Here is a 230,686-nt window from a genome sequence, read left to right as displayed (position 1 = left end):
CCGCTTTATGCACAAGGACGGTTTGAGATTATATGTGTCGGCAAACAGGAATGGCAGGCTGAAAAAATTAGTTCAAGCAGAATTCGAGCATTACTAGATATAGGAAATTTAAGTGCAGCAAACCGGTTGCTTGGGTACACGTATACAATTGACGGAACAGTTGTCCATGGAGATGCTAGAGGCAGAACACTCGGCTTTCCAACGGCGAATATTCAAGTAGATGGACACGTTCGATTGCCAAAAGTAGGTGTTTATGCAGTCAAAATAAGAGTAGGAGATACATGGTATGAAGGGATGGCTTCAATTGGCTATAATGTCACGTTTGGCATTGGTCGAGCAATGACCGTTGAAGTCTACATTTTGAACTTCCATCAAGATATTTACGGTGAATCCGTTGAAGTAGCTTGGTATCAGTATTTAAGAGAAGAAATAAAATTTGATGGTGTCGAATCATTGATTGCACAGTTAAAACAAGATGAATCGGATACAAGAAGATATTTTTTAAATGAAAGTAGTGAGCAAGTATGACCTCTGCCTATATCCATATTCCATTTTGTGAGCATATCTGTTTTTATTGTGACTTTAACAAAGTCTTTTTAGAAGGGCAACCTGTCGATGAGTATATTGAGGCATTAATCAAAGAGATGCGACTCACAAGTGAACTTTCCCCTTGTGCAACAACTGAAACCCTCTATATCGGAGGGGGTACGCCGACTTCTTTGACAGCAAATCAATTGGATAGGCTGCTAAAAGGTGTCCGTGACACTTTACCATTTGAAGTCGGCAATGAGTTTACGGTTGAAGCCAACCCTGGAGACTTGACATTAGAAAAATTAGAAGTCATGCAAAACTATGGTGTGAACCGACTCTCAATGGGGGTTCAATCATTTGACAATCAGCTACTTAAAAAGATTGGACGGAAACACTCGGCAGAAGATGTGTTTGACACGATGCATCTGATTGAAAAGTCTGGACTGACAAATGTCAGCATCGACTTAATCTATGCGCTACCTGGTCAAACGATGGCTAGTTTAGAAGACACATTGCAAAAGGCAATTGACTTGGGACTGTCCCACTATTCATTATATTCACTGATTTTAGAGAATAAGACGATGTTCGCAAATTGGGCACGTCTAGGTCGCTTAAAACTTCCAGGTGAAGATATCGAAGGGGACATGTTTGAGCTGGCGGCCAGCAAAATGTCTGCAGCGGGCCTTGCGCAATATGAGATTAGTAATTTTGCGAGAGCTGGCAAAGAAAGCCAACACAATTTAGTGTACTGGGATAATGAACAATATTATGGATTTGGAGCTGGAGCGAGTGGTTATTTGGGCAAGACACGCTACAAAAACCACGGTCCAATTCAGCACTATTTAGAGCCTTTACGCCATAATCAGTTACCAACAATCACCAAAGAGAATTTGACTAAGGCTAATCAGATGGAAGAACAAATGTTTCTGGGGCTTAGGAAAATAGCGGGCATTAGTGTCAAACAATTTGAAGAAAAATTTCAGACATCGTTCTTTTCCATCTATGGACAGGTTTTTGCAGAACTTGAAGCCCAACAACTACTCTATCAAAAAGACGGGCAAGTAGCATTGACACAAAAAGGACTTTTACTTGGGAATGAAGTTTTTGAAAAGTTTTTATTATCCTAATAGTAAATGAACAATTGGGTTTATTCATTAGAAAACAGGGGGAAGAAAAATAGATTTCTTTCCTTGTTTTTTTCTTTTTTAAGATCAAAAAAGATAGAATAAAAAAATATTTTAAAAAACTAAACGGAAAGCGTTTACAAATATCTGTTAAGGTGTTAAACTTTAGTCGAAACGTTTCGATAAAATGGATTGAGAGGATTGTGGAAGAATGAAACAGGCGCAACTTGAGCAACTATTGGGTCAAATGACTCGTAAGGAAAAGATTGAACAATTGCAACAAGTAACAGGGGATTTTTTTAGTGAAGAGCAGACAGAAGCAACAGGACCGCTAAGCGGCAATAATTTAACAAGTGAGGATTTAATTGATGTAGGTTCTGCGCTAAGCTTGTCCGGAGCTAAAGCGGCTAAGAAGGCTCAAAAAGAGTACTTAGAAAAAAATCGTTTAGGGATCCCGTTATTGTTAATGGCAGACATTGTCCATGGCTACCGCACAATTTTTCCGATACCATTAGGACTTGCAGCAAGTTGGAATCCAGAATTGGTTGAAAAAACTGCAAGTGTTGCGGCAGAAGAGTCTTCGGTTTCTGGGATTCATATCACATTTTCTCCAATGGTTGATTTAGTTCGCGACCCAAGATGGGGACGAGTGTTGGAATCAACTGGAGAAGATCCATATTTAAACAAAGTATACGCAAAAAGTATGGTAGAAGGCTACCAAGGGAAAAAGGAAAATGCTTTACAACAATACGGTAGCATTGCAGCCTGCGTGAAGCACTTTGCGGCTTATGGGGCACCAGAAGGCGGACGTGAATACAACACGGTCAACATGTCAGAGCGCGAGTTAAGAGAAAACTACTTACCTTCTTATAAAGCAGCTGTGGATGCTGGTAGTAAACTTGTCATGACCTCATTTAATACAGTAGACGGAATTCCGGCATCTGTAAACAAATATCTTAATCGTAAAATTTTACGTGAAGAATGGGCATTTGATGGCGTTCTAATTTCTGACTGGGCTGCTATGAAAGAAGCGATTCACCACGGTGTAGCAGCAACAGAAAAAGAGGTTGCCAAACTGTCGATTGAAGCTGGTGTAGACATTGAAATGATGACATTTTGTTACCATAATGAATTAGAAAAGCTAATCGAAAGTGGTGAAGTTTCAGAAAGTCTATTAGACGAAGCAGTACTCAGAATTTTAACTTTAAAAAATGAGTTAGGACTTTTTGAAAATCCAGATCGTTTTACAGACGAAACGCTTGAAGCAGATAAAGTCTTTTCAAAAGAGTTTCAAGACATTGCTCAAATCGCAGCCGAAGAAGCGATTGTTTTGCTTGAAAACAAAGAATCAGTTCTCCCAATAAGTGAAAATGAAAACGTTCTATTTGTTGGATCACATGTTGACAGTTCGAATATTCTGGGGACATGGAGTTGGAAAGGCGATCCCACAGAAACAAAAAGTGTTGCAGATATCTTACAGTCAGATTACCAAAATGCCAACACGCGCATTTTACCGATTGCCTCAGCTTTTGACGTCACTCAAGAAGAGTTGGAAACAGCTTTAAAATTAGCAGAGAAAGCAGATAAAGTAGTGATTCTGACAGGTGAAACACCAGATATGAGTGGGGAAGCTAGCAGTCGTAGTGACATTCGGTTACCAAAAGCACAGCGTGACTTGATTGAAAAAATGACAAAGGTGAATGCCAAAACTATTGCAGTATTATTTAATGGTCGGCCATTAGATGTAACAGGAGTTTCGCAGCAGGTTCAAGGGTTAGTAGAAGCGTGGTTCCCAGGAACAAGTGGAGCAAAAGCAATTCTAAACATTTTATATGGCAATAAAGTACCACAAGGTAAGCTAACAATGAGCTTCCCACGAAACGTTGGACAAGTTCCAGTTTACTATAATCACTTTAATACTGGACGCCCAATTGATGAAAATGATCTTGAGAATAAATATGTTTCCAAATATTTGGACGTGGAAAATACCCCACTTTATCCGTTTGGCTATGGGCTAAGTTATACCAAGTTTGATTATCGTGGATTTAAACTTGTTAAAAGCTCAGATAATCAATTAAAAGCGCAGGTTACAGTCAAAAATACTGGAAAAGTTGCTGGTAATGAAACCGTACAGTGGTATGTGAGAGATAAGGTTGGAGAGGTAGTGCGTCCACTTAAAGAATTAAAAGGATTTGATCGAATTTTCCTTGAAAAAGGCGAAGAAAAGGTTGTTACACATGAATTTTCAGTAGAAGAACTTGGTTATGTACACTCAGATTTATCACAACGCTATGACCAAGGTGAGTTTGTACTGATGGTTGGAAGTAACAGTGCCGAAGTTTTAGAACAAAATTTTACGATATAAGTGAAGTAGGAGGCCCATTATGGCGAATAAAACATTTCAAAAAGGAGACTTGATCGCGCGTTTCTTACCGACAGGTGCTCTTGAAAAACTAACACTTAAAGAAATTCAAATGAATCAATTAGTAGGAAATCCCTTTGACGGTTCCCTAAGCAATCTTTATCTCAGGGTAAAAGAAGAGGGCCAAAAGATCCGTAGTTACCCTTTGATTGGCAGCCAATCTCAAAGTAAGGTGAGTTTAGCAGAGGATGCCATAAAGTGGAGCGGAAAAATCGAAACGTTTCGATATGAAGTGGTATTCCAATTAGGGCAAAATAATACTTGGTTTTATGATGTTCGCGTATCTGGCCAAAATCAAGAAACAATTGATTTAATCTTAACCCAGGATATTGGCTTAGCACTACCAGGAGCATTACTTGCAAATGAAGCCTATGTTTCACAGTATGTTGATTATCGGGTGTTCTTTAACCAAGAAAGTGGAGTACATGTAACGGCAAGACAAAACCAAAAACAAGGTACAACTAACCCTTATATGCAAATGGGAACGTTGACAGGTGCCACTGCCTATACAACAGATGGATACCAATTTTTTGGTAAGTCTTATAAGTGGACAAACCAAGCCGAAGCTTTACTACAAGAGCATCTTGTGAGTGAGGTCTATCAATACGAGTTCGGTTTTATTGCCCTTCAAAGTGAAGATTTCGTGCTAAATGGTGAAACGCAAAAAGCCGTATTTTACGGGTATGCCAAAGAAAACCATCCCGAAAGAGTAGAGCAAGAAGAAGATATTCGCCTCATTCAGGATGACTATCTAGCCTTGGAAACTGCAGCCAAACAAGTGTTTTTAGAGGAGACAGTGCTCAAAAGAAAGGCTGATACTCTAGACGTTCTAACTGGCGAAACGCTAGAACAAGAAGAAATTGAGAAGCTTTATCCTGAAAGAAAGCTAGAAGAATATAGCGAAGAGCAACAGCTCCTTTCCTTTTTCGGTAAGAACAATCAACATATTGTCTTGAGTGAAAAAGAAGCTCTGACAGAAAGATCGCATGGGCATATTATTTTGGCTGAAAAACATGTCACAATTGATCAACCAACGTTGGCTTCAACTTCTTACATGTATGGGGCTTTTCAGTCACAGTTAGTTTTGGGGAATACCTCTAATAATAGCTTGATTACAAACGTACGTAACCCATTAAACATCTTTAAAGCGACCGGACAGCGTATTTATTTAAAAGAAAATGGCGAGTATCTCAACTTAGGCGTGCCATCCGCCTATCAAATGGGCTTGAATGATACAAAATGGTTATACAAGTATCAAGGAGATTTGATTGTAGTGACTGTCCATACCAAAACAGATGCTTCTGAAGTGGATTTGACGATTGAATCCACCCAAGAGAAACAGTATGAATGGGTAATTACAAGCGAGCTTTTATTAGAAGAATTGGCCGATGAAAGAAAAGAGAATCAGCTAGTGTTTGGAGTAAAAGCAAAGACATTGACTCAGAAAAAATGTCCCAATTTAAAATACAAAATGAAATGGGAAAAAACGCATGGTCAAGTAGCTAAAAATACTATGTGGTTTGAGTCGGGGACAGAGAGTACCACCCTTTTACCTGACTTATTGACCTTAACGTTTGCTCCAACAGCACAGCTTAGCTTGAAAATAATGGGAACTTTACAAGAAACATTTGGTGAGTGGTCTACACAAACGAGCAGACAAGCACAAGAAGATTTCCAAGAACATCTGCAAAGCCTTCACCGTCGTTTTTCACTAACAAGCAATCAAAAGAAAAACCCAGAAGCAATCGAACGGATGAATACAATTGTTGATTGGTACACGTTAGACATGCTCATTCACTACCTTTCTCCACATGGATTGGAACAATTTGGCGGAGCCGCTTGGGGGACACGTGATGTTTGTCAAGGACCATTTGAGTTCTTTATGGCGACACAGCACTTTGACATAGCAAGAGAGATACTTTTGCACCTATTTAGACACCAATTTATTGAAGATGGCAACTGGCCACAGTGGTTTATGTTTGACCAATACCATGAAACCATGGCAGATGAAAGTCATGGTGACATTATCGTTTGGCCACTTAAAGTTGTGGGAGATTACTTACGTGCAACCAATGATGTCTCTATTTTGGCAGAAACTTTACCTTATATGGTCAAGGAAACTGGACAATTTAGCGAAGAAAAAGAAACGTTATTTGATCATCTTAAACGAGAAATTCAGTATATTGAATCGCATTTCTTACCAGGTACGAAACTGTCTTGCTATGGTGATGGGGATTGGGATGATACCTTGCAACCAGCGGATGCTAGATTGAAAAAAGACATGGCAAGTACTTGGACAGTTGCCCTGACTTATGTGGCGCTTAAAACGTTAGCCGATGCTATTGTCACGACACATCAACAAGAAAGCAAACAGTGGGCAACTTTGGCTAAGGAAATTCAAGCGGATTATAACCAATATATGGTAAATCAAGAGGTATTACCAGGGTTTGTTCTTCATGAGCAAGAACAATTTGACTATATAATTCACCCATCAGATACTAAGACGGGGATTCATTATCGCTTGTTGCCAATGATTCAAAGTATTACCAGTGAATTGAGTGAAAAAAATAAAGCAGCGCAGTATTTGGATACAATTCAAGAAAAATTACTGTTTCCTGACGGGGTTCACTTGATGAATAAGCCTGCTCCTTATAGTGGTGGGGTGAGTACTTATTTTAAAAGGGCAGAACAAGCAGCCAACTTTGGCCGTGAAATCGGGTTGCAATATGTCCATGCACACATTCGTTACAGTGAAACATTAAGTAAAGTGGGCCTAGGAAGCCAAATGTGGCAAGCACTTAGCGTTATTAATCCCATTTTAATCGAAAAATACGTACCAAATGCTCAAATCCGTCAAAGTAATGCCTACTTTAGTAGTTCAGATGGTGATTTTAAAACAAGATACGAAGCAGCAAGAGACTTTCACTTGCTCCAATCTGGGCAAAGACAAGTAAAAGGTGGGTGGCGTGTTTACTCAAGTGGACCTGGTATTTACTTGAATCAGCTAATGACTAATTTACTTGGAATTAAAATTAAAAATCAGGATTTAGTTTTGGATCCAGTTGTACCTGAAGCGTATGAAAGCTTTGGTGGGCAATTGTATTATTTAAATCGACCATTGAAATTGGAAGTTCGTATGGCTCAAACCGAACGACTTATCATCAACGATACGCCAATTGATTTGAGTCAACTTGAAAGAGACTTTAATCTTTACCGAGAAGGCGGCTATATTATACCAAAAGAGTTACTGGCAACTATTACAGAAACCGACGAGTTATTGATTGTCTATGAAAAAAAGAAAACGGAAGGGATGGCTGATACGAAATAAAGACAAATCGTTAGGGGAGGAAATAAAAAATGAAAGCGGAAGTAGCAGTAGTTAAGAAACAAAGTATCAAGCAACGCTTTGTAAAAAAAGTATATCAATTTGTCAATCAATGGCGTTTGCAGGCCATGGTATTGCCAGGAATTGCCTTTATGTTTGTTTTTACGTATATTCCAATTTATGGATTGGTGATTGCGTTTAAACATTACACCATCACGGATACCATCAATGGTGCACCGTGGGTAGGCTTAGAAAACTTTAAAATCATTCTTGGGGATAAATATTTTATGCAAGCTGTAATCAATACATTAGGCATTAGCCTTTTGAAATTACTTTTAGGCTTCTTTATTCCCGTAGTTTTAGCGATTATGATCTATGAATTGAAAGATGGACCCTTTAAGAAACTTGTTCAAACCATTTCTTATCTACCCCATTTTCTTTCTTGGATTATTCTCGGTGGAATGATGATTTCTTGGTTGTCTACAACTGGTCTGATGAATCAGATGCTTTCGGGTCTGGGTTTGATTCAACAAGGGAGCAACCATTTACTTTCGGCGAATAAATATTGGATGATTGCAGTGCTATCAGATATTTGGAAAGAAGCAGGTTGGGGGACTATTTTATATCTTGCAACCATGTCCAAAATTGATCCAACGTATTATGAAGCAGCAAGAATCGATGGAGCTAACAAATGGACACAAATCAAGAAAATCACCTTACCATTTTTGATGCCAATCATTTCCTTGAATTTAATTTTAAATGTAAGCAATTTACTAGGTTCAAATTTAGATCAAACATTAGTGTTAATGAACTCCCAAAACTCAGCAAGATCAGAAGTTATTAATTCCTATGTCTACCGCATGGGACTTACACAAGGCGACTTTTCTTATGCAACTGCTGTAGGGTTAGGAATTTCCTTAATCTCTGTTATTTTATTACTAATTACTAATACAGTAACCAAAAAAATGAACGATGGCGAATCGGTTATTTTCTAGAAAGAAGGGGAAAACATGAAGAAAAAAACTGGGAAAACAGTTAAAGAAAACAAAACCTTTAACATCCTCAACATTGTGGTGCTCCTAGCATTTACGCTGATTATCGTAGTCCCTATCTGGAACGTCGTAGTGTCATCGTTTAGCTCAAGTACCGCACTGGCAAGTGGCAGTTCAACACTTTGGCCTAAAGAGTTTACTTTACAAAATTATCAAAAAGTTTTTGCAGACTCAAGCATCTGGCGGGCATTTGGTATTTCGGTTGCCAAAACAGTTTTAGGGGCACTGACACACGTATTCTTTTGTGCCATGGTTGCTTATGGCTTGAGTAAAAGAAAATTAGTAGGACGAGGCTTTTATACCACATTTGGAGTAATTACCCTTTACTTTGGTGGTGGGATGATTCCTTACTACTTATTAATTCGCTCACTTGGGCTACTAGATAGTTTTTGGGTATATATCATCCCAGGTATGCTTAGTTACTACGATGTCATCATTTTGATGAATTTCTTTAGAGATGTGCCAGCCTCATTAGAAGAATCTGCAAAAATTGATGGCGCAGGAGATTGGACGATTTTCACGAAAATCTTTTTACCGTTGTCCAAACCAGCTTTAGCAACGATTACATTGTTTAATGGTGTGGCACAGTGGAATGATTTTATGACGGCAAAAATGTTTATTACAGATCAAAATTTGTATCCATTGCAAATGAAAATCTATGAAATCATTGTACAGTCACAAACAAAAGGCTTTGATAATGCAGCTCTTGCAAACTCGGTCGTTCAAAGTAGTAGTAAAGGGGTGCAGCTTGCGACGATTATTATCACAACCGTTCCCATTTTGATTATTTATCCCTTGCTTCAACGATACTTCATTGGTGGCATGATGGTTGGGGCAGTAAAAGAATAGAAAAGGAGAGAAGTAAAATGAAAAGTTCGAAGAGAATCGGTAAAGTTTTGGTAGGTTTCGCGTTAGTAGGTGCGCTTTTTGCACTTGGAGCTTGTGGGAAAAGTAGTAAGAGTGGCGACAGTAGTACAGGTTCAGCAAAAACTTATTCAATTAAAGGGAGATACACACCAAGTAAAACGACTCCAGCATGGAAGTTAGATAAGAAGAAAAATACAAAACTTACTTGGTATGTCAATGCAGATTGGCTTAAATTAAACTTTGGTGAAGACTTAGTTACGGCTCAAATAAAAAAAGATTTAAATATTGATGTCAAGATTGTTACCGGAGATGATACAAAATTAAACACCATGTTTGCCAGCGGAGATTTGCCAGATCTTGTTACGCTTACAGATTTCAATTCTTCAGCAGCAAAAACTGCTAATAAATGGGCGCAACCACTGACTACACTAGCGGATAAATATGATCCATATTTTAATAAAGTTGCCAATACAGAAACGATGAATTGGTTCCAATTAAAAGATGGCAAGACGTATGGTTACCCCAATTTTTCAAATACAACACAAGACTATAAAGATAACATCATGCCGGTTAACACAAACTTTATTATTCGTAAAGATGTCTTAACGGCACTGGGCACGGATGCTAAATTTGATACACCAGAAAATTTCCAAGCAACAATGAAATTAATCAAACAAAAGTTCCCGAATTTGTTACCGTTTGGTTTCAACCCAGTAACGACGACAACAGGTTCTCTAGGTTCTCCCCTTCAAGACTGGTTAGGAGTGCCGCTTGAAACTAAAGATGGAAAATACTATGATCGTGATACAGATTCTGATTATCTAACATGGATTAGCACTATCAACAAAGTATATCGTGATGGGAATATCACTGATGATAGCTTTGCAGATGATGGTCCAACTTTTGATGAAAAAGTAGAATCAGGAAAATACGCAACAATGATGTATGATGGAACGAGCGGTGCGGTTTCTAGATTCCAAAGCTTCAAAAATGCAAATCCAGGCTCTGAGTATGTAGCAATTGACGGTCCTCAAAGTACCAAAGGCAACAAAATTGGTTTGAAACAAACGGGACTTTCTGGTTGGATGATCAACTATGTAAGCAACACAGCAAAAGACCCAGCAAAAGCCATTCAATTATTTACGTATCTAATGGATAAACAAGGACAAATCTTAACTCGTTATGGTGTCGAAGGCAAAACCTTTAAGTATGATGACAAAGGAAAAATTGTCATGTTACCTGAAATCACCAAACTACAATCAGAAAACCCAACTGAGTACAGCAAAAAATACCGTTTAGGTGAGTTTATCTTCTTTAGTCATGACATCGTTAATACTTATGCAGAAAGACCAACAACTGCTGTGACGCAAATGCAAAATTGGGGTAAGGGAAAACTGAAACCACACTTTATCATTGAAAATATTCAACCAGATAGTGGTACTTCAGAAGCAAGAAGTTATGAAGCAGTCACAAAAAATTGGCAAACTTCTTTAATTAGTATGCTGAGAGCAAAAAATGACAAAGAATTTGATAAGACCTTGTCTGATTTCAAATCATTTAGAAAGAGTAATGATTGGTCTGCAATCTTAAAAGAACAAAATAATAAGATGAAAGATAATCAAAAACGTTTAGATTTGAGCAAAGACGAGTAATAAAGGAAAAGAGGAAGAAACATGGGTATTTTTAAGATAGATGGCGTTTTATTTACAACTTTGAATCGAGTAGCCAATCTTTTTCTACTGAACATACTCTTTTTAGTTAGTTGTCTTCCGCTTGTGACGATTGGTACGGCGCTTGTTGCGCTGTACCAAGTAAGTTTAAAGAGTTTGGAAGATCCGCAAGCAGCGGTGGTACAGTTGTATGTGACTAGCTTTAAACATCAGTGGAAAAAAGGTCTAATGATTGGTACTGGCATGTTAGTAATCAATAGTATTGTGGCAAGCATCGTTTACTTTACGGCCCGCTCCTTTTTATTCTTAAGTATTCCACTTTTTGTGATTGTCGCGTGGCTTTGTTTATACAACATCTATCCGTATGTTTTTGCAAGTCAAACAGATTCTGTGAAGCAGAGCCTAAAACAATCTGTTTTATGTACCTTTCAATTTCTACCAGAATCGATCTTGATGTTTATGGAAATGCTCCTTCTACTAGTAGTTGGCCCCATTTTTCTTCCTCAAATGTTTCCTTTTGTTATTTTATTTGGATTTAGCGGTGTTGCTTTGTTACAATCAATGCAGCTCAAGAAAATGGTATCTATGTTTGCAGAAATGAAATAAAAAATGCTAGTATTAGGCGAGAGAAACAATACTTGAGAAAGAATGAGGTAGAACGAAATGGTTGGAATTAGAGAGATTGCTAAAAGAGCCAATGTTTCCATTTCTACAGCTTCTTACGCAATAAATGGTAGTAGCAAAGTAAAGACTGAAACAAGGGACCGAATTTTAGCAATTGCCAATGAATTAAATTACATTCCCAACATGGCTGGACGGACTTTAAAAAAACAAAAAACTAATTTAATTGGAGTTTATTTAACCAATTATGGTGGCGCTTTTTATGGTGAGTTAGTCAGCGGCATTCATGATTTTTTACACCAGCATCACTATGACGTGATCATTTGTTCTAGTGAACGTGCCCATACTTTTATTCCTGAAAAAATGGTGGATGGGGCGATTATTTTAGACAGTACATTTTCAACAGAAAAAATTGAAAGCTACGCTGCTAGAGGACATCAAATGGTCGTCTTAGATCGAGAGTTGTCGCACCAAAATGTCTGCTCCGTGCTGTTAGACAACCGTGGTGGAGCAAAAAAAGCACTGTTAGCGCTTGAAAAAAAAGTGACGAAAAAGATTTATTTAGTGACCGGACCACCAGGTACTTATGATAGTAATGAGCGCTTAGCTGCTGCTAAAAAGTGTTTAGAAGAAAGAAAGCTCTCGTATGAAGTGATTCTAGGAGATTTCTCCAAAGAAAGCGGGAGACAAGCAGCCAGAGAAATCCTTCAAAAATCTGAAAAAGAAGTGGGCATTTTTTGTTTGAATGATGAGATGGCAATTGGCATGTATAGTGTCTTTCAAAAATCAAACTGGAAAATTGGAAAAGATATTCATATCGTTGGTTTTGATAATATTGAAGTCACTCATTATCTAAGACCTAGACTGACGACGATTGATTATTCAAAGAGTGATTGGGGAAAAGCTGCTGCTGAAAAGATTTATTTTATGTTAAACGGAAAACAGCCGAGTAATCAGTTGGTGGATGTCAAACTAAAAGGTGGAAAATCAGTTGGAAGTATTTAAAGAAGTAGCAATTGAAGCATTACCGAAGAACTATCAAAAATATTTACCAAATCAAACAAAAACAGCGGATTTTGAGAGCTTCTGGCAACAAACACTTGACGAATTAAAAAAAATCCCACTTCATATTACTAGAGAATCCGTAGCATATCCGAGTGCTTACTTTCAAGTAGAGAAAATAACCTTTCAAAGTCTTTATAGTGAAACCATTGTCGGGTGGTATATTTTACCAAAGCATCGAACTGGACGTATTCCTTGTTTGATTGAATATTTAGGCTATTTATCTAGAAGAGGAGAGCCATTTCAATATGCACATTGGGCACAACTGGGACTTGCTGTTTTGGTATTTGATGTTCGTGGACAAGGAGGAGATACTGCAGACAGTGCTCCTTATAAAGCCCCGACAATGAATTTTCCGATGGGAAAAGGGTTACTTAAGAAAGAAGACTATTATCAGCGGAGAGTTTATTGTGATAGTGTCCGTGAGATTGAGGTGGCGTGTACTCTTGAAGAAATTGATGAACAAGCAATTTTCTTAAACGGTGCGAGTCAAGGTGGAGCGCTAGCCCTTGCTGCAAGTGCACTGACCACACACTCTTTACCTTTTGTAATGGCCGATGTTCCAAGTAGTTGTGACGTTGAAAAAAGAATTCAAGAAGAAACTGGAAGTTATCAAGAAATTACTCAATTTTTAAGAAACTATCCAGATGCTGAAACGCGTGTTTTAAAAGTTCAAAGTTATTTTGATCTCAAAAATTTTGCAGAAAACATTCAAGTACCTGTGTTTGCTTCTGTTGGCGGGAAAGATCCAGTTTGTCCACCTTTAAATTTTTGTGCGCTGTATAATCGCTTGACTTGTGAAAAAAGACTGAGTGTCTACCCCCACAACCATCACGATGGTGGAGGAAGTAGTCATATGCGAAAAAAAATGCAGCTGATAACAACCTATCTTAAACAGCAAAATAAGTTTGGGAATAAATAAGGGGGAAGTAAGATGGTTCAAATTAAACTTGACCACATTTATAAGAAATATGATAACGCAGAAAGTTATTCTGTGACTGATTTTAATCTAGCAATTGAGGACCGAGAATTTATCGTATTCGTTGGCCCATCTGGATGTGGAAAATCGACAACGCTAAGAATGATTGCCGGACTTGAAGATATTTCAGAAGGAACATTAACAATTGGGGAGAAAGTCATGAATGAAGTAGCACCAAAAGATCGTGACATTGCCATGGTTTTCCAAAACTATGCTCTTTATCCTCATATGTCGGTTTATGACAATATGGCTTTTGGTCTTAAATTACGTAAGTACGACAAAGCAGAAATTAAAGAAAGAGTCGAACACGCAGCAGATATTTTAGGGTTGACTGAATACTTGCAAAGAAAGCCAGCTGCTCTTTCAGGAGGACAACGCCAACGTGTAGCGCTTGGACGTGCTATTGTACGTGACGCCAAAGTCTTTTTGATGGATGAACCGCTTTCTAATTTGGATGCAAAGCTTAGAGTAGCCATGCGAGCAGAGATTGCCAAATTGCATGCACAATTAAAAACGACGAGTATTTACGTGACACATGACCAAACCGAGGCTATGACGATGGCAGATAGAATTGTCATTATGAAAGATGGGGTCATCCAACAAATTGGCTCACCCAAAGAAGTCTATAATCATCCTATTAATGAATTTGTGGCCAGCTTTATTGGTTCGCCTGCGATGAATTTCTTTGATGTCCAATTAGAAAATGGCGTGATTTACAACAAAGAAACAGGGTTACAACTTAAATTGACAGAAGGAAAATATAAGTTGCTTAAAGAAAAAGGATACGAAGGAAAAGAGCTAATCTTCGGAATTCGTCCAGAAGATATTCATGCAGAGCAAATCATGCTCGATACGTATGCCGATGCAACGGTTCACTCAGAAGTTGTGGTATCAGAATTACTGGGAGCAGAGTCCATGTTGTATTCAAAAATTGGGGATAGCGAGTTTATTTCAAAAGTAGATGCTCGTGATTTTCATGCTCCAGGTGAAAAAGTAGCATTAGCTTTTAATATTAACAAAGCTCATTTCTTTGATAAAGATACGCGCCAAACGATTACTGTTCCGCAAAAAATTGCCAAAGAGGCTGTTTAGAGCGGGGGAAAAAGCATGGTTGAGTTAAAGGTTGCGACATTTAATATTCGTTGTGACACACCAGATGATCACGAAAAGCAGTGGAAGTATCGTGCGCAACAAGTGATAGAATTCATCAAGCACAAGGGCTGGGATATAGTGGGGCTACAGGAAGTTACCCCACCTCAGCTAAAAGATTTGGTGGCGGGGTTACCCGAGTATTCTTTTTGTGGGATTAGTCGAGAAAATTCGCCTGAGCATGGGGAATACAATCCGATTTTTTACAAAAAAAGCAGGTTCGAACTACTTGAAACAAAGACGATGTGGCTTGCGGAAGTTGAAAGTCAGCCCAATAAAAGTTGGGACGCAAGTTATTTAAGGATTATGACGACGGCAAATTTTAAAGAAAAAAAGAGTCAAAAAGAGCTGATGTTTATCAATAGTCATTTTGATCATGAGAGTCTGCTTGCTAGAAGCAAATCAGCAGAAAAAATTGTTGATAAAGTACAGCATTTTGATTGTCCTGTTGTATTTGTGGGGGATTTAAATGCAGAACCTAAAGAAGAAACAATCACAATACTACAAAAAGAACTGTCTTTACTTTGGCCTGACAATCTTTCAGACTTCAAAGAGGATTATTTTACTTTCCATGATTATTTTCAATCAAGTGAGCGAGAAGCCATTGATTATATCTTTGTCAATCAAGGAATACAGCCGCTTTTAACAAAAGTCCTTACCTGGAGTTCAAATGATTTTCAGTTGTCAGATCATTTCCCAATCCAAGCAATAATCATGCTTTAAGATAAGTTGTAAGCAGACAAATTGCAATTCAAGGCAAAACACCCTTATACTAAATAGTATAAAGGTGTTTTATTTTTATGAAAGAAGGTGATGAGTTGCTTTGGTTAACAATTGCAGCTGCGATAATTTTAATTAGTTTGTATTTTTTCTACTCAACCAAAAAAGTGAAACAAGAAGTAGGACAAGGAGAAAAAAAGAAAGAGCTCTCTCATCCGGATTTTAAGCAAATTCAGGCTCTTGCTAAAAAAATCCAACCAAATCTTGAAAGAAAACTGATTGTAAATGGTCATTTTGCTGAAGAAAAAGAGCGGAAAGTTACAACATTAACGCATTTTTCTTATATTTTGATTGGGGATAAACAAGCACAAACCATTCAAGTACTTAGTTACCATCCTGAAACAAAAGAAGTTGGTGAGATTGGCAAGTTTACGCTTCAACAAGTGGAGCTAAGCACCCCAACAGAAGTGCAAGCGATGTATTCATTCACGGATCGTTCAAACAATGTGACCTATGTTGAAACATTAGCGGTAGAAAATGCCGGTGATTATGCAGGACAAATTAGTTTTGACCAGTCGGTGATGTTTTCAGCATTTAGGGAATGGGTTGAAGAAGCACACAAAGAAACGAAAGCATAGGAACTCCTAGCTTTCGTTTTTTTGTGCTTACATCTTAAGAAAACCATTATATTCTTTATTGATTAGTTCGAATGATTCCCCTTTTTGCTGTTTATCGTGAATGTAGTTTTCACCCCAAATGGACATTTCAACTAAAATAGTTCGCAATGATTTTCCCTCATCTGTTAAAGAGTAGACGACTTTGGGAGGCACTTGATTGAAGATTGTTCGAGAAATAATACCATCTGCTTCTAATTCTCTTAGCTGCTCTGTGAGGACTTTTTGAGAAACTTCGGGCATTCTTTTCTTTAATTCACCAGAGCGCATACTTTTCTCTCCTAAGTTACATAAGATGATTGGTTTCCATTTTCCGCCAATTACTTCAATTGTTGCCTCAATTCCCATATGGTAAATTTTTTTCATAGTTGCTTCCTTTCCTAACAGTTTAAGTTTAGGTACTTTTTGGTATCTATAGCACTTTAAAGTGCGGACTTACATGAAGTGATGAATATTTTTATAATAGCATATATAAGAGAAAAACTCTTGAAAAAAAATTAGCGGAGGTTGACAATTTATGAAAAATTATCAGTTTTTAGATCCTTTTCAATTTAAAAAAAATCTGGTCTTAAAAAATAAAATAGTCATGTCGCCTATGACGACTATGGCGAGTTTTTATAACGGCATGATCACACAAGATGAGCTAGAGTATTATGCTGCTAGGGCAGGTGGTCCGGGCATGATTATCACGGCAGTCGCCAATGTATCAGAGGAAGGTAAAGGATTTGAAGGAGAACTTTCAGTTGCAAATGATGAAATGTTACCAGGATTAAAACAATTAGCCACAACAATCAAAAAAGATGGTGCAAAAGGAATTTTGCAAATTTTTCACGCTGGAAGAAAATCCAATTCTAAAATATTAAGAGGGACACAACCGGTCAGTGCAAGTCCCATAGCGGCAATTTATCCAAAAGATTCTGAAGTCCCTCATGAGCTTTCAGAGACAGAAATTAAAAAAATTATTTTGGATTTTGGGCAAGCAACCAAAAGAGCGATTTTAGCAGGGTTTGATGGTATTGAGCTACACGGTGCAAATACGTATCTTTTGCAACAATTTTACTCAGAGAATTCCAATCAACGTTCAGATTCTTGGGGGGGTTCCAGAGAAAAACGGATGAAATTTGCCTTAGAAGTTTTAAAAGAGGTTAATCAAACAGTTGAAAAATATGCGCGTCCAGATTTCTTAATTGGCTACAGAATTTCTCCAGAAGAGATTGAAACTCCAGGGATTCGCTTAGAAGATTCGTTAGAATTTGCCAAACAGATAAAAGGTGAAATTGATTATCTTCATCTCTCAATTGGTAGCTATAAACGGACTTCTTTGAATGATTCTACGAACAAAGTCCCAATTTTAAAACAATTTGCTGAAAAGCTAAATGGGGAAATTCCTTTAATCGGAGTTGGATCAGTCGAACTTCCGCATGATGCAGAGGATGTTTTAAATAGTGGAGCAGATTTAGTCGCAATCGGCAGAGAATTACTTAGAGAACCTAAATGGGTAGAAAAAGTAATGGCTGACGATGAAAAAAGTATTCGAACAAGCATAAGTCCATTAGATATGAATGAGTTAAAAATTCCGAGTGTGATGCAAACTTATCTAAATACGGCTTTTAATAGCGTGATGCACTTTACAACGGATAAAACGCTAGTCGAAAACTATCAAAATCAAGTGGCACCTATGGAAGGCTTTGAAAAGAAGATTTAAAGTAGGTAGACAAATAAAAAACTTCCCCGCGGATGAGGGGAAGTTTTTTATTACTCTGAAATACTATAAGAGCGAGCATGTTTCACAATCGAGTTTAAATAGAAATGATTAGGTTTTTCTATGTTTAGCGAGTCAAAATACCAGTCAGTTCCAGGTTCAATTTTTTGCATGAAGACCTCTTCGTACTCCGTAACGGATAACTCTTGTCTTTGATGAAACATCTCTGCGTGCTGACGAGTAGCCAGCTGTTGTTTGAAGCCTTTTTGGAGTTGACCACTAAACATTTCAGCTACAGCGCCTGATCCATAGCTAAATAACGCAACAGTTTTTCCGTCGGTAAGCTCCTGGCTGTTTTCCAACAAAGAAATAAACCCAAGATATAAAGAACCAGTATACATATTGCCCACTTGCTTACTATATAAGATACTTGACTCGTAGCGGGTCAACAATTTAGTTTGTGTCTGGACGTCGGTCGTATCCAAGACTGTTTGGAGCGCTTTTTTGCCCATTTTGGTATAAGGAATGTGAAAGCACATAGCGTCAAAATCATTTAAGTTTTTTTGATAGGTCTGACAATATTTATGGAAAACGGTTTGAAATGAATCAATATAGGCTTGATTGGAAAGGTGTCCATCCACCATGGCGTTTTCGCTATAAGTTGGACGCCAAAAATCCATAATATCTTTCGTGTGGAACACATTATCATTGTTAAAAGCAAGAATTCTCGGCTCACTAGTAATTAAAAGTGCTACCGCTCCTGCTCCTTGAGTGGGTTCGCCTGCGGTATTTAAACCATAACGTGCGACATCTGATGCAATCACCAAGACTTTTCGATTAGGATGTGTTGCCACATAAGTTTGGGCCATGGTAATGGCAGCTGTTGCACCGTAACATGCTTCTTTAATTTCAAAACAGCGAGCAAAAGGTTGTATTTCGAGTAAATGATGAATCGAAACCGCACTTGCTTTTGAGAAATCAATACCAGATTCAGTTCCAACAATCACCATATCGATGGTTTCTTTGTCTTCTTTTGTTAGTATCTTTCTTGCGGCATTTGCTCCCATTGTGACGATGTCTTCATAGATTGGCAGAACACTCATTTTTTCTTGCCCAATGCCAATTGTATATTTGTTTGGATCAACATTTCTTTTCTTTGCTAGTTTAGTCAAATCAACAAAATATTTCGGAACATAAAAAGATAATTTATCAATTCCTACGGTCATTAACTCCACCTCTTTCCTTAAATATTATACAGACATAAAGGAACAAAAGGCTAGTACTAAATAAAGAATTTATAGATTCTTTTAAAAAAATCGGGAAATCTGTTTTTTTTCTAGGGATATTCTCTCAAATATGTTAAATTAATTCATGATGAAGGAAAGCCTTGGAGCTTGTTAGAAAGGAAAGAGAAATCATGTTAGAAAGTGTGGTAATCGTGAGTGTCGCACGGACACCGATTGGGAAATATAAAGGGAGTTTGAAAGATGTTTCTGCTACTGAGTTAGGGAAAATAGCTGTTCAGGGAGCATTAAAAAAAGGGAACATTGCGCCTGAACTAGTACAGCAAGTAATATTCGGGAATGTTTTGTCGGCGGGATTAGGACAAAATGTTGCACGACAGATCGCATTAAAATCAGGGATTCCCTATGAAACACCGGCCATGACGATCAATGAAGTGTGTGGATCGGGGTTAAAATCAGTGATTTTAGGCAAACAGAGCATCCAGTTAGGTGAAGCACAAGTCGTTGTTGTGGGCGGGACAGAGAACATGTCACAGGCTCCGTACCTAATTAAAAAAACGAACCCAGAGGATGAAGCACCAGAGCCAATTGATAGTATGTTTCATGATGGCTTGCATGATGCTTTTTATGATGTACCAATGGGGGTCACAGCAGAAGTTGTTTCTGAAAAGTTCAATATCACTAGAGAAGCTCAAGATGCCTTTGCTTTTAAGTCGCAAAAACGTGCAATTGAGGCACAGAGGAATGGAAAGTTTGAGGACGAGATTGTTCCCGTTATTTTGGATGGCACCAGTTATCTAGAGCAAGATGAGAGCATCCGAGCGAATACCTCCCTTGAAAAGCTAGCCTCACTGCGTACGATTTTTAAAGAAAACGGTACAGTTACAGCTGGCAATGCTTCTTCTATTAATGATGGGGCAGCAGCGATTGTGTTGATGTCAAAGAAGTATGCGGAGACGAATCAAATTCCGTATTTAGCAGTTTTGGGTGAACATTCAGAAGTGGGACTTGATCCAATGATGATGGGCTATTCTCCCTACGCAGCGATTAAAACGTTGAGTAAAAAATCGGGCATTTCGCTAGAAGAGGTGGATCTTTTTGAAATCAATGAGGCCTTTGCCTCTCAATCGCTTGCAGTGAGAGAGCATTTGGCGATACCTGAAGAAAAGATTAACATTCACGGTGGTGCGATTGCTTTGGGGCATCCAATCGGAGCATCCGGTGCAAGAATCCTTGTTTCGCTAGTTCACGAGCTGGAGCAAGAAAATAAGCAATGCGGGGTTGCTTCACTTTGTATTGGTGGTGGACTCGGTGTAGCCTTGATGATTAAACGCTAGGGAGGAAGAGCATGACAAAAAAATTTTATGAAAAGACTAGAAAAGAACGCCTTGACTTTTTACTAGAGCAAGCATTGATTACAGTCGAAGAATATCAGTTGTTAAAAGAGAACGCGCCTCTTAGTGATGAGTTTGCAGATCATTTAATTGAAAATCAAGTCAGTCAAATTCACTTGCCACTGGGTTTAGCTTTTAACTTTGTGATTGATGGTGAGCAAAGGCTAGTTCCAATGGCAACCGAGGAGCCCTCTGTGATTGCTGCGTCCAGCTATGGTGCAAAGTTGATTCAAAACTCAGGTGGTTTTCAGACAAAGAGTAGTGAACGCGTGATGATTGGCCAAATTGTTTTCAGAGCAATCAAAAATGCGTCACAATTAATAGCACAATTAGCCAAAGAAAAGACGACTCTTTTTTCCGTCGCTGCAAAAAGCTATCCTTCTATTGTCAAACGTGGTGGTGGCGTACAAGAAGTTTACTTTAAACAAGTTGAAAATGAAGCAGGGGAAGCATTTGTTACCATTGAAGTGTTGGTAGATGTCAAAGATGCGATGGGGGCCAATATCGTAAATTCAATCTTAGAAGGCATGGCGAGTTATCTCAATCAAAAGTTTCCTGAAGAAATTTTGATGAAGATTTTAAGTAATTACGCAGATCATTCATTAGTCCAGGCTAGATGCAAAGTAAAAGCACGTGATTTAGCACGTGGCTCGAATTTTGATGGAAAAGTAGTTGCTCAAAAAATTGTCGAAGCAACGAACTATGCCAACTTAGATATTTACCGTGCCACGACACATAATAAAGGCATTATGAACGGGATTGATGCTGTTGCGCTAGCTACAGGTAATGATGTTCGGGCGATTGAAGCGGGATGCCATGCATATGCGAGTCGTGGGGGCAAGTATGCTTCCTTAACAAAATGGACGATGGATGAGGCAGGGGACTTAATCGGGGAGCTAACCCTCCCTTTACCAGTTGCTACAGTTGGGGGAGCAACAAGCATACTGCCACAAGTTACCTTTGCCCAAACGATAAGTCGTAGTAAAGAGGCTATTTCTTTGGCTAAAGTCATGGTTTGTGTGGGACTTGCTCAAAACTTAGCGGCACTGAGAGCACTTGTCTCTGAAGGAATTCAAAAAGGACACATGTCTTTACATGCCAAAACGCTTGCAGCGGCTGTAGGTGCGACTGAAGTAGAGGTCCCTATACTTGTAAAACAAATGAATCAAGCCAAACAAATGAATCAAGCGCTGGCTGAAACACTTTTAGCGGAGTTAAGAAAAAGTAAAAATAGTTAGAAAGAGCTTGAAGAGACCTACATCAAGGATTTCTTCAAGCTTTAAAAAAAACTATGTTAGCACTCAATAAAAATGAGTGCTAATTGTTGACAATTTTTTTTATAGCTGATATAGTAATAATTGTATTAGCACTTGAATAATATGAGTGCTAAAAATGAGGTGAGTACATGTTAACGCAAAGACAACTAAGTGTTTTATCCCTCATCATTCAGCTTTATACGGATACTGGTATCCCAGTAGGTTCCAAGACATTGATGAATGCAGGTATCAAAGCAAGTTCTGCAACGATTCGTAATGATATGATGACGCTTGAAGAACATGGATTACTGCAAAAAACGCATTCTTCTTCTGGAAGAGTTCCTTCGATGAAAGGCTATAGATTTTATGTAGACCACTTACTAAAACCAGTAACTGTAAGTCCTAATGAAAGAGTGATGATAAGGCAATCGTTTGGAAAAGAATTTCATGCAATCAATGACATCATTGAGCAGTCCGCGAATATTTTATCAGAGCTGACCAGCTATACGGCTTTTTCATTAGGTCCAGAGGTAAAAGAAAGGCGCCTCACAGGCTTTCGGATGGTTCCGCTGAATGACCATCAAGTTATTGCAATTATTGTGACTGATAAAGGCAATGTAGAAAGTCAAGTTTTCTCTATTCCTCAATCAATTTCTAGTGAAGATATGGAAAAAATGATTCGTCTAATTAATGACAAGTTAGTTGGACAACCGCTTGTGAGTGTGTATCACAAGTTGAGAACAGAGATTCCGATGATTTTACACAAATACTTTCAAACACCAAGTGGGATCATGGAGTTATTTGATCACGCTTTTGGTAAGGCATTTGAAGATCGGGTTTTTGTAAGTGGAGAGATGAATTTATTAGATTTCGATGTGTTAAACAATTTAAATGAATTTAAATCTGTTTACTCTGTTATCAACAATAAAGATTCTCTTCAAAGCTTAATTGGCACAGCTAGCCATGAATTAAATGTACGGATAGGCACAGAGCTTGGAAATGATTTATTACATAACATGAGCTTGATTACAGCGACTTATACCGTGACAGATCATGGCAAAGGGACGATTGCGCTATTAGGTCCAGCAAATATGTCCTACAGTAAAATCGTTGGTTTGGTAGATGCATTTCGTTTGGAGCTTTCTACACAGCTAGATGATTACTATCGTTCATTAGACTCTTTTTAAAAGAGAATCGTTTTTACCAGATGAGAAAGGAAGAAGATAAGTGAAAAAAGAAAAGATGCAAGAAAAAGCTTCAGAGGAAACAACCGAAGAAGTTTTGGAAGAAAAAGTTGAATCGACAGAGCAAGAAGAACCAAAGGAAAATGAACCAAGTGAACTAGAACTTCTAAATGAAAAATTAGAAGAGGCAGAAGATAAGTTTTTAAGAGCCCAAGCAGAGATTGCAAATATGCGTAGCCGTTTTCAAAAAGAGCGTGAAGATGCGGCTAAGTACCGCGCACAAGATTTGGCAAAAGAATTGTTGCCGGCTATTGACAACTTAGAAAGAGCTCTTCAAACGGAGGTCACAGATGATCAAGGCTCAAGTCTTAAAAAAGGAATTGAAATGGTTCTTGAAAGTCTAAACCATGCGTTAAAACAAGCAGGAATCGAAGAAATCCCGTCTCTTGGAGAAACTTTTGATCCGAATCTTCATCAAGCAGTTCAATCGCTACCTGCAACGGATGACCAAAAATCAGAAGAAATTATTCAAGTGTTGCAAAAGGGGTATAAATTGCATGACCGTGTGTTACGACCAACGATGGTGGTTGTGGCGCAGTAAATATAAATTACAATGAAAAACAAACGCAAACAAAATAGAAAGAAGGAAATATTGATGAGTAAAATTATTGGAATCGACTTAGGAACAACAAACTCAGCAGTTGCTGTATTAGAAGGCGGAGAAGCAAAAATTATTGCCAATCCAGAAGGAAATCGCACAACACCCTCTGTTGTATCATTTAAAAATGGAGAAATTCAAGTAGGGGAAGTAGCAAAACGTCAAGCAGTGACTAATCCAAATACAATTGCATCAATCAAACGTCATATGGGCGAAGCTGGATACAAAGTAGACGTGGAAGGAAAATCATATACACCGCAAGAAGTTTCTGCAATGATTCTTCAATATTTAAAAGGTTTTGCAGAAGACTACTTAGGTGAAAAAGTTGAAAAAGCAGTCATTACAGTTCCTGCTTACTTTAACGATGCAGAACGTCAAGCCACAAAAGATGCTGGTAAAATTGCTGGATTAGAAGTAGAACGTATTGTCAATGAACCAACAGCAGCAGCACTTGCATATGGTTTAGACAAAACAGATAAAGATGAAAAAGTTTTAGTATTTGACCTTGGTGGTGGTACATTTGACGTATCAATCCTTGAACTTGGCGATGGAGTATTCGATGTACTTTCAACTTCTGGTGACAACCATTTAGGTGGGGATGATTTTGATAATAAAATCATGGATCACTTAGTTGCAGAATTCAAAAAAGAAAACGGCATTGATTTATCTAATGATAAAATGGCGTTACAACGTTTGAAAGATGCAGCAGAAAAAGCCAAAAAAGACCTTTCAGGAGTTACAAGTACACAAATCAGCTTACCATTTATTACAGCAGGAGAAGCAGGTCCGCTTCATTTAGAATTGAACTTAACACGTGCAAAATTTGATGAACTTACAAGCGATTTAGTAGAGCGTACAAAAGTTCCAGTACGTCAAGCATTAAAAGATGCTGGACTTGCACAATCTGAAATTGACGAAGTAATCTTAGTCGGTGGTTCTACTCGTATTCCTGCCGTTGTCGAAGCTGTACGCAAAGAAACAGGCAAAGAACCAAACAAATCTGTTAACCCAGACGAAGTGGTAGCAATGGGTGCAGCAATTCAAGGTGGTGTAATTACTGGGGATGTCAAAGATGTTGTTTTACTAGATGTTACGCCATTATCACTTGGTATTGAAACAATGGGAAGTGTCTTTACAAAATTAATTGATCGTAATACAACAATCCCAACAAGTAAATCACAAGTGTTTTCAACAGCAGCAGATAACCAACCAGCTGTAGATATCCATGTCCTTCAAGGAGAACGTCCTATGGCAACAGACAATAAAACATTAGGTCGTTTCCAATTAACAGACATTCCTGCAGCTCCTCGTGGTGTGCCTCAAATTGAAGTAACATTTGATATTGATAAGAATGGTATTGTAAATGTAAGTGCAAAAGATTTAGGAACACAAAAAGAACAAAAAATTACAATTAAATCTTCTTCAGGTTTATCAGACGATGAAATCGAAAAAATGGTGAAAGATGCAGAAGCGAATGCCGAAGCAGATAAAGCACGTAAAGAAGAAGTTGATTTACGCAATGACGTAGATGCTTTACTATTTACAGTTGATAAAACATTGAAAGAACTTGACGGCAAAGTTGAAAAAGAAGAAGTTGAAAAAGCAGAAAAAGCTCGCGACGAATTGAAAGCTGCCGTTGAAGCAAATGATATCGAACAAATGAAAGAAAAACGTGATGCATTAAATGAAATCGTACAAAACTTAAGCGTTAAATTGTATGAACAAGCAGCACAAGCTCAAGCAGCAGAAAATCCTGAAGCAGCAGCAAAAGGTTCGGATGATGTTGTAGATGCAGATTTTGAAGAAGTCGATGACAAAAAAGATAAAAAATAAAGTCTAGCATTTTAAAAGAAGAGCCAAGAGCATTGTGCTTTTGGCTTTTTCCTTGATGTAAGCCTAAATATATGCGTCCAACTAAAGAAATATATTTAGTTCATAGAAAGAATATGATATGATTTATGAGATAAACGTAAAGAATGAAACAATGAGATGGAGGGAAACCCATGGCGAAGAAAGATTATTATGAAGTTTTGGGTGTATCCAAAAACGCAACGGATGCCGAGCTAAAAAAAGCATACCGTCAATTATCGAAAAAATATCATCCGGATATCAATAAAGAGCCTGATGCGGAAGCAAAATTCAAGGAAATATCAGAAGCATACGAGGTTCTAAGCGATGCGCAACGTCGTGCAGCATATGATCAATATGGTCATGCTAGTACAGATCCTAATTTTGGAGCTGGTGGTTTTGGCGGTGGAGCTGGCGGTTTTGAGGGCTTCGGTGGAGCTGGTGGCTTTGGCGGATTTGAAGATATCTTTGAGTCATTTTTTGGTGGCGGTGGACGTTCGAACAATCCAAACGCTCCTAGACAAGGAAATAATTTACAGTATAATCTAAATTTGAAATTCGAAGAAGCCGTTTTTGGTACAGAAAAAACAGTACGTTACAATCGTGAAGATGCTTGCTCAACGTGTGACGGTAGTGGAGCTAAAAAAGGAACACACGCAAAGACTTGTACAAAATGTAGTGGAACTGGAACGATTAATGTTCAAAGACAAACGCCACTTGGCCGTGTGATGAGCCAACAGCCTTGTCCAGATTGTCACGGAACTGGAAAAATTATTGAAGATCCTTGTTCTGATTGTCATGGAACTGGGCGCAAGAAAACAGCACATTCAGTCAAAGTAACTGTTCCTGCTGGTGTGGAAGACGGTCAACAGATGCGTCTTTCTGGACAAGGAGAAGCTGGAACAAATGGTGGTCCACATGGAGATTTATATGTTGTTTTCCACGTTGAACCTAGCAAGACTTTTGAACGTGAAGGTGCGGAAATTTTCTATGAATTACCTATTAATTTTGCGCAAGCAGCTTTGGGGGATGAAGTATCTGTTCCGACTGTTCATGGAAAAGTGAAATTGCGTATTCCTGCTGGTACGCAGACAGGCACTGTTTTCCGTTTGCGTGGCAAGGGTGCACCAAGGCTGAACGGTTCTTCGAATGGTGACCAACGTGTAACTGTGAAAGTTGTTACACCGAAAAGCTTGAACGAAGAGCAAAAGCAAGCGCTAAGACAATTTGCAAAAGCTGGTGGCGATAGAGTAGATGAGCAAGAAGAAGGATTTTTTGATAAAGTAAAAGATGCTTTTAATAGTTCAAGTAAAAAGAAAAAGAAATAAAATAGCGTCATTTTGGACGTGTAATGATGAGCATGTAATACAGGCAAATAATGCCTTGTGTTACATGCCTTTTTAATCAGTTTTAAAGAAAACGCTTTCTTTTAACCAGGTTGTGATTTATAATAAAAGGTGTTTATATGAAAAAGGAGGAAAGAAATTGAAAAAATTAATCTGTATTGTTATGTTGAGCTTGATATATTGTCTAGGGATAGGGCAAGTAGCAGAGGCTTCTAAAAGTAAGGAGGAACGAAAAAAGACACCCAGCTGTACCCTTTATTTTGTTCGTCATGGTAAGACCATGCTCAACACAAGTGATCGCGCTCAAGGGTGGATTGACGCACCACTAACTCCAAGTGGTGTTGAAGTAGCAAAAAGTTTAGGGAGAGGGCTAACTAAAGTAAAATTTGATGCCGTTTATTCAAGTGACAGTGGCAGAGCAATTGAAACCACCAAACGACTACTGAAAAACGCAAATCAGAAAGCTTTAATTAAAAAATTGCAACAAGACGCCCGCTTGAGAGAGTTCAATTTTGGCACATATGAAGGAATGATGAACGAAGAGATGTGGCTCATTGCTGCCGAAAATAGAAAAATGACACTAGAAGAGCTTAAAGAGAAAAAGGGGCAGGATAGTCTTATTTCAACAATTCAGTTGTTGTCAAATTCACTGGCAGAACTTGATCAAGAAAACGAGAAGAAAGATCAGACCTTTCCTGCAGAAACCTTTGAAAAAGTGGAAAGTCGACTCGAAAAAGTGCTGACAAAAATTGTCAAACAAGCACAGAAAAACAAGCAAAAAAATATCTTGATTGTCTCTCATGGTATGTCCATTGCCACTATCTTGCATAAAATTGCTCCTGATGTACGATTGCCAGATACTGGTCTAAAGAATGCAAGTGTTTCTATGGTTAAAGTAGAAAGAGGAAAGTGTCAAGTTGAAAGTGTGAATGACTTATCTTTTATAAAAAAAGGTGAAAAATTAAAATAAAGAACTAAGGAGGTATGAAAGATGAATGAACAGCAGTGTGCACAGGATATTTTAAGTGGGGTTGGTGGAAGTAAAAATATTAAAAGCGTGGTACATTGTATGACTCGTCTGCGTTTTCATCTCTATGATGAAAAGCTTGCGCAAACGGATATAATTAAAGGCATCGACGGCGTGGTAACAGTTATTCAAAGTGGTGGTCAATATCAAGTTGTAGTGGGAACTCAAGTTGCCAAAATATACGAGGCACTTGCAAAATTAACTGATGTAAACCGAGAAAAAGATTCAGCGCAAGAGGCAACAGAAAAAAATAGCTTATTTAATCGTTTTATCGATTTGATTTCTTCAATATTTACTCCGACACTAGGTGTGTTAGCGGCTTCTGGTATGATAAAGGGATTGGTCGCTGTACTTACTACTTTTCATGTGGTAGAACAAAACTCTGGGACTTTGATTATCCTGATGGCAACTGGAGATGCCTTATTCCAATCGCTGCCAATATTTTTAGGGTATAATGCTGCTAAAAAATTTAAAGCAAATATCTTTATTGTAATGGCGATTGCTGCTGCAATGGTGTATCCAGCAATTACTGGGCTCGCACCACTTGCTGTCGCCAATAATGAGCAATTTCCGGTCTTGTACACGTTGTTTAAAGGTAGTGTGATTGAAGCCCCCATCCGGATTACATTCTTTGGAATCCCTGTGATTATGATGAGTTATGCGTCTTCTGTGATTCCAATTATTCTTTCAGCTTATGTGAGTGCTAAGGTAGAAGTATTTTTTCAAAAGATAATTCCCGATGTGGTGAAAATGTTTTTAGTTCCTTTCTTTTCCCTTCTCGTGATGGTTCCGTTGACTTTTTTAGTGATTGGTCCAATATCAACCTGGGCGGGAGATTTTCTTGGCGCTCTTACTAGCTCTTTATACAATTTCAGTCCAATTATAACTGGGATGTTTATGGGGGGCTTTTGGCAAATATTTGTCATGTTTGGTTTGCATTGGGGGTTAATCCCAATTAAGTTACTAAATTTAGGAACACAAGGTTTTGACAATGTCATCAGTTTAGGTTTAGGCTGTTCATTCGCTCAGATTGGAGCAGTTTTGGCGGTCTATTGTTTAACCAAAGATAAAAAAGCCAAAACGTTGAGCATCCCGGCTTTTATTTCAGGAATATTTGGAATCACCGAACCTGCAATTTACGGAGTGACTTTGCCACTTAAATACCCATTTTATGCAAGTTGTGTAGCTGGTTCAGTTGCAGGAGGGATACTGGGGTATTGTAAAACGGCAGCCTATTCATCAGGAGGTCTTGGTATTTTTGCTTTCCCTAGTTATTTATCTCCTTCTCAAGGTATAGACACTGGATTTATTGGAGCATTGGTTGCAACAGTTGTTGCCTTCATCCTCGGCTTTGTTTTGACCTTTTTATTGAGCAAGCAACGTCAAAAAAGGTCCTTCAGTAATTAAAACAATTATTTTGTAAAAAAAAGCAAAAAAGTGTATGATAATTAGTAATTACGAAGTTGAGGAGAGAATAACATGATTGAAAATGAAACGATCAAACAACAACTAAATCATAAAAGCATCCGCAGTTTTACGGATAAAAAACTTAGTTCAGATGAAGTAGATACATTAATTAAAGTTGCCCAACATACTGCAACTTCTAGTTTTATGCAAGCGTACTCGATCATAGGGGTGACAGATGAAGAAAAAAAAGCAACTCTTGCAGAAATTGCCAAACAGCCTTATGTAGCACAAGCCTCACATGTATTTGTGATGATTGTCGATCAAAGTCGTAATCAACAAATTGCAAGTGAAAATGGCGTAGATGCTAGTGTCGTTTCCAATATGGATCGATTCATGGCGGGTTATGCAGATGCGATTCTTGCTGCACAAAATATTGTTGTCGCGGCTGAAAGTTTAGCATTGGGTACAGTATTCTTAGGGAGCTTATTAAATGATGCCCCTCGTTTAATTGAACTATTGAAGTTGCCAAAATATACATTTCCTGTTTTGGGCATTGCGATTGGCTACCCTAACCAAGAACCTCAGTTGAAGCCACGTTTGCCTAAAGAATTTGTTTATAGTGAGAATGAATACCCAGTTAGAGAAAATCTTGTTCAAACGCTAAAAGATTATGATAAAGAAGTGACCACATACTATGATTTAAGAGCAGCCAATCGTCGAGTAGATAGCTTTACTAATCAAGTAACTAATGGAATGAAGCATCAAAATCCGGTTCGAGCTCAACTATTACAACAAATAAAAGAACAAAAACTAATTGAAAAATAAAATTAAGTAATGATTCAATGAAACAGTTAGAATTGACTAGGAAAGTGACACTATTTTCTTAGTCTTTTTTTAGCGAAAGAGAATGTCTAGCAAAAAAATGGTATAATTTAAGTAAAGCGAAGAATAATAGTTAAAGAGGAAAAAAATGGCAAAAAAAAATAGAGGGAAGAAAACTTCCTTGCCTTTAAAAGCGACTGTAATGGTTTTAGTTTTTTTTACTGTGATGGTTTCATTGATTGTTTCTGCGGGAATGATTCGGCAAAATGTTGTCGCAAAAACGAGGCAAGATACCAAGGAAAAAATACTGAGTATCGCCAACCTTGTTGCGCAAAATCCTATAGTGAAAAATGCCTTAAAAGATCAAATGACTTCAAAGGCCGTTCAAGGTTATGCTGAGGAGATTCGGCAAACCCTCGGAGTAGACTTTGTAGTTGTTGTTACGCCTGAGTTGATTCGTTTGACTCACCCACAAGAGACTGCTATTGGAAAACCTTTTTCTAAGCCATCGGACATTCAACACGCTCTAAATCAACAAAATCATTTTTCTCAAGAAATGGGTATATTAGGAGCAGGGTACCGGTACTTTAAAGCAGTGAAGCAAGATGGAAAGGTAATTGGAGTGGTTTGTGTAGGTCTCACAATGAAAAGCATCAACCAAGATGTCGGGCTTGCACAAAGAAGAATTCTACCAGGTCTTATTTTAGGATTGTTATTAGGGATTCTTGCTGCTACGTTTATTGCCAACCACATTAAGAAAGTGTTGTTTGGTTTAGAGCCACAAGAAATTGCTGCGAAGCTAAAGGAAAAGGAAATTGTTGAAAATGAAGTCAGTGAAGGCTTACTTGCAATTACAGTTGATCAGGAAATCATATTAGTCAATCGACGAGTGAAAGAGATGTTCTCATTTTCCCCATTCACAAACCAACTTACAACAGGAGAAAAAATTTCAACTGCAATGTATCAGCAAGTATTTGCAGATGTCTTAACTAGCCATACTGAGCTATCTAATCAATCCATAGTTATTCAAGAGGTTGAAGTAATTTTAAGTGTCGCGCCAATTTACGTTGGGGAAGTTCTTTATGGTGCTGTCGCTACTTTTAAAGATCAAACTGAGATGAAAAAGCTAGCCAATGAACTCAGTGGTGTCTCACAATATAGTGATTCATTGCGTGCACAGACACATGAGTTTATGAATCAAACACATGTGATCACTGGGTTAATTGAGCTTGAAAAATACGAAGAGTTAAAGCACTTCATTCAAGAGTGGACGAAGCGTTACCACTTTGAAATTGGCTTCATGACACAAAAAATCCGGACGCCTGCAATTGCAGGGTTTCTTCTTGGGAAGATAGAAGAAGCAAGTGAGCAGGGAGTCCATTTAGAAATCAATCAAACTTCTAGATTACCTGTACTAAAAGAACCAGACAGTATTCATAAAATCATTCAAATCTTGGGCAACTTGCTAGATAATGCCAAAGAAGCAGTCGCTAATACGAAGTTGAAAGAAATTTCATTACTTGTTCAATACGAAGAAGAAGGATCAATTATCATTATTGAAGTTTCAGATACAGGATGCGGCATTGATTCAAGCATTCGTGAGGCGATATTTACGTTAGGGTTTTCGACTAAAGGAGAAAAAAGAGGGGTTGGCTTGCACCTTATACAGACTTTAGTAACACGCAGTCAAGGGATTATCGAAGTGAAGACAAATGAAAAAGAAGGCACCACCTTTTACATTGAATTACCTTTACAAGAGGAGAGCAGAACATGAAAAAAGTGTTAATTGTTGAAGATGACCCTATGGTTGCTTCACTAAACCAACAATTTGTTGAGAAACATGGTGATTTAAGCATTGCTGGTAATGTTCGGACGACAAAAGAGGCCGATCAGGTTATCCAGTTGAGTCAAGTTGACTTAATTTTGCTAGATGTTTACTTACCTGGTGAAACGGGTCTTGAGTTTCTCGAGCGATTACAGCTAGAAAAAATGAACATTCCGATTATATTGATTACTGCAGCCAATAATGGAGAAGTTCTACAAGAGGTTTTGCATTATGGGGTCATTGATTACTTAGTCAAACCCTTTACATACAAAAGGTTTCAAAAATCATTAGACCGGTTTCTGGCTCTTACTGCGGCTACAAAGCAAGCAGCTGTCAATACACAAGAGCAGTTAGACATGTATTTTAACCAAAATGATAGTAAGAACACCACTGAATTATTGGAGTTGCCTAAGGGACTTTCTCGACCTACGCTAACCAAAGTATATCGGGCCATGCAAACTTTTTCTTCTGATTTTTCAAATGAGCAGTTGGCCCATCAGGCCAATTTATCGAGAATCTCGACCAAAAAATATATTCGTTTTTTAGTGGAAATTCAGCTTTTAGAAGAAAATTTAGCTTACTTAGAAATAGGTAGACCATTGGCTATGTACCACATAAACCCTGAGAAAGAGAAAAATTTATATCAATACATTCGTAAAATATAAAAAAAGGAGAGAAAGCGTTACAACACTTTCTCTCCTTTTTTTATTTTATTGTGCAACTTTAGGCAGTTCAATGGCATTTTTTGTTGTTCCAGTTGTTAAGATATCATGAAAATTGTCAAAGCTAGTTTCAATCATATTGGACAAGGCTTCATCTGTGTTTGAGCCAACATGTGGTGTAACTAAGACTTTTGGATATAAACTAATTAGTTTTTCAACAGTAGGATCAGGCAGTTCTTGCTGTTCATCATACTTTTTAAAGAAGATCTCTTTTTCATTGGCAAAAACATCTGTCCCAAAACCAGCAAGATGCTGACTAACAACGCCATCATAAATAGCTTGGTTGTCTTGCAATTCGCCACGAGCGGTATTAATCAAGATGGCATTTTTTTTCATTTTGCTGATGAAATCAGCATTAATCATCTTGTCGTTTTGTCCTGGAAAATAGGGAACATGCATGCTGACGATATCACTTTCTGCAAGTAAATCGTCTAGTTCCTTAAATGTTAAGACTTCTTTAGCAGCATCTGATTGATAGACGTCATACCCCAAAACATTTGCCCCTAAGCCTTTAAATAGTTTTGCTTCTGTTAAGCCAATCCGTCCTGTTCCAATGATCCCAACAGTACAGTTTCTGATTTCACGACTGAACATTTGGCTATCTACGATAAAGTTTTTCTTAGAAGTGCGGTTTGTCATATATGCAGTATTGCGTAGCAGCATCATGGCAAGCGTTAGCGATAACTCTGCAATTGCATTGGGTGAATACGAAGGAACTCGTGCAACACTCATATGATAGGTACTAGCGGCCTCTAAATCAATATGATTAAAACCAACAGTTCGCGTAAAAACATATTGAATCCCATATTCAGCAAACTTTTGGATATTTTGCTTATCTGCGACACAATTTCCACGTAATAATACGGCATCTTGATCTTTTGCCGTTTCAACATTTTCATGAGTCAATAAGTCCTCAATTAATGTCAATTTATAATTGTATTTGTTGTAACGATTGAAATAGTCCACTTCATTTGGACGAACACCATAACAAGCAATTTTAAACATTTTATTTTCCTCCTAATTATGTAGTGGCCTATTAATGAAATAGACCTGATTTACTAATAACTTCTAAAATAATGATCCAGACAGGGGTCATCACAACTGCTGAAACTGTGGAAATTAGTGAGGCATTTGATGCAAGAAGCGCATCTTTGTCAAAGCTAATTGCGTAAGCTGCTGCAACTGTTGCAGTTGGTGTAGCCATCATGATGACGATTGTTGCGAGTGCTTCATAAGAAACAGGTAGGATGTTTGTCGCAGTTAAGATTGTAAGTAAGACAACGTTGATTGCTGGAACACAGATGATTTTGACAAAGCTGTAATACCAAGAAGTTTTGTCAGCAGCAGCAGATTTAAAGCTGATTTCACCAAGAGTTGAACCAATCGACAACCATGCAAGTGGAGAAGCAAGGCCAGCTAAATACGTCAACGGTTTAAACAACCAAATAGCAGTTTGGTCAATACGTAAGAATGCTACATTATGAGCAGCAATTCCTTCTGCTGCTGGAATATGCATTTGCGGCATATATCCTTGGCAAAGCCAGATAATTAACCCAGCAAATGTCGCAATTACGATTGGATTTAAAAACATTGTTTTGATATTTTTGAGTTCCATTTTTAAGCCACTCATTTTGATATACCCATAAGAATATAAGAAAATACGATACCCAATATTAAAAATTGAGCTAAACATTACGCCCATTGGACCGTAGATACTACTTACGATTGGTGTACCGAAAAATGTAGTAGAACCAAAAATTGTAAGCACACGTAAAGTATCTTGCTTATCTCCTTTATATTTTAGGAAAAAAGGTTTAGAAATAAAAATTAAGATAATGTAGATAATAATTCCCCAAATCAATACATTCATCCCTTGTTTTAACTTTTCAGGATCAATATCTTGCATGAAAGAATTAAAAGCAAGTGCAGGTAAGGCAACCGTTAAGACTACTTTTGAGAGAATCTTCCCAACCTTATCTGAAAATATCCCTTTCTTACGACAGTAAAAGCCTAAAAGAATGATGAAGACTGTAGATGTAATCGCACTAATGATGTTCATATCTGTCAATGTGTGTTGAATAATACTTAACATAAAATATCCTCCAATTGTTTTTTTTATCACAAACTAAAATAATACCCATGTCTCATAGACATGTTTATATTAAGACAATCATGTGAAAAAGTGAACAAAAAGTAATTAAACAAACTTATGAAACTTATGTAAGTGAAAAGGAAAAATAAATGTTGTTTTTCTATAAATAAAGCGTTTACATTTTATTTTTATTTTGCTATAATGACCTTGTTAGTAAATGAGGAATGTTACCAGATGGGCATAACCTAAACTGACGTGACCTGAGAGGGTTATGTCCGTTTAGGTTTTTTTATTTCTCAAAGACAAAAGAAGCATAGAAGGAGGAAACATTATGAAGTATGAGCAATTAGCCAAACAAATTATTGAGGGAGTTGGTGGGCCAGATAACGTTACGAGTGTTTTTCACTGTGTAACACGTTTACGTTTTAAGCTAAAAGATGAGAGTATCGCGGATACAGAAGGCCTCAAAAATTTAGATGGAGTAGTCACTGTGATGAAAAGTGGTGGGCAATATCAAGTGGTAATTGGGAATCAGGTGTCCGATGTTTTTGCTGATGTCGTAGCAATTGGTGGGTTCAAAACAGAAAGTATGGATATTTCAGATGCAGATGAGCCAGTGGGAAATTTGTTTGATCGATTTATTGACCTTATTTCTGGGATATTCACCCCAACATTAGGTGTTTTAGCTGCTTCGGGTATGATTAAAGGCCTAGTTGCACTTCTAACTGCATTTAGTGTCTTTCCAGCAAATTCTGGAACGATTATTATTTTGACTGCCGCAGGTGATGCGATGTTCAACGCATTGCCAATCTTTCTAGGATACAACGCTGCAAAGAAATTCCGCTCTAATCCCTTTATTGCCATGGCGATAGCTGCAGCGATGATTTATCCTTCTATCGCTTCACTTGCACCCTTGGCTGTTTCAGATAAAGCCTTTCCGGTCTTATATACTTTATTTAAAGGCACCTTGTTTGAAGCACCAGTGAGAATTACGTTCTTTGGGATTCCAGTCATTATGATGAGCTATGCGTCTTCTGTGATTCCGATTATTTTGTCAACCTATGTGTCTTCAAAAGTAGAGAAATTCTTTTCTAAAGTGATTCCTGATGTAGTCAAAATGTTTTTATTACCATTTTTTACGTTACTTGTGATGGTTCCAGTTACCTTTTTAGTAATTGGTCCAATTGCTACTTGGGCAGGAGACTTATTAGGGGCTGCTACTAGTTCCCTCTATAATTTTAATCCGATTTTAACCGGTATTTTCCTAGGTGGTTTTTGGCAAATTTTTGTCATGTTTGGTTTGCATTGGGGCTTAGTTCCGATCATGCTAATGAACCTTGGAACCATTGGCTATGACCCGATAGTCGTGCTTAGTTTTGGGTGCTCATTTGCTCAGACTGGAGCAGTGGCTGCGGTCTATCTGCGCACGCAAAATAAAAAAACCAAAGCCCTCTCAATCCCTGCTTTTATTTCTGGAATATTTGGTGTAACTGAGCCGGCAATTTATGGTGTGACTTTGCCATTAAAAAAACCATTTTATGCAAGTTGTATTGCAGGTGCGGTCGGAGGAGGAATTTTAGGTTTTTTCAAGACGTTAGCATATACTTCTGGAGGGTTAGGGATTTTTGCTTATCCTAGTTATTTAAATCCTAAAACTGGTATTGATACAGCTTTTTACGGAGCATTAATCGCTAGTGTGGTATCTCTTGTGCTCGGATTTACCTTTGCTTACTTGATAGGTTTTAAAGAAGAACCAATAGCGGAAATAAGCAAACCCTCCATAAATAAGGAAAAAAATTCGGTTTTAGAACTGCAAAATGTTGAAGGGGAAATTCATAGTCCTCTCAGTGGCAAAGTAGTTCCTTTAGCAGAAGTCAAAGATGAGGTTTTTTCATCGGGCGCAATGGGAGCCGGAGTAGCCATCTATCCCAGTGAAGGACGTCTGGTTGCACCTGTAGCTGGGACGGTCTCAACTATCTTTCCGACTGGCCATGCCCTTGGTTTGATTTCAACAGATGGAATTGAAGTTCTCGTTCATTTAGGTATGGATACGGTTGAACTCAAAGGCAAAGGTTTTACGTCTTATGTGAAAACTGGCGATCAAGTCAAACAAGGGGATCTTTTAATTGAGTTCGATCAAAAAATGATTGAGGCAGCAGGCTACAACATGATTTCTCCAATTGTTATTACGAATTCAATCGATTATCAAGAGATAGAAGTGGCAAAAAAGGAAGAAATTAGCCAAGGAGAATTTTTAATAAAAGTCGAAAAATAAAGTCAGTAAAAAGAAAAGAGGCAGAAAATGAGGACAACAAATAGCGTATTTCCCCAAAACTTTTTGTGGGGTGGGGCTACAGCAGCAAATCAGCTAGAAGGAGCTTATGATCAAGATGGGAAAGGGTTGTCTGTCTTCGATGTGATTCCTTATGGGGGAGGAAAAGGAAAAGATTTATCTTTTCCAACCCGGTTTATGGTCGAAGCAGCGCTTTCTGGAAAGTTGGGCGATAATTTTCCAAAAAGAAGAGGGGTCGATTTTTATCATCACTATCAGGAGGATATTGCTTTATTCGCTGAGATGGGCTTCAAAACATTTCGTTTATCCATCTCATGGCCACGGATTTTTCCAAATGGAGATGAAGAGGAGCCCAATGAAGCAGGACTTAAATTTTATGATGCAGTTTTTGATGAGTGTTTAAAATACGGTATTGAACCACTAGTCACACTCTCGCATTATGAAATGCCCCTTCATTTAGCCTTGGAGTATGGTGGCTGGGCAAATAGAAAAATGATTGCTTTTTTTCTTCATTACTGTGAAACTGTTTTTGACCGATATCAAAATAAAGTTAAGTACTGGTTGACCTTTAATGAAATTAACGTAATGGTTCCCAATCCATTTGTTGGTGGAGGAATTTTAAAAGAAGAGGACGGAAAGGATCAAGGCTTAACTTTTCAAGGGCTACATCACCAATTTGTAGCCAGTGCGCTTGCTACCAAGGCAGCACATGCAAAAATGCCAAAAGCAAAAGTTGGATGTATGTTAGCTCGGATGGAATCGTATCCTGAAACATGCAATCCAGACGATATTCAAAAAGCTCTTGAAAGTGATCAATTCAACCTTTTCTTCTCTGATGTTCAAATCAGAGGTAAATATCCTAACTTTATCAAAGGATTATTTAAAAGATCGGGGAATAAAGATTGAGATGCTTCCAGGAGATGAAGAAATTATCCAACTTCATACGGTTGATTTTATGTCCTTTAGTTACTATATGACTGTAGTTAAATCAAGTAAGGAAAAAGAAGCAGCTATTGGAAACTTTGGAAATGGTCAGCCCAATCCGTACCTAAGCGTCAGTGACTGGGGTTGGCAAATTGACCCAAAAGGGTTGCGTATTACTTTAAACAAGCTATATGATCGCTATCAAATTCCACTTTTTATCGTAGAAAATGGACTAGGTGCTTATGATACGATTGAAGAAGATGGGCATATTCATGATCACTATCGAATTGATTATTTGAAAGCTCACATTGAGCAAATGGCCTTAGCAATCAAAGATGGAGTCGAGTTGATGGGGTATACATCGTGGGGCTGTATCGATTTGATTAGTGCAGGCACCAACGAGATGTCTAAACGATATGGCTTCATCTATGTAGATCAAGATGATCAAGGGGGAGGAACGCTTGCTAGGAGCAAAAAAGATTCCTTTTATTGGTACCAAAAAGTAATCCGAACAAACGGAGCAGATTTAACGAGCCTGCCAAGTTCAAATAAAAACTAGTTCCTTCGAAAAAAACAAAAAAGAAAGCGCGACGTTATTTGTTAATGATAAACTAAAAGAAAAAAGGAGATGAAGAAATATGGTACTTAAAGATACAGGCTTTCCAAAAGATTTCTTGTGGGGCGGGGCAACTGCGGCAAACCAATGCGAAGGTGGCTACAAGGAAGCTGGAAGAGGTCTTGCCAATGTTGATGTTGTACCGATTGGCAAAGACCGTCTGCCTATTATTGCAGGACTAAAAAAATCGTTAAACTTTGATGAGGAGCACTTTTATCCTGCTAAAGAAGCAATTGATATGTATCACAGATACAAAGACGATATTGCTTTATTTGCAGAAATGGGCTTTAAAACTTACCGTCTTTCTATTGCTTGGTCACGCATTTTCCCAAATGGCGATGAAAAAGTACCAAATGAAGCAGGGTTAAAATTTTATGAAGAGATGTTTAAGGAATGTCGTAAATACGGTATAGAGCCACTCGTGACCATTACGCACTTTGATTGCCCAATGCACTTAATTACAGAATATGGTTCTTGGCGTAATCGAAAATTGGTTGAATTTTATGAAAATCTTTGTCAGGTGATTTTTAATCGTTACAAAGGCTTGGTCAGATATTGGTTGACCTTTAACGAGATTAATATGATTTTGCATGCCCCTTTTATGGGAGCTGGTCTTGTATTTGAAGCAGACGAAAATCAAGAACAAGTGAAGTATCAAGCCGCTCATCATGAACTTGTGGCCAGTGCAATTGCAACAAAAATCGCGCATGAAGTTGATCCAGAAAATAAAGTAGGTTGTATGCTTGCTGCTGGGAACTACTATCCTTATACATGCAAACCTGAAGATGTTTGGAAAGGCATGCAAGAAGATCGTGAAAATTATTTCTTTGTAGACATACAATCAAGAGGAGAATATCCAGCGTATGCTCGGAAAGAGTTAGAACGAAAAGGAATTGAGATTAAGATGGAAGAAGGGGATTTGACGTTGTTGAAAAACAACACAGTAGACTTTATTTCGTTTTCTTATTACTCATCAAGAGTGGCAAGTACTGACTCTAAGCATAATGAAACTGAAGGAAATATTTTTGCTTCAACTAAAAATCCTTATTTAGAAGCGAGTGAATGGGGGTGGCAAATTGATCCGTTAGGGTTGAGGATTACGATGAATGCTATGTATGATCGCTATCAAAAGCCACTATTCATCGTTGAAAACGGACTTGGCGCAGTGGATGAACCAGATGAAAATGGCTATGTCAAAGATGACTACCGAATTGATTATTTAAGAGAACACATTAAAGCAATGAAGGAAGCTATTGTAGAAGATGGTGTTGAGCTTTTAGGCTACACTACATGGGGCTGTATTGATTTGGTTAGTGCGGGGACTGGTGAGATGAAGAAGCGATATGGTTTTATCTATGTCGATAGAGATAACGAGGGAAACGGAACACTCAAACGTACCAAGAAAAAATCCTTTGATTGGTATAAAAAAGTGATTGCAACAAATGGTGAAAACTTAGATTAAAAATTAAAAAGACTCGGATAAAACAGAAACGTTTTGCCCGAGTCTTTTTTAAATAGGTATTTGAATCACGATGACGCCTTGTTTTTCAATCTGTTTAATCATTTTAGGGTCCGCAAAGCTGTCAGTAATTAGATAATTAATCATTTTTAACGAGCCACTTAAAAAGTTCGTGGTAGTCCCTATTTTCCGGTAATCAGCAACAACAATCTTGAGGCCGGTTGTTCGTTCTAAGATTAAAGAATTGATTTTCGCCTCGTGTAAAACCGGTGTGGTAATCCCTTCCTCTGGACTAACCCCATTACAACCAATAATGGCGATATCAGCTTTCATTTTAGAAAAGGAGTCGATCGCAATATCTCCAACAAGTGCTTCTTTTGGAAAGCGAATTTCTCCTCCTGACAAAATAATTGTCGTATTGGGATGATGCTCAACTGTAGAAGCCTTGACGTTGTTGGTAATGATATTGACACGCTTCTCCTGTAATTCTGAAACGCAAAGTAAAGCAGTAGAACTAGTATTAAGAAAAACAGTCTGGCCATTTTGTATAAAGGACGCCGCTTTTTGAGCGAGCGCTTTTTTTATTTGTTCTATTTTTTCTAATGCATCATTTGTTTGAATTGCATCAATGATTCTAGCACCACCATGAAACCTTTCAATGAGCGCCATTTTTTCTAATAGGTGCAAATCGCGACGAACGGTTACTTCGGATACTGATAACTCTTGTGCCAAATTAGAAACAGTAGCTTGCTTAGTTTGATCTAGTACTTTTAAAAGGGCATTTTGCCTTTTTTTAATCTCTTCGTAAGATGCTTTCATCTGAAATCCTCCTTCACCTCATCTGATTACGTCTCTTATCAAAGGATAGCACAAAAAAAACAATTAATCTATTATATGTTTTTTTAAATAATTAATTTTTTAAATAATCATAAAAAAATGCAAATGTTCATAAAATGAGATTGATAATTAAATTGTAAGCGTATACAATTTAACTGTAAGGATTGCTAATAAAGGAGGAGAAAAACATGAAAAATGTAGAAAATATTTCAAAAAAAGACTGGATTGATCAAACTTTTCCAGAGTGGGGAAGCTGGCTAAATGAGGAGATTGAGCGTACCGAGGTTGCTAAGGGAACGGTTTCTATGTGGTGGTTAGGATGTACAGGGATTTGGTTGAAATCTTCTGGTCAAACCAATATTTTATGTGATTTATGGTGTGGTACCGGGAAACAATCTCATGGAAACGGGAAGATGAAAAAAGGGCATCAAATGATGCGTATGAGTGGGGTTGAGAATCTGCAACCTAATTTGCGTACTCAGCCATTTGTGTTAGATCCGTTTGAAGTTAAAAATGTTGATGCTTTGGTCGTCACACATATTCATTCCGATCACTTAGATATATATACGGCAAGTGCAGTTCATAAAAACTGTCCACAAGCCAAATTTATTGGACCAAAAGAAGTAGTGAACACTTGGATTGGTTGGGGCATACCAAAGGAGAAGACAATTGTTGTACGACCAAACGATCGCATAAAAGTGAAAGATGTGACAATTGTAGCGCTAGAAGCTTTCGACCGGACGGCCTTGATTACTTGCTCGAATGATTCCGAACAATTAAAAGGGAAAATGCCCGCAGATATGGATGAGATTGCGGTAAACTATTTATTTGAAACAGAAGGCGGCAACATTTATCATGCCGGAGATTCACATTACAGTAATAGATTTGCAAAACATGGAAACGAACACAAGGTAGACGTTTGTTTGGGTGCATATGGAGAAAATCCTCGAGGCATTACAGACAAATTAACTTCTGTAGATTTACTGCGTATGGCTGAATCTTTGAATACACAAGTAGTGATACCGGTCCATCATGATATCTGGTCAAACTTTATGGCAGATCCAACAGAAATTATCATGCTTTGGAATTTCAAAAAAGCCCGTCTTAACTACCAATTCACGCCTTTTATATGGCAAGTGGGTGGAAAATTTACCTATCCAAATGACAAAGAAAAAATGATTTTTAATTTTGATCGTGGTTTCAAAGATGTATTTTCAGTAGACAATGATACACCATTTCCATCATTTTTATAAGAGGAGGAGCGAGGATGCTAAACTATTTTTATGAAAAAGATTATCTTCGTTTTAGCACAGAACAACCTAAGAATTGGCAAGAGGCTATTCAAATAAGCTGCCAAAACTTACTTGAAAAATCTGTGATTACACAAGTTTATGTGGATGAGATGATTCAGTGTATTGAAAAATACGGACCATACATTGTATTGATGCCAGGAGTTGCGATGCCGCATTCCTCTGAGCAGAGCTTGGGTGTTTTGGGAACAGCTATTTCTCTGACAATCTTTAAGGAAGCTGTACCTTTTGAAAAAGGAAATCCAGATAAATCCGCAAAATTATTTTTCACTTTAGCAGCTAAAAATCCAGAAAAGCATACGGAAAATATCGCAAAATTAGCTGAATTATTGATGCAAGAAGGACTGGTTGATCGTCTTTTAAATTGTAAAACCATGGAAGATTACTTAGAGGTAACGGAAATGTTCGCCATTTAAAGAGAAAAGAGGAAAAAAAATGCAGCTACTGTTCAGTATTTGGAAATTTTTTGCCGATAATATTTTGACTCAGCCTGCTTATTTTATCGGATTTATAGTATTAATTGGCTATATGCTTTTGAAAAAGCCATGGTATGAGTGCTTAGGCGGCTTTTTAAAAGCGACTGTAGGATATTTTATTTTAATGGTTGGTTCAAGTGGTCTGGTCAATAATTTTCGGCCTATCCTAGCGGGCTTAAAGGATCGGTTTCAGTTACATGCGACAGTTATTGACCCTTACTTTGGGCAAAATGCGATTCAAGATGCTGTATCACATGATCCATCTAAAGCCTTTGGGGACGTGATGTTACTTCTCTTAATTGCATTTATTCTGAATATTTTGTTGGTACTTTTTCAAAAATATACCAAACTTCGAGCGGTCTTTACAACGGGGAATGTACAGGTTCAACAAGCAGCAACAGCTTTTTGGTTGATTCTCTTTTGTTTTCCAGAATTAGGAAGATGGGAAATTTTGGCAGTTATGGGGATTATTTTAGGTCTATATTGGGCGGTCGGCTCTAATTTGACCGTTGATGTCACACAAGAATTGACAGAAGGTGCAGGCTTTGCCGTTGCGCATCAGCAGACTTTTGGGATTGCGTTTGTATCGTACCTTGCTGGAAAATTTAAATCTAAAAAAAGAGTGAGTAAAAAAATTGAAGAGGTTGAGCTACCTGGATTTTTGTCCATATTCAATGAAAATATGGTGGCAACAGCTATTTTGATGCTTCTGTTTTTTGGAATAATTATGGGAGTACTTGGAAAAGCGTATTTCGTCGATACAAAAGTCATTCTTCCTACACAAAATTTTTTCTTTTACATTATGACCACATCCTTGCAGTTTGCGGTTAACTTGGCAATTTTACAGTTAGGCGTTAGAACGTTTGTCTCCGAATTAACAGAATCCTTTACCGGTATCTCAAATACTATCTTACCTGGAGCGATTCCAGGGATTGACATCGCAGCAACTTTTGCGTTTGGATCGCCAAATGCAGTGACATTAGGCTTTTTATTCGGAGCGTTAGGACAGTTTTTAGTCATTGGGGCATTGATCTTGTTCCGCTCACCAACCGTTATTATCGCTGGGTTTATTCCATTATTTTTTGATAATGCAGCCTTTGCGGTATACGCAAACAATCGTGGTGGGATTAAAGCTGCCTGTATCTTACCGTTTCTTTCAGGCATGATTCAAGTGGCAGGCTCGGCGCTCATAGCAAGTTGGGTGGGGCTTTCTTCTTATGGTGGATATTTGGGAATGTTTGACTGGGCTACAATCTGGCCGATGTTTACCGTCATCATGAAATTTTTAGGCTATGCAGGAATTGTCGTGGTAGTAGCTGTTCTGATACTTATCCCTCAATGGCAATATCGGAAAGATCCAAAAGGTTATTTTTTAATTGTGAAAGACTATGATGCTTATTTAGAAAGAAAAAGTAAAGAAAACTAAAGGAGGAAACCAAGATGAGAGTATTAGTATCGTGTGCAAATGGTTCAGGAACAAGCTTGATGATGAAAAAAAGTGTAGAAAAAGCATTGAAAGAATTAGGCATACCTGTTACAAATTTACATCATTGTGCAATTTCAGAAGGAAAAAGTACGGCTGCACAATATGACGTGGTATTTTGTCCAATGAACTTTTTGTCGATGTTTGATGCGGCAAAGAAAAAAGGTGTGACAGTTTGTGGGATTAAAAATGTGATGTCCGCCAAAGAAATCAAAGAATGTGTCGAAAAGACAGATTTAAGTGAACGTTTTAAAAAGTAAAGAAAGAAGGAAGAAATATGGCAAAGCCTAATTTGCAAGTGGCGCTAGATCATTCCTCGCTCGCTGATGCGCTTGGGGATATCTATAAAATTGGAGATGTTGTGGATATTATTGAAGTTGGAACTATTCTTTGCTTACAAGCTGGACAAGAGGCGATTAGATGCTTACGTGCGCTCTATCCTAACCAAATCGTGATTGCCGATACAAAATGCGCCGATGCAGGAGGAACTGTGGCGAAAAATTGCGCTCAAGCAGGTGCAAATTGGATGACCTGCATTTGTAGCGCTACGCTAGCAACGATTCAAGCCGCAGCCAAAGAAATAGAAGAAATTCAGATTGAGTTATACGGCCAGTGGACAGTGGAGCAAGCACAGAAATGGCGTGATATTGGGATCAAACAAGTTATTTATCATCAAAGTCGTGATGCGCTTCTTGCAGGTGAAACATGGGGGGAAAAAGATTTAAAACGGTTAAAAGAGCTAACTGATATGGGCTTTAATGTCTCTGTTACAGGCGGTTTGACAGTGCAGACACTTTCTTTGTTTAGAGAAATTCCAGTTTATACGTTCATTGCTGGAAGAGGTATTACTGCAAGTGTGGATCCAAGAAGTGCGGCGATAGAGTTTCAAGATGAAATTACAAGAATTTGGGGGGATGGAGTTGATTAGCCTAGGAATATATGAAAAAGCTTTACCCCAAGATATTTCATGGAAAGAGCGGTTGGAAATCGCTAAAAAACTAGGATTTGATTATGTTGAGCTGTCAATTGACGAGACGGATGAGCGAATTGAAAGACTAACATGGTCTAAAAAAGAACGTCAAGATTTAGTACAGACAATGAGTGAGACGAAGATCCCAATTTTATCCATGTGTTTGAGCGCGCATCGACGCTATCCATTTGGTTCAAATGATTTAAAAAAACGAAAAAAAGCACTTGAAATCATGCAACAAGCAATTGATCTAGCAAGTGATTTGGGTGTTCGGACGATACAAATTGCAGGCTACGATGTATATTACGAAGAAAAAACAGTTTCTTCTAGAGAATTTTTTATCCGTCAGTTAAAGACAGCCGTTCACATGGCAGAAAAAAAAGGTGTGATGCTGTCTGTTGAAATTATGGATGATCCTTTTATCAACTCGATTACTAAGTTTTTAGAAATAAAAAAACAGATTCCTTCTCCTTGGCTGCAAGTGTATCCAGATATTGGAAACTTGTCTGCATGGCCTGAAAATGATCCTGGTTATGAGCTAGAAAAAGGTATTTCGCATATTACCAATGTTCATCTTAAGGACACGCTTGCTGTCAAAGGGGATTTTCCTGGCAAGTTTAAGGAAGTAGTTTTTGGAGAAGGCTGTGTCGATTTTAAAGGTTGTTTAGCCACATTGAAACGGTTAAACTATCAAGGACCATTTTTAATCGAAATGTGGAGTGGAAAAAGTCAGGAACCAATAAAAGAGATTGAAAAAGCGTATCAATTTTTACTGCCGATCTTAAAAGAAGTGGGGTATGAACATGAATCAAAAACAAACGATTGAACTTATGAAACAGCGAGTGTTTGAAGCAAATCTATCACTAAAAAAAATGGGTTTGATTAAACTTACTTGGGGAAACGTGAGCGAAATCAATCGAGATTTGGGAGTGGTTGTCATCAAGCCAAGTGGAGTTCCTTATGATGTAATGACTCCTGAGCAGATGGTTGTAACCGACTTGGAGGGGAATCTGGTAGAAAAAAAAGGTTGGAAACCCTCATCAGATCTCCCAACTCATTTGGTATTGTATCAAAAATTTGAAGCAATCGGGGGGGTTGTTCATACTCATTCTACAAATGCTGTGATGTGGGCGCAGGCTGGTAGGGATATTCCAGTATATGGGACAACACATGCGGATACCTTTTACGGTAGTGTTCCGTGTACCAGGATGCTCACAGAAAGTGAAATCACTTCTTGCTATGAGCAAGAAACAGGGAAGGTTATCGTCGAATCTTTTGTTAAAGACGGGTTGGACTACCAAGCGATTCCAGCTGTAATTGTTCAGGGACATGGTATCTTTAGCTGGGGAGATACACCAGAAAAAGCAGTTGAAAACAGTGTTATTTTAGAAGAAGTCGCAAAAATGGCTCTGGGAACGGAACAATTAAAAAAACAAGTTGAGCCAGTTCCTAATTATTTACTCGATAAACACTATTATAGAAAGCATGGAAAGAAAGCCTACTATGGACAAAACTAGCGAATACTTGCTGTTTGTGAGAGATCTGACTAACTTGTCAGGTCTTTTTTTATGAAAAGAGTTGCAAGAATGAAAGAAATTAGGTATACTTTATTAGCAAATAGTAATAATTACGTTTTATAATTTTGCAGAAGGAAGGAAGTTAAGAATGAAATCGAAAAAGTGGTTAGGAATAATTTTAAGTGTGGTCTTTCTATTGACGCTCGGAGCGTGTTCTCAAAAAGAGACGACATCAAATGATAGCAAAAAATTGAAGGTTGTGACAACCTTTTATCCAATGTATGATTTTACTAAAAATGTCGCTGGGAATACAGCAAACATTTCAATGTTGATTGGAGCAAATACAGAACCACATGATTATGAGCCTAGTGCTAAAGATATTGCAAAAATTCAAGATGCAGACGTCTTTATTTATAACTCAGATGAGATGGAAACGTGGGTACCATCTGTTTTAAAACAGATTGACACGAAAAAAACGACTGTCATTGAAGCAAGTAAAGGCATTACTTTAATGGAAGGTTCGGAAGAAGAAGAAGAAGGACACAGCCATGAAGGTCATAGCCATGCTTATGATCCACATGTTTGGTTAGATCCAGTTTTAGCCAAACAAGAAGTAGCAACCATTGAAAAAGGGTTTGTGAAAGCAAATAATGACCAAAAGAAAACCTATGAAAAAAATGCAGATGCGTATACCAAAAAACTAGAGGCGCTTCATACAAAATACGAAACTGCGTTAAAAGATGCTACCAATCGTAATTTTGTTACACAGCATACAGCATTTGCTTATCTAGCAAAACGTTATAACTTAAATCAAATGGCTATCTCTGGTTTATCACCAGATCAAGAACCTAGTGCTGCAAGTCTAGCGAAAATTGAGGACTACGTGAAGAAAAACAATGTTAAAATTATTTTTACAGAAGAGCTTGCTTCAAAAAAAGTAGCTGAAACCGTCTCTTCAGCAACAGGAGCTTCACTTGAAGTGTTAAGTCCAATCGAAGGGATTACCGAAAAAAATCAAGCGAAAGGCTTGGACTATATTGGTGTGATGGAGCAAAACTTAACAGCGCTACAAAAGGTAGTGAAATAAATAAGCGAGGTTACTCAGACCTTGGATGTATTGTCAGATATAAAGAAATAGCTTATAATAAAAGAGTATTGAAGATAAGCACTGTAGTTTTACTTGTTTTTATTTTGATGAAGTTTAATCAAGACTGGCGTAGCTAAAGGGCTACAAGGGTATAAAAGAGGTAGGGTTTATACCGGCTAAACGAGAAGTAAGAAAGTAACATGAATAGTTTTTCAGGAACAAAAATACTTTATCAGTAACTATTTTTAATTAGAAAGCCACTCCATTGCGAGTGGCTTTCGCCAATTTTAGGTCGTTTTTCTCAGCTCTTTTTTTAAAAAATATTGTTTACATCCATCATAAGGACTGTCATCTAAAACACCAAAGATCTCAAAGCCCATTTTCTGATAAAATAAGGGAGCTTGAAAATCAAAAGTTTCTAATTGGAGATAGCGACTATTTTTTTCGTGAGCAAAGTCAGTAACTGTTTGTAGCAGTTGCTGGCCTATTTTTTTTCCACGATAGTCCTCGTCAACCCATAAAAAATCAATATGAGCTTTTTCCCAGTAGAAACTAGCAGTAACACCACCGATTAGTACTTCTTTTTCTTTTAAAATCCACTCATAAACCTCTTTCGTATCCGACACAGGCTGTGTAAACTTTGATTGATTGTAAATCAATAGTCTAGGGCGGATGACACTAGCTTTTTCTTCAATCCTTTTTTTAAATAATTCCATTGCGCATTCATCCCTAATTTTTTCGTTTATTTTGTTCTAAGTATCAGTGTATGTAATCTGTGATTTTTATATTTTAAGCTTGCTTCATATGAATGAATGGATATTTTCTATTTTCCAATGTCAATTGACAAGTGCAAACCCAAAATTTAAATAAGTAGCAAATAGAATCCATAAAAGATACGGGACAAAAAGACAGCCGGCCCATTTATTTAAAAAGTAAAAATAACGTAAAGTCAAGAAAACGGAACAATCTAAAATCACAATAACCAAAAAAGCCAACCACATTGTATTTGAACCGAAAAAGAGAATACACCATAAAAAATTAAAAAACAATTGAAGTGAGAAAAGAAGTGTGGCTTTCTTTTTATGAGCCTTTAGTTTGTTTTCTTGGTGGATAAGAAATAAAGCAAGCGCCATGAATAGATAAAGAAGTGGCCAAGCAATTCCAAAAAGAGAGCTAGGAGGAGAAAGAGGAATTTTGGTCAGTAAACTATATTTTTGAGCAATATCTCCAGATAAAAAAGCAGATAAAGCGCCAATTCCTTCAATAACAAAAATATAGAGTAACAGTTGTATCCATTGTTTAATTTTCATAAAGAATCTACCTTTCTAAGTATGGATTGTCAACTTTCATCGTAAGAATAGCTACAACAAAAAGGCATCTAGTGATTTGTTCAAGTTCACTAAATACCTTTATAACAAAGTAAAACTGGCATCTTCCACGTTTTGTTAAGCTCCTTAGTTAGAGTTTTTTAATTCTTTAACAGCTTGTTCAATCGTAATACCGTAAGCAATTTTTTCTTGGTTGTTTGCATCAATAACCATAAACATTTGTGTGTTTGTATCAAGTGCTACACGATATTGAAAGATTTTGTTATCATATGTCATATACATTCTCCTTTCTTAAACGTTCTATGAAAGGCAACGAAAGTAATAACGAAATTCCATAGTTAATATAGCATGATTAAAAAAAAAAAGCAAATTATTTTGCTTTTTTTAAAAGACAGTGAGTATAAATTAGTAAAACAATAAACAGACGATAAAAACTATTTTTTAAAAATAATCCGACAAGTTCCGTTGAAAATAGTGTCAACTTTGGCATGAATTTTCTCTTCTTTAATCAATTGTTCTGCAGTTAGTTTAACATCTAATTGAGATTCATGAGGAAGGGTATAAATATGTGGAATTAATTTTCCAACGTGCCGATGGGATTCTGCAAGAATTTTTGTGGCAATTTCATCATTATATCTCATTTGAAGTTCTCCTTTCTCAAAACAACAAGAGTACCAAACTTTTAGACAAATGGACTTGAATAAGGATTTTGAAGCATTGTTTCACATAATTCATTAAAGGATATGCCACAAGCAGCAGCTTCTTGTGGAAGCAAACTCAAAGGAGTCATACCTGGGAGTGTGTTCGCCTCGATACAATACAGATGATTTTGCGAATCAAGTAAGAAATCAATGCGCGAGTAGCTACCTAAGCCTAGTACCTTATGTACCTGAAGCGCTAGTTGCTGCATAGAAGAAACTAGGGTAGGAGTCAAGTCAGCAGGGCATTCTTCTTTTGCACCTTCCGTTTGGAATTTATTTTGATAATCATAAAAGGAATCCTCTGGTGGGATAATTTCTATAATTGGCAATGCCTTACCAAGTAAAATGCCCAGAGAAAATTCACGCCCACAAATTTTTTCTTCGATTAAAATTTTGTCATGGTAAGTACTGGCGTTTTTGATGGCCAGTTCAAACTCGGATTGTGTTTCACAGATACTCACACCAATACTGGACCCGTTTGCGTTTGGTTTTACAACACATGGCAAGCTAAAGGTCTGAGTATCGTCCCATTCAATCCACTGAGGTGTGGGGATATGATGGTAACCCATGATTTGCTTGGCTAAAATTTTATCCATAGCAAGCATGCTTCCTTGGTAACCTGATCCTGTGTATGAAATGTCATACAAGTCAAACAGCGCTTGGATTTTTCCACTTTCACCAATTGCACCATGAAGCGCTAGAAAAACCACATCAGCAGTTTTACAAACAGCCAAAACGTTTGGTCCAACGAGTTCCGCTTGATGATTATGTTCTTCTTTTATTTTATTCAAATCTGGCGCATCTTTTGAAATATTCGTTGAAAAGGAATTTTCTTTTCCTCTATCATAGGCTTCCTCAAACGTAGTGATTGTTTCAGGTAATCCTGTATAAACATCTAATAAAAAGGCTTTGTGACCATTTTCTTCAAGTGCTTTTCTCACTTGTGCACCAGAAGAGAGCGAGACATTTCGCTCATCCGAAAGGCCTCCAGCTAAAACGACAACTTTCATAATTTAACCTCTAATCTATTATAATACTGTTAAAAAATACTACTTAAAATAAGTCTATGCTCAATTCATACAACCAGCAAAAAAAATATATCAACTTAGTAAAAATTTAAGAATTAAACATACAAATAGAGCCAAGCTTTCTACTACTAGTTGTTTGAAAAGAGTAGTAAAATAGAAAAAGAGCTAGACGTAAATAAAAAAGAGAGGAAAAAACGGAATGATAGAGCGCTTAAATCAGATCAGAGCCAAGTTTCCTATAGAAAATCTTCCAGCAACACCAGATAACATTTTTCATTTGCAAAAACAAATGGCACAAAAATTAAACAGTTTTCTTCCAAAATCATATCTAAATCTACTAGAAAATGTGAATGGAATCATCTGTAATTCTTCGACTATGTACGGGGTAGACCAAGACATCGTAAAAACTAAAGAAAAGATTGTGGGCATCTTAGCGGTTAATCTAACATTTTTTCAAAAAGAAAATATCACAAACTTAATTTTTTTTGCCGAAGATGCACAATATTACTATGTTTTTGACAAACGTAAGAAACAATATGAAAGCTTGAATAAAAGCAATCGGGAAGTAATAGCCACCTATCCGAACTTTGAAGAGTTGTTTGGGCAATTTACTAAAAACTTATTAAAAAACCATTAAGTTGTAGCAAATTCTATTTTTTTGATATTTTTAACATGACAAATATAAAAACATATGATAAATTTAATTTAACCATATTGTGGTTGTATTTTTTCTGAGTCTAGAAAAACAATACTAAAATAAATGCCTGATTGATATTCCCATTGATGTCTTGTTGTGTATTTTAGTATTTTGTTGAGTCTAGACTTTTTGTTCTCTTAAATAAATCAAGCTATAAGTATAAAAATGTTTATTTTTTTGCGCTTTTTTTCTTTGGAAAAAATGAATCCCATAATCTAATTCGATAACAAAATTAGAAATTTTTAGATGCTCTGGTTCCCGAAAAAACAGCTCATTGTTGCCTGCTAAAAAAAACAAAAATAATGGTTGACACTTTCAAAAAAATTATTTATAATATAACATGTTGCTTGAGTATTTGTCACAGTAGCTCAGCTGGATAGAGCATCCGCCTTCTAAGCGGACGGTCGGGGGTTCGAATCCCTCCTGTGACGTAAGTTTTTACAGTTAAATGCTGTCATATCAAAATTTCATTGTGACTTTCAGAAAATGAAAGAGTTAAACCCTTCTAAACTGGTTATTGCACTACAATCAGTTGGAGGGTTTTTTTATGTACACAAAGAATGAGAAGAATACAGTCAGTAGAAGAAAAAAGAGGATATATTCTGTCACCCCTGTTGATCTTAATGTGACTGAGGTCACTCTTGATAGTGACAGGTTAAAGGTATTAGACGCTCTGGAAACAGTTATTCAACACGGGATAGCAGATGGGTTACGTGATGCCACAATACGTGATTATACAAAGTGGATGACAGAGTATGTAAACTATTCACAGATAATTTACGCAGATCAATTGAATGATAAAGTAGGCGGAGGGGATTTAATGGCTCTATTGAAATGGCTTGACAGTATGAGCGTATCTCCTGCTACTAAAAGAATCAGAATGAAAGCAGTAAAGGCTGTTTTACGTAGGACTATAGAACGGGAATGATACAGGAGGGACTTCTTTGACTATCTAAGAATAAAAGTGGATGAAGTGTTTAAAGAGAGGGCAACAGAGAAAAATAGCACGCTGTTACTCAGTGAAATTTCTTTGATAGATTATTTTCAGTTGAGTGATGCCACAGCTATTCTGCTAATATGGCAGACAGGTGTCAGACTGAAAGCACTGTCTTCTTTGACAGCTAATCACGTTGACTTTGACAGTGGCTTACTGAATTGCTCTGGTGATATATGAAGAACCACATGAGTCTCACATTACCACTATCAGGTTAAACTGTTAGAACTGCTGAATGCTTAGTCAGAGAGAATAAAAGAATAACAGATGCCAGAGGTCTTTCTCTTAATGAACGTCAAAGTAATAATATACTTGGTAAGAGGCTGAATTATTACAAAGTATAAGATTATCGGAGAAAACTCGACCGTATGCCAACTAATACAGACATAACTACTAACAAACTAGTTCTTCCTAGTGGGAAAAATAATATTAAGTTACCTGAAAAAACTACTGGTGATGGATTTGTAATAGTAAGAGCTGATGTTTTGCTTGACGTTGCTTTACCAAATATCCTATTAGAGTTGCTTCAAGGACACCGTTAAAAAATGGAATAGAGTAGTATTGCATTAAGTATAAAGTAAAATTTTTATCGCCGACATGGGGCGATAAAATTAAAACGAATATACCAGGAACAACTATATATCCAAGTGGAGAAAAGTTCGAAGATTATAAAGTTAGTGAGAAAAGTAATAATACTATTTTAGAAGTTAAAAAGATAAGGGAAGTTACAGTGAAATATGTTGATACAGAAGGGAACCTTTTAACATTAGATGATTACGTGGGAAACCCAATACTCTTATCAAGATTTCAAGGTTCGAATTATAATACCGAACAAAAAACAATAGCTGACTATACCTTTAAAGAAGTGCAAGTAAATCCATAAGGTACTTTTACTGAAGCAGAACAAACCGACACCTATGTTTACAAAAAAATAAAAAAGAAACTAGCAGCACCAAAGCTTCTTCGGATACTAGTCAAGCGTCAAACAACAATAAGGAATTACTTTTGACTAATTTTTTTCTACTTTTTATGTAATAGGAAATATTAGCATGGGTCCATTAACACAGTCTTCAAAAGTGATGAAAATCCTGACTAACTGTTTTTTATTTTTTCTAAATTCTATCATTTCAATAGTTAATAATACATGTTTTATCGACTATTATTTTTCCTTATAATAATAGCTGGTAAGAAAATAGTAAAAAACTTCTTCTAAAATCAAAGAAGATTAATGTTTTTAATTTCTAGACAATTTCATTTTCTTGTGTTATGCTTTTGGTATCATGAAATAGAACAAGGTTGGGCGCAAGCTTTCAAGACATTTTCCCCAAGGGTGAGGGGAAGTTTTGTTAGCTTGCGTCTTTTTGTGTTCGAATGAAAGGAAGTATGGAATGAAATTTTATCATCAGAGTATAGCTAAGCTTATGGAATCTTATCTTGTGGATATAAAGAAAGGACTAACTTTTCAAAAAGTATTAGAACAAAGAGAAACACACGGGGAGAATAAACTTCCAAAAAAAGAAGAGATACCTTATTGGAAAATTTTTTGCAAGAGCTTTAAAGAACCGATTGTTATTGTTTTAATAATGGCAATTGTCTTATCATTTTATAGCGCTTATTACGATCTACAAATTAAAGGGGATACAAAACATGGAGTCGAAGCAGTGTATGAAGGTATTGCCATTTTTATTTTAATTATTATCAATGCTTGTCTGTCCTTCTGGCAAGAGATTAGTGCAAAAAAGAGTTTAGATGCATTAAAAAAATGGATAATCGTTATATCACAGTATTACGTGATGAAAATTGGCAAAAAATCAAAGCCCAAGAACTAGTTGTTGGTGATCTTATAAAAGTAGAAGCTGGTAATTTTATAGAAGGAGATGTACGGTGGCTTAAAACCGATCAACTTCAAATTGTAGAGTCACATTTAACTGGAGAAGCAGATGCAATTTCAAAACAAACAGATGAACTGGTTGGTGAGGTTGATTTGGGTGATCAAGTAAATATGGGGTTTTCAGGTTCTAGTGTTTCTAGTGGCAGTGGAATTGGTCTTGTTGTAGCAACAGGGGCACAAACTGAACTTGGGAAAATTGCTACTTTACTAGAATCAGTAGAAAGTTTGCCTTCTCCTCTTCAAAAAACAGTGAGTAAACTCACGAAAATATTGATGTTTATTTCAGGATTCATTGTTTTATTTACTCTAGCAGTTGGAGTATTTCAGTCTTATCAACAAACAGGGATATTAACATTTTCAGTAATTGGTAAAGTTTTATCTACCTCTATTGCATTAGCTGTTGCCTCTATTCCAGATGCATTGCCTGCTGTTCTATCTATTGTATTGACTATAGGAGCAAGAAAAATGGCAAAAAATAAAGGATTAATTAAATCTTTAAATAGTGTTGAGACACTCGGCGCGACTTCTTATATTTGTTCAGATAAAACAGGGACACTGACCAAAAATGAAATGACCGTTACTCAATTTTTTGCAAACGGAAAAAGTTATAAAGTTTCTGGTAATGGTTATGAACCTTTTGGCGAAATTAAGGCAATGGATTCTTCTGAAGATGAAGATTTTTCTGACTTTTTAGAGGGAGCAATTCTATGTAATGATGCATATGTTCAAAAGATGGGCAATGAATACAAACCATTTGGGAATCCAACAGAAGTAGCACTAACTGTTTTAGGAGGTAAAAATGATGTTACTAAACAAAAACTACTTGATCAAGGAAAAGAAATTTACCGAATTTTCCCTTTTACTAGTGAACGTAAAATGATGAGTTCCATCATAAAAGATGGAGAAAAATACTTTCTTTATACAAAAGGGGCACCGGATGTGCTGCTACAGAATAGTTTTGGGATTTTAATGGAAAACATTGTAAAACAAGATCAGAATAGTAAACAACAATTTTCTAAAAAAGTGGAGAAATACGCGGAACAAGCACTTCGTACATTAGCTGTTTCAAAAAAAGAAATTTCAAAAGATTTGGCTGAAACTGGTGTGTTGGAAGAGTTAGAAAGAGATTTTATTTTAACTGGAGTCGCCGGTATTATCGATCCACCCCGAGAAGAAGTTAAAGCTTCTATTCAAATCTTGCAACAAGCAAAAATAAATGTGGTCATGATAACAGGAGATCACCCTAAAACAGCAGAGGCAATTGCTCGAAATTTAGGAATTTTGTCTTCAAAAGATGAGAATGTAATACGAGGTTCTGAATTAGAAGATATGTCAGACGAGGAACTATTTAACATTGTAGAAAAAACAAAAGTTTATGCACGTGTTTCTCCTGAACACAAGCAACGTGTTGTCAAACAACTACAAAATCACGGAGAAATCGTCGCAATGACGGGAGATGGTGTAAATGATGCCCCAGCTCTTCGTACAGCAAATATTGGAATTGGGATGGGAATTGCAGGGACAGAAGTGACAAAAGATTCAGCGGATTTAATTCTATTAGATGACAAGTTTACAACCATTGAACAGTCTGTTGAAAGCGGACGAACCATTTATGCAAATATTAAAAACTTTATGCGTCATGAATTGACAACCAATGTAGCGGAAGTACTATCTTTATTAATTGGTTTATTATTGTTTACAAAGACTGTTGGAAACGTTCAAGTTGGAACTCCAACGCTCACTGCTTTAATGGTATTGTGGGTGAATATGGTAAGTGATGCGATTCCTTCATTTTCACTTGGATATGATAGGCCAGAAACTAATATTATGAAAGAGAGTCCAAGAAATCCTGAAAAGTCTGTTTTAGCAGACCATACATGGTCTCGTGTACTTATACGAGGTATTATCATGGGGGGACTTGTCTATATCGCATTTCTATGGGCTGCACACCAAGGAATGACTGGAAAAGAAGCACAAACAGTAGCATTCCTAACATTGATTTATGGACAATTATGGCATGTTTTTGATGCACGTAGCACTAAAACGTTATTTAGACGAAAACCATTTGAAAATCGATATTTAGTTGTGGCTGTATTATTTGCAGGTGTTAGCTCATTCTTAATCACTATTATTCCATTTTTCCAGACTGTAATCGGTACAGCTAGTTTAACCTTCCCAGTTTACTTACTTGTTTTATTTGTACCAGCAATTCCAACTTTTGTACTTTCAGTTATAAAGGAGCTTTTCAAAATCAAAATCTGGTAATAGTAGACGTATCTATGTTTATTATTTTAATTAAATATAGAAGCACTTTCCTAAATTAGGAAAGTGACTTCTGCTTGACGGAAAGCTTAAAAAATCAAGCGTAAAACTTTATAAAAGTGGCAAACCACAAAATGCTTTAGCTAATGAATAATCGTATCGCACTGTCCTACGTAGCCCACTGGATGAAGGGATTTTCTGAAGTCCGAATTGATGAGGATGCGATCCTTATGGCTCGAAAGATCAAGTAATTACAGAAAAAAACTTCAGATAGAAGAGAAAAAGTTAACCTTAAAAAAAGCGATTACCATAATCACGGCAAACTTAACGAACGACTAAATACAATTCGTATTTTACATCATGAGCACTATGTTGTTATGCTTTGTAGAGTTATTAATGACAATTGTTCGACTTACTACAAACGTTTTTCTGAAAAAATGGCACCTAGAACTTTAGAAAATCAACAGTTGAGAAAGACTATCTTAGAAATCTATACAACCTCTAAAAAACGAGTTGGCCCTGCAAAGTACGACGTATGTATCTAAGTGACTATGACATTTTTATTAGTATTGTTCGAGTTTATCGCTTAATGAACATCATGATCTTACCTAAGATGTCCACAGTAAAACCTGTCTTTAAACCGACCGCTAGTCAGGTTTCTTTAAAGCAACCAAATTCAAATTATTTGAATCAAGAGTTTAACCATCCTACGCCAAACCAAGTATGGACTAGCGATTTACCTTATATGCCTGTATGGAAAACCTCTTTTGTTAATCTTTGTGTGATTTTAGATTTATTTTCTAGAAAAACCATTGCTTAGCCCGTCAGTAAAAAGATGTCACTACTTTAGCCATTAAAAAATAGAAAAAGCTATCCAAGATAGAAATCCTACGGCTTGTGTTCTTTTTCACACCGATCAATGCTCCCAGTATACTTCATTTAAATTCAGAAATTTTTAGAAAAACATTCTATTGTTCAGCAATTGTCGAAAGCTGTTATCTTTGGGACAACGTTGTATTTAATAAAATTTCAAGAAGAAGTCAAAATTCTGTTCAGTACACTTTGACTAATTTAAAAGGCCTGAAAACGTCAATATCTAGAACTTATGAAATAGGGTTAGAGCCTAAAATATATGGTAATGATGCTACTATCTATTTAGGATATTTTCCTTCTGTATCTGATTTCAGTGCTTCAGCTACGGATTCCAGTGGTTTAAATTCAAAAGTAAAAGCTGATTTTAGTAAAGTCGTTTTTGAGACTCCAGGAACTTATCCAGTAACATTGTCTGCTGCTACTGGAAAGCCTTGGACAACTGATCCATCAATACTCATATTATTCAAATAGAATAGGGAAAAAAACATTACCATCACATGCTTTTGCACAAATAGCTAGGACAAGTAAAGACTTAGGCGTATTAGGAAAAGATTCTCAATATGGGTATGGTTTGCTTAATCTTTTGAAAGCATTCGGTTCTGTGTTAAGAAAATAGATATTAAACGCTAGTCAATCAATCAAACAGTTTTTTGGGAGAGTGAATTACTAGTTATGAATAAAAAAATCCAAATGAGGAGGGAATATCCATGACAGAATTGAAGATGAAAACAGTGGTTGGAGAAACTTTTGAAGAGTTGACAGTTGCTGAAATGACAAAAGTTCAAGGATTTGGTAATGCTTCACCAGAAACAACACCAATTTATTGAGCCTTTGCAACACTAGCAAGTAGTATTTAGTTGGTTAAAATGATCAAAGGAAAATGCTAAGTTAACAAAACAATCTCTTTGAAGCTAATTAAATGACTTCAAGGAGATTTTTTTGTTAAAAAGCGGTGTCAAAAAACTTTATCAACAAAAATCAAGAGTTTATAAAGAGTTTTGCTAGATTTTTGATATTCTTCAAGTTATGCTAATTTTAGAGAGGAGAGGAAGCTTTGAACTTGAGCAAACAGATTCAAACTAAAAGAAAAAAATTTAATTTATCACAAGAAGATCTTTCAAAAAAATTATTTGTTTCTAGGCAAACAATTTCCAATTGGGAAAATGGGAAAAGTTATCCAGATGTTCAAAATTTATTGTTATTGAGTAATATTTTTAATGTTTCTTTAGATGAACTAGTGAAAGGGGACATAGAAATTATGAAGAAAGAAGTAATTAATGCAGAAATGGATAAATATACCAAGATAATGATAGTTTTTATTGTTTTGGCGATGTTATCAATAGGACCCTCTTTGCTATATTTATCTGGATATTGGAGCTTCTTACCGCCGTTCTTATTGTGGTTAATCGGGATGTGTGCATCTGTTAAAGTAGAAAAACTCAAAAAGAACGCAAATATCAAAACGTATAAAGAAATACTTGCTTTCACTAAAAATCAAGACCTTGATGCAGTAAAAAAAGAGCAAAATAAGTACAAGGATTTTGCAACAGTATCATTGATAGTCATACTTTTTGTAATATTAGCTGCCTTATTAGCACTAATATCTATATATTTTTTTCAAGGATAGACCATTTCCTTATTTTTAATTGTAGGGATACTTTTCTTACTAGCTGGTTTGGTACTTCAAAATAACTTATTTTATTATTCAATAGGTATATATTATTTTAAATATTACTATTTCTCAAAAATTAGTTCAGTGGAATTTTTAAAAAACAATAATATAAAATTTGACTTATAAAATAGCTTATATTAAAATTAGATTATTCTTTGATTATAATATGGTTAAAATTATGGGCGGTTCTGAAATTGGAAAAAAGATAAAATTTTTTGTGGATGTGTTTTTATTTATTCCTTTTTTAGCGGTTAGTGTCTCTCCTATTCAATTATTTTCAGAAGAAGCAGTTGTTGTTGAAGCTTCAGAGGGAGTAGATAAGACTGTTAAACTGAATTCTGACACTGTAAGATTCTATATGTCTAAAACAAAAGCCAATAATTTATTAAAAAAAGCAGGAACTGCTAGCATTTTTATTCCGGACAATGAGTGTAGTTTTATGAGTCAAATGGTTGCTTGCTATATTTGGGATATGGGTTTCTTTACCTAATGGTTTTTCTGTAGATATTCAAAAAGATCATCATGGTCGACCGCTCTACTATCACAACTTTAAATGGCAATAAATATGAGATAGGAGGCATATTATGAACAAAAAGATGCTCTACTTTTATATTCGGTAATTTTAGCTTTAGGAGTCATATCATCTTTTTTCTTTCATAAGACTGGTCAAAAGATACTATTAACGATACTTGTGACTGCTATTTTCTTCCTTTTCTATGTCTATAATAAAAAAAACGGTAAAGAATATTGACATTTTTTACCATTTTTTTGTAGTACTTTAATTTAATCAATCATTGCGTAGTTCAACTATTATAAAAGTTTCTATTTGTTGATGTAGTTAAAATTACGAATAATTAATCTTTCTTTATTTTTCTACAGACACAAAAATAGATTATCTTACACAATATAATAATGGTTATTTAAAAAATATAAATTAAATTAATATAACGAAAGAAATGGGTGGACTTTGGATTGCTAGTTATATTAAAATTAAAACGTTCTACACTACTGCGAATTAGAAATAAGAGGGTGTTTTATGTTTATCGCACATGTTAGAAAAAAAGATGGGAAAAGACAACTTTTAAAAGATCACTTAAAAGAAAGTGCTAGACTAAGTGAAGACTTTGGAAGAAAAATTGGATTGGGAAAAACCTGCTATTTAACTGGATTAATACATGACTTAGGAAAATATAGCAATGCTTTTCAGCAATATTTAGTAAAGGCTGTTGCCAATTCAGCCAGCGTAAAAAGAGGAAGTATTGATCACTCAACAGCAGGTGGAAAACTTATATACGATATCTGCCACAAAGAAAATAAAGATCCTGTTTCGCTGATTCTTGCTGAATTAATCGGAAATGCGATTATTTCTCATCATAGTAGCCAGGGACTGCAAGATTTTATAACCCCTGTTGGAGAGGCGAAATCGGTCTATTTAAATAGAGTGGAAAAAAAAGAGATTGAAGAATATGATGAAATAAAAAAACGTTTTTTTAGAGAAGTATTGCCAGAAAATCGATTTTTGGACGAAATTGAATTAGCAAAAGATGAATTGAGAACACTTTTTTTCCCTTTCGAAAAAGTGAATTCTGAAACAATGTTTTATATTCTAAAGTTTATCTATAGTTGCTTATTAGATGCAGATCGTACGGATACCATGTTGTTTGAAGAAAATCGAAGTTATGAGTTTCATAGTAATAAAAAATTACTAGAGGTCTATAGTCAGCGCTTAGAAGAAAAAATTCATTCTTTTAAATCAGATACACCGATCAATCAACTTCGAAAGGAAATGTCTGATCAATGTAAAGCTTTCTCTCAAAAAAAGACGGGAATTTATACCTTATCAATTCCAACAGGTGGTGGGAAAACATTGGCCTCTCTTCGCTTTGGACTAAATCATGCAATAAAACACGAAAGGGAACGCATCATTTACGTAGTTCCCTTTACAACTATCATTGAACAAAATGCGACAACGGCTCGAGAAATTTTACGAGACGAAGAAAATATTTTGGAACATTATTCTAATGTGTTTAAAGAACAAGAAAAAGAAGTAGAAAGTAGTTATGAACAAGAAGATAGTGAATATAAACAAGCTTTATTAAAAGACAATTGGGAAGCGCCAGTTATTTTCACAACAATGGTTCAATTTTTAAATACGATTTATAGTAAAGGGACTAGAAATCCACGTCGTTTTCACAATTTAATTAATGCGGTGATTATTTTCGATGAAGTACAAGGAATTCCTATCAACTGTATTTATTTGTTTAATGAATGTCTTAACTTTTTAAAAAAATATGGAAATACGACTAGTGTTTTATGTACGGCAACCCAGCCTTCTTTAGAGCATGTCGGACTAAAATTACTTAAAGATGTAGATGGAGAAATGATTACTAACTTAATTGAAGTAGAAAGCGGTTTTAAAAGAGTAGAAATAATGGATAAAACAAAAGTTGAAACTTGGTCCTTAGAGGAATTAGCTAATTTTGGTCAAAATATATTAAAAGAAAAAAAGAGTTTGTTAATTATTTTGAATACTAAATCAGCTGTTCGAAAGTTGTACCAGTACTTTACAAAAGAATTATTGATAGACGTGACTGTATATCATTTAAGTACTTCGATGTGTGGAAGGCACCGAAAAATAATATTAGATGAAATCAGAAAGAAACTTGAAAATAAAGAACCAATATTATGTATTACAACTCAATTAATTGAAGCAGGGGTGGATATTAGTTTTCAATCAGTGATTCGTTCGATTGCGGGGAATTGGGTGGACGTTGGAAATTTCTACGAGAACACGACTAACTCTGTTTAGAGTTAGAGGATTGAAATCTAAATAAATCAGCATAACCTGGAAATGAAGGTGAGGTTTAAAACTATGAATAATAATGAAAAGAATTCTAAGCAAAACTCAAGTAGTAACATATCAAGTAATTTATTTAACGTAATGAATACCAAATCTGATCCGTCACAAAATGGTTCTCCAGTACCTTTTCAGAGTGGAGATTTTGCCTCTGTTGATTCAAACTATGAATCATCAAAAACCTTCTCAGAAACTCTTAGTTTCTATTTGATAGGCATAGTTCTCGCTGCTATCGGTTGCTACTTGTTTATTAAATTACCAGCATTTCAGAATTTGCTAGATAATACGGTCTTATCTTTTGTAATTACTTTTATAATTATAATAATGGGTTTCGTTGTATCTCATTTTTTAACTACAGTAGTTACGGCTAACTTCAGAAAAAGAAATAAATGACTTTATATTGAGAAAGAGTGGTTGGCTTATATGCCAACTCACTTTTTTAGAACCGTTCAAGCCGGTGACTTAAGTTGATTATTAAAAAGAACCGTTACCTAGCCAAAGATAAGACGGTTATTTTTTTGTGCTATTTTTCAGTAATGCTACAATTGTGCCAACTAATAATAGTACAAAACTGCCAAAAACTAACATCAGTTGCAACGTTTCTGCTACAGACAAAAGGCTTACTCCTGTCATAGATTTCAGTACTTACATTCATAAGCACCACCATCTTTCGGAAGTCGCCACCGTCATTAACTTTTCTTCTTCTCTAGTGTAACAAAAATTTGTCAATTACTAGACTTAGATTCATGGATTACAGTAGATAAAGACTTTCCTTTTCTTAGTGGATGATGTATTAGGAAGAACTGGAGAATAGACGGAATGTGGATGACTTTTGCTCTTTGTTGCTAATTTTTAAGTTTTTTTCGATTTTGTAATGTACTTAACCAGATACCATTCAAAATAATTTCTCCAATAACCAGTATGCTTATGTTTGATAGGATAGATTGTTCATTAGTGAGTATCTGGTAGATCATAAAACAAAAATAAATAATGCCAAGTATTCCGCCAAACCATTTTGGCAAATATCTATCTAACGTGTAAATTATTGCAGCAATAACCATACCGAATAAAACACTTGTAAATTCAGTCATGTAATTTCCCTCCTTTGCAACAAAGTATTTTTATAACAATTTTTTATAAAGGTAAATCGCTCTTTTACTTCACATACTAGCAATAGTAAGCTTTATTTTCAATAAATAATCTCTAATTTTTTTTTAATATAACATCACATTGTATAAAAAATAGAATAAACAAACGAGAAAAAATCTTGTTTGTTTATTTTAGCTATTTGTAAATTTAGGGTATAATCATAATTTATTTTGAGAACATTTTCACCAAGCTTCCGTTAGTGTAATGTTTGAGTGTAAACCAAGCAATTACGAATAAGACACAATTTTTTTGTTTGGATTCTTGACATAGGAGCCAAATATCAGATTTTAAATATTCTTACATTTTAATATAGCCATTTACGAAATATATAAATATAATTAAATCCATATTTTTTAATGTTGTTTTTTTAGTAATATGTTATTATCTATATATTGCAAGAAAAATATTTTTTTGGAGGAATTTATGAAAAAGATAGTTACCGCTGTTATGGTTACGACTATACTAACAACTGTTGTCCCACTTAAGGCATTAGCTGTGTCAGAACCTACTAATCAACAAGTATTACAGGATGGCGTTGGGATAACAATACCAGATGAAAATCTCCAGTCTGCTATCCGCTCAAAACTAAACTTAGCTGCAACTGAACCAATTACACCAGAAGCAATGCTTCAATTAACCACCCTAGACTTATCCTCTGTCTCTAACTTAACTGGTCTAGAGTATGCTAAAAACCTGACTACTTTTGGTATAGAAGGTGGATCAGTTACTGATTTGACCCCGATACAAGGATTAAACCTGACTAGCCTGTCACTCTATAAAACACAGATAAGTAATCTCTCTGCTTTGGCTGGAATGAAAAATTTAAGTGTCTTACGTGCATCAAAAAATAAAATTAATGACATTTCTCCACTCGCAGGATTGCCCCTGCTAACAGGAAATTTATTTTTTGAATTAGATAACAACGCGATTGCTGATTTTAGCGTGCTGGAGGGAAGAAATACCACTAATATTTCAAAGCAAAATCAAGTAGTGACACTTGCAATGCAAATCTCTACTGCAGAAGAAATTCGTGTGCCCAATCCTCTGAAAGACACCTCAGGACTTCCAATTGTCCCTACCTTTAGTGATGATAGTGTCGCACAGTACAACGCATTAGATAACACGATTGTTATTCCAAGAGGTGATGCTTTAACAGGAACTATTAGTGGTACTTTTTTAACTGGTACTCTTAAGACTGATATTAGTGGTACCATCATGGTTCCATTTACCTTTGCCGAACAAACAACCGGTCAGGTAACCATTCAGTACCTTGACGATAAGGGAAATGAACTTGCACCAGCAGAAACTCAAGAAGGACTCGTCGGCGAGAGTTATACAACAACTGCGAAAGAGTTTGACGGCTGGAGCTTAACCAAAATGCCAAGCAATTCCCAAGGAGTCTTCAGCGATCAAGCACAAACTGTAAGTTACGTTTATAGTCAAAATACTACACCAACGAGCACAACAGATTCATCTGATTCATCTGATTCTTTAGATACAGGTACCAATACAACATCTGAGGGTACAACCACCTCAACCAGTGGGCAACAAGAGAATCATTCAGTCTCTTCGTCTTCTGATCCAAGAGGAACACTTCCTCAAACAGGCGAAAAAGTGAAAAAAGGTACTACTATCTTGGGTGTCCTCTTGATCATCGCTGGATTCGCATTCTATCTATGGCAACGGAATAAACGGCACTCGAAGAACCAGTAGACGATATCAGTTGTAGGAAGAAGCAGGAAAAAACGAGGGGTAGAACCTTATGATCAATCTAACTGGTTTACTCAAGAAACAGTTTATAAGCCTGAAAAACATGATGCAATAAGAAGTGCGATATTGAAATATCTAGATAAGTTATATTAAAAATAAAGTAAAGGCAGAAAGTCGAAGAGGACAATTGCTCTTCGACTTTCTTTATATAACGCTGAAACAATTTCGATTCCTTTAACCGTAGATGATGCGAGGGAGGTAGACTGAAAACTTTTCCCATAAGGAAGCGTCCTTTTCACCTCTCGATGATCCTGTTCCAAGATATTATTGAGATATTTGGACGTCCAATGACTCACTTGTTCACTAATTACTAGAGATCATACAAGAGCTACTTAATCTTTCCTCACAACGTGAAACGTTGCGTTACATTGTAACTACACAAGAAGATATATAGTGTTGTACGCTAATTTCTCCAAATGTCCGGTGAAATATCGAACTGAAGTAATAAAAAAAGACTAAAACACGAATGTGTTTCGCCCCAGGGGCATTACTTTTTTTAATTTAATTACGAACGTTGTAGTTTAATTTTATAAAATCCTTTATTTAGGGATCACTGGAGCATCTGTACGGAAAATAATGTTAGAAAAACGAACAACCAACGACAAATTACGTTAGTTGGCTGTTCGTTTTTTGTTTAAGTTTTTCAATTTTAGTCGATTAATTTCACGATAAAATGTTTCGGTAGATGTCTGATTCGTTTCAATTCTTTCTTTGATAGAATATTCCCCACTAAGAATATTCTCACTACCGCTAATTTATGTACGGATATTCCAGTGATTCCATAAACTTTTTTACAGGTAGGTGTGTGAGTAATGTTTCCTAACGAAAAATTATCACATGGTAGACTGTTATTAATTTAAAACTTTGTAACAGAACTACTTGTTTTCAAATGGAAAATCCAATGATACAATGTACAATAAGTATGTAATCCATTAAATACAAAATGTCACAATAGCAGAAAATGTTTAGCTGTTAAAACCATCTACTCACTGCAATGTGACTTATGTCGATCATTTGTTTCTATTACTATTTTTTAGAAGAGGTGTTGTGTATGAAAGCTATTCAAAATTTAAAATTTATTCGCTTTTTATTTATAATTTCTTATGTTACATTTTTTATGAGTTTTATTTTAGCACTTAATAACTCCAATTTTCTAGCTATTATTTCTATGATTTTATGCTATTTTTCAGATCACTTTGTTCCAAATAGATATGCAATTCGATATGAAAAACATTGGCATGTAAAAGAACCTTTATTTTTCACCACAATCTCAGGAACTACAGAAAAAAAATATTTATTATTCTAGGCATTGTAATAATTGTTTTAATTTTTTGTTTCTTTATTTTTATAAAGGGATAGCTCCATGGTAATTTTATAAAACATTTAAAGCCCTCAGATCAATTCTGAGGGCTTTTTAGCTAATAGGATTGTGTTACCTAATCGTTAAATAACTACTTAAATGAAAGAATTTACAAAGATCCATTCCCTTTTCTCATTTGAAATGCTACATATAATCTATATTATTGTATAGGGCCATAGTAAAATGTAGGAAAAAGGCCAACGAAAATGAGGGCTTATTTAAAATCTGATATTCTTTGTCATGAACCCATTCAAGGAGAGTGAATCATGAGAAAAGCTGTCTTAGAAAGAGTCCAACTTACTTTTCCAGTTAAATAAAAGGCGTTATGACCGAAAATCAACGGTTATCATCACGAAAATTTCTCTCTCAATGGTCGGAAATATTTGGAAACAAAAAACTAACAAATGCATTACTGGAGCGATTGTTCCACCATTCTAAAATTATCCAAACTACTGGTCCTTTATACAGAATGAAGAGTTACAGTGAGAAGAAAGAAACTAAATAATTAATTATTTCAATGAATGAATTCCTACATTTTCAATGACCCAAAACCAACATTTTGTTGTGGCCCTTGACACTAGTAAGGAATGGGATTTTAGAGAGTTTCTTGGTTTATGTTAGAAGAAAAGAAAATCAAAAGAAGTATGGAAAAACGCTTTAAGAATCCGTGAATAGATGTGAGTGGGGTTTCTTTTGCTGGCATCGGCAAGATTTGACCAGTAAAATAGGCTTTCAACTGTAGAAAAACCCTCCAGTTCATACTGGAGGGTTTAATTCGAATATTTATTTAACGGATTAACGAAACTTATTTTGAGCTAATAATTTTCTTTTTTCAAATGCTTTAATAAGGAGATACACCATAATTATTTGAATAGGAATGAGTCCAACATTTCGCCAGAGCCGACCGAGGAAAACAAAATGATAGTCTATGCCATAAACAAGTGCAATAAACCAAGAATTTAAAAATAAACTCAAAGGAACCATTAGCAACAATTGAGTGATGATAACAGATACAAGGTTCACGTTCTTGCGGTAAAGAAATAGTCCTGAGATAAAGCCGGACAGCAAAGCGGTCATGAGAAACAGTGGGTGAAAACTACCTGATCCAAAAATAGTAAAACATAATATATTTGAAAAAAGTGCTAATATACTTGACCACCAAGGGCCAAAAAGATAGCCAGATAACGCTAGTGGAAAGAAGCTAAATGTTACCTTGAAAAAACTAGGGCCAATAGAAAATTTGTAAAGCACAATGTTTAAAACCAATATCAGTGCAGAATAAGTTAAAACCAAACTTTTTAACAAATGATTTCAATAGTTTACTACTGATTATAACGTTAAAGCTGTTAAATCAATGATTTATATGTCTTTTTAGTTTAATTTAGAATTGTCTTTTCTCATATTGACTATCCTTTTGACTATCCTTTTAGAAATTAATGTACGAAGCGAATTTTTGTGCGGTTTCTTCTTTTGCTTTTTCCGTAACGTGAGTGTAGATGTCCATTGTAGTTTTTATGTCAGTGTGACCTAAGCGATCTTGAACTTCTTTTATGCTTGCACCCGACTCGAAGAGTAAACTACAGTGAGTGTGCCTAAAACCGTGGACTGAAATTTTATCTAATTTGTTTTTTTCTAAAAATTTATTCAAAAACACGTTTAAATATCCTACGTGATACGCTTCGTTTTTTCTATTAGAAAAAATAAGTTGTTCTTCTTTTTTGACATTAATTCCAATCATCAAAAATTTTTTTCTTTGTTCTAATTTCAATCTCTTTAAATAAGCTAACGTTTTACTGTCTAAAGTAATTGTGCGCATGCTAGCTACTGTTTTTGGAGTTTGAAAATGATTTTTACCATAACGATTTTTAGCTACTGTTTGATTAATAGACAATGTTTCTTTGTCAAAGTCGATGTCTTTCCATCGCAATGCTTGAAGCTCGCCTTTACGTAGCCCAGTGAAAGCTAAAATTCTAAACATTAAAAATATACTCAAATCGCTTTGTTTTTCTAATTTTTCAAGAAAAACTTTCAACTGCTCTTTCGAATAGAAAGTCGACACGAACTTTTTTTGATCGATTTTTTCTTTCACCTTTGGACGAATAACGTTGAGCATAGGGTTTGTTTGTAGTTTGTTTAATTTAATTGCATAGTCAAAAACTTTTGAAGTTAATCCTATAAGATTAGGATATCTTTTATAATTTTCATACCAATAATTCACTTGCTTTTGACAGTATACTGTAGTAATCTTTGCTATTTTTAAATTGCCGAATCTTGGTAAAATATTGTTTTTCATTGCGCTTTTTTGAACATAAAGTGTACTTTCTTTTACAGTGTTCCTATATTGTTCAAACCATAACTCATAGATTTCTTTGAAAGTGACGTGTGAATCAGTAGTACTAATGCCGTTGCGGTCGATTTCAGTTTCTAATCTTGCTAATGCTATTTTTGCCTCCTTTTTAGTTTTAAATCCTCGTCTAGTCGTGTATTTCTTTTTTGACGTTAGAGGATCAATGCCCAGGTACGCTTTAAACATGTAAGCCTTGCTACCGTCTTTTTTACTGTATTTTTGTATAGTTGCCATTGAAATGAACTCCTTTCATGTTATAATAAAATTATCTTATTATATATTTTTTACCCTCTAGCTTGTTGGCCGAGGATTTGTTATACTGCTTACTACAATGCGTACCACAACTAATCAGAAAAATCACAAATTTTGAGTACCAAGAGTGCAGGCGTATCCCCCTTAGATAGGTTATCTTAGTGTTGGTCATAGGGGAGGTTTTCTATGATTTGTACTTGCATAAAATATAAAATATTTTGGAGAAATAAATGGAACTGTTATTAAATGATTCAGAAGCGCATCGCCTAATAAAAATATTTAAAACAACTCTCGAAAAGCACAACGTTGCAATATCATATGGGGATTCGGGCGAAATAAAGTTAAAGTCTTTTGAAGGGAAAAGGGAATTTATTTTGCGCTATAGATTTTCTGAAGCAAAAACTATTTTTCATTTTCAAGATTTAGAGACTAACCATACATTGTTTCGTGTAACGTTAAGCGCTAGTTTTCATAAAAATTCAGATAACGTAAAGATATACGGGAATCGAATTAATGTGTTTGATGAGTCTGAGTTTTACGCTAAAAATGATGGTACTACCCATTGTAAATGTCATAGTCTCCCGTATGAAGGGATTAGCGATTCAGATGATTTTTTAACAATATTTGACCAAGTATGTATATACGCTAGCATAGAAAAACAAGGTAACATTAATATTAGTATTGCGAATCAACAAACTTTATTTTAAAGGAAGGGGAGATGGATATGTTGACTGCTAAAGAAATTACTGATAATTATTTCAACTGGGTTAAGTCTAATTATAATTTTTCGAAATTAAAAAATAGTGGAAACATTGACATACAAACTCCTTTTATAGATAATTTTGGCGACAGCATTTCTTTTATTGTAAAGTTAGAAAATGATCAATTAATAGTTACAGATGAAGGATACACCATATGGAATTTATCAACGATGGGTCATAACGTAACTAGAAAAAAGACTCATCGAAGATTAATTCTAGATTCGTTGCTAAAATCTGAGAACGCTATTTTGTCAGATAATAATGAACTTAAGATAAATGTGAGAAAAAATAATATAGGACAAGCTATACATGATATGACACAGCTTGTCATAAAAATAAACGATATGACTATGCTTTCTTCATCAAATGTAAAAAATATTTTTTATGATGAGGCTCTGGAATACTTCAATAAAAATGCTGATATATATAGAAAATTACCAAGTTTTCAAATAACAGGCAAATCACAGCTGAGTCATAAGATAGATTTTGGCTTTTTTACAAAAGACGGGGTAAAACTCGTCAAACTACACAACACACTAACTAGAAATACAATAGAAAGTGCTATTGTTACATTAGTTGATACGTCCGATTATAGGTTGGAAAATTATCAAGAGACAGAGAAACTTTGTTTGTTGATAAATGGGATAGATAAGTCCAAAATAACAACAGATAATCATATTGAGTCTTTGGCACAATATAACATTGATATAATAGATTTTACAGATAAACAAGACGTTCGATTAAAGCTGTCGAGTTGATATGTGCTAACACCATTTTTTTCTCTTTTCGACATTTTTTATTGTGAGACCACTTCACAATTAGAAATGTCGTGTTATAATAGACGCAACGAAATAAGACCACCTTATTTTAAATTTGCACTCTCTAGCTTGCCGGCGGGGGAGTGTTTTTTATTAGACGATTATATTGCCGTTCCCGTCAGATTTTTTAAACGCAGCGGAAATAGCCGAAATGATAGCTAAAACTGATGGAATCCATGTCCAACAAAAAATTAAGTACATAATACCAGAGCCAGTTTTACCCGCATAAAATTTATGAGCTCCTAAGCCACCCAAAAATACAGCAAGAATAATATAGACTGTCTTATTAACAACTTTTCCAGCTTGAACATAGTTGTTATTACTTTGCTGTTGAGAATTTTCATTAACGATATTGATATGAATTTTATCTTCTATAGAGTCAGAGTTCTTTTTACATTTAGTGACAATTAAATTATCACCATCTTGATATAATTCAACTTCATCGTGTAATTCTGGTTTGAAATCTAATTCCTCATATGGGATTCTTACAATACCCGCCTCTCCATTGGAAATAACAACCTCTTCTAAATCTAGTTTGATAACTTTTGCCATTTTCTTCTCCCTTTTCTAGATAATCTTGAAATAAGTTTGCTTTACATCATAAATTATCATATAATTTGTTTGATACAAGAACCTTAACAAATAAATGTTAAGACAAGCACTCTCTACTTTGGTCGGTGGGGGAGTGTTTTTTAATTAAATGTTAGTTCATTTCATAGTAATAGGTTTCTGAATCTGGTATCGTTATTTTTCCTCCAAGCGTTGATGAATAAGACACTAATCCTAAGCTTTGTGCGTAAATGGTAATTTGATCGTTTTCTAATATTCTACTTTCCATGGAGAATTTAGAAATTCTAGTATAAATAACGTGATCGTAATCACCGTCGACTGCTAATCTCATTTGTGTTTCGCTATCTGCTTCCAAAACTTGCAAAACTTTGCCAGTTAATTTGAAATATTCGCCTTCGTACTGATTTGGTGTTCTAGCTAAATTATCATATGTAATATCAGTTCTAAAGGAACTTTTGTCACTGGGCTTGCTAAGTTTAAAAGATGAAGAACTAGATGATTCTTGTTCGCTATATGAGTACGAGTCATAACTTTCGTTACTTTCAACACTTTCGGTGCTATCGGTATGATTTGTTTTACTTACTTCTTCTTTCTTACAACCTCCTAATAAACTGATTCCTAGAACACACAACAACACTACCTTTTTCATTTTAAAACCCCTTTATGATATAATATATTTGAATGTTAATCATATCATAACCTTGCCTAGTGTTGGTAGCACTAAGCAGGGTATTTTTTTATAAGTCAAAACTAACCTTTACGGCTTTTCCGATAATCCTGGCTGGATTTTCTTCATTAATAACGTAAGGTGAATATTTAGGGTTATCGGGAACTAGTAAGATTAAATTGCCTTGATGTTTAACTCGTTTTAAAGTAGCCTCTGTATCACCATTTAAAAGAACAGCAGCGATTTCCCCGTCTTCAACCTCGGGCTGTTCACGAATGAGAACATAGCTATCTTCTGGGATGGTAGGAGTCATAGAATCACCAGATGTTTTTAAGTAAAAAACATTACCAGAGGGGAGCAGGTCTTCTAACTCCTCACGATATTCGCTAATATTTTGTTCAGCTGTAATAGGATTTCCACATGTGATTGTTCCTAAAACAGGTATTGACACTGTTTTTATCGCTTTTCTCATTTTAGAAAAGATTTCTTCATCTTTTTGCCTAAATCGAGGATCAATTACAGATTTTGGAACATTGAAATAGTTGGCTAATTTTTGTATATTTCCTGGATTTGGAGTAGATGTACCTTTAAAGTAACCAGTTAAGGTGCTTTTAGGTATTTTTGTTATGCGGTGTATATCAACTTGTGTAGATTTTTTTTCTAATAATAGCTTTTTCAAGTTTTCACTGATAATTTTTCTGTTTTCTATTTCTTGTGGTGTTAATTCTCCTCTAGCCATTTTAGACCTCCATCTTTTTGTTACCTATATAATATCGGATTAAATCGTATTTGTAAATACAAAAAATGAAAAAAAACGAAAAAAATACGAATTAATCTGTTTACAATACGAATTAAATCGTATATAATGAAATCAAGTTAAGCGAAAGGAGGTTTGAACATGTTGGAAATTTCTTTAAGAGCTGCTCGGATTAATGCAGGTTTCACGTTGAAGGAAGCATCAAGGGAAGTTGGAATACATCACGAAACGCTAGCTAAATACGAAAAAGACAGTGGTAATATTCCTATTAATCTATTAAACGAATTATCAATCCTATACCAAATTCAACTCGATTATATTTTTTTAGGCAAAAGATACGATTTAATTCGTACAATTAGAAACAAATCTAAAATAGCAACATAAAGGAGGAAATAGAATGAATTTAGTAATCATGAAAAATCAACAAGCAGTAACAAGTAGTTTACAGGTAGCGGAGACATTCAATAAAAATCACAGAGATGTTTTAGCAGCAATTGATGATTTAAAAGAGGGGGTTGCGGAAAATTACGCAGACCTATTTTATGAAGATATCTACACACATCCACAAAATAAACAAACATACCGTCAAATAATTATGAACCGTGATGGATTCACATTACTAGCAATGGGGTTTACTGGTAAACAAGCATTGCAATTCAAACTCAAATATATCGAAGCATTCAACAAAATGGAAACTCACATCAAGCAGCAACTAGACACATCAAAACTGAGTCCAGAATTGCAATTTATGAATAGTGTGGTCCAATCACTTGCTAAACAAGAACAAGAAACGAAACGCATTGAAACGAAAGTGAATAATATTTCCGATATTGTAGCACTCAATGTTACAGACTGGCGCAAAGATTGTCAGAAATTAATTAGACATATGGCAAAAAATCAAGGTGGCTTTAGTGCTTACAAGGAGATTAATAGCGAGATTTACGAAGAGTCTGAAAGGCGAGCAGGAGCAAACTTGAAACAACGGTTAACAAACAAACGCAGACGCATGGCAGACGAGGGCGCTAGTAAGTCAAAACGTGACAAGCTGAATAAACTAGATGTGATTGCAGATGATAAACGGTTGCTTGAAATCTATGTGGCAGTAGTAAAAGACTTTGCTATCAAGTACGGCGTCAATTTAGATGAAATAGCATAGGAGGAAGCAATTTGAAAGATTTTTTTCACAGAAGAAAAGCAAAAGAAACAGAACAAAAAATAATGCAAGAATTGCAAGAAATAAAAAACTTACTCCAAGTTATTAAACGTAACCAGGAGCAAGAAATTATTACTAACCTAGATAAAGCTATTTTACCAAAGCTAACCCCCGAAAGTGTATTAAAGCTAGTTGAATTCACTACCAGAGATTTTTTGGAAACTAACGGTGGATATCCTGAAAAAGTAAAAATTGTTATGGAAGGTCATTTTCGCCATTCGCCTGTGAAACAAGTTGTTTCTCGATGGATAAGGAGGGAAACGAATGAATGAGGAAATTACAGCAACTTTTACTATTGATCTAAGTGAACTAAAAGAACTGCTCAACAAGGCTAGTGACCAAGTCGAACAGTTACAAGAAACATTAGATGCAATAAATAAATTTTATAAAAAAAATTAACAATTATGTACGTAGGAGGAGCCAAAATGGAAAACGAAATTAAAAGCATCGCTATTTCTTTAAAAAGCATAGCAAAAAGCATAAGTTCTTTGGCGGAAGATACTAAGGCTAATAAAAAACTAAAAGAAGAATTGTTGACGAATTTAGACGGATTAATGGAGGGTGTTGAACGCATCCAAGATGATTTTGGCATTAAATAAAATATTGGATTAAAAAAGGAGAGATAGAAATGGAAATAAACGTACCAATTCAATTACCAGGAGAATTCGAAGAAAAGTTATTAGAACAATTCGAACAAATTGCACTTAAAGCATTAAAAAAAGCAGAAGTAGTAAATGAATTACCTCTTTATGCAACTAAAACAGAGGTAAGAAAAACGTTAAACATTGGAAATGATAAATTAAGCAGTTGGATAGCTCAAGGTTTACAACTGACGAAATTTTCTGAAAAAGATTACAGAATAGCACGACAAGATTTAAAAGACTTTTTCGATCAAAGAAAAATTTAAAGGAGTGGAAATCATGGGAACAACAATTATGCCAGCGCATAAGTACAAAAACATTGAAATAAAAATGGTGGACGGTGTACCGCGCGTGTTCGATAAAAAAGGGAAAATGATGCGTGCAGAAACAAAGGTTCACAAAGCAAAAAATAAAATTAACACGAGAGGATGAAAGGGATGTACAAAATAAGAAGAGTTGGGGCGTTGTTGCTAATTTTTGGCCTTGGATTAGTCGTAGGGAATCACATGTCGAGTTGGACAACAGCGATATATCTCATTTTTATTCTCGTGTGGATGCTCGCATGGGATGCAATTAGCTACAAAAAAATGACTCACGATAGCAGTCGTAAGTCAGTAGCTAATAAAAAATCATTTAATTAACTATAGCACATAAAAAGGAGTGTATGCAAGTTGATGAACAGAAAAAAAGTGTTAGCAGATAGCAAAGTAAAAGCTGATAAATGGTATCAAGGCTATAAATCAACATTACTTGCGACTCAAAACATTGAAAAGCGAAAGGAGTGGGCAACATGTCTTACACGTTAACTACTGATGAGCTAGGTCGCTCAATTTTTGAAGATTCTCAAGGAATGCGTTTATTGATTGATAGATATAAGAAAAATAACGAGGAATACATTTGGATAGGAATTGACATATCTAAAGAAGAAAACGATCGAAACTTTTTACATGTTTTAAATGAGTCCACTGATAAAACGGAAACTTGGGACTTTAGAAAAATACAAGAAGAACTAGACGCAGCCTTTACTGTTAAAGCTAAAGATTTGCCTAGTTTATTAAAGAAAATAGCAAGAATTGCAGGTGTTGAACATGAGAGCGCATGAAAGTAAAGAAGCGTCTATGGAGTGGTTTATGATGTTACAAGCTCTAGACAAGGGCAAAGCAACAAAAGGGATGGGAAGAAAATTTTATATCGGAGATGAAAAAGGATGGGGTAGAACAGCTCGTAAGGTGTTGGCGCTATACGAAGACGGTAGAGTTAAACAGTATATATCAGCAGCTGAATTAGCAAAAGAAATCAATATATCGTTCAAAACAGTTCATGAAGCAATAAGGAATAAGCGAACTTTACGATGCGGAATTACGCCTGTTTATGAGGAGGAATTTTTAAATGAATGAAAAAACGAGTTTATTTGAAGCTTTGAACAAAATTAACGTGAAGAAAAAAATAAAAGAAAAGGGAAGTTTTGACTATTTGCCATGGGCTAGCGCCTGGGAGTATATGAAAAAATACGATCCAGAATCCGAAGAAAAAGTGCGTTGGTTTACTCATCATCGGGTAATTGGTGATAGTAATCAAAATTTTTTAGTGGAAGAATGCCTGCCTTACTGTGATAACCAAGAGCAAGGAGCTTTTGTTCAAGTCGACGTGGTTGTAAAAGGTAGGGTGGAAACTGAAATATTTCCAATTTTGAACTTTAAAAATCAACCCGTTACAAAACCAAATTCTATGCAAGTTAATAACGCGTTAAAGCGTTGTTTCGTAAAGGCATTGGCAAAACATGGGTTAGGGCTTTATATCTATCAAGGTGAAGATGTTCCTGAGCCACCGAAAATTGATAATAAAACTGTAGATATGATTGAAGCTTTAGTTTTTTCTTTGGACGAAGCAACGAATACTTCAAATAAAGATAATTTAATTGATTGGATAAATGAATTTACCAAAGAAAAAGGCCTTATTGCAGATGAAATTAAAGATTTTTATGACATGACAATAGAACAAAGTGGACTACTAAAAAGGGCAATCAACAAACGTATGATTCAAATTGAAAAGGAAAATAACCAAAATAAAAAGGCGTGAGTATATGAAAATTAACGCTGAATTAATTGGAATAAATAACAACATAATTAAATTGAAAGCTAATGATTTAATCAACTTTGAACATCTAAGGCTAATTGAAAACAATGAAAAATTAGTCGTTGATGTAACTGTACATGATAATCGCGGAATAACAGGTGAACAAAATAAACTTTCTCATGCTCTTATAGGCGATATATCAAAGTTTAGCGGTGATGAGCCTGAACATATAGAATCAGTCTTAAAGTATTACTACAAAGCGAAAACAGGCAATAAATTCAGTCATTCCGAAGCAACAAAAGAGGACGCAAATAACTTTATTAATTTCTTGATTGATTTTGTATTAAAAAACGATGTTCCTTTGCCAAAACGCTATACATACCTCACTCAAAACAACTATTTCTTTTATGCTTGTTTAAAAAATAGAAAGTGTTGCATATGCGGCTGTCACGCAGACATCGCACATGTTGAGAGCGTTGGGTCAGGGCGTAACAGAAAACAAATAGATCACACGAAACATCACTTTATGAGTTTGTGTCGAAAACATCATCAAGAACAACATAGTATAGGTATTAATTATTTCATCAGCAAATACAAAATATTAACAGTCAAATTAACATATCAAGATGTTATTGACTTAAAACTAATGACTAAAAAACAAGTAGAGGAGATAAAGAGCAATGATTAATAACGTAATTCTACAAGGGAGATTAACGAAAGAAATTGATTTGAAGTATACACAAAGCGGTAAAGCAGTAGCTAGTTTCACAATAGCTGTCAATAGAAATTACACAAATGCAAACGGAGCGAATGACGCTGATTTTATTCAAATTGTTTTTTGGAATAAGCAAGCTGAGACGATGGCAAATCACTTTTCAAAAGGTGATGAGGTTTTGATCGCTGGATCAATTCAAACAAGGAACTATGAGAATCAGCAAGGACAACGTGTGTATATTACAGAAATTGTTGGAAAAGAGTTTTCTTTTACAAGCGGTAAAAAGAGACAAGAAAATACATCACAAAACATTAATCAAAATACTAGCAGTAACAACCATAACTATCAAGATTCGCTACCTGGAGTAGACCCTTTCAACAAAAGTGGAATAGACATTTCAGACGATGATTTACCGTTTTAAAAAGGAGGAGACAGCGTGGCACAACGAAGAATGTTTAGTAAAAAAATAACAGATACAGACTTATTTCTAGATATGCCGTTGTCTGCTCAATGTTTATATTTTCACTTGAACATGGAAGCGGACGACGATGGCTTTTTAGGGAACGCCAAAACGATTAGGAGAAAAATAGGATCTAGCGAAGATGATTTGAAATTACTCATGGCAAAGGAGTTCATCTTTCCTTTTGAAAGCGGAGTTGTAGTAATCAAAGATTGGAAAATACACAACTACATAAGGAAAGACACTTACAACGAAACAATGTATTTAGGTGAAAAAGAGGAATTAGAAGAAAAAAATGGAATGTATACATTACGTCAACGAGACGTGGACGGGTCGTCACCACAGGTTAGGTTAGGTAAGGTTAGGTTAGGTAAGGTTAATAAAGATACTATGTCGAGTTCTAGCGAACACGACTGCATGCTATCTGATAATCAAATAGTTTCATCTAGCAAGAATGACAAAAAAGAATCGAAAGCAGAGTTATCAAAACGTATTATCAACTATCTCAATAACAAAGCTAGCACAAAGTACAGATATCAGACTAAGTCAACTCAACAAAAGATAAACGCTAGGATAAGCGAAGGATACAGCGAACAAGACTTTTACACAGTCATTGATAAAAAAGTGACTGAGTGGAGCAACAATCCTGAAATGCAGAAGTTTATTAGACCAGAAACGCTTTTTGGAACAAAGTTTGAGAGTTATCTTAATCAACCTATAATAACTAGCTACAAGAAGTCGTATCAGAAGCCTACTGTGAGGAAAGAATCGCTGCCCGAATGGACCGAGAACGAAGTGAAAGAAGAAAAACCAATGAGCGAAGAAGAACAAAATTATTTCAAAGAGCGTATACAGTCTCTAAAGATGCAAAAATAAGCCGTAGGAGAATGCTAAACACTTTTTAAGGTAAATATACATGCAATCAAATAAAAAACTCTTAGAAAGGACGATAGAGCTATCAAATACATTATCAAAACATTACCAAAGCCACAATCGAGACCTCGATTTTCGAGACATGGTACAAGCGTTAGGACCTATGAGAAAAGTGATATGAAAGCTTATAAGCGTAACGTGCAATTACAATTAATGATCAGCAAGCCAAAGCTAATAGACAAAGGACCTATCTACGTGAACATTGTTTTCTATGTCTATCCGCCGAAAACGGTAGTTTCTAGTAAAACAAAACGTAGCAAGGTTGAACAGGAACTTGTCTACTGTGATAAAAAACCCGATTTGGACAATTATTTCAAGGCTATAACAGATGCAGCAGAGGGTATTTTGTACAAAAATGACGGACAGATAGCAGCAATTAGCACTCAAAAGCTATACAGCTTTAAACCACGTGTTGAGTTAGAAATTGATTTTTTAAATGAAAGAGGAGAACTAACATGAATAACAGACAAAGATTAATTGACAAGCTTTCCGGTTCAAACGAATTAAAGTTTTTTCTTTTGAAAAAAGGAGCTCATTTTAGACATAAAACAGGAAATTACAAAACACTAGGAAAAGGCGAACTGATAGTGGTTGTAAGGCAAACTAAGAATGATTTTATTGGATATTCAGCGTCGCTATATGGTCCATTGATGATAGATTGCTATTACAGAAAAAAAGATTGCTTTGAATTATCAGCAAAAGAAATAAAAAAAGCGTTTTTGGACATTCCGCCTCATTGCGAAACAGACTATTATCGTTTCTTCGGAAAAAAAGCTATTAAAAACAAAAATGGAAGACGTTACTTTATGCAAAAAGATCCTTTCGTTTTGATTAAAGCAGCTAACGTAGAAGAAGCTTTAAAAGTTTTTTCTAGCGATATATCAAATGAACTAGAAGATTGCCGGTTATTTGAAATTAATAAACAAGAAGCGTGGAATAAGTATAAAAATACCGTTAGCGAAAACGGTGAGGAAATAAATAAAAATGAATTGCTCGAATCTTTAGAAAGTGATTGCAACGAGTTGTTAGCGTGTAGTGAAGACCTAATATAAGTGGGCAGGTGAGGACATGTTAAAACAAAAACTAGCACGACGCACACATGAGCTGATACTCGCTAAAAAAGATAACGAGAAGTTGAAAGAAAAGAATAAACAGCTTACGTCTATTGTTAAGTATTGTCAGAGTACGAACAGACTTTCAAAAGGCGAGAGTGATTACGTTGAAGAAATGATCAGGAAGGTAGATGAGTGATTGCATGAAATTTTTAGATTTATTCGCAGGCATTGGCGGATTCCGACTAGGGATGGAAACTGCCGGGCATGAATGCGTAGGCTTTTGCGAAATAGATAAGTTTGCAAGAGCGAGCTATAAAGCGATACATAATACAGAAAACGAGGTGGAAATGCATGACATCACAAAAGTTACAGATGAGTTTATTCGAGGAATCGGAGATATCGACGTTATCTGTGGAGGATTTCCGTGTCAAGCTTTCTCAATTGCTGGAAAGCGACGAGGTTTCGAGGATACTAGAGGAACTCTTTTCTTTGAAATTGCAAGGTTCGCATCTATTCTCAGACCACGCTATTTATTCCTTGAAAACGTCAAAGGACTCCTCAATCACGAGGGAGGGGCTACGTTCGAGACAATCCTCAGAGCCTTGGATGAAATTGGGTATGATGCGGAATGGGAAGTGCATAACTCTAAAGACTACGTTCCGCAAAGCAGAGAGCGAGTGTTCGTTATCGGACATCTTAGAGGAGAACGTACCGAGCAAGTATTTCCTTTCGAAAGAGAAAGTGGATGCTTTGATAAAGAGCAATCAAAAATAAAAATAATTGGAATTATGATAGCTGGAAATCTTCCTGGAAGTCACGATCAAAACTCAAGAGTTTATAAGACAGAAGGCCTATCACCAACCTTGTCTACGATGCAAGGAGGAGGTCAAGAACTCAAAATACTAATAAAAGAAGCAACAAAGAAAGGATATGCGGAAGCTTATCCAGGCGACAGCGTGAATACTAGTCATCCAAATTCAAAGACAAGACGTGGACGTGTAGGAAAAGGGTGTGCAAATACTCTATTGACTGGTGAAGAACAAGGAGTCGTGACTGATAACTTTCAAATTCGCAAGCTTACACCTCGTGAATGCTGGAGGTTGCAAGGATTCCCAGACCAGGCATTTGATCGAGCAAAAGAAGTAAATTCCGACAGTCAGCTATACAAGCAGGCAGGAAATAGCGTAACAAAAAATGTAATTACAGAAATTGCGAAAAGGTTGAAATAAATTTAGAGGAGGAACAGAAATGATATACCGTACTGAAACGCAAGAAGATTATAATGCGCTAATGGGAGAACTTGAGAGAAAGGGATATAAGTGGGTTGGTGGAGAGAAACCAACGGAAAGGTTATCTGTATGGGAAGATGAAAAAGAAGACACTTGTGTTGGTTTCGGTATATACGGTCCCGTATATTATGGCTCTGCTAATTGGTTTACAGGAAGAGGTTATAAAATCACAAAATACAAAGCACCGAAACAGGAGGAACAGAGATGAGTAAAATATACCATACAGAAACACAAGAAGATTTTAATGCCCTGATGAAAGAACTAGAAGAGAAAGGGTATGTGTGGTTTGGTGGAAATAAGCCAACACAACGCCTAGACTTTTGGAAATTCCTGTCGAAGGAAATGTGTATTCAGGTAGATAACAATAAATCTTTGACTTTTTGTGATAGCAACTACTATCAATCAAGAGGTTTTGAAATCATAGAATACAGAGACCCTAAGAAGGAGGAACAGAAATGACAAGAGAAGAGTATTTACAGCATATACACAAGTTTGAAGGGAAATTGTTAGATAAAGAAAGCTTTGCTAAATTTCCTGAATCAAAAGAGAAGGAAGATATTGGGAAAATTGTTGTCATGATGAAAGAGCAAGGGTTTAACCCAGATGTTTATAGACTTGATGAAATACCTATTAAAGGTGTGTACTACGTTGAATTAGCAGTATCAGAACGTGGAATTGACTATTTTAGCATTCAAGATGATGGAGATGCGCTTGTTCCTCACTACACAACAATAAAACATGATGAAAATGGGTACAACTGTTTCCCATGTGCAACTATACAAGAGTCAATCGACAAAATGGAATGCTAGGAGGAACAGAAATGAATAAAGTATATCATGTGAAAACACAAGAGGACTGTGATGCATTGATGAACGAACTAGAAGAAAAAGGGTGTCTATGGTGGGGTAGTAATAAACCTGCAACACAATTAGATTTTTGGTGGATGAGTAAAGAAGATACTTGCGTTAAGCTTGAGAAAAATAGAGGTATATTCTGTGGTGGCTACGATACATTTAAAGGACTTGGTTACGAAATAACAGAATACAAAGCGCCAATTGAGACCGTTGGGTCAGGGCGTAACAGAAAACAAATAGATCACACGAAACATCACTTTATGAGTTTGTGTCGAAAACATCATCAGAAAGAAACTGTGTACCACACATCTACACAGGAGGACTTTAACGCTCTAATGGAAAAATTGGAGGAAAAAGGAGTGTATGCATGGTGGTGGAGTTTAAAGAGACCAAGGGAACGCTTAGAACTTTGGGGAGAATACATGGGAGAAACATGCGTTAGGGTAGTGGAGACTAAATTGCTACAGCATTCTGATCTAAACTACTATAAATCAGACGGTTTTGAAATCATAGAATACAAAGCACCAAAAAAGGAGAAGAAAGCTATGAAATTAGAAAATTTGTTTACGTCAAAATGTGACGAGTATGAAAATATTTGGGGAAGTCAAAAATTTTGCACGAAAGCGATGAAGGACAAACAATCCTCGTACGAATCAGCATTGAAGTTAGAATCACGCGCACGCAATATAAGACAGCGTGTACTTAAAGACTTAGAAGAAACAGTAGCAGAAGAGCGTAAAGCATTGCTTGAAAATGTTGAACGGTTAGATAAAGCGTTAAAGGGAAGTGCAGAGTAGTGAATGAACGTGAAGTAGTTACTAAAGTTTTTTCTACAAATGGTCAATATTTTATATTATTTGCTAGTGGTACAAGCATGAGGGTGACTCGTAGTACATATATAAAAGTTAAGCGTAAACTAGAAAAAGGACATATTTTATACTTAAATATTAACAAGAATAGCCCTTATGTTTTTAGACAAAAAAAGAGTACAGATATTAATGAGGTATAAAAATGAATAGAAGTAGTGTAACGAATAATCTTAATGATCTAGTTAGAAAAAAGTTAAATAACACCTCTAATTTTTGGGCAGAAGAAGTTGAGTTGGATTTTGGAAAAGCTAGAGTGGACTTTGTAGGGTTCAAACCTTTTAATATTTTGCAAAATGGCATGTGTCCTGCTTCAATCGAAAAAGGTGTTTTTAGCTTTTATGAAGTAAAATCTTGTCTAGCAGATTTTAACAGCGGTCACGGAAAAACGTTTTTAGGAGACGAAAATTATCTCGTGTGTGAGCGTGAATTAGCAAACGAATTGCATGAAAAAGGAATGCTGATAGACGGAGTTAAAGTTATCGTTCCAAACAAAACGAGAAACGCTTTGATTGTAGCATTCGACCTTTCTAATTCTTTTGGTAACTGGTCAAGAAGAACAAAATCATCAAGCGAGCTTCTTTGGAACATGATAAGTGCAAGGAAAAGTAACAAAGTAACTATTTTAGAGTCCATGAAAAGGGAGTGAAGCAGAATGAGTGAAGAAATTAAAGGTGTGGTGAAAGTAGTAAACACAGAAGAAGGAAAGTTAATAAAAATTGAGGGTAATTTAGCTAGTACTGACAAAATGGTGATAGCAAGCACGTTCATTGCAATGTTAGCGCGTGAATATGACACTTCGGTGAAGGGAATGGCATACATAATGTCTGAATTAAATAGAGAATGCCCAGTGATTTTCAAGGAGGAAGCAGAATGAGCAAACTGATTAAAGAAATTGACGATTGTACTAAGTCAGTAAAGGAAGGCACGTGTTCAGATTGGAGCGCAGACGAAGTTGTTGGCTTACTACACTGTTTAAAGAGACTAGCAGAAAAAGAGTTGCCCAAACCTGTTAAGTTACCTAAATTTGTAATTGAAATTATAGAGCAGACTAAGAAAGATAGGTTCTCGTTGTCTTACTGCTTAGATGCGTTGCAATCTAAAGGGTTGTCAAACAAAAAAAGAAAGTGGTTATATGCCAGTGCAGACAATGAGGGAAAAGTAGCGCAGGCTTGGTTGACAGGTAACTACGAAGAAGAGAAAGAGCAGTTGTATGTGGTAAAAATACCTTATGTGCAAGGTACTTTTTATACACTAGATAAAAATAAAAGAGCAAAGTTTGTCTTTGGGCATCAAAATGCAGAGAGATTTACAGAAGAAGAACTTGAAAGATACTTATCAGAAATTAAACAGTTTGCAGAGAAAGTGGAGGAAGCAGAATGAAAAAAGCTGATTACACTCTTGTAAAGGTACCAAAATGGATAGAGTTTGACTGTCCTTACTGTTTATGTGAGAACACTTTAGACTACGACAAAGTTGCTAGAGATTATGAGTTTGAGTTCCAATTCAAGTTCCGCTTAGAGATTGGCAATTGCAAAGAAAAAGTAACCTGTGAGAACTGTGGAAAAGAGATAGAGCTAGCAGACGTGGAAATTGGTTAGAGGAGGAATAATAATGTGTGAATACTGTTCATTTGATGACACTACTGGTATTGCAAAACAACCTTTTTACAGGCATTGTGGGGGTTGGTCTTTCCTTGAAAAAGTTGAAAACCAGTATCAATTAACAAGCTACAGGGTTAATGACTTAGAATACCCATATACAAGCTTTGTAGTTAACTATTGCCCAATATGCGGAAGGGAGTTAAACAAATGACTAGTCAAAAAGAGTACTTTTCTGTCATCGGTGTTACAGATTATTTCAGATATGATAATAAAATCATCTTGTTTGAGAATGAGAAACAAGCAAAAGGTGTAGCTGAAAAAATAGGTAGCTGCGATATTGAAAAGATCACAATATTTTCAAATAAAAAGCACGTGTTGATAAGTGATTTAAGAGGGGGCGAGTTAAACAAATGACTGACTGGATAACAATACTATTGCTTACAGTAGTGATCGTGGCGAAGTGGTGGATGATTAACGAGAGGAAGAAATGAGTATGCGAGATGATTATGATTGCCTAATGTGTCTAGCCTGTGGTGACGGTGAATTAGATGAAAATTTGCGCTGCGACGAATGTGGCAAGCAGTACACGCAAAAGGAATATGGCAAAGCATTTGAAGAAGAATGTGAACGGGAAGTAGATTTTTACAAAAAGACTAACCCTGAGTTGTTTAAATGAAAAGGAGCGATAAGAATGTTAAACATAAGAGTTGAATTTTTTAGGAGTACTGCGAAATTAGAAAATAGTGATAAATGGGGAGACACAGATTACCCCATGAAAATGTGGTGGAGAGAAGAAGTAGAGTATGACAGCGATGGTGTGTTAGGCACTTTAGTCCAAGCTGATTTAGACCCAGAAATACAAAAGTATATTTTTCTCATTTTAGACGATGAAGGCAAATTTCACAAAATAAGCGACATAAATGCATTGAGAAAAATTGATAAATAGAGACGAGCAAAAAGGAGCGATAAACATGCAATTACAAGTAAAACGATTAACAGATACAGCTAAATTACCTGTCAAGGCACATTTAACTGACGCGGGATTTGATATGTTTTCCGATGAGGATGTCACAATCAAAAATAAAACTGTAGCAGTCAGTACAGGCTTGTCTATAGCAATTGAACAAGGTTATTATGCAAGATTGAAAGCTAGAAGCGGTCTTACATTAAAAACACCTCTTCGAGTTTTAGAAGGTACTATAGATGCCGACTATCGCGGTGAAGTTAAAGTTATATGTGATGTCAAGAGTAATCAAAGTTATGAAATAAAAAAAGGCGACAAGATTGCACAGTTAATTATTCAACCACTGCCACCAGTTGACCTTGTTGAAGTTAAAAAATTAGAAGATACAAAGCGTGGTAATGGCGGATTTGGTAGTACTGGATTGTAAAGGGGGATGTCAATTGAGTAGAAATGATAAATTGATTGATGAGTTAGATCGTAAATTTGCAAACTATCACAATTATAACAGAGAAATTGCTATTCGTAAGTTAGAGTTAGCAGAACGGGAAATAGATGAGAACGTTGGCGGAGGGAAGTCAAACATCGTAGGCAATCCTGTCGAGTCTAAAGTGATAAAAGAACAGTCTGATCCTTACATTTTAAATAGAAGACTCTGGAAACGAGCAGTTGAGGATACATTAGAAGAACAGAATTCAGAAGTTTCAAAGTTGATTCAATTGAAATATTTTGGTGAAGACAGTTGGATGGATTGGAGAAGCTTTGGAGTGAAACATCATTATTCTACACGTACTATTTATAGGATTAGACAAAGAGTTTTATTGGAGTTTGGTAGAAAAATAGGGGAATATAGATAAAAATGGCACAAAACAGTGTAGTTGTGCCACGGATTCCGTAATAAAATGATAGAGTAGTATTTTATATATTACGAACTTCATTCTGAACACTCCTTTATAGTAGCTAGCCTGGTGTTTATAGCAGTTCGATTCTGCTACTAGCTGTTGGGTGTGGAAACACCTTAAAAAATATTCATTTCTTGTAGTTAGTTACGCTAAGGGACGAGCGTAGCTATCTTGACATATGGTGAAACGGTATCACGCTTGACTGTTAATCAAGTATTGCAAGTTCGAGTCTTGCTATGTTGTTAGAGTGTTAACGCACTCAAAAAATATGTTTCTACACTAAGTACATTCATTCGTGAGTGTGCTTTTTATTTTAAGCAAAAAAGAGGGCAAGCACATGAACTATTTCTATATCTCGTTAAGCAAAGACGTTGTGACACAACATGAAGCAATTAAACAGTCAACATTATATAAAGACTATTCTATCTTAGAGTTCACGAGAGAAGCTAACGAGCATGAGTGCGACGTCATGGATCTAGTCTATTGTGGACATGGGAATAGAGACTCGGAACATGTGTTGCTCGCTATCAAAAGGTATACAGATAGATATAAGTAAGGTGGTAATTCAAATGAATAAAACATTTCTAACGATATTAACTACAACATGGATATTCGATGTATTCAATCTACCTTTTATGAACTGGTTAGATGTTGAGATACCATACAATTTTTGGGCATGGATAATCACATGGGCAGTAGTGATAGTCATTGGGTCATACGAGGCAGAGAGCAATGCTTAATGTAGAAACAAAAGAAGATAGAGCAGCGTTTTATAACTCGAGCGAATGGAAGGTACTAAGGCAGAAGATATTAGAGAGAGATAACTATGAATGTCAATGGTGCAAGGCAGAAGGAAAGGTAAACACTAACGCTCATTCAATACTAGAAGTAGACCATATAAAGGAGTTAGAGTATCATCCAGAGTTAGCATTAGAAGAAAGCAACATGAGAACATTATGCAAAGAGTGCCACAACAAAAGGCATAAAAGATTCAATTACAGATCGAGCAAGAAGAGAAGCAAGTGGGCAGATGATGAGAGGTGGTAATCATGGTAGAGCTAAGCGATATTGAGTATGACATTAACGGTAAAGTTCCTAAGCTAAGTATAAAGGGTGTACCGATGGGAGTTTGCTCCATGACTAGACATTACGTTACTAATTCAAATATATTGGGAACTAATGTAATTACTTTTATTTATATTGATAAAAACAATCCAGTGAAAAAAATATTGTCAATCAAATGTGATTCGCAAGAAATATTTTTACAGTAAGATAATAAATTTTCAAATAGCCCCCCCGGTCAAAATAATTCGCAAGAAGAAAGCGAATGGGAAACCGGTATATGGGCTCGATTAAGCAGATGCAACCTAAAAAATACGTGAAGGGGGGGTAGGTATGAAATATAACTTAAAGAAACTTGATAAAGAGCTACATGAAAGGGTTGATACGACTTCTCAAAAAGAATTAGAGAAGATAAATCGCTATATAAACTTGCTCGAAATCTACTACGAATTAGATGAAAGTATTGTGGAAAACGGTTCTATGGTTATGACGGAAAATGGTTCGCAAAGATTCTTAAAGCCTAACCCCGCCATCACTGAAAAAACTAAAATAAATACTCAATTACTATCTATCGAACGTTCGTTTATATTTAAGGACCTAGAAGATTTACCTGGAGACGGAAGCGAACTGGTATGATTAGCCATCATTTAATTGACGATTACATTAATCGTTGGGAAAGAAAAGAAATAATCTTGAACAAAGATAGAATTGATTTAATTGAGTATCTAAAACGAGATGTTCTATGTCGAGATGATTTATATTTTGATGAAGAACGAATTAGTAACTATATAAAATTTAGTGAACGATGGTTTTTTTCTCTTGATCCTTGGGAGAAATTCATAACCCCGTTCATTTTTTTGTACTTTAAAGAGGATGATGAATTGTTCTTTGAGGAATTTTTTATATCTATGGGGCGTGGTGGTGGTAAAAATGGATTTATCACAACACTTGCCACGTTTTTTATAAGCCCTCTACACGGAGTTAAACATTATGATGTATCAGTTGTAGCCAATTCAGAAGAACAAGCCAAGACGTCTTTTAAAGAAGCTTTTGACACGATAGAAAGTGAAACAGCAATGCAAAAGAGCTTCGAACCTTGGAAAGCTCAAATTATTGGAAAGACTACTAAGAGCGTATTTAAATTTAAAACTTCAAATGCTAGCACAAAAGATGGTGGCCGTGAAGGATGTGTTATCTACGATGAGATACACGAAATGGAAGATAGAGCTACCGTAGACGTATTCAGTGGCGGTCTTGGTAAAGTTGCCAATCCTCGTGAGTTTTTCATTGGGACCGATGGCTATGTTCGAGAGGGATTTTATGACCAACTGATGGAGCGCTGCCGAAATGTTATGAAAGGTGACAACCCAGATGATGATAGAATATTCCCTTTCATTTGTAAGTTAGATGATAAAGAAGAAGTTGAAGACTACGATATGTGGGAAAAGGCAAACCCAGCATTTGAGAAGCCTATTACAGGTCGCTCAAAACGATTGTTTAACAAGGTTAAGAAACAATTTCTAGCTTTGAATACTAACCCTGGTGGTCGTCTAGCTTTTATGACAAAACGCATGAATTTACCCGAAGAAGATGTCGAGAAAGATGTAACTTCTTGGGAGAATATCATGGCGACAAATCAAGCGTTACCAGAATTGAAAAACAGAATGGCAATTGCTGGATTTGACTATGCGAGTATTCGAGATTTCGCTAGTGTAGGTTTACTTTTCCAAATAGACGGGAAGTACGTATGGAAAACTCATTCTTTCGTTCGGAAAGGATTTCTACAAATGGTTAAGATAAAAGCTCCAATCGAAGAATGGCAGTCAAGAGGATTGCTTACGATACTAGATGAACCATCTATTAATCCATTACATATTGTGAAATGGCTGGATGTTGAAAGAGAATCGAATGGTATACAGAAAGTGGTGGCTGATAATTTCCGAATGGATTTACTTAAACCTCTGCTTGAAGAATATGGATTTGAATACGAATTCATTCGAAACCCTCGAGGTGTTCATTCAAAAGTCGCTCCAATCGTTGAAGATTCTTTCGCTAATCATAAAATTATATACGGAGATAATCCATTGATGCGCTGGTATGTTAATAATACCTTAGCTAAAACAGATGCTTTAGGAAACAAAACTTACTTAAAAAAAGAAGAAAAGACAAGGAAAACAGATGGTTTCCAGGCATTTTTAATGGCTCTATATAAAATAGACGAATTAGAAGATAACAATTTAGACGGTTTCTTATCAATGATGGATAGCATCGACTTCTAGTGAAAGGGGGTGAAATGATGAATGAGTAAATTCACGAGTTGGTTTGACATTTATAAAAAGAACTCTGAATTAGAAACGCTAATGGGGTTAGAATTTTTTGAGGATAGCTCGAACCGTCCGTATATTAAGAGAATGGCAATTGATACCTGTATCAACTTTGTTGCTAGGACGATTAGTCAGTCTGAATTTAGACTAATGAATGATGGGGTTGTAGATAGAAGTGCCTGGCATTACAAGTTGAATGTACGCCCTAATACGGACCAATCTGCTACAACATTTTGGCAGAAAGTAATCTATAATTTGCTATTTGATAACGAGGTTCTCATTGTAATGTCCGATACAGACGACTTGCTTATTGCTGATAGCTACACTAGAAATGAACTTGCTCTATATGAGGATACATTTGAGGGTGTAAGTGTTAAAGGTTATATGTTTAATAGGAAGTTTCGGATGAATGAGGTTATTTTTCTTGAATATAACAATGAGGACTTGGAACGTTACGTTTCAGGTCTTTTTGCTGATTACGGAGAGCTATTTGGTCGGATGATGGATGCTTCGCTAAGGAATAACCAAATAAGAGGAACGGTCGAAGTGTCTGCAGTGAATGGAACAGATGAGCAAAAGACAACAGCACTGCAAAAATTCATTGATAAAGTATTCGAATCGTTTAAAAAGTCTGTTGCAATTGTACCAATGACGAAAGGACTCTCCTATAACGAAATACAAACAGGAAACAGTAAGCAATCTTTTGATGAAATTCAAAACGCTAAATCAGCAATGATCAGTGAAGTTGCCAAGATTCTAGGTATTCCACCGGCTTTAGTTCACGGAGAAATGGCAGATTTGGAAAGTAATAAACAATCTTACGTTGAATTTTGTATCAACCCTCTACTCAAAAAAATCGAAGATGAATTGAACGCAAAAATGTTAGAACCTGTTGAATATCAAAAAGGAAAACAGTTTGAAGTGGTGGGAATCAATAAGCCAGATCCGTTCAAAGATTCTGAGAAAATTGACAAAGTTATATCCAGTGGCTTCATGAACATTAATGAAGCTAGAAAAGAATATGGTTTGCCACCTCGCGAGGGTGGAGATGTTTATGTCATCACCAAGAACTATACTGAAAGTTCAAACTTGAAAGGGGGTGAGGAAGAATGAAAATTGACGTAAAAGGAACTATTATTTCGAATGACCAAAAGTGGTTATACGATATGTTCGAAATGGATAGCACAGCACCTAAAGATATTGCCTTGCCCGAAAATGGCGAACAGATTGATGTGACAATCAATTCCGGTGGTGGAGATGTTTATGCTGGTAGCGAAATTTATACGAAACTAAAATCTTACAGTGGACCGGTTAACATTCAAATCGTAGGTATTGCAGCTAGTGCAGCTAGTGTTATCGCAATGGCTGGAAGCAAAGTTTCAATTAGCCCAACCGCTCAAATTATGATTCATAATGTATCGGCTGTTGTTGGTGGCGATCACAAAGCCTTATCGCATGAAGCAAATGTGTTGCAAAACTACAATACATCAATTGCGAACGCTTATGTAGCAAAAACAGGTAAGTCTATGGACGATTTGTTGAACTTAATGGATAAAGAGACGTGGTTCAATGCTCAACAAGCTGTTTCAGAAGGTTTTGCTGACGAAGTAATGTTTAGCAATGAAAAAGCAGTGCCACTTGTAGCTAGTTTATCACCCGTCATTCCTGCTGATGCAGTCGAGAAGCTTATGAATAAGGTTCAGTCAACGATTAAAAAACAAGATAAAGCATTTATTGATGTAGATGCAATTGCAAATAGCGTAATCGAAAAATTAAATACTAAATCAACGATACCCAAAAGCGAAAAGTCGCCTTTTGAACGGTATCTTTTTTAATACAAAAAATAGGAGGTCATACTAAATGACAATTAAATTATCAAATGAATTTAAAGAAAAACGTCAAGCAATGCTTGATGCAATTACAAATGGAGAATCAACCGAAAAACAAGGAGAATTATACTCTGCTTTAATGGATGAAATGGTTAACGAAGCTAAGAAACAAGCTCGAGGAGAAATCGATTCGTTGTTAGCTTCTAATCCAGCGGATGAAAAACTTGCAGCAGGAACACGTAAATTTTTCAATGAAATCAACACAGAAGTTGGTTATAAAGAAGAAACTTTACTTCCTCAAGAAACCATTGATCGTATCTTTGAAGATTTAACAACGAACCATCCATTGCTTAATCGTATCGGATTACGTGATGCTGGGTTACGTTTGAAATTTTTGAAGTCTGAAACAAGTGGTGTAGCTGTTTGGGGTAAAATTTTTGGGGAAATCAAAGGGCAATTAGATGCAGCGTTCAGCGAAGAAGAAGCAATTCAAAGCAAACTTACAGCTTTTGTTGTAGTGCCTAAAGATTTAGAACAATTTGGACCAGCTTGGATTGAAACTTTTGTTCGAACTCAAATTGATGAAGCTTTTGCAGTAGCTCTTGAAGCAGCTTTCTTAGCTGGCACTGGTAAAGATCAACCGATTGGATTGAATCGTCAAGTACAAGCGGATGTTACAGTCACTGGTGGTGAATATCCTAAAAAAGAAGCCTCAGGCAAACTTACTTTTGCAGATGCTAAAACAACTGTTAACGAATTGACGGATGTCTACAAACTTCACTCTACAAACGAAAAAAATAAAACTGTTGCTGTTGATGGGTTAGTTACGATGGTTGTAAACCCTGTGGATGCTTGGGAAGTTAAAAAGCAATACACGTCACTAAATGCTCAAGGTATTTACGTTACTGCGTTGCCTTACAACCTAGATATCGTTGAATCTATCGCACAAGTTTCTGGTGAAGTTACAACTTTCGTTCAAGGCCGTTACGATGCGTACGTTGGTGGTGGAGTTACTGTTAAAAAATACGATCAAACACTCGCTATTGAAGATATGGACTTATTTACCGCCAAACAATTTGTTTACGGTAAAGCGAAAGACAACAAAGTAGCGGCGATTTGGACTTTGGAGCTAACTCCAGCGGGAAAGTAATTTCCCCAAAAGTCCAAAAAGTAACTCCTACGACAGACGGAGCTACTATTGAACTTGCGTAGAAAGGGGAGTTTCCAATGGTTGACCTTTTAGCGGATTTAAAAAAGCGTATGCACATTTTCCATAATTCGGAAGATGACAACCTACAGCGAATTTTGAATGAATCACAGGCTTATGTAAAAGATAAAACTGGATTTGATGAGAGCAATGAACGCGCAAAAACGCTAGTGCTTGAGCGTGCTAGATACGCTTATAACGATTCATTAGAATTCTTCGAGGATAACTTCCTTGGCGAATTGTTAGGGTTGTCTATCACACAATTAAAGGGGGATTCAGAAGATGGGGAAACCTAGTTTCGAATACAAACCTCCTAAAGTACAGACGGGTAGTCTTAGAACTCCCGTCTCTTTTTATAGATACAAACCTCACTCCGGACCAGAACCAGGAGAGGAAGAAAAAGAGATTCTTCATATTTGCTACGCTGAAATCTATAACCCCTCGATGAAAGATAGAGAAATACTTAATTCAATTGAAACGACTAACGCTGTAACGATTAACATTCGAGACACCAAAGGGGAATATTCTCCCACGAACAAGCATTATGTGGAAATTGATGATTACAGATATAAGAATGTTCGTTGGGATGTTTTAGACGTGCGAAACGACTTCGAAAATAACGCGTTTATCACAGTACTTTTAGGGGTCGTTCACGATGACTAAAGATGAAGTTAGTATAAATGGTGTCAATGATGTGTTGAACGCCTTAGAAAAGCGTTTAGGCAATAAAAAAGTGCGTAATCTATCTAATAAAGTAGTGAATGCATCTGGGGCAATAGTAGAAAGTAAATTAAAACATGACATGGTCGTATTTAAGGATACTGGTGCTTCGATTGAAGAGGTAGTAAGATCAAACGCTAGTTACAAGAACTACGAAACAATTGCAAAAATTGGTTGGAATGGTCCCAAAGGTAGATACCGGCTTATCCATTTAAACGAGTGGGGGTATACAAGAAAAGGAAAGCAAGTAAGACCTAAAGGGTTCGGAGTGATTGATAAATCGCTTAAAAATTCCCAAAAGGACTATCTAGCTGCGGTCAAAAAGGAGTTGAGCAGTAATCTATGAAAGATAAACTAAGTGAGGTCTACGATTCATTGATTCGTAATGAGTATATATCATCTACGACGAAGATTACTGAATCGGACGAATACCGTATTAAATTCTATGAATATCCTTCAACTGGAGATAAGGCAGGTCCAATGATTACGATAAGACCGTTAAAAGCTCAAAACGATGCCTATCATGGTAGTGACAAAGAGTTATCAATTCAATTTTGGTATCAAATCGATGTTGAGGGAACGTATCGCACGACTATTAAACAAATCCAATCAGAAATCAAAAAAGAAATGAAAAAAATGGGATTTGCACAATCAGATGGTGGACTAGACGAATATTTCTCAGACACGAAACGATATGTAGATGCAAGAAGATACACAGGAAATACAACTATTTATGACACGGAGTATTGACTTTCGTGTCTTTTTTTATATCAAAAATTAGGAGGAAATATATATGACATTAGTTGGATTTAAACGAATGACAATTGGAGTTTTTGACAAAGAAACAGGGAAACTTGGCAAGCAAATCGTTGTCGAAGGAAAACAGGACGAAGGGGCTACAGTATCGGCAGAAATTAGCGGATTAGCGAAAGAAGCAACGAAAGTCTACGGATCAAATATTGCTTACTATGTATCGCAAAAAGGCACGGGGGATGTGTCAATTGACTTTGGCTTGTTAGATTTACCAGAAAATGCAAACGACACAATTCTAGGCTATGAAGTTAAAAATGGAATCTCGTTTGTGGGTGAAAATACCGAACCTCCTTATTGCGTTGTTTTACTTGAATCAGAAGATTTAAGTGGAGACACAGCAATGATGGCGTTCTTTAAAGGTAAATTCAGTCAAGATGGATCAACATTAAACACTACTAATAACGAAGCTTTTGAACCAGAGGCAGAAACATACACATTTACAGCAGTTACAAGCGATGCTGATGGAGATTCAAACGGTCAAGTAATGGGTAAATATGTCGGTAAAGAAGAAAAAACTATAGCAGCGCTCAAAGCTTTAGCATTCCCTACAGCGGGGGAGTAATTAGCCCCGTTGTTGGAACGGTAACTCCTACAACCGATGGGGCTACCATCGATTTATCATAAGAAAGGATGAATAAATTTGGCGGATATTAAACCAGAAAAATTTCGCATTTATAAAGGAACAGAGGTTGCAGCAGAAGGCGTTTCTCCATTAACTATTAAAGGCGTGGGAGCAAATAAAGATGTTGCGGCTGGAATGTACAAAGTAGCAGGTGTAGCAACTGTTGACGGAAAAGAACAAGAATCGAAAAAAGTGGATATTCCCGCTTTTAAATCTAATTCAATTGATGTAACAGGCGTAACGTTAGATCAAACTACTTTAGCATTAGAAGTTGGGAAAACAGGAACGGTAAAAGCTACTGTTTCTCCAGATAACGCTACTAATAAAGCAGTTACTTTTACTAGTTCAGATGAAACTATCGTAAGCATAGATAGTAAGGGTGTAGCATTGGCTGTTAAAGCTGGCACAGCGGATGTTACTGTAACAACTGCTGATGGTAAAAAGACAGCTAAATGTACGGTAACCGTAACGGAACCTGCTGCTGGATAAAACAATATGAGGTTAGTCGAAAGACTAGCCTTTTTTATTTAAAAAAAATAGGAGGAATTAATTAAATGGCAAAAGTGAAATTATATTTAACAAATAAGAACGATGAAAAGGTTGTACATGAAACGAAAAAATTAACAGGAAGAGCCGTTCGTAAAGCATTTGAAGTCATGGAAAAATTAGAAACAGAAACATCATATGTTAAACAGTTAGACGGTTTAATCGATTATGTTGTGGATGTGTTCGACAACGAAAAAGTAACTGAAGATTCCATTTTGGATGGTATAGCTAGTGAAAAACTAATGGAAGAACTTCAAGGGGTTGTAACAACTGTTGTAGGTGGAGATAAGCAATCTAATGGGAAAGCAAAAAAGTAAGCGCAAGTGAAGCGAAAGATCAATATATTGATATGTGCCGTCAACTTGTCAAAAACGGATGGGCAATTGAAGATATTGAAAATGCAGACTTTGAGCTATTAATGCAAGTCATTATGAAACCTAACAAAGGTAACAACTCAAAAGGAAAACCTATGGATTTAGGTGACTTTATAAAATCTCTTTAGGAAAGGAGGAAGAATATGGCGAATAAGCAACCATTAGGAAATATGATTATTGAGCTAGGTCTAGATAGTTCGGCTTTTTCTAAAGGTTTAGAAGGGGCAAAAAAAGCAATAACTTCAAACATGAATGCTATGAAAGCACAAATGAGTGTTATAGGAGCGAGTGGGGATAAATTGGGCGTATTGCAAGCAAAATATAGTGGCTTGCAAAAGACTTTAGATGCTACTCGAAACCAAATAGACAAGCTAAGAGATGCATATAAGGATAGCCTAGACGAAAATGGAAACGCCACGAAGCAATCTGCTAAATATGCGGATGAGTTAAACAAAGCTATTGCTCGTGCCGGTAGCTTAGAAAAACAAATTAAGCAAACCGACGATGCAATGTCTAATATGAAAAAACAAATGGCGATTGATAATAGCCCGTTCACAAAATTGAGTGAAGGTCTAGATAAAATCAAAGACAAAATAAAAAGTGTCAGTACCAGTATAAAAGATATTGGTAAGGGTGCTACAACTAAAGTATCTTTACCGATTGTGGCATCCTTAGGTGTTGCATATAATAATGCAGCAAATTTTAGTGGTCAACTACAAACTATTCGAGCTTTAATCAATGACGGAAGCGTTTCTCAAGGAAAACTCACTAAGCAGATTGAAGAACTAGGTGATAAGTCTGTTGAGTGGTCGAGCAAGTATGGTATTTCTACTGATTCTATCAATGAAGGTATGGAAGAAATTATAAAAAAAGGATACACGTACGAACAAACTCTAGGAGCCATGCCATCCATTTTAGATGCTACAGTAGCCTCTGGTGATGATTTTGCTACTGTAATGAGTGCTTCAACGAGTATTCTAGAACAATTCGGACTAAAAGCAGAATCTACTACCGCTACACTAAAAAATACGCAAAGGGTTACTGACAGCTTGACTTACGTTGCAAATTTAACTTCGACTGGATTTGAAGACTTAGGGAAGGCAATGGAATACGTTGGACCAGTGGCCAACTCTTTAGGAATGAGTGTTGAAGAAACAGCATCTGCTATAGGTTTGCTTTCTAATAACGGTATAGAAGCTGATAAAGCGGGTACCGCTTTAAGAGGAGCGTTATCAAAACTTTTAAAACCAAGCGATGCTAATGCGGCAGCTATGGCAGCTATGGGTGTCAATTTTGAAGCTTTCCAAAAAGGTGCAATAGGATTTCCGGAAATCCTTTCTCAAATAGAAAAAGGGACGCAAGGATGGAACGGAGCTACAAGAGCACAATATCTAGCTTTGGCATTTGGTACAGAAGCACAAACAGGGATGAACATCTTAGTTAATCAAGGAGCAGACGCACTAACTAATTTAACTGGAGAAACGGAAAAAGCTAGCGGGTATACGCAAAAATTAGCTAATCAAATGAATAACACTGACAAAAATCAGTTAAATAAATTCAAAGAGTCTATTAAAAATTTATCTACTGTATTCGGAGAGCAATTATTACCTGTATTTACACCAATAATTGAAAAGGTAACTACTCTTGTAAAGTCTTTTATACAGTTGAGTGATAAGACCAAAAAAACTATTTTGACGGTAGCTGGTTTAACCGCCGTTATTGGTCCACTTTTAATGGTAGTGGGTTCGGTTGGTCAAGGCTTTAGTGTCGCAATTGCAGCTTTGGCAAAGTTATCAGGAGGATTTGGAATATTAAGCGGAGTCATCGCACAAGCAGGAGGCTTACTACCGTGGATTGCAGGGCTATTTTCGACGCTTTTTTCTCCTATAACTTTAGTGGTAGGAGCTATAGCTGGATTAGGTATTGCTTTCGTAGCGTTAAATTCGAAAGGCAAGAGTTTTGGAGACGTAATGTCTTCCATATGGGGAAATATAAAGAGCGGAATTACATGGATTGGTAAATTATTTGTGGCAATAAAAGATTTATTTTCATTTGATTCTACAAGTAATATAAAAGGCTTGGATATATTAAATACAATGTTTAGCAATGAGACAGTAACTAAAATACTAACTACAGTTCAATCCATCCGTGATGCTTTAGTGAGTGCTTTTTCTGAAATTTCTAGTTTCTTTATGTCTAAAGCTTCTGGAATAATGGATTTTTGGAATCGATATAGCCCTCAAATTATTCAAGCTCTTCAAAATTTCTGGAATATTATCAAACCGATTTTCTCTGTAGCTTTAACTGCTATCTTATTTATTGTAGAAACTGTGTGGGATAATATTAAAGGCGTTATTGCAGGGGCAATCAAAATAATTGAAGGAATTGTCTTAGTTTTCACTGGTATTCTTACGTTAAACTTTTCTACTCTATGGGAAGGGATTAAGAATATTTTCTTTGGTGCAATTCAATTAATTTGGAACTATATAAACATAATGTTTATTGGAAAAATTTTAGGAGGTATAGGAAGCCTTGTTTCAGGTGCGAGCGGCTTAATTAGCGGTATGTGGACAGGGATTAAAACATTTTTCAGTGAAGGCATAACAGGAGTTATAGGTTCTGTCACAGGCTGGGTTTCTAAAATTTTAGAATTCTTTTCTAATTTTAAAGCCAATTCATTATCTGCATTCAGCTCGATGTGGTCTGGAATAAAAGGATTCTTCGTTAATGGAGTAAAAGATATAGTAGATAAAGTAGTGGCTGTACCGGGAAAAATGAAAGATGGAATTTTAAGAGGCGGTGGAGCGTTAAAAGATGCATTTGTTTCTATTTGGAAAGGAGCAGTCAACGGAATAGCTCTTCCTGTTAATAAAATAATTGGTGGAGCAAACTGGATACTAGAAAAATTTGGTTCTAAATCTAAAATAGACGACTGGAAACCTTACGCTAAAGGTACAGAGGGCCATCCAGGTGGTAACGCTCTAGTTAACGATGGACGTGGCGCTGAAATAGTTCAAACTCCGGATGGTCAAGCGTTTATTCCTAAAGGCAAAAATGTGTTTATTCCTAATATGCCTAAAGGAACTAGAGTCTATAATGCTGAACAAACAGCAAATATTATGGGACGTAAAGGGCCTACTTTTAGATATAAAAATGGAAATGTTGGTGATTGGTTTAGTGGTATTTGGAATGGAACTAAAAATGTAGGTAAGAAAATAGTTAGTGGAATAGGAGATGTTTTTGATTACATATCGAATCCGTCTAAATTACTTGAGAAGGTAGTTTCGAAATTTGTTGATTACGACGGGGTCGGAGGTGTTGCTCTCGACATGGCTAAAGGAATGATTGGCAAAGTTAAGGGTTCTATGGTCGGATGGATCAAAAAACTATTTGACGAAGAAAGTCCTAAAGTGAAATACAACCCATCGGCTGGTGTAGAACAATGGCGTGGGCTTGCGACTAAGGCTCTCAAAATGGAACAACAATATTCTGCTGGCAACCTGAAAGCACTCTTGTATCAAATGCAAACGGAATCGGGCGGTAATCCTAATGCGGTCAACAATTGGGATATCAACGCTAAAAATGGTATTCCTTCCAAAGGTCTCTTACAAGTGATTGAACCAACTTTCAGAGCATACGCTCGTCCGGGTTACGACAAATCATTAACTGATCCACTCTCTAACATTCTTGCTTCTATTCGATATGCAGTAAGCCGATATGGTTCTCTAACTAACGCTTATCGAGGTGTTGGCTATGAGAATGGTGGAATCATTACGAAACAGCACTTGGCCATGGTAGGAGAAGGGAACAAACCAGAGATGGTTATTCCGTTAACAAACAAAGCTCGTTCTTTAGATTTAATGGCTCAAGCTATTCAAATGATGGGGATTTCTGGAGGAACAGTCTCAGCTAAAAGCAACGATTCTGATTCTCGTTGGGATGATGTTATTATGTTGCTAACTAAATTGTTGCAAAAAGATTCTAATCTTTACGTAGACAGTAAAGAAGTAGGGTCTTTGACTTCCAATTCCGTAACTAAAGCCCAAAACGACAGAACAAAAATACAAAATTTATTGAGGGGGATTAAAAATTGAGTATGATTACTATGAATTTCGGTGGCGTTGATACGTCACCTTTTTTCGTTGTTAACAAAATTACTATACCTCTAATTAGCAAAGAATCAACAACGAATTCAAATCCAGCTACAGCTGGCGTGGAATTTTTGAAAACTCAAAGAAAAGAATACACTTTGAAAATTGATATAACTTTATTGTCAGAAGTAAGCAAGGGGTTAGAAGTACCTGAAATAAAAGATCTAATAACTCTGTTACTAAATAAAAAAAATCTTGAAAAATTAGTATTTTCTAATATGCCAGACAGATACTGGGAATGTGTATTTGAGGGTGCAAGTGAAATAAGTATTGATGATAAAAACTTAGCGACAACGAGTATAGAATTTCTCGTGCCTGATGGAATATCATATTCTACTTCTGCAAAGCAATACCCATTTTATCTCAATTCAAATGGCATTTTAGAAGCAACAATCATAAACGAAGGCACCGAAGAAACTTCGATTAGTTATGACATACATCACAACGACGAAAATGGCTTCATTGGGATTGTTTCTGAAAATGGTGTTATACAAATAGGTAATAGCACTGATTCCGACGTACAACCGTCAGAGTGGGTTGTGAATGATAAGGAAATGACAGCGGAAGTTGTTGAGAAAAATGGTTGGAAAGTAAACGAGTATACGTTTAACAAATACTTAGGCCAATACGATTTAGTGTGCAAGGGAGCGATTGGCTATACTAATGTCCGGGGTAAAAAAGTAGCAGCAGTCGCAAATTACGGAATGGAATCAAATAGGGCATATTACGGAATTTCGCTAGGAAGAAAAGTTTCTGCTGATTCAAATGGCGATGTTGGTGCGGATGTATTCGCTTGTCGCCCAGCGTTCGGCTTTGAAACAGGAAAAATGAATCAGACGGGGCTTATATATTATGAGTTGAGAGATTCAAACGGAAAAATGGTTGCGTATGTTTCTTTTAGGAAAAGTAGTTTAGTAGCAAATGAAGCATACATTCGTTGTGGAACCGCAGAAGGCCCAGTTGGAGAAGAATACAAGTATAGTCCAAATAACGAAAATATTTTCACTCGTGGCATGACAGAAATGATGATTACAAAAGAAAAAGATAAGTTCAATTTTCATTTTGGCGGAATGGAGAAAGGCGGATTTATTAAAAGTATTGTCGCACCTAGTTTGAAAAACGTAAAAGTAACCGACACAGCAATGTTTTTAGGCGTCTGGTTAGGTCAAGAAGCAAACACTATTCTGACCTTTGGCGGGGAAACGTTTAGGAAAGATTTTACAGATTATCTTTCGAATGTACCAAATCGTTATTCAAGTGGGAGTAATTTGTATGTTGACGGTGATTCTACGAAAATTTATATAAACGGAGTAGCTTCAGCAGGGGAAGAAATAAAAGGGAGTAGTTACTTTTTAGCTAAGCCTGGCGAAACAAAAGTTCAATTGTATTATTCGGCGTATAGTAAAAAAGCCCCTGACGCCGTAGCAACCATCACGGAGGTGTTTTTGTGATGACTAAATCACCACGTATTGCGATAAAAAATGCTTATGATACAGTGTTAGGATTTATAGATAATTCTGCAAAAAAGGCACTGCATTTTAAAGATGATACGCTACATGAATATTTGCAAGGTAACGCTTTTACATTTACGTTTAAAACATCTGCTAAGCATCCAGATAGTTTGGATATCAAAGAAGGTGGAAAAATTTCTTTCGTTCTCGATAATGTTGACTATAACCTAAATATAGTGGAAGTTATTCGTGATGAATTAACTGTTGAAGTGACATGTTATTCACTATCACTTGAGCTAGTAAATGAAAAAAAAGGAGCATACAAAGGTAAATCACTTTCTTTTTCTCAATATCTAAATGTGTTTGATTCTGAAAAAACATTAAATTTAGTTATTAACGAAGTGTCAGATAAAAAAATCTCTAATGAATGGACGGGAGAAGACACAGTTCTTGCTCGTCTTTTTTCTTTGGCTAATGTATTTGATGCAGAAATCGAATTTAAAACAGTTTTAAATGATAATTATAGTTTAGAGCGGGTAGACATGCACGTGTATAAAGCACACAATGACGAATATCAAGGTATTGGTACTAATAGAAAAGATATTACGTTACGCTACGGAAAAGAAGTGACAGGGATTACCAGAACAGCCAACATCACTGACCTGTATACGGCAATAAACCCGACTGGTGCAGATGGACTTACTCTAAAATCGTTGAATAGATACATATATGATGATCAACAAAATTTGATTTTTTTTACAACTAATACTGATGCTAATGGATATAATCCGGATGTTATATATGCTCCGCGTGCTAAAAATCAGTTCCCGTCCACTCTGACTTCTGATAGTAAACAGCGATATATAGCAACAAATTGGGAGACGGAAATAAGCAGTATTGAAAGTCTCTGGGGAAGGGCATTAGCTGAACTGAAAAAAAATATGATACCTAAAGTCACCTATGAAATTTCTGGTTATTTAAAAACGAATATCGGTGATACTGTTCAAGTGGAAGATGAAGGGTTTAACCCTAAGTTGTACTTAACAGCACGTGTTACGGAGCAAGAAAGAAGTTTAAGTAATCCAACTTCTTCAAATTGCAAAACAACATTCTCAAACGTTACAGAGTCAAGTAGTCAAATCGATCAATCGTTGCTTGATAAGATGCAAGAACTAGTTAACGCAAACAAACAATACTCACTCGATATAATCAGCGATAACGGTACAGTGTTTAAAAACAACGAAGGAGAAACAACGCTAAAAACAGTTGTAAGAGACGGAGTAAATATCGTCACAGACAGTTTTGTGTATAAATGGTATAAAGATAATTCTTATATTGCAACTCAAAAAAGCTTGACGGTACAAGCTTCTGACGTAGTATCTAAAGCAGTTTACAAAGTTGAATCGTTTAAAGCAAGTGATATAGATAATGCTGTTAATAGTAAAGAAGTAACTTTGTTTGTGACGAGCGACGGTGAAAATGGGGCCCCGGGTAAAAACGGCGAAACTAAATATACTTGGATAATGTTTGCTGATGATGTTAATGGTAAAAACATGTCATCAGATGCAACAGGAAAATCTTTCCTTGGTCTGTCTTATAACCAAGATACCATTACGCCGTCAAACGATGCGAAAGATTATTCATTTTTACCTATGTATGACATAGCAATAATGGAAGACGTTGAAAAAAGGCTAAAAGAAGTAAATTCAACAACAATTAGTACTACAGAACCACAAAGCCCCACAACAGGAGATAATTGGTGGCAATCGGATGGAAACGGAGATATTACTGGGATTTTCAAATGGAGTGGAACGGAATGGCAGTCTGCACAAATACAGCAAGATAGTTTAATTATCAAACAGCTAACGTCAGTAGCGATTGATTCCGCTCAAATTACAGGTTCTAAAATCGTAAATACATTCAAGGATGTTGAACTTCAAGGAGAAAAGTTGACTGGAACAACCACGGTAGAGGGGGCCAACGTTCGTATAGATTACAAAACGGCAAATGGTCAGAGTGGTAACGTTGTTATAAATCCTCTGTCAACAGGATCGCAAGTTTTTAATTCACAAGGAGTAAAAATTAATGGATACGAACTGTCTACAAGTCAATTATATTTTTATGACAAAGATATTGGGACAGGCGTTACGGAGGCTAAATACTTAGTACAATATCCATGGTGGTGGTGCGGGATTAAAAGTGGTTTTAGCTGGTATAACAATACTACTAATCAATATCGGCCTAAAGCGAAACTTGTTTTCATCAATAATATGCCTTTTGTAAACTTCTTTGGTATTTTAACTCGCAACTCTAGCGGTGGCGGTGGCGGTGGCTGGCAATACTGGGGAACATTAGATATTGCCTCAATGAAAATAAAAGATTTTATGACAGCAGACTGTAATGCAACAGTTTCTGTCAACGGTGGTGATGGGGCGACACTAGGTCTCACACAAGGAGGAGAAATTGTAGTTAGAACTCCTAATAATTTTAATGAATGTCGTATAAATTGTTTAATGCCGTTGGCATAATCAAAGGAGGAAAATGATGAAAAAAATTTATATAGTTGGGAAAAATGGTTCTTACGGTGAGATGGATGTTCAAGATGATTTCGAAATAAAAGAACCGTATACTGATGTAAAAATTCCTGAAGGCTTGTTGTTTAAAAATATCACATTTGATTTTATCAATCAGAAATGGAAAGAAGTAGAAGTTGTCATAGAAAATGACAATGAGAACGAAGAAAATGATGAATCTATTATATTTGAAGATAGAATTGCAATGCTAGAAGAGCTAACGCTTTACAACTTAGGAGTGAAATAATGAGTAAATTAGACACTATTATTAGATTTTTCGTGATGCAAATAGACTTAGGTAAAATCACGATTGAACAAGTACCTGCGACGTACAAATCGAAAGTAGCAAAGTATATTTCAGAAAGAGAAGCTGATAAGACTAGTGAGAACTAGTCTTTTTAATTTAAGCGAAGTTGGTGAAAACGGTGGAATTAGAAAAACAAGTAGAGTTACATGAGAAAAAGTTGAATCAGCATGATAAAGAGTTGAGTAGATTAAACGATATGACATTAGAGATGCAAAAATCGATGAACGAAGGACTCACAAGAGTAGATGAATCGAATCGTTTCTTGCGTGAGCAGAACACAAGACAGTCTGAACAAAACGCAGAAATATTGAGAGCTGTCCTAGAGCGTAACGAAAAAAGTGAAACGCATCAACATGAGCTTAAAATGTTGAATAGCACGAATGCGTGGAAGTTAATTCTAGGTATAAGTGCAGCCACAGGAACAGTATTAGCAGTCGTCTTAGAAATTATAAAAGCGATCGGAGGAAGATAATATGAATAACATTAAAGAAAAAATGAAGACAAAAAGTTTTTGGTTGGCAATGATTCCAGCTATTTTGTTATTAGCACAAGAGGTGCTAAAACTTTTTGGAATTGCTTTTCAAACAGATAGTTTACAAAAAGAATTACTCGATATCTTAAATACAATATTCGTGATTTTAACTGTATCGGGTATTGTAATCAGCCATGATGAAACGTCTGAATAAGACGTTTTTTATTTTAATAAAAAAAGAAAAGAGGAAATGAAATGAAAAAGTTTTTAGCATCAGTAGTAATTTTGACAGTATTTTTACCAAATTTGGCCAGTGCTGCAATCACAAAATATACTCCAGGGATCCCACGAACAGACTTCGTAGACGTGTCAAGTCATCAAGGCAGTTTGAGTGTTTCAGACTATCAAAAAATGAAGTCAGAGGGTGTGAAAGGCGTTGTTGTAAAAGCAACGGAAGGTACAAATTACGTCAATCCTTACGCGACTGTTCAAGCAAACAACGCACGTGCAGCAGGTTTAACTGTAAGCTTTTATCACTTTGCACGATATAATAGCGTTGCAGAAGCGCAAGCAGAAGCAAACTACTTCATCAACGTAGCAAAAGAATTAGGTGCTGATAAAGATACTATCATGGTAAATGACCAAGAAGACAATCAAGTATACAATCGTGATGTATTGACAAACAATGTCTTAAACAAAGCGTTTGAAAATACGTTATGGGCGAACGGTTACAAAAATCCCGAAGTTTACACAGGAAGTTATCTATTAAATAGTAGATTTAATTTAACGGATACCCAAGGTTGGATTGCACAGTACGTTGCAAATCCTCTTGCTAGCAATCTTAAATTTACAGGTCGTTCGGCATGGCAATGGGCTAGCGACTATCAATTCCAAGGAATTCCGGGCAAAAACTTTGATGTATCTATTGACTATAAAGGTGTGTTTACAAAAGACAAAGATACAGAACATAAAGTAATTCCACCTACACCAGTTCCAAATCCAAATGCTTCAACATACACAGTCGTGAATGGTGATACACTAAGCGGTATCGGAATTAAATTTGGTAAGAACTGGACGGAAATTGCAAGCTTAAACGGTATCAGCAAACCTTATATTATCCACGTAGGTCAAGTGATTAAAGTAAATAACAACGGTGGAGGAAACACAAATAACGCTGTTAGCTCAACTTATGTGGTGCGAAGCGGAGACACGTTATCAGGTATTGCAAACAAATTAGGTACGACTGTTAGCGCGTTACAATCAGCAAATAACATCGCTAATGCTAATCTAATCTACGCAGGTCAAACGCTTAAAACTAGCGGTAATACTAGTCAAACTACGTACACAGTGAAAAGTGGAGACACGTTATCTGACATTGCAAGCAAGCTAGGGACTACAGTTAACAACTTGCAAAGTAAGAATTCTATTTCGAATCCGAATTTAATTTTCCCCGGACAAAAACTAAATAAATAATAAAAAAGCCCTGCAATCCAATTAAGGATGTAGGGGCTTTTTTTTGTTTTAAATAAAAAAATAAAATATAAAAGTAAAAAAATGAGTTTTTTTCTTTTTTAAAAATTAATTTTGTTATGAAAATTAAAAAAATCGTATTCTTTAAAAGTTGTACTAGAAATTCCAGATAAATATTTTTGGTACTCTTGCAAGAATAACGAGGGCATGTTACCATTTATATATAGCTGAAACCTATATATAATATTCTTTCTCCTATTTTTTAATAGGATGTTGAGCTTTAAAGTCTTAATAAGCTTAGCCTTTAAAGCATGGTGTTCCCTCACTGTTCGTAGTCAGTGGGGGTTCTTTTTTTATACTGCAAACTTTAGCGTAAACTCATTATGATTGCGAATCATGTATTTTTCTACTATATAATTACCTTTATCGTTCAAATGTCCAAAAGCTGCAATCTCAAATTTGTTGTTATCAAGAAAGAGAAGTTTATGAGCTTTGTCACCACTGATGAAACAATTGTAATCATCATCTTTAGTGTGCAGCGTAAATCTCACAAGTGAATTTGGGAAACTATGAATCAATCTAATTTTATCTACAATACCTACGCATGACAAATTCTTCATAATCAACTCTCCTTGAATTTTCTTATAATTTTTTTATTAGACGAAACACCTCGGTAGTAGTAAAGTGTACAATCGTCTTGTATCTCTTTTCTGAAATGAAATATCAAATCTTTTCCTGTCACTGAATACTTTCGAGGAACAATGAAATAATCTTTCTGTGTGTTCTGCATTGTCTTTACAATAGACTCTTGATGAAATAATAAAGGAATAGGGAATGAAACTAGTTCATAATAGTGTTTCTCAAAAGCTTCTGTTTCAGCACAATGAAATGCGATATCTACACTTTTACTTTTCACACGATCACTTCCTTTAAAGATATTATACGAACGTGCGTTCTTTTTGTAAAGAGGGAACTAAGAATTAATTCGTAAATTTAAAAACGAAATAGCATCGAATATTTTTATACAAAAAAATAATTTAACATAAATGAATTAGCGAATAAATAAGCTAATATTTTTCGTGTTTCTATTAGAAAATAAATCAGCTAAATAAATAAGATGACTTTTTTGAGTTTCTATTAGAAAAAAATTAGCTAATAAATAAGCTGAACTTTTTTAAGCTTGCATCTATGAATATTCATTTAGTTGTGATATTGTGTAACTATAAGGATACTTCAGACATATAAAGGAGGGAGCTCTTTATGGAAAAGAAAGTAGTCTTTGAGAAAATCGAAGATCTAATCGCACACTTGAAAAACGTTATGAGAACTACAAGTCCTTTACGATTGCAAAAGACTTTATATTTCTTGTATGCTTTTTATGGAGCAACTTATGGAAAAATATGTGAAGAACAAAACACAGAGAACGGTAGAATATCTGAGATGTCTACTAATTACCCAAAAAAACTTTTTGCAGAAGAATTCGAAGCTTGGGAATACGGTCCGGTTATACGAAAGGTATATACGGACAACAAGAATGGAAAATATGATAATTTAGAAGACAATACAGATAAGTATCAAGACGACGAAATGAGAGAAATCATGGGGTTTATTGATGATTTAGTAGGAACTTTAAACAAAATGACAGAGTTTGATTTAGTAGATAGAACGCATGAAGACAAAGCATGGAAAACTAAATTTGATAGAGAACACAAATATGCTAGTCCAACTATAGATTCTGAAACGCTAATTAATGAATATTATGAAAAACTAAATGCAGCGAGTGCAATTTAGCTAATGTCAAAGCAAGATATAGAAAACATTCTACTTAGCAAGAACAAATCAAGTTCTTTCGATGCTTCAAATAAAAACGAGAAATTATTAGGTGTTTCTAAAGATAACGAAAAACAAAGCATTGTTTTAAAAACAAAAGGTTCAGATAAAGAATGTCAGCTTTATAAGAATGAAGTTTTTAGGTCAAAAAAAATGAATCATTTAAAATTCACTAATTTCTTACCGGAAAACTATATGATTACTCCAGACTTAAGAGAAGCTATTAATTTAATTACGGAAAATGAAAAATTTCTTTGTGAAAATTGGGATAGACACGATTTACCTGCTGTACAAGTATCAGGAAAATATAAAGAAAGAATAAAGGAAATAATTAGAGAATATGATGAAGATTTGGTTGATGCTCTCTTTGAAGGAAGAATACGAAAAAGCACAGTAAGCACAGAACATCAAAAGGGCAAGGTAAGACTTATAAGTCTTTATACTAAAGAAAAAAATAAAACGATAATTTCATTGATTTTTATTGATTTTTATCATTTGTTTATACCGAGCGGTAACCTTGGAAAACCAAGCGAACGAGTTATGGAAGAAAATTATAATAATCAAAAAAATAACGATGTATGTTTTTCAAAATATGTAAAAAAAGAGTCATTTAAATGGCTAGCAAAATCCCCCGACACTAATTAGGTGCCAGGGGGGTTTTTTATTTGCTCTAAATTGGTTTGAAGTTTTTTAAAATAAAAAAGAAAGAAATTTATTCTTCCTTTTCAAGCGTATTTTTTTCAGAATCAAAATACTTTTCTAATTCATCTACTGGTATACTCGCAGCTTTAGCGAATTTTAAAGCAGTATGAAATTTAAGATTTTCACACTTTGTTTGCTTTTTTATCATCATGCTGATTGTTGATTCATATACCCCAGACTTTTTAGACAGCACGTAGTTACTTTTAAAATTGTAGTCTTCTTTAAATTTATCGAGCCAATACATTTTATCCCTCCTACAAAAAGAAATTAATCAAGGTTAAAGCAATCGCAATAATTAATAATATAATAGTTACAGTTACAAGTTTTTCTTTTTTCATTTGCTATAATGAGTAAGCAATTGTATAATTTAAGAAGAGGGGCGAACCCCTCAACTCAATCACAAAAGTTTTTCTATTATAGAAAGTAGCTTATCTAGTATGTTTAGTATTGAGAGTACTAAACTTAAGATTACTAGTAGCTCTTTCTTTTTATTAGAAGAACTTTTTTTCTTTTTTCTCTTACTCACTTTTTCAACTCCTTTCTACATATATAATTATACTTCAAGACTTGAAGTATGTCAATAGTTTTATTGATAAAAATAATAAAAAACACACCTTTATTAACGTGAATGAGGTGTGTTTCACTAAAATTAAATGACTATCCTTTGACTATCCTTTACAGATGAAATTAAATTATAAAGAAAAGCCAAAAGTAATATGAATGCTGATATAAAAGCAACTAGAAAGAATCAGACAAATACAGGAAGGATAATATTAAAACCAAACTACTTATCTTTATAGGCGTAAATACACCATTTGCAATTATTTTATTCATAAATACCTCCATATTTCGTTTGATTATAAAGGAATGTAGCAGATAAATCAAGTGCTTCTTGATACAGTGTAAATTCCGATTCAATGGATTAACATTTTAGCAAGAACTTTGCAATGTTTTATCAAACTATTTTTACTAGGATAGTGGCACAGCATTGAATCATTCAATGCTTATTTTTTAAATTAAAATGAATATAGAGGAGTTAGTCTTATGAAGAAATTACTAAACAAAGTTGCGATTGTTACAGGTGCAGCAAGTGGAATGGGACAAGCAACTGCGCATTTATTTGCACATGAAGGAGCAAAAGTTGTGGTGTCAGATAGGAACAAAGAAGCAGGAGAACAAACAGTGCAAACGATTAAGCAAAATGGTGGTGAGGCGATATTTGTTCAAACAGATGTAACCAAAGAAGAAGAAATTCGAGCATTGTTCGATGAAACTGTCACACAGTACGGAACACTTGATATTTTAGTTAACAATGCAGGAATAATGGATAATATGGCTGCAGTTGGACAGGTAAGTGATGAGATGTGGTACAAAGTTCTAGAGGTCAACACCAGTTCCGTTATGCGCATGACTAGAAAAGCACTGCCCATTTTTTTAAACAAGAAGAAAGGAGTGATAGTAAATATTGCTTCTGTAGGTGGGTTTAGAGGGGGAAATGCAGGAGCAGCCTATACAGCGTCCAAGCATGCAGTGATTGGTTTGACAAAAAACACTGGCTATCTTTATGCAAAAGAAGGGATTAGATGCAATGCCATTGCACCAGGGGCCACTAAAACAAATATTGGTGAATCAATGCAAAATCTTGATCCTTATGGTTCTGCAATCTGTCGCAGTGGCATGAGCTTACTGCCAAGGCTGGGGGAATCAGAGGAAATTGCTTCTGCAGTGTTATTCTTAGCTAGTGAGGATTCTAGTTTTATTAATGGCGAAGTACTTGTTGCGGACGGTGGACAAACAGCTTATTAAGCAGAATTACTGACCCTAGACCAGTCATCGAAAAGCCAGCTTTTATGATATAATGTCAAAGAGAATTATTTTGGACAAAAATTAAAAAAGTATTATTTCGGTGAATATTTTGGGGGAAAGTGCGGATGGAGTATTTTGATGAATTAGTATACAGTGTAGTAAGCCAAGTCCCATATGGAAAAGTAGTCTCATACAGTCAGATTTCTTGGTTATTAGGACAGTTAAATGCTGCCCGCAGGGTTGGTCGTGCCATGCGTCATTGTCCAGATAGGCTTCCAGCGCACCGAGTTGTGCGGGCGGATGGTCAAATTGTAGGAGAATGCGCAAAGGAACGGAAGCAGACATTATTGGCTGAAGAAGTTATTTTTAAAGCAAATGAAAAGATTGATATGAAAGTATCCTCTTGGGATGGTAAGGGTTATGATAAAAACTTTTCAAAAATTTAGAGTGTGAAACAAAAGTGCTAGTTGCTTTTGTTTCACACTCTTTTTCTATTATGAGAGGGTTATCGCCAAAAAGTAACTTCCTCAACAGGGAGGCGAACAGATTTATACCCGCTTTCAGCTGCCTTTCCGATTGAGACGATCATGACAGGTAGATAGCGTTTGGGATCCAGACCGAGTGACTCGACCAAATGTTCTCGATCAAATCCGCCAATTGGATTTGTGTCGTATCCATAAGCTCTAGCAACAAGCATCAATTGCATGGCGGCAAGTCCGCCATCGATTAAGACAGTTTCTTCCATCTTCTCACGCGACATCCCTTCGTATAAAGGAGCGAAGGTTGCGAGTTGCTTTTCCTTGACTTCTTTTGGCATCAAGCCTTTGTCGACGGCTGTTTAATAAATTTTTTCAGCATTTTCAAAGTTATTCAAATCACCTAAAATTGCAATCATGGCAGCAGAAGTATCATTTTGCTTCTGATTGAAGTGAACAAGCGGACGCAGTGTGTCTTTTCCTTGTTCGGTATCTATCACAACAAAACGCCATGGCTGCATATTAATTGAAGAAGGTGCAGTCGTTACATCTTGCAATAGTTCCTTCATTTCACTACGCGTTATTTTAATATCTGGATGATAGGCCCTAATCGATTTTCTACCATGCAAAATTTCAGCAAAATTATTTTTTTTGTACATAAGTCTCCTCCTAAAGGAAATAAAAATTTTTTCTAATGAATGATAGTAGAAAAAAATCTTTTTTTCAAAGAATATGCTTACTATACAAAAGTAAAAAATGCAAAAAATGTTATAAAAATCGAAAAAAGTCTTTAATTTTGTGGATTTTAAAAGCCTGAAAGTATACAATTAAATGAAGAATTATCGCATGATGGCGAAATGGAGGCAACAATCATGGTAATTGGAAAGCATAGACCAACGATTGCTTGTGTGAATCAAAAAGCAATTGCACACAATATTTCGGAGGAAATAAAACAATTAGAGGGTCGAGCAGAACTATTTGCTGTCGTTAAAGCCGATGGCTATGGACATGGGGCTGTTACTGTTTCGAAAATAGCGAAAGACTGTGGTGCAACAGGATTTTGTGTTGCAATCTTAGATGAAGCGCTTGAGTTGAGAGAGGCTGGTTTTAAGGACCCCATCTTAATTCTCGAACCTATAAGTCCATCGTATGTTCGACTGCTGACAGAGTACAATCTTTCAGTCACTGCACCTACGTATGAGTGGTTGAAGGAAATAGAAACAATTTACAAGCAAGAAAACTGTCAAAAGCCAATCAAAGTTCATTTGAAAATTGACAGTGGCATGGGACGGATTGGCTTTAGAGAAGAAAAGGAATTGACACAAGCTCGCGACTTAGTAATCACATCGAAAGTCTTTGAATTAGAAGGAGTGTTCACTCACTTTGCCACGGCAGATGGTTCGGATGAGGCTTATTTTTTAAAACAGCAGCAGCGTTTCTTAAAGGCGCTAGCTATTCTTCCTCAAGATATCCGATATGTTCATACTGCCAATACCGCAACCGCACTATGGCATGAAGCGTGGCAATCCAATATGATCCGCTTTGGTGTGTCAGTATATGGGTTAAATCCTTCTGGTACATTGTTGGACTCTCCGTATCAGCTTGAACCAGCTCTGTCTCTTGAAACGGAATTGATTCAGGTGAAAAAAGTACAAGCAAAAGAACGAATCGGATACGGGGGTGAATATCAAACACAAACGGATGAGTGGATTGGAACCGTACCAATCGGTTATGCGGATGGGATTAGACGAGATATGTCTGGCTTTTATATGCTAGTGGATGGAGAAAAAGCGCCAATCGTTGGTCGAGTGTGCATGGATCAATGTATGTTGAGACTGCCTAAAGAATATCCTACTGGGACAAAAGTCACGGTTATCGGTAAAAATCAACACCAAGAGATCACGGTTCAAGATATTGCAGACTATGTTGGGACGATTAATTATGAAATTGTCTGTAATATTACAGAACGTGTGCCAAGGGTTATAAAATAATGCCGTTTGATTATGTGCATCCAAAAAACGAGAAAATCGCACGAATGATGCTAGGTGCAAACTTTCATATCCTACAAATCAAGGGGTTTCTCTGGCTATATTGTTGACATAAAGCTTATACAGGAAAAGAGGCTGCCACTTGCCATGCTGATAATGGCAAGTGTATGCCTAGCATGGATGAGCAGATGTGATGAAAAACCCTCAAGAAATTCTAATATCTAGAAAGATTGGAATTCTGAATCAGGGTATTTGGACAGATCTGCGGTTACGAATTTTTGTAAGAGGAAATCCATATGTATCAAGAATTAGAAAAAAAGAGATTCTAACAGCCAAGATGAGCGGGTTAGAAAACTAAAGAAGATAAGGGTGGAAAAAGTGCTTACTGCGTATTTAAATATATTTGTTATTTTTGCTTTAATGTTTTTAGGATATTTATTAACTTGGAAGAAATGGTTTGACAATATGATTGCCGATACTTTTTCAAAATTGGTTTTAAATTTTGCGCTACCAGCGAGTATGTTTTTAAATATTACTCAAAAGTTTTCAAAAGATCAATTTCTTCATTTGTTTAAAGGTATGTTACTACCAATCACCTCTATACTAGTAACATTTGTCATTAGTATTATTTATGCTAAGCTGACGAAAGTTCCGCGTTCAAGACAAGGAACTTTTGAAACAATGTTTACCGCATCCAACACTATTTTTATTGGTCTTCCAATTAATCTTGCGATATTTGGAGAGGTAGCAGTACCTTATGTATTACTTTATTATATTTGTAATACGACATTTTTTTGGACAATTGGTGTTTATTTGATTGCAACAGACTCCCCTGGGATTAAACAAAGTCAAATCAAATTTAATTTTTTTACAGCTATTAAGCAAATTTTTTCACCCGCTTTATTAGGGTTTATTGTCGGACTATTCTGGCTATTGCTCGGTATCCCAACTCCTCATTTTGTAAAAGACTTTTTAGGTTATTTAGGCGACTTAACAACGCCGCTTTCTATGCTCTTTATTGGAACCATCGTTTATTTTACTGGAATTACAAATCTGAAAATGAATAAAGATACCTTTGGTGTGCTTTTAGGACGATACTTGATTTCACCATTGGTCGTTTTGGGCCTTTCATATATCATCCCAATTCCTCCAATGATGTTGAAAGTATTTATTATTCAATCTGCCATGCCAGTTCAAAATTCTGTTCCAATACTAACTAGAAGCTACAAAGCAGATACGGAATTTTCAACCACTAGTTTGACTTATTCGGTATTACTTTATTTATTTATTATTCCAATATTATTGCATTTTGTTTTTTAGATAGGTAATTTACGGCTTTTATGCTATAATGCTAAAGGATTATTGATACAAAGAAAAGAGGTGCCAAAAATGACATTTAAATCATTTCAACTACAACCCTATCTAAATGAAGCTTTAGCAGAGATTCATTTTGAGACACCAACAGAGGTACAAAAAAAATTAATTCCTGTGATTCAGTCAGGTCGTAACGTAATCGGACAATCTCAAACAGGTTCAGGAAAAACACACACATTTTTACTTCCATTGTTTGATGGCATAGATCCAGAAAAAGAAGAGGTTCAAGTCATTGTTACTGCACCGAGTCGAGAGCTAGCTGAACAAATCTATCAAGCTGCTTTGCAACTAGCAGAACATGCACCAAAAAAAATTCGAGTAGCGAATATTGTTGGTGGCACGGACAAACAAAGACAAATGAGCAAGCTGAAGCATCAGCAGCCTCATGTGGTCATCGGAACACCTGGACGTATTGCAGACATGATGACAGAACAGGCGCTAAAAGTCCATACTGCTACAAAGTTTGTGGTGGATGAAGCAGATATGACATTGGACCTTGGTTTTCTTAGCGAAGTTGATCAAATTGCCGCGCAGTTGCCAGATCATTTGCAAATGTTAGTATTTTCAGCAACGATTCCTGAAAAGCTCAAGCCATTTTTGAAAAAATATGTAGAAAATCCTGTGATTGAGCACATTAAAGCGGAAAATGTGATTTCTAGTGAAATAGAAAATTGGTTAATTTCGACAAAAAGCAAAGATAAAAATCAGTTGATCTATCAGTTGTTGACGGTTGGTCACCCGTATTTAGCTATTGTTTTTGCCAATACCAAGCAACGGGTTGATGAAATTCATAAATTTTTACAATCACAAGGTCTAAAAGCAGCTAAAGTCCATGGGGATATCCAGCCACGTGAGCGAAAGCGCATTATGAAACAAGTTCAAAATTTAGATTACCAGTACGTAGTCGCAACTGACTTGGCAGCGAGAGGGATTGATATTGAAGGGGTTTCTCATGTCATCAATGCAGAGATTCCTAATGATTTGACCTTTTTCATTCACCGTGTTGGGAGGACTGGAAGAAACGGTCTAACTGGAACAGCTATCACACTTTACGAACCAGGCCAAGAAGCTGAAATTGCTGAAATCGAAAAATTAGGTATTCATTTTCAACCAAAAGACTTAAAAAATGGTGAAATTGTAGAAACCTATGACCGAAATCGTCGGAAAAAACGTGAAAAGTCACAAGTAGAATTAGATCCGACCATGATAGGATTAGTCAAAAAGAAAAAGAAAAAAATCAAGCCTGGCTATAAGAAAAAAATTAATCGGGCGATTGCTGATGATGCACGTCAGAAGAAAAAAGTGGAGCGTCGTTCACAGGCTCGTGCGATTAAGAAGTCAAAAAAACAATCTCATAATTAATGAGTGTTTAGTTATTTTATTAAGGAGGCTGAGGTCTGACGGTTAAAGTCAGATTCCCCAGTCTCTTTTGTTTTTAATTTTTGAGTCAGAAAGTTTTTGAATGTGTTAAAATACAAAAGTAATAGTTAGACAGAGGAGATAAGGAGAAATTATTAGTGAAAAAAAGAAAAAAAATATCGATTGCTTTAGCGACATTTGCTGCAGTTTCTTTAACTGGGCTAGGATGGGGCACAAATTATTTATTTAATTACGCAGTTCGTTCTGGTGAAAAAGATTTTTTAAGTGGAGCGAGTGCTTCTGGTAGTACTGAAAATGTCTTCAAAGGCTGGGGATTTTCAAAAAATTCACCTGAAACATTGTCAATGAAATCAAGAGATAATCTAAAATTAAGTGCAACTTATTTCAACCAAACTCAAGCATCAAAAACGAAAAAGTTGGCCGTTATTGCCCATGGATACGGCAGCTCATCCAAGGATATGAAACAGTATGCTGAAATGTTTTATAACTTAGGCTATGACCTTCTTCTTCCAGACGCACGTGCACATGGGAAGAGCGAAGGAGAGTTCATTGGATTTGGCTGGTTAGATCGACTTGATTACGTCGATTGGATTAATAAAATGGTCAAAAAATACGATGGTAATGTTGAAATTGCTCTGTATGGGATTAGTATGGGCGGGGCGACAGTAATGATGACAGCTGGTGAGAAATTACCGGATAATGTGAAAGTAGTTATTGAAGATTGTGGCTATGATTCAGTTAAAAATGAGCTAGTCTACCAACTATCAGAAATGTTCCATCTACCAGAATATCCACTTGTGCCACTTGCTTCAATCGAGTCTTCTTTAAGAGCCAATTATGGCTTTTATGAATCAAGTGCAATCAAACAAATGAAAAAAAATGAACGGCCAACGTTATTTATCCACGGAGACCAAGATGATTTTGTCCCAACGAAGATGGTATATTCTGTATATAATGCTACTAAAGGACCAAAAGAGCTGGAAATTGTCAAAGGAGCAAAACATGCTCAAAGTTATAAAATCAATCCTACTAAATATAAAGAAATAGTGGCTAAATTTTTGAGCAAATACATGTAATTAAAAATAATAGGCTACTCCATTTAGCTAAAGAAGCAAGAGCCAGCGAGTAAAGTGCGTATAACTAGCAAAATTTGTTGACAATTTTGTCTGTGTTCTCTATACTTTGAGATGATGAAGGATATGTTTAATGGTGTATGATTTGTTCCAGAAATCTTTTCCTTAGGCTGAAAGAAAAGACAAATTACCGATTAAATGCTACCTTACAGATTACTCGCTAAAAAAGCGCGCAACTCAGCGTTATGGAGTTTGAGAGGTAATGACAGTCAAACATCATTGCAATCAAGGTGGTACCGCGTGTAATCGTCCTTGTGTTGCAAGGGTGTTTTTATTTTTTACAAAAAAGGAGAAATTAGAAAAATGAAACAACTATCAAGTCAAGAAGTTCGTCAAATGTATCTAGACTTCTTTCAATCAAAAGGACATAGTGTTGAGCCAAGTGCATCGCTTGTTCCTGTAGAAGATCCAACACTACTTTGGATTAATTCCGGTGTAGCTACCATGAAAAAATATTTTGATGGGTCAGTCGTGCCTCAAAATCCAAGAATGACAAATGCTCAAAAAAGTATTCGTACAAATGACATTGAAAATGTTGGAAAAACAGCGCGACACCATACAATGTTTGAAATGTTAGGAAACTTTTCAATCGGAGATTATTTTAAAAATGAAGCCATTCATTGGGCATGGGAATTTTTAACCGATAAAAAGTGGATTGGCTTTGATCCTAAAAAATTGTATGTGACCGTTTATCCTGAAGATACAGAGACTAAACGTATCTGGCATGAAGAAGTGGGACTTTCTTTAGATCATATCATTGAAATTGAAGACAATTTTTGGGATATTGGAGCAGGACCTTGTGGACCTGACTCAGAAATTTTCTATGACCGTGGTGAAAGCTATAATGATGTGGCACAAGATGATCCAGAAAACTATCCTGGAGGAGAAAATGAACGCTACCTTGAAATTTGGAATCTAGTATTCTCAGAATTCAATCACAAACCTGACAATACCTATGAACCATTACCAAATAAAAATATTGATACGGGCATGGGACTTGAAAGAATGGTCTCAATCATCCAAGATGCCCCAACTAACTTTGAAACAGATTTATTTTTACCAATTATTCATGCAACTGAAAAAATGACAAATGGGAAAAAGTATGGCGAGAATCCTGCGGAAAACATTTCATTCAAAGTGATTGCCGACCATATTCGTGCGGTAGCATTTGCAATTGGAGATGGTGCACTTCCATCTAATGAAGGACGAGGCTATGTACTCCGTCGTTTGCTCCGTCGTGCCGTTATGCATGGTAAAAAATTAGGGATTCATGAAGCGTTTATGTACAAGCTCGTTCCAGTTGTAGGCAAAATCATGAATAGTTATTACCCTGAAATTTTAAAACAACAAGCGTTTATTGAGAAAGTTATTCGTACAGAAGAAGAAAGATTCCACGAAACAATCAACGAAGGGTTGCAATTACTGGAAGAACTGATGGATTCTATCAAGAAAAAAGGGGATAAAACGGTAGCGGGGAAGGATATTTTTAAACTATATGACACATTTGGGTTTCCAGTCGAACTGACAGAAGAAGTAGCAGAAGATGCTGGATTCAATGTTGATCATAAAGGGTTTGAAGTAGAGATGGAAGCGCAAAGAAATCGTGCTCGCTCTGCTCGGTCTAAAACTGCCTCCATGTCTGTTCAATCTGGTTTACTTACAGAGATTAAAGAAGAAAGTTTATTTACCGGATACGATCATACGCAAGATCAAGGCACGCTTTTGGCGATTGTGGCAAATGAAAAACGCGTTCTTTCTACGAGTGCTGGCGAGGCGCAACTTATTTTTTCAAAAACGCCTTTCTATGCTGAAATGGGAGGACAAGTGGCAGATACAGGAGTACTGTTAGGCCAAAATGGGGAAAGAGTAGCCAATATTGTGGACGTACAAAAAGCACCAAATGGCCAACCTCTTCATCAAGTCGAAGTTTTAAAACCGCTAGAAGAAGGTCAAAATTATGTGCTACAAGTGGATGCAGCGAGAAGAAATAAAATTATTAAAAACCATACAGCAACGCATTTATTGCATCGAGCATTAAAAGATGTCTTGGGTGATCATGCAAATCAAGCGGGTTCATTAGTAGCCCCAACTTATCTCCGTTTTGACTTTACTCACTTCGGTCAAATTACAAGTGAAGAATTAACTCAAATGGAAAAAGCAGTGAATGAAGTCATTTGGAATGCTATCCAAGTAGAAACAGTGGAAACAGATATCGAAACGGCAAAATCAATGGGCGCAATGGCCTTATTTGGTGAAAAATACGGAAAAGATGTCCGGGTTGTGAAAGTTTCTGATTATTCGATCGAGTTATGTGGTGGGGTTCATGTGAGCAACACCTCCGATATTGGCATCTTCAAGATTGTTTCAGAATCTGGTGTTGGTGCGGGTGTTAGACGGATCGAAGCTGTAACGAGTAGAGAAGCCTACGAATTGTTACATGAAGAAGAAAACCGCTTAAAACAAATTGCACAACTAGTAAAATCGCCTCAAACAAAAGAAGTATTTAGCAAAGTTGAGCAATTGCAACAACAATTAAAAGAAACACAAAAAGAAGCGGAAAGTTTGGCGGCAAAAATGGCTAGTCAACAAGCGGGCGATATCTTTAAAGAAGTAAAAGAAGTTCAAGGAATTCGCTATATTGCACAAACAATCAATGTAAAAGATATGAATCAATTACGTCAACTTGCGGATCAATGGAAACAAAAACAAGTATCTGATGTTTTGGTACTTGGAACGGCGCAAGAGGATAAAGCGAACTTGTTAGTCGCGATGAATCAAACAGCCAATAAAAAAGGCTTAAAAGCTGGAGAGTTAATCAAAGTCATTGCACCGAAGATAAATGGTGGGGGCGGTGGTCGTCCAGACATGGCGCAAGCAGGTGGGAAAAACCCAGCAGGTCTTCAAGAAGCGTTACAAGAAGTAGAAAAATGGTTAAGCTTAAAATAAGGGTTATAATAGCGTGACGAAATACAATAATTATAGAGCCAAATAAAACGTAGAATTCGTTTTATTTGGCTCTATTTTTAGTTGAAAAAAGGTATGATATAATAGAAAAATAGTGAATAAAAGATAAGGAAGTTGAATATATGGAGCAGCAAGGAAAAAAAGGTGTAATGATTGTAAACTTAGGCACGCCCTCTTTACCAAATAAAAAAGAAGTCAGACTTTTTTTGAAAAAATTTTTGAGCGATAAACGTGTGATTGATCTGCCACGGTTTGTTTGGTTGCCAATTTTACACGGGATTATATTAAATGTTCGACCGAAAAAATCTGCCAAACTGTATCAAGAAATTTGGCAAGAAGAAGGCTCTCCATTAAAGATTTATACAGAAGCACAACAAAAAAGTTTACAGAAAGAGTTAGCTGATTATAGTGTAAAATATGCAATGTCATATAGCAATCCGACCATTGAGCAGGTGCTAGCTGAGTTTGATCAACAAAAAGTGGATGATTTAACGGTGATTCCACTTTATCCTCAGTACTCAACGACCACAACTGCTTCTATTTATGATTGTGTTACACAGTATTATCAAAAAAAATCACATCTCCCAACGCTGCATTTCATTAATGACTACTGCGACCATCCTCTTTATATAGAGCTGCTTATCAAACAAATCAAGAAAGTTTTAGTACAAGAAAAAATTGATCTTTTGCTTTTTTCTTATCATGGAATTCCAGTATCCTATGTGACAAAAGGAGACGACTATCCCAATCGTTGTAACAGAACGACAAAAGCTGTGATGAGTCATTTCACTGAGCTGCCTTATCAACAAACGTTTCAGTCGAAGTTTGGTCCTTCTCAGTGGCTGACACCTGCAACTGACGAAACGTTAAAAAAATTACCCAGTCAAGGGATTAAAAAGATTGCTGTGATCACACCTGGGTTCGTATCAGATTGCTTAGAAACGATTGAAGAGATTGAATCTGAAAATAAGGGATACTTTATCGATAATGGTGGCGAGACGTTCCATTATATTCATCCTTTTAATGCAGATCCAGATTTTTCTAGATTTTTAGCCCAATTAGTCTAAAGAGCCTAGGCCATAACTTTTGAGTTATAGCCCGGGCTCTAAGTATCCAAATAAACGATGGAGCAGAAGCAATCTATGCTTATTTATCAGAGTGAGACGCGACTGTCCAATCTCTTTTAGTTGGCTGCTAAATGTTTCTTTGCAGTAGTAATGGACTTTTTTATTTGTTCAAATCCAGTACCACCAACTGAGTTTCTTTTTTCGACAGCGGTATGTGAGGACAGAACGTTATAAATATCCGCTTCAATCAAAGGAGAAATCTCTTGATAATGAGTGAGCGGGACATCTTGCAAATAGGTTCCTGTTTTCGTTCCTTCCAGTACTAGCTTTCCAACGATTTCGTGGGCTTTTCTAAAGGGAACTCCTTTTTTTGCGAGATAATCTGCTAGTTCAGTCGCATTGGAAAAATCTTTTTCAGTAGCTTGGCTCATGTTATCTTTTTGAACGCGCATACTTTGGATCATGCCAGATAAGACATCCAGGCTAGTAATAATTGTTTTTGCGGTATCAAACATGCCCTCTTTGTCTTCTTGTAAGTCCTTATTGTAAGCAAGAGGTAGTCCTTTTAACACTGTAAGCAGACTAAATAAATTGCCAAACACGCGTCCTGATTTTCCCCGAATTAATTCGGCCATGTCAGGATTTTTTTTCTGTGGCATAATGGAGCTACCTGTTGAAAAAGTATCGGTTAGTTCAACAAATTGAAATTCATGACTACACCACAAAATAAGTTCTTCGCAAAGACGTGAAAGATGAACCATTAAAATTGAAGCATTACTCAAAAATTCAAGAATAAAATCACGATCGCTCACACCATCTAAACTATTTTGATATATCGCACTAAATCCTAAAATATCAGCACTATACTGGCGATCAATCGGAAAGGTCGTCCCTGCAAGTGCTGCACATCCCAAAGGGCAAATGTCAATCCGAGAAAGACTTTCTTCAAAGCGTTCCATATCACGTGAAAGCATGCCATAGTATGCAAGCAGATGATGGGCAAACGAAATTGGTTGGGCATGTTGGAGGTGAGTATACCCTGGCATAATGGTATAAATATTTTCTTCTGCTTTTTCAACTAGAACTTCACGAAAATGATGGATTTTGTGAAGTACTTCCTGAACAGTATCTTTTAGATAGAGATGCATATCGGTAGCAACTTGATCATTACGACTTCTTGCTGTGTGCAATTTCCCTGCGACAGCTCCAATTTCTTGATGTAAAAAAGTTTCGATATTTAAATGAATATCCTCGTTTTGAATGCTGAATTCAAGCATGCCATTTTGTAATTTTTGTTCAATTTTCTTTAATCCAGCTATAATTTTAAGCGCATCCTCATGTGGCAAAATCCCAGTTTGATCAAGCATCTGCACATGGGCAAGGCTTCCTTGTATATCTTGTGGCGCTAGTTTTTGATCAAAGGGGATTGAGGCCCCAAATGCATCAATCCACTCTTCACTTTTTTCTTCGAAACGTCCGCCCCAAAGCTTTTTCATACGTTTACACCTTCTTTTATTTTGACAGTAAAGTCGTTTATTTGTTGACTATTTTTTTAAATTTGCTTGCACTTCAGAGTGAACTTTGGTTGGAAGACCCCATAATTTGATGAATCCAATTGCAGCATCCTGATCAAAGGTATCAGCCGATGTATAAGTAGCAAGATTTTCATTATATAAACTGTTATCCGATTTACGACCTTCAACAATCGCATGTCCCTTAAACAATTTGACACGAACCACACCGTTCACATATTGTTGAGTCGATTTAAGAAAAGCAATCAAGGCATCTGTCAGTGGATTAAACCATAAGCCATCATAAATCACTTGACTTAGCTGATGTTCAATCATTGGTTTAAAATGTGCTAACTCACGAACAAAGGTCAAATCCTCTAACTCCTTATGAGCGGTTAGCAACGTAATGGCAGCGGGGCATTCGTATACTTCACGTGACTTGATGCCAACTAGACGATTTTCAACGTGGTCGATTCTCCCAATCCCATGTTTTCCAGCTAATTTGTTTAAATGTAAAATTAGGGTAGCAAGAGCCATATTTTCCCCATCAATTGCGGTTGGAACACCTTGCTCAAAGGTAATCTCAATAATATCCGCTTTCTCAGGCGCTTCCTCTAGGCTCACCGTTAAGTCGTAGGCACCTTCTGGAGGAGTTGCCCAAGGATTTTCGAGAATACCACATTCATTGGCGCGTCCCCAAAGATTTTGATCAATTGAATAAGGATTATCTAAATCAATCGGTACTGGAATGTTTTTTTCTTTGGCATAGTTAATTTCTTCTTCACGTGACCATTTCCATTCGCGGACTGGCGCAATAACTTTTAGTTCGGGAGCAAGAGCAGCAATCGCCACTTCAAAACGGACTTGGTCATTTCCTTTACCAGTACATCCATGGGCAATGGTTGTTGCGCCAACTTTATGTGCGACCTCTACTAATTTTTTTGAAATGAGGGGACGGGATAAGGCAGATACTAGCGGATATTTTCCTTCATAAAAAGTATGTGCTTGCAAAGAAATTAGCGCAAAATCTTGTGCAAACTCTTCTTTGGCATCAATTGTATAAGATTCTGTTGCACCAACTTGTAATGCTTTCTCTTTTACAAACTCTAGATTTTTTCCTTCCCCGACGTCTAAACAACATGCAATTACCTCGTAGCCACTCTCTTTTAACCATTGGATAGCAACTGATGTGTCTAGTCCACCTGAATAGGCGAGTACAACCTTTTCTTTTTCCATGTAAACATTTCTCCTTAGAATTTTATTTGATATTAGTGTAGCACTAGTTGGTTTTTTTTACAATATTTTAATGGATTTTTATTCATAAAATATTTAATTTGAGTTTTAATATACATTTATACAATGCTTTTATCGTTAATATGCATGATGTAATGCATATTATTTTTTTGCGGTAAATTAGAATAATATATAGTAATCATTTTTTTAAATGTGTAATTGTGGTAGAATTAGGAGTATGAACGTACTATGAAGGGAAATGATTGTATGGATAATTTTTCGGAAAGTAGAAAAAATTTTCGTTTTCCTGCATTTGATGATAATGTAGGCGTCAAATTGCCAAAAAAACATCATCGTGTATTATTTCAAGATGAAGTAAGTAAAGTCGAGCAAGAGGCTGTCACGGCTACCAAGACTTCAGTTATGTCCGCTACAGCAATAAATGAAACTGCAAAAATACGAAATAAAAATCATTTAATAAATTATGGATCCAAAATTGAAGGCTCGCCTCAGACCAAACGGAAATCAGCGATAACTGCTCAGAAAAAGCTCCATGCGACACCTGCTGTTTCTGGACAGAACCAAGCTGAGTATCAGCCGCTTGTAGCCAAGAAAGCACAGACTAAAGAAAAGCGAGAGGCTTTAGGAAGTAATTACTCAGATAGAGGATATTTCGTACCAAAGCATATCCCAGCTTCGATGATTTCTGAACAAAAAGCGAACCGACCCGTTTCAAAACAAGCACTTTTGGAATCTATGAAAACAGCGAAGCATTCCTATTTACTATTTGATACGACCGAGTCAAGCGCTTATGGAGAAAAAAATAAACCCAATACTTTAAATGAAATTCCAGTAACTAGGAAACAATTTAAAAAAATAAAAAAAGACCCTATGCTTTCTCCTAAAGAAAATTTTGCCGATACATTGCCGCAAACCAGAACCGAAATCAAACAAGCATTGCTAAATGCAAAGAATGGTACGGCTTATGGTAAAAAACAAAAAAAACAGGTGAAAGAAACACCGCAAAAACGTCATCGTTTGGAAAAATCCTTGGCAGGGATTATGGAAGAGAATGCTTCCAGTCAAGCAAACAAATATTTTGATTAAAGCTTTTAAAACGTGGTATTCTTATCGTGCGTTAAGAGCAAAGTAAAAAAGTTGAATATACAAAGAGAAGAGGATTCCATTGGAAGAGTTGAAAAATACAACATATCATTTTGTCGGAATAAAAGGTTCGGGAATGAGTTCACTTGCATTAGTTTTACATGAAAAAGGTTTCAAAGTTCAAGGATCTGATATTGATCAGTATTGTTTTACACAACGAGATTTGGAGTTAGCTCAAATCCCGATATTTTCTTTTGGTAAAGAAAATATCCACGAGGGACTGACCATTATTGCAGGAAATGCTTTCCCTGATACACATGAAGAAATCCACGAAGCACTTAAGCAAGGCTTACCGGTTATTCGTTATCATAAATTCATAGGCGATTTCATCAAAAACTATTGCAGTATTGCTGTGACCGGTTCTCACGGAAAAACTAGTACAACTGGCCTTTTAGCGCATGTTCTAAGTGGGATTAAACCAACTAGTTACTTGATTGGAGATGGAACAGGACATGGTGAACCTCAAGCGGAATTCTTTGCTTTTGAAGCCTGTGAGTATCGTCGCCATTTTCTTGCATATGCACCTGACTATGCTATCATGACGAATATTGATTTTGATCATCCTGATTATTTCAAGAGTATTGAGGATGTTTATGATGCATTCCAAAGCTTAGCGAATCAAGTCCAAAAAGGGATCTTTGCATATGGGGATGACCCTTATTTAAGAAAACTAAAAACCGATGTCCCTATTTACTATTACGGGATAAAAGAGACAGACGATTTCCAAGCTGTCAACATACAGCGGACAACTTTAGGATCGGAATTTGATGTCGTGCATCATGGAAAAATGATTGGTCATTTTTCTCTTCCAGTATTTGGCTTGCACAATATTTTCAACTCGTTAAGCGTGATTGCAGTCAGTTATATGGAAAAATTAGACATGGAACTGGTTAATGAAGAGATGCAATCTTTTGGTGGAGTAAAACGTAGATTCAGTGAAAAAAAAGTCAGTGACATGATTATTGTTGATGATTATGCTCATCATCCTGCTGAAATCAAGGCAACGATTGATGGTGCAAGACAAAAGTATCCTACAAAGGAAATTATCGCAGTCTTTCAACCACATACGTTCACTCGGACGATTGCTTTACTAGATGAATTTGCAGAAGCGCTAAACTTAGCAGATGTCGTTTATTTATGTGATATTTTTGGTTCAGCTCGGGAGACTAAAGGAAATGTTAAGATTGAAGATTTAGGTGACAAGATTGAAAAAGGAGGTCAAGTGGTGAGGGAAGAAAACATGTCCCCACTTTTAGACTATCATGATGCAGTTGTAATCTTTATGGGCGCAGGAGATGTTCAAAAGTTTGAACGCTCTTACGAAACACTTTTAAGTACAACTAAGAAAAATAAAATGTAAGCATAAACTTAGGGTGTGGGACAAAAATCAAATCTGTTTTTGCTCCGCACCCGAATTCTTGTTTTGTGACAGAAAGAACAGTTTCCTTTCTTGTGCTCAGGCCGGAGTTGGTGCTAGGACTTAAGATGTAGTTTTTTTAAAACGCTTTTCTTTTAAAAAGCTATTTGGTAAAATGAAACTATCTATATAGGAGGTGGCTTGTATCAATATGTTTGGGAAGCCGAGAAAAATAGGAAAAACAATCGACGAAATAGAAGAAGGCGAATCGCTGCGCTTAACAGAGTCCATGGAAGATAGTCAATTATTAATTTATTTAGGACTTACTAATGATGCAAACCCATTGTATATCCAACATGACTACGCAGAAACAACCGAATATAACCACCCAATTATCCCTTCAGTTATGCTGATGGGTGTTGTCACAAGTACCACTTCAAAACATTTGCCAGGACCAGGTTCACATGTTGTTAATTTTTCGATTAACTTTATTGAACCGGTGTATCATTACGAAACGGTCACTTTTGATTTTGAAGTCGTAAAATTAGATAAATTAAAAGAGATTGTTACTTTATCTGTTTCGGCAGTGAATGAAAAAGATGAGCGAGTATTAGATGCGATGGTGATGGTTAAAACACCTAAAAATGTAGATGTAGAAAAAAATGAGGAGTTGAGCGAATGAATCAACAACAAAATGTCGTATCCACAAATAGTCTGCAAAGTTTCTTTGGAAAGGTCTATGGCTATCTAGGCTTAGGAATTGGAATTAGTGCAATTGCTTCCTACTTAATCATGAGTGTTTTCCCAAAAGTTATGTATACTCTTATTGCAAATCCATTGTTATTTATCTTGATGTGGGTTGCGGAGCTAGGGTTGGTCGTTTATCTTTCAAGTAAGGCAATGGAAAATCCTAGTTTGGCCTTTGGCGGATTTATGGTGTATTCCATTTTAAATGGTGTCATGCTTAGTGTGACACTAACAGGATACAGTATTGGAAATATTAACGCAGCGTTTGCGTCGGCGGCCGTGACATATGGGGTGATGGCTGTTTTTGGAACAGTTACCAAAAAAAATCTATCAGGTATTGGACATGCGGCTATCAGTGCATTAGTTGGTGTGATTATCGCGTCATTACTAAATGTCTTTTTATTAAAAAGCAGTCCAGTAGATTTCTTGATTTCATTATTGATGGTAGTCATATTTGCAGGTCTTACTGCATATGATCATCAAAAAATAAAACAATACTATTTAGAGTTCGGAAATTCAGAAAAAGCAAGCGGAATTGCTGTATTTTGTGCGTTACAATTATATTTAGATTTTATCAACTTGTTCCTTGCGTTTTTAAGAATTTTTGGCAACAAAAACTAAGCACTACAATTTAGCGAGAAACTAGAGAGAAACCGGAAAATCAGAAAGTTGATTTTCCGGTTTTTTTAAATTAAGTAAGTGATAAAACTTAGAAATACTCATTAAATGGATACATTTCCTTTCGCAATATACGCTTTTTTTTGTTAGAATAAAAAAGAATAGAAAAGAACGGAGAAAATAGATGAAAAAAAATAAATTATTATTAATAGATGGAAATAGTGTCGCCTTTCGTGCTTTCTTTGCCCTACACAATTCTTTAGAACGTTTTAAAAATAAGAATGGCTTGCATACAAATGCGATATATGCCTTTCATACAATGATTGAAAATGTATTAGCAAAGGAAAAGCCAAGTCATGTATTAGTTGCATTTGATGCGGGAAAGACAACCTTTCGTCATGCCTTCTACCAAGAATATAAGGCGGGAAGATCAAAAACACCTAGTGAGTTTAAAGAACAAATGCCTTATATACGTGACTTAATTGAGGCATTAGGTATGAAACATTATGAATTAGCTAATTACGAAGCAGATGATATCATTGGAACATTAGCAAACAAGGCGGACAAAGAAAAGTTTGATGTGGTTGTATTGTCAGGTGATCGGGATTTGACACAGCTTGCAACAAGCAACGTGAAAGTGGATGTTACCGTGAAAGGTGTTAGTGAGATTGAAGAATACACACCAGAACATATCCTTGAAAAATATGGGCTTGAGCCACTTCAAATTATTGATATGAAAGGTCTTGCAGGAGATGCATCTGATAATATTCCAGGTGTGACAAAAATTGGTGAAAAAACAGCAATCAAGTTATTGAAAGAGTATCAAACTGTTGAAGAGGTTTATGAAAATGTCGACTCTTTCAAAAAAAGTAAGATGAAAGAAAACCTAATTAATGAACAAGAGATTGCATTATTAAGCAAAAAATTAGCAACAATTGATATTGATGCTCCAGTTGAAATAGAAGTTGATTCATTAGGCTACCAAGGAAAAAATTTAGAAAAATTAATTCCATTTTATAAAGAAATGGATTTCAAAACCTTTTTAAATAAACTCGCTCCTGAAAAGATAGCGGAAAAAAGTGAACCACTCGAAGAAATGACGTACAAAATTGTTGAAAAGACAACGTTGGACATGTTTGAAACGGGTATGAGTTTGCAAGTAGAAATGCTAACAGATAATTATCATACGGCTAAAATTGAAGGAATCGCATGGGGAAATAACCAGACAAAATATGTAGCTTCTATTGAAGATATGGCAGAAGATGAACTCTTCAAGAAATGGATTGAGGATGAAAACCAAAGTAAACGAGTATATGATGCCAAGAAAGTTCAGGTAGCTTTAAAGCGTTATGGTTTGGATATTCAAGGAATTGTATTTGATGTACTACTCGCAGCCTATTTACTTGATACTAATAACAATAATCAAGATATAGCAGATGTTGCCAGTCATTTTGACTATCATCAAGTTGATTCCGATGAGCTAGTTTACGGTAAAGGGGCCAAAAAGGGCTTGCCAGAGGATGTTGCTTTATTTCATGTGCACATGGCTAGAAAAATCGCTGCAATTCAAACGATATCCCCAAAAATGCAAGAATTACTAGAAGAAAAAAATCAGTATCCTTTATTCCAAGATATGGAATTGCCCATTGCTAAGATTCTTGGTGAGATGGAAATAGAAGGAATCAAAGTGAACGCTCAAACGCTTCAAGAAATGCGCCAAGAATTTGCGGTAATTCTACAAAATATTGAAGAAAAGATTTATGCTGAAGCTGGTGAGAAATTTAATCTAAATTCTCCAAAACAGCTTGGAGTGATTCTTTTTGAAAAGATGCAATTACCTGTAATCAAAAAAACAAAAACTGGTTATTCAACTGCGGTTGATGTATTAGAACAATTAAAGGATCAAGCACCTATTGTTGAGGATATCTTGCATTATCGTCAAATTATGAAAATCCAATCTACTTATGTAGAAGGATTATTAAAAGTAATTCACCCAACAGATGGTAAAATCCATACACGTTATGTGCAAACTTTGACACAAACAGGAAGACTAAGTTCTGTTGATCCTAACTTGCAAAACATCCCTATTCGCTTGGAAGAAGGGCGGAAAATTCGTAAAGCCTTTGTTCCGAGAAAAGAAGGCTGGCAGATTTTTTCTTCAGACTATTCGCAGATTGAATTACGTGTTCTTGCACATATATCAGACGACGAGCATCTAAAGCAAGCTTTTTTGGACGATGAGGATATTCATGCAAGTACAGCAATGCGTGTGTTTGGAGCAAAAAGCAAAGAAGAAGTTACCCCAAATATGCGCAGACAAGCCAAAGCAGTTAATTTTGGAGTGGTTTATGGGATTAGTGATTACGGGCTTTCACAAAACTTAGGGATCTCAAGAAAAGAAGCCCAGGCTTTTATTGATACTTATTTTGAAAAGTACCCTGGAGTTCAAAAATATATGGAAGAGGTAGTACGTGAAGCAAAAGATAAAGGATACGTAGAAACGTTATATCATCGTCGTCGTTATTTACCAGATATTAATGCTAGAAACTATAATATTCGTTCTTTTGCAGAGCGAACAGCTATCAACACACCTATTCAAGGAAGTGCGGCTGATATCTTGAAAATAGCGATGATTAAAATGAGTGAGCGGTTGAAAAAAGAAAAATTAGAAGCAACGATGCTCTTGCAAGTACATGATGAGCTTGTATTTGAAGCACCAGAATCTGAAATTTCTCGTTTAGAAATCATCGTACCAGAAGTAATGGAACAGGCAGTTGCGTTACATGTGCCATTAAAGGTAGATAGTAGCTTTGGCCGTACTTGGTATGAAGCAAAGTAAAATTGAGTATGGGGTGAGAAGATGCCGGAATTACCAGAGGTAGAAGCAGTAAAAGTTGGGCTCAATCAATTGGTCAAAGGGAAAAAAATCATGAAAGTTGAGGTTTTATGGCCTAGAATTATAGAAAGTCCTGATTTTGAAGCTTTTCAGTCTGATTTGATTGGAGAGGAAATTGAACAGGTTTCAAGAAGAGGAAAATATTTGATCTTTCATTTCACTCATTGGGATCTGATTTCTCATTTGCGAATGGAAGGAAAATATGAATTTCATCAACAGAGTACACCTTGTCTTAAGCATACACATGTTGTTTTCTATTTTGAAGACGGTAGTGAATTATGCTATTTGGATGTACGAAAATTTGGTCGGATGGTTTTGGTCCCAAAAGAAACAGCTCAATACTATAAAGGAATCGCCAAATTAGGTCCTGAACCAGTGCAAGATTCATTTAAAAAAGCCCAGTTTAAAAAGCAACTAAAAAAGCACAGTAAGGCAATTAAGCCTGTTCTTTTGGATCAAACACTAGTGACTGGTCTAGGAAATATCTACGTCGACGAGGCACTCTTTCTGGCCAAAATCCATCCAGAAAGACCTGCCAATAGTCTTTCTGAAAAAGAAGTTGCGGGGTTACACGCAGCAATTATCAAGGTTCTCTTTGAAGCAGTAGCAGCGGGGGGAACAACTGTTAGAAGTTATTTAAATGCACTAGGGGAGGCTGGGAATTTCCAGCAACAGCTAAAAGCATATGGAAAAGAAGGGCAGCCTTGTGTTCGGTGTGGAACAGCGATTAAGAAAATAAAAGTTGCTCAAAGAGGGACACATTTTTGCCCAAAGTGTCAAAAGTTTCCTAAAGTCTAATACGAAGGATGAAGAAAATGACAGTTGTCTTAGGGATAACAGGAGGAATTGCAACTGGCAAGTCAACCGTAAGTGAAATTTTTCAATCCCATAATATTCCAGTAATTGATGCAGACCAGATTGCCAGAGAAATCATGATGCCAAACAGTTTAGCTTTGAATCAAATAAAAAAAGTGTTTGGGTCCGAGGTTTTTTGTTCGAATGGAGAGTTAGATCGACAAAAGTTAGGTCAGATCATCTTTTATTCGCAAGAGAAAAGACAGCAATTAAATCACATTACCGGTCCGCTTATTCGTAAAATTATATTAAGCCGAAGAGAAGAATACTTAAAAGAAAAAGTACCAGTACTTGTTTTAGATATACCCTTGTTATATGAATCTAATTATCTAGCGTACGTTGATCTTACTCTAGTAGTCTATGTTCCCAAAGAACTTCAGTTAAAAAGACTTATGGAAAGAGATGGCATCACTAAAGAAGAAGCGATGCGGAAAATCACTAGTCAAATGCCGATTGAAAAGAAAAAAGAGCTTGCAGATATTGTGGTTAATAATGAGTACGATAAAGCAGAATTAGTCCGAAGGGTCGAAACAATTATTAGTAAACTATTGCAGAAATAAAACACAGGTGATAACGTGTGTTTTATTTTTTTGATTAAAATACACCTTTATTTGAAAAAATCTATTGAAATTGTTTGGAATGTCGTGTATTATAAACGGTAGTTAAATGATGTGGCGGTTACAATGAGTTTAGTAGAAAAGGAGCTATGTGATGGCAATATACGGATATATTCGCAAAAACTATCCCATTGGAACTTTAAAGCAATTAAAAAAAATTATGGAATTTCAGTGTGATGAAATTTTCATAGAAGAAAAAATACTTAAAGAAGAGCAAGAGCTAAATCGGCTACTTGCAAAGATTAAAGAGGAAGACCAACTAATCGTCTATGACTTACGTGTATTTGGCAAAAAGCTTAAGAAGTTTGAACGATTTATTGAAATTTTAGAAAGCAATAAAGTTCGTTTAAGGAGCATTTCTGAATCGTTAGATACAAAAAACAATCCTTTTTTTTACGGAAATGTTCGACTAGTGATCGAAATGGAGCATTTTCATACAGTCTACCAAACAAGAAAGGGAATTAAAGATGCAAGACTCCAGGGCGTTGTTGGGGGCAGACCGAGGATTAGCCCACAAAAAGTCAAAAAAATTAGGACACTATATGAAAAAGATTTACCACTTAGAAAAATTGCAGAGGTATGCGAAGTATCACTTGGAACGGTTCACAAATATGTGCAAATTATTAATCAATAAATAAAATAAAAGAGTGAGGTTACATTTATGTTTGGCAAAAAAAAGGCAAAAGAGGACTATTATGATGATTATGAAGAGTACAAGGAAGAGGATGCATATTATGATGCGGAGGATATTGAAGAATTAGAGCGAGAAGTCATTCAATTAAGAAAAAAACTAGAGGATGAAAAAGAGAAAACGAAAAATCTACTGGATGAAAAAGAAACACTTGAATTACAATATGCTTCAATGAAAGCTTTACCAAGGCATTATCAAAAATTAGAAGAGGAAAAGCAAGATTTGGAAGATACAATCCATAAGCATAAAAAAAATATTAAAGCTATGGAAGAAAAACTAGAAAAGACAATTGAAGAGAAAAATATTCAGCTAAGACAGGTTAAAAAAGAGTTGACGATCAAGCAAGAGGAAGTCAGTAAACTGACTTCTCAATTATTAGATCAGTCTTCAAGAATGACATTAGAGGAAGAGAAAATAAAAGAAGATGAGATTCAAGAACTAAGGTACCAATTACAAGAAGCACAAAGACAGTTGTCCATCGCAAAAGAAAAAATTCATGCTAATTCAATAGAAAATTCGAGAGTATCAAAAGAAACAATAGCAGACGTGATGATTGACGCAAAAGAAAAAGCACGACAGATTATTGATCAAGCCAATTATGAGTCTATGAGATTAACCAAAGAAGCTCAGACTGAAATTATGGATATCAAAAAACAAGCTGCAAACTTTAGTCAAAAAATTCAGCAGTCAAAAGAAGAAAATGATTATTTATATCGGGAATGGTTAGAGAAGCTAGAGCGAATTCGTCATTTAGAATAATGGGGGAGCAAAAATGAATAAGTTTAAAAAAAGAGTACATCTAGGAATAAGCAGTATGCTTGCATTTGGTTGTGTCACAACAGGAGGAATATCGGTTCAAGCGGATACTGCAGATATCATAGAGGAATGTTCGGGAAAAAGCGTAGATTTGGAAACAAGCTCACTACCTGTAGAGGACTCTTCTATGGATGAGTCAACAACCGAATCACTGGACTTGGAGCAAGAGGAGCCAAAAGAACCAACTAGCAATTCAACAACGCAAGAAGAACCAAAGAACCAACAGCAGACAGAAATAACAACCGAATTTAACAACAAAAACGAGCCAAAAGAGACTAGTAATCTTGTCAAAAAGCAAACAAAAAATGCAAAAGAAGAAAAGAAAAAGGAACAGGTAGGCAAAACGCCAGAACTACTAAATGAAGCAGAACCAAAATTTGACTATAAAGAGAATATAAACACAAGTCGCTTTGTCAAAAAAATAGGACAAGAGGCGAGAAAAATCGCCAAAAATTATAATCTTTATGCCTCAGTGATGATTGCCCAAGCAATACTTGAGAGTGCATCTGGCACTAGCAAGTTAGCACAAGAACCATCCTTTAATTTATTTGGAATTAAAGGAAGTTTTCAAGGGAAAAGTATATTAATGATGACGTCGGAGGACGATGGCAAAGGAAATTTATTTTCAATAAAAGCAGCTTTTCGTTCCTATCCGTCCTACAAAGAGTCAATGGAAGATTACGCAAAAGTTCTAACAGGAGGAAAGTCGTTTCAAAATACTATTTATAAAGGTGTTTGGAAAAGCAATACAACAAGTTATAAAGATGCAACAAAATATTTGACTGGCCGATATGCTACAGATACTTATTACGACAAGAAAATAAATGGGCTGATTAAAGCGTACCAACTTGAAGAGTATGACAAGGAAAATGAATCAGTAAAAAGTGAACAGAAGAGAACGGTTCATATTGTGGCTTTGGGAGAAACATTGGAAAGTATTTCAATGGACTATAGCGTTCCAATTGACGAGTTAAAAAGACTAAATGGTTTAACTTCATCGTTGATTTATGTTGGGCAGGAGCTTTTAATTAAGGAGGAATCTCAAAAATTAGCGCAATCCCCCAAAAATAATGAAGAAACGGTTAAGCAGGCCACCTACAAAATCAGAGCTTCTAAAAAAATCAGTAACTCTTACGTAGATGTCACGCTTAGTTCGAGTTTGATGAATATAGCAAAACAAACAGGGGCATCGGTCAAACAACTTTATCGTTTAAATGATGTCAATAAAATCCTGACTAGTGGCCAAACTGTTCGAACCACCGCTTCTTTAACTTCAAATTTTCCATCTTAAAAAGTCAAACAGGAGAAAAAAATGAAAGTAGAATTGTTAACACAGCCGGTATTGTCTGCGGATAATGTTACAACTTTTTTCAAGCGAGATTTAAGCAAGACTATTATTGAAAGAAGTAAAAAAATACTGAAAGAGAAAAGGATCTATTCGGAGGAAAAAGCCAACGAAATTAGGCGAACCTTGCCGTTATTATTACCTACCTTGTCTTTGTGTCATTATTTAGTCATTGAATTGGAAGAAGATTATCAGTTGAATGGAAATGAATTTTTACAAGAATTTCAACGTTATTATCCCCAAATTGTCTGGGTAAGTGCAAGTTATGAAAAACAAAGATATGAGCTTGTTTTCGTTCCGATGGTTATTAAAGAGGAAGGCTTTCCTTTAGGTTTTTCATTACAAGAAAGCTTGACGCAACAAAGCGTAGAATCAGATAGTGCGGTAATAGAGTGGGAAAAGGAAATTCAATATACGATTCAAAAGTATGTGTATTTAGCAGAGAAAATTAGCGAAACATCGAACAAACAACAAATAGATTCAGCTAGCCAGAATCTATTTGTTGAAAAAGAAAAAGTTTATGCCAATAAAACAGGAAAAAAGCAAAAGAAATTTCGGTTAAATGTTTCTCGTAGCGCCCAACTAACTGACCAAGTCAGACACCTGCAACAAGAAAATAGCTCGTTAAAAAAAGAGTTAGAGCAGATTGAAGACATTAACAAAGAGGGAAATAAGCTAGAGTTAAAAGATAAAAAATATTTTGAGCAAGCCTTAAAACAAGCAATTGATACAAAAGAAAGAATGCGTTTATCCAAAGAAAAACTTGAGTATGAGATTACTAGACTCGAAAAAAAAGTGATGGACGGTGGCTTGGACCTTTTAGAAGATTTGCCCTATGTTGATCGCAAAGAAAATTGGTATAAGTTGAAAAAAATCCCATTGCAAGAATATGATCAACTTTATCAAAAATCCAAATATCTGGAGTACACATGGAAAGTAAATCAGCAACTAAATGGAACAACAGAGCGGATGGTTTTTGAAGACGAAAAAGTAATTTATGAAAGAGAGCGTGTTAAAAAAATAAAAGAATCAGCGAAAGATATCGAGTTGTTTGTAATGATGGATGAGTGCCAGAAGATTAACGAAAGAGTAAAGATTAAGAAAAAAACATTTTGGCGTAAGCCCGTTGCCAAAATTTTAACCGGTGATTATGAAAATCTAATTGAAAAAGCAGCTTATTTTGACATTTTACAAAGTGAAAATTCTTTTCTCGAAAAAATGATTGAAGAAAAGAAAGTAAAAGTAATTAATTGAAAAAATAGCAGGAAACAAACAATGCAAAAGGAGAACGTTAATCTATGGTTAAGGAATCTGATAGAGATAGAATAAAAAAGATGCGTGTAAAAAAGAACATAGTTCTCTCTCAAACTTCTCCTCCGAAACAGCCTATAAGAGAACAGATAAAAGTTGTAAAAAAAAAGAATGTTAGAAGTATTCAAAAAAGAAAAACACAACAGGAGCATCTGAGCTATCCAAATAAACCATACAAATCTAGTCAGCTTAAGAAAGAAAAGCAACGTCAGCCAAGACATACTAATAAAAAAATAATGAAAAGAGAGCATGCAAGACCTCAGACACCACAGCAAAAGTCAGCTTTTTTGCATGTTTTAGGCTTAGTACTTAATTTATTTTATTACATTTTCGTAATAGGGTTGATTATTGGATCCACCATGTTTGCTTATAGTGGAAATGATAAGAAATCAATGTTTGGTTACCGTTATTACAATGTACTAACAAATTCGATGGTTCCAACCAAAGAAACGGTTAAGAAAGGAGGTGGTTTTAGAGCTGGAGACATTGTGATTGTCAAGATGGTAGATGGGGAAACCTCTCAAAAAGATGATATTGTAGTGTACCCAATCGGTGATGGTAAGCGAAATCTTACGCATAGGGTTGTAAAAACAATGTCAGAATTGAACGGGAAGAAAGGAAAGTATTTAGTAACAAGAGGGGATGCTAATAATGCAGATGATCCTCCTTTTGAGGCGAAACGCGTAATTGGTAAAGTTGTTTTTTCTATCCCACAAGCAGGGGCAATTGTAGCGTTTGTTAGAGGTCATTTTTGGACATGTCTAATTTTTATTGCTTCATTGCTAGGTTTTTTCTTAGTTATGCGACATTACTTTTTTGAGGAAGATGTAAAATCTAATAAGTGATATATACTTCGATTTAGAAGTTTATATATATAAAATAAGGAGGCTTTTACACGATGAAAATGAACAATAAAAAGAAAAAGGTTTTAGGATTGGGAGCAGCTTTTGGAGTGGTTGCAGCTCTATCTGGGACATTTGCTTGGATTACGTATGGGGATCAAAGAGTCAATAGAGTATCTGCTTCTCAGCTTGCGGATGGTAGTGTACAATTAGTCGAAAATTGGACACCCCCAACAAACTGGATTCCAGGGACATCAACAACAAAAGAAGTTCAGGTAACAAATACTGGTGAGGCACCAGTACTTGTGCGTATTTCCTATGAAGAAGCACTAAAATCATTAGTCTCAAAAGGGAACTCTGAAGCAGTAGATACAGCTTACGGAGCAAAATCAACTCCGGCGTTAACCGATGCTGTACCAGTTAATTTTAATGCGGATTCTTATAAGAATAAAGCCGAATGGAAAGACATTACAGCTAAGGTTAAAGGATTTGGAGAAAATAGTAAGGTAAAAGTATTTGCAACTGGGAGTGTAACGTATGACCCAGCAACGTCTTCAAACAAAGTTTCTTTTGAATATGTAGCGTTTAATGAATATGAAACAGGAAAATACCAAAAGGTAACAGCGGATGTTTCGATAAAAGAAGATCCAGCAGTTGGATCAAGTGTTGAGAATTGGATATATAATGACGCAACAAATATCAAATATTACCAATATTCTGGTGGTTATCAATACACACTTAAAAATTGGGCAGGTAATAAAGATTTACTTGGTACAGCTGGAGTTCGCTATGGTGTGAACTTTGATTACACGAAAGAAGGAACAGGAGTTGACACAACAAGTTTAGCAGCTACTCCAGGACAGGCACCAACAACACCTAATACACTTGGAAATGTCTTAGCTGACACTGAGGCACTGGGATCTTCTTCTATCAAAATCAAATATGCTTCTGTCACTGATAATGCTTCATTAACAGGAACAGGAACGCTCAAAAAATGGATTTACAATCCTGAGGACGGTTATTTCTATTATTTATCTAAAGTGAACTCGGGTGATACTACGGAACAAATTATGAGCAGCTTGAATTTTGATTCAGAAGCAGATGAAAAATACACCAATATGACTTATGATTTAATCGTTAAATCAGAAGCCATTCAAGCCGTAGGTGAAGCGTTAACTGATACTTCTGGTTGGGGCATGGGTAATGGTGAAACAACAACTAAAATTTTAACAGAACTAAATGCAGCAATCTCAAAATAAAAACTTTTTTTAGGAGGAACATCAGATGCACATAAAGGAAAAGATAAGGTTGAGTAAAATAATCAGTTCAATTATCGGTACTTTATTATGTTGTTGTTTTTTACCAACTTATACAAGTGCATCTGAATTACCTCCGGGTTTAGTCATAGGGGATAGTCAAGGGCTTTATGCAAATGATGATGGAGAATACTTTATTGATATCAAAAATATACTTCCTGGTGAAAAATATTCAAAAGAAATCACGCTAAGAAATACTGATGAAAAAGAGCCCTTTGAACTTGGAATTTTGGCTTCTGAACTTTCACAGTCTGGCTCAATAGATTATAAAAAATGTCTGACTCTAACCTTATTGTTGGATGATAAAAAAATTTATCATGGGAAAATCCTTGGAGAAGATAAGGATAATTGGACACAAAAAGCACTTACTTTAGGAAGTTTTTCTTACGGTATTGATAAAATTTTAAAAGTTATCATAAAAGTTGATTCAAGCCTAAGTAATGAAGATTTTAAAAAAGACTCTGAATTTAAGTTTAAGTGGGAGTTTGTTGCTACTAGAAATCAAAAGCCTATCGAACCCAAAGAAGAAGAACAACAAAAACCTAGCTTTTCTTTACCAAAAACGGGTGAAGAATGGAAAAATGCACTTTATAAGATTTGTGCGGGTTTGCTTATCTTATTAATTGTGTTGTTGCTATGGAAGCATAAGAAAAATCAAGAAAAAAAAGAAACAGAAGAGCGTAACAGTCATAATTAAAGGAGTTGTGAAAAATGATATGGCTTAGTAAAAAATTAACCAAGAATAAAATGAAGTTCATATTTTTTGTTCTAGCAATTCTTTACAGTGGCGTTATGGTTATTCGAGGAACTTATGCTTGGGTTACTTATGGAGATGAGCGGATTAATCGTTCGAACTCTGAAAATCTTTCTTTAAAGATTAAAGTACTTGGTGACTTGGACCCAGTAGTATTGTCTAGTCAGTATAAAACAGAAAAAAAAATTCAAGTAAGAAATGCCAATACATCACCAGCGGTAGTTCGTATTTCTTTAGAGGAGTTATTGCTTTCTTTTGAAATTGATACCATTGATCAATCTGGAAATGGTAATATTAAAAACTATTTTGATAGTGTGCCAAATGGGAGCATAGATTATCAAAAAGTTGAAAGTTGGAAAGTAAATGAATATTATCGAAATGCAGAACAAAAAGTTGTTTACAAAGGATTGCAAAAAGCTAATGATTTTTATCTACTAAACAATGAACAAAACCGTGATGAATTATTGTCCTGGATTCAGTTGAATTTTTCAAATGTTCGAACAACTTTGCCAAATGCTGCCCAATCAGAGAAAAATTATTGGTTGTATCAAGAAGAAACTGCAGGTGGGAAAAAAATTGGCTATTTTTATTACTCTGAAGTATTGTACAAAAATAAAGCTAGTTCTATTTTGTTAGACAATATTTCTATCAAAAAACTATTGCCTAATAAGATGAAGGGTTCTTTTTATACAGTCAATATCAATGCAGAAGCAAGTATGGCTGTAAAAGAAACTTTAACGATTTGGAATAAGCAACAGACTAGCCCAGTATATAAAATGCTCTCAGAAAAACTACTAGATGCGGAGGAGTGAAATGAAAAAGAAACTATCGTTACTTCTGCTTTTACTTTCGCTATTTATCATTTTTTTTAGTAGAAATTTAGAGGATACTGGTGCAATTTTAAAAGATACTGTCAAGCGCAATGGACTAGTTTCTCTTGGAAATCTTCAGGTTACGCTTCTTGATTTAGGGGATAAAGTGTCCGAGCTAGAAGTAAATAAAGATATTCCAAGAAGAATTAGCACTAAAAATAGTGGAGAAACTAATGAGTTTGTAAGATTGCTTGTTCATCCAGTTTTTCTAGATGCACAATCTATTACTGAATCTCTATCTCTTGAAGAAATAGCGGTGATTCATTCTGATTGGCTAAAAGGTGAAGATGGGTACTATTATTATTTGAAAAAATTGGAACCCAGTAAAGAAAGTACACCTATTTTTGAAAAGATTAATCTGCCATTACGATTGAAATATGGCGGTCTTAATTTAATCACAAAAGCAGAAGCCATTACCAGTGAGTCGGTTGCTTTTGTACAAGCATGGTGGCAGGGGAATACTCCGAATAACGAAACAACGCCGAATCTACGAAAAGTATATGAAAAACTAAATAGTGTAAACGACTGAATTTAAAGAATCATGGCGTGACTCTAAAATCAAGCGCCCGAAAGCTAGATACAAAACTCATTGAGCTTTGCATCTAGCTTTTATTTTTGTGGGAGGAAAGGAAGTTATAGAGTAGGCTGGGATCATCTCACATAGCTTAATAGCAGATAAATAAAATAATGAAATTTATTTTTGTAGCAAAATCTTTTTTTACGCATTTAAAGAATAAGTGACATCAGGGTAAACGGTGACGCCAAAGGGATTTCATGTTATAATATCAAAGAGAAGTTAATTAGTTTAGAAATCGCGTACAAATGATAACTAGAGGGAGGAATTCGATGCATTGTCCTAAATGCCAATATAATGGCTCAAAAGTTGTGGATAGTCGTCCAGCTGATGATGGTAGAGCTATTCGAAGAAGACGGGAATGTGAAAAATGTGGATTTAGATTCACTACATTCGAAAGGATAGAGGCTGCTCCACTACTAGTTGTGAAGAAAAATGGGGATCGTGAAGAATTTAGTCGTGATAAAATATTGCGTGGTTTGATCCGTTCAGCGGAAAAAAGACCGGTTGCGATGGAGCAGATTGAACAAATTGTAGATCACGTTGAAAATAAAGTCCGCTCTTTAGGGGAAAATGAGGTATCCACAACGCTTATTGGAGAGTATGTTATGCAGTATCTTGTCAATTTGGATGAGATTGCATATATTCGTTTTGCAAGTGTCTATCGTCAATTTAAGGATATGGGAGTCTTCCTCAAAGAACTTCAAGAAATTGTCAAAAAAGATGAAGAAAATAGTAAAGAAAAATAAAAAAGGAGGCAATAAGTTTGGAACAAGTATGGCAACAAGTTCGTCCAAAAGATAGTTTAGTGGTGCGAACATCGACCAGAATAGATCCTACTTTCCAAGAGACTATTGCCTTTTTGTATCAACCCATTATTGGGGCACAAGCATTTAGTTTGTGGATGACCTTTCGAACCGAAATCCCGGCAGAACTATTCGAAAGTGATCTTTTTCTGCATGCTGAGATTCTAAATCGAATGGATATAGGGATTCCTCAGTTTTATCAAGCAAGGCTGAAACTAGAAGGAATCGGCTTGCTAAAAACTTTTGGAAAAAAGAAAAATGAAGAGCGAGAATTCGTATACGAGTTACAAAAACCAATGGCACCAGAGGCTTTTTTTAGAGATGAAGTACTGAGTCTTTCTTTGCTTGAAATAATTGGTCAAGAGAGATTTAAGCGTCTGATAAATCGTTTTAAACAACCACAGTTTGAGCAGACGGATTTTGAAGACCTAACACATAAGTTTGTAGATGTTTATTCGTTTAGGCCTGAAAAGATGAAAGCTTATGAAAAAGAGTTGTCCAAAGCAAATCAACTGTTTCCACCTGTGACACCTTCCAAACTAGCGCTTGACTCCGAGGAAACATTTGATTGGGCATTCTTTTTAAGCTTAATCAATGGAGGCTTTATTGATAAACAGGATTTGGAAGAAAGGCTAAAAAAATCAATTTTGATGTATCACCATTTATATGGAATTAACGAATTAGAAATGCAACAATTTGTTGAAGATGCTGCGGATTCTTTTACGCAAAAAATTAATGAAAAAACATTAAGGCAATCTATTTATATCAAATATCATAAAAAAGAAAAACAAAAGAAAAATTATGTGAGCGAGAATCCCCATATAGAAAGCAATGAGCAAGGCACTTACCGGAAAAATAGCTTGAAATTAGAAGGATTTTCTAATCAAGAAATCGAAGTCATTGTTTCTAGTGAGACTATTGCTCCTATGTTATTTTTAACCTCAATCAAGAAACAAAAAGGTGGGTATGTCACCCAGGACGAGCGGTGGGCAGTTGAAAATATCAAAAAATATTCAGGACTACCGGATTCCGTCATTAATGTTTTGATTCACTATGTTTTAGTGGTACAAAATAATCCAACTTTCAATCAAAAATATGCGGATGCGATTGCAAATAGTTGGTCACAAGCCAGTGTGTACTCTCCAGAAGCTTCAATGAAAAAGGTCAAAGAAATGGTGAATGTTTCGAAAGAAAAAGCAAAAAATCCAAAACAAAGTACGTATCAGAAAAAATATACAAATGCAGCTTCTACGCGAAAAGAAACGTTGCCTGACTGGGCGACACAGGAGCAAAACATAGAAGAAACACCAATGTCTGCAGAGCAGCTTGCTTATTTTAAAGAGAGAATGAACAAAATTAAGCCACAAGAAAGAGGTGATAAGTAATGGAAGATGTTGGAGAAGAACTGTCAAAGGTTTTAGAGTCTAAAAGATTGGATGAAAGGTATTCGGCTTTAATGCAAAAAGTGCTAGATGATCGGGACGTTCGCATGTTTATTGAAGCACATCGAGAACAAGTAACAGACGAAGATATTCAAAAAAGCTATGCCAAACTATACGAATTTGTGCAAGAAAAAAAGAAGTACCAATTGAATGACCCGAGCATGATTGCTCCAGGATATGAACCTAAGTTATTTCTAAACTTTCATTATATCGATGTCACTTATGTTCCAACTGAAACGTTGCTTAAAAGACAAGCAGAGGAACAGATACGTAGTCGAGTTCGCTCTATGAATATGCCAAAAGATGTTCGTGAGGCTTCGGTAGGTCGTTTGGATATGACATCGGACCGTTCAAAAGCAATTCAAGCTCTGCTTGATTTTATTGATGTATATACTGCTACTCCTACTAATTTTCACCAAGGACTTTACCTACAAGGCTCATTTGGGGTTGGGAAAACATACATGCTGGGAGCCTTAGCGAACGCTTTGGCCGAAAGAGGCTATCGAAGCACGTTGGTCCATTTTCCTACGTTTGCGGTCGAGATGAAACAAGCTATTGGAAAAGATACGATGCTAGAAAAGCTTGAAACAATAAAAAAATCACCGATTTTGATGTTAGACGATATTGGTGCTGATTCAATGAGTAGTTGGATTCGTGATGATGTATTGGGCGTAATTTTACAGTACCGAATGCAAGAACAATTGCCGACTTTTTTCACCTCTAATTTTAGCATGCAACAATTAGAAAGTGAGCATTTAAGAGTAAGTCAACGTGGAGAAGAAGAACCTTTAAAAGCTAAGAGAATCATGGAACGGATTCGTTATCTTTCAAAAGAAATTGTAATGGTTGGAAAAAATAGAAGAAATCCCTAAAAGATGATTTTTAATCATCTTTTTTTTATGAATTCATTGGAATTTTCTAATAATAAAAGCATAAGAAAAAAATAATGGTATGATAGGGTTTATATTAATGAAAAGAAGTGGAATTCATGAAGTTTTTTTTAAAAGAAAAAATTTTTTATAAGCGGCAAGAGTGGGAAAGAAATTTAATTGTACTTTGGTTCGGGACGTTTATGGCGGGTGTTGGCTTTAGCCTGATTATGCCATTTATGTCTTTGTATATAGACACACTAGGTTCTTTTAGTCATGCACAATTAAATTTTTGGAGTGGTTGTGCGTTTTCTTCTACCTTTTTACTGTCAGCAATTATTTCCCCTTTATGGGGACGTTTAGCAGATGAAAAAGGTAGAAAATTGATGTTGTTACGCGCGTCGTTTGGAATGGCTATCACAATTAGTTTGATGGGACTTGTAACAAATGTCTATCAATTAGTGCTACTTCGAGCGATACAGGGGCTTGTATCCGGTTATATTAGTAACGCGACAGCTTTGATTGCGACTTGTACACCTAGAGAAAAAAGTGGACAGGTTTTAGGAATACTGACTACTGGGAATGTTACAGGTGGTCTTCTTGGTCCTTTAATTGGAGGAATTATAGCATCAAGTTTAGGGTATAGAATTACTTTTTTTGTTACGGGAAGTTTAATGTTTTTGGTTTTCCTTTTGACTTTATTTTTTGTTAAAGAAACGTTCGTTCCAGTAAAAAGAGTCGACATGCAACCAGCCAAAGAAATCTTCAAACAGCTTCCTAATAAGAGAATCATCATAGGTATGTTTCTTACAACATTGATTATTCAAGCTTCAAACAACTCAATTAGTCCCATTTTAAGCTTGTATGTTCGAGAATTGATTGGTCATTCTCAAAATGTTGCGTTGATTAGCGGTGTGGTTGCCTCTATACCAGGAATTGCAACCTTGATTGCGGCACCTCAGATGGGACGTTTGGGAGATCGAATTGGATCGGAAAAAATTCTCAAAATTGGGTTAATTTTTGCAATTTTAGTATTTATTCCAATGGCATTTGTCCAAAACGTGTGGCAGCTGGGTGTTTTACGATTTTTTGTTGGGATTTCTGATGCTTGCCTGTTACCAGGAGTTCAGACATTGATTACAAAAAATTCACCAAGAAATGCGGCAGGAAGAATCTTTAGTTACAATCAATCTTTTCAAGCAATGGGAAATGTTGTTGGGCCTTTTATAGGGTCAACGGTTGCAGGATTTTTTGATTATCGTGGCGTATTTTTGTCAACTGCAGGTCTTGTGGGTATTAATTTTTTATTGGTCAAAAAACACACAAAATCATTGGAAACAAAGAAGTAGATCTAAGTGATAAAAAGATGTTTATTTATTTAAATATCTTTTTTTTGTTGACTTTCTAAATTTGCAAGAATATACTAAATACTCTGTTAATTTTGATTTAGTGCAAAAAGATAATCTAGGAGGAATTGTATGATTCATGTTGAAAACTTGCGTAAATCTTTTGTAGTCCATAAGCGAGAAGCAGGTGTAAAAAAAGCGATTGCTTCTTTTTTTTGTCGAAAAAATGAGCGGATTTATGCACTTAATGATATTTCTTTTGACATAAAAAGAGGTGAAATAGTGGGATATATTGGCCCAAATGGTGCCGGGAAAAGCAGTACGATTAAAATATTAAGTGGAATTTTAACGCCGGATTCAGGGATTTGTACGGTTGATCAAAGTATTCCATGGAAAAATCGAAAAGAGTATGTGAAAAATATTGGAGTGGTATTTGGACAACGTTCACAATTATGGTGGGATATTCCCGTCATTGATTCTTTTTATCTTTTAAAAGAAATTTATGAAATGAATGATACATTATTTCAAGAATCTCTCTTAGAACTTACAGAATTACTACAACTAAAAGACATTTTGAAAACACCTACTAGACAACTTTCATTGGGACAAAGAATGCGTTGTGAAATTGCTGCTTCTCTTTTACATCGTCCCAAGCTGCTATTCCTAGATGAACCTACAATAGGCTTGGATGCTGTTTCAAAACTTGCTGTAAGAGAGTTTATCAAAAAAATAAACCGAGAGCATCAAACTACGGTTATTTTAACCACACATGATATGCAAGATATTGAGAGCCTAGCTGATCGCATCATTTTAATTGGGAATGGACGAGTCTTGCTAGATGGAACCCTCGATACATTGAGACAGTATGTGCCAAAAGTTGGGGCTTCGCTAGACGAAATAATGGTTGAATTGTATCAAGAATATAATCTGTGATAGGGGGGGGGGGATTACTATGAAAAAGTATCTTGCGCTGTTTAAAACAAAATTTCTAGCCGGTCTACAATATCGAGGAGCTGCTTTTGCAGGGATTATCACACAGATATGTTGGGGGTTTTTAGAAATTTTACTTTTTAAGAGTTTTTATACTTCCAAGCCTGAAAACTTTCCTATGAGTTTCCAAGCAATGTCTTCTTATATTTGGCTACAACAAGCTTTTATTTCATTATATATGTTGTGGTTTTGGGAAAATGATATTTTTTCTGATATTAAGTCTGGAAATGTAGCTTATACGCTAGCAAGACCTGTTTCAGTTTACTCAATGTGGTTTATGCAAAATTTAGCGAGTAGGACTGCAAAAGCAAGTTTACGTGCAATCCCAATCCTTTTTATTGGCTTTTTATTGCCACAACCCTATGGTCTCAGTGGTCCGTATTCTTTAGTTAGCTTTTTGTTGTTTATCTGCTCAATGATTTTGGCTGTACTTGTCTTGGTTGCCTTGATGATGCCCCTTTACTTTATCGCTTTTTATACCTTGGAGCCGATGGGACCTAGAATGGTATTTCAGACATTAGGAGATTTTTTATCGGGAGCTATTATTCCTTTACCATTTTTGCCAAATGGATTTCGGCAGTTTGTAGAAAGCTTGCCTTTTGCCTCAGTTCAAAATGTTCCTTTTCGGATTTATAGTGGAGATTTAGCAGGTGAAAAATGTATAGAGGCTGTTGTATTACAGGTTTTTTGGCTAGTGTTTTTACTTATTATAGGCAAGGTTTTAGAACGATGTGTGCAAAATAAAATAATTGTGCAAGGAGGATGAAGATGCGTTTATATTATCGCTATTTTTTAGTTCAAATTCAGAGTGTTTTAGCCTATAAATTATCTTTTTTATTAACGACAATCGGGCAATTTTTGGTATCTTTCAATCTATTTTTAGGCGTTTATTTTATGTTGCTACGTTTTCCAACAATAAAGGGGTATAACTTTAAAGAGTGCTTGCTTTGTTTTAGTCTTTTTCTTTTGTCTTTTTCTCTTGCTGAAATGTTTTTTAGAGGATTCGATTCTTTTGCACAAATTATTGGGAATGGTGAGTTTGATCGTATATTAGTTCGTCCAAAAAGTCCAATTTTACAAGTTTTAGGGAGTAAAATCGAATTTACACGCATTGGCAGAATGGTGCAATCCGTGGGCATGTTTAGTTATGCAGTTTGGCAAATAAATATAGAGTGGTCAATGACTAAAATTGTGACGCTTATTTTGATGATTGCTGGAGGAACCGTACTATTTGCTAGTTTATTTATTCTGTATGCAGCATTTTGCTTTTTTACATTAGAAGGGCTAGAATTTATGAATATTTTTACTGACGGTGCGCGGGAATTTGGACGTTATCCAATTGAAGTTTATGGGAAAAAAATACTAAAAATAACAACCTATTTGATTCCCTATGCACTTGTCCAATATTATCCTTTTTTATATTTAATTGATCGAAGCTCAAATAGTAGCACTCTTTTTTTGCCCATTCTCGCTATGCTCTTTTTCCTTCCATGTTATGGCGTTTGGAAATTAGGACTGCGCCACTATCAATCAACAGGGTCTTAGCATAAAATTCAATTTCAGCTAGAAAATGCTCATTGAAAAAACAATTTTATCGTTGGATTACTGTCAAGAAAAATACATTGACAAAGAGAGCTATGCCTTGTATAATTACCTTTGTTGCTTAGGAGTGATAGAAATGAAATGGTCCTTACAAGAATTAAAAAAACACAAAGAGACACAAATTGTTCTTGATGAATTGTTCGATCTAGCTGACTCTATTAAACAAAGAGAGCCAGATATTCTTGCGATTGAACCACTTGAAGTTAAAGGCTTTTTAGAAGTGAATACAGCTGATTATTTTGTACATGTAACAGTACAAGGTAAAATGACGTTACCTTCTTCTCGCTCGCTTTTGCCAGTAGAGATTCCAGTTGATTTGACGATTGATGAGATCTACATGACAAGTGAGCAACTAAGTACAAAGCCTGAGCATATTTCAGATGAGGACATCTTGATTTTGGATAGTGATCAGATTGATTTGGCTCGTGCAGTTGAAGACCATCTTTTATTATCAATTCCGCTGCAAGTTTTGACTGAAGAAGAAAAAGAGGAAACTGAACTCCCAAAAGGTAAAGACTGGGAAATCATTTCTGAGGATTCATTTGAGGAAAGAAAGCAACAGCAAGAAAAAAATACTATTGATCCTCGTCTTGCAAAATTATCTGAGCTCTTTCAAGAAAACGGTGAAGATAAGTAATTGTAAGATTGGAATAGATTGTGTGAGTGAAGATGTTTGTCACTTGCACCCATTATTTAAGGAGGTGTAATACCAATGGCAGTACCTGCTAGAAGAACTTCTAAAGCTAAAAAAGCAAAACGTCGTACGCATTACAAATTATCTTTACCTGGTTTGAACGCTTGTTCTAACTGTGGCGAAGTGAAAAAAAGTCACCACGTGTGCCCATCTTGTGGACATTACGATGGAAAAGACGTTATGACTAAAGAAGCATAAGACATTTGATATGTTTTGAAACTTTCAGACTAACCATGGAGTCTGGAAGTTTTTTTTACTGCTTATTAATGATGCCCTGTATCAAAAATGAAGTAATCATATCTAATTTTGAGTAAAAAAAAAGCGATTCAGCATCACTGAACTGCATGTTTGGGTCGTCATAACTTTTGTAAGTTTGTTTTAGCACGTTCGATGGTGATGCCGTAGCCAACTTTTTTTGGATGGGCTATATCTCGTGCCATAAATTGTTGTGTTTTTAAATTGAGCGAAATTTTAATCATGCTGTTCACCTCCTATAATCCTAAGTATAGAAGCGAATTGCATCTTTTTTGTGTCATTTTTTGTAAAAATAAGGTTAACTTCCATTTTTTTAGAAAAAGAATGCAAAAGACGGGATTCGAACCCATTTCGCAAGGAAAGATCATCAGCCAAAGTAAATAGTGGGCTTTGTTTAAGGAAATTTCCTTACGCAATCACCAAGATTCAATTGCGGTTTTAGTTTAGATGGATGAACTTAAATAGAGCCTTAAAGAGATAAAAAACGAGTCTGGATCCATGTTATTTAGCTCTTGCAGTATGGTAAGCATAAACATTGTGTGCATCTTTTTTGTATCGAGTAATGTAAGATAAAAGAAAGTTTACGATTTGAAAAGAAAGAAAAAAATAAAATTTCCCCTCATTTTGCAGAGAACTCTTTTGAATAAAAACGAATCATAATTTTTGATCCATAAAAATCAGTTGTAATAATCAGCAAGAGTTACTTGTATTTTTAGTATATTTAGAAGACCTTAAATAGAACTTGAGCTTGCAAAAATTTAAGAGATAAAAGAAGGTAGTTTAAATTTTATTGGAAATAAGCTATAATTGAGAGGGTTTAAAGAGGGTAAGCCTTTTTAAAAAAGTGTAAATAAACGTCAGTGAAACTATTGGTGGGAGGAAATTTAATGTCAAAACAACAAATCGGTGTCGTAGGAATGGCTGTTATGGGAAAAAATCTGGCTTTGAATATTGAAAGTCGTGGATATACTGTTTCTATTTTTAACCGTACAGGAGCGAAAACAGAAGAAGTAGTTGCGGAACATCCAGATAAGAATCTTGTTCCAACATATACGATTGAAGAATTTGTCGAATCACTTGAAAAACCTCGTCGTATCTTGATGATGGTGAAAGCAGGGGAAGCCACAGATAAAACAATTCAAGGTCTATTACCACATTTAGATATTGATGACATCTTGATTGATGGAGGAAATACGTTTTTCAAAGACACTATTCGAAGAAACCAAGAATTAGCAAATTCTGGAATTAACTTTATTGGTACCGGTGTTTCAGGTGGAGAAGAAGGAGCTTTAAATGGTCCAGCTATCATGCCTGGTGGACAAAAAAAAGCTTATGATTTAGTCGCACCAATTTTAAAAGAGATTGCAGCCAAAGCTGAAGACGGTGAACCATGTGTGACCTATATTGGTGAAAATGGTGCGGGACATTATGTAAAAATGGTCCACAATGGAATTGAATACGGTGATATGCAATTGATTGCTGAAGCCTACGATTTGCTTAGTAGAGTACTTGGTCTAAGTGTGGATGAAACAGCAGAAATCTTCAAGGAGTGGAACAATGGAGAGCTAGATAGCTATTTAGTAGAGATTACGGCAGATATCTTGACTAGAAAAGATGAACTGACTGGTAAACCGATTGTGGACGTAATCATGGATGCAGCTGGAAACAAAGGGACAGGGAAATGGACCAGTCAAAGTGCGCTTGACTTGGGTGTTCCATTACCGCTTATTACGGAGTCGGTATTTGCTCGATATATTTCAGCTTTAAAAGACGAACGTGTAGCTGCAAGCAAAGTATTACCTATGCCGGACGCTTATTCTTTTGAAGGTGATAAAAAAGAATTTATCGAAAAAATCAGAGAAGCGCTCTACTTTAGTAAAATTATGAGCTACGCACAAGGATTTGCGCAAATGCGTACTGCAAGCGAAGAATATCGTTGGGACTTGAATTATGGAGAAATTGCCAAAATTTTCAGAGCAGGCTGTATCATTAGAGCACAGTTTTTACAAAAAATTACAGATGCTTATGACCGCAATCCAGATTTGAAAAACCTATTGTTAGATGAGTACTTTATTGACATTACTAAACGCTACCAAAAATCTGTTCGTGATGTTGTAGCAACAGCAGTTCAAGCGGGAATTCCAGTACCAACTTTTTCTTCTGCTATTGCCTATTTTGATTCTTATCGTAGCGAAAACCTTCCTGCAAACATGATTCAAGCACAACGCGATTATTTTGGAGCACATACGTATGAACGTAAGGATCGTAAAGGAACCTTCCATTATAATTGGTATAGCGAAATTTAAAAGTTTTTTAGTGAGAAGGGGCTAAGACAGAAGGGGTTAACTTCGAAACACTTCTGCTCGGAATGTTTCTTCGGGGAATAAAAGACTAGGGCCTAATTTTTTGAGTTAGGCTCTAGTCTTTTTTAGATTGTGCTTAAGTAAAAGACAAAATAACTTTTTTTGGCTCGGATCTTGCTCGCCTGCTGCTACCAGCTTTCTTTCAGTTTCTATCCATAGTATAATTTTGTCATGCATCAAAGAAAAAAGAAAGGAATATGAATATGAAAACGTTAATTATTGTTTCTCATCCAAATGTACAGGATTCGACCACACAAAGCTTTTTAAAAAAAAGTGCAGCATTAGAAGAGGTAACGTGGCATCATTTAGAAAATAATTATACTTATACCACAATTGACAGTGTGAAGGAAAGAAATTTACTTGTACAACATGACCGCATTATTTTACAATTCCCGCTTTATTGGTACAGTGCACCAGCCATGCTTAAACAGTGGATGGATGTGGTCTTGAGCGAAAAATTATCCTTAAGAGGAAAAGAGTTTGGACTTGTTGTAACGATAGGAGTAAAAGAAAAGGCGTATCAAGCAGGTGGAAGTGAGCAATTTACGTTATCTGAGTTACTGCGCCCTTTTCAAGCCATAGCGCGACATTTTCAAATGATTTTTTTACCGGTATTTACTATTAGTAAATTTAGTTATATGACTGAGGAGGCATATAAAAAATTATTAATTGACTATAGACAATACGTATCAATAGATTTTCCTGAAACCTTTGCAAAAAAAGAAGCTTGGTTTTTAGATAGACTAAATGAAGTAAAGGAAAAAGCAAGCCAGCCAGAGCATCTGGTGCTTCTAGAAGAAATTAGTCGTAGCTTTACTCATAATCAAGAAACATTAGAAGAGTTAGTCTGGACATTAGAGGAGATGAAGTAAAAAACGATGAAAAATAGGGAAGAACTTGCCAAGAAAATTAAAAAATTAGAACAAATTAGTGAAAACTACGAAGATAAAGCCTTCTTTCATGAGCTAAAGCGGATGATGGACGAACAGTCTATACGAATTGAACAAGCAGAAGGCGAAATAGACGGACGTTTGTGGAGTCCTAAAAATTGGTAGTGAAATGCTCCTTGTGATCGAACGTTTATTGAAATAACGGGTGTATTTTTTTATATTTATTCATTTCTGTTTTTGGAACAAAAGGCTGATTTTTAAATTAAAATAAAGCTTTATTTCTTAAAATTTACTTCTTATCATAGATTTTTTATGATATTATTTGTATAATTGGGAAGGACAGATAATATAGTTTTTTGATACGAAAGGATACCTATTTATGAGTAATATATTAATTATTGAAGATGAGAAGAATCTGGCTCGTTTTGTCGAGTTAGAATTAAAGCATGAGGGGTATTTCACAGCTGTTCATCACAATGGACGAACAGGCTTAGAGGCCGCTCTAAATGAAGAGTGGGATGCAATACTGCTTGACTTGATGTTGCCGGAATTAAATGGACTAGAAGTCTGCCGTCGCATCCGTCAAATGAAGAACACACCTATTATTATGATGACAGCAAGAGATTCTGTGATTGATCGAGTATCTGGACTTGATCATGGGGCAGATGATTACATCATCAAACCTTTTGCAATTGAAGAATTACTTGCAAGATTACGTGCATTACTGCGCCGTATTGATATTGAAGGAGATAAAAACATTACCAAACAAACAATGATCAGTTACCGCAATCTAACAATCGAAAAAGAAAATCGAGTGGTTAGACGAGATAGTGAAGTCATCGAACTGACAAAGCGTGAGTACGAATTATTATTAACGCTCATGGAGAATGTAAACGTTGTACTTGCTAGAGATGTTTTACTTAATAAAGTATGGGGTTACGAAACAGAAGTAGAAACGAATGTGGTAGATGTATACATTCGATATTTAAGAAATAAGATTGATGTTCCAGGTGAAGAAAGTTATATTCAAACCGTTCGTGGAACAGGATATGTGATGCGCTCTTGATAAAAAAATATTTTGAGGGGCTAAAAAATAGACCTAAGAGATACCTATCAATTACTGTAAAATGGACGGCGGTAACAGCTATTTTTATCTTCATTTTATTCACAATTTTTTCTCTTGTTACATACAAAATAAGCACGAACATGCTCGTAAGATCTGAGCGAGATAACTTAGAAAAAACATTGAATGAAGTGACACAAAAACTTAGCATGCAAGATCAAGAGTTGACCATTCAAAACTCAACGCAAGCATTAAAAGCAGCATCAAGCAACAAAAATAACTCAGATACCCTAGAAAGTTCGATGATGCATTTAAACCCGCTGATCTCTGAACTGTCCCAACCTAGTTTGAGTGTCTATATTTTTAACCCAAGTAATAAAGTGATTTTTCAAACAAATAAAAAAATCATTCCGTTTACACCAACGCTGAAGAAACAAGTAAGTATTAAAACATTGGACAATATCTCGGGCTATTTAGTGGTTAATCCAGTTATTTCACAAAAAACGAATCGTCTAATCGGCTATGTTCAGATCTTTTATGAGTTAACATCTTTTTATGAAATTAGACAAAAACTCATTTTGACACTCATTATTTTAGAACTTGCGGGCATTGTCCTAAGCGTATTGTTAGGCTATGCATTAGCAGCTTATTTTCTTAGACCAGTTAGGAAAATGGCTGACACAGTTAATGCCATTAAAGCAGAACCACAATTGGATATTCGTATTCCTAATTTAAAAGCCAAAGATGAACTTACTTACTTAGCCGACGCTTTCAATAATATGTTGGATAGGATGCAAAAATTTATTGATTCACAGCAACAATTTGTTGAGGACGTATCACATGAATTGCGCACTCCGGTTGCAATTATTGAAGGACATTTGAAATTGTTAAATCGGTGGGGCAAAGATGATCCGTCAGTGCTTGAAGAATCCTTAGCAGCTTCTTTACAAGAAATTTCCAGAATGAAAACACTAGTTCAAGAAATGTTAGACTTGTCACGAGTAGAGCAAGTATCGCTCACTCAGATTAACGAATTAACAGATGTAGAAGAAGTAACTGTTCAAACTTTTAGTAATTTTAAATTACTTTATCCAGATTTCTCATTTATTATGGATAATGATTTGCCAAAAAATCTTAAAATCAAAATGTTCCGCAATCATTTTGAACAAATGCTCATTATTTTACTGGACAATGCTGTCAAATATTCAATGAATAGAAAAGAAATTCATTTGACCCTTTCTTCCTCCAATAATCAACTAGAAATTGCAATCCAAGATTTTGGTGAAGGCATTTCAGAAGATGATTTAGAAAAAATCTTTAATCGCTTTTATCGTGTAGATAAAGCGAGAAGCAGGTTTAAAGGTGGCAACGGGCTAGGTCTTTCGATTGCGCAACAATTAGCAGAGAATTACGGTGGAAAGATTTCTGCAGACAGTGTTCTGGGAAAAGGAACGATATTTTATGTTATGTTTCCCATTGTTTCAACCAACTAGAGTTTTTTAAGAATAGTCTTTAAAGAAAAGCTTGTTTTTAGCTTTTCTTTTTTTATTTGATAAAAATAAAGGGAGTTACTTGAAAATTATTTATAAAAATAGTATGATAAACGAGTAACTTTCATAAATCGATTTTATTATGAAAGTTATAAAATAAAAGGAGGTTTTCGAATGAGAAAAATTATTAGCGCATTAGTGATGTTAGCTGTGTCAGTTTTATTTGCTACACAAGCGTCGGCAGCAGGAGCTATTACATCAGCGGAACAAGAGATTTTAAATGAGTTGAATGCGGGAGTAAGTGTTAAAGGTAAGACATTTCATTTAGCTGTGAGCGATATTTCAGCTGCAACCAATCATTTAAAAGCAAACGATGTGTCATCAGAGAATGCAGCGATTGCAGTTCAGAACATTCGCCTAGCACGCACTCTTATTGAAGCTCAAAACATTGATGCAAAATCTGGTTCTGAGTTGAAAAATAAGTTGCCAAGTGATGTTTTAGCTAAAGTAATGGAATACTACGCAACAGCAGCAAATGCAGTTGGTTTAAATGCTTCCACTAATGGAAAAACAGTTTCGATGACAGATTCAAAAGGAAATACCGTTGCATCTGCAAAAGGCTCTGTTATCAAAAAAACAGGTATGACCTTCGCTTCAAGCATCATTTTATTTACCTTATTGATGTCATCAGCGTTTGTACTCGCTGTATTGAATCGTAAAGCAACTGTAAAGTTGGCTTAACATGTTAAAAAGTAGGATTAACAAAAGAAAATGGGCGTATTTTTATATGCCTGTTTTTTTTCTAGTAGTGGGTTCGGGTATGGTTTGGGTACTAGCTGCACCAGCCATCCAATTTGCTCGTTCATCTATCCAGTTAGTTTTGTTAAGTGAAGCACCTGATTTTAGTGGATTAGCCTCAACAAAAAAAGCACCAGTAAAGACAATCAAAGCGGATGAAGAAAATAAAATCCCTTCAAGTCAAATCCACTATCCAAGGTCAGGAACGCAGTACGGTCATGTTGTTATCAAGCAGTATGCTATTTTTGAGCCCTTAATTTTTGGTGATAGCGATCAAGATTTAAGGAATGGTGCAGGACAATATTTAGGCAGCGTTTTTCCGGGTGAAAAAGGCACTACTCTTATCGGCGGACACAATTCAAGTTCTTTTGGAAATCTTTCTTTGGTAAAAGAGAATGATTTGATTGAAATACAAACAAATTATGCCACTTATACCTATAAAGTTACTAAGGCAGTTATCGACAATTATAACAGTCAAGAGGTTCTTAGGGTTCTTGAAAGCCGAAATTCAAGATTGCTCGTTTTATATACGTGTTATCCAGTTGATATGTTAGGGTTTACAGAAAAAAGACTTTTTATCTATGCAGAGTTAGCAAGTGGACCTGTAATAGACGAAAATTTATAGGAGAAACAATGAAAAAGTATAACTGGTTTACTTTATTTTCGTATACATTTTTAGCTTTTGTGATTTTTTTATTACTGTTGTTGCTCACCATTTTAGGAGCAATGGATAAAACTTTGCTTAGTGAGCATTTTATGGAAAATCAAGCTCAAAAATCATTGTATTATAAAGGGCTTGCAGAGGAGATTACCCGAGAAATCCAAGATTTAGGTTTGGGTAGTAATTTTCCAGAGGAAGTTTTCGAAGAGTGTATAGCGCAAGAACAAACAAAAAAAGAATTTAATCAATACATTGTAGCTGTATACCATGGACGTAAGAATAAATTGGATAAAGAGTTTTTTGAAAAAAATTTAACACAACGAATCGAAAGCTATATGAAAAAAAATCAACTAGCGCCAGAGCAGCTAAAAGAGTCTTCAAAACAACAATTTATTGAGCAATCTTATAAGAGATATGCAAGTTATATCGAGTTGGATATCTTAAGGGAATTTGGGCAACGAGCTAGTCAGTTTCAACATTATTTTAAATTCTTTTATAGTATTGTAGGTGTTAGTTTAATGGTGGTGATTCTTTTGTTGTATCTTATTTTGGGAAAATGGATCCATCGATTATTACGGTATCTCAGCTATTCTTTCATTGCGACTGGTTTATTTTGTGTCTTGACCGCTATTTCAATTCTCTATACAGCATTTTATAAAAAAGTAGCGATTCTGTCACCATCTCTTTACCGTTTTCTTACAAGTTATATTGAAACAATTTTGTTGAATTTAGGATATCTTGGGGTGGTAATTTTATTCTTAGGGCTTGTATTTGCCACCATTAGCGAAGCAAAAAGAAAGAAAAAAATTTCACACTCCTATTCATTCAGATGAACTTGTTAAAAAGTCGGGGGCAAAAGTATAAAAGCTTTTGTTCCTCGCACAAAAATTATTCTGTAGTCAGAGACTTAGCAAAAAAGCTTATTTTTCAGGTCCAAACTTTTCAGTTGTGTTCTTCTATAGCATTACGCCCAGTAATCAGATATAATAGAATACATCAAATTATGGAAGGATTAAACATGAAAAAAATTTTTATTGGCTTCATCCGAGGCTATCAGCGGTTTATTTCTCCATTATTTCCTGCCCGTTGTAGATATCACCCTACTTGTTCGTCCTACATGATAGATGCAATAAAAATTCATGGAACCTTTAAGGGTGTTCTAATGGGAACCTGTCGAATATTGCGTTGTCATCCATTTGTTAAAGGGGGAATTGATTATGTTCCCAAAAAATTTTCGCTAAAACGAAATCCTAATCCTACATACTATATGCCAAAAGAGAAGAGAGAGAATAATGAAGATTTGTAAATTGAATCAAGCTAATACGGAGTTACCTTGGGCTCTTTTGCTTGAGGCAGATCCTGAACGTAAAGTTGTAGAGAAGTACATAGACCAATCAACTATATTTGTAGCTAAAGAAGCAGAAAACATTGTGGGTGTTTTGGCTATAATGAAACTTGATTCCACTGAAGCCTGTCAGTATGAACTTATGAACGTTTCAGTAGACCCCTTATTTCAAAGGAGAGGAATCGCCACAAAATTAATGGAACATGCCTTTAAATGGGTTATGGAAACAATAAAAAATCAAGTAGATTCGGTCGTTCTCTATGTTAAAACTGGAGACATTTCACCAGCACTGCAACTATACAAAGATAACGGATTTGTAATAGAAGCTATACAAAAGAATTATTTTTTAGAGCATTATGCAGAGCCCATCTACGAGGAGGGACAACAACTAAAAAATCAAGTTTTATTAAAAAAAGTAATGAACTAAGCTTGGCCGCTCATGAAACTCCTCCCTATAAAAGAGAAAAATTTAACATTTTAGGGAGGGGGGACGAGAATGAGTTTCTCTATTTTATTGGCGAAATGCTACAAGAATAAAGCCGTGAAAGTTCGAATAACTGTTTAATGGAAATATTCTGAAAATTCTTGACATAATAATTTTTTTCGTATATAGTCTATATAACATCATTTTGTGAGATGATAGAGAGAATGTTTAGGGGGCAATTATAGATGAAAAAGAAATTAGGTTTGATTCTAGCTTGTTCTGGATTATTGCTTTTGGGCGCATGTCAAAAGAGTAGCTCAAGCGATTCCAATACTGTAAAAATTGGGGTCAATCTAGAATTATCAGGAAAAGTTTCTGCATATGGGAATGCGGAGTTAGAGGGAATTAAGTTAGCGACCAAAGAAATCAACAAAAATGGTGGCATTAATGGTAAAAAAATCCAGTTAGTCAGCAAAGATAACAAATCTGATACTGCTGAGGCAGCAAGTGTTGCGACTAGTCTGGCAACCAAAGATAAAGTAACTGCAATTATTGGACCTGCAACTTCTGGTTCAACGAAATCAGCAACGCCAGCAGTCACAAGAGCAAAAGTGCCAATGGTCACTCCTTCAGCGACAGATGATTCTGTTACACTAACTACAGCTGGAAAAGTTCAAGATTATGTTTTTAGAACTACTTTCCAAGATTCTTTTCAAGGTATCATTTTAGCGAATTTTGCAACAAATAAATTAAACGCCAAAAAAGTAGCGATTATTGGAGACAACTCAAGTGATTACGCCAAAGGTTTGACAAAAGCCTTCAAAAAACAATATAAAGGTGACATTGTAGAAGAAGTAAACTTCTCAAGTGGTGATACAGACTTCCAAGCCATTTTGACCAAGCTTAAGAGTAAAAGTTTTGACGTAATTTATCTACCAGGATATTACAATGAAGCAGGTTTAATTATTAAACAGGCGCGTGAGATGGGGATTACGCAACCAATACTTGGGGCAGACGGCTTTGGTGATACGGAGTTGGTCAAACTTGCAGGTACAGACAATGTAAATGATGTATATTATACAGCAAACTTTTCAACGAATGTTGATGCAACTAAAGTATCTAAAGACTTTGTAACAAGCTTTAAAAAAGAATACAACAAAGAACCAAGTGGCTTTAATGCTCTTGCTTATGATAGTGTCTACTTGATTAAACAAGCGATTGAGGACGCAAAATCAACTGATCCTGTAAAAGTGAAAGAAGCCCTAACAAAAGTGAAAGACTTTGAAGGTGTAACAGGTACAATGTCAGTTGACAAAGAACATAATCCTAAAAAAGCTGCTGTTGTTATTCAATTAACAAAAGGAGTGGAATCAGGCGCAACAGTTGTAAATCCATAATTTGCCTGAACGTCATTTTTGAAAAGTACAAATGAGTTTGGGCGATTTCGTCCAAACTCATTTTCATATTATAAAAAGAAAAGAGGAATTTAGATGAGCAATATCTTTCAGCAGCTAATTAATGGTCTCTCACTTGGGAGTATCTACGCATTGATGGCTCTTGGTTATACAATGGTTTATGGAATAATAAAATTAATTAACTTTGCTCATGGCGAAGTTTACATGATTGGAGCATTTTTGGGGTACTATTTTATTCAAGTTCATCATTTGCCCTTCATTTTGGCATTAGTTTTGGCAATGGTCATCAGTGCATTTTTAGGAGCTGTAATCGAGTTCTTAGCATATCGGCCTTTAAGAAATTCTTCAAGAATTGCGGTTTTGATTACAGCGATTGGTGTTTCGTTTTTACTACAAAATGTCATGATCTATTTCTTTGGCTCCAATCCAAGAGCCTTTCCACAAGCACTAACCAAAAAAGTCTTTGAATTCCATGGTGTTCAAATTAGTAGTTATCAAATTGTGATTATTGTAACGACAGTTGTACTGATGTTACTTCTGCAATTTATTGTTCAAAAGACAAAAATGGGTAAAGCAATGCGCGCAGTTAGTGTTGATGCAGATGCGGCTCGCTTGATGGGGATCAATGTTGATTTAACGATTTCCTTTACATTTGCAATTGGTTCTGCTTTGGCAGCAGCAGGTGGTGTTTTGATTGGTTTATACTATAATACGATTAATCCGATGATGGGAGTTACTCCTGGGTTAAAGGCTTTTATTGCAGCGGTATTAGGAGGAATTGGGATTATTCCAGGAGCTGTTATTGGAGGCTTTTCTATCGGTATTTTAGAAACAATTGTTAGTGCGCTAGGCTTTTCTTTATTTAAAGATGCCTTTGTGTATGCCATTCTTATTTTGATTCTGCTAGTTAAACCTTCTGGACTACTTGGTAAAAATGTAAAAGAGAAAGTGTAGGTGAAAGAGAAATGAAATTATTTAATCGAATCAATGCTTGTTGGTTAGCTCTTATTATTGGCTCTTTTGCGCTACTAGCTATTTTAATACAAGCTGGCATCATTGATAGTTTATACGAAATGACGTTAGTGTCGATTGGCATCAATATCATTTTAGGACTGGGTCTTAATTTGATTTTAGGTGTGTCGGGTCAATTTTCTTTAGGACATGCAGGCTTCATGGCCATTGGTGCGTACTCACTTGGCATTAGCTACTCACAAGATCCAACGCTCAAAGGTTTTGTTATCGGCATTTTAATTGGCCTTGTTTTGTCAGGAATTGTAGCTGTTCTAGTAGGAATTCCAACACTAAGGCTTAAAGGAGACTACTTAGCCATTGCAACATTAGGGGTAGCTGAAATCATCCGTGTGGCAATTGTTAATATGAATATTACAAATGGAGCTGCTGGTTTATCGGGGATTCCATTATTCGAATCAATTCCTATGTGGCAGTTAGTCTTTCTTTTTGTCATTATAACAGCATTAGTTGTGGTCAACTATGTTAGAAGTGGAAGTGGTCGTGCAACACTTGCGATTCGTGAAAATGAAATTGCAGCAGAATCTGTTGGTGTAAATACGACAAAGTATAAAGTGATTGCCTTTGTTATTGGTGCTATGACTGCAAGTATTGCAGGGGCACTGTATGCAAGTTACTATGGTACAATTGTCCCAGATAACTTTAATTTTATGAAATCTGTTGATATCTTAATTATTGTTGTTTTTGGTGGAATGGGTAGCGTAACTGGAACCTTTGTTGCAGGTATTTTACTGGGCATATTAAACACCTTACTACAAGATGCTGGGGATCTTCGGATGATTATCTACTCACTTGCGCTAATCATCATTATGATCTTCAAGCCAAGCGGTCTTTTAGGATCAAAGGAATTCTTATTTTCTAAAATATTTACTAAAAAGAAAGCGAAAAATAAGAAGGGAGAATCCACTGATGACACTATTAGAAGTTAAATCACTAACAAAAAACTTTGGAGGACTCACTGCTGTTTCGGATGTCAACTTAGTTTTAGAAGAACAAGAATTGGTAGGACTCATTGGACCAAATGGAGCAGGGAAAACGACTCTTTTTAATTTGTTAACGGGCGTCTATGAGCCCTCAGAAGGAGAAGTAATTTTTGATGGAGAAAAATTAAATGGTAAAAAACCATATAAAATTGCCAATAAAGGCTTAGGCAGAACGTTCCAAAACATTCGCTTATTTAAAGAATTGAGTGTACTTGAAAACGTATTGGTTGCAATGAATGAAAAAAATAAAGAAGGATTTTTTACGAGCGTATTAAGACTACCCAAATTTTATCAAACGGAAGATCGTATAAAAAATGAAACGCTTAAATTACTTTCGATTTTTCAATTGGAAGAAAAAGCAGAGGAACGAGCTAAAAACTTATCTTACGGGGAACAACGTCGCTTAGAGATTGTAAGAGCACTTGCAACCCAGCCCAAAGTTCTATTTCTTGATGAGCCGGCTGCGGGGATGAACCCACAAGAAACGGCTGAGCTGACCGAATTAATTCGGAAAATTCAAAAAGAGTTTAAAATTTCTATTGTTTTGATTGAACATGACATGTCGCTTGTCATGGATGTTTGTGAAAGAATTTATGTACTCGAATATGGAAAATTAATTGCTCATGGTACACCAAATGAAATTAAAGAAAATCCCAAAGTAATTCAAGCTTATCTAGGTGGTGAAATATAACATGCTAAAAGTAGAAAATATCTCGGTTCATTATGGTATGATTGAAGCAGTTAAAAACGTTTCGTTTGAAGTAAAAGCAGGAGAAATTGTGTCATTGATCGGCGCAAATGGTGCTGGTAAAACAACGATTTTACGGACGATTTCAGGGCTTGTTAGACCCTCACAAGGCAGGATTCAATTTGAAGGAAAGCCTATTGAAAAATTGGTCCCTCAAAAAATTGTCGCAAGTGGCTTAGCGCAGGTTCCAGAAGGACGACACGTTTTTTCAGGTCTTTCAGTTATGGAAAATCTAGAGATGGGTGCTTATCTAGTAAAAGATAAGAAAAAAATTAGCGAAACACTAGAAATGATTTTTGACCGTTTCCCAATTTTGGCGGAACGTAAGAATCAAGATGCCTCTACTCTTTCAGGTGGAGAACAACAAATGCTTGCAATGGGTAGAGCATTGATGTCCCAACCCAAATTATTATTATTAGATGAGCCGTCCATGGGGCTTGCACCGATTTTTATTCAAGAAATTTTCAATATTATCCAGGAAATAAAAAAACAAGGGACTACCGTTTTATTGATTGAACAAAATGCGAAAATTGCTTTATCTATAGCAGATAGAGGGTACGTTCTTGAAACAGGTAATGTTGTCCTTAAAGGCTCTGGAAAAGAATTATTAGCAAGCGACGAAGTTCAAAAAGCATATTTAGGAGGTTAGGAAAATGAAAGTAGCATTGTTTATGACTCAAAATGTTTTGACCATTTCTAAAAAAACAAAAATTGTTGATGCTGTGAATCTAATGAAAGAACATGATATTCATCGCTTACCCGTCGTAGAAAGCAACAAATTAATTGGATTGGTAACTGAAAGTTCGATTCAAGAAGCAAGCCCATCTAAGGCAACAAGCTTGAGTGTTTTTGAAATGAATTACTTGTTGAATAAAACAGGAGCAGAAGATGTTATGATTAGACATGTTACGACAATCCAACCCGATGAACCTCTTGAAGAAGCCGTTAGCAAGATGAGAGCTTATAATGTAGGAGTGTTACCAGTTGTTTCCTCCAAACATGAGGTAGTCGGGATTATAACAAACAACGACATCTTTGAAGCTTTCTTAGAGTTAACTGGATATAAGCAAGAGGGTGTACGAATTTCGATTGAGATTGAAAGAGATGAAGAAGGTGTCTTGGCCAACATTACCAAAATTTTTGCTGAGAATCATGTCAATATTGTTCAGATTGTTGTATATCGTAAAATTGAAAAGCCAATCATTGTCATACAATTGACAGGAGCAAAGAAAGAAAAGATTGAAGCCTTAATTCAAAGTACAGGCTATAAAATTCTTTCCACTATGACCACTGAAAAATAACATGAAAAGAAAAGAACTGACGAGTAGTTTCAGTTCTTTTCATTTAAAATGATTTATTTAAAACTTAACAAGAACGAAAAAATATGTTATCTTGACAATATCTAAAGAAAATCGAGGAAATGTAAAATGAAAAAAAATAAAGAAATTCCAGTAACAATCGAAGAATCCGGAACAATCCACACGTTGAAAGTTGGAAAAAAGCTTGTGGGAAGTGTTGAAAAACGTGATGAAAAAAAATTTGTTGTCAAAATTGAGCAAGAAAACGAACAAATGGCCAAATCATACGAAGAAGGCTATGAATTATTAATTCGTCATTGGAATTTGTATCAACAATAAAAATGTTTTTTTATTCTAAAAAAAGAAAAACTTCTTGGGGAAAAACTTTTTTAAAAAAATTGATTTTATAACAAAAAAAGGGTTGCAATTTTCTTAAAAATTTTGTATTATATTGAAGTCGGGTTGTTAAACCTAACTTTTGGAGGAATAGCGAAGTGGCTAAACGCGGCGGACTGTAAATCCGCTCCTTAGGGTTCAGTGGTTCGAATCCACTTTCCTCCATTTACATTATTGGGCTATAGCCAAGCGGTAAGGCAAGGGACTTTGACTCCCTCATGCGTTGGTTCGAATCCAGCTAGCCCAGTCTATTTCATGAGAGTCGCGAGTTAGCTTGCGCTCTTTTTTTATCTTTTGCAAAAATAAAAATAAAGAAACGTGTCTCAAAAAAATGAGGCACGTTTCTTTATTTTTCAACATCAATACCTAAGACCGTTAGATGACCATTTCCTACTAATTTGATGACCAAACGAGCCATGTGTTCGGGGGGGAATTCTGATTTGCTTGTAATCCACCAGTGAACAGTTCCGATAAAAATAGAACTCATATACTCAATGATGAAATCAACAGGTACTTCGATATCATTTTCGGTGATTTTTAATTTTGAAAAAATTTCTTCATATTTAATAGTTAGGAGATCAATCATTTTTGATTCGAAATTTTCGATGAAATTACTACGAATTAAAATCATGAAAAAATGGCGATTTTCTTTAATGATTTTAAAAACATTAGTCAATGCAAGTTGAATATTTTTTATCTGCACACGATTATTTTCCATCAAAGGAAAAGTATCTAAAATAGCGGCCAAAGAATTAATAGAGGTATCAAATATATACTCGTATAAGTTTACTTTGTCTTTGAAGTGAGCATAAAATGTTGCCCGATTAATCATTGCCTCATCTGCGATATCTTGAATGGTTATGGCATCGTAGCCTTTTTCTTCTACTAATTTAATAAAAGCACTCAGAATCATTTTCTTGGTCCGTAATACGCGTAAATCAGTTTTTTTGGCCATTATTTTTCCTTCTTTCTAGAATGAAAAACAACATTTTAATCAGATTTGTTGTTTATATCACAAAATGTCTAGGATTGATGATTGTTTTATATTTGTATTGTATTAAAATGAACATAGTCTATTATAACAAACAGATTGTTTCTTATTCAACAGGTTGTAGAATATTTAGTGAAGAAAAACGCAATCTTCGAGAAATTGAGGAGGAAAAATGTATGGGTTATCAAGCTGGGATAGATGTTGGTTCTACAACAGTAAAACTGGTCATCTTTAATGAAAAAAAAGAATTAATATTTGGAAAATATGAACGCCATTATTCTGATGTGAAAATGGCAACAAAGAAAATACTAACTGCGGCACAAAAAGAACTAGGGACGAATGTACCAGTCCGACTATCCATCACGGGATCTGGTGGGATTGGACTATCGGATGTGTTAGAAATCCCATTTGTTCAAGAAGTCATTGCCTGTACTAAAACGGTTGAAGAGCTGATTCCAGAAACAGATGTTGTCATTGAATTGGGTGGAGAAGACGCCAAGATGACTTTTTTTGATGGGACATTGGAGCAACGGATGAATGGGAGTTGCGCTGGTGGAACAGGTGCCTTTATTGATCAAATGGCTTCTCTTTTAAAAACGGACGCAAACGGGGTCAATGAACTTGCTAAAAACTATCAAAATATTTACCCAATCGCCTCAAGATGTGGCGTGTTTGCTAAGACCGATGTACAACCACTAATTAATGAAGGTGCGGCAAAAGAAGACATTGCTGCAAGTATCTTTCAAGCAGTTGTGAATCAGACCATTGCAGGTCTTGCTTCGGGTAGAAAAATTAAAGGGAAAATTGCTTTTTTAGGAGGTCCGTTGTTCTTTATGAGCGAACTCCGCAAGCGATTTATCGAAACCTTAACTATTGCACCGGAGGATGTTATCTTTCCTGAAAACCCTCAGCTATTTGTTGCAATGGGAGCGGCATTTTATGCTGAGAAAAATCAAGAAACTTCCTTGGATGATATTTTGGAAAAATTGGAGCATGAAGATACAGATAAGTTACAGCCTACTGATACGTTAGATCCGCTCTTTCGTTCAGAAGAAGAATTGACAGAGTTTCGTCAGCGACATGCGCAAGCAACTGTTGAAACCAACGATTTAAGTGAGCATCACGGGGTGACTTTTTTAGGAATTGATGCTGGATCGACCACTACAAAAGTCACACTGATTAATGAAGAGGGAGAATTGCTCTTTTCCTTTTACGGGAATAATGAGGGGCAGCCATTAGAAACAACCATGCGTGTTTTAAAAGATATGTATAGTCAAATGCCTCGTGACACTTTTATTGGTCAAGCATGTGTTACTGGATACGGTGAACACTTGATTAAGAGTGCTTTACGGGTGGATCTAGGAGAAGTTGAAACGATGGCTCACTACAAGGCTGCAGACCACTTCCAACCAGGTGTTGATTTTATTCTTGATATCGGCGGTCAAGATATGAAAGCAATGACGATTAAAAACGGTGCGCTTTCTTCGATTCAATTAAATGAAGCGTGCTCTTCTGGATGCGGCTCATTTATTGAAACCTTTGCAAAATCTCTAAATTATCAAGTAACAGATTTTGCTGAAGCTGCGGTGCACGCAAAAGCACCAGTAAATTTGGGTTCAAGATGTACGGTTTTTATGAATTCAAAAGTGAAACAAGTTCAAAAAGAAGGAGCATCAGTTGGAGAAATTTCAGCAGGATTGTCTTATTCTGTCATTAAGAATGCCATCTATAAAGTAATTAAGGTTCGCAGACCGGAAGAGTTGGGTGAAAAAATTGTCTGTCAGGGCGGTACCTTTTATAATGAAGCTGTCTTGCGTGCTTTTGAATTGCTTACAGGTAGAGAAGTAGTCCGACCATCCATTGCAGGTCTTATGGGGGCTTATGGTTCGGCGCTCATTGCACTTGAAAACTATGAAGCTGGCAAAGTAACAACCTTGCTTTCTGCACACGAACTGGATGCTTTTGAGGCAGAAAAGGAGTTTACGCACTGTGGACTTTGTGAGAATAATTGCATGCTGACTGTCACGCTATTTTCTGATGGGAGACAGTTTATCACTGGAAATCGTTGTGAACGCGGGGCACGCATAAAAATTAAACGTGAAGATCGTAAAGTGAACCTCGTTGAGGAAAAGTATCGCCGCTTATTTAAATATCGGCCACTTCGTAAGAAAGAAGTGACCAGAGGAGAAATTGGGATTCCTCGTGTACTTAATATGTACGAAAATTATCCGCTATGGCACACGCTATTCACTGATTTAGGCTTTAGAGTAATCTTGTCTCCAAGATCAAGTAAAGAATTGTACGAAACAGGAATGGAAACAATTCCTAGTGATACAGCTTGTTATCCGGCTAAAATTTCACATGGACATATCCAAACTCTGATCAATGAAGGTGTTCCACTAATCTTTTACCCAGGAGTCGTATTTGAACGTCAAGAAAGTCAAGAAGCAGACAATCATTTTAACTGCCCAATCGTTCAAAGCTATCCAGATGTGATTAAGAACAATGTGGATGAAATTCGTGATGGAAAAGTAGACTACCGCAATCCATACCTGAACTTGGCTAACCAAACTTCCGTGATCAAAGCGCTGTTTGAATGCTTTGAAGACCTCGGTATTTCTAAGGAAGAAATGGAAAAAGCCGTATCACATGGATATGAAGAGTTGGAGCAGTTTAAGAATGAAATTCGTCAAAAAGGTGAGGAAACATTGGCGATGCTCAGTCAAAAGGGAGAAAAAGCCATTGTCTTATCTGGTAGACCGTATCATTTGGATCCTGAAATCAACCATGGTATCTCAGAAGTCATTACCCAAGAAGGATTCCATGTTTTAACAGAAGACAGTATTTCCCACCTTGGTGATGTTGCAAATCTACGCGTGGTTAATCAATGGGTGTACCATTCACGTTTGTACGCAGCAGCTAAAGTAGTAGCAAAATCTCCTAATTTAGAACTAGTTCAACTAAATTCTTTTGGTTGTGGCTTAGATGCGGTGACAACCGACCAAGTAGAAGAAATCATGGAACAAAACGGAAAAATTTATACTGTGCTAAAAATTGATGAAGGTTCAAATCTAGGAGCCGTTCGTATTCGTTTAAGGTCATTGAAAGCAGCCGTCAAAGAGCGTGAAAAGCAGCAAATTGAACCGGTACGTCATTTTGAAGAGCCAGCAAAAATTGTTTTTACAAAAGAAATGAGGAAAAAGCATACTTTGCTTTTACCAATGCTTAGTCCTATTCATCAATCAGGTTTGGTAGATACCGCACTCGAAGCTTCAGGCTATCATGTTGTGTGTTTACCAGCAGAAGACAAAACCGCAGTCGATACGGGGCTTAAATTTGTCAATAATGATTCGTGTTACCCTGCGATTATTTCGATTGGACAATTAGTTGGAGCGCTTCAAAGCGAAAAATACGACTTGAACAATGTCAGCGTGATGATGACGCAAACTGGTGGAGGATGTCGCGCGACTAACTATATTCCTTTATTACGTAAGGCACTAAACGATGCAGGATTCCCTCAAGTCCCAGTAGTTTCGATTTCAATGGGAAATAAAGGCGTTGAATCAAACCCAGGATTTAAGTTGACCTTACCGTTGATTAAACGGGTAGCGATTGCCTTTTTATATGGTGATTTGTTTGAACGTGTAGTCTATAGAACCAGACCTTATGAATTGGAAGTTGGCAGTGTGGATGCCCTTCATGAAGCTTGGTTAAAAGAAGTAGCTACAAGTGTTAAAAAAGGATCTTTGACCCAGTTTAATCGTAACATGAAAAAAATTATTCACGATTTTGACACCATTCCATTACAATCTATCAAAAAGCCTCGTGTTGGTGTAGTTGGAGAAATTCTTGTGAAGTACTCTCCTACGGCTAACAACGATATTGTTCGTTTGTTAGAAGCAGAAGGAGCAGAGGCAGTTGTCCCTGATATTGTAGGATTTATGAATTATTCCTTGTACAATCAAATCTGGAAGCACGATCATTTGGGGATGTCTAAAAAGAGCAAAGTATTAGCCGAATTTGCGATTAAGTTTATAGAACAATGTGAAAAACCTATGGACAAAGCACTGCGGAAGTCACAGAGATTTGAGGGGATTCACTCTATCAACGAATTAGCAGATGATGCAAGTAAAATTCTTTCAATTGGTAATCACACGGGGGAAGGTTGGTTTTTAACGGGTGAGATGATTGAATTGTTAAAAGAAGGTGTACATAATATAATCTGTATGCAACCATTTGGCTGTCTACCGAACCATGTTGTTGGCAAAGGTGTCATTAAAGAGCTTAGACATCAGTATCCAAAAGCAAACATTGCCCCAATTGACTATGATCCAGGGGTATCTGTCGTCAATCAACTAAACCGAATTCGCTTGATGATGGCGACTGCTCAAAAAGAGTTGGCACAAGAGCAAAAAAATAATTAAGTGATTTATGCTTGACATTTCACGATTAATTTTATATCATTAGTTAAAATTAATCGCGAAGAAAAAGAGTAGTAGCGTTTCGTTGTTTTTGTCAGAGAGCTGATGGCGCTGAAAATCAGTAAAAGCAGAGCGTGAATGGACTTTTGAGTGAAGTGTTGAAGCAATGTAGGCATTTCCGGTAAAAAAACCGTTATCAAATCAACTATCAGTAAATGATAGTGAGTGGACTATAGTTCTATAGTCAATTGAGGTGGTACCACGGGTTTCTCGTCCTTGTTCTATGATAGTATTCATAGAACAAGGACGTTTTTTGTTTATCATTTATAGAATAAAGTATGGTATAGGGGAAGTACTTTTCGGATATTTTTTAGAGAGTTGATGGTTGGTGCAAATCAATAAATGGAAGAAAAAGAATGGGCCTATAAAAAGGAATTCTGAAAACAAGTTGAGTAGGAATTCACGGGAGCTCCCGTTAGCGAGCAGGTTATTGCTAGATAACTGTTGAGATGGAGCATTTTTTGCTCCAATTGAGGTGGCACCGTGAAAAGATTCGCCCTCAAAAAATAGTCGGAGACTGACTATTTTTTGAGGGCTTTTTTTGTTGGAAAACGAAGGAGGAAAAGTAATGAAAAAAACACAGACAATAACAGCTGATTGTTGTACAGTTGTGGCAGCGTATTTGCGCCTATCAGCTGATAAAAAATGCTTATTAGAAAGTATTCCTAGAGATAAAAATATTGGACGCTATTCCATTATTGGGCTTGATCCTGTACATGAACTAATACTTCAAAAAAATACATTAATTATTGATGGGCATAAAAAAGAAGTAGCTGACCCACTAGAGGAAATTGCCAAGTTTGTGATAAAAAATCCGAAAATAAATGAAACGACAGCTCCGTTTTCTTCAGGAGCGATTGGATATGTTGGGTACGATACCTATGGCATGTACGAGCAAATTGGCCACGCCAAACAAGATGAGTTGGGTTTACCAGATTGTCATTTTTATGTCTATGAAACCTATCTACTTTTTGATCATACGAAAGAGGAAATCGAAATTGTTGCAGATAATTGTTATTCCAAAAGAAGTGAAAAAGAAATGGCAGACTGTATTCAAAAAATTACGAAAGAATTGCATACTCCATCTAGAAAAGAACAAGAAAAAATTAAGACAGAAAAATTAGAATTTTCGAGCAATTTTACCCAAAAAGAATTTATAAATAAGGTCAAAAAAGTAAAAGAATATATTCAAGCAGGAGATATTTTCCAATTAGTGTTATCTCAAAGACTGAGCTGTTCTTTTACAAGCGATGCTTTCGATTATTACCGTCAACTTCGATTGTCTAATCCATCGTCGTACCTCTATTTTTTAGATTTTGGTGAAACCAAAGTTATTGGTTCCTCGCCAGAAAGTTTGGTAAGTGTCAAAGGCGATTGTGTGACAACGAATCCAATTGCCGGCACTAGAAAAAGAGGAAAAACACCTGCAGAAGATTACGCACTTGCCAAAGAACTTGCACACGATGAAAAAGAACAAGCAGAGCATCGCATGTTAGTGGATTTGGGAAGAAATGATCTAGGAAAAGTAGCAAAGGTTGGAACGGTCACTGTGCCCATCTATATGACAATTGAAAAGTATCGCTACGTGATGCATCTAGTATCTGTTGTCGAAGGAACACTTAAAAATAATTTGTCTGCGATGGAGGCGTTAAAAGCTACTTTGCCAGCTGGAACGGTCAGTGGTGCACCAAAAATCAGAGCAATGCAAAGAATATATGAGCTTGAAACAGATAAAAGAGGTATCTATGCTGGAGCTGTGGGTTATCTAACAAAAAATAATCAAGCAGATTTTGCAATTGCTATACGGACGATGGTTGTTCATAAGCAAAAAGCCTATGTGCAAGCAGGTGCAGGGATTGTTTATGATTCGGATCCCGAGCTAGAATATCTAGAGACTTTGCAAAAGGCCAAAGCATTATTGGAGGTGGGGAAATAATGATTCTATTGGTGGATAATTACGATTCGTTTACCCATAATTTAGCGCAGTATTTAGCCGGATACGATGAGATTGAAATCCTTAGAAATGATGATAGTCGGTTAGAAGAACGGGCAGAGGCAGCTCAAGCAATCGTCTTTTCTCCAGGTCCAGGGATTCCTAGTCAGGCTGGGGAGATGGAAAAACTTATTCTAAACTATTACTCAAAAAAACCATTACTTGGTATTTGCTTAGGGCATCAAGCAATTGCTGAGGTTTTTGGTGGGAAAGTAGTTCAAGCCAAAAAGATAAGACACGGAAAAATTTCACAAATGCTTCTTGAAAAAAATCCTCATCCTTTATTTCAAGATTTTCCAAAGGAATTTGCAGTTATGAGATACCACTCGTTAATTGTTTCAAATGAGCAATTTCCAAAAGAATTGCAGATTATAGGAACAAGTACAGATGACCAAGAAATTATGGCTTTTGAGCACAAGGAATATCCAGTATATGGGATGCAATTTCATCCAGAATCCATTGGTACACAAGAGGGTGAGCAGATGATTAAAAATTTCATAGAAATCGTTAGAGACTATCAAAAATAAAAAGGAGGCCGTAATATGGAAACACTACAGAAAATTTACGCTCAAAAAGACTTAAGTAAGACGGAAAGTAAGGAAGTTGCAACAAAAATTTTTAATGGAGAACTGTCAGAAGCTGAAATGGGGGCTGTACTGATGGCATTGAAAATAAAAGGAGAAACGGCAGAAGAACTAGCTGGTTTTGCTGAAACTTTGAGAGAAAAAGCTGTCCAACTTCCCATCAATCCAAGCGAAACGATTTGTAATTGCGGTACAGGGGGAGACGGATCGGATAGTTTTAATGTAAGTACGACGGCTTCTTTTGTGTTAGCTTCTGGTGGATTAAAGGTTGCCAAAGCTGGCAATCGCAGTATCTCTAGTCGTTCTGGTAGCTTTGACACGTGTGAGGCACTGGGAATTGAATTTTTGGTTGATCCAGACGTTTTGGGAAAGATGATGAAAAAGACCAATCTTGCCTTTATTTTTGCTCCACATGTTCATCCAAGTATGAAGTATATTATGCCCACTCGAAAAAGTCTCAAAGTTCCAACGTTAATGAATTTAATTGGACCATTGACCAATCCAGTAGCACTTGATTACCAACTAATGGGAACTTATCGCAATGATTTGTTGGTTACAACAGCAGAGACAATCAGGCAGCTTGGTAGAAAACGAGCCATTGTGATTACAGGAGCAGCCGGAATGGACGAAGCAACATTGTTTGGTAAAAACCACTACGCACTACTGGCGGATGACAAGATTACTGTGCATGATTTTAAAGCGAGTGACTATGGACTAAAATCTTACACAATAGAAGACATTCGCGGTGGGGATGCCGAGGAAAATGCCCAAATTTTACTCTCTGTATTACGGGGGGAAGAGTCTCCTTATTTTGAAACAGTGGTTTTAAACGCAGGACTTGGTTTTTTTGCTTCTGGTAAAACTCAATCTATTTCAGAGGGAATCAATCGAGCACGAGAGCTATTACTTAGCGGAAAAGCATATGAAAAGCTACAAGAAGTATTGAAGGTTCAAAAGGAGGAAACCTACGCATGAACAATTTTCTAGAAACCATTTTAAAACAAAAAGAAATAGAAGTTGCAAACATGGCAGAAGAAGAAATTGGCAAGCTCAAACAAGTACCAAGCCTGTATGATCGTTTAAAAAGTCAGGAACAAAACATGCAAATTATTGCTGAGCTTAAACGTGCGTCTCCTTCTAAAGGAGATATTCGAACTGAGGTAGATGTCGTGGGGCAAGCAATTAAATATCAAGCAGCAGAGGTAGCAGCTATTTCTGTATTGACTGATGAAATTTATTTTAAAGGAAGTATGGCAGATTTAAAGAAAGTTGCCACCGTCGTTGAAGTACCAGTATTGTGTAAAGATTTTATCATTGATAAAAAGCAGTTAATTCGCGCGCGAAATGCTGGTGCTACAGTTATTCTTTTGATTGTAGCTGCTTTAGATGAGGATAAACTGCGTGAATTATTTGAATACGCTCGGCAACTATCTCTGGAAGTACTTGTAGAAACGCATAATTTAGAAGAATTGAGAATTGCCGAAAAACTAGGGGCGAAGCTGATTGGGGTAAATAATCGCAACTTAGAAACGTTCGATGTAGATATAGCAGTTAGCCAAAAGCTGGCAAAGCATCATCAAAGGCAAAATGAAGCCGTATATATTAGTGAGTCTGGTATACGAACACGAGCGGATGTTGAACGTGTTCAAAAAAATTATCATGCTGTTCTTGTGGGTGAAACACTGATGCGAGCGAAAAATCCAACCTCTGTAGCTAAAGAATTGAAGGTGCTAAGAACATGAAAAAAGTAGTTGTAACAGGAGACCGTCCAACTGGAAAATTACACTTAGGCCACTATGTTGGCTCGTTAAAAAATCGGCTTATTCTACAACAAACAGAGCAAACGGAATCTTATATTATGATTGCCGATCAACAGGCATTGACCGATCATGCGGCGACACCAGAAAAAGTTTCACAAAACGTGTTCGAAGTGGCACTGGATTATTTGGCAGTAGGAATTGATCCTAAGAAGTCCACTATTTTTATTCAATCACAGATACCAGAACTAGCAGAGATAACCATGTACTATATGAATTTGGTTTCAGTCTCAAGAGTAGGCAGAAACCCAACCGTTAAGCATGAAATTCAAGAAAAATCCTTTGGACAAAGTGTCCCAACAGGCTTCTTTGTCTACCCGATTAGTCAAGCTGCTGATATTACAGCATTTAGAGCAACACATGTGCCTGTTGGAGAAGACCAACTTCCAATGCTTGAGCAAACTCGAGAAATTGTCCGTGAGTTTCATCATCTTTACCGGCAAGCTGTCTTAGTTGAGCCAGAAATCATTCTTCCAAAAGCAAATGCGCGTAGATTGGTAGGGATAGATGGGAAAGGAAAAATGAGTAAGTCTTTGAATAATGGCATTTATTTAGCTGATACTGAAGAAGAAATCGAGCGTAAGGTCATGAGTATGTATACCGATCCCAATCACATCCACGTAGAGGATCCTGGAAAAATTGAGGGCAACGTTGTGTTTACTTATTTAGATGTGTTTGCTACAGATACAGTCAAGGTAGAGGAACTAAAAGAGCAATACCAGCATGGTGGTTTGGGGGATGTGTTCATTAAAAAATACTTAAATCAGATTTTGCAAGAGTTTTTAGCGCCAATCCGTTCTAGAAGAGAAGGCTACGCCCGAAATCCTGACCAAGTGATGCAGATGTTAAGAGAAGGAAGTGAAAAGGCAAGAATTCCCGCAAAACAGACGCTATCTGATGTGAAAAAAGCAATGGGGATTCAATATTTTGATTGAGGAGTAGTGTATGAAAATAAAAATTTGTGGCTTAAAAGAGCAAACACATGTTGAAGTAGCAGTGCAAGCAGGTGCAGATTACTTAGGTTTTATTTTTGTTCCATCGAGTTCGAGATACATTTCACCTGAAAAAGTAGCAGACATTACCAAAAATGTTCCAAAAAGTATCAAAAAAGTCGGAGTTTTTGTGAATCCAACAATCGTAGAAATTGAGCGTATTCAGAAAATAGCAGGTTTGGACCTGATCCAATTGCACGGAGTTGAATCAAAACAACTCATCAAAAACATTTCTCAGCCAGTGATTAAAGCCATTCCAGCAGATAATTTCTTGATTAAAGAAGCGATTGCAGCCTATCCTACCGATACAGTGTTATTGCTTGACACTCCATCAAATTCTGGAGCGAATTTTGGAGGAAAAGGGGAAACTTTTGACTGGGACAAAGTGGAGTGGTCGCTTTTGACTGGAAGAAAATTTTTTATAGCAGGTGGTTTAACCAATGGAAATGTGGCTCGTGCTATGGAGCAGCTTCATCCATATGGTGTCGATGTTTCTTCTGGAGTTGAAACATCAAAAAGAAAAGATTCGAAAAAAATCCGAGCATTTATACAAATCGTTAGAAAAGAGGAAAATGATGAATAAACCATATACATTACCAGATGAAAAAGGATTTTACGGAGAATACGGTGGACAGTTTGTCCCGGAAACTTTAATGCAAGCAGTCAAACAACTGCAAGAAGTTTATCAAAAAAGTCAGCATGATGAGCAATTTCAAGCGGAACTTGCTTATTATTTAAAAGAATATGTTGGAAGGGAAACCCCGCTATATTTTGCGGAGCAACTGACAGATTATGTGGGTGGTGCAAAAATTTATTTAAAAAGAGAAGATTTAAATCATACGGGCGCACATAAAATTAATAATACAGTGGGTCAAATTTTATTAGCCAAAAAAATGGGGAAAAAGCGAGTGGTTGCAGAAACGGGTGCTGGTCAACACGGAGTGGCTACGGCAACAGTGGCTGCGCTCATGAACATGGAATGTACTATTTTTATGGGTGCTATTGATGTCCAACGGCAAGCATTAAATGTCTTTAGAATGGAGTTACTAGGAGCAAAAGTTGTCAGTGTTGAATCGGGTAGTAAGACGCTTAAGGATGCGGTTAATGAAGCGTTGCGTTACTGGGTTGCGACTGTAGAGGATACACATTATGTAATGGGTTCCGTTTTAGGACCACACCCCTTTCCGCAAATTGTACGTGATTATCAGAGTGTGATTGGCAAAGAGGCAAAGAAACAATTTTTAGAAAAAAAAGGCGTCTTACCTGATGCGCTGATTGCGTGTGTTGGTGGTGGGAGCAATGCGATGGGCTTATTTTATCCTTTTGTTGAGGACTCAGAGGTAGAAATGTACGGGGTTGAAGCAGCAGGTTTAGGTCTTGAGACAGCTAAACACGCGGCGAGTATTACAAAAGGAGAACCAGGAGTATTGCACGGAGCATTGATGAAAGTATTGCAAGATGAATCCGGTCAAATCAACGAAGCATTTTCGATATCAGCAGGTTTGGATTATCCTGGATTAGGTCCAGAACATTGTCATTTTAATGAGATAAAACGCGTTAAATATGTTTCCATTACAGATGATGAGGCAGTTGAGGCTTTTCAACTTTTGACCAAAAAAGAAGGAATCATCCCAGCACTTGAGAGTGCTCACGCCATTGCTTATACAATGAAGCATGCAAAAGATATGTCACCAGATCAATCAGTTATTGTCTGCTTATCGGGTCGTGGAGATAAAGATGTGGCTCAAATTAGAACGTTATTAAATAGTAAAAGAGGCGAAAAAAAGTGAAAACACTTGAAAAGAAGATGAAAAACCAAGCCAACATGAGTATTATTCCTTACATTATGGCGGGAGATGGCGGATTAGAGCAGTTAGAAGAACGATTGCTTTTTTTAGAACATGCTGGGGCAACAGTTATTGAAGTAGGAATCCCATTCTCAGATCCTGTTGCGGACGGACCAATCATTCAAGCGGCTGGTTTACGTGCATTACAAAAAAAAGTCAATTTGGAGCAAATTATCGCTGTACTTAAAAATAGTCAGGTTAAAGTACCGTTAGTCATAATGAGTTATTTTCAACCGATTTTTCATTACGGAGTTGAAACATTTTTTTCACAGCTACACAATTCTCCTGTGAAGGGGTTAATTATTCCCGATTTGCCTTTTGAACATCAGGATTATCTCACTCCGTTTTTGAAAAAGAGTGATATTGCGCTTGTTCAATTAATTTCTCTAACGAGTAGTCCTGCTCGCATTCAAGAATTGATTGCAAATGCAGAGGGATTTATTTATACCGTAACAGTCAACGGAACTACAGGGGAAAAAATAGCGTTTGACCAACGAATCAATCAGCAATTAAAGCTGGTCAAATCACAGACAAATTTGCCGGTACTTGCAGGATTCGGTGTTTCGACACTAGAGCATGTCGAAAATTTTTCAAAATTTTGTGATGGCGTAATCATCGGTAGCAAAGTAGTAAAGATGTTTGCTGAAAAACAAGAAGAAGAGCTAGCTAAATTTTTGCAAATAGCGAAAGAGGTACCCAAACATTAAAAATGTGCAAAAATTCAAGTGATTTTTCCCAATGCTGGTCAAATTTTGATAGAATAAATAAAGTAAAAGACTAGTAAATAAGAGAGTAGGAAAGTTATGTGTATCTTAGGTTCAGCTCCGATCCATCATATTGCCATTATCGCTTCTGATTATCAAAGGACGAAAGATTTTTATGTGAATCGGTTAGGTTTTCGTGTAATACGCGAAAATAAACGAGCCGAAGACATTAAAATAGATTTAAAAAGCAATCAAATGGAAATTGAAATTTTTATTAAAGAAAATCAGCCGAAAAGGCCGAGCTATCCTGAAGCGTACGGTCTTAGACACCTCGCTTTTAAAGTTGCAAATATCGAGGAGACAGTATTTGAGTTATCTCAAAAAGGCATTGTATGTGAAGCAATCAGAATGGATGCGTTCACTGGATCCAAAATGACCTTTTTTTTCGATCCAGATGGATTGCCGCTTGAATTGCATGAATGAAAAAACATGTGGAAAAATTTGAAATATTCTCACAATTATTCTGGCTGTATGTTACAATAGCAATTAAATAGTACTAGGAGTGATTAGATGGTAAATATTGATTGGAGTAATCTAGGATTTTCTTATATTAAAACACCGTATCGTTATCTTTCAAATTGGAAAAATGGAGCATGGGAAGCAGGCGCCTTAACAGAAGATAGTCAATTGCACATAAGTGAAGGTTCGACTGCATTGCATTATGGTCAGCAAGCTTTTGAAGGATTAAAAGCTTATCGCTGCAAAGATGGTAGCATCAATCTTTTTCGTCCAGATGAAAATGCAAAGAGATTGCAAAAGAGTTGTGATCGTTTGCGAATGCCTCAAATACCAGAAGAGATGTTCATTGATGCTGTAAAACAAGTTGTCCGTGCAAACGAAGAGTACGTTCCACCGTATGGTTCGGGTGCAACGCTTTATCTCCGTCCGTTGATTATTGGTGTTGGCGATGGGATTGGTGTGCAACCAGCTCCTGAGTATATATTTACTGTGTTCTGCATGCCAGTTGGTCCTTATTTCAAAGGGGGACTTACGCCGACAAATTTTGTAGTATCTGATTATGACCGAGCAGCTCCAAATGGAACGGGTGCAGCGAAAGTCGGTGGGAACTATGCAGCAAGTTTGTTACCAGGAAATGAAGCTCACGAAAAAAAATTCTCAGATTGCATCTATTTAGATCCAGCAACACATACTAAGATTGAAGAAGTTGGCTCGGCAAACTTTTTTGCCATTACAAAAGATGATGTGTTTGTTACACCAAAATCTCCTTCAATTCTTCCCAGCATTACAAAGTATTCTTTACTTGAGCTTGCTAACAAAAGGCTTGGCTTAAAAGTAGAAGAAGGGGAGGTTTATATTAACCAACTAGATAAATATAAAGAAGCTGGAGCTTGTGGTACTGCTGCTGTGATTTCTCCAATTGGTGGCATCCAAACGAAGGATGAGTTTCATGTATTTTATAGTGAAACCGAAGTTGGTCCAGTGACGCAACAACTCTATGACGAATTAGTAGGGATACAGACAGGTGATAAAGAAGCCTTAGCGGGTTGGATTTTCAAAGTATAGTTTATAAAAAAAGGTGAGACAATAAATTTGTCTCACTCTTTTTTATTTTGCTTCTTGTAAAATATTGATTTTTTCAACGGTAATGGTTTCAGTTGGTTTGTCACTACTATCTACACTCGTATGGGCAATAGCATCCACCACATCCATGCCTTCGATGACTTGACCAAAAACAGAATATTGTTTATCTAACGTTGGGGTTCCACCTTTTTTGTAGGCTTCGATAATTTTTTGAGGATAGTCATCTGATAACAACCCGTCTGAAACATTTTCGTCGTTTTGAACAATATAAAATTGACTGCCTTGAGTTTTTTCTGTCACACTTCCAGAAGTTCTTGCCATCGCAAGTGCTCCCCGGATGTGATAAAGATTATTAGAAATCTCTGGGGCAAATTCCTTGTTCCAAATGCTGGCACCACCAGTCCCATTTCCATTGGGATCGCCCCCTTGAATCATAAATTCGTTGATCACACGGTGGAAAGTTGTTCCGTTGTAGTAGCCATTTTTTGCATGTGTCATAAAGTTCTCAACAGCTTTTGGCGCATACTCAGGAAACAACTTGATTTTGATAGTTCCTTTTGAAGTAACCAGCTCTACAACATCTTCATTTTCAGCAACTGTTGTTTCAAGTTGCGGTAGTTTCAATGAGTTAATGTCAACTTTCTTAGTCGTTGCTTTTTTCTTTGTGGAAGAAGTGGTCGTAGCTGATTTCTTAGTTTGACTCGATGTCGTACATCCGACCAATAAGACTCCAGCTAAAGTACACATAGCTAAACTTCCAACCATTTTTTTGATTTTCATTTAAACATCCTCTCTATTTTACTTGCTATATAATAGTAACAAATTTTTCAGGTAAAACCAACTTTTTTAAAATTGGTCTATACTATTTGTTAGGGAATTGGTATAATAGAGAAAACGGATACAAAAGGAGAGAATAAAATGGGGAAATTAGGGATTTCTATTTATCCAGAACGTTCAACACTTGAAAAAGATCAGGCTTACTTGGATTTAGCCCATAAGTACGGGTTTAAGCGTGTGTTTACCAGCTTATTGCAAGTGAATGATGACAAGAAAAAAGTACTAAGTGAGTTTCAACAAACAGTTCGCTATGCAACAGATTTGGGATTTGAGGTCATGGTCGATATTAATCCAGACTTGTTCAAACAATTGGGTATTTCGTATGATGACTTATCTTTTTTTCACGAGATGGGGGCAGATGGTGTCCGTTTAGATTTAGGATTCACCGGAGCTGAAGAAGCGAAGATGACAAGGAATCCATATGGCATTAAAATTGAAATTAATATGAGTTCAGGAACTAAATATGTTGATAATATTATGAGTTATTCCCCAAATGTCAATCAGTTGATGGGCTCACACAATTTTTACCCACATCGTTACTCAGGCCTTGGTTATTCGCATTTTATAGCCTGTTGTGAACAATTCAAGCAGTACGGGATAAATACAATGGCTTTTGTGAATTCGCCATCAGCTAGCTTTGGTCCTTGGCCTACCCAAGATGGACTATGTTCGCTTGAAGCACACCGCACATTACCAATTGCAACACAAGTCAAACACCTGGTGCTTACAGGGGTAATTGATGATATCACGATTGGAAATGCATATGCATCGGAGCAAGAGCTGGAAGCGATGGCAACGGCTTTTTTCGCAGAATTCCCAACGCTTAAAGTTGATGTTTTAACAGGAACAACCAAAGAAGAACGAGAAGTTTTATTTAATAATTTGCATAGTTATCGTGGGGATCGCTCCGACTATTTACTTCGCTCAACTTGGACTCGTGTTAAGTACAAAGAATGGGAGTTTCCTGCACACCATACGGTCAACATGAGCCGTGGGGATGTACTGATTGACAATGCACTCTATGGCCAGTATAAAGGGGAAACGCAAATTGCATTAAAAGAAATGAAAAATGATGGACGGGTCAATGTAGTTGGCAGGATTGCAACCGAAGAGCTGTTTTTACTAGAATTTTTAAGACCTTGGTCTAATTTTAAACTAGAAGAAAATGGGCAGTAAGGTTTCAAAAAATTCCAAAGCAGTAAAAAATGCGGTATAAAAGTGATGGTTACTTTTATGCCTTTTTTTGTATAAATAGATTGACATATGAGCAACTATTCACTTATAATATAGATGAAAAAAAAGAATAAGGAGTGGTTGTTCGTGAAAAAAACAGTAAAACTAGAAGGCTTAGATTGTGCAAATTGTGCTATGAAAATTGAACAAGCAATCAAAGAAATTAGTGGTGTAGAAGAAGCTTCGGTCAATTTTATGACGACAAAATTAAAGGTTAGTGCAGAAAGAGCGCAAATGCCTCGAATTCTTGATGAGGTGATAGCAACCGTTCAAAATTTAGAACCTGATGTGGTGGTTATGAAAGCGTAGATGATAAGTGATGGCTAAAAATAAGAAAAGAGTGTTGAAAATTGTTGTCAGTATAGTTTTACTAACGATGATGCATGTTGTCAGAATTGATAGTTTTTGGGCAACTTTTATAGGTTACGGGATTATTTATTTAATCATTGGGAGCGATGTCTTGAAAAAAGCAGGTCACAACCTGTTGAGGAAAGATATTTTTGATGAAAATTTTTTAATGTCTTTGGCAACGATTGGTGCTTTTGCAATTGGTCAATATGCAGAAGGTGTTGCCGTGATGCTTTTTTATCAAATTGGTGAATTATTCCAAAGTTATGCAGTCAACCAATCACGTAAGTCCATTAGCAAGATGATGGACATTCGACCTGATTATGCCAATTTATATGTAGAGGACAAAGTCGAAAAAGTTGATCCTGATGAAGTTGAGATTGGCGATTATATTGAAATCAAGCCTGGAGAGAGAGTGCCTTTGGACGGTTTGGTGATCAGTGGTCAGGCGCTGGTTGATACTTCGGCACTAACGGGTGAGTCTGTTCCCCAAAAGATCAGCCAAGGACAAGAAATTTTGAGTGGTTGCATCAATACAAATGGTGTATTAAAAGTAGAGGTTAAGCAAGAATTTGAAGACTCTACGGTAAATAAAATATTGGACCTGGTAGAAAATGCAAGCAGTAAAAAAGCACAGACAGAAAATTTCATCACCAAATTCGCTCGTTATTATACTCCGACAGTGGTTGCTTGTGCATTTTTATTAGCGGTGATTCCACCCGTAGTAATAGCAAATGCTGAATTCAAAGAGTGGATATACCGAGCGTTGACATTTTTGGTGATTTCATGTCCGTGTGCGCTGGTAATTTCAGTGCCACTAAGCTTTTTTGGTGGGATAGGTGGCGCTTCTAAGCTGGGGATTCTCATTAAAGGAAGCAACTACTTAGAGGCTTTAGCGCAAACAGAAGTAGTGGTCTTTGATAAGACAGGAACACTGACAGAAGGAACCTTTGAAGTTCAAAAAATTCATGCAGTGAGAGACACCGAAGAAAAAGTATTAAAGTATGCAGCCTATGTAGAAAGTTTTTCAACCCATCCGATTGCGCTTTCTTTGCAAAAAGCTTTTGGAGAGGTTGTTAAAAAAGATGAAGTGAAGAATTTAGAAGAACATCCAGGCCAAGGTTTGACAGCAGAAGTCTTTGGTAAAAATGTTTTTGTTGGAAATCAACGCTTGATGCAGCATCAAGGAGTAGCTGGAGTTTTAGAACCTGATGTTTCAGGCACCATTGTTCACGTAGCCATTGATAGAGAATATGTTGGATATCTTTTGATTGCAGATGCAATCAAAAAAGATGCACAGGAAGCGCTAACAAAATTAAAAGAACTGCATATTGAAAAAACTATCATGCTAACAGGAGATAATAACCGAATTGGCCAAGCTGTAGGCAAAAAGCTGGGCTTAGATCAAATCTATACAGAATTGATGCCCGCAGATAAAGTGGCTTGCTTAGAAGAGATTTTAAAAAGGGCTAGTTCCACTGGCAAAGTCGCGTTTGTAGGAGATGGTATCAATGATGCACCAGTTTTAGCTAGAGCAGATATTGGCATCGCAATGGGAGGACTTGGCTCAGACGCAGCGATTGAGGCCGCTGATGTGGTAATTATGACAGATGAGCCTTCCAAAATTCCAGTAAGCATCAAGCTGGCTAAAAAAACAATGGGCATTGTTAAGCAAAATATACTTTTTGCATTAGGAATCAAAGTGCTTTTTTTAGTACTAGGAGCTGTTGGAATGATGACAATTGGTGGGGCTGTTTTTGCCGATGTTGGCGTAACAGTTTTGGCAATACTCAACGCAATGCGTTGTTTGTATGTAAAAAAATTAATCAATTAGTTTTTAAGATGAATGCTTTTTAGCGTTCATCTCTTTTTGTTTATGTAAAGGAACAAATGTAGTACAATAAAAAAGACTAAAAATAAAGGGATGAAAAAATGGAACAAATTGAAAAAGTAACCAAAAGAAAACGTTCAGGTTATACACTTGTTTTGACCTCTGGGCGCAAACTATTTGTTTCAGAGGATGTCTTTGTTCGTTATAGATTATTAAAAGGAAAAGAACTAGAGGAAACACTGATAAAGGAAATTGAAGAGACAAGCGCATTAGATCAAGGCTATCAGCTAGCGCTTAATTATTTGAGTTATCAGTTACGCTCAGAAAAAGAAATCCGGAAATATTTACTAGAAAAGGAAATTCCTAGCTTTATGATTGGCCCGGTTATCGAAAAACTTAGAGAAATCCGGCTAGTTGACGATCAGGTCTATGCCGAAAGTTATGTTCGAACGATGATTCGGACTTCTGATAAGGGACCAGCTGTTGTTATGCAGCAACTTAGAAAAAAAGGAATTGAAGAGCAAACGAGTGCTGAGGCATTGTTGCTTTATACCAACGACTCGCAGCAAGAAAATGCAACTGCACTAGCAAAAAAGTTGGAAAAGCGATATCGTCAAAAGAGTCACCAAGAAAAGTTAAATAAAATGAAACAAGGATTGATGCTCAAAGGATTCAAGCAAGAAATAATTCAAGCAGCACTTGCAAGCATTTCTGTTGAAAAGGACAGTCAACAAGAAGCAGAGTTGCTCGAACAATTAGGGGATAAACTCTGGGAAAGAAATGTGCGCTTAGACTTGCCAAAGCGCAAACAAAAAGTAATACGCTCGTTATTTCAAAAAGGATTTGATTATGAGCTAATTCAACAGTTTATTGAGAAGAAAGAGTTGGAACATGAAGGATAAAGAGAATGCTAAGGTGAAAAAACAATGGTTGAACGATTGGCCAACGAAACGCGTAGCGGAATTTCAAGAAGAATTTTTGGGTTGGTATGAGCAAGAAAGAAGAATCTTACCCTGGCGAGAGAATCAAGATCCTTATCGTATTTGGGTTTCTGAAATTATGCTTCAACAGACGAGAGTGGAGACAGTTATTCCCTATTTTTTGAGGTTTACCGAATGGTTTCCGAGTATCCAAGCGTTGGCACAAGCAGAAGAAGAAAGGTTATTAAAGGCATGGGAGGGGTTAGGCTACTATTCAAGAGTGAGAAACATGCAAAAAGCAGCTCAACAAATAGTGGAGTTGCATGACGGTCAGATGCCAAATGAGATCCAAAAAATCCAAGAATTAAAAGGAATTGGTCCATACACTGCAGGAGCTATTGCGAGTATCGCCTTTAATCTGCCAGAGCCAGCAATTGATGGGAATGTGATGCGTGTTTTTAGTCGTTTATTTGAAATAACCGATGATATTGCCAAACCAAGCAGTCGAAAAGTTTTTGAGCAAGCTGTTCGATTGTTAATCTCTCCAAACAAACCAAGCGAATTTAATCAAGCAATCATGGATTTAGGGTCAGGTATTTGCACGCCAACTTCGCCAAAGTGTGAGAAGTGTCCTATCCAAAAGTATTGTTTGGCGTATGAAAAAAAAGAAATAGAAAAATATCCCGTTAAAAGTAAAAAGGTTAAGGCAAAACCGGTCTATTATCTAGCGCTAGCGATTCAAAATGAAGCAGGAGCATTTCTTTTTGAACAAAGGAAAAAAGAAGGACTGTTGGCCAATATGTGGATGTTTCCATTAGTCGAAATCAAAGAGGCTGAGTTCAAGCGCTATTTAAAACAATGGCAGGCTTTTCTTAAAGAGAAGGAACCAAGTGAACAATTAGAACTATTAGCAGAAGACAATGAGCCTCTTGGTGAAACTAATTTGACACATTTCTCTTTCGCGCAGTCCCTTGCACAATTAGAAAGATATAGCGAAACGGTTGTTTGGTTAAAACAGCCTGTGGGAGAAGTGACACATATTTTTAGTCATTTAAAGTGGTTTATTCTACTTGCCAATGGCTATGTGAAAAATCAAAAACAATTTCAGTTGGCAGCCAACCAACGCTGGTTAAAAATCGAAGAGACTACTGATGTCGTATTGCCCAAGCATCAACAAAAACTGTTGGAATTTATAAAGAAACAGAATTCAGACTAAAGGTACCACAAAAATTGCGATTTTTTTTATAACTTTCATTATTTTATGATATAATAGTGATGATATCGATGTAATGAATATCCTAGTGAAAAATCAGTGATTTTCAAAAGAAGGTAGGGTAAATATGCGTGTTCCTAAAGAAGGGGAATTTATCACTATTCAGAGTTATAAGCACGATGGTAATTTACATCGAATTTGGCGGGATACGATGGTATTAAAAACGAGCGAATGTTCACTCATCGGTGTAAACGACCACACATTAGTAACAGAGTCAGATGGTCGAAGATGGGTTACTCGTGAGCCAGCAATTGTATACTTTCATAAAAAATATTGGTTTAACGTTATTGCAATGATTAGAGAAAAGGGAGTTTCTTATTATTGTAATCTGGCCTCTCCGTATGTTTTGGACGCAGAAGCACTGAAGTACATTGATTATGATTTAGACATCAAAGTATTTCCAGATGGTGAAAAGCGTCTGCTTGATGTCGATGAGTACGAAGATCATCGACGTCAGATGAACTATTCTGCAGAAATTGACTTTATTCTAAAAGAGAATGTCAAGATTTTAGTGGACTGGATTAACAACGGAAAAGGTCCATTTTCAAAAGAATACGTAGATATTTGGTATGAGCGGTATCAACAGTTGTCTAAAAAATAACTTTTGTCTAGTTGGAATTCTGATAACTTAGCTTTTGCAAAGGAAAACGAGCCTAGAATATTTTTCTAGACTCGTTTTTTGTTATAGGAGTTGCTTGGACATCATACAATGCAAGATCCCTGCCTCTAAAAATTGTTTTCCGAATGGCTTGTAGCCAAGCTTTTCATAAAAACCAAGTGCTTTTATTTGTGCCCCTAATACTATTTCTTTGTATTGCTCTTCTTTTGCATAATTCTCGGTTTCTAATACAAGTTTTAAACCATAACCAAATTTTCTTGCTTCTTTTAAAACAGCCATTCGCTGTAATTTGATTTGTTCATTACTTTTCTCCAAAAGTCGACAAGTTGCAACAGCTTTTTTAGTATCGTCATATAAAACAAAGTGACAACACCGATCTTCTGATTCGACTTCAATATCCAGTGGAACCTGTTGCTCTTTTACAAAAACTTCTTTACGAATCGAAAGTGCATCAAAATAAGTCTGTGAATTTAGATCTTTTGTATAGGTGATGTACATAGAGTACTCCTTTCTAGTGAGCCATAACAAAAATTAAAGCTTTTTTTGATAAAATCTATTATACTATACGTAATTGCATTTTCAATATGAAATTGAAGGAGGAAAATTGATGTTTGATCGTTTAAGGGGATCAAAATTATTATTTTGGTCTGTTGAGTTGTTGGTGATTGCAACCTTGATTTTTGTTTCAACCAAAATCAACTTTTTATTTAGTCCAATTGCGACGTTCTTTTCGACGTTGTTCACCCCCATTTTGCTAGCAGGTTTTTTATTTTATTTATTAAATCCACTGGTAAAATTTATTATGAAAACAGGACTTTCACGGGGGAAGTCCGTTGCGATTGTCTTTGTGATTTTTGTGTTACTGACTGCATTATTTATCGGTGCGATTTTGCCAAATTTGGTTAAGCAAATTGTGCAATTGATTAATAACTTGCCAGCATTTGCTAAGAGCGTTGAAAAGTGGACAAACGAATTGATGAGTCATCCCTATTTAAAAAATATTGATATCAATGAATATTTGAAAAAAATGGATATTTCGGTTCAAAGTGTTTTGAAACAGGTATTGAATGCTTTTTCGACTAGCCTATCTACAATCATTAGTTCTGTTGCAAACGTTACAGTAATCATTGTAACCGTTCCGTTTATTTTGTTTTACATGCTAAAAGATGGACCAAAAATGATTCCAGCAATTGAAAAATATCTTCCACAAAAACGTAAAAAAGAAATCATTGTTTTGGTTGGAAAAATGAGTGATACAATTTCTGCTTATATTAGTGGACAAGCAATTGAATGTCTCTTCGTAGGGGTTTGTACTTGGTTAGGATATTGGGCGATTGGCATTGACTATGCTTTCTTGTTTGGGTGCATTGCGGGAATAACCAACATGGTTCCATACTTAGGCCCCTACTTAGGGTTGGCTCCAGCAATATTTGTTACGGTTCTTTCCTCACCGGTGAAGGCACTACTTGCTTGTATTTTAGTTCTTGTCATTCAACAAATTGATGGCAATATCATCTATCCAAATGTTATTGGAAAAAGTTTGGACATCCATCCGCTCACAATCATCATCATTCTGTTAGTTGCAGGCAATATCTCGGGACTTCTGGGAATGATTTTGGGTGTTCCATTGTATGCGGTTTGTAAAACGATTTTCAAGTATGTTTATGATATTGTTCAGTTAAATAAGACAGCAAAAGAGGAACCCGATGAAAACGGTTTTCAGGAAAAAACTCAAAATGATAATTAATTGAAATTCACTTGAATTTGTGATACTATTCTGTTACATCTAGAGTTAGGTAGAATGATATATTTTAAGGAGAGAACAGCTTATGAATGCTGACCCAGAGAGTCAGTCGTTAATTACACAATTTTTAATTTTGATTATCTTGACCCTACTAAACGCTTTTTTTGCCGCTGCAGAGACTGCATTGATTTCGGTAAACAAAAACAGAATAGAGCAAAAAGCGGGATTAGGAAATAAACAAGCGAAAAAACTACTTGATCTGCTTGAACATCCCAATAATTTCTTGTCAACAATTCAAGTTGGGATTACCTTGATGACAATCCTTTCAGGTGCGTCCTTGGCAGAGTCCTTGGCACAAAAATTGACCACTTTACTAGGTGGTGGAGAAACTGCTGCTCAAATAGCAAGTGTCCTTTCGCTGATATTTTTAACCTATATTTCCATTGTTTTTGGGGAGTTGTATCCTAAAAGAATTGCTTTAAACAAATCTGAAGAGGTGGCCATGTTTACAATGTGGCCGGTACAGATACTAGGAACTATCGCACGTCCATTTGTTTGGTTGCTATCAGCCTCAACTGATCTTTTAGGAAGACTCACACCGATGAAATTTGACGATGCAGACGTAAAAATGACGCGTGAAGAAATGCGCTATATGCTTGTCAATGAAGGGGTACTTGATTCAGATGAATTGGAAATGGTACAAGGGGTATTTTCGCTAGATACAAAAGTTGCTCGAGAGATTATGGTTCCAAGAACAGATGCTTTTATGATTAATGTGCACGATACGATTGCAGAAAACATTGACTTGGTACTCTCAGACAACTATTCAAGAATTCCAGTATATGATGAAGACAAAGATAAAGTAATTGGAATTTTACACTTGAAAAATTTGTTGAAAGCAGCGAAAATTGAAGGTTTTGAAAATGTTGATTTATTAAAAATTATTCAAGAACCTTTGTTTGTTCCAGAAACCATTTTTATTGATGACTTGCTTTATGAGTTGAAAAAAACACAGAACCAAATGGCTATCTTACTTGATGAGTATGGTGGAGTAGTGGGACTTGTGACTTTGGAAGATTTATTAGAAGAAATTGTAGGCGAAATAGAAGATGAGTCGGACGAAGTAGAAAACTTGTATTCCAAAATTGATGCTCAAACTTATCTTGTTCAAGGAAGAATGCTGATTGATGAGTTTAATGAGCTATTTCATACAGAGCTTGAGATGAGTGACGTAGATACAATCGCTGGATACTTTATTACGGCATTAGGGACTATTCCAGATCAAGGGGAAAAGCTTTCGTATCAGGTTGGAAATTTGACTTTGATTTCTGAGGAGATGGAAGGCTCAAGACTACTGGTCCTCAAAGCGATTTTTTCTGAGGAACAGCGCACAGAAGATTTAGATGATGAGGAAGAACGCCATCGTTTTAGAAAAGATAAAAATGATGAGGAATGATAAAAAATAAAAGAGAGCAGGTTATGCCTGCTTTCTTTTATTTTTTTGAAAAAAAGACTTTAAATTTTCATTTGCATGCTACAATATGAGAAGAAAAGAAAAATAAATATCCAAGCAAATGAGGGAGAGAAGATGAGTTTAGGCGAAATCTGTTTAAGAGTCATTCTGGCGATGGTGATTGCAGGTCCGATTGGTTATGAGCGCGAGTTTAAAAATCGACCTGCGGGTATCCGTACCCATATTCTAGTGTGTCTAGGAGCGGTAATCATCGCCTTAATCCAAACGCAATTAACACTTCAAGCCCTAGATTACGCAAGTAAGCATCCTGAGGTTAGATCGTTGCTTAGAATTGACCAATCGCGTTTAGTTGCACAAGTCGTTAGTGGGATTGGTTTTTTAGGTGCTGGAACAATCATTGTAACAAAAAGAACAATTACAGGGCTGACGACAGCAGCCTCTCTTTGGTCAGTTGCAGGTCTGGGAATTGCAATTGGCTTAGGCTTTTATAAAATTGCTATTTTAGGGTTTATCGGTGTATTGACCGCATTATATATGATAAAAAAAGTAATTCATGTTCCATCACTCAAAAAGCTAGAAATTCATTATGTACACCGTAATGAGACAAAAGAGTTTATTACACAGTACTTTGAAGCACATCAGATCAAAACATTGGATGTTGATTTTAATGTGGATTTTAAAAAAGATCGGAGAGTTTATGCAAATATTTACACGGTAGAGCTTCCTACAAATTTGACTTTTACAGAAGTAATTGAAGAAATATCGGCTCATAAAAATGTAACAAAAATGCGGTTAATCAGCATCTAAAGAAACAAATTCATTTTGAATAATCCGCTACTTCGTGGTATACTATTTGCTATGACAAGCCGAAGTAGAAGGAGCAAGCGATGATTATGTATACGAAGCATTAGAAAGTATTTTTCTTTAACGAATAGCTAATAATAAAGGAGAATACAAAATAATGAATAAACAACATCAAGAAGTAGATAGCCGTCGCACTTTTGCGATTATTTCCCATCCGGATGCGGGGAAAACAACCATTACTGAACAATTGTTATTATTTGGGGGTGCAATTCGTCAAGCGGGGACTGTAAAAGCTAAAAAAACAGGGAATTTTGCAAAATCTGACTGGATGGAAATCGAAAAACAACGTGGGATTTCGGTCACCAGTTCTGTGATGCAATTTGACTATGATGATAAGCGTGTCAATATCTTGGATACGCCTGGACATGAGGATTTTTCTGAGGATACTTACCGGACACTGATGGCAGTAGATAGTGCTGTGATGGTGATTGATAGTGCCAAAGGGATTGAAGCGCAAACGAAAAAATTATTTCAAGTTTGTCGCATGCGGGGGATTCCTATTTTTACTTTTATTAATAAATTAGACCGTGATGGTCGAGAACCGTTAGAACTGCTTTCAGAATTGGAAGAAGTATTAGGAATTGAGTCTTATCCGATGAATTGGCCGATTGGTATGGGAAAAGGTCTGGAAGGACTTTATGACGTATATAATAAACGAGTAGAGTTATATCGTCCAGCACACTATAATAGCGAGCGCTTTATTCCGTTAAACGCTGAAGGTGATATACCATCTGATCATCCATTGCAACAAAATTCTGTTTTTCCTCAGGCTTTAGAAGATGTGGAGCTGTTGGTAGAAGCTGGAAATGAATTTTCTAAAGAAAAGATTGCAGCTGGAGAGCTAACGCCAGTATTCTTTGGCTCTGCGCTGACAAACTTTGGGGTACAAACATTTTTAGAAACATTTTTACAGTTTGCCCCTAAACCATCTGATCACAAGACCGAAGAGGATCAAGAGATTAGCCCTTACGAAGAAGAGTTTTCCGGATTTATTTTTAAAATTCAAGCGAATATGAACCCTGCCCATAGGGATAGAATTGCGTTTGTCCGAATTTGTTCGGGTACATTTGAGCGCGGCATGGATGTGACATTGGAGCGTACGGGGAAGAAGTTTAAGTTAACCAACTCCACACAATTTATGGCAGATACTCGTGAAAACGTTCAAGAAGCAGTTGCTGGGGATATTATTGGACTCTATGATACGGGAAATTATCAGATTGGCGATACTCTTTATGGAGGGAAATTAAAAGTTAGCTACGAAAAACTCCCTCAATTTACGCCAGAGCTCTTTATGAAAATAACAGCTAAAAATGTGATGAAGCAAAAATCATTCCACAAAGGAATTCAACAATTGGTTCAAGAAGGAGCTATTCAACTTTATAAAACCTACTTAACCGAAGAATATATCATTGGAGCGGTAGGACAACTTCAGTTTGAAGTTTTTCAACACCGTATGTTAAATGAGTACAACACAGAATTGATTATGACACCAATGGGAAGTAAGATTGCTCGTTGGATCAATCCAGAGGATTTAGACGAGCGGATGAGTTCTAGTCGTAATATACTGGCTCGAGACCGTTTTGACCAACCACTCTTCTTGTTTGAAAATCAATTTGCGATGCGCTGGTTTGCTGACAAATATCCAGATGTCGAATTGAAGAGTTTACTGTAAAATTAATTTGTAATCAATCAGTAGGTGAATCTTTAGAAGATTGAAGCTCGCATCTTCAGAAAAAAATCTATTAAGATGCGTTGGTTTGCAAGAAGTCCTTTTTTATCAAGATTTGATAAGAAGGGACTTTTTTCTATGAACTGGAAGATATTATTTTAGAATTTTGTATGGATATTACAGTGAGAGGTTTTTCAAAAATACAAATCAAAATTATAAATCAAAATTGAGAAACACAGCAAATTTTTTCAAATAAATAAAAGTGTGAAACATTAAAGATTGAAAAGAAACATATAAAAAGCTGGATAATAGATATGCAAGAAAAAGAAATGCAAGCATCGACAATCAATGTAAGTATTAGCAGATTAAAGAAGTTATTTGACTATATGTTAATTGAAAAATATATTGAGTATAATCCGTTTGTTGATATTGAAAGATTAAAAGAAGAAAGAAAAGTAATCAATCCTTTAAATGACTGTGAAATTAAACAAATGCTAACAGTTGCTATAAAAAACACCCATACAAACATATAGCACAAAGAAATGTTGCGATATTGATGTTGATGATTGAATGTGGGGTGAGGATTAGCGAAGTTTGCGAGATACGAGATGAAGATATTATGAATAATCAAATAATTATTAGAAAATCAAAAAATAATAAGGATAGAGCCGTCGCTGTTAGTCCAATTCTAAAAAAAGAAATAATAAAATATCAACGAATTAAGAAAAGAAAATATGGGCTGTTAGAAGGAAATCCTTTTATTGTCAGTAATCTAGGTAAAAAATTGAATGAAAAAAGTATTTGGCAGATTATACAAGAAATAAAGAAGCAAATTGATATAAGAGATTGTGTCCGTTTTTCAGGTCATACGTTAAGACATACTTATACAAGTATGCAATTACGAAACGGACTAGATATTTATACGTTAAGCTTAAATATGGGGCATAGTTCAATTAAAATGACTCAAAGATATGTTCAGACGTTAAATAGTGAAGATTTTATTGAGAAGTCTATTAAAACGAGTGCTTTGATGAATTTGAGGTGATAATTTTATTTAAAATGAAGGCTAAATTGTGTGTGTTGTTAATTTTAAATAGATATACTGTATGTTTTTGTCTATAAACCAAAATAAAACTTTAAAAATATAAGTCCGATATTTTTTGTGAAGGTTTCATACTTATTTGTGATTTGTTTTGTTTGAATGTATAATAAAGTAGATAATTAATTGGGAGTGGTAGGATGAATATTACTTTTTTATTGGGAAATGGCTTTGACATTCAATGTGGGTTACAAACTTCATATATTCATTTTTATGAATATATTTTAAAGAAAAAATATTCTTTAGATTGGTCCCAAAAAATAGATGAAACGTTTGTTTCGAAGATTGATAATATGATTTATTCTGAAATTTATAAATCAAAAGATAATATCCAAACTTGGGCTGATTTGGAATTTCAGTTGGGAGTATTTACGAAACGTTTAAAGGAAGAAAATCAGGATACCAATTTAGCTGACAACTTTTTAGACGATTTTGAAACTCTACGAGAAGATTTAAATGATTATCTTAAAGGTATTCAAATACAAGATGATGTTCAAATTAATGAGGACTTCTCAGAAATACTTTTTACCACTATGGATAATTTTTTTCACGGTGTATTTGAACAAGATCATGATGAAATTAAATCTATGTTAATTGATAACACTAATAGTCATTTTAATTATCGGGTTATATCTTTCAACTACACAAACAGTTTACAAATAGTCCTTCAAAATTCTAGTAAGAATACAAAGAGTAATAGTTTCAATAATTCATTCCCTAATCAAAATTTTAACAAAGCGATTATCAATGTGCATGGAGTAATTGACCGATTTTTAACATTAGGATTGAATGATGAGAGCCAATTAGCTCCAGATTTTTTTGAAAAAGATGATTTAGAAGATTTGCTAAAGCCAGATTCACTTGTAAATAATAGAGAATATATGCGTAGAGACGCAGAGAATACTATCGAAAAAAGTGATATTATTGTAGTTTTTGGGATGTCAATCGGTTCGACAGATAAACATTGGTGGGAAAAGATTGCTGAGGTTTTATTGAAATCAAGATATAAAAAATTGATTATTCATTTATATGAAAACGAACCTAGTTATGTATCTCCTAGAAAAGTAAGAATAAGAAGAAAGAAAAAAGAAGACGAATTCTTATCTCATTTAGATAAGTTAGAGTTGTCAGATGAAAAAATAGCTCAATTAAGAAAGCAAATCTATATTGTGACGAATAGTCCATATATTGTTAATGTTGATTTAAGAAAGTATTTGAATCAAATAGAGAATAACACAGATAATATCATTGATTTTGAAATAAAAGATAACAAATTACCTGAAGAAGCCACCTAGAAAAACTAGGTGGCTTTTATAAGTTTGATAGATTATGTTTTGAATAAACCAAAAGAATGTTCTTTTATTTCTGAACGAGACCTATTTTCCGAGGAATCAAGATATTTTTCGTTCATTCCAATTTTAGCTATAGGTGAAAAATATTGTCCATAATTTTTTAGATAAGGCATATAGTCAGATGTACCTGCACAGATTATGCTATTTGTATTATTACCTTTTAATTCCCTCAGTCTAAGTGTTAATGCATGGTTCTTTTTTTAGAAAAATTGATAAAACAATAATTAACGTAAAATTGAAGTATTAACACGAAAAGAGTTGGAACATTAAAGACAGGTAGAGGAGTATTACTGGTTTTATATAAGTGGACTAGCTATGAGAAAAAATCTCATTTTTAAATTTAAGAAGCCATAAAAATAAGGAGTGCTTAAAAATCGCGAAACGCGATAGTAATATTCCGGGATTTTAGTTATAAAAATTAAGATGTAAATTAATCAGAAAGGAAATAGGATGAAAAACGTCAAAAATCGGCTGTGCTTGTGTTTCGTCAAATGACCAAAATAGGAGCAGCAATGTAAACTTTTAACTAAAGTAAGTGTTGAAATAATATTTAAGTTGAAGTTTTGAATTACCCTTCTTTTAAAGACGTTCAAGATAAAAATTACGTCAGCTAGTAAGTAATCTAATTCTTGAAACCCATAAATATCAAGCAAAATATGAAAAAACGACAATTAGGCAGTATCAAAAACAAGGCAATACTTAACAAAGAAAAAAGAATCTATAAAGGGCGTCTGGTTTTCTATATTGTTGCATCGAAAGATTTAAAAAATACCTATTTTAAAATCATGGATATATTGAAAGAAAGCAGAGTTATCAAAATAAATTGAAGTATTTAGACTAACCATTTATAAAATAAAAATAATAAAGAATTAGAAAGATAAAAAAATGAAAAAGTTAATAGCTTGGTTTTGCTTATTAAGTGCGTGTTAGTCAGTAGTTATTGTGTATTTTCTTAAGAAATTAATGGGTTACTGGAAATCCTTGTATAAGATATCCATGACTTAACATTGTTTGCCCTTTCTTTTTGAACTTTGCAAAAGAGCTTAAATTTTTATAAATAAGCCTTAAGAATAATTGTTTGTTAACTAGACTTAATTTAAACTAAACTGGCTAGCAGAAAAATCATTTAGGAAAGGGGTATAAAAATTTAAAAAAGAAAAGATGTAGAGCAACCCAATCAAAGGTTAAATCTAAGTCAATAGATAAGGATCTTTTTGTGAAAATTTTTTATGTCAAGCAATCAGTTTTTATGACCAAATACGTCAGTCTGCAAGTAAGTGAAGGTACTGTTAATTCTGCGATTATGAGAATAGCCCGAAGCATATATAAAATATGTAGCATGGTTTCTTTAAAGTTATGAGATACAGGACGTGCGGACACGTATACTTTTTTCAATCACGCCATTGCCTGCATGATTGCAAGGACGGCTTTTTCGGATAGTTCGATTGAAAGCTACATAATCAAGACCCTTTTCTACAAATAGATTAAAAGAAAAGAGTAGACAGGGGAATAACAAATAAACATCAAGTGGAGATAAAATAAATTTTTCATAAACAATAAGTGGCAATGACACTATAAAATAATTTTGCCACTATGAAGGTAATTTGAGATAACTTCATCTAAATAAAAAATATAAAAGGGGATATATTCACATGAAATTAAACAATAGTATGGCACTTACCAAAAAACAAACTTCAAAAAATAAATGGTGGGGCCCAATTATTTGGACTATACTGATCTTCTATTTTTCAATTCAAATTGTACAGCTTGTTGCACCCATTATCGTGTCTTCATTAGGAAATAGGACACCTCTTATGCTGACGCTTTTAGGTATGTCTTTGTTCCCAGTAATGTTTATCCTAGTACTACTAGTAAATAGGTATTACTATAAGCGATCACTTTCGTCACTTGGAATCACTGGAAAAGAATTTATATATAAATATCTTTCTGGGCTAGGGATAGGGTTAATATTGCTGCTTTCAGTATATGTCGTTAATTTTGCAATCGGCTCATTATCAACTAGTGTTAATAATCAAATTATTTGGCTAGAAATATTCATATTGTTCTTAGCGTACGTTTTACAAGGATTTACCGAAGAACTGTTATGTAGAGGGTTTTTAATGAATTTATTGTCAGTGAAACTTGGTATTTGGCCGGCTATTATTATAAATTCGATAATTTTTACAGCTCTCCACGGAATGAATAATGGGATTACTCCTCTTGCTTTAATTAATTTAACATTGGCTGCTATGTTCTTTTCATTAGTATTCTATTTGACCAATAGCTTGATTTTGGTTGGGGCTATTCATACAGCATGGAATTTTCTTTTGGGTCCTGTTATAGGAATGGCTGTAAGTGGTGGAGAAACTTCTATATCAGTATTTCAAACGGTTCCTGACATGCAAAAAAGCTTATATAATGGTGGGGATTTTGGGTTAGAAGGAGGCGTTATTGTCACAGTTATTTTAACGATGTGTTGCATAATGATTTATAAAATGATCTCTAAAAAAAATAATATGCTCCACGGATAGATAGTAAATAAAACTTGAGCGACGCGCACAGATGTTCTACATTGGCTAAATGTCAATAAAATAGATAAGAAAAAGGAATATTTTTAACAATCAAGATACTTTGAGATTCTGTTGTAAAATTTAAAAAAGGCAATTAACCTTAAATCAGGAATATCTTATGCAGGCTTTCTCATTAAATCTTTAATTTCTATACAGACTGAAAAACCGAAAAAATTTCCTTCTTTTCGGTTTTTTATTGCTCTTCTTTAGGGCTAGAAGCATCTTTGTGAAAAATTTTTCGTTTAGAATAAGTTCCTTTTCGAATTTCTGAATTTCGGTAATTTTTTATGTAACACTCTATTAGTCAAACGTTTGGGAAAGCTATCTTCACGCTCTAACAGAATATTTTCAAGCACAAATGAGATTCGGTGGAATAAGACTGATTTATCTGGGACTTGGTAGTAAAGTAAATCGTCACGATGCTTACAGGTAGCACGTAGTAAATAGTAGAGCGCAATGGTCTGTTCTTTTAATAGGTCTTTAGTAGTTCTAGATAAAAGTTTTTCTTTATTTATGTTATCAATGAGTTGAGAAATGCGGTTACCATTCATAGAACAATCCTCTACCGAAAAAATAATTCCACAAAAATGGGCAATATAAGTGCTTATCTAAATCAGAAGCGCAATATTTGCAGGCTAAATTGTTCATAGTAGTATCCTTTAAAATTTGTCTATTAGTAATGCTTTAGTTTTTATTTGAATGCCTCAAAAACCATGGCAGCTGGGCTTATGCAATTAAATGTTGCATATCAAAGCGATAAGTCTTTTAGTGCAATAGAGTAAAATGCTTTGACAAGACTGAAAAAACTAATAAGCTTATGATTAATGATTACAGCATAAGCAAGTTCTAATAGAGATCTGTTTAAAATGAAATAATAATCGGAATACCATGTTTGAGGTGGCGATATATAGAAAGGATAATAAATAAAAAAAATCTTGAATTCGAATTGAAAAAATACCAAAGCAACTCATATTGGTTGGTTTAATGTAGAATTTATGTCATGATCTTCTCATGAGATTTTAGATGAATTGGACTATGTCAGAGTTTGCAGGTCGGATTTACATTGCTATGAAGGTTGAGGGAAAGCAGTTGTTTTTATGAAAAAAACATTTGGGGCTTATTTATTTACTAATAGCATTTGGTACGTCATTATTGCCGATTGATAATGCTAGTAAGGCTGGAGTAATTATATTGTTAAGCATAACTAGTTTGTCGACCTCTTTATTACCGCTCAAATCTTTCTTCTGTAGTTAAAGATATTAAACATTCAAGAAATGTTCTCAACTGTTACTTAAGCATTACCTGAAGTTGTTCCTTTAGTTGCCAAAAAATTAGAACGTTCCGCTCAATAAAGCTGGTCAAAATCTTTTTAAAAGAGGAATTAAAGTTGATATTTTGAATATAGGCATTAACGAGAATGCACCACCTGCCAGCTTGACGTTCACTTTAGTTGATCTTATAGTATAATGCAAAATTAGTCTTTTTTATCGGGAGTGTTCCCATGAAAGAGTGGAACTGCATCTAAGTAGTGGGGCTTTTTTTGGGCCTATTTCATTGTGTGAAATGTGAATTAGTGATAATATACAAAATGAAAGATTTCGTTATTTAAGAGAAGAGGGATAATAATGAATTTTGCGTTTATTGGATGGATCATGACCTGGTTCTAATAACTATTTTATTATTAACAACTATCTGCACGTAATAAAAAAGGTGTGGTTTTAATTTTAAAAAAAGAACATACGGTCTTTTTAGGGTGATAATTATTTTAGAAATGTATACTGTATCAAAGAAATAGCTTGTACCATTTGATGATTTCCTTGACTTTTTGAGTCAGACAGGATTGACTGAGACTGCTCTAAAAGCTATTATTTGCAGAGTAGAATTGAAGAGTTTACTGTAAAATAAAGCTGAGATGATACTGCTTTGTTGCGTGAACACTCCCAAGTCTAAAACGAAAATTTTGTTAGCATAAAATATTTTAAGCTCATTTCTATCAAATCAATGATAGAAATGAGCTTTTTTATGTAGGTGGAATTACTGTAAAGCATTGTGTTAGAGAAATGTTCGACGAATACCAGATTTGCTACTGTTTTTTGTTGTATACTAAAGACATCCTAATTATATATAAATAATTTATAATTAAAAAGACTGTATCATTAATTTTATTGTCTTGTCAAAACAATAAAATTAAAAAATATATATAGAATGAATCGAGAGGATTAGATGTTTTCAACAAAAGTTAGTCGTTTTTTTTTATCAAAAAATCAAATGAAAAAAATTAAAATATTATATATTATGATAGATGAAAAATATATAAGTACTTTACATTTGAAAAAAATGCTGGGCTTAAGCATTCGCGCCACCAAAAAAATTATGGAAGAACTTACAGAAGAAATTGACTTTTATAAACAGCCAAATCAGTCATTACAGTTAATCTATTGTGACAATGTATATTGTTGGAATCCAAAATTCTGTTATGAGAGCTGTATGAAAATACTCTATCAACTGAAGAAAAGCTATTTTATTCAGTCTTCTCTTTATAAATCCTTGTTTTTTATGATGATTGAAAGAAGCTGCACTCTGACGGAGTTTTCCGAAAAACTTAGTTATAGTCAATCGTATTGTTATAAACTCATGGATCAATTAAATGAATTTTTTCAGGTCACTCACTTAAGTCTAAAAATTATTAAAGAAAAGAAATTGTTTAAGTTGCTGGGAGATGAGTTGGAAATCAGACAACTAAACTATTACATTATTGCCGCAGTATATAGTTCAGCGGAATGGCCTGACTATTTAACAGAAAGAAAAAAAATTGTGAGGACCCAAAGGTATTTACAGTTAGAAAAGTATGATCAACTATCTCCCTCTAATCAATTAAAGAAAGATCTCTTGCTAGGAATTTTTCAAGAGGCGATTGAAAATGGATTTAAAATACAAACGGTTTCTCAAAACGATCGAGAGTTGTATGAATTTTTTGTTCGGGATAGTGATAGAAAAAAACTATTTGCTTTTTTACAAAATAACTATTGCTTAAAGACTAGTGACAATTACAATGAGAGCTTTTGTTTTGAACTGTTGTCACATCACGTAGTTCCAGAACTAATTGACAAAAACGAAAAAATTCGAATGGGTCGACAGTTAATAAAAAGCAATTATGATAATGAATTTTTAAAGAAAGAGCTGCTATTTTTGAATAAAATTTGTACTCGTTACTCTTTAACAAATGATGAAAGCGCGTTTTTTTTAACGGACTTGACAACAAAAATTCTGATTTTAAAAAATTTTCATTTTTGGAAGTTTTATGAAATGAGCGAGCAATCACAGAAAATCAAAAATGTTCCAAACCAGCTAGTTTATGATGTTGAGGAACTCATTGGAAGCTATTTTAAAGAAGCAGAGCGGCTTCATTGTGTGAAGTATCTAGCAAATATTTGTTATTATAACTTATTGGTTATGGACAAAAATGTTTTGAAAATATATACAGAATTTTATTATAAGTCCTCTTATAAAGAAGTGGTTGAACAATTTATTTTAACTACCTATAACAATAACAAAGTGGGAATAACACCTGACTTTAGTGAGGCAGATGTTATTATTTCAGATGGCATTCCTTATCATATGAACGAGCAGACCAAACTTTTTTACTTCTCAGATAGCAGTAATCCTAAAAATTGGGAGGAATTAGCCAGCTTTTTGCAAAAACAACTCATAAGCAAGAACATTACGTAGTTTATAGTACAATTTACATCAATTATCTTACTTATTCCAAAATTGACATAATTAGAATAAATTATTTTAAAGAATTATGGTTAAATGGGAGAGAAGGAGTGAAGATAAATTGAAAAAAATTGTAAAATATTTATTACTAACAGTAGTTATTTTATCTAATTTATTTTGGGTAGGGCATGTGTTCGCAACCAGTGACTACGGCACACAATTTGTAACAAACACTCAAATAAAAGATGAGCAAGGAAAAGCTGTGGAAGAACACCATATTTTTGGATACTATGACACTTTTATGATTACCTATGATTGGGCAATTCCTGACAACCAGACATTATCCGCGGGTGACACAATGACATTGAAACTTCCATCAGGAATTCAATTTCCAGGAAATATTCAATTTGAAGTAAGAAACCCCCAAAATGATTTGGTTGGAATGGCAGCTGTTAATAAGGCTTCGGGAACTGTCAAGGTGACGTTTACAGATTTTGTTGAGCAGCACCAAAATATTAAAGGTTCTCTAGACTTATGGGTGCAGTGGGACAAAAATAAAGTGCAACAAAATTCTGAAACGCCGATAAATCTAGGGATAAATGGGACAATTGTCTTAACAGTTGGCGACCAAGGGATTATAAATCCCAATGAGACGTTGACTAAATGGGGCTGGGTAGATGAGCAAGACCCGTTACTCATTCATTGGGTCGTTCGAATTAACTATGCTAAAAGTTTGATTAAAAATGCAGAATACATAGATTATATAGGGGCTGGACAATCTTTGGTTGCTGATAGCATTAGTGTTTCTCTGGGACATTATGGCCAGAATAACAGCGGATTTGTCTCTGAGTCTGAATTGGGTAAAGAACATATGACAATCGGAGAGGACTTGAAAACGTTTAAAGTATCTTTTGGCGATTTAGATAAGTCTGCTGTTGTCGAATATTCGACTCGTGTGGTAAAAGAGTTGAGCTCAAAGGCTTATGACAATTCTGGTACGTTAACTGGAATCAATATAGAAGAGGATAAAACACACAGTTTCGTGCAAGACTTTGGTGGTGATGGCAATGCTGATGGGCAAAACAAAGAAACCAGCACTACAACAAGTAGCGAGAATACCACTGGTACAACAAATACTACAGGAAGCAGTGAGAATAGCACAGACACAACAGACACTACAGATACTACAGCAAACAGTGAGAACACTACTGACACAACAAATACTACAACAAGCAGTGGGAATACTACTGAACCAACAAACACAACAAAAATTACGGAGAGTACAAGTAGTGGACAAAAAGCTTCTTCTAATCTAACAAGTTCTTCCTCCACAAAGAAACAGTTGCCCAATACAGGGGAGAAACAAGAGAATGGATTCTGGATCATCTTAGGAATGTTCATCTTGCTTTTAGGAATGAAAAAAATAGATCAATCAAGTAAATAATAATTATTAATGTGTTTGTTCTTTACAAAAATATTAAGAAAAAACGAAAGTATTGTAAAACGTATACAAGATGTTAAGATGGACGTAACCTATTTTTCCCAACAATAATGGGTTTTTATAAAAGAGCCTGGAACATAACTTTTGAGTTATGTCCCAGGCTTTTAGTATCTAAGTATAGATTGGTATAGAAGTAACGTCTACTTTAATAAGCTGAAATTCATAAAAATCGGGTGAGGAATTTTTGTGAATTCGTTCTTGTTTTTTGAGTAAAATACGGCTATCTTATGTTCTTTTTTATGGAGTTTTTTACAAAAATATAAATCTAAGATAAAAATAAAAAAGAATAATTATTCTTAATTAGCATATGAAAACTATTTATATACATTCTCGTCAAAAATTTACATTTTATTGAAAAAATTGATATTGTAGATGTTTTTAGTAAATGTTATTTTAAATTCACTACGAAAATACGAAAAAAGGAGAATGATAGTGAAAAAATTAGTTTTAGGTCTATGTATGTCAATTTTAGGGATGTTGACAGTAAATGCTACTGCAGTAAAAGCTGAGGTTGTGGGGGATTATGCGCAAGCTTACCATTTGAATCCAAAAAATGGTTTTATGAATGACATCCAGAGTGTTTTCTATAATGAGCAAACGAAAGAATACAATCTTTATTATTTACACAATAAAGATTATGCAACTGGTGGAAATGGAACAGAATGGGAGCATGTGTCAACTAAAGATTTTGTTACCTACAAAAACTTAGGAACAGCCATTCCAAAGTATCAAACCTCTACCGGGGATATCGCTTCAGGGACTTTGTACCGTGATTACGATAATCGCTTAGGATTTGGAGCGAATGCTTTGATTAGCTATGTTACCAGCTATGGGGATGGGCAACAAACACAAAATATTTGGTATTCATTAGATAACGGAAACACGTTCAAACCATATGCGAACAACCCGATTATGAAGCCAATGACAAAAGATGCTGACTTTCGAGATCCATATGTGTTTCGACTAGGCGATACATTTTACATGTATCTTGCAGAAGGAAATAAAATTGGTGTTTATGAATCAAAAGATGGAATAAATTTCTCATATAAAGATGGTATTTATAGTCAAATCGATCAATTAGGTTTACTTGAATGTCCTAATTTATTTGAACTAACAACAACAGATACTGGTGAAAAAAAATGGGTGCTGCTTGTTGGTGGAAATGGCTATAAAAGAAATGAAACAACTGGAACTTATTATGTAGTAGGATCCTTGAAAGACGGTGTTTTTCAACCAGAGACACAAGCAAGACGTATTGATAGCGGCAGTGATTTTTACGGTGCTAAATTTATGCAACAAAATGATAGCCAACTTTTAGGCCTTGCATGGTTAGGTAGCTGGGACTATAACAATAAAGTAAACTCCACAAATGGGAGCTTGGGTTCTATGAGTATGGCTCGTACGATTTCGTTTACCAGTGAAAATAACTACACTTTAAAAACATCAGCTTTTCAAACAGGGAATTTATTCAAAAAAACTGTTTTGAACCGTACCGTAAGCACCAAGCAAGCAAAAGGAGATAGCGAAGGCTACAAAACCGTACTGGCTACTACGTTGAATCAAAAAGGATTTGCTTTGGATCTGGCTGCAAATGCAACGGATGCAACATTACCTAGTCATATCCATGTGGAAGTCAAAAATGATGATTCATACTTTAAATTAGACTTTGATACAACTAATGGGTATTACATGATTACAAGAAATGGGCAACATGTGACAGATGTCGATGACGCAAATGCCATTTATACCGCGGCGCATGTTGCAAAGGTAGACACTAACTCAACCACACAGTTTAATGCAAAACTATTTGTAGATGGAGGAAGTATAGAGCTTTACTTCCCCAATAGTGGCAATACCTATTCACTCGCTAAGTTTTCTACTAGTGTGAAAAACCAAGTAAGCATTAAGATGAACGGAGATGCAAAAGTTTCTTACAAGCTTTCTCGTTAAGACTAAGTAAGAAGAGTGAGTATAAAAAATGTGACACAAGAGTATTGATTACTTTTGTGTCACATTTTTATTTTTAGAAAAGTTTTAGGTTAAACCGTAAATGGTTTTCTTGATTCGCTAGGGGAAAAGCGACAAAAAGAGTCCCCTAAAATACTTAAACATATGTATTGTTACGTTATTTGAATCGTTTTGTCAATTTCGCTTGGTGCGCATCAAGTATTTGTTCTAAAGAGAAGTTGTACTTATCAGCTAAGATAAAGATATTATCCAGTACATCGCCAAGTTCTTCGATCAAATTGTCCAAATTTTCTTGATCAGAGGCTGTTCGTTCGTCTGGCCGATCTCGACCAATCTCAATTGTTCGAATTGCACGAGCAACCTCTCCTGTCTCCTCAGAAAGAAAGTTCATGCGAATGAATGGATTTAAGGCATACCATCCGCGATTTTTATAAAACTCACTAATCCATTTTTGATAGTTTTCAATTTCCATAAAGCACGCTCCAGTTTTTAAATTTATGTTATCATAAAGAGGTTGAATAAAAAAGTAGCGATTGCAGAGATTGGAGTGTACAAGATCAATGAAGATTGCAGTTTATTGTGGCGCAAGTGTCGGGAATGACGGGAAATATATTGCTTGTGCGAAAAAAATAGGTGAATGGCTAGCAAAAGAAGGGCACACTTTAGTTTATGGTGGAGGCCATGCAGGCTTGATGGGGGTGCTAGCGGATACGGTATTAAAGAATCATGGAGATGTGATTGGTGTCATACCAGAATTTTTAAAAAATAGAGAGCTTGCACATACAAGCCTGACAGAACTTTTCGTTGTAGAAGATATGCATCAACGCAAGAAAAAAATGATTGACTTAGCACAGTGTTATATTGCATTACCAGGTGGTCCAGGAACTTTAGAGGAAATCTCAGAAGTGATTTCTTGGGGAAGGATTGGGGAGCACAGAAACCCCTGTATCTTATTTAACGAAAAAGAGTATTACAATCCGTTGCAACATTTTTATCAAAGAATGGTAGAAGAGGGCTTTTTAACAGCAGAAGACTTCTCTAAAATCTTATTTTCGGATTCTCTTGAAGAAATTAAGTCATTTATTTGCTCGTACACACCACCAGCTATTCGTTCTTACAAATAGAGCAAAGCTCTCTCTAAGAGCTTAAGGGAATGTTTTTTCAGAGCTGTAAGAAGTTCTTTACAGGATAAAATAAGTATGGTAACATTAATGACTGAGTGTAAAACACTCAAATATTACGGCATTCCGCTGTGACAAAGCTCATATGAATGTTTGGAATAAGGAGAAAGAAAAATGAACCCATTAATCGAAGCATTAACACAAGAACAATTACGTACGGATATCCCTGATTTCCGTCCTGGAGACACAGTGCGTGTTCACGCAAAAGTTGTCGAAGGTACACGTGAACGTATTCAGTTATTTGAAGGTGTTGTTATCAAACGCCGTGGAGCTGGAGTAAGTGAAACTTATACAGTTCGTAAAATTTCTAACGGTGTTGGCGTGGAACGTACATTCCCATTACACACACCACGTGTTGCAAAACTTGAAGTGATTCGTCAAGGTAAAGTTCGTCGTGCGAAACTTTATTACCTACGTGCACTACACGGAAAAGCAGCTCGTATCAAAGAAATCCGTCGTTAAAAATTTGTTACTTTTTAACAATGAACCCCTTGGTAATCAAGGGGTTTTTTATTTTGTCTTATTATTTATGCGTTTGTGTCTGGCTGGATATTTTCTGAGAATATATTCAAAAGGGACGAAAAAGAGGCAAGGTTTTACAGAAACTCTAAACCACTTTGTAGTTTTTCACACATTCCTTCTGTGACATGAAGATAGATTTGTTGAGTAATTTTACTATTCTCAAGGACAAGCCTTTCTTGTATAACACATATAGAGGTTCCAATTTCTGCAAGCTTTGAGAGAAAAGAATAAATTTTATAATTAAACACAAAGAAAACTTTAAAGCAACTGATTTCAAATTATGGAAGATGGGCTCTCTTAAATAAACAAACAGCAAACAAATACTTAATACATCCCAAGTTTTTTTATTTAAGATTAGTTTGAATTAAAAAAGGAAGAAGTCTATTCTTCCTTTTCAATGTTATTGAATACTCAAATGTAAAAACAGGCTATTGTAATTTAGTACTTACAATACCTAACTCTATTGCTTTCAATACAGACGCTAGGGCTGAATTTGTATTCATTTTTTCATTGATGGATGCAATATGGTTTCGAATAGTTCTATCAGAAATATTTAATGTAGCTGCAATAGTTGATTGTTTATCACCATAGGAAAGATAACGTAGTATGTCTTTCTCGCGACTAGTTAATGAGTGATAGATACTATTATTAGTAGTAGGGAATATGGTTTTATTGTCGTAATATATTTTTTTTAAGTTTTCAATCAAAAGCTCAATTGAAATATGTTTATTTAGAAATGCACTTGCACCAATTTCATTTGCCTTTTCTTGATATTCGATTAAATCGAAACCTGAAAGAAATACCAATTTTATATCAAACATATTAAGTAAATGCTTTCCCAATTCCAGACCATTGTATTTTCCCATATGAATATCCATTAAAATAATGGAAGGCTTATACAGATTAACTGAGTATTCAGCTAGTTTTGGATCCGTAATATAATGAAACTCATTAATATTAGAATTGTTTTTTAGTGTTATCTCTAGACTTTTTCCTATTAACATATGATCATCAATCAACAGTATGTTCATGTGCTACCTCCTCCTTTAAAGGAATTTTGATCCTAATTTTTGTTCCAATTTCTGAATTAGTTTTCCGAACAAGCTCAAAGGAACCATTTAGCCAATTTAGATCGTTTTTGATTGAAAGTAAGCCAATATGCTGTTTTGGCTGAAAAGAAATTTCTTCAAATTTTTTATAATCATTGATACCGATTCCATTATCTTCAACAATTATGTGCAAATATTGATTTTGTGTAAATAGGGTAGTGGTTGCTACTGTTGCTAAAGAGTGTTTGAGGATATTTTCATTTAATTCTTTTATTATTCTATACGCTGGAGCAATAATATGCTTAGGTAATTCTTTTTTTACTGAAATTTTTAAGATCAAACTTTCAATCTTATCTGGTTTCTTTTTATCAAAATCTGCCATCAGTATTTTAATGTTGTCTTCAAATGATACGTTGTAGAGTGTAGAAGGGAAAGTATCAAAAATTTGGTTTCTAATAGATTGAACTAATCTTGTAAACTCTCTGTCAATCAAATCTGTAATTTCTGAATCACCAGTTAAATTACTGACGAGAGTACTTAAGCCGATAATAGATTGAAGTATATGATCATGTAAATAATTTGCGTAGTTCATTTTTTCTGATTCTATATTATTGAATAACTTTGTTTGGATAAGATTATTTGTAATAAAAGATGAAGAAATATACTTTTGTTGAGACTCATGGAGCAATTTCATCATATTTAAAATCATTGTATATTGCTCTGTTGTCTCGATAATGATGTCGATATCAAATTGTGAAAAGCGCACATGATTTTTTCTTTGACCTAAAAATACCCAGACTACTTCAGACGGTTGAGGGACTGGAATGCAAAGGTAAGCTTGATTTTCAATTTCTAGCTGCTGTATTTCGATTTTCATATGTTTCATCATTTTTTTTACTGATTTTGAAATCTTTGTACCCTTTTCACAAATAACGATGTAATTGCTATCTGATTGAGTGGTTACTAAGATGTCCTCAACGTCTGCTGATTGTGTCAAACTTTTCAAGATGAGTTTAGAAACTGTATTTGAAAGATTGGAGTAAGTAATTTGATTAAGAAGCTCAATTCTTTCATTTGAAAGGTTTCTGGTGATTTCTTTTAACTTTTTCAATTTCTTATTTTTTAATTTGGTGTTGATGAGAAGATTAACTGCCATCATGATAGAAAATAGAAGAATAATGATGATTTTTTTGTTTTCATCCAAGTCTAATAGAAATAGAGATATAGTAAACATAACAGTACATAGTATACTACTTATGATTAAATAAGAATCGTGTTTGAAAACTATTATTTTACTTCTAATAAGTAAATAGACTATTGTAGTTGGAAAGATAATTACAGAGAACAATGAAAAATAGCTCAAAAAAGAAAATGGATAGCTTATATTTTCATAAATTGTGGATAAAAAATAAAAAAGTGTAAAGGGAAAATAAGAAAACAAAATAGAAATACTCAGTAGATAATAGTCTTTTGATTGAAAGAAGAAACTTTTTGCTTTAAAAATAATTAAGAAGCATGAGATGAGTGTTGAAACTAATAAAATGATCAAACTACAATTTGCAAAGTATTTTGTTAAGAATACTAACTCACTAATTGCAGAAATTATGGTGAGTACTAATAGGTTCATTTGAAAAAAAATGCTCTTTTTTCCTTGAATAAAAGAATAGAGAAAAAAGTATAATAAAGCTGGACATAATACTAAAAATGCTAACCCCACTTTGTTTAAGATTAAATTGTCAGAATGGATAAAGATAAGAGTAAAACATGTTGATATTGAAAGTAATAAAAAATTAATAGATGGAGGATAATTTCTAGCTTTAAAATAGACCAAAGTTCCAATAAAAAGTAAGTAAGTACCAATGATTAGCTTGAAGGAATTAGAGACCATATATGTGTGAATTGAAACAGTAGAGAATGAATAGACAATAATTACTACCCAAGCAATCAGAATCAATGCTTTTGAGAATGTATCTTTCAAGAAGTCACCCCACCTAGATTTTATAATATTTTTTTAACAGATAGAAAGAATCGACTTATTTCTAATAGAAGAATAGGATCTCCGAGATCGCATTTAAATGATTAACCAAGCAATTAATAATTTGATTAGCTTTAATAAGATAAGTTTGTATAAAAAATAATCTATATTTGAAAAAATATATAATAATAAATACACAAAATAAAAGGATTATCCTATTCGAAAATTAACAAAAAGGTCGTTTTGTAAAAGTGTTTAGAAATTAAAACCCAAGAGCACACCCACTATGCCTTACCAATACTAGTATCCATAAAGATTGTTTCCAGTATGTAATCCATAGATAAAACCTCCAAAAAATATTTTTTGGATAATCATTCCTCGTATAGCTACAGTTTACAACTAAAAATGAATACTTGTCTACAGATTTTCCGCTTTTACTCATGAACTCTTTTTATAGGCACGCTAAAATAAAGTCAATAGATTTAGTGCACAAATTCTATTGTAGTGGTCTTTCACGTTTAGGGATAATCATTTACTCGTAGTAATATGTCCCAAAATATTTATTTAGTAAAAAATATATTAAAGGTGGGAGTGTTATGAAAAAAATAATGTTGAGTTTGTTTGTAACAAGTGTCTCCGTTTTAGGTTTTTCTGTCTCTGCTTTGGCAGATTCAGGACAAGGTTATCCATCAGATATCGCAACTAGCAATCAAGCTGAATCTTTTGTTGTAAGTGATAGTCCCTTTTTGAGATTATCCGTTAAAGTTGGTGGTGGTACTCATGAATTTGGGGTAAAGGGAATAGCTAGATATTCTCAGTACAGTAAATATACACATAACTCAAAAACTCATAAAGCAACTGCAATGATGAATGACAAGTATACTAAGTCTGGATGGGTTGAAAAGAAAAAGACTGCAAGTGCTGAGACTCCAAAATACTGGAGTTATTCTACTAATAATTCATACTGGGCCACAAAATAAATAAAATGGAGAGAGTATATGAAAAAAATGCTTGTGCTTGTTTTTTTCTTACTTTCTCTTTTTTCTTTGAGTTCTACCTATTTTCAAGGAATTTCTGAGGAAACAAAACAGTTTAGACAAGCTATTTTTAATAACTCTCAAGTTGTCGTTTTTTCAGAAAAAAATATTATAGGTGGGAATGATCAAAGAAAAGAAGAGATTGTAAAAACAATTAAAGAGTTGAGTGAAAAATATCAGGTAAACGTTTATAAAAATGATATCAATGATGAAACACCATTCTCTGTTTTTTTTTCACAAGTTAATGTTAATTCCAAAAAAATATTTCAAGACTTACGAATGATGCCACCTAAAAATAAAGAAAGATTTACTTTAAAAAATGGAGGCTTACTGTCTTCGAATAATAAATATATATTAAAAGATTTTAATCAATTAATTCATTATGATATTCTTTCAGGTAGATATATAATTCAGTATCAACAAAAGAAGCTTGTTCTTCGTTTTTATAAGGATTTGCAAATGAAATTGAATATCCAAATTGAGACAAAAGAAGAAAATAATGATTATTCGACATACAATTTATTCCAAATAATCAATATTATCATTATTATCACTCTGACACTCATCATCTTGTTTTTCTATTATTTAAACTATAAAAACAATACAATTAAAAGTTATTTTGGATATAGTGATTTACAGTTAGTTAATGATATTTATTATAAAATTCTTCCTGCTTTGACTTTACTTGTTGGTATTAGCTTTTTGTTTACCATTTACTTAATAATGAAAGAGGTTAGTATCCTACTTGTTTTAAAATTAATTTTAAGATTTTGGAAAATCAATATTATATTCAGTTTAATTTCTTATCTTCTTGTTGCGTTGTTTGTTAAAATTTCCAAAAAAGACTGGCTTTCTTTTAAAGGGAAAAAACCTCTAAAGTTTTCATTAATAGTAGGTGTGCTTTTTATCTATTGTATCGTTCCATTGATTGCTTTTGGGTTATCTGAAACTGTACCCTTAGCTATGGAGAATATAAACTTAACAATTAGTAGTAAGAAAAATCAAAAAATGTTAAAAGATTATTTTTATTTACCCTTATTATCTGCTGGTGTATCTCCTGAGGATGAAGAACGATTGGTTCCTTCATTTCAAAATCATACGGCGTTATTAGAGGAACTTTACAAAGAAGGATTGTTACTATTTAAACTAGAAGATTCAACTAGAGCTAGGTTAAACGGAGACGAATATGAAGAAGATTATGACTCAAACGAAATGTGGGTAAGCCCATCATATCTTGAGAGTACTTTTGTTGAAGTGAAAGATCTAAACGGAAGAAAAGTAAGCATTGACAATAAGGAAAAAAAGTTGATTATTCTAATCCCAGAAAAGTTTAAAGATAATATAGATGAAGTGAAAGCTTACTATAATAAGTCACATAATTTTTATAACTTTGAAGTAGCACAAGAATTTTCAAAAGAAGCTATAAAAAAAGAACCAAAGGATATAGAATTCATTTTCATTAAAAATAATCCTAAATTAGCATTTTGGGGATCGGCTAGAGCTAAATTAAGTAATCCTATTTTAAGAGTACTTACGCCTAATAATATTCAGAAAAAAACTTCGGTGTATGCAGATATTATTTTAGGGCAAACTGATTATTTTTTTGTAAAAAATAAAGGAGACTTAAAAGAGATTATCAAAAAAAATGATGTTTATTCTGAGTTTCCAGTTCAAATAAGCGCGCATAAGTATCTAATGAGTAATGTGAATGAAGATATGCAGATTATGGGGATTTTGTTTGTGATAATAGTTACGCTAATATTACTTTATTATATAGTTTCTTACTTTTTAAGTAGTGTGTTTATTTCTATGAATTCAAAAAAAATTAAGTTATACATTTTATTTGGTATCAAATTAAAGCTAATGATGATTTCCTATTCATTTGTTTTTATACTACCATGGCTGTCAATTATCTTCTTCAACCACACAAAAGAAATTTTATTTTTAATATGTTGTATTTCAGTAGGAAGCATTATTCTTACTTTGGTAAATTTTAATAAGATTTATAAAAATGTAACTGTTTTAGAATAGAAGGTGAGTAAATGAAGATATCAATTGAAAATGTTTCTAAAGAAATCAATGGAAAAACTGTATTTTCAAATATTAATTGGCAAGTCAAAAATAATTCTTTGGTCGCGATTAAAGGGAACAGTGGAACTGGAAAGACCACACTACTAAATATAATCTCTTTATTAGACAAGCCGAGTTCAGGAGGTATTTTATTTAATTCTGAAAATGTTACAAATATTAGCATAAAAAAAAGAAGAGAATATTTGAAAAAAGATTTGGGATTTGTATTTCAAAACTATGGATTATTAGAGAATTCTACGATTAAACAAAATTTAGAAATTGCTTTAAAATCAAAAAAGTTTGGGAAAAGGAAGAAGCTTGATTTAATGATAGATACTTTGCAACAAGTAAATTTGTCATCCCTAGATTTAAATGTAAAGGTCAGCTCTTTAAGTGGCGGGGAACAACAAAGAATCGGGCTTGCTCGATGTATCTTAAAAAATGGAAATTTAATTATAGCCGATGAACCTACAGCAGCATTAGACAGTGAAAACGAAAAAATAATAATGTTGCAATTTAAAGAATTAAAAAAAAGAGGTCATACTATAATTTTGACTACGCATAGCAATAAATATGATGATTGGTTTGATGATGTGTTTTATTTATAATAATGTACTTGGTAGAAACTCCAAAGGATAATAATGATTCTTGGACTAGTGACTAGTGATTGAAGTTAAGAAACTTACCTCTTGAATATGTTGAGAAGGTATGGAAAAACTGTTAACATCGCATAAAACGATAAAAAAGTCTTTGGCAATTACTCTTTAGGAATGAAACAGAGATTAGGTATAGCAAATGCAATTATGCATGATCCTGAATTATTAATTTTAGATGAACCGACAAATAGGTTAGATCCGATAGATGATACGATTGGTATTATTGATAGTGGAAAATTGCTTTACGAAGATTCATATGAAAATTTATTGAATAACAGTGAACGATATATCATTTTACAAATTAATAGTAAGAATTTGGATGCAGTAGAGAAGAGTTTGGTTGAAGATTTAAATATTACAGAGTATAAAGTTAAAGGAGATTCTATAATAAAAATAATGTCAGATGATAGTGAAACAAGCTTTATAAATAAACATTTTATTTTGAATAATATTGATATTGTTTCAATTCAATACCATGAACAGACTCTTGAAGACTATTTTAAGAAAATAACTGGATGCGAGGGGATTGGTTAAACTTGTTGAAATAGAGCTTAGAAAACTCAAGAGGCGAAAAGTAATACCTATATTAGTCTTAATATCTAATGTTATTCCTGTCATATTAGCAGTCTATTTTGCCATGCTACCTAAAGGGAGTCCTATAGTTGGGAATTTTCCTAGTTACTATAAAATGACTTTAGGATATACAGGGTTATTGATTCTTCCTTGTATGGTCAGTGTTCTATTCGTTTTAGTCTTTTCCTTAGAACGTACAAATGATATTTTTAAGCAATTAATCGTAGTGCCCGTAATGAAAAAGAATATTATTCTTTCTAAATGCTTGACTGTTTCATTATTAAGCGTGGGCATGATGTTTATTAGTATCATTACAATCTTTATTGGTGGTTTATGTACTGGTAAATTTGAAATAAGTTGGTTTTTCGTTGGACGGGTTATTTTCCTTTCCTTAGGAGAAGCAATTCTAATACCACTGTCATGTTTACCTATTTTATTTCTAACTATTCTGTGTAGAAATGTCATTTTACCAATTTGTCTTGCGATTGTTTATTCATTTATTGGATTTATTGGTGCGGAAAATTTAGTTGGGATACACCCAGTTCTTAGTTCAATGAATTTGATTTTTTATAAAAATATTGAAGGACTAGAAATTAATGGGAATATATATATTAGTATTTTAAATTTACTTTTGATAGCCTTAATTTCAATGCTAGGCGCAATTTTCGTTTTTGAAAGGCAGGATCAGTAGTATGAGGAAATTGGTTTTTATCGAGTTACTAAAATTGAAAAGAACTAAAATTGTTTTGATTTCATTTCTGACAGTATTCTTAATTGCTATTTTGTCTTTATTTCAGGGATGGAGAATGATATCGTTAGGTTTTGAAATTGAAAACAAATCTATCTTTTTTTTGGAACAACTTTTGTTTTGGAACTCATATTATGCGCTTCCAGCTGTATTGGTTTTGATTGGTAGTTTCTCTATTAGCCGGGAAAAACAAGAAGGTACGATGAATCAAATTTTAACAATACCAGTTAACTTTTTGAGTTTCATTCTTTCAAAGTTGATAACGGTTGTTATATTTTCTTTGATTCTATCTTTAAGTATTCTTATCTTAGGGTTAATCAATCAATTCATTATTTTTGAAGGTATTGAACTTACTCCGGAATTACTTGTATTAATAGGTCAATATTTACTAAATGCGTTACTTATTAGTGTTTGTGTGTTTCCAATAATTTGTTATACGATTTTTCTAAAAAAAGATTACATTATTTTAGTTGCAGTAGCTGAAATATACTCTTTTTTAAGTGTTTTTTTGAATAATACGCCATTTAGAGTATTTTATCCAATTTCTGCTGAAATGGGGCTGATAGGGATTACATCATTTACAATTATGGAAAGATTTATTGCTCTAATTTCAATAATGTTTTGTATTTTAGCTACGTTTTTTTTTGTTGAAAAAATGGAAACGTAATTGATGTGCCATCTGTATTAGAATTAGAGGTTCTCAAAGGTGATTTATTTTGAAAAAAATAATATTTTATAAACAATCCCAGCAAAGCGAATGTGGTTTATGTTGTATTGCAATGTTGTCATCTTACTATGGCTATGTTAAAAGTTTGAATTCTTATAGATTGCTATTTAAAACTGGAAGAGATGGTATGTCACTTTTTAATATGTGCAAGATACTAAATAATATAGGGATAAAAACAAAAGTAGAAAAAATTTTGACATTAACTAAGCATGATTTTGATGAAAGACCATCAATTTTATTCATTAATGAAAATCATTATGTAGTTGCTTTAAAAAAAGTTAAGAATTTGTATATATATGACCCAGCTATTGGAAAAAAGAAAATTTCCGAAGAGGAGCTATCTTCGCTTAATTGTTTGTATTTATTAAAATCGGATATGGATAAAGATATTTTTGTGAAAAGTATTGAAAAAAATAGTGAAACAAAACATCTCACAAAACTTTTTGTTTCTGTTTCAAAACTTTTTACTTTTGTAGTTCTAACGTCTTTTTTTTCATACATCATTTCTATTTGGGTGCCACTAATAATGAGAAATATGATTGATCAACTTATAAATACAGAACAGTTTAACTTACAAGGAACGATAATAAGCATAAGTTTAGTGATTGTTGGTTATTTGATAGTGTCAGTTATGAGAAACTTTTCAGTCGTAAAGTTGCAAAAAAAGATTGTTACAAACTTATCGAATACGAAGATTGCTCATTTATTAAATATCAACTTTTCCTATTTTGATGAGCGAACTAGTGGAGGAGTCTTATATAGATTGAATTTAGTCGATCAATTACAAAACCTTATTTTAAATGATTTAATTCAATTTATTATTTCAATTACTGTTTTTTTAGTTACGTTTAGTTATATTCTTTTGATGTATCCATACTTAATTTTACCCCTTACAGTTATTCTAGCGGCAACCATTCTTTTGACTATTTTGTTTCATAAGAAGGTACTTGCTCAAAAACAAAGTGAGAATCAAAAATATAGCAATCTAAACTCTTTAACTACGGAAATAGTCCGTGGAATCTATCAAATAAAATGTTTGAAGCTTGAAAAATTCTTTCTTTTAAATTACCAAAATTTCTTTTCGGAATATAAAAGTGATATGATTACTTCGCAAAAAATGACGATGAAATATAACTTAATTTTGAATACGATTGTGATTTTCTCTCCTATCTATATGATTATTCTTGTTTTTACTAGTAATCATTTCACAATTGGGGAAGTATTTGCCCTTTATAGTTTCATAACAACGCTATTTAATAACTGTAATACACTTGCAGTTTCAGTTTTTTCATTTGGTACAATTAGAGCTTCATTACTTTATGTGAATGATTTTTTTGATGAGCCGACGAAGGATATTTATGATAATCAGCATATTGAAAAAGATTTTAAAAGGTTGACTATTTCAAATTTGACTTTTCGCTATAACAATAGTTCTGAAAAAATTTTAGATGGCATATACTTAAATATAAGTTCAAATGAAAAAGTAGCTCTAGTTGGATCATCTGGAAGTGGTAAGTCAACGCTTATTTCATTGATTGCACAAATATATGAAGGCTATGATGGTTTAATAAAAGTAAATGGTAAACAGATTCAAAAAATCAACTCAGATAGTCTGGCTAAATTAATTAGCATCGTTCCACAAAAAATGATTTACTTCCATCGAACATTGCGAGAAAATTTAGTTATGGGACAAACTGATATTGCAGATAATGAAATATACAATGCTTTAAAATCTGCGAATATCTATGATGAAATATCTATTCTTCCCATGAAACTTGATACCCTTATCTCGGAAAGCGGCAACCTCTCTGGGGGACAGTTACAGAGACTATCAATTGCAAGATCCCTGTTGAAAAAGCCTAAGTTTATTATTTATGATGAGGCTACAAGTTCTTTAGATTCATTTAATTCTGAAACTATTTTTGCTAATCTTGCTCAACTTGATATAGCACAACTTGTGGTTACACATCAACTTGAATCAGTGAAACATTTTGATAGAATATATGTTATTGATAATGGAAAGATTGTTGGGCAAGGAACACATGAGGAGTTAAAAACAAAAAGTACATTCTACCAAAAGTTAATGCGTTCCAAAGAGGGGGAACTTTAATGAAAGTCTTCGTTTTTTATGGGAAAATTGAAAAAGAAAATTCTACAATGAAATTCATGATAAATGCGTTGCTAGATGAATTAGTGAGTCAAACGAATGAAAAAGTTGTTATATCTAATTTAAGTGAATCTGATTTCGATATTAAATATTGTAATGGCTGTAGCGATTGCTTTTTGAAAGGTTCGTGTCCGTTGGTTGATGATATGGAAAAAATAAAGCTCGGTATTCTATCGTCAGATATCATTTTGTTTGGTTCTCCTGTATATGGACATGCAGTCTCAGGATCTGTTAAGACTTTTTTTGATCGGATTACATATTGGACTCATTTATTTAAACTGTCAGGGAAATTTGGCATTTCATTGAATGTATCAAGCGGAAACGGAAATGAACCAGTTAAACAGTATATGGAAAAAATTATGGGAAACCTAGGGTTATCATTAGTTAGCCAGATTTCTATTAAGTCTTCCAGTTATTCTAAAGAAATCATGTTAAATATAGCAAAGAATGAAATGAAAAAGTTGCTTATTACCTATCAAAATAATAAATATAAAGTTAGCGCTATTCAAGAAACTTCTTTTAAAAATTTTCAGAGGCTATATAAGGGAGAGGCTGGAACATCATTTGAACGTGAGTATTGGTTAAGTAATGGTATGTTTGAAGTTAAAACTTTAGAAGAATATGTCAATAGCAAATCGATTAAATTGTAAGAAAGGAATGTAAAAATATGTCTATGGAAGAGGATTATCTACTAAAACAATTAAAGATGATTGGCGAAGCAGCAGGAAATGCAATTGCGACGACTTTTAACTTAGAAAGAAGTAAGGTTGATCTTGGACAAGAAGAGGATGAGAATGGCAACCTTATATCTGGTAATGAGCTTTTAGAAGAATATCTTAATAAAAGAAAAATTCATAAAGCATTCTTGTTAATTAAATCAAAAAAGTATAGTTTATCTTATTTAGAAATGTCAACATTGACAACATACTTTATTAAATTTTTGCAAGAATTATCAAATGAAGAAAAATTGGAATTAGAAATTGATTCAAAAAAAATTGATTATTATAAACTGAAATTAAATGAGTTATAAGAATTTAGTAATAAAAAAAATGGGTTAGTGGCATCTGTCTTTACTATTAATTTCAAGATAATAAGTATAATAAGAAATAACAAAATTGTTAATTTAACTTTTTTGTCATTTTTTATTTCAAAAAGACTTTATTTTATCAGCAGTAAAACTAATTTATTTTAAAGAGGAGGAAACTTGGAAAGGAGGAGAAAGTGGATATTTTTGATGAAAAAATTAAAGTTTACGAATTGATGTCGAATATATTAAATGAAAAAAGAGAACTGAACAGACAGTATGGCTGTCTGCAAGAAAGATTGAATGAAATTGAAAAAGTTTTAAAATCCAGTCACACGAAAACGGATGGAGAAAAGAAAAAAGTCGTTGAAATTGAATCACAGAAATATTTTGAAAGTAAAAAAAATATGCGAAATAAATCATATTTAGATTATGCGAAAGTTGCTCGCCAAATTACTCATATCCTGAAAAGTTCAGATGTTCCTTTAACTATTCAAAATATTCATAGCGGATTGCAAAAGTTAGGGGTAGAGGTCTCTAAAGTGAATGTATCAAATAATATTTTAAGCGTAGGCTAAGATCTAAGTTTATAGAAAAGAATCAATATGAAAATGAGAACAGTGAACGATGGTTACTTATTGAAAGTAAAGCAAGGAATATATCTATATTGTACTTTAACCTTTTGGCTTTTCTTGTTTTTATTCTATATTTTTTGGTTGTAATGCTAGGATTTGAACTAAACCTTAGTGTGGAAAAAATATTACATTATGCGATATACGCTATTTTTTTGAAAGCTCCAGTTGATTATTTTTCGATTCGATATTTTGACAAAGTGTTGTAGTTTAGTAAGATTACCAAAGCTGTATGTAATTAACTTGTTTTCTCAGTTGTGTACTCTAAATTTTTAATATATTGATTTTAATAAAAAATGACGAAAAGGTTAAGATAACTTTTTTTCATTCTTTATTAAAGCTGAATTGAGGTTTTTTAAATGGAGTTTAATCTTGAAACGATTATGGCAACTAAAGATTGTAATGATAAATCTTTAGTTGCTTAATTGAGCAATATAAGCCATTGGCACAAACAAGGGATTGATGCGAATGGTGAAGAATTGAGTAGTAATGACATTTAAAATTCTAAGTGAAGTTGTAATATGTTGATTTTGATAAGCACTTCTGTTTTTCTATAAGTTTTTTTATAGAGGGTTATTCTGTACACACAAAATAACTTAGTTTTCACTCTTCGCTTACCTTAGAATTAGCTATATCTGAAACTTGAACAAGTAAAAAATAAGTCAATAACAAGTGAAATCATTCTAGATAAAACTGAGAAGTTATAGGAATATTAGGTTATACTTGTAATAAGATATAATAATTAGTAAAGGGATGAAAACTAAATCTATTATGGAAATTAGACAATTACGGTATTTTTGGACTGTTGCCCAAGAAGGTAATGTTTCAAGAGCGGCTAAACTGTTGAATATCACTCAACCAACTTTAAGTCGGCAGATTCGTGAATTAGAAGAACAAGTTGGAATGTCACTGTTTCATAGAGAAAAAAATCACCTTTATTTGTTACCCGAAGGAATCTTTTTAAAAGAGCGAGCAGAGGAAATTCTCCAGCTAAATGATAAGTTAGAACAAGACTTTTTTAACAAGAGAAAAAAACAGATGCAGGGGACGATTGTCATAGGTTGTGTGGAGGCAGATAATTCGGATACTGTGGCGATGATGTTAGAAGAGATGGTGAGTGATTATCCCGATGTGCGTTTTAATATTGTGACGGGGACCAGCGATGATATCAGTGATCGCTTGGAGAAAGGACTGCTTGATTTAGCAGTTTTATTGGATCCAATTACACGTAATGATGTGAATGTTTTGAAATTACCAAGAGAAGAAAGATGGGGATTTTTAGTTGCAAATGAATTGTTTATAGCAAACAAGGAAAAGCTTACGCCAAAAGATATTATCGGATTACCATTATTATGTTCTAATCGGATAGAAGTTCAGAAATTGCTAATTTCTTGGAGTGGTAGGCCCCTGGATCAACTAAATATTGTGGGGAATTTCAACTTAATCTTTAATATTTTTTCACTAGTCGAAAACAAAGTGGGGGCTGCTCTCACGATTGAAGGCGCGGTGTCCAAACGGCAATTAGAAAATTTAACGTTTATTCCTATGGAGCCAGAAGTAAAAACTAACTGTATGTTAGTGTGGAAAGAACGGCTTCAAACCCCAGTAGTTCAAGAATTTATTTCTCGTTTCAAACATGCTTTTGAAGCATAGTGGTATATGAAATAAGCATTAGACTTAAGTAATTATGGGTTGTACGATGACTATATCAATCGTACAACTCATTTTTATTTGCAAAGGAGCAATCAAATTGAATCCTGTTGTTATCTATTTCTCCCATGCTGGAGAAAATTTTATTAATGCCATTTCTCAAAAAATTCCGATTGGTCATACAGAAGTACTGGCTCATAAAATAGTCAACCGGCTTAATTGCCCAATTATTCAGTTAAGGGAAAGTGATTGCTATCCAGATAGTTACGATGAAACAGTAAAACGTGCTGAATCTGAGAAAAAAGAAACGATGCATGTTGCTTACCAGGATCTCAACCTTAATCGTTCAAAAATAGATACTCTTTTCCTTGGTTATCCCAATTGGTGGGGAAGTTATTCAAGGGTTATTGCAACTTTTTTAGAAGATTTTGATACGAATGGGCTAATTATTTATCCCTTCTGCACACATGAAGGTAGTGCGTTTGGCAGTAGCTTGAATGAACTTAAAAATCAGTGTCCTAATGCAGATATTCGTAGTGGACTTCCTGTTCGTGGTTCACGAGTTGAACGAGCTGATGTGGCAATTGGAAATTGGTTGCTTGCATATAAATAAAAAAAACATCAAATTCATGGAGGAATGTAAAATGGCAAAAAATGAAGAAGTAAAAAATGGTGTGATCTTTCCAATCGGAGAAAAAAATGATGCCTATGCTCAATATTTTATCGGACAAAGTTACCTACAAGGATTAATTTCTGATCCAAAAATTAGTGTAGGTGTAGCCAATGTAACTTTTGAACCAGGTTGTCGTAATAACTGGCATATTCACCATGATGGCTTTCAGCTGTTACTTGTAACTGGTGGAGAAGGTTGGTATCAAGAAGAAGGCAAAGCGGCCCAATTCTTAAAAGCAGGAGATGTGATTGCAACACACGATGGGATGAAACATTGGCATGGTGCTACCAAAGACAGCTGGTTTGAACATATTGCGATTACTGCCGGCACTCCAGAATGGCTAGAGCCTGTCGACGATCAATGGTACGAAAATTTAACTACTAAATAAGGGAGGAATCTTCGGATGAAAAAGCAAACAGCAGGAAGAGAACAGTTAGGTGAGTTTGCACCACAATTTGCGGTATTAAATGATGATGTACTGTTTGGAGAAGTGTGGGCAAAAGAAAACGAATTATCAGCCCATGATCGGAGTATGATTACTTGTTCAGCACTTTTAGCAATGGGGGCTCCTCAGCTCGAGGCTCATTTAAAAGTTGCCAAAGAGAATGGTGTCACTAAAGCAGAGATTGTAGCTATGATTACACAGTTAGCATTTTATGCTGGTTGGCCTAAAGCGTGGAGTGCGTTCTCAATGGCGAAAGAAATATTTGCAGATTAGTTTTAAGAAAGAAGAGAGAGTATGAAAAACTATTAGAACTTGGTGCAAACGGACAAGTTGCTAAGCTGGTTACCAAGCGCCTATTAAAAGAGATAGACGATGAGTTGATATTGTATTTGAGAAACAGTCAACTTGCTATTCGTTATTATTTAGAACTTGGACTACTACCGTTACCAAAATCAGAAAATAAAGAGCATATTAAAGCAAATGGAGAACTTGATTTTAATTTATCAAATGATGATTTACAGCTGTTGAAAAATATTGAAAGAATCGATAACTATGGAGATTCTAGTTTTTTCCCAGTTTATAGCAAATGATTCATTTATTTGCTATTTATGATTATCGACTGGAGCTGTTAAAACTATGAATAGTTTTTATGGTTGTCCAATTAAAGAGGTTATGGATAGGTTTGCAATCGTGATTGTTAGTTTGATAAAAGCCCAATCTATGAAATACACGATAAGGTACTAGCTTTAACTGTTTGTGAGCATATAGACGATTTTTGTCTGTATGCCTTTTTAGTTTTTTCGAAAAATAATCACTCCCCGATTGTAACTTGAGAAGTCAACATGTACGGATCGAGCCAGTTGTGCTTCTTGAAGCATGTTCTATGTTCTACTCAATTTCGGTCGTCATTAGTCTATTTACAAGCTGATTGATAACGAAGCTTTTTATACTGATGGAACTAAACTTAAAACCGATACCAATAAATTTCCTTTCATTTTGGGGAAATCAATCAAGAAATATAGTCAATCATTAAAAAGAAATGTCTCAGCAATTTTGTAAAGAACTCTATTAAAGAGATATTCTTCTGTGTTTGAAAGTAGAAAGTGGTGAAATTGGCCTAATCTACTCAATACAAAAATATCTTGGCAATTATCAGTTCTTCTGATTTTTACCAAGATGTTTTTCTGTTTAGGAGAGTTTTGTCACACGATCTTTGACTATGAATTTATTTATTTTGATACTTCTGTCCGTAGCTTATATTTTAAAATTTTTAGTTAAGCATCTATTTTCAATTTCGAAGAAAGGATGTTGATGAGAAGATGCATCATTCCAGATTGATAGGTTAGAGAAGGATCTTGAAATTGTTTCATTTCTAATGAAATGGCTAATGTTGCTTTTTGTTGAATCCATCCATTATTAAAAGCAGTAAAAGAGACTAAACGATAGTCGCTTTTGTTGAAACGATTAAAATGAGTTTTTAAGGAATCGTTATTTCCTTTACTTGAAAAAATGACTATTAAGTCCTTTGGTTGTATAGAGTCAATAATATTGGTTGTCAATTCAGCATTGGCGTTTAGTGGGATAAATGTAGAAATAATACCTAGTTTTAATAAACAATTCCCTAAATTTTTTGCTTGGATTTGTTGGTCTTGACCAGTCGCAAAAAGGTATATATTTTCTGATTTATTTATTATTTGATTAAAATTCTTAATAATTGAGTCATAATCAATGGCTCCTAATTTGCTGAAAATACTATTTAGATAAGGCTGATCATTTATCCCCGTATCTGATGCAAGTAAATAGTATTTGAAGTCAGTGAAACCAGAGAAGCCAAGTTTTTTTAATAATCTCAAGACATTTGATTTGGAAGAATATGTTTTTTGAGCTAAGTCAAGAAGAGTCATGTTTGGGATTACAGTTGAGTAATCAAGTAAATATTCACAAATAATTAAATCAGATTTAGTTAAAGAAGAGGAATTATTCTTAACAATACTATTTAAAGAAATCATAATGACACCCCGTTCCAAAAAAATGATACTTTGTTTTAAGTATACGAAATTGTGAACAAAAATACAAATAATGATTTATGATGTGAGTATATAATTTAAAGGAGGAATAAATATGAAGAGTGAATATCAAAACCTTGGGGAAAAAATTATTGAACTTTCAGGGGGAAAGGATAATTTTAAAACCGTAAAAAATTGTATGACAAGAGTTAGGATCTCATATGTCGACTTAGACAAAGTTAACAAAGAAGAAATAGAAAAACTAGAGGGCGTTTTAGGTGTTAATATTGCAGATACATTTCAAATTATTGTTGGGCCAGGAAAAAGTGTTAAGATACAAGAGGAAATTAATAAGCAATTAGGAGCGTCGAATAAGCAGGAAGAAGTGGGAGAAGAGAAAAACTTCTTGAAGTTGTTATCAAGTATATTTGTACCTTTAATTCCGGCTATTATCGCTTCTGGATTTTTGCAGGGAATAAATAATTTATTGGTAAATAGTGCTAAAGTAACTGCTATCGCACAAAATATTGCCAGTACAAAAAATTTAGCCCCTTATCAAGTTATTTTAGAGCAGAATGGCACATTACAAGTAAGTACTTTATTAGGAATATTGGGAGATGCAACGTTTTCTTTTTTAGCCATCTATGTTGGGATGACGGCAGCGAAGCAATTTAAAACAGATCCGATTCTTGGAGCGGTGCTTGGAGCAGCAACCACTTTACCTGCTTTGTCGTTAATAGGATTAACACCAGGACAGGGTGGATTGTTTGGAGTTATTTTTGGCGTTTGGGTAATGAGTAAAATAGGAAAAATGCTAAAAAAATGTATTCCAGATATTTTAGATGTTGTGTTCACACCTGTATTTGAATTGATAATAGCAGGAACTATTTATATGTTTTTAATTATGCCGATTGCTGGAAAACTGTCTGACTATTTTACGAATGGTATGATGTTTTTAATAGAACATACAGGGATTTTTGGTGGGTTTGTTTTAGCAGCTGCTTTTCCTTCTTTAATTGTAACAGGGTTACATCAAGGGTTAGCACCTATTCATATGGAATTAATCAACTCAACTGGTGGAACGCCTATTTTTCCAATTCAAATCATGAGTAATGCAGGTTTACTAGGTGCAGGTTTGGCAATATTTTTCCTAACTAAAAATCAAAAGGTTAAAGAAATTGCAAAAGGATGTTTGCCAGCAACTTTCTTAGCGGTAGGGGAGCCTACTATGTTTGGGTTAGTTATTCCATCAGGATTTGGATTTGTAACTGCCTCTTTAGGAGCTGGAGTAGCAGGAGCGTTGGTTCGATTTTTTGATATAAACTCTTCAGCATTTGGTGCAGCGGGTATGTCTGCGATACCATTAATGGCAGATGGAAAATATCTGCAATATTTGATTTGTTATGCGTTGGGCGTAGTGGTAGCTTTTGTATTAACAATAAGTTATGCGAAATTAAAAAATAAACAAATATAATTATAGAAATAGAGGCAATCTTAATGAAAAAAAGAGCAGTAATGATTATGTTTGATACATTGACTAGAGATTTTTTACCTAACTTTGGAAATGAATGGATACATGCACCAAACTTTAAACGTCTTCAAAGTAAAATGATAACGTTTAACCAATTTTACGGAGGAAGTATGCCTTGTATGCCAGCCAGACGCGAGCTTCAAACCGGCAGATATAATTTTTTACACAGAAGTTGGGGACCTTTAGAAAGCTTTGATAATTCTGTATTCGAAAGATTACAGGAACAGGATATTTATTGTCATTTGGTAACGGATCATTCTCATTATTTTGAAGATGGTGGTGCAACGTACCATAATCGCTATTCAACTTGGGAGGGTTTTAGAGGGCAGGAAGGTGACAGATGGATGCCAAGAACAATTACAATGGAAAATAAAAATGTCAATCCCCTTAATAAAGAAGGAATCTCAGTTGTTCAACACTACGCCAATCGAACTCAACAATTGAAAGAAGATGACTATTCAAGCGTTAAGACTATAAACGCCGGATTAAATTTTTTGAAGAATCACCATGATAAGGACAGGTGGTTCCTACAGATTGAATGTTTTGATCCTCATGAACCATTTTATGTTCCAGAAAAATATCGCGATATCTATGAAAATATTGCTGCTGATCGAGTACCCTATTGGCCTAAATATCAAAATAAAGACAATGTTTCTGAAGAAGATAAGATTAATATGAGAAAAGAATATGCGGCACTAATTTCAATGTGTGACTTTCATTTAGGGAGATTACTAGATTACTTTGATGAAAAAAATATGTGGGATGATACGTTAATAATCGTAAATACAGACCATGGATTTCTTCTTGGAGAACATGATTGGTATGGGAAAAATATTGCACCAATGTATGAAGAAATTATTCATATTCCATTTTTTATGCATGTTCCTTCCTATCAAGATAAACAAGGGAAAAGTGTTGAAGGGATAGCTCAAACAATAGATATTGCCTCAACTTTGTTAGATTATTTTGATATTATAGATGAATTTGATAGAGATGGTAAATCACTTATAAATATAATTGATGATGAATTAAATCATGAAACGATTATTTTTGGAACAAATGGTGGTCATGTTTGTATTTATGATGGTCATTATACTTATATGAGAGCTTCTGCTAATAGCGATAATGGTCCGATAGCTCAACAAACATTAGCTGTAACAATGATGAGAGGATTTTTTCCTAATAAATTATTAGAGAATATAAGATTAATTCAAGGGAATCGATTTACAGATGGATACCCGGTTATAGAAATTGGATCTGTGTCGAATATTGATTCCTATTCTCTAGGTAATTTATTATTTGATATGAAATTGGATTCTAAACAAAATAAACCTCTAAATGACAATATAATAGAATCAAGAATGATAGAAAAGTTAATAAAAAAAATGACTGACATTGAAGCACCAGAAAGTGAATTTATTCGCTTGGGTCTGAAAGGATAAACAAATGAAACGCATTTCTGTTTTAATTAAGCCGGCTTCTTCGTTATGCAATATAAAGTGTCGCTATTGTTTTTATAACGACATCAGCACAATTAGAGAAGTAAAATCATTTGGAAAAATGACTGAAGAGCTTGCTGGAAAAATGATTGAGCAGATTTATATTGATTTAGAAGACGGGGATTTTTTGGATTTTACTTTTCAAGGTGGCGAACCCACACTTGCAGGTTTATCATACTATAAATACTTGGTGAATAAGCTTAACCAGCAGTCTAAAAAAATAACCATTTCTTATGCTATTCAAACAAATGGTCTGGTAATTGATGATAAATGGTGTGAATTTTTAAAGAAAAATAACTTTTTAGTTGGTCTGTCAATCGATGGACCAGCTATTTTCCATAATTTAGGACGTGTGGATTGGAAGCAAAAAGGAACGTATCACAGAGTAAAAAAAACAAAAGAACTCTTGGATAAGTATGAAATCAGCTACAATGTTTTAACAGTTCTAACGAAACAAATGGCTCTAGAACCAGATGAAATTATGTCTTTTTTAAGAAATGAAAATATTAAATATGTTCAGTTTATCCCTTGTCTAGATGCTCTATCAAAAGAGTCACAACATAAATATGGTTTATCTCCAGAGCTATTTGCTGATTTTTACACAAGAATTTATCAATTATGGCTAGAAGAGTTAAAGTCTCAAAAATATATAAGCATTAAATTATTTGATGATTTATTTCATTTTTTAGTTAATCGGGAAATATCAGCTTGCGGTATTAATGGGAAGTGCCAAACGCAATATGTTATTGAGGGAGATGGTGGTGTATATCCTTGTGACTTTTATGTGTTAGATGACTATAAATTAGGCAACATAAAAGAAAATACATTAAAAGAGTTGTTTGATCAACCAATAAATTTTAAATTTAATTGTGAAGGAAGAAAAGTGAAAAAGCAGTGTAGAAATTGTCCATATCAAAATGTTTGTGGCGGAGGGTGTAAAAGAATGGAAGAAGCTATTTATGTAAATAATGATGATACGTATTGTGGATTTCAAGAGGTTTTGCATAGGTATACTGAGGGACTGCCAGAAGTAGTAACCTATTTAAGAGGTATTAGTTAATGATTGGAATTATCTATTTTATTATTATTGTATTTGCGAATACAATTGGGGCAATTTCAGGTATGGGTGGTGGTGTTTTAATTAAACCAATTTTTGATTTGATTAATGTTCATTCTGTTGCGGCCATTTCGTTTTATTCAAGTGCAGCTGTTTTAACAATGTCAATTGTTTCAACCTCTAGGCAAATTAAAAATGGAATGAGTATAAACTGGATTTTTGCACTTAATATATCAATAGGGGCTGTGATTGGCGGATTCCTAGGCAATTCGGTTTTTGAAAAAATATTAAATGTTTTTCCAGAAGAAAACGAAGTTCAACTTGTTCAGATTATTTTAACTATAATCACGTTGATTTTTTCGTTTATGTACAGTAAAGGCATTTGGAAAAACTTTGGATACAAATCAGTTATTTTAAAATTGGGATCAGGTCTAGTACTTGGTTTTTTAGCAACCCTACTTGGAATCGGTGGTGGACCCATTAATGTCGCTCTTTTGATGCTTCTATTTAATATTCCAATCAAACATGCGACAGTTTATTCCATAGTCACTATTTTTTTCTCCCAGTTATCAAAAGTATTAGCCATCGTTTTAACTGGAGACATGAGCAGATATGATTTAACCATGTTGTATTATATTATTCCAGCAGCTATATTAGGTGGAGCTTTGGGAGCATATGTTAGTGGGAAAGTATCTGATAGTAAAGTCAGTCAAATCTATCGATTCGTGATCATTTTAGTTTTAATTATTAATATTTATAACGGTTGGAGGGGATTTTAATGGTTGAAATGGTGAGAATACCTGGTGGCCAATATATAATTGGTACAAATCAAGCAGATGGTTTTCCAAAAGATAAGGAAGGACCACAAGTAAAAATAGAGATAGCTTCTTTTGATGTGGATGTGACAACTGTTACAAATCAAGATTTTAAAGATTTTGTAGAAAGTACTGGCTATGTGACCGAATCAGAAAAATATGGGTGGTCTTATGTATTCCATTATTTCTTAACGACTGAAGAAATAATGACAGCTAAAGAAGTTTTGGGGTTAAACTGGTGGTATGCTGTTGAGGGAGCCGATTGGAAACATCCAGAAGGAATAAATTCAAGGATTATAGAGAGAATGGACCATCCAGTTGTACAAGTTTCAAGAAATGATGCTTTGGCATATTGTCAGTGGCGTGGAACAAGATTGCCAACAGAGGCCGAATGGGAGATAGCTGCTAAGGGTGGAACCAATCATGAAAAATATCCTTGGGGAAATAGCTTTTTAGTTGATGGTAACTATCAATGTAATATTTGGCAGGGAAATTTCCCTTTAAGTAATACAACAGAAGATGGTTTTTTAAGCACAGCACCTGCTAAAAATTTTGCCCCAAATGGTTACGGCATCTATCAAATGATTGGCAATGTTTGGGAGTGGTGTTTGAATCCTCAAGGAATCGATTTAGCAGATTTTAAAGATTTTAACAGTAATTTTTATGAAAAAGAATGTAATCAGTTTGACGCAAATAATTATGCTATACGTGGTGGCTCCTTTTTATGTCATGAGTCTTATTGTAAAAGGTATCGTATCGCTGCAAGAAATGGAAATTCAGGGGATTCAGCCAGCAATAATACAGGATTTAGAACCGTAAAAAATTGAAAAATGCAGTATAGGAGGATTAGTTTTTTCAGCCTTCTCTTAAGCTTGTACAATTTTAAAAACTCATATAAGAAAAGCGAAAGAAAATGGGGAAAACTTTAAAAGATCTAATCAAAAATTATAAAAAAAGTTAAAACGGTTGTACAACTAACTTGAATAAATATCAAAAAAGAAAAAGAAAAGCCATTATAAATGAAGATTTCCAGACTATTTTAAAAAATGCGATTCTTCCTAATAATAAATTTCCTCATCATCAACGAAGAGTCGGTAGAATAAATTTAGAAAATGACATTAAAGAATTTAAAAATCTTGCTCCAATAGAAAGAGCAAGATTTTTTATGCATATCATATATAAGAAAGCATTTATAAAGTATGAACTAGTGCGTTGAAGCTGGCCTTTCATTGCACAATATTTTACGTAATAACTAAACAATGAGTGATGTTATTTGATTCTCGAGTATTGTATAGCCAAGAGGATACATAGAATTCATCGGGAAAAATGATAAACTAGCAGAAATTGTTCATGAATTCTATGATCAAACTAAAAAATTAGACAGGACGAACAAGGCTTTTTGTCAGGAAGGACTGAATAATCACTTCTGATCCATCAATCCCATAAGTCACCGAGAAAAAGCGTGGTTAGGTGTTTTTATTTGTTTAGAAATCGTAAGAGTCTTCTTTTTTCTGCCACACGATTTGATAGCTTTGAAAAAATAGATAGGTGTCTTCAATTAATTTGTCGATACGAAAAAGAACATCATCGCTGACAATCGTTCCACGATCAAAATCCGTTTCTTCTATAAAGACATAATTGGGAATCATGTAGCCTTTCATATAGCTGATGATGGGTTTTAATTGCGTTTCAGCAACCAAAAAATGTTTGGACGAACCAGCAGTCATAAGAACGCCCACGACTTTATTTCGAAAAGCATTTTGTGGTAAAAGATCAAAAACGTTTTTTAACGTTGCAGGAATAGAGGCTTGAAAGGTTGGCGAACCAATGAGTATAATATCAGCTGCCATTAGCTCATCTGTTAAGTAGCGTGTATCGTTTGAATAATCCAAATAGTTTCTTCCATCACTAAACTCAATGTTCAATTCTTTCAAGTCCAAAAGCTGAATATCTTCTTGGGGGTACTGTGCGATTAGTTTCGTTAGGGCATACTTCATTGCGATTTGTGTCTTTGTTCCAATGATGGATCCGGAAAGAAGTCTGATTTTCATTTTTCCACCTGCTTTGCGGTATATTTTTTTACTTTTGGTAAAATATGGGTGCCAATTAATTCAATATTTTTCTTGATTTTATCAAATGGAACACCACCAAAATCTAGCTGAGCGATGTAGCGTTGATGTCCAAATAGTTCATGTTGATAAAGAATTTTCTCAACAATTTGTTCGGGCGAACCGACATTGATAATGCTACGAGTGTCCTGTGCTTGTGCAAAGGCTTGCTTGGGAAAACCTTGACCATTTGTGTGCTTCATTCCTTCGTTAATATGTGGGTAGTATTCTCTTAAGGCTTCTTGAGTGGTGTCTGCTGCATAGAAAAAACCAGCTGTTGAAATGGGGAGGGTTTGTGCATCATAACCAGCCACAGTTGCTGCCTGTCGGTACACATCAATTGTTCGCTTAAATAGCTGGGCAGGACCCCCAAGATGAGCCATATACATCGGAACACCAGCTCGACCCGCGCGAGCAGCACTTCCTGTTCCTCCACCAACAGCGCGCCAAATCGGAAGCGAGTAATTATTAGGTCTTGGCAGGACATGAGCATTGGTTAGGGGGGCACGGAATTTTCCTTTCCAAGTAGTGTACTCGTTACGGTTTATTTTTAGCAATAGCTCAAATTTTTCTTCAAATAGTTCTTCGTAATCAGCTAGGTCATAACCTAATAGTTCAAAGAGCCCGACACGTGAGGCACGACCTGCTACAATTTCAACTCGTCCGCCAGACAACAAATCGATAGTCGAAAAATTTTCGAAGACACGAACTGGATCTGAAGTACTGATAATGGTGGAGCCACTAGATATTTTGATGTGTTTGGTTGCTTGTGCAATCATTGCTAGGACAATAGCATGGGCTTGTGTTACAAAATAGTCCTGATGACTTTCTCCAACAACAAATGTATCTAAACCAGCTTGCTCAGCTAGTACGGCCATTTCACGAATTTCTTTTAAGCGTTGTTCGGCAGAGATTTTTTTATCAGTATGCGGGTTGGTGAGGTGATCGCCCAGTGTGTAAATTCCGAATTCCAAACCTTTAGTAGGATCAAAAATTGGAATTTTATTAACATTTGTTTTCATAAGACACATCCTTTTTGTTTTATACTTACTTATTGTAAGTTAAAGAGGGAGATTTCGCAAAATATCAGCTTACTAAACTATTCGAATATTATCGAACTATTTTCTTGAAATTATTTAAAAAAAGGATTACTATTGATTTATGAATATAAAACAATTAGAAGAAGACGAAGTACGAATTCAAATTTTCAAGGCGCTATCTGATCCGACTAGGTTAGAAATCATCCGCTTCTTAAGAGATAAGGGGGCTGAAATGGGATGTGGAGAGATAGGAGAAAATCTTGATTTAAGTAAGTCAACGGTTTCCTATCACTTCAAAATTTTAAGAGAAGCAAAATTGACAAAGACTAGACGAGATGCTCGAGAAAAATTTGTCACACTTCGTCATGATACGTTTCACAAGTATC

Annotated in this window: 241 protein-coding genes, 4 tRNA genes, 7 pseudogenes and 3 other annotated features (2 of these 255 cut by a window edge); of the genes and pseudogenes, 217 read left to right on the top strand and 35 right to left on the bottom strand. The window is 35.3% G+C overall.

Annotated elements, in window-relative coordinates; all coding sequences use genetic code 11:
- The 13 genes from ribF to CBF30_RS04605 all read left to right on the top strand — a co-directional run.
- Positions 1 to 528: the 3' portion of a riboflavin biosynthesis protein RibF gene (gene ribF, locus CBF30_RS11800; protein WP_170168941.1), read on the top strand. It extends 429 nt beyond the left edge of the window; 528 of the gene's 957 nt are visible here — the last part of the coding sequence; its start codon lies off the left edge, out of view; it ends in the stop codon at positions 526 to 528.
- Positions 525 to 1,658 carry a radical SAM family heme chaperone HemW gene (hemW, locus tag CBF30_RS11795; RefSeq protein ID WP_170168940.1) on the top strand — a complete coding sequence of 378 codons (1,134 nt, stop codon included), beginning with the start codon at positions 525 to 527 and terminating at the stop codon, positions 1,656 to 1,658. Before ribF ends, hemW begins: the two co-directional genes overlap by 4 nt.
- Before the next feature lie 208 nt (positions 1,659 to 1,866).
- On the top strand, positions 1,867 to 4,020 hold the full coding sequence (locus CBF30_RS04655) for a glycoside hydrolase family 3 N-terminal domain-containing protein (RefSeq protein WP_126823218.1): 2,154 nt from the start codon (positions 1,867 to 1,869) through the stop codon (positions 4,018 to 4,020).
- Between the two features lie 19 nt (positions 4,021 to 4,039).
- Positions 4,040 to 7,405: an amylo-alpha-1,6-glucosidase gene (locus tag CBF30_RS04650; RefSeq protein WP_126823216.1), complete on the top strand. Its 3,366-nt coding sequence runs from the start codon at positions 4,040 to 4,042 to the stop codon at positions 7,403 to 7,405.
- A gap of 125 nt (positions 7,406 to 7,530) precedes the next feature.
- Positions 7,531 to 8,397: an ABC transporter permease gene (locus CBF30_RS04645; protein ID WP_126823795.1), complete on the top strand. Its 867-nt coding sequence runs from the start codon at positions 7,531 to 7,533 to the stop codon at positions 8,395 to 8,397.
- 15 nt (positions 8,398 to 8,412) lie between these two features.
- Complete coding sequence (locus tag CBF30_RS04640) at positions 8,413 to 9,303, top strand: carbohydrate ABC transporter permease (RefSeq protein WP_126823214.1); 891 nt, start codon at positions 8,413 to 8,415, stop codon at positions 9,301 to 9,303.
- A 35-nt stretch (positions 9,304 to 9,338) separates the two neighbouring features.
- Positions 9,339 to 10,973, top strand: a complete 1,635-nt coding sequence (locus tag CBF30_RS04635) for a type 2 periplasmic-binding domain-containing protein (protein WP_126823793.1) — start codon at positions 9,339 to 9,341, stop codon at positions 10,971 to 10,973.
- Positions 10,974 to 10,994: 21 nt separating this feature from the next.
- Entirely contained in the window at positions 10,995 to 11,597 is a 603-nt protein-coding gene (locus CBF30_RS04630; protein WP_126823212.1) for a DUF624 domain-containing protein, read from the top strand.
- Between the two features lie 57 nt (positions 11,598 to 11,654).
- Entirely contained in the window at positions 11,655 to 12,617 is a 963-nt protein-coding gene (locus tag CBF30_RS04625) for a LacI family DNA-binding transcriptional regulator (protein WP_126823210.1), read from the top strand.
- Positions 12,604 to 13,596, top strand: a complete 993-nt coding sequence (locus CBF30_RS04620; protein ID WP_170168939.1) for an acetylxylan esterase — start codon at positions 12,604 to 12,606, stop codon at positions 13,594 to 13,596. Before CBF30_RS04625 ends, CBF30_RS04620 begins: the two co-directional genes overlap by 14 nt.
- Before the next feature lie 12 nt (positions 13,597 to 13,608).
- The gene (locus CBF30_RS04615; protein WP_126823206.1) at positions 13,609 to 14,745 is read left to right on the top strand and encodes an ABC transporter ATP-binding protein; all 1,137 of its coding nucleotides are present in this window, start codon (positions 13,609 to 13,611) and stop codon (positions 14,743 to 14,745) included.
- 15 nt (positions 14,746 to 14,760) lie between these two features.
- Complete coding sequence (locus CBF30_RS04610; protein WP_126823204.1) at positions 14,761 to 15,525, top strand: endonuclease/exonuclease/phosphatase family protein; 765 nt, start codon at positions 14,761 to 14,763, stop codon at positions 15,523 to 15,525.
- 77 nt (positions 15,526 to 15,602) lie between these two features.
- On the top strand, positions 15,603 to 16,160 hold the full coding sequence (locus CBF30_RS04605) for a hypothetical protein (protein ID WP_126823202.1): 558 nt from the start codon (positions 15,603 to 15,605) through the stop codon (positions 16,158 to 16,160).
- A gap of 27 nt (positions 16,161 to 16,187) precedes the next feature.
- On the opposite strand, the gene CBF30_RS04600 is transcribed toward CBF30_RS04605, so the two are convergent.
- Entirely contained in the window at positions 16,188 to 16,562 is a 375-nt protein-coding gene (locus tag CBF30_RS04600) for a winged helix-turn-helix transcriptional regulator (RefSeq protein ID WP_126823200.1), read from the bottom strand.
- Between the two features lie 151 nt (positions 16,563 to 16,713).
- On the opposite strand from CBF30_RS04600, the gene CBF30_RS04595 reads away from it, so the two are divergent.
- Positions 16,714 to 17,901, top strand: a complete 1,188-nt coding sequence (locus tag CBF30_RS04595; RefSeq protein WP_126823198.1) for an NADH-dependent flavin oxidoreductase — start codon at positions 16,714 to 16,716, stop codon at positions 17,899 to 17,901.
- 50 nt (positions 17,902 to 17,951) lie between these two features.
- On the opposite strand, the gene CBF30_RS04590 is transcribed toward CBF30_RS04595, so the two are convergent.
- Positions 17,952 to 19,124: a hydroxymethylglutaryl-CoA synthase gene (locus CBF30_RS04590; protein WP_126823196.1), complete on the bottom strand. Its 1,173-nt coding sequence runs from the start codon at positions 19,122 to 19,124 to the stop codon at positions 17,952 to 17,954.
- Positions 19,125 to 19,315: 191 nt separating this feature from the next.
- Here CBF30_RS04590 and CBF30_RS12135 point away from each other — a divergent pair, with 191 nt between their 5' ends.
- From CBF30_RS12135 to CBF30_RS04535, 11 genes are all read left to right on the top strand, one after another.
- Positions 19,316 to 20,479 (top strand): thiolase family protein, encoded by a 1,164-nt coding sequence (locus tag CBF30_RS12135; protein ID WP_126823193.1) that lies wholly within the window; start codon positions 19,316 to 19,318, stop codon positions 20,477 to 20,479.
- An 11-nt stretch (positions 20,480 to 20,490) separates the two neighbouring features.
- Positions 20,491 to 21,774, top strand: coding sequence for a hydroxymethylglutaryl-CoA reductase, degradative (locus CBF30_RS12130; RefSeq protein ID WP_126823191.1), 1,284 nt, complete (start codon positions 20,491 to 20,493; stop codon positions 21,772 to 21,774).
- Between the two features lie 167 nt (positions 21,775 to 21,941).
- Positions 21,942 to 22,979, top strand: coding sequence for a heat-inducible transcriptional repressor HrcA (gene hrcA, locus CBF30_RS04575; protein ID WP_126823189.1), 1,038 nt, complete (start codon positions 21,942 to 21,944; stop codon positions 22,977 to 22,979).
- 40 nt (positions 22,980 to 23,019) lie between these two features.
- The gene (grpE, locus tag CBF30_RS04570) at positions 23,020 to 23,577 is read left to right on the top strand and encodes a nucleotide exchange factor GrpE (RefSeq protein ID WP_245975004.1); all 558 of its coding nucleotides are present in this window, start codon (positions 23,020 to 23,022) and stop codon (positions 23,575 to 23,577) included.
- A gap of 54 nt (positions 23,578 to 23,631) precedes the next feature.
- Entirely contained in the window at positions 23,632 to 25,467 is a 1,836-nt protein-coding gene (gene dnaK, locus CBF30_RS04565) for a molecular chaperone DnaK (RefSeq protein ID WP_126823187.1), read from the top strand.
- Between the two features lie 170 nt (positions 25,468 to 25,637).
- Positions 25,638 to 26,810: a molecular chaperone DnaJ gene (gene dnaJ, locus CBF30_RS04560; RefSeq protein WP_126823185.1), complete on the top strand. Its 1,173-nt coding sequence runs from the start codon at positions 25,638 to 25,640 to the stop codon at positions 26,808 to 26,810.
- Positions 26,811 to 26,967: 157 nt separating this feature from the next.
- Entirely contained in the window at positions 26,968 to 27,798 is an 831-nt protein-coding gene (locus CBF30_RS04555; RefSeq protein WP_126823183.1) for a histidine phosphatase family protein, read from the top strand.
- 21 nt (positions 27,799 to 27,819) lie between these two features.
- Positions 27,820 to 29,262 (top strand): PTS transporter subunit EIIC, encoded by a 1,443-nt coding sequence (locus CBF30_RS04550; RefSeq protein ID WP_126823181.1) that lies wholly within the window; start codon positions 27,820 to 27,822, stop codon positions 29,260 to 29,262.
- 72 nt (positions 29,263 to 29,334) lie between these two features.
- The gene (locus tag CBF30_RS04545; protein WP_126823179.1) at positions 29,335 to 30,087 is read left to right on the top strand and encodes an NADPH-dependent oxidoreductase; all 753 of its coding nucleotides are present in this window, start codon (positions 29,335 to 29,337) and stop codon (positions 30,085 to 30,087) included.
- 145 nt (positions 30,088 to 30,232) lie between these two features.
- Entirely contained in the window at positions 30,233 to 31,858 is a 1,626-nt protein-coding gene (locus tag CBF30_RS04540) for an ATP-binding protein (protein WP_126823177.1), read from the top strand.
- Positions 31,855 to 32,574, top strand: a complete 720-nt coding sequence (locus CBF30_RS04535) for a response regulator (protein WP_126823175.1) — start codon at positions 31,855 to 31,857, stop codon at positions 32,572 to 32,574. Before CBF30_RS04540 ends, CBF30_RS04535 begins: the two co-directional genes overlap by 4 nt.
- A 45-nt stretch (positions 32,575 to 32,619) precedes the next feature.
- Here CBF30_RS04535 and CBF30_RS04530 read toward each other — a convergent pair whose 3' ends face one another.
- Positions 32,620 to 33,636 (bottom strand): 2-hydroxyacid dehydrogenase, encoded by a 1,017-nt coding sequence (locus CBF30_RS04530; protein WP_126823173.1) that lies wholly within the window; start codon positions 33,634 to 33,636, stop codon positions 32,620 to 32,622.
- Positions 33,637 to 33,667: 31 nt separating this feature from the next.
- Entirely contained in the window at positions 33,668 to 34,723 is a 1,056-nt protein-coding gene (locus CBF30_RS04525; RefSeq protein ID WP_126823171.1) for an AEC family transporter, read from the bottom strand.
- Between the two features lie 331 nt (positions 34,724 to 35,054).
- On the opposite strand from CBF30_RS04525, the gene CBF30_RS04520 reads away from it, so the two are divergent.
- The 3 genes and pseudogenes from CBF30_RS04520 (at position 35,055) to CBF30_RS04510 (ending at position 40,018) form a co-directional block, all read left to right on the top strand.
- Positions 35,055 to 36,998, top strand: coding sequence for a beta-glucoside-specific PTS transporter subunit IIABC (locus CBF30_RS04520; protein ID WP_126823169.1), 1,944 nt, complete (start codon positions 35,055 to 35,057; stop codon positions 36,996 to 36,998).
- Between the two features lie 27 nt (positions 36,999 to 37,025).
- Positions 37,026 to 38,499 (top strand): annotated as a pseudogene (locus CBF30_RS12160) (glycoside hydrolase family 1 protein).
- A gap of 79 nt (positions 38,500 to 38,578) precedes the next feature.
- On the top strand, positions 38,579 to 40,018 hold the full coding sequence (locus tag CBF30_RS04510; RefSeq protein ID WP_126823167.1) for a 6-phospho-beta-glucosidase: 1,440 nt from the start codon (positions 38,579 to 38,581) through the stop codon (positions 40,016 to 40,018).
- 48 nt (positions 40,019 to 40,066) lie between these two features.
- On the opposite strand, the gene CBF30_RS04505 is transcribed toward CBF30_RS04510, so the two are convergent.
- Entirely contained in the window at positions 40,067 to 40,834 is a 768-nt protein-coding gene (locus CBF30_RS04505; protein ID WP_126823165.1) for a DeoR/GlpR family DNA-binding transcription regulator, read from the bottom strand.
- A 206-nt stretch (positions 40,835 to 41,040) separates the two neighbouring features.
- Between CBF30_RS04505 and ulaG the strand changes: the two genes are divergently transcribed.
- The 8 genes from ulaG to CBF30_RS04465 all read left to right on the top strand — a co-directional run bounded on the left by ulaG (position 41,041) and on the right by CBF30_RS04465 (position 47,695).
- Entirely contained in the window at positions 41,041 to 42,105 is a 1,065-nt protein-coding gene (gene ulaG / locus CBF30_RS04500; protein ID WP_126823163.1) for an L-ascorbate 6-phosphate lactonase, read from the top strand.
- 14 nt (positions 42,106 to 42,119) lie between these two features.
- Positions 42,120 to 42,578 carry a PTS sugar transporter subunit IIA gene (locus CBF30_RS04495; protein WP_126823161.1) on the top strand — a complete coding sequence of 153 codons (459 nt, stop codon included), beginning with the start codon at positions 42,120 to 42,122 and terminating at the stop codon, positions 42,576 to 42,578.
- Positions 42,579 to 42,597: 19 nt separating this feature from the next.
- On the top strand, positions 42,598 to 44,064 hold the full coding sequence (locus tag CBF30_RS04490; RefSeq protein WP_126823159.1) for a PTS ascorbate transporter subunit IIC: 1,467 nt from the start codon (positions 42,598 to 42,600) through the stop codon (positions 44,062 to 44,064).
- A 14-nt stretch (positions 44,065 to 44,078) separates the two neighbouring features.
- The gene (locus CBF30_RS04485; RefSeq protein ID WP_126823157.1) at positions 44,079 to 44,381 is read left to right on the top strand and encodes a PTS sugar transporter subunit IIB; all 303 of its coding nucleotides are present in this window, start codon (positions 44,079 to 44,081) and stop codon (positions 44,379 to 44,381) included.
- Between the two features lie 17 nt (positions 44,382 to 44,398).
- Positions 44,399 to 45,049 (top strand): 3-keto-L-gulonate-6-phosphate decarboxylase UlaD, encoded by a 651-nt coding sequence (locus tag CBF30_RS04480; protein WP_126823155.1) that lies wholly within the window; start codon positions 44,399 to 44,401, stop codon positions 45,047 to 45,049.
- A complete protein-coding gene (locus CBF30_RS04475; RefSeq protein ID WP_126823789.1) occupies positions 45,042 to 45,917 on the top strand; it encodes an L-ribulose-5-phosphate 3-epimerase in 876 nt (291 codons plus the stop codon). Before CBF30_RS04480 ends, CBF30_RS04475 begins: the two co-directional genes overlap by 8 nt.
- A complete protein-coding gene (locus CBF30_RS04470) occupies positions 45,895 to 46,608 on the top strand; it encodes an L-ribulose-5-phosphate 4-epimerase (RefSeq protein ID WP_126823153.1) in 714 nt (237 codons plus the stop codon). The genes CBF30_RS04475 and CBF30_RS04470 overlap by 23 nt, the downstream gene beginning before the upstream one ends.
- Before the next feature lie 148 nt (positions 46,609 to 46,756).
- Positions 46,757 to 47,695: a metal ABC transporter substrate-binding protein gene (locus tag CBF30_RS04465; protein ID WP_126823151.1), complete on the top strand. Its 939-nt coding sequence runs from the start codon at positions 46,757 to 46,759 to the stop codon at positions 47,693 to 47,695.
- 287 nt (positions 47,696 to 47,982) lie between these two features.
- On the opposite strand, the gene CBF30_RS04460 is transcribed toward CBF30_RS04465, so the two are convergent.
- From CBF30_RS04460 to CBF30_RS04445, 5 genes are all read right to left on the bottom strand, one after another.
- Positions 47,983 to 48,411, bottom strand: a complete 429-nt coding sequence (locus CBF30_RS04460; RefSeq protein WP_126823149.1) for a GNAT family N-acetyltransferase — start codon at positions 48,409 to 48,411, stop codon at positions 47,983 to 47,985.
- A gap of 120 nt (positions 48,412 to 48,531) precedes the next feature.
- On the bottom strand, positions 48,532 to 49,005 hold the full coding sequence (locus CBF30_RS04455) for a TspO/MBR family protein (protein WP_126823147.1): 474 nt from the start codon (positions 49,003 to 49,005) through the stop codon (positions 48,532 to 48,534).
- A 144-nt stretch (positions 49,006 to 49,149) separates the two neighbouring features.
- Positions 49,150 to 49,299 carry a hypothetical protein gene (locus CBF30_RS11790; protein WP_170168938.1) on the bottom strand — a complete coding sequence of 50 codons (150 nt, stop codon included), beginning with the start codon at positions 49,297 to 49,299 and terminating at the stop codon, positions 49,150 to 49,152.
- Between the two features lie 158 nt (positions 49,300 to 49,457).
- Positions 49,458 to 49,664, bottom strand: coding sequence for a hypothetical protein (locus CBF30_RS04450; RefSeq protein ID WP_126823145.1), 207 nt, complete (start codon positions 49,662 to 49,664; stop codon positions 49,458 to 49,460).
- A 41-nt stretch (positions 49,665 to 49,705) separates the two neighbouring features.
- Positions 49,706 to 50,734 (bottom strand): D-alanine--D-alanine ligase family protein, encoded by a 1,029-nt coding sequence (locus CBF30_RS04445; protein WP_126823143.1) that lies wholly within the window; start codon positions 50,732 to 50,734, stop codon positions 49,706 to 49,708.
- A gap of 217 nt (positions 50,735 to 50,951) precedes the next feature.
- Here CBF30_RS04445 and CBF30_RS04440 point away from each other — a divergent pair, with 217 nt between their 5' ends.
- From CBF30_RS04440 to CBF30_RS04380, 14 genes and pseudogenes are all read left to right on the top strand, one after another.
- Entirely contained in the window at positions 50,952 to 51,389 is a 438-nt protein-coding gene (locus CBF30_RS04440; protein WP_126823141.1) for a YrhA family protein, read from the top strand.
- Between the two features lie 417 nt (positions 51,390 to 51,806).
- Positions 51,807 to 51,880 (top strand) — tRNA-Arg (locus CBF30_RS04435).
- 116 nt (positions 51,881 to 51,996) lie between these two features.
- Positions 51,997 to 52,377, top strand: a complete 381-nt coding sequence (locus tag CBF30_RS04430) for a hypothetical protein (RefSeq protein WP_126823139.1) — start codon at positions 51,997 to 51,999, stop codon at positions 52,375 to 52,377.
- A 45-nt stretch (positions 52,378 to 52,422) separates the two neighbouring features.
- Positions 52,423 to 52,623, top strand: a complete 201-nt coding sequence (locus CBF30_RS04425) for a hypothetical protein (RefSeq protein ID WP_126823137.1) — start codon at positions 52,423 to 52,425, stop codon at positions 52,621 to 52,623.
- Positions 52,624 to 52,811: 188 nt separating this feature from the next.
- Complete coding sequence (locus CBF30_RS11785; protein WP_170168937.1) at positions 52,812 to 52,985, top strand: hypothetical protein; 174 nt, start codon at positions 52,812 to 52,814, stop codon at positions 52,983 to 52,985.
- 188 nt (positions 52,986 to 53,173) lie between these two features.
- Positions 53,174 to 53,326: a MucBP domain-containing protein gene (locus CBF30_RS11925; protein ID WP_281273578.1), complete on the top strand. Its 153-nt coding sequence runs from the start codon at positions 53,174 to 53,176 to the stop codon at positions 53,324 to 53,326.
- Between the two features lie 411 nt (positions 53,327 to 53,737).
- Positions 53,738 to 53,783, top strand: a sequence feature (sodium ion sensor (DUF1646 type); this cis-regulatory element may regulate processes involved in with the transportation of sodium ions).
- 48 nt (positions 53,784 to 53,831) lie between these two features.
- A pseudogene (locus CBF30_RS04415) lies at positions 53,832 to 56,599 on the top strand (cation-translocating P-type ATPase).
- 532 nt (positions 56,600 to 57,131) lie between these two features.
- The gene (locus CBF30_RS04410) at positions 57,132 to 57,416 is read left to right on the top strand and encodes a hypothetical protein (RefSeq protein WP_126823133.1); all 285 of its coding nucleotides are present in this window, start codon (positions 57,132 to 57,134) and stop codon (positions 57,414 to 57,416) included.
- Between the two features lie 242 nt (positions 57,417 to 57,658).
- The gene (locus CBF30_RS11750) at positions 57,659 to 57,940 is read left to right on the top strand and encodes a hypothetical protein (protein WP_148112257.1); all 282 of its coding nucleotides are present in this window, start codon (positions 57,659 to 57,661) and stop codon (positions 57,938 to 57,940) included.
- Positions 57,941 to 58,176: 236 nt separating this feature from the next.
- A complete protein-coding gene (locus CBF30_RS04400; protein ID WP_245975002.1) occupies positions 58,177 to 58,296 on the top strand; it encodes a lichenicidin A2 family type 2 lantibiotic in 120 nt (39 codons plus the stop codon).
- Between the two features lie 233 nt (positions 58,297 to 58,529).
- Entirely contained in the window at positions 58,530 to 59,096 is a 567-nt protein-coding gene (locus tag CBF30_RS04395) for a helix-turn-helix domain-containing protein (protein WP_342774834.1), read from the top strand.
- Positions 59,097 to 59,307: 211 nt separating this feature from the next.
- Positions 59,308 to 59,631: a hypothetical protein gene (locus CBF30_RS04390; RefSeq protein WP_126823127.1), complete on the top strand. Its 324-nt coding sequence runs from the start codon at positions 59,308 to 59,310 to the stop codon at positions 59,629 to 59,631.
- A 546-nt stretch (positions 59,632 to 60,177) separates the two neighbouring features.
- Positions 60,178 to 61,950 (top strand): CRISPR-associated helicase Cas3', encoded by a 1,773-nt coding sequence (gene cas3, locus CBF30_RS04385; RefSeq protein ID WP_126823125.1) that lies wholly within the window; start codon positions 60,178 to 60,180, stop codon positions 61,948 to 61,950.
- A gap of 63 nt (positions 61,951 to 62,013) precedes the next feature.
- Positions 62,014 to 62,391, top strand: coding sequence for a hypothetical protein (locus CBF30_RS04380; RefSeq protein WP_126823123.1), 378 nt, complete (start codon positions 62,014 to 62,016; stop codon positions 62,389 to 62,391).
- A 117-nt stretch (positions 62,392 to 62,508) separates the two neighbouring features.
- Here the strand turns inward: CBF30_RS04380 and CBF30_RS04375 are convergent, their stop codons facing one another.
- On the bottom strand, positions 62,509 to 62,631 hold the full coding sequence (locus tag CBF30_RS04375; RefSeq protein ID WP_390221062.1) for a putative holin-like toxin: 123 nt from the start codon (positions 62,629 to 62,631) through the stop codon (positions 62,509 to 62,511).
- 212 nt (positions 62,632 to 62,843) lie between these two features.
- Positions 62,844 to 63,089: a hypothetical protein gene (locus CBF30_RS04370; RefSeq protein ID WP_126823119.1), complete on the bottom strand. Its 246-nt coding sequence runs from the start codon at positions 63,087 to 63,089 to the stop codon at positions 62,844 to 62,846.
- Between the two features lie 481 nt (positions 63,090 to 63,570).
- Here CBF30_RS04370 and CBF30_RS04365 point away from each other — a divergent pair, with 481 nt between their 5' ends.
- Positions 63,571 to 64,860 (top strand): MucBP domain-containing protein, encoded by a 1,290-nt coding sequence (locus CBF30_RS04365; protein ID WP_170168936.1) that lies wholly within the window; start codon positions 63,571 to 63,573, stop codon positions 64,858 to 64,860.
- Between the two features lie 146 nt (positions 64,861 to 65,006).
- On the opposite strand, the pseudogene CBF30_RS04360 reads toward CBF30_RS04365, so the two are convergent.
- Positions 65,007 to 65,213 (bottom strand): annotated as a pseudogene (locus CBF30_RS04360) (DDE-type integrase/transposase/recombinase); the annotation flags it as partial.
- Between the two features lie 17 nt (positions 65,214 to 65,230).
- On the opposite strand from CBF30_RS04360, the pseudogene CBF30_RS04355 reads away from it, so the two are divergent.
- The 3 genes and pseudogenes from CBF30_RS04355 to CBF30_RS04345 form a co-directional block, all read left to right on the top strand.
- A pseudogene (locus CBF30_RS04355) lies at positions 65,231 to 65,311 on the top strand (site-specific integrase); the annotation flags it as partial.
- A gap of 657 nt (positions 65,312 to 65,968) precedes the next feature.
- Entirely contained in the window at positions 65,969 to 66,223 is a 255-nt protein-coding gene (locus CBF30_RS04350) for a hypothetical protein (RefSeq protein WP_126823115.1), read from the top strand.
- A 379-nt stretch (positions 66,224 to 66,602) separates the two neighbouring features.
- Positions 66,603 to 66,782, top strand: a complete 180-nt coding sequence (locus CBF30_RS04345; RefSeq protein ID WP_281273577.1) for an ATP-binding protein — start codon at positions 66,603 to 66,605, stop codon at positions 66,780 to 66,782.
- Between the two features lie 290 nt (positions 66,783 to 67,072).
- On the opposite strand, the gene CBF30_RS04340 is transcribed toward CBF30_RS04345, so the two are convergent.
- Together CBF30_RS04340 and CBF30_RS04335 are read right to left on the bottom strand one after the other, a co-directional pair.
- Positions 67,073 to 67,570 carry a folate family ECF transporter S component gene (locus CBF30_RS04340; RefSeq protein ID WP_281273584.1) on the bottom strand — a complete coding sequence of 166 codons (498 nt, stop codon included), beginning with the start codon at positions 67,568 to 67,570 and terminating at the stop codon, positions 67,073 to 67,075.
- 133 nt (positions 67,571 to 67,703) lie between these two features.
- Complete coding sequence (locus CBF30_RS04335) at positions 67,704 to 68,858, bottom strand: site-specific integrase (protein ID WP_126823111.1); 1,155 nt, start codon at positions 68,856 to 68,858, stop codon at positions 67,704 to 67,706.
- 248 nt (positions 68,859 to 69,106) lie between these two features.
- Between CBF30_RS04335 and CBF30_RS04330 the strand changes: the two genes are divergently transcribed.
- A complete protein-coding gene (locus CBF30_RS04330) occupies positions 69,107 to 69,583 on the top strand; it encodes a DUF6978 family protein (protein ID WP_126823109.1) in 477 nt (158 codons plus the stop codon).
- Positions 69,584 to 69,600: 17 nt separating this feature from the next.
- A complete protein-coding gene (locus CBF30_RS04325; RefSeq protein WP_170168934.1) occupies positions 69,601 to 70,395 on the top strand; it encodes a DUF1828 domain-containing protein in 795 nt (264 codons plus the stop codon).
- 153 nt (positions 70,396 to 70,548) lie between these two features.
- On the opposite strand, the gene CBF30_RS04320 is transcribed toward CBF30_RS04325, so the two are convergent.
- From CBF30_RS04320 to CBF30_RS04310, 3 genes are all read right to left on the bottom strand, one after another.
- Positions 70,549 to 71,007 (bottom strand): TM2 domain-containing protein, encoded by a 459-nt coding sequence (locus CBF30_RS04320; RefSeq protein WP_126823105.1) that lies wholly within the window; start codon positions 71,005 to 71,007, stop codon positions 70,549 to 70,551.
- 151 nt (positions 71,008 to 71,158) lie between these two features.
- Positions 71,159 to 71,674 carry a transcriptional regulator gene (locus tag CBF30_RS04315; protein WP_126823103.1) on the bottom strand — a complete coding sequence of 172 codons (516 nt, stop codon included), beginning with the start codon at positions 71,672 to 71,674 and terminating at the stop codon, positions 71,159 to 71,161.
- An 88-nt stretch (positions 71,675 to 71,762) separates the two neighbouring features.
- Positions 71,763 to 72,431, bottom strand: coding sequence for a LexA family transcriptional regulator (locus tag CBF30_RS04310; protein ID WP_126823101.1), 669 nt, complete (start codon positions 72,429 to 72,431; stop codon positions 71,763 to 71,765).
- Between the two features lie 159 nt (positions 72,432 to 72,590).
- Between CBF30_RS04310 and CBF30_RS04305 the strand changes: the two genes are divergently transcribed.
- The 56 genes from CBF30_RS04305 (at position 72,591) to CBF30_RS04055 (ending at position 105,942) form a co-directional block, all read left to right on the top strand.
- Entirely contained in the window at positions 72,591 to 72,833 is a 243-nt protein-coding gene (locus CBF30_RS04305) for a helix-turn-helix domain-containing protein (RefSeq protein WP_390221067.1), read from the top strand.
- 13 nt (positions 72,834 to 72,846) lie between these two features.
- The gene (locus CBF30_RS04300; RefSeq protein WP_126823099.1) at positions 72,847 to 73,605 is read left to right on the top strand and encodes a Rha family transcriptional regulator; all 759 of its coding nucleotides are present in this window, start codon (positions 72,847 to 72,849) and stop codon (positions 73,603 to 73,605) included.
- Positions 73,606 to 73,616: 11 nt separating this feature from the next.
- Positions 73,617 to 73,934, top strand: a complete 318-nt coding sequence (locus CBF30_RS04295) for a hypothetical protein (RefSeq protein ID WP_126823097.1) — start codon at positions 73,617 to 73,619, stop codon at positions 73,932 to 73,934.
- Positions 73,927 to 74,061 (top strand): hypothetical protein, encoded by a 135-nt coding sequence (locus CBF30_RS12070; protein ID WP_281273576.1) that lies wholly within the window; start codon positions 73,927 to 73,929, stop codon positions 74,059 to 74,061. The genes CBF30_RS04295 and CBF30_RS12070 overlap by 8 nt, the downstream gene beginning before the upstream one ends.
- Positions 74,062 to 74,087: 26 nt before the next feature.
- Positions 74,088 to 74,261 (top strand): hypothetical protein, encoded by a 174-nt coding sequence (locus CBF30_RS11780; RefSeq protein ID WP_170168933.1) that lies wholly within the window; start codon positions 74,088 to 74,090, stop codon positions 74,259 to 74,261.
- 29 nt (positions 74,262 to 74,290) lie between these two features.
- Positions 74,291 to 74,569, top strand: coding sequence for a hypothetical protein (locus CBF30_RS04290; protein WP_126823095.1), 279 nt, complete (start codon positions 74,291 to 74,293; stop codon positions 74,567 to 74,569).
- Between the two features lie 13 nt (positions 74,570 to 74,582).
- On the top strand, positions 74,583 to 74,735 hold the full coding sequence (locus CBF30_RS11775; protein WP_170168932.1) for a hypothetical protein: 153 nt from the start codon (positions 74,583 to 74,585) through the stop codon (positions 74,733 to 74,735).
- Positions 74,736 to 74,740: 5 nt separating this feature from the next.
- Positions 74,741 to 74,944 (top strand): hypothetical protein, encoded by a 204-nt coding sequence (locus tag CBF30_RS04285; protein ID WP_126823093.1) that lies wholly within the window; start codon positions 74,741 to 74,743, stop codon positions 74,942 to 74,944.
- A gap of 33 nt (positions 74,945 to 74,977) precedes the next feature.
- A complete protein-coding gene (locus CBF30_RS12065) occupies positions 74,978 to 75,109 on the top strand; it encodes a hypothetical protein (RefSeq protein WP_281273575.1) in 132 nt (43 codons plus the stop codon).
- Positions 75,094 to 75,405 carry a hypothetical protein gene (locus CBF30_RS04280; RefSeq protein WP_126823091.1) on the top strand — a complete coding sequence of 104 codons (312 nt, stop codon included), beginning with the start codon at positions 75,094 to 75,096 and terminating at the stop codon, positions 75,403 to 75,405. Before CBF30_RS12065 ends, CBF30_RS04280 begins: the two co-directional genes overlap by 16 nt.
- 31 nt (positions 75,406 to 75,436) lie before the next feature.
- Positions 75,437 to 75,700 carry a winged helix-turn-helix domain-containing protein gene (locus CBF30_RS04275; protein WP_148112256.1) on the top strand — a complete coding sequence of 88 codons (264 nt, stop codon included), beginning with the start codon at positions 75,437 to 75,439 and terminating at the stop codon, positions 75,698 to 75,700.
- Positions 75,693 to 76,382 (top strand): Sak single strand annealing protein, encoded by a 690-nt coding sequence (locus CBF30_RS04270; protein WP_126823087.1) that lies wholly within the window; start codon positions 75,693 to 75,695, stop codon positions 76,380 to 76,382. Before CBF30_RS04275 ends, CBF30_RS04270 begins: the two co-directional genes overlap by 8 nt.
- A 4-nt stretch (positions 76,383 to 76,386) precedes the next feature.
- A complete protein-coding gene (locus tag CBF30_RS04265) occupies positions 76,387 to 77,067 on the top strand; it encodes a putative HNHc nuclease (protein WP_126823085.1) in 681 nt (226 codons plus the stop codon).
- A complete protein-coding gene (gene ssb, locus CBF30_RS04260) occupies positions 77,060 to 77,515 on the top strand; it encodes a single-stranded DNA-binding protein (RefSeq protein ID WP_126823083.1) in 456 nt (151 codons plus the stop codon). The genes CBF30_RS04265 and ssb overlap by 8 nt, the downstream gene beginning before the upstream one ends.
- Positions 77,516 to 77,530: 15 nt before the next feature.
- Entirely contained in the window at positions 77,531 to 78,430 is a 900-nt protein-coding gene (locus CBF30_RS04255) for a conserved phage C-terminal domain-containing protein (RefSeq protein WP_126823081.1), read from the top strand.
- An 81-nt stretch (positions 78,431 to 78,511) separates the two neighbouring features.
- Positions 78,512 to 78,946 carry a RusA family crossover junction endodeoxyribonuclease gene (locus tag CBF30_RS04250; RefSeq protein WP_126823079.1) on the top strand — a complete coding sequence of 145 codons (435 nt, stop codon included), beginning with the start codon at positions 78,512 to 78,514 and terminating at the stop codon, positions 78,944 to 78,946.
- Positions 78,943 to 79,539: a hypothetical protein gene (locus CBF30_RS04245; protein ID WP_126823077.1), complete on the top strand. Its 597-nt coding sequence runs from the start codon at positions 78,943 to 78,945 to the stop codon at positions 79,537 to 79,539. Before CBF30_RS04250 ends, CBF30_RS04245 begins: the two co-directional genes overlap by 4 nt.
- A 203-nt stretch (positions 79,540 to 79,742) precedes the next feature.
- Entirely contained in the window at positions 79,743 to 80,771 is a 1,029-nt protein-coding gene (locus tag CBF30_RS04240) for a DNA cytosine methyltransferase (protein WP_126823075.1), read from the top strand.
- A gap of 19 nt (positions 80,772 to 80,790) precedes the next feature.
- Complete coding sequence (locus CBF30_RS04235) at positions 80,791 to 81,039, top strand: hypothetical protein (RefSeq protein WP_126823073.1); 249 nt, start codon at positions 80,791 to 80,793, stop codon at positions 81,037 to 81,039.
- Complete coding sequence (locus CBF30_RS11875) at positions 81,036 to 81,290, top strand: hypothetical protein (protein ID WP_211340468.1); 255 nt, start codon at positions 81,036 to 81,038, stop codon at positions 81,288 to 81,290. Before CBF30_RS04235 ends, CBF30_RS11875 begins: the two co-directional genes overlap by 4 nt.
- On the top strand, positions 81,287 to 81,640 hold the full coding sequence (locus CBF30_RS04225; protein ID WP_126823071.1) for a hypothetical protein: 354 nt from the start codon (positions 81,287 to 81,289) through the stop codon (positions 81,638 to 81,640). The genes CBF30_RS11875 and CBF30_RS04225 overlap by 4 nt, the downstream gene beginning before the upstream one ends.
- 11 nt (positions 81,641 to 81,651) lie before the next feature.
- Positions 81,652 to 82,482, top strand: coding sequence for a putative HNHc nuclease (locus CBF30_RS04220; RefSeq protein WP_245975000.1), 831 nt, complete (start codon positions 81,652 to 81,654; stop codon positions 82,480 to 82,482).
- On the top strand, positions 82,482 to 82,694 hold the full coding sequence (locus CBF30_RS04215; protein ID WP_126823067.1) for a hypothetical protein: 213 nt from the start codon (positions 82,482 to 82,484) through the stop codon (positions 82,692 to 82,694). Before CBF30_RS04220 ends, CBF30_RS04215 begins: the two co-directional genes overlap by 1 nt.
- A gap of 2 nt (positions 82,695 to 82,696) precedes the next feature.
- A complete protein-coding gene (locus CBF30_RS04210; protein WP_126823065.1) occupies positions 82,697 to 83,200 on the top strand; it encodes a hypothetical protein in 504 nt (167 codons plus the stop codon).
- Positions 83,201 to 83,206: 6 nt separating this feature from the next.
- On the top strand, positions 83,207 to 83,428 hold the full coding sequence (locus CBF30_RS04205) for a hypothetical protein (protein WP_126823063.1): 222 nt from the start codon (positions 83,207 to 83,209) through the stop codon (positions 83,426 to 83,428).
- Positions 83,425 to 83,934 (top strand): DUF1642 domain-containing protein, encoded by a 510-nt coding sequence (locus tag CBF30_RS04200; RefSeq protein ID WP_170168931.1) that lies wholly within the window; start codon positions 83,425 to 83,427, stop codon positions 83,932 to 83,934. Before CBF30_RS04205 ends, CBF30_RS04200 begins: the two co-directional genes overlap by 4 nt.
- A complete protein-coding gene (locus tag CBF30_RS04195; RefSeq protein ID WP_126823059.1) occupies positions 83,931 to 84,152 on the top strand; it encodes a hypothetical protein in 222 nt (73 codons plus the stop codon). Before CBF30_RS04200 ends, CBF30_RS04195 begins: the two co-directional genes overlap by 4 nt.
- A gap of 210 nt (positions 84,153 to 84,362) precedes the next feature.
- A complete protein-coding gene (locus tag CBF30_RS04190; RefSeq protein WP_126823057.1) occupies positions 84,363 to 84,569 on the top strand; it encodes a hypothetical protein in 207 nt (68 codons plus the stop codon).
- A gap of 73 nt (positions 84,570 to 84,642) precedes the next feature.
- Complete coding sequence (locus tag CBF30_RS04185) at positions 84,643 to 84,831, top strand: SAM--benzoic acid carboxyl methyltransferase (protein WP_148112255.1); 189 nt, start codon at positions 84,643 to 84,645, stop codon at positions 84,829 to 84,831.
- A gap of 15 nt (positions 84,832 to 84,846) precedes the next feature.
- Positions 84,847 to 85,101: a hypothetical protein gene (locus CBF30_RS04180; protein ID WP_126823053.1), complete on the top strand. Its 255-nt coding sequence runs from the start codon at positions 84,847 to 84,849 to the stop codon at positions 85,099 to 85,101.
- Between the two features lie 25 nt (positions 85,102 to 85,126).
- Complete coding sequence (gene dut, locus CBF30_RS04175; protein WP_126823051.1) at positions 85,127 to 85,546, top strand: dUTP diphosphatase; 420 nt, start codon at positions 85,127 to 85,129, stop codon at positions 85,544 to 85,546.
- A 13-nt stretch (positions 85,547 to 85,559) separates the two neighbouring features.
- The gene (locus CBF30_RS04170) at positions 85,560 to 85,973 is read left to right on the top strand and encodes a hypothetical protein (RefSeq protein WP_170168930.1); all 414 of its coding nucleotides are present in this window, start codon (positions 85,560 to 85,562) and stop codon (positions 85,971 to 85,973) included.
- 217 nt (positions 85,974 to 86,190) lie between these two features.
- Positions 86,191 to 86,261: transfer RNA gene (locus tag CBF30_RS04165), tRNA-Asn, on the top strand.
- Positions 86,262 to 86,355: 94 nt separating this feature from the next.
- The gene (locus CBF30_RS04160) at positions 86,356 to 86,574 is read left to right on the top strand and encodes a hypothetical protein (protein ID WP_126823047.1); all 219 of its coding nucleotides are present in this window, start codon (positions 86,356 to 86,358) and stop codon (positions 86,572 to 86,574) included.
- A gap of 176 nt (positions 86,575 to 86,750) precedes the next feature.
- The gene (locus tag CBF30_RS04155; RefSeq protein WP_126823045.1) at positions 86,751 to 87,065 is read left to right on the top strand and encodes an HNH endonuclease; all 315 of its coding nucleotides are present in this window, start codon (positions 86,751 to 86,753) and stop codon (positions 87,063 to 87,065) included.
- Between the two features lie 2 nt (positions 87,066 to 87,067).
- On the top strand, positions 87,068 to 87,289 hold the full coding sequence (locus CBF30_RS04150; RefSeq protein ID WP_126823043.1) for a hypothetical protein: 222 nt from the start codon (positions 87,068 to 87,070) through the stop codon (positions 87,287 to 87,289).
- Positions 87,290 to 87,413: 124 nt separating this feature from the next.
- Positions 87,414 to 87,716, top strand: coding sequence for a P27 family phage terminase small subunit (locus CBF30_RS04145; protein ID WP_126823041.1), 303 nt, complete (start codon positions 87,414 to 87,416; stop codon positions 87,714 to 87,716).
- Positions 87,713 to 89,359 (top strand): terminase TerL endonuclease subunit, encoded by a 1,647-nt coding sequence (locus CBF30_RS04140; RefSeq protein WP_126823039.1) that lies wholly within the window; start codon positions 87,713 to 87,715, stop codon positions 89,357 to 89,359. The genes CBF30_RS04145 and CBF30_RS04140 overlap by 4 nt, the downstream gene beginning before the upstream one ends.
- Positions 89,360 to 89,380: 21 nt before the next feature.
- Positions 89,381 to 90,517, top strand: coding sequence for a phage portal protein (locus CBF30_RS04135; protein WP_126823037.1), 1,137 nt, complete (start codon positions 89,381 to 89,383; stop codon positions 90,515 to 90,517).
- Complete coding sequence (locus tag CBF30_RS04130) at positions 90,514 to 91,239, top strand: head maturation protease, ClpP-related (RefSeq protein ID WP_126823035.1); 726 nt, start codon at positions 90,514 to 90,516, stop codon at positions 91,237 to 91,239. The genes CBF30_RS04135 and CBF30_RS04130 overlap by 4 nt, the downstream gene beginning before the upstream one ends.
- Positions 91,240 to 91,264: 25 nt before the next feature.
- Positions 91,265 to 92,383, top strand: a complete 1,119-nt coding sequence (locus CBF30_RS04125; RefSeq protein ID WP_126823033.1) for a phage major capsid protein — start codon at positions 91,265 to 91,267, stop codon at positions 92,381 to 92,383.
- A gap of 77 nt (positions 92,384 to 92,460) precedes the next feature.
- Positions 92,461 to 92,736 carry a head-tail connector protein gene (locus CBF30_RS04120; protein WP_126823031.1) on the top strand — a complete coding sequence of 92 codons (276 nt, stop codon included), beginning with the start codon at positions 92,461 to 92,463 and terminating at the stop codon, positions 92,734 to 92,736.
- A complete protein-coding gene (locus CBF30_RS04115) occupies positions 92,723 to 93,103 on the top strand; it encodes a phage head-tail adapter protein (RefSeq protein WP_126823029.1) in 381 nt (126 codons plus the stop codon). The genes CBF30_RS04120 and CBF30_RS04115 overlap by 14 nt, the downstream gene beginning before the upstream one ends.
- Positions 93,096 to 93,506, top strand: a complete 411-nt coding sequence (locus CBF30_RS04110; RefSeq protein WP_126823027.1) for a hypothetical protein — start codon at positions 93,096 to 93,098, stop codon at positions 93,504 to 93,506. Before CBF30_RS04115 ends, CBF30_RS04110 begins: the two co-directional genes overlap by 8 nt.
- Positions 93,503 to 93,910, top strand: a complete 408-nt coding sequence (locus CBF30_RS04105) for a hypothetical protein (RefSeq protein ID WP_126823025.1) — start codon at positions 93,503 to 93,505, stop codon at positions 93,908 to 93,910. The genes CBF30_RS04110 and CBF30_RS04105 overlap by 4 nt, the downstream gene beginning before the upstream one ends.
- A gap of 43 nt (positions 93,911 to 93,953) precedes the next feature.
- Positions 93,954 to 94,535 (top strand): major tail protein, encoded by a 582-nt coding sequence (locus CBF30_RS04100; RefSeq protein WP_126823023.1) that lies wholly within the window; start codon positions 93,954 to 93,956, stop codon positions 94,533 to 94,535.
- A 78-nt stretch (positions 94,536 to 94,613) separates the two neighbouring features.
- Positions 94,614 to 95,084 (top strand): Ig-like domain-containing protein, encoded by a 471-nt coding sequence (locus CBF30_RS04095; RefSeq protein WP_126823021.1) that lies wholly within the window; start codon positions 94,614 to 94,616, stop codon positions 95,082 to 95,084.
- Between the two features lie 65 nt (positions 95,085 to 95,149).
- Positions 95,150 to 95,458: a phage tail assembly chaperone G gene (gene gpG, locus CBF30_RS04090; RefSeq protein ID WP_126823019.1), complete on the top strand. Its 309-nt coding sequence runs from the start codon at positions 95,150 to 95,152 to the stop codon at positions 95,456 to 95,458.
- 200 nt (positions 95,459 to 95,658) lie between these two features.
- Positions 95,659 to 99,609, top strand: coding sequence for a phage tail tape measure protein (locus tag CBF30_RS04085; RefSeq protein ID WP_126823017.1), 3,951 nt, complete (start codon positions 95,659 to 95,661; stop codon positions 99,607 to 99,609).
- A 2-nt stretch (positions 99,610 to 99,611) separates the two neighbouring features.
- Positions 99,612 to 101,117 (top strand): distal tail protein Dit, encoded by a 1,506-nt coding sequence (locus CBF30_RS04080; protein WP_245975026.1) that lies wholly within the window; start codon positions 99,612 to 99,614, stop codon positions 101,115 to 101,117.
- Positions 101,117 to 103,645 carry a phage tail protein gene (locus tag CBF30_RS04075; protein ID WP_126823013.1) on the top strand — a complete coding sequence of 843 codons (2,529 nt, stop codon included), beginning with the start codon at positions 101,117 to 101,119 and terminating at the stop codon, positions 103,643 to 103,645. The genes CBF30_RS04080 and CBF30_RS04075 overlap by 1 nt, the downstream gene beginning before the upstream one ends.
- A gap of 16 nt (positions 103,646 to 103,661) precedes the next feature.
- Entirely contained in the window at positions 103,662 to 103,937 is a 276-nt protein-coding gene (locus tag CBF30_RS04070; RefSeq protein WP_126823011.1) for a hypothetical protein, read from the top strand.
- Complete coding sequence (locus CBF30_RS11770) at positions 103,937 to 104,083, top strand: CD1375 family protein (RefSeq protein WP_170168929.1); 147 nt, start codon at positions 103,937 to 103,939, stop codon at positions 104,081 to 104,083. Before CBF30_RS04070 ends, CBF30_RS11770 begins: the two co-directional genes overlap by 1 nt.
- A gap of 32 nt (positions 104,084 to 104,115) precedes the next feature.
- On the top strand, positions 104,116 to 104,469 hold the full coding sequence (locus CBF30_RS04065; protein ID WP_126823781.1) for a hypothetical protein: 354 nt from the start codon (positions 104,116 to 104,118) through the stop codon (positions 104,467 to 104,469).
- A 1-nt stretch (position 104,470) separates the two neighbouring features.
- A complete protein-coding gene (locus CBF30_RS04060) occupies positions 104,471 to 104,683 on the top strand; it encodes a phage holin (RefSeq protein ID WP_126823009.1) in 213 nt (70 codons plus the stop codon).
- 41 nt (positions 104,684 to 104,724) lie between these two features.
- Positions 104,725 to 105,942: a LysM peptidoglycan-binding domain-containing protein gene (locus CBF30_RS04055; protein ID WP_126823007.1), complete on the top strand. Its 1,218-nt coding sequence runs from the start codon at positions 104,725 to 104,727 to the stop codon at positions 105,940 to 105,942.
- A 350-nt stretch (positions 105,943 to 106,292) separates the two neighbouring features.
- Here CBF30_RS04055 and CBF30_RS04050 read toward each other — a convergent pair whose 3' ends face one another.
- Positions 106,293 to 106,559, bottom strand: coding sequence for a hypothetical protein (locus CBF30_RS04050; RefSeq protein ID WP_126823005.1), 267 nt, complete (start codon positions 106,557 to 106,559; stop codon positions 106,293 to 106,295).
- 2 nt (positions 106,560 to 106,561) lie between these two features.
- Positions 106,562 to 106,855, bottom strand: coding sequence for a DUF5960 family protein (locus tag CBF30_RS12155; protein WP_126823003.1), 294 nt, complete (start codon positions 106,853 to 106,855; stop codon positions 106,562 to 106,564).
- Between the two features lie 344 nt (positions 106,856 to 107,199).
- Here CBF30_RS12155 and CBF30_RS04040 point away from each other — a divergent pair, with 344 nt between their 5' ends.
- Together CBF30_RS04040 and CBF30_RS04035 are read left to right on the top strand one after the other, a co-directional pair.
- Positions 107,200 to 107,730: a Panacea domain-containing protein gene (locus CBF30_RS04040; RefSeq protein ID WP_126823001.1), complete on the top strand. Its 531-nt coding sequence runs from the start codon at positions 107,200 to 107,202 to the stop codon at positions 107,728 to 107,730.
- A gap of 3 nt (positions 107,731 to 107,733) precedes the next feature.
- Positions 107,734 to 108,414, top strand: coding sequence for a hypothetical protein (locus CBF30_RS04035; RefSeq protein ID WP_126822999.1), 681 nt, complete (start codon positions 107,734 to 107,736; stop codon positions 108,412 to 108,414).
- A 67-nt stretch (positions 108,415 to 108,481) separates the two neighbouring features.
- On the opposite strand, the gene CBF30_RS04030 is transcribed toward CBF30_RS04035, so the two are convergent.
- Positions 108,482 to 108,715 (bottom strand): hypothetical protein, encoded by a 234-nt coding sequence (locus CBF30_RS04030; RefSeq protein WP_126822997.1) that lies wholly within the window; start codon positions 108,713 to 108,715, stop codon positions 108,482 to 108,484.
- 800 nt (positions 108,716 to 109,515) lie between these two features.
- On the opposite strand from CBF30_RS04030, the gene CBF30_RS04025 reads away from it, so the two are divergent.
- Together CBF30_RS04025 and CBF30_RS04020 are read left to right on the top strand one after the other, a co-directional pair.
- Positions 109,516 to 110,277, top strand: a complete 762-nt coding sequence (locus CBF30_RS04025) for an SDR family oxidoreductase (protein WP_126822994.1) — start codon at positions 109,516 to 109,518, stop codon at positions 110,275 to 110,277.
- Positions 110,278 to 110,402: 125 nt separating this feature from the next.
- On the top strand, positions 110,403 to 110,723 hold the full coding sequence (locus CBF30_RS04020) for an MGMT family protein (protein ID WP_126823779.1): 321 nt from the start codon (positions 110,403 to 110,405) through the stop codon (positions 110,721 to 110,723).
- A gap of 59 nt (positions 110,724 to 110,782) precedes the next feature.
- Here the strand turns inward: CBF30_RS04020 and CBF30_RS04015 are convergent.
- A pseudogene (locus tag CBF30_RS04015) lies at positions 110,783 to 111,412 on the bottom strand (nitroreductase family protein).
- 213 nt (positions 111,413 to 111,625) lie between these two features.
- On the opposite strand from CBF30_RS04015, the gene alr reads away from it, so the two are divergent.
- The 6 genes from alr (at position 111,626) to hemH (ending at position 120,659) form a co-directional block, all read left to right on the top strand.
- Positions 111,626 to 112,744 carry an alanine racemase gene (alr, locus tag CBF30_RS04010; RefSeq protein ID WP_126822992.1) on the top strand — a complete coding sequence of 373 codons (1,119 nt, stop codon included), beginning with the start codon at positions 111,626 to 111,628 and terminating at the stop codon, positions 112,742 to 112,744.
- 375 nt (positions 112,745 to 113,119) lie between these two features.
- The gene (locus CBF30_RS04005) at positions 113,120 to 114,061 is read left to right on the top strand and encodes an AEC family transporter (protein WP_126823777.1); all 942 of its coding nucleotides are present in this window, start codon (positions 113,120 to 113,122) and stop codon (positions 114,059 to 114,061) included.
- A gap of 69 nt (positions 114,062 to 114,130) precedes the next feature.
- The gene (locus tag CBF30_RS04000) at positions 114,131 to 115,477 is read left to right on the top strand and encodes a DEAD/DEAH box helicase (protein ID WP_126822990.1); all 1,347 of its coding nucleotides are present in this window, start codon (positions 114,131 to 114,133) and stop codon (positions 115,475 to 115,477) included.
- A gap of 155 nt (positions 115,478 to 115,632) precedes the next feature.
- Complete coding sequence (locus tag CBF30_RS03995) at positions 115,633 to 116,571, top strand: alpha/beta hydrolase (RefSeq protein WP_245974999.1); 939 nt, start codon at positions 115,633 to 115,635, stop codon at positions 116,569 to 116,571.
- 360 nt (positions 116,572 to 116,931) lie between these two features.
- Positions 116,932 to 119,574, top strand: a complete 2,643-nt coding sequence (gene alaS / locus CBF30_RS03990) for an alanine--tRNA ligase (protein ID WP_126822988.1) — start codon at positions 116,932 to 116,934, stop codon at positions 119,572 to 119,574.
- Between the two features lie 140 nt (positions 119,575 to 119,714).
- Entirely contained in the window at positions 119,715 to 120,659 is a 945-nt protein-coding gene (hemH, locus tag CBF30_RS03985; protein WP_126822986.1) for a ferrochelatase, read from the top strand.
- Positions 120,660 to 120,775: 116 nt separating this feature from the next.
- Here the strand turns inward: hemH and argH are convergent, their stop codons facing one another.
- Complete coding sequence (gene argH, locus CBF30_RS03980; protein WP_126822984.1) at positions 120,776 to 122,155, bottom strand: argininosuccinate lyase; 1,380 nt, start codon at positions 122,153 to 122,155, stop codon at positions 120,776 to 120,778.
- A gap of 48 nt (positions 122,156 to 122,203) precedes the next feature.
- On the bottom strand, positions 122,204 to 123,406 hold the full coding sequence (locus CBF30_RS03975; RefSeq protein WP_126822982.1) for an argininosuccinate synthase: 1,203 nt from the start codon (positions 123,404 to 123,406) through the stop codon (positions 122,204 to 122,206).
- Between the two features lie 246 nt (positions 123,407 to 123,652).
- On the opposite strand from CBF30_RS03975, the gene CBF30_RS03970 reads away from it, so the two are divergent.
- From CBF30_RS03970 to rpmF, 25 genes are all read left to right on the top strand, one after another.
- On the top strand, positions 123,653 to 124,510 hold the full coding sequence (locus CBF30_RS03970; protein WP_126822980.1) for a hypothetical protein: 858 nt from the start codon (positions 123,653 to 123,655) through the stop codon (positions 124,508 to 124,510).
- 88 nt (positions 124,511 to 124,598) lie between these two features.
- On the top strand, positions 124,599 to 125,927 hold the full coding sequence (gene murC, locus CBF30_RS03965) for a UDP-N-acetylmuramate--L-alanine ligase (protein WP_390221176.1): 1,329 nt from the start codon (positions 124,599 to 124,601) through the stop codon (positions 125,925 to 125,927).
- Positions 125,928 to 126,135: 208 nt separating this feature from the next.
- Positions 126,136 to 126,606, top strand: a complete 471-nt coding sequence (locus tag CBF30_RS03960; RefSeq protein WP_390221089.1) for a MaoC family dehydratase — start codon at positions 126,136 to 126,138, stop codon at positions 126,604 to 126,606.
- Positions 126,603 to 127,292, top strand: a complete 690-nt coding sequence (locus tag CBF30_RS03955; RefSeq protein ID WP_126822976.1) for a Bax inhibitor-1/YccA family protein — start codon at positions 126,603 to 126,605, stop codon at positions 127,290 to 127,292. Before CBF30_RS03960 ends, CBF30_RS03955 begins: the two co-directional genes overlap by 4 nt.
- Positions 127,293 to 127,473: 181 nt before the next feature.
- Positions 127,474 to 130,128 carry a DNA polymerase I gene (polA, locus tag CBF30_RS03950; RefSeq protein WP_126822974.1) on the top strand — a complete coding sequence of 885 codons (2,655 nt, stop codon included), beginning with the start codon at positions 127,474 to 127,476 and terminating at the stop codon, positions 130,126 to 130,128.
- A gap of 21 nt (positions 130,129 to 130,149) precedes the next feature.
- Positions 130,150 to 130,983: a DNA-formamidopyrimidine glycosylase gene (gene mutM / locus CBF30_RS03945; protein ID WP_126822972.1), complete on the top strand. Its 834-nt coding sequence runs from the start codon at positions 130,150 to 130,152 to the stop codon at positions 130,981 to 130,983.
- Between the two features lie 17 nt (positions 130,984 to 131,000).
- Positions 131,001 to 131,600, top strand: coding sequence for a dephospho-CoA kinase (gene coaE / locus CBF30_RS03940; RefSeq protein ID WP_126822970.1), 600 nt, complete (start codon positions 131,001 to 131,003; stop codon positions 131,598 to 131,600).
- A gap of 151 nt (positions 131,601 to 131,751) precedes the next feature.
- Complete coding sequence (locus tag CBF30_RS03935) at positions 131,752 to 132,291, top strand: recombinase family protein (RefSeq protein ID WP_126822968.1); 540 nt, start codon at positions 131,752 to 131,754, stop codon at positions 132,289 to 132,291.
- A 27-nt stretch (positions 132,292 to 132,318) separates the two neighbouring features.
- Positions 132,319 to 133,107: a coiled-coil domain-containing protein gene (locus CBF30_RS03930; protein WP_126822966.1), complete on the top strand. Its 789-nt coding sequence runs from the start codon at positions 132,319 to 132,321 to the stop codon at positions 133,105 to 133,107.
- 13 nt (positions 133,108 to 133,120) lie between these two features.
- Positions 133,121 to 134,455: a glucosaminidase domain-containing protein gene (locus CBF30_RS03925; protein ID WP_126822964.1), complete on the top strand. Its 1,335-nt coding sequence runs from the start codon at positions 133,121 to 133,123 to the stop codon at positions 134,453 to 134,455.
- 21 nt (positions 134,456 to 134,476) lie between these two features.
- Positions 134,477 to 135,763 carry a hypothetical protein gene (locus CBF30_RS03920; protein ID WP_126822962.1) on the top strand — a complete coding sequence of 429 codons (1,287 nt, stop codon included), beginning with the start codon at positions 134,477 to 134,479 and terminating at the stop codon, positions 135,761 to 135,763.
- A 44-nt stretch (positions 135,764 to 135,807) separates the two neighbouring features.
- The gene (locus CBF30_RS03915; RefSeq protein WP_126822960.1) at positions 135,808 to 136,665 is read left to right on the top strand and encodes a signal peptidase I; all 858 of its coding nucleotides are present in this window, start codon (positions 135,808 to 135,810) and stop codon (positions 136,663 to 136,665) included.
- Positions 136,666 to 136,718: 53 nt separating this feature from the next.
- Positions 136,719 to 137,921: a hypothetical protein gene (locus tag CBF30_RS03910; RefSeq protein ID WP_126822958.1), complete on the top strand. Its 1,203-nt coding sequence runs from the start codon at positions 136,719 to 136,721 to the stop codon at positions 137,919 to 137,921.
- 25 nt (positions 137,922 to 137,946) lie between these two features.
- On the top strand, positions 137,947 to 138,675 hold the full coding sequence (locus CBF30_RS03905; RefSeq protein ID WP_126822956.1) for an LPXTG cell wall anchor domain-containing protein: 729 nt from the start codon (positions 137,947 to 137,949) through the stop codon (positions 138,673 to 138,675).
- A gap of 14 nt (positions 138,676 to 138,689) precedes the next feature.
- Complete coding sequence (locus tag CBF30_RS03900) at positions 138,690 to 139,544, top strand: hypothetical protein (RefSeq protein WP_126822954.1); 855 nt, start codon at positions 138,690 to 138,692, stop codon at positions 139,542 to 139,544.
- Position 139,545: 1 nt separating this feature from the next.
- Complete coding sequence (locus CBF30_RS03895; protein ID WP_126822952.1) at positions 139,546 to 140,133, top strand: hypothetical protein; 588 nt, start codon at positions 139,546 to 139,548, stop codon at positions 140,131 to 140,133.
- Between the two features lie 317 nt (positions 140,134 to 140,450).
- Positions 140,451 to 140,927 (top strand): transcriptional regulator NrdR, encoded by a 477-nt coding sequence (gene nrdR / locus CBF30_RS03890; RefSeq protein WP_126822950.1) that lies wholly within the window; start codon positions 140,451 to 140,453, stop codon positions 140,925 to 140,927.
- A 17-nt stretch (positions 140,928 to 140,944) separates the two neighbouring features.
- Positions 140,945 to 142,369, top strand: a complete 1,425-nt coding sequence (locus tag CBF30_RS03885; RefSeq protein ID WP_126822948.1) for a replication initiation and membrane attachment family protein — start codon at positions 140,945 to 140,947, stop codon at positions 142,367 to 142,369.
- Positions 142,369 to 143,298 (top strand): primosomal protein DnaI, encoded by a 930-nt coding sequence (gene dnaI / locus CBF30_RS03880; protein WP_126822945.1) that lies wholly within the window; start codon positions 142,369 to 142,371, stop codon positions 143,296 to 143,298. Before CBF30_RS03885 ends, dnaI begins: the two co-directional genes overlap by 1 nt.
- A 116-nt stretch (positions 143,299 to 143,414) precedes the next feature.
- On the top strand, positions 143,415 to 144,644 hold the full coding sequence (locus CBF30_RS03875) for a multidrug efflux MFS transporter (RefSeq protein WP_126822943.1): 1,230 nt from the start codon (positions 143,415 to 143,417) through the stop codon (positions 144,642 to 144,644).
- Positions 144,645 to 144,773: 129 nt separating this feature from the next.
- Entirely contained in the window at positions 144,774 to 145,574 is an 801-nt protein-coding gene (locus CBF30_RS03870) for an ABC transporter ATP-binding protein (protein WP_126822941.1), read from the top strand.
- Positions 145,575 to 145,593: 19 nt separating this feature from the next.
- A complete protein-coding gene (locus CBF30_RS03865) occupies positions 145,594 to 146,397 on the top strand; it encodes an ABC transporter permease (protein WP_126822939.1) in 804 nt (267 codons plus the stop codon).
- A gap of 2 nt (positions 146,398 to 146,399) precedes the next feature.
- Positions 146,400 to 147,176 (top strand): ABC transporter permease, encoded by a 777-nt coding sequence (locus CBF30_RS03860; RefSeq protein WP_126822937.1) that lies wholly within the window; start codon positions 146,400 to 146,402, stop codon positions 147,174 to 147,176.
- A gap of 133 nt (positions 147,177 to 147,309) precedes the next feature.
- Complete coding sequence (locus CBF30_RS03855; RefSeq protein WP_170168928.1) at positions 147,310 to 147,870, top strand: YceD family protein; 561 nt, start codon at positions 147,310 to 147,312, stop codon at positions 147,868 to 147,870.
- Positions 147,871 to 147,945: 75 nt separating this feature from the next.
- Complete coding sequence (gene rpmF / locus CBF30_RS03850) at positions 147,946 to 148,125, top strand: 50S ribosomal protein L32 (protein ID WP_126822933.1); 180 nt, start codon at positions 147,946 to 147,948, stop codon at positions 148,123 to 148,125.
- A gap of 158 nt (positions 148,126 to 148,283) precedes the next feature.
- Here the strand turns inward: rpmF and CBF30_RS12060 are convergent, their stop codons facing one another.
- Positions 148,284 to 148,406 carry a hypothetical protein gene (locus CBF30_RS12060; protein ID WP_281273573.1) on the bottom strand — a complete coding sequence of 41 codons (123 nt, stop codon included), beginning with the start codon at positions 148,404 to 148,406 and terminating at the stop codon, positions 148,284 to 148,286.
- Positions 148,407 to 149,069: 663 nt separating this feature from the next.
- Between CBF30_RS12060 and gndA the strand changes: the two genes are divergently transcribed.
- From gndA to CBF30_RS03760, 19 genes are all read left to right on the top strand, one after another.
- On the top strand, positions 149,070 to 150,488 hold the full coding sequence (gene gndA, locus CBF30_RS03845; protein ID WP_126822931.1) for an NADP-dependent phosphogluconate dehydrogenase: 1,419 nt from the start codon (positions 149,070 to 149,072) through the stop codon (positions 150,486 to 150,488).
- Between the two features lie 260 nt (positions 150,489 to 150,748).
- Entirely contained in the window at positions 150,749 to 151,417 is a 669-nt protein-coding gene (locus CBF30_RS03840) for an NAD(P)H-dependent oxidoreductase (RefSeq protein ID WP_170168927.1), read from the top strand.
- Between the two features lie 6 nt (positions 151,418 to 151,423).
- Positions 151,424 to 151,600: a hypothetical protein gene (locus tag CBF30_RS11765; protein ID WP_170168926.1), complete on the top strand. Its 177-nt coding sequence runs from the start codon at positions 151,424 to 151,426 to the stop codon at positions 151,598 to 151,600.
- Between the two features lie 214 nt (positions 151,601 to 151,814).
- The gene (locus CBF30_RS03835; protein ID WP_126822927.1) at positions 151,815 to 152,501 is read left to right on the top strand and encodes a response regulator transcription factor; all 687 of its coding nucleotides are present in this window, start codon (positions 151,815 to 151,817) and stop codon (positions 152,499 to 152,501) included.
- Positions 152,502 to 152,641: 140 nt separating this feature from the next.
- Positions 152,642 to 153,991: a HAMP domain-containing sensor histidine kinase gene (locus CBF30_RS03830; RefSeq protein ID WP_245974998.1), complete on the top strand. Its 1,350-nt coding sequence runs from the start codon at positions 152,642 to 152,644 to the stop codon at positions 153,989 to 153,991.
- Between the two features lie 171 nt (positions 153,992 to 154,162).
- Positions 154,163 to 154,729 (top strand): hypothetical protein, encoded by a 567-nt coding sequence (locus CBF30_RS03825; RefSeq protein WP_126822925.1) that lies wholly within the window; start codon positions 154,163 to 154,165, stop codon positions 154,727 to 154,729.
- A gap of 46 nt (positions 154,730 to 154,775) precedes the next feature.
- Positions 154,776 to 155,411 (top strand): class D sortase, encoded by a 636-nt coding sequence (locus CBF30_RS03820; protein ID WP_170168925.1) that lies wholly within the window; start codon positions 154,776 to 154,778, stop codon positions 155,409 to 155,411.
- A gap of 8 nt (positions 155,412 to 155,419) precedes the next feature.
- A complete protein-coding gene (locus tag CBF30_RS03815) occupies positions 155,420 to 156,280 on the top strand; it encodes a hypothetical protein (RefSeq protein ID WP_126822921.1) in 861 nt (286 codons plus the stop codon).
- 185 nt (positions 156,281 to 156,465) lie between these two features.
- A complete protein-coding gene (yidD, locus tag CBF30_RS03810; protein ID WP_126822919.1) occupies positions 156,466 to 156,753 on the top strand; it encodes a membrane protein insertion efficiency factor YidD in 288 nt (95 codons plus the stop codon).
- Complete coding sequence (locus CBF30_RS03805; protein ID WP_126822917.1) at positions 156,740 to 157,219, top strand: GNAT family N-acetyltransferase; 480 nt, start codon at positions 156,740 to 156,742, stop codon at positions 157,217 to 157,219. Before yidD ends, CBF30_RS03805 begins: the two co-directional genes overlap by 14 nt.
- A 242-nt stretch (positions 157,220 to 157,461) precedes the next feature.
- On the top strand, positions 157,462 to 158,613 hold the full coding sequence (locus CBF30_RS03800) for an ABC transporter substrate-binding protein (protein ID WP_126822915.1): 1,152 nt from the start codon (positions 157,462 to 157,464) through the stop codon (positions 158,611 to 158,613).
- A 93-nt stretch (positions 158,614 to 158,706) separates the two neighbouring features.
- Positions 158,707 to 159,585, top strand: coding sequence for a branched-chain amino acid ABC transporter permease (locus tag CBF30_RS03795; protein WP_126822913.1), 879 nt, complete (start codon positions 158,707 to 158,709; stop codon positions 159,583 to 159,585).
- An 11-nt stretch (positions 159,586 to 159,596) separates the two neighbouring features.
- Positions 159,597 to 160,589 carry a branched-chain amino acid ABC transporter permease gene (locus tag CBF30_RS03790; RefSeq protein ID WP_126822911.1) on the top strand — a complete coding sequence of 331 codons (993 nt, stop codon included), beginning with the start codon at positions 159,597 to 159,599 and terminating at the stop codon, positions 160,587 to 160,589.
- Entirely contained in the window at positions 160,570 to 161,334 is a 765-nt protein-coding gene (locus CBF30_RS03785) for an ABC transporter ATP-binding protein (RefSeq protein WP_126822909.1), read from the top strand. Before CBF30_RS03790 ends, CBF30_RS03785 begins: the two co-directional genes overlap by 20 nt.
- A gap of 1 nt (position 161,335) precedes the next feature.
- Entirely contained in the window at positions 161,336 to 162,040 is a 705-nt protein-coding gene (locus tag CBF30_RS03780; protein ID WP_126822907.1) for an ABC transporter ATP-binding protein, read from the top strand.
- A 4-nt stretch (positions 162,041 to 162,044) separates the two neighbouring features.
- On the top strand, positions 162,045 to 162,692 hold the full coding sequence (locus CBF30_RS03775; RefSeq protein WP_126822905.1) for a CBS domain-containing protein: 648 nt from the start codon (positions 162,045 to 162,047) through the stop codon (positions 162,690 to 162,692).
- A 126-nt stretch (positions 162,693 to 162,818) separates the two neighbouring features.
- On the top strand, positions 162,819 to 163,028 hold the full coding sequence (locus CBF30_RS03770; protein ID WP_126822903.1) for a DUF2969 family protein: 210 nt from the start codon (positions 162,819 to 162,821) through the stop codon (positions 163,026 to 163,028).
- 141 nt (positions 163,029 to 163,169) lie between these two features.
- Positions 163,170 to 163,250, top strand: a tRNA-Tyr gene (locus CBF30_RS03765).
- A gap of 10 nt (positions 163,251 to 163,260) precedes the next feature.
- Positions 163,261 to 163,332, top strand: a tRNA-Gln gene (locus tag CBF30_RS03760).
- A gap of 99 nt (positions 163,333 to 163,431) precedes the next feature.
- Here the strand turns inward: CBF30_RS03760 and CBF30_RS03755 are convergent.
- Positions 163,432 to 164,040 carry a TetR/AcrR family transcriptional regulator gene (locus CBF30_RS03755; RefSeq protein WP_126822901.1) on the bottom strand — a complete coding sequence of 203 codons (609 nt, stop codon included), beginning with the start codon at positions 164,038 to 164,040 and terminating at the stop codon, positions 163,432 to 163,434.
- 212 nt (positions 164,041 to 164,252) lie between these two features.
- Between CBF30_RS03755 and CBF30_RS03750 the strand changes: the two genes are divergently transcribed.
- The 11 genes from CBF30_RS03750 (at position 164,253) to CBF30_RS03700 (ending at position 178,078) form a co-directional block, all read left to right on the top strand.
- Positions 164,253 to 168,500: a 2-hydroxyacyl-CoA dehydratase gene (locus CBF30_RS03750; protein WP_126822899.1), complete on the top strand. Its 4,248-nt coding sequence runs from the start codon at positions 164,253 to 164,255 to the stop codon at positions 168,498 to 168,500.
- Positions 168,501 to 168,549: 49 nt separating this feature from the next.
- Positions 168,550 to 168,778: a binding site (T-box leader), on the top strand.
- Between the two features lie 49 nt (positions 168,779 to 168,827).
- Positions 168,828 to 169,061, top strand: a binding site (T-box leader).
- A 64-nt stretch (positions 169,062 to 169,125) separates the two neighbouring features.
- Complete coding sequence (gene trpE, locus CBF30_RS03745; RefSeq protein ID WP_126822897.1) at positions 169,126 to 170,493, top strand: anthranilate synthase component I; 1,368 nt, start codon at positions 169,126 to 169,128, stop codon at positions 170,491 to 170,493.
- Positions 170,493 to 171,077, top strand: coding sequence for an anthranilate synthase component II (locus CBF30_RS11920; protein WP_126822895.1), 585 nt, complete (start codon positions 170,493 to 170,495; stop codon positions 171,075 to 171,077). Before trpE ends, CBF30_RS11920 begins: the two co-directional genes overlap by 1 nt.
- Positions 171,078 to 171,092: 15 nt before the next feature.
- On the top strand, positions 171,093 to 172,109 hold the full coding sequence (trpD, locus tag CBF30_RS11915) for an anthranilate phosphoribosyltransferase (protein WP_126822893.1): 1,017 nt from the start codon (positions 171,093 to 171,095) through the stop codon (positions 172,107 to 172,109).
- Positions 172,106 to 172,876: an indole-3-glycerol phosphate synthase TrpC gene (gene trpC / locus CBF30_RS03730; RefSeq protein WP_126822891.1), complete on the top strand. Its 771-nt coding sequence runs from the start codon at positions 172,106 to 172,108 to the stop codon at positions 172,874 to 172,876. Before trpD ends, trpC begins: the two co-directional genes overlap by 4 nt.
- Positions 172,873 to 173,886 (top strand): tryptophan--tRNA ligase, encoded by a 1,014-nt coding sequence (trpS, locus tag CBF30_RS03725; protein WP_126822889.1) that lies wholly within the window; start codon positions 172,873 to 172,875, stop codon positions 173,884 to 173,886. The genes trpC and trpS overlap by 4 nt, the downstream gene beginning before the upstream one ends.
- Positions 173,887 to 173,896: 10 nt before the next feature.
- Positions 173,897 to 174,526: a phosphoribosylanthranilate isomerase gene (locus tag CBF30_RS03720; protein ID WP_126822887.1), complete on the top strand. Its 630-nt coding sequence runs from the start codon at positions 173,897 to 173,899 to the stop codon at positions 174,524 to 174,526.
- The gene (trpB, locus tag CBF30_RS03715) at positions 174,519 to 175,733 is read left to right on the top strand and encodes a tryptophan synthase subunit beta (RefSeq protein ID WP_390221095.1); all 1,215 of its coding nucleotides are present in this window, start codon (positions 174,519 to 174,521) and stop codon (positions 175,731 to 175,733) included. The genes CBF30_RS03720 and trpB overlap by 8 nt, the downstream gene beginning before the upstream one ends.
- Positions 175,730 to 176,497, top strand: coding sequence for a tryptophan synthase subunit alpha (gene trpA / locus CBF30_RS03710; protein WP_211340467.1), 768 nt, complete (start codon positions 175,730 to 175,732; stop codon positions 176,495 to 176,497). Before trpB ends, trpA begins: the two co-directional genes overlap by 4 nt.
- A gap of 96 nt (positions 176,498 to 176,593) precedes the next feature.
- Entirely contained in the window at positions 176,594 to 176,977 is a 384-nt protein-coding gene (gloA2, locus tag CBF30_RS03705; protein WP_126822883.1) for an SMU1112c/YaeR family gloxylase I-like metalloprotein, read from the top strand.
- An 87-nt stretch (positions 176,978 to 177,064) separates the two neighbouring features.
- Positions 177,065 to 178,078: a branched-chain amino acid aminotransferase gene (locus CBF30_RS03700; RefSeq protein WP_126822881.1), complete on the top strand. Its 1,014-nt coding sequence runs from the start codon at positions 177,065 to 177,067 to the stop codon at positions 178,076 to 178,078.
- Positions 178,079 to 178,120: 42 nt separating this feature from the next.
- Here the strand turns inward: CBF30_RS03700 and CBF30_RS03695 are convergent, their stop codons facing one another.
- Positions 178,121 to 178,876 (bottom strand): peptidylprolyl isomerase, encoded by a 756-nt coding sequence (locus CBF30_RS03695; RefSeq protein WP_126822879.1) that lies wholly within the window; start codon positions 178,874 to 178,876, stop codon positions 178,121 to 178,123.
- Positions 178,877 to 179,014: 138 nt separating this feature from the next.
- On the opposite strand from CBF30_RS03695, the gene CBF30_RS03690 reads away from it, so the two are divergent.
- From CBF30_RS03690 to ntdP, 5 genes and pseudogenes are all read left to right on the top strand, one after another.
- Complete coding sequence (locus CBF30_RS03690; protein WP_126822877.1) at positions 179,015 to 180,109, top strand: DUF871 domain-containing protein; 1,095 nt, start codon at positions 179,015 to 179,017, stop codon at positions 180,107 to 180,109.
- A 114-nt stretch (positions 180,110 to 180,223) separates the two neighbouring features.
- Positions 180,224 to 182,348, top strand: a pseudogene (locus tag CBF30_RS03680) (heavy metal translocating P-type ATPase).
- Between the two features lie 98 nt (positions 182,349 to 182,446).
- Positions 182,447 to 183,247: a recombination regulator RecX gene (recX, locus tag CBF30_RS03675; protein WP_126822871.1), complete on the top strand. Its 801-nt coding sequence runs from the start codon at positions 182,447 to 182,449 to the stop codon at positions 183,245 to 183,247.
- Positions 183,237 to 184,481 (top strand): A/G-specific adenine glycosylase, encoded by a 1,245-nt coding sequence (gene mutY, locus CBF30_RS03670; protein WP_126822869.1) that lies wholly within the window; start codon positions 183,237 to 183,239, stop codon positions 184,479 to 184,481. Before recX ends, mutY begins: the two co-directional genes overlap by 11 nt.
- A 124-nt stretch (positions 184,482 to 184,605) precedes the next feature.
- Entirely contained in the window at positions 184,606 to 185,139 is a 534-nt protein-coding gene (ntdP, locus tag CBF30_RS03665; protein WP_126822867.1) for a nucleoside tri-diphosphate phosphatase, read from the top strand.
- Between the two features lie 81 nt (positions 185,140 to 185,220).
- Here the strand turns inward: ntdP and CBF30_RS03660 are convergent, their stop codons facing one another.
- Entirely contained in the window at positions 185,221 to 185,655 is a 435-nt protein-coding gene (locus CBF30_RS03660; protein WP_126822865.1) for a GNAT family N-acetyltransferase, read from the bottom strand.
- A gap of 109 nt (positions 185,656 to 185,764) precedes the next feature.
- Here CBF30_RS03660 and CBF30_RS03655 point away from each other — a divergent pair, with 109 nt between their 5' ends.
- From CBF30_RS03655 to CBF30_RS03620, 8 genes are all read left to right on the top strand, one after another.
- Positions 185,765 to 186,904, top strand: a complete 1,140-nt coding sequence (locus CBF30_RS03655; protein ID WP_126822863.1) for an AI-2E family transporter — start codon at positions 185,765 to 185,767, stop codon at positions 186,902 to 186,904.
- 82 nt (positions 186,905 to 186,986) lie between these two features.
- On the top strand, positions 186,987 to 188,357 hold the full coding sequence (locus tag CBF30_RS03650; RefSeq protein ID WP_126822861.1) for a hemolysin family protein: 1,371 nt from the start codon (positions 186,987 to 186,989) through the stop codon (positions 188,355 to 188,357).
- A 132-nt stretch (positions 188,358 to 188,489) separates the two neighbouring features.
- Positions 188,490 to 189,182 carry an MgtC/SapB family protein gene (locus CBF30_RS03645; RefSeq protein WP_126822859.1) on the top strand — a complete coding sequence of 231 codons (693 nt, stop codon included), beginning with the start codon at positions 188,490 to 188,492 and terminating at the stop codon, positions 189,180 to 189,182.
- A 154-nt stretch (positions 189,183 to 189,336) separates the two neighbouring features.
- Positions 189,337 to 190,911 (top strand): peptide chain release factor 3, encoded by a 1,575-nt coding sequence (locus tag CBF30_RS03640; protein WP_126822857.1) that lies wholly within the window; start codon positions 189,337 to 189,339, stop codon positions 190,909 to 190,911.
- A 311-nt stretch (positions 190,912 to 191,222) separates the two neighbouring features.
- On the top strand, positions 191,223 to 191,441 hold the full coding sequence (locus CBF30_RS11910) for a hypothetical protein (RefSeq protein ID WP_245974997.1): 219 nt from the start codon (positions 191,223 to 191,225) through the stop codon (positions 191,439 to 191,441).
- A gap of 23 nt (positions 191,442 to 191,464) precedes the next feature.
- Complete coding sequence (locus CBF30_RS11905) at positions 191,465 to 191,953, top strand: tyrosine-type recombinase/integrase (protein ID WP_342774830.1); 489 nt, start codon at positions 191,465 to 191,467, stop codon at positions 191,951 to 191,953.
- Between the two features lie 194 nt (positions 191,954 to 192,147).
- On the top strand, positions 192,148 to 193,302 hold the full coding sequence (locus CBF30_RS03630; RefSeq protein WP_126822855.1) for an AbiH family protein: 1,155 nt from the start codon (positions 192,148 to 192,150) through the stop codon (positions 193,300 to 193,302).
- Between the two features lie 1,709 nt (positions 193,303 to 195,011).
- Positions 195,012 to 195,890: a CPBP family intramembrane glutamic endopeptidase gene (locus CBF30_RS03620; protein WP_126822853.1), complete on the top strand. Its 879-nt coding sequence runs from the start codon at positions 195,012 to 195,014 to the stop codon at positions 195,888 to 195,890.
- Between the two features lie 281 nt (positions 195,891 to 196,171).
- Here CBF30_RS03620 and CBF30_RS03615 read toward each other — a convergent pair whose 3' ends face one another.
- Positions 196,172 to 196,480 (bottom strand): hypothetical protein, encoded by a 309-nt coding sequence (locus tag CBF30_RS03615; protein WP_126822851.1) that lies wholly within the window; start codon positions 196,478 to 196,480, stop codon positions 196,172 to 196,174.
- 1,672 nt (positions 196,481 to 198,152) lie between these two features.
- Between CBF30_RS03615 and CBF30_RS03610 the strand changes: the two genes are divergently transcribed.
- The 3 genes from CBF30_RS03610 (at position 198,153) to CBF30_RS03600 (ending at position 203,097) form a co-directional block, all read left to right on the top strand.
- Positions 198,153 to 199,658 carry a helix-turn-helix domain-containing protein gene (locus CBF30_RS03610; RefSeq protein ID WP_126822849.1) on the top strand — a complete coding sequence of 502 codons (1,506 nt, stop codon included), beginning with the start codon at positions 198,153 to 198,155 and terminating at the stop codon, positions 199,656 to 199,658.
- A 109-nt stretch (positions 199,659 to 199,767) separates the two neighbouring features.
- Positions 199,768 to 201,090, top strand: a complete 1,323-nt coding sequence (locus CBF30_RS03605; protein WP_170168924.1) for an LPXTG cell wall anchor domain-containing protein — start codon at positions 199,768 to 199,770, stop codon at positions 201,088 to 201,090.
- Between the two features lie 483 nt (positions 201,091 to 201,573).
- Positions 201,574 to 203,097 (top strand): glycoside hydrolase family 32 protein, encoded by a 1,524-nt coding sequence (locus CBF30_RS03600; protein ID WP_245974996.1) that lies wholly within the window; start codon positions 201,574 to 201,576, stop codon positions 203,095 to 203,097.
- Between the two features lie 175 nt (positions 203,098 to 203,272).
- On the opposite strand, the gene CBF30_RS03595 is transcribed toward CBF30_RS03600, so the two are convergent.
- The gene (locus tag CBF30_RS03595; RefSeq protein ID WP_126822845.1) at positions 203,273 to 203,587 is read right to left on the bottom strand and encodes a MazG nucleotide pyrophosphohydrolase domain-containing protein; all 315 of its coding nucleotides are present in this window, start codon (positions 203,585 to 203,587) and stop codon (positions 203,273 to 203,275) included.
- Positions 203,588 to 203,675: 88 nt separating this feature from the next.
- On the opposite strand from CBF30_RS03595, the gene CBF30_RS03590 reads away from it, so the two are divergent.
- Together CBF30_RS03590 and rplS are read left to right on the top strand one after the other, a co-directional pair.
- Positions 203,676 to 204,239, top strand: coding sequence for an LOG family protein (locus CBF30_RS03590; RefSeq protein WP_126822843.1), 564 nt, complete (start codon positions 203,676 to 203,678; stop codon positions 204,237 to 204,239).
- Between the two features lie 171 nt (positions 204,240 to 204,410).
- Positions 204,411 to 204,758, top strand: a complete 348-nt coding sequence (rplS, locus tag CBF30_RS03585) for a 50S ribosomal protein L19 (RefSeq protein ID WP_126822841.1) — start codon at positions 204,411 to 204,413, stop codon at positions 204,756 to 204,758.
- Between the two features lie 488 nt (positions 204,759 to 205,246).
- Here rplS and CBF30_RS03580 read toward each other — a convergent pair whose 3' ends face one another.
- Together CBF30_RS03580 and CBF30_RS03575 are read right to left on the bottom strand one after the other, a co-directional pair.
- A complete protein-coding gene (locus CBF30_RS03580) occupies positions 205,247 to 205,849 on the bottom strand; it encodes a response regulator transcription factor (protein WP_126822839.1) in 603 nt (200 codons plus the stop codon).
- Positions 205,830 to 207,845, bottom strand: coding sequence for a sensor histidine kinase (locus tag CBF30_RS03575; RefSeq protein ID WP_126822837.1), 2,016 nt, complete (start codon positions 207,843 to 207,845; stop codon positions 205,830 to 205,832). Before CBF30_RS03575 ends, CBF30_RS03580 begins: the two co-directional genes overlap by 20 nt.
- 593 nt (positions 207,846 to 208,438) lie before the next feature.
- Between CBF30_RS03575 and CBF30_RS03570 the strand changes: the two genes are divergently transcribed.
- The 15 genes and pseudogenes from CBF30_RS03570 (at position 208,439) to CBF30_RS11745 (ending at position 220,834) form a co-directional block, all read left to right on the top strand.
- Entirely contained in the window at positions 208,439 to 208,822 is a 384-nt protein-coding gene (locus CBF30_RS03570) for a lactococcin 972 family bacteriocin (protein WP_126822835.1), read from the top strand.
- An 18-nt stretch (positions 208,823 to 208,840) separates the two neighbouring features.
- A complete protein-coding gene (locus tag CBF30_RS03565; RefSeq protein ID WP_126822833.1) occupies positions 208,841 to 210,910 on the top strand; it encodes a hypothetical protein in 2,070 nt (689 codons plus the stop codon).
- A gap of 11 nt (positions 210,911 to 210,921) precedes the next feature.
- Positions 210,922 to 211,557: an ATP-binding cassette domain-containing protein gene (locus CBF30_RS03560; protein WP_126822831.1), complete on the top strand. Its 636-nt coding sequence runs from the start codon at positions 210,922 to 210,924 to the stop codon at positions 211,555 to 211,557.
- Positions 211,558 to 211,689: 132 nt separating this feature from the next.
- Positions 211,690 to 211,806: pseudogene (locus CBF30_RS12150) on the top strand (ATP-binding cassette domain-containing protein); the annotation flags it as partial.
- 325 nt (positions 211,807 to 212,131) lie between these two features.
- Positions 212,132 to 212,869: an ABC transporter permease gene (locus CBF30_RS03550; RefSeq protein WP_170168923.1), complete on the top strand. Its 738-nt coding sequence runs from the start codon at positions 212,132 to 212,134 to the stop codon at positions 212,867 to 212,869.
- 1 nt (position 212,870) lies between these two features.
- Positions 212,871 to 213,593, top strand: a complete 723-nt coding sequence (locus tag CBF30_RS03545; protein ID WP_126822825.1) for an ABC transporter permease — start codon at positions 212,871 to 212,873, stop codon at positions 213,591 to 213,593.
- A gap of 49 nt (positions 213,594 to 213,642) precedes the next feature.
- Positions 213,643 to 215,763, top strand: a complete 2,121-nt coding sequence (locus CBF30_RS03540) for a peptidase domain-containing ABC transporter (protein ID WP_126822823.1) — start codon at positions 213,643 to 213,645, stop codon at positions 215,761 to 215,763.
- Complete coding sequence (locus CBF30_RS03535) at positions 215,763 to 216,470, top strand: flavodoxin family protein (RefSeq protein ID WP_126822821.1); 708 nt, start codon at positions 215,763 to 215,765, stop codon at positions 216,468 to 216,470. Before CBF30_RS03540 ends, CBF30_RS03535 begins: the two co-directional genes overlap by 1 nt.
- Before the next feature lie 17 nt (positions 216,471 to 216,487).
- On the top strand, positions 216,488 to 216,850 hold the full coding sequence (locus CBF30_RS03530) for a hypothetical protein (RefSeq protein ID WP_126822819.1): 363 nt from the start codon (positions 216,488 to 216,490) through the stop codon (positions 216,848 to 216,850).
- 191 nt (positions 216,851 to 217,041) lie between these two features.
- Positions 217,042 to 217,422 carry a hypothetical protein gene (locus CBF30_RS03525; protein WP_126822817.1) on the top strand — a complete coding sequence of 127 codons (381 nt, stop codon included), beginning with the start codon at positions 217,042 to 217,044 and terminating at the stop codon, positions 217,420 to 217,422.
- An 825-nt stretch (positions 217,423 to 218,247) separates the two neighbouring features.
- Entirely contained in the window at positions 218,248 to 219,129 is an 882-nt protein-coding gene (locus CBF30_RS03520) for a LysR family transcriptional regulator (RefSeq protein WP_126823765.1), read from the top strand.
- Positions 219,130 to 219,226: 97 nt separating this feature from the next.
- Complete coding sequence (locus CBF30_RS03515; RefSeq protein WP_245974995.1) at positions 219,227 to 219,739, top strand: flavodoxin; 513 nt, start codon at positions 219,227 to 219,229, stop codon at positions 219,737 to 219,739.
- A gap of 31 nt (positions 219,740 to 219,770) precedes the next feature.
- The gene (locus CBF30_RS03510; protein WP_126822813.1) at positions 219,771 to 220,187 is read left to right on the top strand and encodes a cupin domain-containing protein; all 417 of its coding nucleotides are present in this window, start codon (positions 219,771 to 219,773) and stop codon (positions 220,185 to 220,187) included.
- A 15-nt stretch (positions 220,188 to 220,202) separates the two neighbouring features.
- Entirely contained in the window at positions 220,203 to 220,517 is a 315-nt protein-coding gene (locus tag CBF30_RS03505; RefSeq protein WP_126822811.1) for a carboxymuconolactone decarboxylase family protein, read from the top strand.
- Positions 220,475 to 220,834 (top strand): hypothetical protein, encoded by a 360-nt coding sequence (locus CBF30_RS11745; protein WP_148112253.1) that lies wholly within the window; start codon positions 220,475 to 220,477, stop codon positions 220,832 to 220,834. The genes CBF30_RS03505 and CBF30_RS11745 overlap by 43 nt, the downstream gene beginning before the upstream one ends.
- A gap of 684 nt (positions 220,835 to 221,518) precedes the next feature.
- Here the strand turns inward: CBF30_RS11745 and CBF30_RS03495 are convergent.
- Entirely contained in the window at positions 221,519 to 222,253 is a 735-nt protein-coding gene (locus CBF30_RS03495; protein WP_126822807.1) for a MurR/RpiR family transcriptional regulator, read from the bottom strand.
- A gap of 112 nt (positions 222,254 to 222,365) precedes the next feature.
- Between CBF30_RS03495 and CBF30_RS03490 the strand changes: the two genes are divergently transcribed.
- The 6 genes from CBF30_RS03490 (at position 222,366) to CBF30_RS03465 (ending at position 228,368) form a co-directional block, all read left to right on the top strand.
- Positions 222,366 to 223,724 (top strand): PTS transporter subunit EIIC, encoded by a 1,359-nt coding sequence (locus CBF30_RS03490; protein ID WP_126822805.1) that lies wholly within the window; start codon positions 222,366 to 222,368, stop codon positions 223,722 to 223,724.
- Positions 223,725 to 223,747: 23 nt separating this feature from the next.
- Positions 223,748 to 225,223 (top strand): sulfatase, encoded by a 1,476-nt coding sequence (locus CBF30_RS03485; RefSeq protein WP_126822803.1) that lies wholly within the window; start codon positions 223,748 to 223,750, stop codon positions 225,221 to 225,223.
- A 4-nt stretch (positions 225,224 to 225,227) separates the two neighbouring features.
- Positions 225,228 to 226,340 carry a radical SAM/SPASM domain-containing protein gene (locus CBF30_RS03480; protein WP_126822801.1) on the top strand — a complete coding sequence of 371 codons (1,113 nt, stop codon included), beginning with the start codon at positions 225,228 to 225,230 and terminating at the stop codon, positions 226,338 to 226,340.
- The gene (locus tag CBF30_RS03475; RefSeq protein ID WP_126822799.1) at positions 226,340 to 227,116 is read left to right on the top strand and encodes a sulfite exporter TauE/SafE family protein; all 777 of its coding nucleotides are present in this window, start codon (positions 226,340 to 226,342) and stop codon (positions 227,114 to 227,116) included. The genes CBF30_RS03480 and CBF30_RS03475 overlap by 1 nt, the downstream gene beginning before the upstream one ends.
- Before the next feature lie 8 nt (positions 227,117 to 227,124).
- Positions 227,125 to 227,979 carry a formylglycine-generating enzyme family protein gene (locus CBF30_RS03470; protein WP_126823763.1) on the top strand — a complete coding sequence of 285 codons (855 nt, stop codon included), beginning with the start codon at positions 227,125 to 227,127 and terminating at the stop codon, positions 227,977 to 227,979.
- 152 nt (positions 227,980 to 228,131) lie between these two features.
- The gene (locus CBF30_RS03465; RefSeq protein ID WP_126822797.1) at positions 228,132 to 228,368 is read left to right on the top strand and encodes a hypothetical protein; all 237 of its coding nucleotides are present in this window, start codon (positions 228,132 to 228,134) and stop codon (positions 228,366 to 228,368) included.
- 268 nt (positions 228,369 to 228,636) lie between these two features.
- Here the strand turns inward: CBF30_RS03465 and CBF30_RS03460 are convergent, their stop codons facing one another.
- Complete coding sequence (locus CBF30_RS03460) at positions 228,637 to 229,203, bottom strand: NADPH-dependent FMN reductase (RefSeq protein WP_126822795.1); 567 nt, start codon at positions 229,201 to 229,203, stop codon at positions 228,637 to 228,639.
- Positions 229,200 to 230,282 carry an LLM class flavin-dependent oxidoreductase gene (locus CBF30_RS03455; protein ID WP_126822793.1) on the bottom strand — a complete coding sequence of 361 codons (1,083 nt, stop codon included), beginning with the start codon at positions 230,280 to 230,282 and terminating at the stop codon, positions 229,200 to 229,202. The genes CBF30_RS03460 and CBF30_RS03455 overlap by 4 nt, the downstream gene beginning before the upstream one ends.
- 139 nt (positions 230,283 to 230,421) lie before the next feature.
- Here CBF30_RS03455 and CBF30_RS03450 point away from each other — a divergent pair, with 139 nt between their 5' ends.
- A protein-coding gene (locus CBF30_RS03450; RefSeq protein WP_126822791.1) for an ArsR/SmtB family transcription factor crosses the window boundary here: on the top strand, positions 230,422 to 230,686 show its 5' portion. 26 nt of this gene lie beyond the right edge of the window; the window shows 265 of its 291 coding nt (coding positions 1-265); the start codon lies at positions 230,422 to 230,424; the stop codon falls past the right edge of the window.

The organism is Vagococcus entomophilus (assembly GCF_003987595.1).
Taxonomy (GTDB): domain Bacteria; phylum Bacillota; class Bacilli; order Lactobacillales; family Vagococcaceae; genus Vagococcus_E; species Vagococcus_E entomophilus.
Note: the sequence above shows the minus strand (reverse complement) of the source record. Positions and strands in the feature narration are given on the sequence as shown.

What these genes read in the sequence shown, in the direction of transcription:
- CBF30_RS03580 (WP_126822839.1), bottom strand. Translation starts at nt 205,849, where the DNA reads ATGAACATACTGTTGATTGATGATCATATGTTAATAGGAAAAAGTCTA.
- CBF30_RS03800 (WP_126822915.1), top strand. Translation starts at nt 157,462, where the DNA reads ATGAAAAAGAAATTAGGTTTGATTCTAGCTTGTTCTGGATTATTGCTT.
- CBF30_RS03530 (WP_126822819.1), top strand. Translation starts at nt 216,488, where the DNA reads ATGTCTATGGAAGAGGATTATCTACTAAAACAATTAAAGATGATTGGC.
- CBF30_RS03480 (WP_126822801.1), top strand. Translation starts at nt 225,228, where the DNA reads ATGAAACGCATTTCTGTTTTAATTAAGCCGGCTTCTTCGTTATGCAAT.
- CBF30_RS04040 (WP_126823001.1), top strand. Translation starts at nt 107,200, where the DNA reads ATGGAAAAGAAAGTAGTCTTTGAGAAAATCGAAGATCTAATCGCACAC.
- CBF30_RS03520 (WP_126823765.1), top strand. Translation starts at nt 218,248, where the DNA reads ATGGAAATTAGACAATTACGGTATTTTTGGACTGTTGCCCAAGAAGGT.
- CBF30_RS04400 (WP_245975002.1), top strand. Translation starts at nt 58,177, where the DNA reads ATGACAGAATTGAAGATGAAAACAGTGGTTGGAGAAACTTTTGAAGAG.
- CBF30_RS03595 (WP_126822845.1), bottom strand. Translation starts at nt 203,587, where the DNA reads ATGGAAATTGAAAACTATCAAAAATGGATTAGTGAGTTTTATAAAAAT.
- CBF30_RS03490 (WP_126822805.1), top strand. Translation starts at nt 222,366, where the DNA reads ATGAAGAGTGAATATCAAAACCTTGGGGAAAAAATTATTGAACTTTCA.
- alr (WP_126822992.1), top strand. Translation starts at nt 111,626, where the DNA reads ATGGTAATTGGAAAGCATAGACCAACGATTGCTTGTGTGAATCAAAAA.
- CBF30_RS04150 (WP_126823043.1), top strand. Translation starts at nt 87,068, where the DNA reads ATGGTAGAGCTAAGCGATATTGAGTATGACATTAACGGTAAAGTTCCT.
- CBF30_RS03795 (WP_126822913.1), top strand. Translation starts at nt 158,707, where the DNA reads ATGAGCAATATCTTTCAGCAGCTAATTAATGGTCTCTCACTTGGGAGT.
- CBF30_RS04110 (WP_126823027.1), top strand. Translation starts at nt 93,096, where the DNA reads ATGACTAAAGATGAAGTTAGTATAAATGGTGTCAATGATGTGTTGAAC.
- CBF30_RS03620 (WP_126822853.1), top strand. Translation starts at nt 195,012, where the DNA reads ATGAAATTAAACAATAGTATGGCACTTACCAAAAAACAAACTTCAAAA.
- CBF30_RS04370 (WP_126823119.1), bottom strand. Translation starts at nt 63,089, where the DNA reads ATGACTGAATTTACAAGTGTTTTATTCGGTATGGTTATTGCTGCAATA.
- CBF30_RS03615 (WP_126822851.1), bottom strand. Translation starts at nt 196,480, where the DNA reads ATGAATGGTAACCGCATTTCTCAACTCATTGATAACATAAATAAAGAA.
- CBF30_RS04025 (WP_126822994.1), top strand. Translation starts at nt 109,516, where the DNA reads ATGAAGAAATTACTAAACAAAGTTGCGATTGTTACAGGTGCAGCAAGT.
- CBF30_RS12070 (WP_281273576.1), top strand. Translation starts at nt 73,927, where the DNA reads ATGAATGAGGAAATTACAGCAACTTTTACTATTGATCTAAGTGAACTA.
- CBF30_RS11920 (WP_126822895.1), top strand. Translation starts at nt 170,493, where the DNA reads ATGATTCTATTGGTGGATAATTACGATTCGTTTACCCATAATTTAGCG.
- CBF30_RS04465 (WP_126823151.1), top strand. Translation starts at nt 46,757, where the DNA reads ATGAAATCGAAAAAGTGGTTAGGAATAATTTTAAGTGTGGTCTTTCTA.
- CBF30_RS04650 (WP_126823216.1), top strand. Translation starts at nt 4,040, where the DNA reads ATGGCGAATAAAACATTTCAAAAAGGAGACTTGATCGCGCGTTTCTTA.
- CBF30_RS03495 (WP_126822807.1), bottom strand. Translation starts at nt 222,253, where the DNA reads ATGATTTCTTTAAATAGTATTGTTAAGAATAATTCCTCTTCTTTAACT.
- rpmF (WP_126822933.1), top strand. Translation starts at nt 147,946, where the DNA reads ATGGCAGTACCTGCTAGAAGAACTTCTAAAGCTAAAAAAGCAAAACGT.
- CBF30_RS04145 (WP_126823041.1), top strand. Translation starts at nt 87,414, where the DNA reads ATGAAATATAACTTAAAGAAACTTGATAAAGAGCTACATGAAAGGGTT.
- CBF30_RS11775 (WP_170168932.1), top strand. Translation starts at nt 74,583, where the DNA reads ATGGGAACAACAATTATGCCAGCGCATAAGTACAAAAACATTGAAATA.
- ssb (WP_126823083.1), top strand. Translation starts at nt 77,060, where the DNA reads ATGATTAATAACGTAATTCTACAAGGGAGATTAACGAAAGAAATTGAT.
- CBF30_RS03970 (WP_126822980.1), top strand. Translation starts at nt 123,653, where the DNA reads ATGAAGGGAAATGATTGTATGGATAATTTTTCGGAAAGTAGAAAAAAT.
- argH (WP_126822984.1), bottom strand. Translation starts at nt 122,155, where the DNA reads ATGAAAAAGCTTTGGGGCGGACGTTTCGAAGAAAAAAGTGAAGAGTGG.
- CBF30_RS04240 (WP_126823075.1), top strand. Translation starts at nt 79,743, where the DNA reads ATGAAATTTTTAGATTTATTCGCAGGCATTGGCGGATTCCGACTAGGG.
- CBF30_RS11790 (WP_170168938.1), bottom strand. Translation starts at nt 49,299, where the DNA reads ATGACATATGATAACAAAATCTTTCAATATCGTGTAGCACTTGATACA.
- nrdR (WP_126822950.1), top strand. Translation starts at nt 140,451, where the DNA reads ATGCATTGTCCTAAATGCCAATATAATGGCTCAAAAGTTGTGGATAGT.
- alaS (WP_126822988.1), top strand. Translation starts at nt 116,932, where the DNA reads ATGAAACAACTATCAAGTCAAGAAGTTCGTCAAATGTATCTAGACTTC.
- CBF30_RS03720 (WP_126822887.1), top strand. Translation starts at nt 173,897, where the DNA reads ATGAAAATAAAAATTTGTGGCTTAAAAGAGCAAACACATGTTGAAGTA.
- CBF30_RS03690 (WP_126822877.1), top strand. Translation starts at nt 179,015, where the DNA reads ATGGGGAAATTAGGGATTTCTATTTATCCAGAACGTTCAACACTTGAA.
- CBF30_RS04440 (WP_126823141.1), top strand. Translation starts at nt 50,952, where the DNA reads ATGATAGAGCGCTTAAATCAGATCAGAGCCAAGTTTCCTATAGAAAAT.
- CBF30_RS03955 (WP_126822976.1), top strand. Translation starts at nt 126,603, where the DNA reads ATGAATCAACAACAAAATGTCGTATCCACAAATAGTCTGCAAAGTTTC.
- CBF30_RS04135 (WP_126823037.1), top strand. Translation starts at nt 89,381, where the DNA reads ATGAGTAAATTCACGAGTTGGTTTGACATTTATAAAAAGAACTCTGAA.
- CBF30_RS03975 (WP_126822982.1), bottom strand. Translation starts at nt 123,406, where the DNA reads ATGGAAAAAGAAAAGGTTGTACTCGCCTATTCAGGTGGACTAGACACA.
- CBF30_RS04640 (WP_126823214.1), top strand. Translation starts at nt 8,413, where the DNA reads ATGAAGAAAAAAACTGGGAAAACAGTTAAAGAAAACAAAACCTTTAAC.
- CBF30_RS04330 (WP_126823109.1), top strand. Translation starts at nt 69,107, where the DNA reads ATGGAACTGTTATTAAATGATTCAGAAGCGCATCGCCTAATAAAAATA.
- CBF30_RS04545 (WP_126823179.1), top strand. Translation starts at nt 29,335, where the DNA reads ATGATTGAAAATGAAACGATCAAACAACAACTAAATCATAAAAGCATC.
- CBF30_RS03470 (WP_126823763.1), top strand. Translation starts at nt 227,125, where the DNA reads ATGGTGAGAATACCTGGTGGCCAATATATAATTGGTACAAATCAAGCA.
- CBF30_RS03835 (WP_126822927.1), top strand. Translation starts at nt 151,815, where the DNA reads ATGAGTAATATATTAATTATTGAAGATGAGAAGAATCTGGCTCGTTTT.
- CBF30_RS04180 (WP_126823053.1), top strand. Translation starts at nt 84,847, where the DNA reads ATGTTAAACATAAGAGTTGAATTTTTTAGGAGTACTGCGAAATTAGAA.
- CBF30_RS04085 (WP_126823017.1), top strand. Translation starts at nt 95,659, where the DNA reads ATGGCGAATAAGCAACCATTAGGAAATATGATTATTGAGCTAGGTCTA.
- mutM (WP_126822972.1), top strand. Translation starts at nt 130,150, where the DNA reads ATGCCGGAATTACCAGAGGTAGAAGCAGTAAAAGTTGGGCTCAATCAA.
- CBF30_RS04380 (WP_126823123.1), top strand. Translation starts at nt 62,014, where the DNA reads ATGAATAATAATGAAAAGAATTCTAAGCAAAACTCAAGTAGTAACATA.
- CBF30_RS03770 (WP_126822903.1), top strand. Translation starts at nt 162,819, where the DNA reads ATGAAAAAAAATAAAGAAATTCCAGTAACAATCGAAGAATCCGGAACA.
- CBF30_RS03455 (WP_126822793.1), bottom strand. Translation starts at nt 230,282, where the DNA reads ATGAAAACAAATGTTAATAAAATTCCAATTTTTGATCCTACTAAAGGT.
- CBF30_RS11910 (WP_245974997.1), top strand. Translation starts at nt 191,223, where the DNA reads ATGCAAGAAAAAGAAATGCAAGCATCGACAATCAATGTAAGTATTAGC.
- CBF30_RS11875 (WP_211340468.1), top strand. Translation starts at nt 81,036, where the DNA reads ATGAGTAAAATATACCATACAGAAACACAAGAAGATTTTAATGCCCTG.
- CBF30_RS03460 (WP_126822795.1), bottom strand. Translation starts at nt 229,203, where the DNA reads ATGAAAATCAGACTTCTTTCCGGATCCATCATTGGAACAAAGACACAA.
- CBF30_RS04030 (WP_126822997.1), bottom strand. Translation starts at nt 108,715, where the DNA reads ATGTATTGGCTCGATAAATTTAAAGAAGACTACAATTTTAAAAGTAAC.
- CBF30_RS04285 (WP_126823093.1), top strand. Translation starts at nt 74,741, where the DNA reads ATGTACAAAATAAGAAGAGTTGGGGCGTTGTTGCTAATTTTTGGCCTT.
- CBF30_RS04115 (WP_126823029.1), top strand. Translation starts at nt 92,723, where the DNA reads ATGGGGAAACCTAGTTTCGAATACAAACCTCCTAAAGTACAGACGGGT.
- CBF30_RS03860 (WP_126822937.1), top strand. Translation starts at nt 146,400, where the DNA reads ATGCGTTTATATTATCGCTATTTTTTAGTTCAAATTCAGAGTGTTTTA.
- CBF30_RS04225 (WP_126823071.1), top strand. Translation starts at nt 81,287, where the DNA reads ATGACAAGAGAAGAGTATTTACAGCATATACACAAGTTTGAAGGGAAA.
- CBF30_RS04055 (WP_126823007.1), top strand. Translation starts at nt 104,725, where the DNA reads ATGAAAAAGTTTTTAGCATCAGTAGTAATTTTGACAGTATTTTTACCA.
- CBF30_RS04365 (WP_170168936.1), top strand. Translation starts at nt 63,571, where the DNA reads ATGAAAAAGATAGTTACCGCTGTTATGGTTACGACTATACTAACAACT.
- ulaG (WP_126823163.1), top strand. Translation starts at nt 41,041, where the DNA reads ATGAAAAATGTAGAAAATATTTCAAAAAAAGACTGGATTGATCAAACT.
- CBF30_RS04410 (WP_126823133.1), top strand. Translation starts at nt 57,132, where the DNA reads ATGTATCTAAGTGACTATGACATTTTTATTAGTATTGTTCGAGTTTAT.
- CBF30_RS04320 (WP_126823105.1), bottom strand. Translation starts at nt 71,007, where the DNA reads ATGGCAAAAGTTATCAAACTAGATTTAGAAGAGGTTGTTATTTCCAAT.
- CBF30_RS04130 (WP_126823035.1), top strand. Translation starts at nt 90,514, where the DNA reads ATGAAAATTGACGTAAAAGGAACTATTATTTCGAATGACCAAAAGTGG.
- CBF30_RS03875 (WP_126822943.1), top strand. Translation starts at nt 143,415, where the DNA reads ATGAAGTTTTTTTTAAAAGAAAAAATTTTTTATAAGCGGCAAGAGTGG.
- CBF30_RS03650 (WP_126822861.1), top strand. Translation starts at nt 186,987, where the DNA reads ATGAATGCTGACCCAGAGAGTCAGTCGTTAATTACACAATTTTTAATT.
- yidD (WP_126822919.1), top strand. Translation starts at nt 156,466, where the DNA reads ATGAAAAAAATTTTTATTGGCTTCATCCGAGGCTATCAGCGGTTTATT.
- CBF30_RS03600 (WP_245974996.1), top strand. Translation starts at nt 201,574, where the DNA reads ATGATAGTGAAAAAATTAGTTTTAGGTCTATGTATGTCAATTTTAGGG.
- trpC (WP_126822891.1), top strand. Translation starts at nt 172,106, where the DNA reads ATGAACAATTTTCTAGAAACCATTTTAAAACAAAAAGAAATAGAAGTT.
- CBF30_RS03870 (WP_126822941.1), top strand. Translation starts at nt 144,774, where the DNA reads ATGATTCATGTTGAAAACTTGCGTAAATCTTTTGTAGTCCATAAGCGA.
- CBF30_RS11765 (WP_170168926.1), top strand. Translation starts at nt 151,424, where the DNA reads ATGAAAAATAGGGAAGAACTTGCCAAGAAAATTAAAAAATTAGAACAA.
- CBF30_RS04245 (WP_126823077.1), top strand. Translation starts at nt 78,943, where the DNA reads ATGAATAACAGACAAAGATTAATTGACAAGCTTTCCGGTTCAAACGAA.
- polA (WP_126822974.1), top strand. Translation starts at nt 127,474, where the DNA reads ATGAAAAAAAATAAATTATTATTAATAGATGGAAATAGTGTCGCCTTT.
- dnaJ (WP_126823185.1), top strand. Translation starts at nt 25,638, where the DNA reads ATGGCGAAGAAAGATTATTATGAAGTTTTGGGTGTATCCAAAAACGCA.
- CBF30_RS03755 (WP_126822901.1), bottom strand. Translation starts at nt 164,040, where the DNA reads ATGGCCAAAAAAACTGATTTACGCGTATTACGGACCAAGAAAATGATT.
- rplS (WP_126822841.1), top strand. Translation starts at nt 204,411, where the DNA reads ATGAACCCATTAATCGAAGCATTAACACAAGAACAATTACGTACGGAT.
- CBF30_RS11770 (WP_170168929.1), top strand. Translation starts at nt 103,937, where the DNA reads ATGAGTAAATTAGACACTATTATTAGATTTTTCGTGATGCAAATAGAC.
- CBF30_RS03790 (WP_126822911.1), top strand. Translation starts at nt 159,597, where the DNA reads ATGAAATTATTTAATCGAATCAATGCTTGTTGGTTAGCTCTTATTATT.
- CBF30_RS04610 (WP_126823204.1), top strand. Translation starts at nt 14,761, where the DNA reads ATGGTTGAGTTAAAGGTTGCGACATTTAATATTCGTTGTGACACACCA.
- CBF30_RS04220 (WP_245975000.1), top strand. Translation starts at nt 81,652, where the DNA reads ATGAATAAAGTATATCATGTGAAAACACAAGAGGACTGTGATGCATTG.
- CBF30_RS03780 (WP_126822907.1), top strand. Translation starts at nt 161,336, where the DNA reads ATGCTAAAAGTAGAAAATATCTCGGTTCATTATGGTATGATTGAAGCA.
- trpD (WP_126822893.1), top strand. Translation starts at nt 171,093, where the DNA reads ATGGAAACACTACAGAAAATTTACGCTCAAAAAGACTTAAGTAAGACG.
- CBF30_RS03960 (WP_390221089.1), top strand. Translation starts at nt 126,136, where the DNA reads ATGTTTGGGAAGCCGAGAAAAATAGGAAAAACAATCGACGAAATAGAA.
- CBF30_RS04300 (WP_126823099.1), top strand. Translation starts at nt 72,847, where the DNA reads ATGAATTTAGTAATCATGAAAAATCAACAAGCAGTAACAAGTAGTTTA.
- trpS (WP_126822889.1), top strand. Translation starts at nt 172,873, where the DNA reads ATGAAAAAAGTAGTTGTAACAGGAGACCGTCCAACTGGAAAATTACAC.
- gloA2 (WP_126822883.1), top strand. Translation starts at nt 176,594, where the DNA reads ATGTGTATCTTAGGTTCAGCTCCGATCCATCATATTGCCATTATCGCT.
- CBF30_RS03695 (WP_126822879.1), bottom strand. Translation starts at nt 178,876, where the DNA reads ATGAAAATCAAAAAAATGGTTGGAAGTTTAGCTATGTGTACTTTAGCT.
- CBF30_RS04645 (WP_126823795.1), top strand. Translation starts at nt 7,531, where the DNA reads ATGGTATTGCCAGGAATTGCCTTTATGTTTGTTTTTACGTATATTCCA.
- CBF30_RS04290 (WP_126823095.1), top strand. Translation starts at nt 74,291, where the DNA reads ATGGAAATAAACGTACCAATTCAATTACCAGGAGAATTCGAAGAAAAG.
- CBF30_RS04480 (WP_126823155.1), top strand. Translation starts at nt 44,399, where the DNA reads ATGGCAAAGCCTAATTTGCAAGTGGCGCTAGATCATTCCTCGCTCGCT.
- CBF30_RS04080 (WP_245975026.1), top strand. Translation starts at nt 99,612, where the DNA reads ATGATTACTATGAATTTCGGTGGCGTTGATACGTCACCTTTTTTCGTT.
- cas3 (WP_126823125.1), top strand. Translation starts at nt 60,178, where the DNA reads ATGTTTATCGCACATGTTAGAAAAAAAGATGGGAAAAGACAACTTTTA.
- CBF30_RS03935 (WP_126822968.1), top strand. Translation starts at nt 131,752, where the DNA reads ATGGCAATATACGGATATATTCGCAAAAACTATCCCATTGGAACTTTA.
- CBF30_RS04525 (WP_126823171.1), bottom strand. Translation starts at nt 34,723, where the DNA reads ATGTTAAGTATTATTCAACACACATTGACAGATATGAACATCATTAGT.
- CBF30_RS04070 (WP_126823011.1), top strand. Translation starts at nt 103,662, where the DNA reads ATGAAAAAAATTTATATAGTTGGGAAAAATGGTTCTTACGGTGAGATG.
- CBF30_RS03840 (WP_170168927.1), top strand. Translation starts at nt 150,749, where the DNA reads ATGAAAACGTTAATTATTGTTTCTCATCCAAATGTACAGGATTCGACC.
- gpG (WP_126823019.1), top strand. Translation starts at nt 95,150, where the DNA reads ATGGCAAAAGTGAAATTATATTTAACAAATAAGAACGATGAAAAGGTT.
- gndA (WP_126822931.1), top strand. Translation starts at nt 149,070, where the DNA reads ATGTCAAAACAACAAATCGGTGTCGTAGGAATGGCTGTTATGGGAAAA.
- CBF30_RS04615 (WP_126823206.1), top strand. Translation starts at nt 13,609, where the DNA reads ATGGTTCAAATTAAACTTGACCACATTTATAAGAAATATGATAACGCA.
- CBF30_RS03830 (WP_245974998.1), top strand. Translation starts at nt 152,642, where the DNA reads ATGCTCGTAAGATCTGAGCGAGATAACTTAGAAAAAACATTGAATGAA.
- CBF30_RS04265 (WP_126823085.1), top strand. Translation starts at nt 76,387, where the DNA reads ATGAAAATTAACGCTGAATTAATTGGAATAAATAACAACATAATTAAA.
- CBF30_RS04140 (WP_126823039.1), top strand. Translation starts at nt 87,713, where the DNA reads ATGATTAGCCATCATTTAATTGACGATTACATTAATCGTTGGGAAAGA.
- CBF30_RS04450 (WP_126823145.1), bottom strand. Translation starts at nt 49,664, where the DNA reads ATGAGATATAATGATGAAATTGCCACAAAAATTCTTGCAGAATCCCAT.
- CBF30_RS04345 (WP_281273577.1), top strand. Translation starts at nt 66,603, where the DNA reads ATGACCGAAAATCAACGGTTATCATCACGAAAATTTCTCTCTCAATGG.
- CBF30_RS04455 (WP_126823147.1), bottom strand. Translation starts at nt 49,005, where the DNA reads ATGAAAATTAAACAATGGATACAACTGTTACTCTATATTTTTGTTATT.
- CBF30_RS04185 (WP_148112255.1), top strand. Translation starts at nt 84,643, where the DNA reads ATGAGTATGCGAGATGATTATGATTGCCTAATGTGTCTAGCCTGTGGT.
- CBF30_RS04075 (WP_126823013.1), top strand. Translation starts at nt 101,117, where the DNA reads ATGACTAAATCACCACGTATTGCGATAAAAAATGCTTATGATACAGTG.
- CBF30_RS11780 (WP_170168933.1), top strand. Translation starts at nt 74,088, where the DNA reads ATGGAAAACGAAATTAAAAGCATCGCTATTTCTTTAAAAAGCATAGCA.
- CBF30_RS03510 (WP_126822813.1), top strand. Translation starts at nt 219,771, where the DNA reads ATGGCAAAAAATGAAGAAGTAAAAAATGGTGTGATCTTTCCAATCGGA.
- CBF30_RS04535 (WP_126823175.1), top strand. Translation starts at nt 31,855, where the DNA reads ATGAAAAAAGTGTTAATTGTTGAAGATGACCCTATGGTTGCTTCACTA.
- CBF30_RS03895 (WP_126822952.1), top strand. Translation starts at nt 139,546, where the DNA reads ATGAAAAAGAAACTATCGTTACTTCTGCTTTTACTTTCGCTATTTATC.
- CBF30_RS03700 (WP_126822881.1), top strand. Translation starts at nt 177,065, where the DNA reads ATGGTAAATATTGATTGGAGTAATCTAGGATTTTCTTATATTAAAACA.
- CBF30_RS04625 (WP_126823210.1), top strand. Translation starts at nt 11,655, where the DNA reads ATGGTTGGAATTAGAGAGATTGCTAAAAGAGCCAATGTTTCCATTTCT.
- trpB (WP_390221095.1), top strand. Translation starts at nt 174,519, where the DNA reads ATGAATAAACCATATACATTACCAGATGAAAAAGGATTTTACGGAGAA.
- CBF30_RS04490 (WP_126823159.1), top strand. Translation starts at nt 42,598, where the DNA reads ATGCAGCTACTGTTCAGTATTTGGAAATTTTTTGCCGATAATATTTTG.
- CBF30_RS04460 (WP_126823149.1), bottom strand. Translation starts at nt 48,411, where the DNA reads ATGGAATTATTTAAAAAAAGGATTGAAGAAAAAGCTAGTGTCATCCGC.
- CBF30_RS03610 (WP_126822849.1), top strand. Translation starts at nt 198,153, where the DNA reads ATGTTTTCAACAAAAGTTAGTCGTTTTTTTTTATCAAAAAATCAAATG.
- CBF30_RS04605 (WP_126823202.1), top strand. Translation starts at nt 15,603, where the DNA reads ATGAAAGAAGGTGATGAGTTGCTTTGGTTAACAATTGCAGCTGCGATA.
- CBF30_RS03815 (WP_126822921.1), top strand. Translation starts at nt 155,420, where the DNA reads ATGAAAAAGTATAACTGGTTTACTTTATTTTCGTATACATTTTTAGCT.
- CBF30_RS12135 (WP_126823193.1), top strand. Translation starts at nt 19,316, where the DNA reads ATGTTAGAAAGTGTGGTAATCGTGAGTGTCGCACGGACACCGATTGGG.
- CBF30_RS04120 (WP_126823031.1), top strand. Translation starts at nt 92,461, where the DNA reads ATGGTTGACCTTTTAGCGGATTTAAAAAAGCGTATGCACATTTTCCAT.
- CBF30_RS04105 (WP_126823025.1), top strand. Translation starts at nt 93,503, where the DNA reads ATGAAAGATAAACTAAGTGAGGTCTACGATTCATTGATTCGTAATGAG.
- CBF30_RS03910 (WP_126822958.1), top strand. Translation starts at nt 136,719, where the DNA reads ATGAAAATGAACAATAAAAAGAAAAAGGTTTTAGGATTGGGAGCAGCT.
- CBF30_RS04540 (WP_126823177.1), top strand. Translation starts at nt 30,233, where the DNA reads ATGGCAAAAAAAAATAGAGGGAAGAAAACTTCCTTGCCTTTAAAAGCG.
- CBF30_RS03545 (WP_126822825.1), top strand. Translation starts at nt 212,871, where the DNA reads ATGAGGAAATTGGTTTTTATCGAGTTACTAAAATTGAAAAGAACTAAA.
- CBF30_RS04310 (WP_126823101.1), bottom strand. Translation starts at nt 72,431, where the DNA reads ATGGCTAGAGGAGAATTAACACCACAAGAAATAGAAAACAGAAAAATT.
- CBF30_RS04520 (WP_126823169.1), top strand. Translation starts at nt 35,055, where the DNA reads ATGAAGTATGAGCAATTAGCCAAACAAATTATTGAGGGAGTTGGTGGG.
- CBF30_RS04655 (WP_126823218.1), top strand. Translation starts at nt 1,867, where the DNA reads ATGAAACAGGCGCAACTTGAGCAACTATTGGGTCAAATGACTCGTAAG.
- CBF30_RS04000 (WP_126822990.1), top strand. Translation starts at nt 114,131, where the DNA reads ATGACATTTAAATCATTTCAACTACAACCCTATCTAAATGAAGCTTTA.
- CBF30_RS04630 (WP_126823212.1), top strand. Translation starts at nt 10,995, where the DNA reads ATGGGTATTTTTAAGATAGATGGCGTTTTATTTACAACTTTGAATCGA.
- CBF30_RS03570 (WP_126822835.1), top strand. Translation starts at nt 208,439, where the DNA reads ATGAAAAAAATAATGTTGAGTTTGTTTGTAACAAGTGTCTCCGTTTTA.
- CBF30_RS04280 (WP_126823091.1), top strand. Translation starts at nt 75,094, where the DNA reads ATGTCTTACACGTTAACTACTGATGAGCTAGGTCGCTCAATTTTTGAA.
- CBF30_RS04325 (WP_170168934.1), top strand. Translation starts at nt 69,601, where the DNA reads ATGTTGACTGCTAAAGAAATTACTGATAATTATTTCAACTGGGTTAAG.
- CBF30_RS04315 (WP_126823103.1), bottom strand. Translation starts at nt 71,674, where the DNA reads ATGAAAAAGGTAGTGTTGTTGTGTGTTCTAGGAATCAGTTTATTAGGA.
- CBF30_RS03590 (WP_126822843.1), top strand. Translation starts at nt 203,676, where the DNA reads ATGAAGATTGCAGTTTATTGTGGCGCAAGTGTCGGGAATGACGGGAAA.
- mutY (WP_126822869.1), top strand. Translation starts at nt 183,237, where the DNA reads ATGAAGGATAAAGAGAATGCTAAGGTGAAAAAACAATGGTTGAACGAT.
- CBF30_RS03750 (WP_126822899.1), top strand. Translation starts at nt 164,253, where the DNA reads ATGGGTTATCAAGCTGGGATAGATGTTGGTTCTACAACAGTAAAACTG.
- CBF30_RS04390 (WP_126823127.1), top strand. Translation starts at nt 59,308, where the DNA reads ATGGTTAAAATTATGGGCGGTTCTGAAATTGGAAAAAAGATAAAATTT.
- hemW (WP_170168940.1), top strand. Translation starts at nt 525, where the DNA reads ATGACCTCTGCCTATATCCATATTCCATTTTGTGAGCATATCTGTTTT.
- CBF30_RS04430 (WP_126823139.1), top strand. Translation starts at nt 51,997, where the DNA reads ATGTACACAAAGAATGAGAAGAATACAGTCAGTAGAAGAAAAAAGAGG.
- hrcA (WP_126823189.1), top strand. Translation starts at nt 21,942, where the DNA reads ATGTTAACGCAAAGACAACTAAGTGTTTTATCCCTCATCATTCAGCTT.
- CBF30_RS04200 (WP_170168931.1), top strand. Translation starts at nt 83,425, where the DNA reads ATGAGCAAACTGATTAAAGAAATTGACGATTGTACTAAGTCAGTAAAG.
- CBF30_RS04035 (WP_126822999.1), top strand. Translation starts at nt 107,734, where the DNA reads ATGTCAAAGCAAGATATAGAAAACATTCTACTTAGCAAGAACAAATCA.
- CBF30_RS04470 (WP_126823153.1), top strand. Translation starts at nt 45,895, where the DNA reads ATGAATCAAAAACAAACGATTGAACTTATGAAACAGCGAGTGTTTGAA.
- CBF30_RS04190 (WP_126823057.1), top strand. Translation starts at nt 84,363, where the DNA reads ATGACTAGTCAAAAAGAGTACTTTTCTGTCATCGGTGTTACAGATTAT.
- CBF30_RS04060 (WP_126823009.1), top strand. Translation starts at nt 104,471, where the DNA reads ATGAATAACATTAAAGAAAAAATGAAGACAAAAAGTTTTTGGTTGGCA.
- trpE (WP_126822897.1), top strand. Translation starts at nt 169,126, where the DNA reads ATGAAAAAAACACAGACAATAACAGCTGATTGTTGTACAGTTGTGGCA.
- dut (WP_126823051.1), top strand. Translation starts at nt 85,127, where the DNA reads ATGCAATTACAAGTAAAACGATTAACAGATACAGCTAAATTACCTGTC.
- CBF30_RS04100 (WP_126823023.1), top strand. Translation starts at nt 93,954, where the DNA reads ATGACATTAGTTGGATTTAAACGAATGACAATTGGAGTTTTTGACAAA.
- CBF30_RS03640 (WP_126822857.1), top strand. Translation starts at nt 189,337, where the DNA reads ATGAATAAACAACATCAAGAAGTAGATAGCCGTCGCACTTTTGCGATT.
- CBF30_RS03925 (WP_126822964.1), top strand. Translation starts at nt 133,121, where the DNA reads ATGAATAAGTTTAAAAAAAGAGTACATCTAGGAATAAGCAGTATGCTT.
- ntdP (WP_126822867.1), top strand. Translation starts at nt 184,606, where the DNA reads ATGCGTGTTCCTAAAGAAGGGGAATTTATCACTATTCAGAGTTATAAG.
- CBF30_RS03930 (WP_126822966.1), top strand. Translation starts at nt 132,319, where the DNA reads ATGTTTGGCAAAAAAAAGGCAAAAGAGGACTATTATGATGATTATGAA.
- CBF30_RS04350 (WP_126823115.1), top strand. Translation starts at nt 65,969, where the DNA reads ATGAAAGCTATTCAAAATTTAAAATTTATTCGCTTTTTATTTATAATT.
- CBF30_RS04155 (WP_126823045.1), top strand. Translation starts at nt 86,751, where the DNA reads ATGCTTAATGTAGAAACAAAAGAAGATAGAGCAGCGTTTTATAACTCG.
- CBF30_RS04160 (WP_126823047.1), top strand. Translation starts at nt 86,356, where the DNA reads ATGAACTATTTCTATATCTCGTTAAGCAAAGACGTTGTGACACAACAT.
- CBF30_RS04205 (WP_126823063.1), top strand. Translation starts at nt 83,207, where the DNA reads ATGAGTGAAGAAATTAAAGGTGTGGTGAAAGTAGTAAACACAGAAGAA.
- CBF30_RS04275 (WP_148112256.1), top strand. Translation starts at nt 75,437, where the DNA reads ATGTTACAAGCTCTAGACAAGGGCAAAGCAACAAAAGGGATGGGAAGA.
- CBF30_RS03660 (WP_126822865.1), bottom strand. Translation starts at nt 185,655, where the DNA reads ATGTACATCACCTATACAAAAGATCTAAATTCACAGACTTATTTTGAT.
- CBF30_RS03820 (WP_170168925.1), top strand. Translation starts at nt 154,776, where the DNA reads ATGCCTGTTTTTTTTCTAGTAGTGGGTTCGGGTATGGTTTGGGTACTA.
- CBF30_RS03630 (WP_126822855.1), top strand. Translation starts at nt 192,148, where the DNA reads ATGAATATTACTTTTTTATTGGGAAATGGCTTTGACATTCAATGTGGG.
- CBF30_RS03655 (WP_126822863.1), top strand. Translation starts at nt 185,765, where the DNA reads ATGTTTGATCGTTTAAGGGGATCAAAATTATTATTTTGGTCTGTTGAG.
- recX (WP_126822871.1), top strand. Translation starts at nt 182,447, where the DNA reads ATGGAACAAATTGAAAAAGTAACCAAAAGAAAACGTTCAGGTTATACA.
- CBF30_RS03485 (WP_126822803.1), top strand. Translation starts at nt 223,748, where the DNA reads ATGAAAAAAAGAGCAGTAATGATTATGTTTGATACATTGACTAGAGAT.
- CBF30_RS03805 (WP_126822917.1), top strand. Translation starts at nt 156,740, where the DNA reads ATGAAGATTTGTAAATTGAATCAAGCTAATACGGAGTTACCTTGGGCT.
- CBF30_RS12065 (WP_281273575.1), top strand. Translation starts at nt 74,978, where the DNA reads ATGAACAGAAAAAAAGTGTTAGCAGATAGCAAAGTAAAAGCTGATAAA.
- CBF30_RS12060 (WP_281273573.1), bottom strand. Translation starts at nt 148,406, where the DNA reads ATGATTAAAATTTCGCTCAATTTAAAAACACAACAATTTATGGCACGA.
- CBF30_RS04335 (WP_126823111.1), bottom strand. Translation starts at nt 68,858, where the DNA reads ATGGCAACTATACAAAAATACAGTAAAAAAGACGGTAGCAAGGCTTAC.
- CBF30_RS03865 (WP_126822939.1), top strand. Translation starts at nt 145,594, where the DNA reads ATGAAAAAGTATCTTGCGCTGTTTAAAACAAAATTTCTAGCCGGTCTA.
- CBF30_RS03905 (WP_126822956.1), top strand. Translation starts at nt 137,947, where the DNA reads ATGCACATAAAGGAAAAGATAAGGTTGAGTAAAATAATCAGTTCAATT.
- CBF30_RS03900 (WP_126822954.1), top strand. Translation starts at nt 138,690, where the DNA reads ATGATATGGCTTAGTAAAAAATTAACCAAGAATAAAATGAAGTTCATA.
- CBF30_RS04595 (WP_126823198.1), top strand. Translation starts at nt 16,714, where the DNA reads ATGAAAAATTATCAGTTTTTAGATCCTTTTCAATTTAAAAAAAATCTG.
- CBF30_RS04445 (WP_126823143.1), bottom strand. Translation starts at nt 50,734, where the DNA reads ATGAAAGTTGTCGTTTTAGCTGGAGGCCTTTCGGATGAGCGAAATGTC.
- coaE (WP_126822970.1), top strand. Translation starts at nt 131,001, where the DNA reads ATGACAGTTGTCTTAGGGATAACAGGAGGAATTGCAACTGGCAAGTCA.
- CBF30_RS11905 (WP_342774830.1), top strand. Translation starts at nt 191,465, where the DNA reads ATGTTGATGATTGAATGTGGGGTGAGGATTAGCGAAGTTTGCGAGATA.
- CBF30_RS04505 (WP_126823165.1), bottom strand. Translation starts at nt 40,834, where the DNA reads ATGAAAGCATCTTACGAAGAGATTAAAAAAAGGCAAAATGCCCTTTTA.
- CBF30_RS04195 (WP_126823059.1), top strand. Translation starts at nt 83,931, where the DNA reads ATGAAAAAAGCTGATTACACTCTTGTAAAGGTACCAAAATGGATAGAG.
- CBF30_RS03915 (WP_126822960.1), top strand. Translation starts at nt 135,808, where the DNA reads ATGGTTAAGGAATCTGATAGAGATAGAATAAAAAAGATGCGTGTAAAA.
- CBF30_RS04270 (WP_126823087.1), top strand. Translation starts at nt 75,693, where the DNA reads ATGAATGAAAAAACGAGTTTATTTGAAGCTTTGAACAAAATTAACGTG.
- CBF30_RS03785 (WP_126822909.1), top strand. Translation starts at nt 160,570, where the DNA reads ATGACACTATTAGAAGTTAAATCACTAACAAAAAACTTTGGAGGACTC.
- CBF30_RS04600 (WP_126823200.1), bottom strand. Translation starts at nt 16,562, where the DNA reads ATGAAAAAAATTTACCATATGGGAATTGAGGCAACAATTGAAGTAATT.
- dnaK (WP_126823187.1), top strand. Translation starts at nt 23,632, where the DNA reads ATGAGTAAAATTATTGGAATCGACTTAGGAACAACAAACTCAGCAGTT.
- hemH (WP_126822986.1), top strand. Translation starts at nt 119,715, where the DNA reads ATGGAGCAGCAAGGAAAAAAAGGTGTAATGATTGTAAACTTAGGCACG.
- CBF30_RS04125 (WP_126823033.1), top strand. Translation starts at nt 91,265, where the DNA reads ATGACAATTAAATTATCAAATGAATTTAAAGAAAAACGTCAAGCAATG.
- CBF30_RS04485 (WP_126823157.1), top strand. Translation starts at nt 44,079, where the DNA reads ATGAGAGTATTAGTATCGTGTGCAAATGGTTCAGGAACAAGCTTGATG.
- CBF30_RS04590 (WP_126823196.1), bottom strand. Translation starts at nt 19,124, where the DNA reads ATGACCGTAGGAATTGATAAATTATCTTTTTATGTTCCGAAATATTTT.
- CBF30_RS03775 (WP_126822905.1), top strand. Translation starts at nt 162,045, where the DNA reads ATGAAAGTAGCATTGTTTATGACTCAAAATGTTTTGACCATTTCTAAA.
- CBF30_RS04305 (WP_390221067.1), top strand. Translation starts at nt 72,591, where the DNA reads ATGTTGGAAATTTCTTTAAGAGCTGCTCGGATTAATGCAGGTTTCACG.
- CBF30_RS04550 (WP_126823181.1), top strand. Translation starts at nt 27,820, where the DNA reads ATGAATGAACAGCAGTGTGCACAGGATATTTTAAGTGGGGTTGGTGGA.
- dnaI (WP_126822945.1), top strand. Translation starts at nt 142,369, where the DNA reads ATGGAAGATGTTGGAGAAGAACTGTCAAAGGTTTTAGAGTCTAAAAGA.
- CBF30_RS03825 (WP_126822925.1), top strand. Translation starts at nt 154,163, where the DNA reads ATGAGAAAAATTATTAGCGCATTAGTGATGTTAGCTGTGTCAGTTTTA.
- CBF30_RS03505 (WP_126822811.1), top strand. Translation starts at nt 220,203, where the DNA reads ATGAAAAAGCAAACAGCAGGAAGAGAACAGTTAGGTGAGTTTGCACCA.
- CBF30_RS04375 (WP_390221062.1), bottom strand. Translation starts at nt 62,631, where the DNA reads ATGACAGGAGTAAGCCTTTTGTCTGTAGCAGAAACGTTGCAACTGATG.
- CBF30_RS03645 (WP_126822859.1), top strand. Translation starts at nt 188,490, where the DNA reads ATGAGTTTAGGCGAAATCTGTTTAAGAGTCATTCTGGCGATGGTGATT.
- CBF30_RS04495 (WP_126823161.1), top strand. Translation starts at nt 42,120, where the DNA reads ATGCTAAACTATTTTTATGAAAAAGATTATCTTCGTTTTAGCACAGAA.
- CBF30_RS04210 (WP_126823065.1), top strand. Translation starts at nt 82,697, where the DNA reads ATGAATAGAAGTAGTGTAACGAATAATCTTAATGATCTAGTTAGAAAA.
- CBF30_RS03565 (WP_126822833.1), top strand. Translation starts at nt 208,841, where the DNA reads ATGAAAAAAATGCTTGTGCTTGTTTTTTTCTTACTTTCTCTTTTTTCT.
- CBF30_RS12130 (WP_126823191.1), top strand. Translation starts at nt 20,491, where the DNA reads ATGACAAAAAAATTTTATGAAAAGACTAGAAAAGAACGCCTTGACTTT.
- CBF30_RS11785 (WP_170168937.1), top strand. Translation starts at nt 52,812, where the DNA reads ATGCCAACTAATACAGACATAACTACTAACAAACTAGTTCTTCCTAGT.
- CBF30_RS04050 (WP_126823005.1), bottom strand. Translation starts at nt 106,559, where the DNA reads ATGAAGAATTTGTCATGCGTAGGTATTGTAGATAAAATTAGATTGATT.
- CBF30_RS03920 (WP_126822962.1), top strand. Translation starts at nt 134,477, where the DNA reads ATGAAAGTAGAATTGTTAACACAGCCGGTATTGTCTGCGGATAATGTT.
- CBF30_RS03855 (WP_170168928.1), top strand. Translation starts at nt 147,310, where the DNA reads ATGAAATGGTCCTTACAAGAATTAAAAAAACACAAAGAGACACAAATT.
- CBF30_RS04510 (WP_126823167.1), top strand. Translation starts at nt 38,579, where the DNA reads ATGGTACTTAAAGATACAGGCTTTCCAAAAGATTTCTTGTGGGGCGGG.
- CBF30_RS04235 (WP_126823073.1), top strand. Translation starts at nt 80,791, where the DNA reads ATGATATACCGTACTGAAACGCAAGAAGATTATAATGCGCTAATGGGA.
- CBF30_RS04530 (WP_126823173.1), bottom strand. Translation starts at nt 33,636, where the DNA reads ATGTTTAAAATTGCTTGTTATGGTGTTCGTCCAAATGAAGTGGACTAT.
- CBF30_RS03535 (WP_126822821.1), top strand. Translation starts at nt 215,763, where the DNA reads ATGAAAGTCTTCGTTTTTTATGGGAAAATTGAAAAAGAAAATTCTACA.
- CBF30_RS03560 (WP_126822831.1), top strand. Translation starts at nt 210,922, where the DNA reads ATGAAGATATCAATTGAAAATGTTTCTAAAGAAATCAATGGAAAAACT.
- CBF30_RS04020 (WP_126823779.1), top strand. Translation starts at nt 110,403, where the DNA reads ATGGAGTATTTTGATGAATTAGTATACAGTGTAGTAAGCCAAGTCCCA.
- CBF30_RS03475 (WP_126822799.1), top strand. Translation starts at nt 226,340, where the DNA reads ATGATTGGAATTATCTATTTTATTATTATTGTATTTGCGAATACAATT.